Source organism: Luteibacter sp. W1I16 (assembly GCF_050434905.1).
In the GTDB taxonomy this organism is placed as follows: Bacteria; Pseudomonadota; Gammaproteobacteria; order Xanthomonadales; family Rhodanobacteraceae; genus Luteibacter.
This window is the reverse complement of sequence record NZ_JBNDJJ010000001.1, coordinates 2477501-2708186: the sequence shown is the minus strand read 5'-3', so window position 1 is coordinate 2708186 and position 230686 is coordinate 2477501. Positions and strand designations below refer to the sequence as shown.

The 230686-nt window shown below is 65.5% G+C and carries 184 protein-coding genes, 1 tRNA gene, 2 rRNA genes, 8 pseudogenes and 2 riboswitches (2 of these 197 cut by a window edge); of the genes and pseudogenes, 106 read left to right on the top strand and 89 right to left on the bottom strand.

From position 1 onward, the window contains the following. Window positions 1-257 carry the end of a complex I NDUFA9 subunit family protein gene (locus QFZ41_RS11930; RefSeq protein WP_429198975.1) on the top strand. It extends 682 nt beyond the left edge of the window, so only the last 257 of its 939 coding nucleotides appear in the window; its start codon lies beyond the left edge, outside the window; its stop codon occupies window positions 255-257. A gap of 26 nt (window positions 258-283) precedes the next feature. Then, window positions 284-1513: a multifunctional CCA addition/repair protein gene (locus tag QFZ41_RS11925; RefSeq protein WP_429198974.1), complete on the top strand. Its 1230-nt coding sequence runs from the start codon at window positions 284-286 to the stop codon at window positions 1511-1513. Between the two features lie 134 nt (window positions 1514-1647). On the opposite strand, the gene QFZ41_RS11920 is transcribed toward QFZ41_RS11925, so the two are convergent. Both QFZ41_RS11920 and QFZ41_RS11915 read right to left on the bottom strand, forming a co-directional pair. Beyond that, window positions 1648-2841, bottom strand: a complete 1194-nt coding sequence (locus tag QFZ41_RS11920) for a class I SAM-dependent methyltransferase (protein WP_429198973.1) — start codon at window positions 2839-2841, stop codon at window positions 1648-1650. Between the two features lie 76 nt (window positions 2842-2917). Continuing rightward, window positions 2918-5029, bottom strand: a complete 2112-nt coding sequence (locus tag QFZ41_RS11915; RefSeq protein ID WP_429198972.1) for a TonB-dependent receptor — start codon at window positions 5027-5029, stop codon at window positions 2918-2920. A gap of 173 nt (window positions 5030-5202) precedes the next feature. On the opposite strand from QFZ41_RS11915, the gene QFZ41_RS11910 reads away from it, so the two are divergent. Continuing rightward, window positions 5203-5862: a hypothetical protein gene (locus QFZ41_RS11910; RefSeq protein ID WP_429198971.1), complete on the top strand. Its 660-nt coding sequence runs from the start codon at window positions 5203-5205 to the stop codon at window positions 5860-5862. 65 nt (window positions 5863-5927) lie between these two features. Continuing rightward, complete coding sequence (locus QFZ41_RS11905) at window positions 5928-6665, top strand: pteridine reductase (RefSeq protein WP_429198970.1); 738 nt, start codon at window positions 5928-5930, stop codon at window positions 6663-6665. A 3-nt stretch (window positions 6666-6668) separates the two neighbouring features. On the opposite strand, the gene QFZ41_RS11900 is transcribed toward QFZ41_RS11905, so the two are convergent. The 4 genes from QFZ41_RS11900 to tsaD form a co-directional block, all read right to left on the bottom strand. Further along, window positions 6669-7523, bottom strand: a complete 855-nt coding sequence (locus QFZ41_RS11900; protein WP_429198969.1) for a DUF6159 family protein — start codon at window positions 7521-7523, stop codon at window positions 6669-6671. Between the two features lie 218 nt (window positions 7524-7741). Next, window positions 7742-8251 (bottom strand): 2-amino-4-hydroxy-6-hydroxymethyldihydropteridine diphosphokinase, encoded by a 510-nt coding sequence (gene folK, locus QFZ41_RS11895; protein ID WP_429198968.1) that lies wholly within the window; start codon window positions 8249-8251, stop codon window positions 7742-7744. A 24-nt stretch (window positions 8252-8275) separates the two neighbouring features. After that, window positions 8276-8635, bottom strand: a complete 360-nt coding sequence (gene folB / locus QFZ41_RS11890) for a dihydroneopterin aldolase (protein ID WP_371022420.1) — start codon at window positions 8633-8635, stop codon at window positions 8276-8278. A gap of 60 nt (window positions 8636-8695) precedes the next feature. Beyond that, window positions 8696-9739 carry a tRNA (adenosine(37)-N6)-threonylcarbamoyltransferase complex transferase subunit TsaD gene (gene tsaD, locus QFZ41_RS11885; protein WP_429198967.1) on the bottom strand — a complete coding sequence of 348 codons (1044 nt, stop codon included), beginning with the start codon at window positions 9737-9739 and terminating at the stop codon, window positions 8696-8698. 65 nt (window positions 9740-9804) lie between these two features. Between tsaD and rpsU the strand changes: the two genes are divergently transcribed. The 5 genes from rpsU to QFZ41_RS11860 all read left to right on the top strand — a co-directional run bounded on the left by rpsU (window position 9805) and on the right by QFZ41_RS11860 (window position 13507). Continuing rightward, window positions 9805-10020, top strand: a complete 216-nt coding sequence (gene rpsU, locus QFZ41_RS11880) for a 30S ribosomal protein S21 (RefSeq protein WP_029213735.1) — start codon at window positions 9805-9807, stop codon at window positions 10018-10020. 133 nt (window positions 10021-10153) lie between these two features. Beyond that, on the top strand, window positions 10154-10597 hold the full coding sequence (locus QFZ41_RS11875) for a GatB/YqeY domain-containing protein (protein WP_429198966.1): 444 nt from the start codon (window positions 10154-10156) through the stop codon (window positions 10595-10597). Window positions 10598-10833: 236 nt separating this feature from the next. After that, entirely contained in the window at window positions 10834-11007 is a 174-nt protein-coding gene (locus QFZ41_RS11870; RefSeq protein WP_429198965.1) for a DUF1328 domain-containing protein, read from the top strand. A 51-nt stretch (window positions 11008-11058) separates the two neighbouring features. Beyond that, the gene (gene dnaG / locus QFZ41_RS11865) at window positions 11059-12801 is read left to right on the top strand and encodes a DNA primase (RefSeq protein WP_429198964.1); all 1743 of its coding nucleotides are present in this window, start codon (window positions 11059-11061) and stop codon (window positions 12799-12801) included. A gap of 91 nt (window positions 12802-12892) precedes the next feature. Beyond that, a complete protein-coding gene (locus tag QFZ41_RS11860; protein ID WP_371022415.1) occupies window positions 12893-13507 on the top strand; it encodes a DedA family protein in 615 nt (204 codons plus the stop codon). A 158-nt stretch (window positions 13508-13665) separates the two neighbouring features. On the opposite strand, the gene QFZ41_RS11855 is transcribed toward QFZ41_RS11860, so the two are convergent. Next, window positions 13666-14541 carry a LysR substrate-binding domain-containing protein gene (locus QFZ41_RS11855; protein WP_429198963.1) on the bottom strand — a complete coding sequence of 292 codons (876 nt, stop codon included), beginning with the start codon at window positions 14539-14541 and terminating at the stop codon, window positions 13666-13668. A gap of 104 nt (window positions 14542-14645) precedes the next feature. Between QFZ41_RS11855 and QFZ41_RS11850 the strand changes: the two genes are divergently transcribed. The 9 genes and pseudogenes from QFZ41_RS11850 (at window position 14646) to dgoD (ending at window position 22684) form a co-directional block, all read left to right on the top strand. Beyond that, window positions 14646-15644, top strand: a complete 999-nt coding sequence (locus tag QFZ41_RS11850) for a 2-dehydro-3-deoxygalactonokinase (protein WP_429198962.1) — start codon at window positions 14646-14648, stop codon at window positions 15642-15644. A 43-nt stretch (window positions 15645-15687) separates the two neighbouring features. Next, window positions 15688-16680 (top strand): arabinose ABC transporter substrate-binding protein, encoded by a 993-nt coding sequence (locus QFZ41_RS11845; RefSeq protein WP_429198961.1) that lies wholly within the window; start codon window positions 15688-15690, stop codon window positions 16678-16680. Window positions 16681-16682: 2 nt separating this feature from the next. After that, window positions 16683-17657 (top strand): annotated as a pseudogene (locus tag QFZ41_RS11840) (ATP-binding cassette domain-containing protein); the annotation flags it as partial. Between the two features lie 64 nt (window positions 17658-17721). Further along, window positions 17722-18210 carry an ATP-binding cassette domain-containing protein gene (locus tag QFZ41_RS11835; protein ID WP_429198960.1) on the top strand — a complete coding sequence of 163 codons (489 nt, stop codon included), beginning with the start codon at window positions 17722-17724 and terminating at the stop codon, window positions 18208-18210. Window positions 18211-18213: 3 nt separating this feature from the next. Then, window positions 18214-19215, top strand: a complete 1002-nt coding sequence (araH, locus tag QFZ41_RS11830; protein WP_429198959.1) for an L-arabinose ABC transporter permease AraH — start codon at window positions 18214-18216, stop codon at window positions 19213-19215. Then, the gene (locus tag QFZ41_RS11825; protein WP_429198958.1) at window positions 19215-20108 is read left to right on the top strand and encodes an SMP-30/gluconolactonase/LRE family protein; all 894 of its coding nucleotides are present in this window, start codon (window positions 19215-19217) and stop codon (window positions 20106-20108) included. The genes araH and QFZ41_RS11825 overlap by 1 nt, the downstream gene beginning before the upstream one ends. Beyond that, the gene (locus QFZ41_RS11820; RefSeq protein WP_429198957.1) at window positions 20105-20914 is read left to right on the top strand and encodes an SDR family oxidoreductase; all 810 of its coding nucleotides are present in this window, start codon (window positions 20105-20107) and stop codon (window positions 20912-20914) included. Before QFZ41_RS11825 ends, QFZ41_RS11820 begins: the two co-directional genes overlap by 4 nt. Beyond that, on the top strand, window positions 20904-21530 hold the full coding sequence (locus QFZ41_RS11815; protein WP_429200223.1) for a 2-dehydro-3-deoxy-6-phosphogalactonate aldolase: 627 nt from the start codon (window positions 20904-20906) through the stop codon (window positions 21528-21530). The genes QFZ41_RS11820 and QFZ41_RS11815 overlap by 11 nt, the downstream gene beginning before the upstream one ends. Before the next feature lie 2 nt (window positions 21531-21532). Next, complete coding sequence (dgoD, locus tag QFZ41_RS11810) at window positions 21533-22684, top strand: galactonate dehydratase (protein ID WP_429198956.1); 1152 nt, start codon at window positions 21533-21535, stop codon at window positions 22682-22684. Between the two features lie 227 nt (window positions 22685-22911). On the opposite strand, the gene QFZ41_RS11805 is transcribed toward dgoD, so the two are convergent. Continuing rightward, a complete protein-coding gene (locus QFZ41_RS11805; protein WP_429198955.1) occupies window positions 22912-23460 on the bottom strand; it encodes an rRNA large subunit pseudouridine synthase E in 549 nt (182 codons plus the stop codon). A gap of 1 nt (window position 23461) precedes the next feature. Further along, on the bottom strand, window positions 23462-24310 hold the full coding sequence (locus tag QFZ41_RS11800) for a class I SAM-dependent methyltransferase (protein WP_429198954.1): 849 nt from the start codon (window positions 24308-24310) through the stop codon (window positions 23462-23464). Between the two features lie 242 nt (window positions 24311-24552). Between QFZ41_RS11800 and QFZ41_RS11795 the strand changes: the two genes are divergently transcribed. From QFZ41_RS11795 to QFZ41_RS11780, 4 genes and pseudogenes are all read left to right on the top strand, one after another. Then, window positions 24553-24990 carry a lysozyme inhibitor LprI family protein gene (locus QFZ41_RS11795; RefSeq protein ID WP_429198953.1) on the top strand — a complete coding sequence of 146 codons (438 nt, stop codon included), beginning with the start codon at window positions 24553-24555 and terminating at the stop codon, window positions 24988-24990. 25 nt (window positions 24991-25015) lie between these two features. Beyond that, the gene (locus QFZ41_RS11790; protein WP_429198952.1) at window positions 25016-25999 is read left to right on the top strand and encodes a peptidoglycan-binding domain-containing protein; all 984 of its coding nucleotides are present in this window, start codon (window positions 25016-25018) and stop codon (window positions 25997-25999) included. A 15-nt stretch (window positions 26000-26014) separates the two neighbouring features. Next, a pseudogene (locus QFZ41_RS11785) lies at window positions 26015-26386 on the top strand (XVIPCD domain-containing protein); the annotation flags it as partial. Window positions 26387-26474: 88 nt separating this feature from the next. Further along, window positions 26475-28586 (top strand): TonB-dependent receptor family protein, encoded by a 2112-nt coding sequence (locus QFZ41_RS11780; RefSeq protein WP_429198951.1) that lies wholly within the window; start codon window positions 26475-26477, stop codon window positions 28584-28586. A 121-nt stretch (window positions 28587-28707) separates the two neighbouring features. Here QFZ41_RS11780 and QFZ41_RS11775 read toward each other — a convergent pair whose 3' ends face one another. Genes QFZ41_RS11775 through QFZ41_RS11755 form a run of 5 tightly spaced genes read right to left on the bottom strand, consistent with a single transcriptional unit; the run spans window position 28708 to window position 32761 of the window. After that, entirely contained in the window at window positions 28708-29883 is a 1176-nt protein-coding gene (locus QFZ41_RS11775; protein WP_429198950.1) for an ABC transporter permease, read from the bottom strand. Continuing rightward, a complete protein-coding gene (locus QFZ41_RS11770; protein WP_429198949.1) occupies window positions 29880-30614 on the bottom strand; it encodes an ATP-binding cassette domain-containing protein in 735 nt (244 codons plus the stop codon). The genes QFZ41_RS11775 and QFZ41_RS11770 overlap by 4 nt, the downstream gene beginning before the upstream one ends. Then, entirely contained in the window at window positions 30611-32164 is a 1554-nt protein-coding gene (locus tag QFZ41_RS11765) for an alpha/beta hydrolase (RefSeq protein ID WP_429198948.1), read from the bottom strand. Before QFZ41_RS11765 ends, QFZ41_RS11770 begins: the two co-directional genes overlap by 4 nt. A gap of 4 nt (window positions 32165-32168) precedes the next feature. After that, window positions 32169-32363 (bottom strand): helix-turn-helix transcriptional regulator, encoded by a 195-nt coding sequence (locus QFZ41_RS11760; RefSeq protein ID WP_429198947.1) that lies wholly within the window; start codon window positions 32361-32363, stop codon window positions 32169-32171. Next, entirely contained in the window at window positions 32360-32761 is a 402-nt protein-coding gene (locus QFZ41_RS11755; RefSeq protein WP_429198946.1) for a hypothetical protein, read from the bottom strand. Before QFZ41_RS11755 ends, QFZ41_RS11760 begins: the two co-directional genes overlap by 4 nt. Before the next feature lie 269 nt (window positions 32762-33030). On the opposite strand from QFZ41_RS11755, the gene QFZ41_RS11750 reads away from it, so the two are divergent. The 4 genes from QFZ41_RS11750 to QFZ41_RS11735 all read left to right on the top strand — a co-directional run bounded on the left by QFZ41_RS11750 (window position 33031) and on the right by QFZ41_RS11735 (window position 37598). Beyond that, window positions 33031-33540 carry a Csu type fimbrial protein gene (locus QFZ41_RS11750; RefSeq protein WP_429198945.1) on the top strand — a complete coding sequence of 170 codons (510 nt, stop codon included), beginning with the start codon at window positions 33031-33033 and terminating at the stop codon, window positions 33538-33540. Window positions 33541-33581: 41 nt separating this feature from the next. Further along, a complete protein-coding gene (locus QFZ41_RS11745) occupies window positions 33582-34277 on the top strand; it encodes a fimbrial biogenesis chaperone (protein WP_429198944.1) in 696 nt (231 codons plus the stop codon). A 76-nt stretch (window positions 34278-34353) separates the two neighbouring features. After that, window positions 34354-36585: a fimbria/pilus outer membrane usher protein gene (locus QFZ41_RS11740; RefSeq protein WP_429198943.1), complete on the top strand. Its 2232-nt coding sequence runs from the start codon at window positions 34354-34356 to the stop codon at window positions 36583-36585. Further along, window positions 36582-37598: a Csu type fimbrial protein gene (locus QFZ41_RS11735; RefSeq protein ID WP_429198942.1), complete on the top strand. Its 1017-nt coding sequence runs from the start codon at window positions 36582-36584 to the stop codon at window positions 37596-37598. The genes QFZ41_RS11740 and QFZ41_RS11735 overlap by 4 nt, the downstream gene beginning before the upstream one ends. 316 nt (window positions 37599-37914) lie before the next feature. Here the strand turns inward: QFZ41_RS11735 and dhaL are convergent, their stop codons facing one another. Genes dhaL through QFZ41_RS11700 form a run of 7 tightly spaced genes read right to left on the bottom strand, consistent with a single transcriptional unit; the run spans window position 37915 to window position 45015 of the window. Then, the gene (dhaL, locus tag QFZ41_RS11730; protein WP_429198941.1) at window positions 37915-38571 is read right to left on the bottom strand and encodes a dihydroxyacetone kinase subunit DhaL; all 657 of its coding nucleotides are present in this window, start codon (window positions 38569-38571) and stop codon (window positions 37915-37917) included. Further along, a complete protein-coding gene (locus tag QFZ41_RS11725) occupies window positions 38568-39569 on the bottom strand; it encodes a dihydroxyacetone kinase subunit DhaK (RefSeq protein WP_429198940.1) in 1002 nt (333 codons plus the stop codon). Before QFZ41_RS11725 ends, dhaL begins: the two co-directional genes overlap by 4 nt. Window positions 39570-39612: 43 nt before the next feature. After that, entirely contained in the window at window positions 39613-40728 is a 1116-nt protein-coding gene (locus tag QFZ41_RS11720) for an MDR/zinc-dependent alcohol dehydrogenase-like family protein (protein ID WP_429198939.1), read from the bottom strand. A gap of 28 nt (window positions 40729-40756) precedes the next feature. Beyond that, window positions 40757-41524 carry an SDR family oxidoreductase gene (locus tag QFZ41_RS11715; protein ID WP_429198938.1) on the bottom strand — a complete coding sequence of 256 codons (768 nt, stop codon included), beginning with the start codon at window positions 41522-41524 and terminating at the stop codon, window positions 40757-40759. A gap of 2 nt (window positions 41525-41526) precedes the next feature. Continuing rightward, window positions 41527-42522 carry a substrate-binding domain-containing protein gene (locus tag QFZ41_RS11710; protein WP_429198937.1) on the bottom strand — a complete coding sequence of 332 codons (996 nt, stop codon included), beginning with the start codon at window positions 42520-42522 and terminating at the stop codon, window positions 41527-41529. A gap of 31 nt (window positions 42523-42553) precedes the next feature. Continuing rightward, entirely contained in the window at window positions 42554-43537 is a 984-nt protein-coding gene (locus QFZ41_RS11705; RefSeq protein ID WP_371022389.1) for an ABC transporter permease, read from the bottom strand. Next, a complete protein-coding gene (locus QFZ41_RS11700; protein WP_429198936.1) occupies window positions 43534-45015 on the bottom strand; it encodes a sugar ABC transporter ATP-binding protein in 1482 nt (493 codons plus the stop codon). Before QFZ41_RS11700 ends, QFZ41_RS11705 begins: the two co-directional genes overlap by 4 nt. Before the next feature lie 242 nt (window positions 45016-45257). On the opposite strand from QFZ41_RS11700, the gene rpiB reads away from it, so the two are divergent. After that, window positions 45258-45719 (top strand): ribose 5-phosphate isomerase B, encoded by a 462-nt coding sequence (gene rpiB / locus QFZ41_RS11695; protein ID WP_429198935.1) that lies wholly within the window; start codon window positions 45258-45260, stop codon window positions 45717-45719. 42 nt (window positions 45720-45761) lie between these two features. Next, window positions 45762-46730, top strand: coding sequence for a sugar-binding transcriptional regulator (locus QFZ41_RS11690; protein WP_429198934.1), 969 nt, complete (start codon window positions 45762-45764; stop codon window positions 46728-46730). Here QFZ41_RS11690 and QFZ41_RS11685 read toward each other — a convergent pair. Both QFZ41_RS11685 and rsgA read right to left on the bottom strand, forming a co-directional pair. Further along, on the bottom strand, window positions 46727-48934 hold the full coding sequence (locus QFZ41_RS11685) for an autotransporter outer membrane beta-barrel domain-containing protein (protein WP_429198933.1): 2208 nt from the start codon (window positions 48932-48934) through the stop codon (window positions 46727-46729). The two genes, QFZ41_RS11690 and QFZ41_RS11685, sit on opposite strands and share 4 nt — an antisense overlap. 164 nt (window positions 48935-49098) lie before the next feature. Continuing rightward, the gene (rsgA, locus tag QFZ41_RS11680) at window positions 49099-50154 is read right to left on the bottom strand and encodes a ribosome small subunit-dependent GTPase A (protein WP_429198932.1); all 1056 of its coding nucleotides are present in this window, start codon (window positions 50152-50154) and stop codon (window positions 49099-49101) included. 118 nt (window positions 50155-50272) lie between these two features. On the opposite strand from rsgA, the gene QFZ41_RS11675 reads away from it, so the two are divergent. From QFZ41_RS11675 to grxD, 4 genes are all read left to right on the top strand, one after another. After that, window positions 50273-51517 (top strand): aminotransferase class I/II-fold pyridoxal phosphate-dependent enzyme, encoded by a 1245-nt coding sequence (locus QFZ41_RS11675; protein ID WP_429198931.1) that lies wholly within the window; start codon window positions 50273-50275, stop codon window positions 51515-51517. 3 nt (window positions 51518-51520) lie between these two features. Then, window positions 51521-52135 carry an SGNH/GDSL hydrolase family protein gene (locus QFZ41_RS11670; RefSeq protein ID WP_429198930.1) on the top strand — a complete coding sequence of 205 codons (615 nt, stop codon included), beginning with the start codon at window positions 51521-51523 and terminating at the stop codon, window positions 52133-52135. A 279-nt stretch (window positions 52136-52414) separates the two neighbouring features. Beyond that, a complete protein-coding gene (locus QFZ41_RS11665; protein WP_429198929.1) occupies window positions 52415-53287 on the top strand; it encodes a UDP-2,3-diacylglucosamine diphosphatase in 873 nt (290 codons plus the stop codon). 71 nt (window positions 53288-53358) lie between these two features. Beyond that, window positions 53359-54267 (top strand): Grx4 family monothiol glutaredoxin, encoded by a 909-nt coding sequence (gene grxD / locus QFZ41_RS11660; RefSeq protein ID WP_429198928.1) that lies wholly within the window; start codon window positions 53359-53361, stop codon window positions 54265-54267. 165 nt (window positions 54268-54432) lie between these two features. Here the strand turns inward: grxD and QFZ41_RS11655 are convergent, their stop codons facing one another. The 12 genes and pseudogenes from QFZ41_RS11655 to QFZ41_RS11600 form a co-directional block, all read right to left on the bottom strand. Further along, window positions 54433-55155: an adenosylcobinamide-GDP ribazoletransferase gene (locus tag QFZ41_RS11655; RefSeq protein ID WP_429198927.1), complete on the bottom strand. Its 723-nt coding sequence runs from the start codon at window positions 55153-55155 to the stop codon at window positions 54433-54435. Beyond that, window positions 55152-55691 carry a histidine phosphatase family protein gene (locus tag QFZ41_RS11650; RefSeq protein ID WP_429198926.1) on the bottom strand — a complete coding sequence of 180 codons (540 nt, stop codon included), beginning with the start codon at window positions 55689-55691 and terminating at the stop codon, window positions 55152-55154. Before QFZ41_RS11650 ends, QFZ41_RS11655 begins: the two co-directional genes overlap by 4 nt. Next, entirely contained in the window at window positions 55688-56731 is a 1044-nt protein-coding gene (gene cobT, locus QFZ41_RS11645; RefSeq protein WP_429198925.1) for a nicotinate-nucleotide--dimethylbenzimidazole phosphoribosyltransferase, read from the bottom strand. The genes QFZ41_RS11650 and cobT overlap by 4 nt, the downstream gene beginning before the upstream one ends. Beyond that, window positions 56728-57249 carry a bifunctional adenosylcobinamide kinase/adenosylcobinamide-phosphate guanylyltransferase gene (gene cobU / locus QFZ41_RS11640; protein ID WP_429198924.1) on the bottom strand — a complete coding sequence of 174 codons (522 nt, stop codon included), beginning with the start codon at window positions 57247-57249 and terminating at the stop codon, window positions 56728-56730. The genes cobT and cobU overlap by 4 nt, the downstream gene beginning before the upstream one ends. After that, a pseudogene (locus tag QFZ41_RS11635) lies at window positions 57243-58690 on the bottom strand (cobyric acid synthase). The gene cobU and the pseudogene QFZ41_RS11635 overlap by 7 nt, the downstream one beginning before the upstream one ends. Window positions 58691-58704: 14 nt before the next feature. Beyond that, complete coding sequence (locus QFZ41_RS11630; RefSeq protein WP_429198923.1) at window positions 58705-59829, bottom strand: threonine-phosphate decarboxylase; 1125 nt, start codon at window positions 59827-59829, stop codon at window positions 58705-58707. Continuing rightward, window positions 59822-60730 (bottom strand): adenosylcobinamide-phosphate synthase CbiB, encoded by a 909-nt coding sequence (cbiB, locus tag QFZ41_RS11625; RefSeq protein WP_429198922.1) that lies wholly within the window; start codon window positions 60728-60730, stop codon window positions 59822-59824. The genes QFZ41_RS11630 and cbiB overlap by 8 nt, the downstream gene beginning before the upstream one ends. After that, the gene (locus tag QFZ41_RS11620; protein ID WP_429198921.1) at window positions 60727-62016 is read right to left on the bottom strand and encodes a cobyrinate a,c-diamide synthase; all 1290 of its coding nucleotides are present in this window, start codon (window positions 62014-62016) and stop codon (window positions 60727-60729) included. Before QFZ41_RS11620 ends, cbiB begins: the two co-directional genes overlap by 4 nt. Further along, a complete protein-coding gene (cobO, locus tag QFZ41_RS11615; RefSeq protein WP_429200222.1) occupies window positions 62013-62615 on the bottom strand; it encodes a cob(I)yrinic acid a,c-diamide adenosyltransferase in 603 nt (200 codons plus the stop codon). Before cobO ends, QFZ41_RS11620 begins: the two co-directional genes overlap by 4 nt. Before the next feature lie 23 nt (window positions 62616-62638). After that, window positions 62639-63220, bottom strand: coding sequence for a hypothetical protein (locus QFZ41_RS11610; protein WP_429198920.1), 582 nt, complete (start codon window positions 63218-63220; stop codon window positions 62639-62641). Between the two features lie 25 nt (window positions 63221-63245). Further along, entirely contained in the window at window positions 63246-65120 is a 1875-nt protein-coding gene (gene btuB, locus QFZ41_RS11605) for a TonB-dependent vitamin B12 receptor (RefSeq protein WP_429198919.1), read from the bottom strand. Between the two features lie 121 nt (window positions 65121-65241). Further along, window positions 65242-65472: riboswitch (cobalamin riboswitch) on the bottom strand. Window positions 65473-65495: 23 nt separating this feature from the next. Beyond that, window positions 65496-66572: pseudogene (locus tag QFZ41_RS11600) on the bottom strand (acyltransferase family protein); the annotation flags it as partial. Window positions 66573-66764: 192 nt separating this feature from the next. Between QFZ41_RS11600 and QFZ41_RS11595 the strand changes: the two are divergent. Both QFZ41_RS11595 and QFZ41_RS11590 read left to right on the top strand, forming a co-directional pair. Beyond that, window positions 66765-67046 carry a hypothetical protein gene (locus tag QFZ41_RS11595; RefSeq protein ID WP_429198918.1) on the top strand — a complete coding sequence of 94 codons (282 nt, stop codon included), beginning with the start codon at window positions 66765-66767 and terminating at the stop codon, window positions 67044-67046. An 18-nt stretch (window positions 67047-67064) separates the two neighbouring features. Further along, window positions 67065-68885, top strand: a complete 1821-nt coding sequence (locus tag QFZ41_RS11590; RefSeq protein ID WP_429198917.1) for a diguanylate cyclase — start codon at window positions 67065-67067, stop codon at window positions 68883-68885. 141 nt (window positions 68886-69026) lie between these two features. On the opposite strand, the gene QFZ41_RS11585 is transcribed toward QFZ41_RS11590, so the two are convergent. From QFZ41_RS11585 to QFZ41_RS11570, 4 genes are all read right to left on the bottom strand, one after another. Continuing rightward, complete coding sequence (locus tag QFZ41_RS11585; RefSeq protein WP_429198916.1) at window positions 69027-69509, bottom strand: hypothetical protein; 483 nt, start codon at window positions 69507-69509, stop codon at window positions 69027-69029. A gap of 112 nt (window positions 69510-69621) precedes the next feature. Then, a complete protein-coding gene (gene mgtA / locus QFZ41_RS11580; protein WP_429198915.1) occupies window positions 69622-72249 on the bottom strand; it encodes a magnesium-translocating P-type ATPase in 2628 nt (875 codons plus the stop codon). A gap of 156 nt (window positions 72250-72405) precedes the next feature. Beyond that, window positions 72406-72585 (bottom strand): hypothetical protein, encoded by a 180-nt coding sequence (locus QFZ41_RS11575; RefSeq protein WP_429198914.1) that lies wholly within the window; start codon window positions 72583-72585, stop codon window positions 72406-72408. A 284-nt stretch (window positions 72586-72869) separates the two neighbouring features. Continuing rightward, on the bottom strand, window positions 72870-73778 hold the full coding sequence (locus QFZ41_RS11570; protein WP_429198913.1) for a LysR substrate-binding domain-containing protein: 909 nt from the start codon (window positions 73776-73778) through the stop codon (window positions 72870-72872). A gap of 121 nt (window positions 73779-73899) precedes the next feature. Here QFZ41_RS11570 and QFZ41_RS11565 point away from each other — a divergent pair, with 121 nt between their 5' ends. Together QFZ41_RS11565 and QFZ41_RS11560 are read left to right on the top strand one after the other, a co-directional pair. Further along, a complete protein-coding gene (locus QFZ41_RS11565) occupies window positions 73900-74094 on the top strand; it encodes a hypothetical protein (protein WP_429198912.1) in 195 nt (64 codons plus the stop codon). 63 nt (window positions 74095-74157) lie between these two features. Further along, complete coding sequence (locus QFZ41_RS11560) at window positions 74158-75105, top strand: aldo/keto reductase (protein WP_429198911.1); 948 nt, start codon at window positions 74158-74160, stop codon at window positions 75103-75105. A gap of 286 nt (window positions 75106-75391) precedes the next feature. On the opposite strand, the gene QFZ41_RS11555 is transcribed toward QFZ41_RS11560, so the two are convergent. The 4 genes from QFZ41_RS11555 to QFZ41_RS11540 form a co-directional block, all read right to left on the bottom strand. Next, on the bottom strand, window positions 75392-77629 hold the full coding sequence (locus QFZ41_RS11555) for an NADP-dependent isocitrate dehydrogenase (RefSeq protein ID WP_429198910.1): 2238 nt from the start codon (window positions 77627-77629) through the stop codon (window positions 75392-75394). Between the two features lie 294 nt (window positions 77630-77923). After that, window positions 77924-81058 (bottom strand): efflux RND transporter permease subunit, encoded by a 3135-nt coding sequence (locus QFZ41_RS11550; protein ID WP_429198909.1) that lies wholly within the window; start codon window positions 81056-81058, stop codon window positions 77924-77926. A 135-nt stretch (window positions 81059-81193) separates the two neighbouring features. After that, a complete protein-coding gene (locus tag QFZ41_RS11545) occupies window positions 81194-84436 on the bottom strand; it encodes an efflux RND transporter permease subunit (protein WP_429198908.1) in 3243 nt (1080 codons plus the stop codon). A 75-nt stretch (window positions 84437-84511) separates the two neighbouring features. After that, on the bottom strand, window positions 84512-85768 hold the full coding sequence (locus tag QFZ41_RS11540; RefSeq protein WP_429198907.1) for an efflux RND transporter periplasmic adaptor subunit: 1257 nt from the start codon (window positions 85766-85768) through the stop codon (window positions 84512-84514). A gap of 366 nt (window positions 85769-86134) precedes the next feature. Between QFZ41_RS11540 and QFZ41_RS11535 the strand changes: the two genes are divergently transcribed. Next, window positions 86135-86632 (top strand): c-type cytochrome, encoded by a 498-nt coding sequence (locus QFZ41_RS11535; RefSeq protein ID WP_429200221.1) that lies wholly within the window; start codon window positions 86135-86137, stop codon window positions 86630-86632. Here the strand turns inward: QFZ41_RS11535 and QFZ41_RS11530 are convergent. Next, window positions 86604-87224: an ACP phosphodiesterase gene (locus QFZ41_RS11530; protein WP_429198906.1), complete on the bottom strand. Its 621-nt coding sequence runs from the start codon at window positions 87222-87224 to the stop codon at window positions 86604-86606. The genes QFZ41_RS11535 and QFZ41_RS11530 overlap by 29 nt on opposite strands. Before the next feature lie 48 nt (window positions 87225-87272). Here QFZ41_RS11530 and QFZ41_RS11525 point away from each other — a divergent pair, with 48 nt between their 5' ends. The 4 genes from QFZ41_RS11525 (at window position 87273) to QFZ41_RS11510 (ending at window position 90390) form a co-directional block, all read left to right on the top strand. Next, a complete protein-coding gene (locus QFZ41_RS11525; RefSeq protein ID WP_429198905.1) occupies window positions 87273-87971 on the top strand; it encodes an alpha/beta hydrolase in 699 nt (232 codons plus the stop codon). Continuing rightward, complete coding sequence (gene zapE, locus QFZ41_RS11520) at window positions 87968-89080, top strand: cell division protein ZapE (RefSeq protein WP_429198904.1); 1113 nt, start codon at window positions 87968-87970, stop codon at window positions 89078-89080. The genes QFZ41_RS11525 and zapE overlap by 4 nt, the downstream gene beginning before the upstream one ends. Window positions 89081-89170: 90 nt before the next feature. Continuing rightward, window positions 89171-89611 carry a hypothetical protein gene (locus QFZ41_RS11515; RefSeq protein WP_429198903.1) on the top strand — a complete coding sequence of 147 codons (441 nt, stop codon included), beginning with the start codon at window positions 89171-89173 and terminating at the stop codon, window positions 89609-89611. Further along, window positions 89575-90390 carry an N-acetylmuramoyl-L-alanine amidase gene (locus QFZ41_RS11510; protein WP_429198902.1) on the top strand — a complete coding sequence of 272 codons (816 nt, stop codon included), beginning with the start codon at window positions 89575-89577 and terminating at the stop codon, window positions 90388-90390. Before QFZ41_RS11515 ends, QFZ41_RS11510 begins: the two co-directional genes overlap by 37 nt. Here the strand turns inward: QFZ41_RS11510 and ltaE are convergent. Beyond that, on the bottom strand, window positions 90384-91397 hold the full coding sequence (gene ltaE / locus QFZ41_RS11505) for a low-specificity L-threonine aldolase (RefSeq protein WP_429200220.1): 1014 nt from the start codon (window positions 91395-91397) through the stop codon (window positions 90384-90386). The genes QFZ41_RS11510 and ltaE overlap by 7 nt on opposite strands. A gap of 86 nt (window positions 91398-91483) precedes the next feature. Here ltaE and QFZ41_RS11500 point away from each other — a divergent pair, with 86 nt between their 5' ends. Together QFZ41_RS11500 and QFZ41_RS11495 are read left to right on the top strand one after the other, a co-directional pair. Further along, window positions 91484-91987: a gluconokinase gene (locus tag QFZ41_RS11500; protein ID WP_429198901.1), complete on the top strand. Its 504-nt coding sequence runs from the start codon at window positions 91484-91486 to the stop codon at window positions 91985-91987. Between the two features lie 79 nt (window positions 91988-92066). Further along, a complete protein-coding gene (locus tag QFZ41_RS11495; protein ID WP_429198900.1) occupies window positions 92067-93272 on the top strand; it encodes an MFS transporter in 1206 nt (401 codons plus the stop codon). Window positions 93273-93478: 206 nt separating this feature from the next. Here the strand turns inward: QFZ41_RS11495 and QFZ41_RS11490 are convergent, their stop codons facing one another. From QFZ41_RS11490 to QFZ41_RS11475, 4 genes and pseudogenes are all read right to left on the bottom strand, one after another. Further along, entirely contained in the window at window positions 93479-95938 is a 2460-nt protein-coding gene (locus tag QFZ41_RS11490) for a glucose/quinate/shikimate family membrane-bound PQQ-dependent dehydrogenase (protein ID WP_429198899.1), read from the bottom strand. Between the two features lie 89 nt (window positions 95939-96027). Next, a pseudogene (locus tag QFZ41_RS11485) lies at window positions 96028-97429 on the bottom strand (AMP-binding protein). 65 nt (window positions 97430-97494) lie between these two features. Next, window positions 97495-99183 (bottom strand): methyl-accepting chemotaxis protein, encoded by a 1689-nt coding sequence (locus QFZ41_RS11480; protein ID WP_429198898.1) that lies wholly within the window; start codon window positions 99181-99183, stop codon window positions 97495-97497. A 79-nt stretch (window positions 99184-99262) separates the two neighbouring features. After that, a complete protein-coding gene (locus QFZ41_RS11475; RefSeq protein ID WP_429198897.1) occupies window positions 99263-101812 on the bottom strand; it encodes a family 78 glycoside hydrolase catalytic domain in 2550 nt (849 codons plus the stop codon). 113 nt (window positions 101813-101925) lie between these two features. Here QFZ41_RS11475 and QFZ41_RS11470 point away from each other — a divergent pair, with 113 nt between their 5' ends. Beyond that, complete coding sequence (locus tag QFZ41_RS11470) at window positions 101926-102372, top strand: DUF2501 domain-containing protein (RefSeq protein ID WP_429198896.1); 447 nt, start codon at window positions 101926-101928, stop codon at window positions 102370-102372. Between the two features lie 71 nt (window positions 102373-102443). Further along, on the top strand, window positions 102444-103352 hold the full coding sequence (locus QFZ41_RS11465) for an SDR family oxidoreductase (protein ID WP_429198895.1): 909 nt from the start codon (window positions 102444-102446) through the stop codon (window positions 103350-103352). Window positions 103353-103458: 106 nt separating this feature from the next. Here QFZ41_RS11465 and QFZ41_RS11460 read toward each other — a convergent pair whose 3' ends face one another. Continuing rightward, window positions 103459-105393 (bottom strand): response regulator, encoded by a 1935-nt coding sequence (locus QFZ41_RS11460; protein WP_429198894.1) that lies wholly within the window; start codon window positions 105391-105393, stop codon window positions 103459-103461. A 145-nt stretch (window positions 105394-105538) separates the two neighbouring features. Then, window positions 105539-105750, top strand: a riboswitch (cobalamin riboswitch). A 156-nt stretch (window positions 105751-105906) separates the two neighbouring features. On the opposite strand from QFZ41_RS11460, the gene QFZ41_RS11455 reads away from it, so the two are divergent. The 7 genes from QFZ41_RS11455 (at window position 105907) to QFZ41_RS11425 (ending at window position 113095) form a co-directional block, all read left to right on the top strand. Next, on the top strand, window positions 105907-108423 hold the full coding sequence (locus QFZ41_RS11455) for a ribonucleoside-diphosphate reductase subunit alpha (protein WP_429198893.1): 2517 nt from the start codon (window positions 105907-105909) through the stop codon (window positions 108421-108423). Between the two features lie 36 nt (window positions 108424-108459). After that, the gene (locus QFZ41_RS11450; protein WP_429198892.1) at window positions 108460-109488 is read left to right on the top strand and encodes a ribonucleotide-diphosphate reductase subunit beta; all 1029 of its coding nucleotides are present in this window, start codon (window positions 108460-108462) and stop codon (window positions 109486-109488) included. Window positions 109489-109635: 147 nt separating this feature from the next. Then, complete coding sequence (locus tag QFZ41_RS11445) at window positions 109636-110037, top strand: acyl-CoA thioesterase (RefSeq protein ID WP_429198891.1); 402 nt, start codon at window positions 109636-109638, stop codon at window positions 110035-110037. A gap of 28 nt (window positions 110038-110065) precedes the next feature. Next, the gene (locus tag QFZ41_RS11440) at window positions 110066-110518 is read left to right on the top strand and encodes a MerR family transcriptional regulator (protein ID WP_429198890.1); all 453 of its coding nucleotides are present in this window, start codon (window positions 110066-110068) and stop codon (window positions 110516-110518) included. Continuing rightward, the gene (locus QFZ41_RS11435; protein ID WP_429198889.1) at window positions 110515-111507 is read left to right on the top strand and encodes an aldo/keto reductase; all 993 of its coding nucleotides are present in this window, start codon (window positions 110515-110517) and stop codon (window positions 111505-111507) included. The genes QFZ41_RS11440 and QFZ41_RS11435 overlap by 4 nt, the downstream gene beginning before the upstream one ends. Before the next feature lie 43 nt (window positions 111508-111550). Continuing rightward, on the top strand, window positions 111551-112378 hold the full coding sequence (gene queF, locus QFZ41_RS11430) for an NADPH-dependent 7-cyano-7-deazaguanine reductase QueF (RefSeq protein ID WP_429198888.1): 828 nt from the start codon (window positions 111551-111553) through the stop codon (window positions 112376-112378). 132 nt (window positions 112379-112510) lie between these two features. After that, window positions 112511-113095 (top strand): hypothetical protein, encoded by a 585-nt coding sequence (locus QFZ41_RS11425; protein ID WP_429198887.1) that lies wholly within the window; start codon window positions 112511-112513, stop codon window positions 113093-113095. A gap of 200 nt (window positions 113096-113295) precedes the next feature. Here the strand turns inward: QFZ41_RS11425 and QFZ41_RS11420 are convergent, their stop codons facing one another. After that, window positions 113296-114072: an isocitrate lyase/PEP mutase family protein gene (locus QFZ41_RS11420; protein WP_429198886.1), complete on the bottom strand. Its 777-nt coding sequence runs from the start codon at window positions 114070-114072 to the stop codon at window positions 113296-113298. A 210-nt stretch (window positions 114073-114282) separates the two neighbouring features. Here QFZ41_RS11420 and QFZ41_RS11415 point away from each other — a divergent pair, with 210 nt between their 5' ends. The 3 genes from QFZ41_RS11415 (at window position 114283) to QFZ41_RS11405 (ending at window position 115857) form a co-directional block, all read left to right on the top strand. Further along, entirely contained in the window at window positions 114283-114492 is a 210-nt protein-coding gene (locus tag QFZ41_RS11415) for a CsbD family protein (RefSeq protein WP_429198885.1), read from the top strand. 37 nt (window positions 114493-114529) lie between these two features. Then, window positions 114530-114703, top strand: coding sequence for a DUF1328 domain-containing protein (locus tag QFZ41_RS11410; RefSeq protein WP_167028689.1), 174 nt, complete (start codon window positions 114530-114532; stop codon window positions 114701-114703). A 122-nt stretch (window positions 114704-114825) separates the two neighbouring features. Next, the gene (locus tag QFZ41_RS11405) at window positions 114826-115857 is read left to right on the top strand and encodes a D-cysteine desulfhydrase family protein (protein WP_429198884.1); all 1032 of its coding nucleotides are present in this window, start codon (window positions 114826-114828) and stop codon (window positions 115855-115857) included. A 25-nt stretch (window positions 115858-115882) separates the two neighbouring features. Here QFZ41_RS11405 and QFZ41_RS11400 read toward each other — a convergent pair whose 3' ends face one another. From QFZ41_RS11400 to QFZ41_RS11385, 4 genes are all read right to left on the bottom strand, one after another. Further along, a complete protein-coding gene (locus QFZ41_RS11400) occupies window positions 115883-116575 on the bottom strand; it encodes a dienelactone hydrolase family protein (protein ID WP_429198883.1) in 693 nt (230 codons plus the stop codon). Between the two features lie 116 nt (window positions 116576-116691). Beyond that, on the bottom strand, window positions 116692-117972 hold the full coding sequence (locus QFZ41_RS11395; protein WP_429198882.1) for a sensor histidine kinase: 1281 nt from the start codon (window positions 117970-117972) through the stop codon (window positions 116692-116694). Window positions 117973-118016: 44 nt separating this feature from the next. Further along, window positions 118017-118757 (bottom strand): response regulator, encoded by a 741-nt coding sequence (locus QFZ41_RS11390; protein WP_429198881.1) that lies wholly within the window; start codon window positions 118755-118757, stop codon window positions 118017-118019. A gap of 45 nt (window positions 118758-118802) precedes the next feature. Beyond that, the gene (locus QFZ41_RS11385; RefSeq protein WP_429198880.1) at window positions 118803-119348 is read right to left on the bottom strand and encodes a thioredoxin family protein; all 546 of its coding nucleotides are present in this window, start codon (window positions 119346-119348) and stop codon (window positions 118803-118805) included. Between the two features lie 279 nt (window positions 119349-119627). Here QFZ41_RS11385 and QFZ41_RS11380 point away from each other — a divergent pair, with 279 nt between their 5' ends. The 8 genes from QFZ41_RS11380 (at window position 119628) to QFZ41_RS11345 (ending at window position 125945) form a co-directional block, all read left to right on the top strand. After that, window positions 119628-120044 carry an organic hydroperoxide resistance protein gene (locus QFZ41_RS11380; protein WP_429198879.1) on the top strand — a complete coding sequence of 139 codons (417 nt, stop codon included), beginning with the start codon at window positions 119628-119630 and terminating at the stop codon, window positions 120042-120044. Window positions 120045-120409: 365 nt separating this feature from the next. Further along, window positions 120410-120733, top strand: coding sequence for a hypothetical protein (locus tag QFZ41_RS11375; RefSeq protein WP_429198878.1), 324 nt, complete (start codon window positions 120410-120412; stop codon window positions 120731-120733). Further along, complete coding sequence (locus QFZ41_RS11370; RefSeq protein WP_429198877.1) at window positions 120667-122256, top strand: RHS repeat-associated core domain-containing protein; 1590 nt, start codon at window positions 120667-120669, stop codon at window positions 122254-122256. The genes QFZ41_RS11375 and QFZ41_RS11370 overlap by 67 nt, the downstream gene beginning before the upstream one ends. 44 nt (window positions 122257-122300) lie before the next feature. Beyond that, a protein-coding gene (locus QFZ41_RS11365; protein WP_429198855.1) for an IS3 family transposase occupies window positions 122301-123376 on the top strand; the annotation gives its coding sequence in 2 pieces (ribosomal slippage) (window positions 122301-122559 and window positions 122559-123376; 1077 coding nt in all). Window positions 123377-123820: 444 nt separating this feature from the next. Then, complete coding sequence (locus QFZ41_RS11360) at window positions 123821-124255, top strand: hypothetical protein (RefSeq protein ID WP_429198876.1); 435 nt, start codon at window positions 123821-123823, stop codon at window positions 124253-124255. A 277-nt stretch (window positions 124256-124532) separates the two neighbouring features. Beyond that, window positions 124533-125264, top strand: a complete 732-nt coding sequence (locus QFZ41_RS11355; RefSeq protein WP_429198875.1) for an RHS repeat-associated core domain-containing protein — start codon at window positions 124533-124535, stop codon at window positions 125262-125264. 2 nt (window positions 125265-125266) lie between these two features. Continuing rightward, the gene (locus QFZ41_RS11350) at window positions 125267-125692 is read left to right on the top strand and encodes a hypothetical protein (RefSeq protein WP_429198874.1); all 426 of its coding nucleotides are present in this window, start codon (window positions 125267-125269) and stop codon (window positions 125690-125692) included. A gap of 55 nt (window positions 125693-125747) precedes the next feature. Beyond that, window positions 125748-125945, top strand: a complete 198-nt coding sequence (locus QFZ41_RS11345; protein ID WP_429198873.1) for a hypothetical protein — start codon at window positions 125748-125750, stop codon at window positions 125943-125945. A 91-nt stretch (window positions 125946-126036) separates the two neighbouring features. On the opposite strand, the gene QFZ41_RS11340 is transcribed toward QFZ41_RS11345, so the two are convergent. From QFZ41_RS11340 to QFZ41_RS11330, 3 genes are all read right to left on the bottom strand, one after another. Continuing rightward, window positions 126037-126113, bottom strand: a tRNA-Arg gene (locus tag QFZ41_RS11340). 54 nt (window positions 126114-126167) lie between these two features. Continuing rightward, complete coding sequence (locus QFZ41_RS11335; protein ID WP_429198872.1) at window positions 126168-127073, bottom strand: LytTR family DNA-binding domain-containing protein; 906 nt, start codon at window positions 127071-127073, stop codon at window positions 126168-126170. A 143-nt stretch (window positions 127074-127216) separates the two neighbouring features. Further along, a complete protein-coding gene (locus QFZ41_RS11330; protein ID WP_429200219.1) occupies window positions 127217-129148 on the bottom strand; it encodes a M61 family metallopeptidase in 1932 nt (643 codons plus the stop codon). A gap of 146 nt (window positions 129149-129294) precedes the next feature. On the opposite strand from QFZ41_RS11330, the gene QFZ41_RS11325 reads away from it, so the two are divergent. Continuing rightward, window positions 129295-129669, top strand: coding sequence for a type II toxin-antitoxin system RelE/ParE family toxin (locus tag QFZ41_RS11325; RefSeq protein WP_429198871.1), 375 nt, complete (start codon window positions 129295-129297; stop codon window positions 129667-129669). Next, entirely contained in the window at window positions 129659-129982 is a 324-nt protein-coding gene (locus tag QFZ41_RS11320; RefSeq protein ID WP_429198870.1) for a helix-turn-helix domain-containing protein, read from the top strand. Before QFZ41_RS11325 ends, QFZ41_RS11320 begins: the two co-directional genes overlap by 11 nt. A gap of 45 nt (window positions 129983-130027) precedes the next feature. Here QFZ41_RS11320 and QFZ41_RS11315 read toward each other — a convergent pair whose 3' ends face one another. Next, entirely contained in the window at window positions 130028-130732 is a 705-nt protein-coding gene (locus tag QFZ41_RS11315; protein ID WP_429198869.1) for a glutathione S-transferase N-terminal domain-containing protein, read from the bottom strand. Window positions 130733-130954: 222 nt separating this feature from the next. Here QFZ41_RS11315 and QFZ41_RS11310 point away from each other — a divergent pair, with 222 nt between their 5' ends. Further along, entirely contained in the window at window positions 130955-132079 is a 1125-nt protein-coding gene (locus tag QFZ41_RS11310) for a hypothetical protein (protein WP_429198868.1), read from the top strand. Between the two features lie 258 nt (window positions 132080-132337). Next, window positions 132338-135373, top strand: coding sequence for a TonB-dependent receptor (locus QFZ41_RS11305; protein ID WP_429198867.1), 3036 nt, complete (start codon window positions 132338-132340; stop codon window positions 135371-135373). 73 nt (window positions 135374-135446) lie between these two features. Here QFZ41_RS11305 and QFZ41_RS11300 read toward each other — a convergent pair whose 3' ends face one another. The 4 genes from QFZ41_RS11300 to QFZ41_RS11285 all read right to left on the bottom strand — a co-directional run bounded on the left by QFZ41_RS11300 (window position 135447) and on the right by QFZ41_RS11285 (window position 141002). Beyond that, window positions 135447-135953 carry a hypothetical protein gene (locus QFZ41_RS11300; protein ID WP_429198866.1) on the bottom strand — a complete coding sequence of 169 codons (507 nt, stop codon included), beginning with the start codon at window positions 135951-135953 and terminating at the stop codon, window positions 135447-135449. Between the two features lie 47 nt (window positions 135954-136000). Then, entirely contained in the window at window positions 136001-137512 is a 1512-nt protein-coding gene (locus QFZ41_RS11295; protein WP_429198865.1) for an amino acid permease, read from the bottom strand. Window positions 137513-137595: 83 nt separating this feature from the next. Beyond that, complete coding sequence (locus QFZ41_RS11290) at window positions 137596-138636, bottom strand: glycerophosphodiester phosphodiesterase (RefSeq protein ID WP_429198864.1); 1041 nt, start codon at window positions 138634-138636, stop codon at window positions 137596-137598. Between the two features lie 56 nt (window positions 138637-138692). Further along, window positions 138693-141002, bottom strand: a complete 2310-nt coding sequence (locus QFZ41_RS11285) for a TonB-dependent receptor (protein ID WP_429198863.1) — start codon at window positions 141000-141002, stop codon at window positions 138693-138695. Window positions 141003-141157: 155 nt separating this feature from the next. On the opposite strand from QFZ41_RS11285, the gene QFZ41_RS11280 reads away from it, so the two are divergent. The 5 genes from QFZ41_RS11280 (at window position 141158) to thrC (ending at window position 149143) form a co-directional block, all read left to right on the top strand. Beyond that, complete coding sequence (locus QFZ41_RS11280) at window positions 141158-143080, top strand: alkaline phosphatase family protein (protein ID WP_429198862.1); 1923 nt, start codon at window positions 141158-141160, stop codon at window positions 143078-143080. Between the two features lie 247 nt (window positions 143081-143327). Then, a complete protein-coding gene (locus QFZ41_RS11275) occupies window positions 143328-145319 on the top strand; it encodes a bifunctional 2',3'-cyclic-nucleotide 2'-phosphodiesterase/3'-nucleotidase (protein ID WP_429198861.1) in 1992 nt (663 codons plus the stop codon). Between the two features lie 451 nt (window positions 145320-145770). Next, window positions 145771-146919 (top strand): homoserine dehydrogenase, encoded by a 1149-nt coding sequence (locus QFZ41_RS11270; protein WP_429198860.1) that lies wholly within the window; start codon window positions 145771-145773, stop codon window positions 146917-146919. After that, on the top strand, window positions 146913-147863 hold the full coding sequence (locus QFZ41_RS11265; protein WP_429198859.1) for a homoserine kinase: 951 nt from the start codon (window positions 146913-146915) through the stop codon (window positions 147861-147863). Before QFZ41_RS11270 ends, QFZ41_RS11265 begins: the two co-directional genes overlap by 7 nt. A gap of 2 nt (window positions 147864-147865) precedes the next feature. Beyond that, complete coding sequence (gene thrC / locus QFZ41_RS11260) at window positions 147866-149143, top strand: threonine synthase (RefSeq protein WP_429198858.1); 1278 nt, start codon at window positions 147866-147868, stop codon at window positions 149141-149143. Window positions 149144-149162: 19 nt separating this feature from the next. On the opposite strand, the gene QFZ41_RS11255 is transcribed toward thrC, so the two are convergent. Together QFZ41_RS11255 and QFZ41_RS11250 are read right to left on the bottom strand one after the other, a co-directional pair. After that, window positions 149163-149588, bottom strand: coding sequence for a hypothetical protein (locus QFZ41_RS11255; RefSeq protein ID WP_429198857.1), 426 nt, complete (start codon window positions 149586-149588; stop codon window positions 149163-149165). A gap of 86 nt (window positions 149589-149674) precedes the next feature. Next, entirely contained in the window at window positions 149675-150589 is a 915-nt protein-coding gene (locus QFZ41_RS11250) for an RHS repeat-associated core domain-containing protein (protein ID WP_429198856.1), read from the bottom strand. 24 nt (window positions 150590-150613) lie between these two features. Between QFZ41_RS11250 and QFZ41_RS11245 the strand changes: the two genes are divergently transcribed. After that, window positions 150614-151689 (top strand): IS3 family transposase gene (locus tag QFZ41_RS11245; protein WP_429198855.1). Its coding sequence is split into 2 segments (ribosomal slippage): window positions 150614-150872 and window positions 150872-151689, totalling 1077 coding nucleotides; the frame shifts between segments, so codons are not numbered across the junction. Between the two features lie 58 nt (window positions 151690-151747). On the opposite strand, the gene QFZ41_RS11240 is transcribed toward QFZ41_RS11245, so the two are convergent. Together QFZ41_RS11240 and QFZ41_RS11235 are read right to left on the bottom strand one after the other, a co-directional pair. After that, window positions 151748-152856 (bottom strand): IS3 family transposase gene (locus QFZ41_RS11240; protein ID WP_429198854.1). Its coding sequence is split into 2 segments (ribosomal slippage): window positions 151748-152595 and window positions 152595-152856, totalling 1110 coding nucleotides; the frame shifts between segments, so codons are not numbered across the junction. A gap of 57 nt (window positions 152857-152913) precedes the next feature. Continuing rightward, entirely contained in the window at window positions 152914-156540 is a 3627-nt protein-coding gene (locus tag QFZ41_RS11235; protein ID WP_429198853.1) for a DUF6531 domain-containing protein, read from the bottom strand. 315 nt (window positions 156541-156855) lie between these two features. On the opposite strand from QFZ41_RS11235, the gene QFZ41_RS11230 reads away from it, so the two are divergent. The 10 genes and pseudogenes from QFZ41_RS11230 to ilvN all read left to right on the top strand — a co-directional run bounded on the left by QFZ41_RS11230 (window position 156856) and on the right by ilvN (window position 167936). After that, window positions 156856-156984: a hypothetical protein gene (locus QFZ41_RS11230; RefSeq protein WP_429198852.1), complete on the top strand. Its 129-nt coding sequence runs from the start codon at window positions 156856-156858 to the stop codon at window positions 156982-156984. A 118-nt stretch (window positions 156985-157102) separates the two neighbouring features. Beyond that, window positions 157103-158279 (top strand): annotated as a pseudogene (locus QFZ41_RS11225) (2-isopropylmalate synthase); the annotation flags it as partial. A gap of 64 nt (window positions 158280-158343) precedes the next feature. After that, window positions 158344-159291, top strand: coding sequence for a branched-chain amino acid transaminase (locus QFZ41_RS11220; RefSeq protein WP_429198851.1), 948 nt, complete (start codon window positions 158344-158346; stop codon window positions 159289-159291). After that, the gene (gene leuC / locus QFZ41_RS11215) at window positions 159288-160703 is read left to right on the top strand and encodes a 3-isopropylmalate dehydratase large subunit (RefSeq protein ID WP_429198850.1); all 1416 of its coding nucleotides are present in this window, start codon (window positions 159288-159290) and stop codon (window positions 160701-160703) included. Before QFZ41_RS11220 ends, leuC begins: the two co-directional genes overlap by 4 nt. After that, the gene (gene leuD / locus QFZ41_RS11210) at window positions 160700-161296 is read left to right on the top strand and encodes a 3-isopropylmalate dehydratase small subunit (protein WP_426285910.1); all 597 of its coding nucleotides are present in this window, start codon (window positions 160700-160702) and stop codon (window positions 161294-161296) included. Before leuC ends, leuD begins: the two co-directional genes overlap by 4 nt. Continuing rightward, window positions 161293-162357: a 3-isopropylmalate dehydrogenase gene (leuB, locus tag QFZ41_RS11205; protein ID WP_429198849.1), complete on the top strand. Its 1065-nt coding sequence runs from the start codon at window positions 161293-161295 to the stop codon at window positions 162355-162357. Before leuD ends, leuB begins: the two co-directional genes overlap by 4 nt. Continuing rightward, window positions 162354-164114 carry a dihydroxy-acid dehydratase gene (gene ilvD / locus QFZ41_RS11200; RefSeq protein WP_429198848.1) on the top strand — a complete coding sequence of 587 codons (1761 nt, stop codon included), beginning with the start codon at window positions 162354-162356 and terminating at the stop codon, window positions 164112-164114. The genes leuB and ilvD overlap by 4 nt, the downstream gene beginning before the upstream one ends. Window positions 164115-164159: 45 nt before the next feature. Then, window positions 164160-165179 carry a ketol-acid reductoisomerase gene (gene ilvC, locus QFZ41_RS11195; protein ID WP_429198847.1) on the top strand — a complete coding sequence of 340 codons (1020 nt, stop codon included), beginning with the start codon at window positions 164160-164162 and terminating at the stop codon, window positions 165177-165179. Between the two features lie 478 nt (window positions 165180-165657). Next, the gene (ilvB, locus tag QFZ41_RS11190; protein WP_429200218.1) at window positions 165658-167451 is read left to right on the top strand and encodes a biosynthetic-type acetolactate synthase large subunit; all 1794 of its coding nucleotides are present in this window, start codon (window positions 165658-165660) and stop codon (window positions 167449-167451) included. 2 nt (window positions 167452-167453) lie between these two features. Next, complete coding sequence (gene ilvN, locus QFZ41_RS11185; protein WP_429198846.1) at window positions 167454-167936, top strand: acetolactate synthase small subunit; 483 nt, start codon at window positions 167454-167456, stop codon at window positions 167934-167936. Window positions 167937-167938: 2 nt separating this feature from the next. Here the strand turns inward: ilvN and QFZ41_RS11180 are convergent, their stop codons facing one another. From QFZ41_RS11180 to QFZ41_RS11155, 6 genes are read right to left on the bottom strand one after another with little or no spacing between them, the layout of a single operon-like run. Beyond that, a complete protein-coding gene (locus QFZ41_RS11180; RefSeq protein WP_429198845.1) occupies window positions 167939-168610 on the bottom strand; it encodes a hypothetical protein in 672 nt (223 codons plus the stop codon). 26 nt (window positions 168611-168636) lie between these two features. Continuing rightward, window positions 168637-169284 carry a DUF1120 domain-containing protein gene (locus QFZ41_RS11175; RefSeq protein ID WP_429198844.1) on the bottom strand — a complete coding sequence of 216 codons (648 nt, stop codon included), beginning with the start codon at window positions 169282-169284 and terminating at the stop codon, window positions 168637-168639. Between the two features lie 24 nt (window positions 169285-169308). Next, window positions 169309-170484, bottom strand: coding sequence for a hypothetical protein (locus QFZ41_RS11170; protein ID WP_429198843.1), 1176 nt, complete (start codon window positions 170482-170484; stop codon window positions 169309-169311). Then, the gene (locus QFZ41_RS11165) at window positions 170481-172970 is read right to left on the bottom strand and encodes a fimbria/pilus outer membrane usher protein (RefSeq protein ID WP_429198842.1); all 2490 of its coding nucleotides are present in this window, start codon (window positions 172968-172970) and stop codon (window positions 170481-170483) included. Before QFZ41_RS11165 ends, QFZ41_RS11170 begins: the two co-directional genes overlap by 4 nt. Window positions 172971-172987: 17 nt before the next feature. Further along, the gene (locus tag QFZ41_RS11160) at window positions 172988-173722 is read right to left on the bottom strand and encodes a fimbria/pilus chaperone family protein (RefSeq protein WP_429198841.1); all 735 of its coding nucleotides are present in this window, start codon (window positions 173720-173722) and stop codon (window positions 172988-172990) included. A gap of 20 nt (window positions 173723-173742) precedes the next feature. Continuing rightward, entirely contained in the window at window positions 173743-174351 is a 609-nt protein-coding gene (locus QFZ41_RS11155; RefSeq protein WP_429198840.1) for a hypothetical protein, read from the bottom strand. A gap of 156 nt (window positions 174352-174507) precedes the next feature. Between QFZ41_RS11155 and QFZ41_RS11150 the strand changes: the two genes are divergently transcribed. The 10 genes from QFZ41_RS11150 (at window position 174508) to QFZ41_RS11105 (ending at window position 186931) form a co-directional block, all read left to right on the top strand. After that, window positions 174508-175434, top strand: a complete 927-nt coding sequence (locus QFZ41_RS11150; RefSeq protein WP_429198839.1) for an AraC family transcriptional regulator — start codon at window positions 174508-174510, stop codon at window positions 175432-175434. Window positions 175435-175686: 252 nt separating this feature from the next. Next, window positions 175687-177048, top strand: a complete 1362-nt coding sequence (locus QFZ41_RS11145) for an ABC transporter substrate-binding protein (protein WP_429198838.1) — start codon at window positions 175687-175689, stop codon at window positions 177046-177048. After that, window positions 177048-177923 carry a carbohydrate ABC transporter permease gene (locus QFZ41_RS11140; protein WP_429198837.1) on the top strand — a complete coding sequence of 292 codons (876 nt, stop codon included), beginning with the start codon at window positions 177048-177050 and terminating at the stop codon, window positions 177921-177923. The genes QFZ41_RS11145 and QFZ41_RS11140 overlap by 1 nt, the downstream gene beginning before the upstream one ends. Window positions 177924-177933: 10 nt before the next feature. Beyond that, window positions 177934-178767, top strand: coding sequence for a carbohydrate ABC transporter permease (locus tag QFZ41_RS11135; protein WP_429198836.1), 834 nt, complete (start codon window positions 177934-177936; stop codon window positions 178765-178767). An 11-nt stretch (window positions 178768-178778) separates the two neighbouring features. Then, the gene (locus tag QFZ41_RS11130; RefSeq protein ID WP_429198835.1) at window positions 178779-179849 is read left to right on the top strand and encodes an ABC transporter ATP-binding protein; all 1071 of its coding nucleotides are present in this window, start codon (window positions 178779-178781) and stop codon (window positions 179847-179849) included. A 9-nt stretch (window positions 179850-179858) separates the two neighbouring features. Continuing rightward, window positions 179859-181343 carry a mannitol dehydrogenase family protein gene (locus QFZ41_RS11125; protein WP_429198834.1) on the top strand — a complete coding sequence of 495 codons (1485 nt, stop codon included), beginning with the start codon at window positions 179859-179861 and terminating at the stop codon, window positions 181341-181343. Between the two features lie 78 nt (window positions 181344-181421). Further along, entirely contained in the window at window positions 181422-181580 is a 159-nt protein-coding gene (locus QFZ41_RS11120; protein WP_429198833.1) for a hypothetical protein, read from the top strand. A gap of 212 nt (window positions 181581-181792) precedes the next feature. Next, on the top strand, window positions 181793-182800 hold the full coding sequence (ubiA, locus tag QFZ41_RS11115) for a 4-hydroxybenzoate octaprenyltransferase (protein WP_429198832.1): 1008 nt from the start codon (window positions 181793-181795) through the stop codon (window positions 182798-182800). A 145-nt stretch (window positions 182801-182945) separates the two neighbouring features. Then, window positions 182946-185435, top strand: a complete 2490-nt coding sequence (locus QFZ41_RS11110) for a TonB-dependent receptor (RefSeq protein WP_429198831.1) — start codon at window positions 182946-182948, stop codon at window positions 185433-185435. Beyond that, window positions 185435-186931 carry a CehA/McbA family metallohydrolase gene (locus QFZ41_RS11105; protein WP_429198830.1) on the top strand — a complete coding sequence of 499 codons (1497 nt, stop codon included), beginning with the start codon at window positions 185435-185437 and terminating at the stop codon, window positions 186929-186931. Before QFZ41_RS11110 ends, QFZ41_RS11105 begins: the two co-directional genes overlap by 1 nt. Here the strand turns inward: QFZ41_RS11105 and QFZ41_RS11100 are convergent. Both QFZ41_RS11100 and QFZ41_RS11095 read right to left on the bottom strand, forming a co-directional pair. Then, window positions 186928-187644, bottom strand: coding sequence for a ComF family protein (locus tag QFZ41_RS11100; RefSeq protein WP_429198829.1), 717 nt, complete (start codon window positions 187642-187644; stop codon window positions 186928-186930). The genes QFZ41_RS11105 and QFZ41_RS11100 overlap by 4 nt on opposite strands. 14 nt (window positions 187645-187658) lie before the next feature. Continuing rightward, window positions 187659-187862 carry a hypothetical protein gene (locus QFZ41_RS11095; RefSeq protein WP_306848922.1) on the bottom strand — a complete coding sequence of 68 codons (204 nt, stop codon included), beginning with the start codon at window positions 187860-187862 and terminating at the stop codon, window positions 187659-187661. 138 nt (window positions 187863-188000) lie between these two features. On the opposite strand from QFZ41_RS11095, the gene bioB reads away from it, so the two are divergent. The 5 genes and pseudogenes from bioB (at window position 188001) to bioC (ending at window position 192649) form a co-directional block, all read left to right on the top strand. Beyond that, complete coding sequence (bioB, locus tag QFZ41_RS11090) at window positions 188001-189011, top strand: biotin synthase BioB (RefSeq protein ID WP_429198828.1); 1011 nt, start codon at window positions 188001-188003, stop codon at window positions 189009-189011. After that, window positions 189008-190229: pseudogene (locus QFZ41_RS11085) on the top strand (aminotransferase class I/II-fold pyridoxal phosphate-dependent enzyme). Before bioB ends, QFZ41_RS11085 begins: the two are co-directional and overlap by 4 nt. A gap of 28 nt (window positions 190230-190257) precedes the next feature. Continuing rightward, a complete protein-coding gene (locus QFZ41_RS11080; protein WP_429198827.1) occupies window positions 190258-190995 on the top strand; it encodes a sulfurtransferase in 738 nt (245 codons plus the stop codon). Further along, entirely contained in the window at window positions 190992-191765 is a 774-nt protein-coding gene (gene bioH / locus QFZ41_RS11075; RefSeq protein WP_429198826.1) for a pimeloyl-ACP methyl ester esterase BioH, read from the top strand. The genes QFZ41_RS11080 and bioH overlap by 4 nt, the downstream gene beginning before the upstream one ends. Further along, complete coding sequence (gene bioC, locus QFZ41_RS11070; protein ID WP_429198825.1) at window positions 191762-192649, top strand: malonyl-ACP O-methyltransferase BioC; 888 nt, start codon at window positions 191762-191764, stop codon at window positions 192647-192649. Before bioH ends, bioC begins: the two co-directional genes overlap by 4 nt. A gap of 15 nt (window positions 192650-192664) precedes the next feature. On the opposite strand, the gene QFZ41_RS11065 is transcribed toward bioC, so the two are convergent. The 4 genes from QFZ41_RS11065 to QFZ41_RS11050 form a co-directional block, all read right to left on the bottom strand. Continuing rightward, window positions 192665-193528, bottom strand: a complete 864-nt coding sequence (locus QFZ41_RS11065; protein ID WP_429198824.1) for a DUF72 domain-containing protein — start codon at window positions 193526-193528, stop codon at window positions 192665-192667. A gap of 46 nt (window positions 193529-193574) precedes the next feature. Then, a complete protein-coding gene (locus QFZ41_RS11060; RefSeq protein ID WP_429198823.1) occupies window positions 193575-194123 on the bottom strand; it encodes a DNA-3-methyladenine glycosylase I in 549 nt (182 codons plus the stop codon). 167 nt (window positions 194124-194290) lie between these two features. Next, window positions 194291-195235, bottom strand: coding sequence for a threonine ammonia-lyase (locus QFZ41_RS11055; RefSeq protein WP_429198822.1), 945 nt, complete (start codon window positions 195233-195235; stop codon window positions 194291-194293). After that, complete coding sequence (locus tag QFZ41_RS11050; protein WP_429198821.1) at window positions 195232-196236, bottom strand: aldose 1-epimerase; 1005 nt, start codon at window positions 196234-196236, stop codon at window positions 195232-195234. The genes QFZ41_RS11055 and QFZ41_RS11050 overlap by 4 nt, the downstream gene beginning before the upstream one ends. 71 nt (window positions 196237-196307) lie before the next feature. Between QFZ41_RS11050 and pepN the strand changes: the two genes are divergently transcribed. The 5 genes and pseudogenes from pepN to QFZ41_RS11025 all read left to right on the top strand — a co-directional run bounded on the left by pepN (window position 196308) and on the right by QFZ41_RS11025 (window position 206817). Then, window positions 196308-198956, top strand: coding sequence for an aminopeptidase N (pepN, locus tag QFZ41_RS11045; RefSeq protein ID WP_429198820.1), 2649 nt, complete (start codon window positions 196308-196310; stop codon window positions 198954-198956). Window positions 198957-199446: 490 nt separating this feature from the next. Continuing rightward, a pseudogene (gene mnmG, locus QFZ41_RS11040) lies at window positions 199447-201322 on the top strand (tRNA uridine-5-carboxymethylaminomethyl(34) synthesis enzyme MnmG). Between the two features lie 115 nt (window positions 201323-201437). Continuing rightward, window positions 201438-202199, top strand: a complete 762-nt coding sequence (locus QFZ41_RS11035; protein WP_429198819.1) for an RDD family protein — start codon at window positions 201438-201440, stop codon at window positions 202197-202199. Between the two features lie 103 nt (window positions 202200-202302). Beyond that, window positions 202303-204642 (top strand): Tex family protein, encoded by a 2340-nt coding sequence (locus tag QFZ41_RS11030; protein WP_429198818.1) that lies wholly within the window; start codon window positions 202303-202305, stop codon window positions 204640-204642. Window positions 204643-204876: 234 nt separating this feature from the next. Further along, a complete protein-coding gene (locus tag QFZ41_RS11025) occupies window positions 204877-206817 on the top strand; it encodes an autotransporter domain-containing protein (protein ID WP_429198817.1) in 1941 nt (646 codons plus the stop codon). Window positions 206818-206930: 113 nt separating this feature from the next. Here QFZ41_RS11025 and QFZ41_RS11020 read toward each other — a convergent pair whose 3' ends face one another. The 4 genes from QFZ41_RS11020 to QFZ41_RS11005 form a co-directional block, all read right to left on the bottom strand. After that, the gene (locus tag QFZ41_RS11020) at window positions 206931-207785 is read right to left on the bottom strand and encodes a DUF1481 domain-containing protein (RefSeq protein ID WP_429198816.1); all 855 of its coding nucleotides are present in this window, start codon (window positions 207783-207785) and stop codon (window positions 206931-206933) included. Window positions 207786-208198: 413 nt separating this feature from the next. Beyond that, complete coding sequence (locus QFZ41_RS11015; RefSeq protein WP_429198815.1) at window positions 208199-211240, bottom strand: TonB-dependent receptor; 3042 nt, start codon at window positions 211238-211240, stop codon at window positions 208199-208201. A gap of 494 nt (window positions 211241-211734) precedes the next feature. Continuing rightward, complete coding sequence (locus QFZ41_RS11010; RefSeq protein WP_429198814.1) at window positions 211735-214770, bottom strand: TonB-dependent receptor; 3036 nt, start codon at window positions 214768-214770, stop codon at window positions 211735-211737. Between the two features lie 478 nt (window positions 214771-215248). After that, window positions 215249-218326, bottom strand: a complete 3078-nt coding sequence (locus QFZ41_RS11005; protein ID WP_429198813.1) for a TonB-dependent receptor — start codon at window positions 218324-218326, stop codon at window positions 215249-215251. A 555-nt stretch (window positions 218327-218881) separates the two neighbouring features. Between QFZ41_RS11005 and QFZ41_RS11000 the strand changes: the two genes are divergently transcribed. After that, window positions 218882-219490 (top strand): helix-turn-helix domain-containing protein, encoded by a 609-nt coding sequence (locus QFZ41_RS11000; protein ID WP_429198812.1) that lies wholly within the window; start codon window positions 218882-218884, stop codon window positions 219488-219490. A gap of 58 nt (window positions 219491-219548) precedes the next feature. Here QFZ41_RS11000 and glyS read toward each other — a convergent pair whose 3' ends face one another. Beyond that, on the bottom strand, window positions 219549-221693 hold the full coding sequence (gene glyS, locus QFZ41_RS10995) for a glycine--tRNA ligase subunit beta (protein ID WP_429198811.1): 2145 nt from the start codon (window positions 221691-221693) through the stop codon (window positions 219549-219551). Beyond that, window positions 221683-222597 (bottom strand): glycine--tRNA ligase subunit alpha, encoded by a 915-nt coding sequence (gene glyQ / locus QFZ41_RS10990; RefSeq protein ID WP_429198810.1) that lies wholly within the window; start codon window positions 222595-222597, stop codon window positions 221683-221685. Before glyQ ends, glyS begins: the two co-directional genes overlap by 11 nt. A 65-nt stretch (window positions 222598-222662) precedes the next feature. Between glyQ and QFZ41_RS10985 the strand changes: the two genes are divergently transcribed. Beyond that, entirely contained in the window at window positions 222663-224477 is a 1815-nt protein-coding gene (locus QFZ41_RS10985; protein WP_429198809.1) for a GspE/PulE family protein, read from the top strand. Beyond that, a complete protein-coding gene (locus QFZ41_RS10980) occupies window positions 224474-225211 on the top strand; it encodes a glutamine amidotransferase (protein ID WP_429198808.1) in 738 nt (245 codons plus the stop codon). The genes QFZ41_RS10985 and QFZ41_RS10980 overlap by 4 nt, the downstream gene beginning before the upstream one ends. Here QFZ41_RS10980 and QFZ41_RS10975 read toward each other — a convergent pair. From QFZ41_RS10975 to QFZ41_RS10960, 4 genes are all read right to left on the bottom strand, one after another. After that, on the bottom strand, window positions 225200-225883 hold the full coding sequence (locus QFZ41_RS10975) for a rhomboid family intramembrane serine protease (protein ID WP_429198807.1): 684 nt from the start codon (window positions 225881-225883) through the stop codon (window positions 225200-225202). The genes QFZ41_RS10980 and QFZ41_RS10975 overlap by 12 nt on opposite strands. A gap of 2 nt (window positions 225884-225885) precedes the next feature. After that, window positions 225886-227493, bottom strand: a complete 1608-nt coding sequence (locus tag QFZ41_RS10970) for an AAA family ATPase (RefSeq protein WP_429198806.1) — start codon at window positions 227491-227493, stop codon at window positions 225886-225888. A 413-nt stretch (window positions 227494-227906) separates the two neighbouring features. Next, window positions 227907-228021, bottom strand: a 5S ribosomal RNA gene (rrf, locus tag QFZ41_RS10965). Between the two features lie 119 nt (window positions 228022-228140). Then, window positions 228141-230686, bottom strand: a 23S ribosomal RNA gene (locus QFZ41_RS10960); it runs 339 nt beyond the window's last position.

The following is a 230686-nucleotide window of genomic DNA, read 5'->3' as shown; positions in this document are numbered from 1 at the left end:
GCGGCCGCCACCGCGCGGTGCTGCCGATGCCGGATGCGCTGGGACGGCTGCAGGCCCGGGTGGCCCAGTTCGTACCGGGCAAACCGTTCACACCGGACAACTTCCGCTCGCTGCTCACCGACTCGGTCGGCCAGGTCGACGGCCTCGCGCAACTCGGCATCGATCCACAGCGTTTCTCCGCCTGGCTGCCTCGCCTGCTCGGACCGTCGGTGCGCCAGCGCCGGCTCGACGAGGCCCGTGGCCGGCGCCGCCCTTGAAAGGCCCCATGGGCAGGAAAGAACGTATGGACATCTATCTGGTGGGCGGGGCCGTTCGCGATGAATTGCTGGGCCGGCCCGTGGTCGACCGCGATTGGGTGGTGGTCGGTGCGACGCCGGAGCAGATGCTGGCCGCGGGCTACAAGGCCGTGGGCAAGGATTTCCCCGTGTTCCTGCACGGCGAAACCAAGGAGGAATACGCCCTCGCCCGTACGGAGCGCAAGACCGGCCGTGGCTACCATGGCTTCGCCTTCCACGCGGATCCCTCGGTGACGGTCGAGCAGGATCTCGAACGCCGTGACCTCACGATCAACGCCATCGCGCGGCACCAGGACGGCACGCTGGTAGACCCGTTCGGCGGCGTCGGCGACATCGAATCGCGCACCCTGCGCCATGTATCCGATGCTTTCGCGGAAGATCCCGTGCGGTTGCTGCGCGTGGCGCGTTTCGCCGCGCGCTACGCGCCACTGGGTTTCACGGTGGCGGCGGAAACCATGGCGCTGATGCGGCGCATGGTCGAAGACGGCGAGGTGGACCATCTCGTGCCCGAGCGCGTATGGGCGGAGACACGGAAGGCACTTGCCGAGCCGGCACCCTCCGCCTTCCTTCGCGTGTTGCGCGACAGCGGCGCGTTGCGCGTGCTGTTTCCCGAAGTGGATGCGCTTTACGGTGTGCCGCAACGGCCGGAATTCCATCCGGAGGTCGATACCGGCATCCATGTGGAAATGGTGCTGGACGCCGCCGCAAGACTCGCTCCCGGCGACGCGCTGGTCGGCTGGTGCGCGCTCACGCACGACCTGGGCAAGGCACTCACGCCCGCCGACATGCTGCCGCGCCACATCATGCACGAGCAACGTGGCGTGGAGCCGGTGCGCGCGATGTCGTCGCGTTTGAAGGTGCCGGTCGAGTACGCCTTCATGGCGGAGGTGGTGTGCAAGCATCATCTCAATGCGCACATGGCCCTGGAGTTGAAGCCGGCGACGATCCTGCGCCTGCTGGATACGCTGGGCGCGCTGCGCCGTCCGGAACGGCTGGAGACCTTCCTGCTGGCGTGCATGGCCGACAAGCGTGGCCGGCTGGGAAGCGAAGAAGCCGCGTATCCGCAGGCCGATTTCCTTCGCGCTTGCCGCGCGGCCGCGGCGGCGATCACGTCGCAGCCGTTCGTCGATCGAGGGCTGCAAGGGCCGGCGATCGGCGAGGCGATGAAGAAGGCGCAGGCGCAGGCGATCGCGGGCGTGCCGCGCCCCGCTCCGTAGCCATCGCCGACAAGGTCGGCGCCCACCAAAGCCGGCTTCGCCTCGACCTGGGCTATGCCTCGACCAGGTGGGAGCCGACCCTGTCGGCGATGGGTCCGCGAACACCCGCCATCGCGGCGACAGACCCCGATGAACTACAACCTCGCCCCCTGGTCGGCCGCCATCACCTCGGCGGGCAGCGCCTCGGCATCGACGCCCTTGGCGAACAGCATCACCTGGAATCGCTCTCCCATCTGGTCGGGCATGGTGAGTTTCTTCACCTCCTGCGCCAGCCGGTAGCGTGCCGCCTCGTCGGTCAGCGCCAGGTAGTCGTTCTCGAAGAATTCCTGCATCCCCGCCGCGAGCAGGAATTGCGCCTGTGGCATGTACGCCGCCACGCCGAATCCCGCGCTGTTGCCCGCTTCGGCCAGCGCGGTGAAATCCACCGACGAGGTGAGGTCCTGCAGCCCCGGCATGAAGAATGCGTCGCCATGCATGCGGTGCCGGTAGAACGCGCGCAAGGTGCCGTCCGTGCGCTCGGGCTGATAGAACTCGCCACGCGTATACCCGTAGTCGGCGAACAGCATCGCGCCACGGCGCAGGCTTCCCGCCACGGCCTGCACCCAGAACGGTAGCTGCGGCAGGATCTCGCTGCGGTAACCCGCCTCGAATTCCCGGCCCAGGTCGCGCTCCACGTGGCGTACGGCGGCGCCCACCAGGGCATCGGCAGGGCGGTCGTTGCGGGCGAAGCGGCCCTCCCCGTCGAGGACGACGTGTTCCTCGTAGACCTCGCCATCGCGGGTCGTGAAGCGCGTCGTCGGCAGCGCGTCGATCACTTCGTTGGCGAAGATCACGCCTTCCCATTCGGCCTCGGGCGGGCCGTCGAGCCATTCAGCACGGGCGAACAGCGCGGCGGGAAGCGCGGCTCGCAAGCGCTCGCGCTGGCGTTCGCGCAGGTCGGCGCTCGGCTCCAGGATCATGTAGCGGCGTGGCAGGTGCCCGGCCGCGTCCAGCGCAAGCAAGGCCGCTTCCGCGAAGGCGCCACTGCCACCGCCGAGTTCGAGGAACGCTGCTTCGGGCCCGAGCGAGGCCAGCACCGGCTCGAATCCGCGGACGACACAGCGGGCGAACAACGTGCCGAGCTCCGGCGCCGTGACGAAATCGCCCTCGGCGCCGAACTTGGCCTTGCCCGCGCTGTAGTAACCCAGCCCGGGGGTATACAGGCAACGCTCCATGAAGCGCGAGAAAGGCATGGGGCCGTGGGAAGCGATCTCCTCGCGCAGAAGGCCTGCGAGGTGATCGGAATGGGCGCGCTCGTCGGCGCCTGGTGCGGGGAGATTGACGTTCATGCCATGCGTGTTCGAAGACGAACATGCAGGATAACGGAAGCCCCGCCCAGGCGGCGTCAAGCGATCGGCCGGTGCTTCAGAAATCCTGCTGCAACGACAGGAACAATCCGCGGCGCGGGCCGAACTGGGGCGCACCCACGCCGATGCCGGAACCATCGCGGATCTCGTACGTACGGTCCAGCGCGTTCACCAGCGCCAGCTGCGCATGCGTGGCGCCGGCCGGAGTGAGATGGAAATCGCGCGACACGCTGAGGTTCAGCTGGAAATACGCCGGCAAGGTATCGCCGTTCGGCACGATGCCGTCGCTGCGCAACCCGGAACCGAACAGGTAGTCCGCGCCGATCCGCGTCGAGTCGGCGAAGGCATAGCTGATGCCGCCCGACGAGGTGTATTTCTGATCGTGGTCGAGATGGATGAAGTGGTCCTGGATATAGGCCAGATCGTCCGGGCTGAAGTTGTACTGGCCGGTGATGATGCGCTTGCCGACCGAGCGGTTGTACGAGAAATTGAAATACGCGGTGAGCGCGCCACCGTCGTAGTTGATTGTGAGCTCGTCGCCCTTGACCTTGCCCTGGTCGTAGTTGAAGGTGGAGTAGACCAGGGCGGTGCCGAACTGCCCTTCGTCCTGGATGCGCTGCACGTGGCGTGAGTAGCTGTCGAGGCCCACCGTCCAGGCATCGCCCAGCTTCTGCGAAATGCCGATGTCGTAGTAGCTGGAACGCTCGGCGAGCGGCGTGTCGTTGCCGTTATCCGGCAGCGCATTGGTGGTGCCGGCGAACTTCGCGATCGAGGTCGGGCTGATCATCTCCGACGCCGGCGGCGTGAAGTAACGCGAGAAGCCCGCATGGATCGTGGTGCCGTCCGTGGGCTGATACACCACGCCGACGCGCGGGCTCAGCTGGCTTTCCGTGCGGAAGGCGTCGTAGCGATCGGCGCGAACGCCGTAGTTCACCGTCCACTTCTCGCCGATGCTCCACTCGTCCTGCAGGTACAGGGCATAGGTGCGGGCGATGAGGCGACTGGAGTCGACGATGTTCAGCGGTGTGGTGGAGGTCTGGTTGCCGTCCGCGTCGGCCGGGAACACGAGCGCGTCGTTGGTGGCGGCCGCGCGCTCGAACGAGCCGTAGATGCCATAGCGCAAGGTGTGGCTGTCGCCCAGTGGCGTGGAGAAGTCCGCTTGCAGCGTGCTCGCGCGGTTCGCGCGGCTCACGTCCGAAGCGACGCCATTGAACATCAGGTCGCCGATGTCGTCCGGCGTGAAATCCAGGCTGCTGTAACGCTGCCCCGCCGAGACCTGGTATGCCGTGTCGCCCATCTTGCCCTGCAGGCTCAATACACCGAATCGCGTCTTTTCCTTCTGGCGCTCGTTGAGCTGGGCGGAATCGAAGTTGGTGACGTCGAGATAGCCGAACTGCGGCGTCTGGTCCGGGTTGTTCGGAATCTCGAAACGGTTGTTCGTGGCGCCGAACAGGAAACTGATGCGCGTATCGTTGTTGATCAGGTAGGAGATATCGCCGAACGCCTTCACCTGGTTGGTGTGGTCGTGGATCGGCTTGCGGCTGGAGGTCGGGTTTTCGATGCCGATGTCGTTCTCGAGATAGTTCGCCGTCAGGAACCAGCTCCAGGGGCCGCTGCGGCCGAACAATGTCGCATTCGGATTCAGCGTTCCGAACTGGCCCCCGGTGATGCCGACACTGCCGCCCACGCCGTCTTCCTTGGGCGAACGCGTGGTGATGTCGACGATGGCCGCGGTGCGCTCGCCGTATTGGGCGGGCAAGGCACCCGTGAGCAGCTTCACGTTCTGGATCATGCGCGCGTCGAGGGTCTGGCCGAAGCCGCCGATGCTCTCCGGAATCAGTACGCCGTCGATGCGGTACTGCAGGTTCGCGTGGTCGCCACGCACGTGCAATTGGCCGTAGGAATCCTGGACCACGCCCGGCGCCTGCAGGATCACCTGGTTCAACGGCGTCGAATCACCCAGCGGCAGGGCCTGGATCGTCTGCCGGTCCATGACGTACTGGCTGCTGCCCGTGTCGGGCGACAGGCTATTGCGCGCCTCGTCCAGCCGCGCGGTCACGTCCACTTCGCCCAGATCGGTAGTCTTCGGCGGCGGCCGGTCGTCGGCTGCGAAAGCGGGTGCGGCGGACAGGGCAAGGGCGATGCAGAGCGCGAGGCGAGCAGGGGTCATCGTGGACTTTTCCAAGGATCGAAATGTTATAACGTATCTTCTTGCGGACACGCCGACGGGGAATGGGGCGAGGCGACTGTGACGGGCCTGGCTTTCCGCCAGCTTTCACCGCGCTTCATGATCGACTCACGCCGCCGCGGCGACCATGCCCATCCTGACCCTTGGAGAGACCGATGGCGAAACGCGACGCCACATCGACATCGAAGGAAATCGTCGCGACGAGCGCCGGACGCGCCGACAGCCCCGTCGCCAGGGCCATCCTGGAATTCGTCAGCCGGATTCCCGATAGTGACGTCTCCCCCGCCAGCAAAGGCACGGCTGAAGAAGAAGCGCGCCGGCTGGCGAGCGTGGCCGCCAACAAGGCCGCGGTGACGGCCGGGTCGCTGGCATTGCCGCCGGGTCCGCTGGGATGGCTGACCGTGCTGCCGGAGCTTGTCGCGATCTGGCGCATCCAGGGCCAGCTGGTCAGCGATATCGCCGCCGCCTATGGCAAGACCGCCCGGCTCGGCCGCGAACAGATGCTCTGGTGCCTGTTCCGTCATACGGCCGCGCAGGCCTTCCGCGACGTGGCGATCCGCGTCGGCGACCGCCTGGTCTTCCGCACCGCCGCCACGGGGGTATTGCAACGGCTGGCCGGGCGCATCGGCGTCAGTGTCTCCAAGCGCGCCGTCGGCAAGGGCATCTCGCGCTGGCTGCCCATCGTCGGCGCCCTGGGCGTGGGGGCCTACGCTTATTACGACACCGGACAGGTGGCGCGGACGGCGATCGAACTGTTCAATGGCGAAGTGCATGTCGAGGACGACGGGCATGCTTCGCCGGAAGCGGACGCGTAAGTGATGCCCGGTGACGTGGGCGCCGGTTTGCGGCAAGCTCGCGGGCGCATCTACAGGGAGTCGCGATGAACAAGCAGCCGGTCGTCCTCGTCACGGGAGGCGCGCGCCGCGTCGGCGCCGCCATCGTCCGGCGCCTGCACGCTGCGGGCTGCGTCGTGGCGATCCACTACCGGCGTTCGGCCGGTGAAGCCGACGCGCTGGCGGGTGAGCTCAATGCCGTCCGCGCGGGCAGTGCCGCCACGTTCGCTGCCGCGCTGGAAGACGACGACGCGTTGCCACGCCTCGTCGGCGCCGTGATCGAACGCTTCGGCCGGCTCGACGGACTGGTCAACAACGCTTCCGCGTTCTACCCCACCCCGGTCGGCGCGACCACGCCCGCGCATTGGGACGATCTGTTCGCCGCGAACGCACGCGCGCCCTTCTTCCTCGCACAAGCGGCCACCCCGGCACTGCGTGAGGCAAAGGGAGCGATCGTGAACATCGTCGACATCTATGCCGAGCGCCCGCTCGCCGGGCATGTCGTGTACTCGATGGCGAAGGCTTCGCTGGCGATGCTCACCTTCGCCCTGGCGAAGGACCTCGCACCCGACATCCGCGTCAACGCCGTGGCGCCCGGCGCCATCCTCTGGCCGGAATCCGGCAAACCGGAAGAAGCCGCGGAAACCCTTATCGCGAAGACGCCGCTGGCCCGCAAGGGCGAACCGGCGGACGTGGCCGAAGCCGTCCGCTGGCTGCTGCTCGATGCACGCTACACGACCGGACAGGTCGTGCGCGTGGATGGCGGGCGGGCGCTGACGATCTGAGCGTCAGTTCTTCGGGCGGAACGCCGATTCGAGCAGCGCGCGGTCGAAGCCCTGGCCCGGATCGCCTTCCTGCGTGTAGCGGTACAAGGCCGCGGAATACACGCCATGCATCGCCGCCTGGAACAGGCTGAGGGCGACGAGGCCAACGAGGGCGATGACGCCCACCGCGACCATCAGTGCCACCGATTGCGTGCTGGCCGCCGCGAAGAACAGGATGCCGCTGACGAAGATCAGGCAGAACGTGAGGATGCCACCGGCCAGGCCGATGCCCGCGTTGCCGATCAGGTTCTCACCCCAGGTCTGCTTCAACGCGCCCGCGCTGCGCTTCACCGCATCGACGGGGCCGACGTCCTGCGCGGCGAGCACGGGCACGACGAGGAAGGTGGCCACCGTCCAGCCGAATCCGATCAGGCCGACCACGATGCGGCCGATGAAGCCGAGACGTTCCTGCAAGGCGCGCAGGATCATGCCCACCGTCGCGGCGATCAGGGCGTAGCCGAGGATGTTCGGCAGCTTGCCCATCGCCGTGCGGATGCCGTCGCCGAGGGTCGGATTGCCGCCATCGAGACGGATCAGCGCGGCGGAGGCCAGGGCCACGTTGAAGAAGATGACCACGCTGTACTGCACGAAGTAGAAGAGGAAGCTCACCAGCAGGAACATCGGCGAGACGTGCTGGCGCTGCCCTTCGAAGTCCACCTGGTTGTGCGAGACCAGGGCGATCACGGGCCATGCGAAAGTAGCGATCACCACGAGCGAGGCCAGCCCCGCGAGCAGCGGGAAGAGCATCAATTCCTTGTCCTGCCGGAGGATGTTGGCGCTGGCTTTCATCAGCGCCCAACTGCGTGCGAACTTACCCATTTCCTTGATTCCCCTTGGTCCGATGTGCACGCGTTGTAGCATCTTGCGGGAGTAGTCGCCAGCGCCACCGGCCGGAAATCTGGTGGTAGCCGGCCCTGCCGATACCTGGTGGGAGCCGACCTTGTCGGCGATCCCGCGGCAGCGGGCCAGGTCGCGGCAAGCACCCATCGCCGACAGGGTCGGCTCCCACCGAAAAGCCCGTTTCCGAAAAACGTTTCTTATTTGAGCCGGGCCACGGCTCGCGTGCAGGCTTCATCCACCACCAGCGGCTCGCTCTCCCGTGGAAACGCCGCCCACAATTCGGCCATGGTCCGGCCGTTCACCGGGTGGCGCAGCGCGGGGGCGATATCGGCCATGGGCTTCAGCACGAAGGCGTGGCGCAACTCGCCGCGAGGAATCTCCAGGTGCCCTTCCCCGCGCAGCACGAGGTCGTCGTAGAGCACGATGTCCACGTCGAGGGTGCGACTCGCATAGCGCTCGCCGCCGCGGACACGCCCGTGGCGATCTTCCAGCGCATGCAACCAGTCATTGAGGTCGTCGGGACCGAGGTCGCTGTCGAGCGCGACGGCGAGGTTGAGGAAATCAGGCCCATCGAAGCCGACGGCCGCACTGCGATAGACCGGCGAGACATCGAGCGCGCCGAAGCGATCACGCAGTTCCGCCACCGCGAGGCCGAGCCAGTGTTCCGCATCGATGTTCGAGCCCAGGCTGAGGTAGGCGCGTCCCACGTCAGTGTTTATCCACCGGGCGGATCATTCCGGACGCGTACCGCGTTCGATACGGACACCGACCGCGCGTGCCCCACGCACCGCGCCGGGCTTGGAAAGCTTCAGGCGCACCCAGGCCACGCCGAACTCCTCGCGCACGATCTCCGCACAGCGTTCCGCAAGCGTCTCGACCAGCCCGAAACTCGACGCTTCCACGTAAGCCTGGAGGCGCTTGGAGATCGACTTGTAGTTGAGCGTGTCGGCGATGTCGTCGCTCGCGGCCGGCCGGCGATTGTCGAAGGCCATCTCGAGATCGAACGACAGGGTCTGCCGGATCCGGCGTTCCCAGTCGTAGATGCCGATGACCGCGTCGATGCGCAGGTCTTCGATGAAGACGATATCCATGGGGTCAGGTGCGGCGAAGGGCTTTACAGGGTCCGCGAGGAAGAATGTTTTCGCAAGCACTCAGGCCGCGGGCGGCAGGGTTTCCAGGCTCCAGCGTGGATAGACCTGGATCGTCTCGTCCTGGTGCTGGCCGGCGGCCAGCCGGATCGCCCCGGCCAGGGCGATCATCGCCCCGTTGTCGGTGCAGAACGCCAGGCGCGGGAAATACACCCGGAAGCCGTCCGCCGCCGCGGCCTGCGCCAGTTGTTCGCGCAACCGCTTGTTCGCGCCCACGCCACCGGCGATCACCAGCCGCTTCGCCCCCGTGGCTTCCAGCGCGCGCCGGCACTTGATGGCCAGGGTATCGACGATCGCCTCCTCGAAACCGCGGGCGATGTCCGCCCGCGTCTGCTCGGTTTTGTCCGATGCCTGCCAGGCCAGCAGCACCTGGGTCTTCAGGCCGGAAAAACTGAAATCCAACCCCGGCCGATCGACCATCGGGCGCGAGAAGCGGAAGCGCCCTGGGGTGCCCTGCTCGGCCAGCTTCGCCAGTGCGGGGCCGCCCGGGTAAGGCAGGCCCATGAGCTTGGCTGTCTTGTCGAAGGCCTCGCCCGCGGCGTCGTCGAGGGTATCGCCGAGGATCCGGTATTCGCCGATCGCCTTGACCTCGACCAGCATCGAGTGGCCGCCCGACACCAGCAAGGCCACGAAAGGGGGTTCCGGCGGATCGTCCTCGAGCAGCGGCGCAAGCAAGTGACCCTCCATGTGGTGCACGCCGATGGCGGGCACGCCCAGTGCCCAGGCCATGGCGCGGGCCGCCGAGGCACCGACCAGCAAGGCGCCGACAAGGCCGGGCCCCGCTGTATAGGCCACGCCACCGAGGTCCGCCGGGGTCATCCCAGCCTCCTTCAAGGCCTCCCTGACCAGGGGCAGCAGCTTGCGCACATGGTCCCGGCTGGCCAGTTCAGGCACCACGCCGCCGTATTCGGCATGCAGAGCGATCTGGCTGAAGAGCGCGTGGGAAAGCAGTCCGCGGCCGGGCTTCTCGGGGTCCCAGCGAAGCAGGGCCACGCCGGTCTCGTCGCAGGAGGTTTCGACGCCCAGAACGGGCTTTGAATTTTTCATCTCGATCACGTTATAATCCACGGCTCACCCGGATTCACGGGTCAGTTTAATCAAGTGGAGTTTCCATGCCGAGCGTTAAAGTCCGCGAGAACGAGCCGTTTGAGCTTGCCCTTCGCCGCTTCAAGCGTACGTGCGAGAAGGCTGGCGTGCTGGCCGAAACGCGCAAGCGCGAATTTTACGAAAAGCCGACCCAGGAGCGTAAGCGCAAGCGTGCCGCTGCTGTGAAGCGTCACCTGCGCCGTCTGTCCCGCGACACGACGCGCCGGACCCGCATGTACTGATGTACCGGCCGGTCCTCGTGGCCGGCATGGTAACGCGGTTGGCGCGTTTACGCTGCCCCCGCACTCAGGCGGAAATCCCGAGCCGGCTTTGCCGAAAGGTGAAGCCGGCTTTTCGTCGTCCCGGAGAAAAGACATGAGCCTCAAGGCAAAGATCACCGAAGACATGAAGGCCGCCATGAAGGGCGGGCAAAAGGACCGCCTGGCCGTCATCCGCCTGGTCCAGGCCCAGATCAAGCAGCGCGAGGTCGACGAGCGGATCGAGCTGGACGATACCCAGGTCCTTGCCGTGCTCGAAAAGATGCAGAAGCAGCGCCGTGATTCGATCGAGCAGTACGACAAGGCCGGCCGCACCGACCTGGCCGACATCGAACGCTACGAGATGGGCGTGATCGACGGTTACCTGCCCGCGAAGCTGGGCGAAGCCGAACTGGACGCCATCATCGATGCGGCCATCGCCGAATCCGGTGCCACCACGGCCCGCGACATGGGCAAGGTGGTCGCGCTGATCAAGGAAAAGGCCGCCGGCCGCGCCGACATGGCCGCCGTGGCAGGCAAGGTGAAGGCCAAGCTGGCCTAAGCTGTTTAAGGCGGGAGCCTAAAGTGGGAGCCGACCCTGTCGGCGATGGATGCTTGCCGTAACCTGGCCCGCTGCCGCGGGATCGCCGACAAGGTCGGCTCCCACCAAGTCAGGGCTAGCACCCACTGCCGACTCACCCATTCCGGCTCACCCATTCACGGCTTCGCCACGGCGCTATCAGCATCCTGCGCGGCGCGGCTGGTGGGCCCTCCTCCGGCGCACGAAGGAGGATATCCATGCTCAAGTACGCCATCATCTTCGGCCTTATCGCGCTGGTCACCGGCGCGCTCGGCTTCAGCCGGGTCTCGGGGGTCGCCGCCACCATCGCCAAGGTGTGCTTCGCCATCTTCCTGATCCTGTTCGTGATCGCGATCCTGGCCGTCATCGGCGTCTTCCATCTCGCCTTCTAACGACACGCCGGACTCCATACGGAAGCGGATGCATGGCATCCTAGGGGACTGATGCGTGGCCGTATTCCCGACAATTTCATCGATGAACTGCTGACTCGCGTCGACATCGTCGACGTGATCGAGCGGCGCGTGCCGCTGAAGAAGGCAGGACGGGAATGGACGGCATGCTGCCCCTTCCACAATGAGCGCTCACCGTCGTTCTACGTGAGCCCGCAGAAGCAGTTCTTCCATTGCTTCGGCTGCGGGGCTCACGGCAGCGCGATCAAGTTCATCATGGACTACGACCGTCTCGAGTTCCCCGACGCCATCGAGGAACTCGCCCAGTCGGTGGGCATGAAGGTGCCCTACGAGGGCGCGAGGGACGACAAGCCGCGTGAAGACCGCAGCGACCTCTACTCCCTGCTCGACGACGCCGCCAGCTTCTACCAGCGCGAACTCGACAACAGCGCAGAGGCCCGCGCCTACATCGACCGGCGCGGGCTCGACGACGAGATCGTCAAACGCTTCCGCATCGGCTGGGCGCCCGCCGGTTTCGACGGCGTGTTGAAGGCACTGGGCACGTCCGACCGGCGGCGCCAGCTGCTCAACGAAGCCGGCATGGTCGCCAGCAATGAACGGGGCAATCGCTACGACCGCTTCCGCGAGCGGGTGATGTTTCCCATTCTCGACCGGCGCGGGCGGGTGATCGCCTTCGGCGGACGCGTGCTGTCCTCCGAACAGAGCCCGAAGTACCTCAATTCACCCGAGACGCCCCTGTTCCACAAGGGCCGCGAGTTATTCGCCCTGTGGCAGGTGAAGCAGGCCCACCAGCACCTCACCCGGATCATGGTGGTCGAGGGCTACATGGACGTCATCGCACTGCATCAGGCCGGCCTGCCCATCGCCGTCGCCACGCTCGGTACGGCGACGACACCGGAACACGCCGAAGTACTCTTCCGTGCCGCGCCCGACGTGTATTTCTGTTTCGACGGCGACCGTGCCGGCCGTCAGGCCGCATGGCGCGCACTGGAGTCGATCCTGCCGCGCATGCGCGACGGACGGCAGGCGCACTTCCTGTTCCTGCCCGATGGCGAAGATCCGGACACACTCGTGCGCAAGGAAGGCAAGGACGGCTTCGAGAAACGCATGAAGGAATCCATGCCGATGTCGGAATACTTCTTCGAGGAACTGGCCCGTGACGTGGACGTCACCCGGATCGACGGCCGAGCGCGCCTCGCGGAACGCGCCCGGCCGTTGATCGCCAAGCTGCCCGATGGTGCCTTCCGCGACCTGATGGCCCAGGAACTGGAGCGCCGCACCGGGGCGAAGGCAGTGCTGGAACCCGAGCCGGCGCCTTCACGCGCCACGGCGCCGCGCCCGTCCAACGTACAGCGCAGCCTTGTCCGCAGCGCCATCACCCTGCTTCTCGCCCAGCCTTCGCTGGCCGAAGAGGTGGAGCCGCCCTACCCGTTCCTGCGGCTCGACCGGCCTGGCGTGGGCCTGCTCGCCGAATTGATCGACCTGGCGCGGGCACGGCCCGGCATCAACCCGGCGGTGCTCGTGGAACATTTCATGGACCGCCCCGAATACGCGTCCCTGCAAAAGCTCATGCAGGCCGACCTCGTCGGCGAGGCGGACATGCAGCGCGTGGAATTCCTCGACGCCCTGGCCCAGATGCAGCGCCAGGTCACGACACAACGCCGCGACACCCTGATCGCCCGCAGCCGTGAAGGCGTGCTCGACGACACGGAAAAGGCCGAACTTCGCGTCCTCCTCGCCGCCCGCGCCACGCCCGCTCCGGCGGACCGCGAATGATGCGCCGCATCGTGGGCGTAACGCGATCCGTGGGATCATCCCGGCCTCGTTCCTCCAAGGGACCGGCCCCAGCCGGATTCGCGCGCTACTGATGGACCTGCTCAACGACCTCGTCGATTTCTTCGGAAGGAACGGATACCTCGCCGTCTTCTTCGCCCTGATGCTCTGCGGGGCAGGCATCCCCTTGCCCGAGGACATCACCCTTGTGGCCGGCGGCATCATCACCGGCCTGGGCTACGGCGACGTCCATACGATGGTCGGCGTGGGCATGGCCGGCGTGCTCGTGGGCGACTCCACGATGTTCCTGCTCGGCCGTCACTTCGGCGGGCGGATCATGAGCTGGCGCCTCGTCGCGCGCCTGCTCACGCCGGAGCGCTATGCCAAGGTGCAGGAGAAATTCGAGCGCTACGGCAACCGCATGATGTTCGTCGCCCGCTTCCTTCCCGGCATGCGCACCGCGGTGTTCATCACCGCCGGGGCGACGCACCGGGTCGGATTCTTCCGCTTCCTGCTGCTGGACGGCCTCGCCGCGGCCATCAGCGTGCCGCTGTGGGTCTACCTGGGATATTTCGGCGCGCACAACCACGAGTGGTTGGCGATGTGGATCCATCGCGGGCAAACCGGCGTATGGCTGGCGATCGCCGCCGCGCTGGTCGTGCTGGGCGTCATCTGGTGGCGCCGCAAGAAGGCCACGCGGGACTGCTGAGCTTCATGCACTGTCCATGCGACCGCCGATAGCGTGACCGGGTGGGAAGCCGCTTCAGCGGCGATGGGTGCTTGCCGTAACCTGGCCCGCTACCGCGGGATCGCCGACAAGGTCGGCTCCCACAGGTGAAGCGCGGCTCCCACCGGTTTTGGCCGGCCTCAGGCGGCTGTCGCGATCTCGCCGAACAGCCAGTCGCGGAAGACCGTGGTTTCCACGCGGGGCTCGGCGTCGCGCGAGACCGCGAGGTAATACGTGTGATGCAGGGACAACGCCAGGTGGAACGGAGCGACCAGGCGGCCCGCGGCCAGGTCGTACGCCACCAGCAGTTCCTGTGCCAGCGCCACGCCCTGGCCCTCGATGGCCGCCTGGAGCATCATCGTGCCGTCGCTGAAACCCATCTCGCGCGACACCGGCCCCGGTTCGACACCGGCGCGCTCGAACCACTGGTCCCATCCCGTCGCCGCCGCGGCACGCCGGCCCGGGCGTTCGTGCAGGAGCATCTGCGCGGGCAAGTCCGCGGGCCCACGCACCTGTTCGGCGAGCGCCGGTGCACATACGGGCGTGTAGCCGCTCACCACGAGGATCGACTGCCCGGCGGCCTCGTTTACGCGATCGTCGATGGCCAGGTCCCAGCCGCCGTCGTCGCTGCCATCGGTCACCACTTCCACGGCGATGTCCGGATGCCGGGCGAAGAAGCGGAACAACCTCGGCACCAGCCATTTCGTACCGAAGGTGGGTGGCACGGAGACGCGCAAGGAAGCATTGCGCTGCCCCATCACCTGGTCCGTGGCATGTTGCAGCGCACGAAAAGCGTCGCGGATACGCGGGAAATAATTTTCTCCCGCCGTCGTCAGCGAGAGTCGATTGTTGCTTCGCACAAAGAGTGGCGTGCCGAGGTAAGACTCCAGCAATTTGACTTGCGCACTCACCGCCGCGGCGGTCAGCGAGAGTTCCTCGCCCGCCTTGGTGAAGCTCATATGCTGCGCTGCAAGCTCGAACACGCGCACGGCATGGAGGGGTAATGAGCGCTTCATTGCGGACTCGTTCAAAAAAACTTGGGGAACCCCCGAAGAATTTCTAGTTTGCCTGCCCCGGCGGCCGACGCCAAGAATCCATGGCGCTTTCGATCGGACCCTCGATGAACATCCTCACCGTCGACACCGGAACCACCAACACCCGCGTCACCGTCTGGCACGACGGCGCCGTGGCCGGACAGGCCGCCCGGCAGGTCGGCGTGCGCGATACCGCCATCACGGGAAGCACGGCGAAACTCGAGGAAGGCGTTCGCGAAACGATCGCCGAAGCCCTCGCGGCGGCGAACATCGAGAAGGCCGACATCGGCCGCGCCATCGCCTCCGGCATGATCACCTCGAACGTCGGGCTCTGCGAAATCCCCCACGTGGTCGCCGCCGCCGGCATCGACGATCTCGCCGCCGCCATGCGCGAGAGCCTCATCGCCAACGTGTGGCACGAGCCGATCTGGTTCGTGCCCGGCGTGCGCAACGCGGTGGACCACATCGGCCTGCACAACTGCGAGGCGATGGACATGATGCGCGGCGAGGAAGTGGAATCCTTCGCCCTGGTCGAGCGGCTGAACCTCGACGAGCCCACGGTCATCGTCTTGCCCGGCTCCCATTCGAAGTTCGTCAGCATCGACGCGAAGCGCCGCATCGACGGTTGCGTCACGACGCTGGCGGGTGAACTGCTGCACGTGATATCGCACGACACCATCCTCGCCGGTTCGCTGAAGGAAGGCTTCGCCAGGCGCATCGACCCGGAGATGCTGCTGGCCGGTGCCGCTTCGGCGAAGAAGATCGGCCTGGGCCGTGCCTGTTTCAGCGTGCGCATCCTCGACCAGTTCGCGGTGTACGACGCCAATGCGCGCGCCAACTTCCTGCTCGGCGCGGTGCTCGGTTCGGACCTGCTCACCCTCAAGAATTCCAGCGCGATCCGGATGAGTCCGGGCACGCGTTTCGTCGTCAGCGGCAAGCCGATCCTGCGCGAGGCGATCGGGCGGCTGGTCGAGGGCGACGATTTCTTCTCCGGCACGGTCACCGTGCTGGGCGACGACGAGCAACGCGACCTCGCGGGGTACGGCGCCATCGCCGTCGCCCGCCGCCGCGGACTGGTCGACTGACAACACGGCCCATGGCCATCCGAATCACCCGAGGAGGGAACGCATGAAGACGAAGATCGCCCTGGGCCTCCGCGCCCTCGCCCTGGCGCTGGCCGTGACCGCCGCGCCCGCTTTCGCCGCCGACGATCCGGTGAAGATCGGCTTCGTGGTGAAGCAGCCCGAGGAACCCTGGTTCCAGGACGAATGGAAGTACGCCGAACAGGCGGCGAAGGAGAAGGGCTTCACCCTGGTGAAGATCGGTGCGCCGGACGGCGGCCAGGTGCTGACCGCCATCGATAACCTGAAGTCGCAGCACGCCCAGGGCTTCATCATCTGCACGCCCGACGTGAAGCTCGGACCCTCGATCGTGGCCAAGGCCAGGATCGACAAGCTCAAGTTGATGACGGTGGACGACCGCCTCGTCGACGGCTCCGGCAAGCCGATCGAATCGGTGCCGCACATGGGCATCTCGGCGTCGAAGATCGGCGAGCAGGTCGGTGAAGCGATCGCCGCGGAGATGAAGAAGCGTGGCTGGAAGCCGGAAGAAACCGGTGCCCTGCGCATCTCCTACGACCAGCTGCCGACGGCGAAGGAACGCACCGACGGCGCCATCGCCGCGCTCACCGCGGCCGGTTTCCCGAAGGCCAACGTCGTCAACGCGCCGCAGGCGAAGACCGATACCGAGAACGCCTTCAACGCGGCGAATATCGCCATCACGCAGAACCCCAAGTACAAGCACTGGATCGCCTTCGGCCTCAACGACGAAGCCGTGCTCGGTGCCGTGCGCGCGGCGGAAGGCCGCAACTTCCGTGCCGACAACATGATCGGCGTGGGTATCGGTGGCAGCAAGTCGGCGCTCAACGAATTCGCCAAGGCACAGCCGACGGGCTTTTTCGGCAGCGTGCTGATCAGCCCGAAGCGCCACGGCTATGAGACCTCGGTGAACATGTACGAGTGGATCAAGAACGGCAAGACACCGCCGCAGCTCACCTTCACCACCGGCCAGCTCATCACCCGCGCCAACGCCGCGGAGATCCGCAAGGACATGGGGCTTTGACGATGACGGATGCCCCGCGCCTCGAGTTCCGCCACATCGGGAAGACCTTCCCCGGCGTGCGCGCGCTCAGCGATGTCGGCTTCGCCGTGCGCGCCGGCAGCGTGCACGGCCTGCTCGGCGAAAACGGCGCGGGCAAGTCGACCATGATGAAGATCCTCGGCGGGGAGTACATCCCCGACGAGGGGGAAGTCGCGATCGACGGACACGTGCAGCACTTCCGCAAGGCCGCCGATGCCATCGACGCGGGCGTGGCGGTGATCCACCAGGAACTCCAGTACGTGTCGGAGCTTTCGGTCATGGAGAACCTCCTGCTCGGCCGCCTGCCCACGCGCTTCGGCCTGGTCGATCGCCGCCGTGCGCTGGCCTGGACCCGCGAGCGCCTCGAGGCGCTCGGCGTGGACCTCGATCCCCGCGCGAAGCTGAAGCAGCTTTCCATCGGCCAGCGGCAGATGGTGGAGATCGTCAAGGCGATCCTGCGCGACGCGAAGATCCTCGCCCTGGACGAACCCACCAGCTCGTTGTCGCATCGCGAGACCGACGTACTCTTCCGCCTCGTGCGCGACCTTCGCGCGCAAGGCAAGGCGATGATCTACATCTCGCACCGCCTCGACGAGATCTTCGAACTCTGCGATGCCGCGACGATCTTTCGCGACGGGCGCAAGGTCGCCGATTTCGACACGCTGGAGGGCGTCACCCGCGATGCTCTCGTGCAGCGCATGGTCGGCCGCGAGATCAGCGACATCTTCGGCTACCAGCCGCGCGAGCACCGCGACGTGCGCCTCTCGGTGAAGAACGTGACCGGCCGTGCGGTGCCGCTGCCGGTGAGCTTCGAGGTGCGTGCCGGCGAAATCGTCGGCTTCTTCGGCCTCGTCGGCGCCGGCCGCTCCGAGGTCATGCGCGTGGTCTACGGGGCCGACCGCCGCACCGCCGGAGACGTCCGCGTGGATGGACAGAGCATCAAGGGCTCGCACATCCGCGACGCCATCCGGCACGGCCTTGGTGTTCTGCCCGGAAGACCGCAAGGAAGACGGCATCATCGGCGTGCGCTCGGTGTCGGAGAACATCAACATCAGCGCGCGGCGAAACCATCTGACCGCCGGCCTCTTCGTCAACGACCGTCACGAAGCCAGGACCGCCGACAGCTATATCGAGCGCCTGCGCATCCGCACTCCGCACCGCCGGCAGGAAATCCGCCTGCTGTCCGGCGGCAACCAGCAGAAAGCGGTGCTCTCGCGCTGGCTGGCCGAGAAGGACCTGCGCGTGCTGATCGTCGACGAGCCCACCCGCGGCATCGACGTCGGCGCGAAGAACGAGATCTACAACGTGCTCTATGAACTGGCGGCGCGTGGCGTGGCCGTGGTGATGATCTCCAGCGAGTTGCCCGAGGTACTCGGGGTCTCCGACCGTGTCGTCACCATGTGCCGTGGCCGCATCACCGCCCAGTTCGACCGCGCCTCGGCGAACGAACAGAACGTCCTCGCCGCCGCCCTGCCCGAAAGCGCGGGATCCACCCCGATAAGGAACGCCTGACCCATGACCGAGTCCAACGCCGCCGCCATCGCCGCGACCCGCGAGACGCCCGAGGGACGCCGCCGTGCCCTGCTCTGGCAGATCGTCGACGACTACAGCCTGATCGGCATCTTCGTCGTCTTGTTCGCCGTGCTCAGCATGACCGTGCAGTACTTCTTCTCATGGGACAACGTGGTCGGCCTGGCCCTGTCCGTCTCGCAGATCGGCATGGTCGCCTGCACCATGATGTTCTGCCTGGCATCGCGCGACTTCGACCTCTCGGTGGGTTCGACCGTGGCCTTCGCGGGCGTGTTCTGCGCGATCGTCTCCAACGCCACGGGCAGCGTGGTGATCGGCATCGGCGCGAGTCTGGTCGCGGGTGCGCTGGTCGGCTTCGTCAACGGCGCGGTCATCGCCAAGCTCAAGATCAACGCGTTGATCACCACGCTGGCCACCATGGAGATCGTGCGTGGGCTGGCCTTCATCGCCTCGCACGGTCAGGCCGTGGGCGTCACCAGCGAAGCGTTCTTCACCCTGGGCAGCGCCGAATTCCTCAGCCTGCCGGTGCCGGTATGGGTCACCCTGGCCTGCTTCGTCGTGTTCGGCGTGCTGCTCAACAAGACGATCTATGGCCGCAACACCCTGGCCATCGGCGGCAACCCCGATGCCGCGCGCCTCGCCGGCGTGGCGGTGGATCGCGTGCGCATCGCGATCTTCCTCATCCAGGGCCTGGTCGCCGCGCTGGCCGGCATCATCCTCGCCTCGCGCATGACCAGTGGCCAGCCCAACGCGGGCGAGGGCTTCGAGCTCAACGTCATCTCCGCGTGCGTGCTGGGCGGCGTCTCCCTGATGGGCGGCCGTGCGAGCATCAGCGGCGTGCTCGTTGGCGTCCTCATCATGGGCACCGTGCAGAATGCGATGAGCCTCATGAACATCGACGCCTTCTACCAGTACCTGGTCCGCGGTGCGATCCTGCTGATCGCCGTGCTCGTGGACCAGCTCAAGAACCGCAGGCAATCCCGCTGATGACCGACACCTTCAAACCGCTTTCCTCGCACCGCCAGGCCCACGCCGAGGGCGTGATCTGGGACGACATGGCAGGCCTGGTCCGCTGGACCGACATCGCCACGTCGCAGCTGTTCTCGTACGACCCGGCCACGGGCGTCGTGAAGGACTGGAAACTCCCGGCGCGCCTTTGCTGCTTCGCCCTCACCCACCAACCGGGCGTGCTCCTGCTCGCGCTGGAGAAACAACTCGCCCGCTACGACACCCGAGACGGCACCTTGCACGTGCTCGAGGACGTCGAGCCCGACCTGCCCGGCACGCGTACCAACGACGGCCGCTGCGACCGCGGCGGCAACTTCATCTTCGGCACCCTCAACGAGCGTGGCCCGGAAAAGGTGGCCTCGTTCTGGCGCTACACGCACGACGGCAAGCTCGACCGGCTGGCCCTGCCGAAGGCGGCCATCACCAACAGCATCTGCTTCAGCCCGGATGGCGAAACGATGTACTTCACCGACTCGCCCACGGCACAGATCATGGCCTGCGACTACGATGCCGCGACCGGCGATATCGACCGGATTCGTGTGTTCGCCCAACTGGAAGCGGGCGTCGAACCGGATGGCTCGACCGTCGACGCCGAAGGCTTCCTCTGGAACGCGCAGTGGGGCGGGGGCCGCGTGCTGCGCTACGCACCCGATGGCCGCGTGGACGCGACGATCGACCTGCCTGCGCGCCAGCCCAGTTGCGTGACGTTCGCTGGCACCGCGCTCGACCGCATGGTGGTCACCTCGGCGCATAAGGGCTTGAAGGACACCGTGGTCGCCGACGAACCCACGAACGGCGCGATCTTCATCGGCACGCCCCCGCGCGGTAGCGGCTTGCCCGAGGCGCGTTACGGTCACGGATCGGACGCATGACCGGCACGACGAGGGCCGATCCGCGCACCACGCCGTTGCCGCGACTCGCCGGCAAGGTGGCGATCGTCACCGGTGCCACGCAGGGCATCGGCGCCGCGACGGCCACGCTGTTCGCCGCCCACGGCGCGAAGATCGTGCTCAACGTGATCCAGGACAATGCGCAGGCGCGCACCACGCTGGCGTCCCTCGATACCGACGACGCCATGTTGTTCGAAGCCGACGTGACCGATACGACGGCGGTACGGCGCATGGTCGACGCGGCGACGGAACGCTTCGGCGCACCCGACGTCCTCGTCAACAACGCCGGCATCAACGTCTTCAACGACCCGCTCTCGCTGAGCGACGACGAATGGACGCGCTGTTTCGAGGTCGACCTCAAGGGCGCCTGGAACTGCGCGAAGGCCGTATTGCCGGGCATGCTCGGCCTTGGTCGCGGCAGCATCGTCAACATCGCCTCGGTGCACGGACATAAGATCGTCCCGCATTGCTTCCCCTATCCCGTGGCGAAGCATGGACTGATCGGACTGACCAAGGCGCTGGGCATCGAGTACGCCGCGCACGGCATCCGCGTGAACTCGATTTCCCCAGGCCTGGTACTGACCGCCATCGCCGAGGCCGGCTTCGCCGCCGCGCCCGATCCCGAGGCGGAACGTCGCCGGCAGACCGAGATCCTGCCCAACAGGCGCATCGGTGAGCCGGAGGAGATTGCCTATACTGCGTTGTTCCTCGCTTCCGACGAAGCACGCTATATCAACGCCGCCGACATCCGCGTCGACGGCGGCCGTTCCCAGCTCTATCACGAGTGAACCCATGGCCTGGCCGACTGCGCTCCCCCTCATCGCCATTCTTCGCGGCATCACCCCGGACGAGATCGTCGGCCACGTCGAGGCCCTGCTCGACGCGGGATTCGACGCCATCGAGGTGCCGCTCAATTCGCCCGACTGGCAACGCAGCATCCCCATGGCGCTGGAAGTCGCCGGTACCCGGGCACTGGTCGGCGCGGGCACCGTGTTGACCCCCGATGCGGTCGATGCCGTGGCCGACCTGGGCGGGCACCTGCTGGTGACGCCCAACACCGACCCGGCGGTGATCCGCCGCGGCCGCGAACGCGGGATGTACACCTCCATCGGCTTCAGTACGCCGAGCGAAGCGTTCACGGCCATCGCCGCGGGCGCGCAGTCGCTGAAGTTGTTTCCCGCCGTGCAATGGGGCCCGGGCTACGTGAAGGCCATTCGCGCCGTGCTGCCACCCGACCTGCCGTTGCTGGCCGTGGGTGGCGTCACGCCGGAGAACATCGGCCAGTTCCTCGACGCGGGGTGCATCGGTGCGGGATTGGGCGGCGACCTGTATAAAGCGGGGCAACCCGTGTCGCGGACGCGTGAGCGCGCGAACGCCTTCGTCAAAGCCTATCGTTCGGTCTGAGCATGAAGATCACCAAGATCACCACGTATCGCGTCCCGCCACGCTGGATGTTCCTCAAGATGGAAACCGACGAAGGCGTCGTCGGTTGGGGCGAGCCCGTGGTGGAAGGCCGTGCGCGCACCGTCGAGGCGGCGGTGCACGAACTTTCCGAGTACGTCATCGGCAAGGACCCGGCCCGCATCAACGACCTCTGGCAAGCGATGTACCGTGGCGGCTTCTACCGCGGCGGCGCCGTCTTCATGAGCGCCATCGCCGGCATCGACCAGGCCCTCTGGGACATCAAGGGCAAGGTGCTGAATGCGCCGGTGTACGAACTGCTCGGCGGCCGTGTGCGCGATCGCATGAAGACGTATTGCTGGGTGGGCGGCGATCGCCCCGCCGATGTCATCGCGCAGATCCGCGAACGCATGGCCCATGGCTTCGACACGTTCAAGATGAACGGGTGCGAGGAAATGGGCATCATCGGTTCGAGCAAGGCAGTGGACGCGGCCGTGGCGCGCGTGGCCGAGATCCGCGAGGCTTTCGGCAACACGATCGAATTCGGCCTCGACTTCCATGGCCGGGTATCCGCGCCCATGGCCAAGGTGCTGGTCAAGGAACTGGAACCATTCCGCCCCTTGTTCATCGAGGAACCGGTGCTCGCCGAACAAGCCGAGTACTACCCCCGCATCGCTGCGCAGACCTCGATTCCCATCGCCGCGGGCGAACGCATGTATTCGCGTTTCGAATTCAAGAGCGTGCTGGAACGCGGCGGTATCTCGATCCTGCAACCGGATCTCTCGCATGCCGGCGGCATCACCGAATGCGTGAAGATCGCCGCGATGGCCGAGGCGTACGACGTGGCCCTGGCGCCGCATTGCCCGCTGGGACCGATCGCGCTCGCCTCGTGCCTGCACGTGGACTTCGTCAGCTGGAACGCCACGCTGCAGGAACAGAGCATCGGCATCCACTACAACAAGGGCGGCGAAGTGCTCGATTACGTCCTCAACAAGGACGCGCTCACGCTGGACGATGGTGGCTATGCGTTGCCGTTCAGCGGGCCGGGCCTGGGCATCGAAGTGAACGAGGAATTGCTGATCGAGCGCAGCCGGGAAGTCGCCGACTGGCGGAATCCGCTATGGCGGCATCCCGACGGGTCGGTGGCGGAGTGGTGATGGCGGCGGAGTGGTGATGGGGCACTGAGTAGCGGGAGGGCCGGGGCCTTGCCTGCTGCCGCGGGATCGCCGCTGAAGCGGCTCCCACAAAGAGCATCGCCGACAGGGTCGGCTCCCACCTGTCTGCGGCAACCTGGTGGGAGCCGACCCTGTCGGCGATGCTCTGGTGGAATCCGCCCCAGTTAGCGATGCTCTTTGTGGGAGCCGCTTCAGCGGCGATGCCTACTTTAGCGAACCGCCCGCGAATCAATCACCCGCACCTGCCCCACCCCCAATCCATCCAGCCGATAATCCCCTACCGCCTCGCGCACCAGCCGCAACGTCGGCAGCCCCACGGCGGCGGTCATTCTTCGCACCTGACGATTGCGTCCCTCGCGCAGTACCACGCGCAGCCACGCATCAGGCACCGTCTTGCGAAAGCGCACCGGCGGATCGCGAGGCCACAACCAATCCGGCTCGTCGATGGCTTCGACTACCGCCGGCAACGTCGGCCCATCCTTGAGCACCACACCGCGCCGCAGCCGTTCGAGCGCGTCCTCGGTCGGCACGCCTTCCACCTGCACCACATAAGTCTTCGGCTGCTTGTGCTTCGGATCGGCCAGCCGGTGCTGCAACTTGCCGTCGTCGGTAAGTAGCAGCAAGCCTTCACTGTCGTGGTCCAGCCGCCCCGCCGCGTACACGCCCGTCTGCGGCACGAAGTCGGCCAGCGTGCGCCGGCCGGCTTCGTCGGTGAACTGGCAAAGCACCCCGTAGGGCTTGTTCAACGCGACCAGCACCTTACTTGGCGGTGGCGGGTTTCACGAAGCGCAGGGTCATGCGGTCGGACTCACCGATGGCCTGCCACTTGGCCTTGTCCGTCTCACCCATCTCCAGCGTCGGCGGCAACGTCCACACGCCCTTAGGATGGTTGTGGTCGTCCTTCGGATTCGCGTTGACCTCGCTCTGTGCGTCGAGCTTGAAACCCGCGTCGGTCGCCAGCTTGATCACGTAGTCGGTCGGCAGGTAGCCGGAGTTCACGACCTCGTCGAGCTTCTTGCCCGCATCCGCGCGATGATCTTCCACGCCGAGCACGCCACCGGGCTTGAGCACGGTGAAGAAGGACTTGAACATCGCTTCGGCGCTGCCGTCGGCCGCCCAGTTGTGCACGTTGCGGAAGGTCAGCACCATGTCGGCCGAACCCGGTGCGCCGAGCACGGGGGCCTTGTGGTTGAACTCCACGATCTTCGCGTTGCCATACTGCGCCGGCGCGAAGGAGAACTTCTTCTGCAAGGCCGCCGTGCTCTTCGAACCTTTTTCGACCGCGCCGATGTAATGGCCGTTGTCATGAAGGAAGGGAGCGAGGATCTCGGTGAACCAGCCACCCGACGGCCAGATCTCGATCACGGTCATGTCCGGGCGGATGCCGAAAAAGGTCAGCATCTCGCGCGGATGCCGGTATGCATCGCGCGCCTTGTTCTCCGGCGAACGCCAGCTGCCGGCGATCGCCTTGTCCAGTTCGGCGGCGGTGAGCTGGCTGGCACTGGCGGGCGGCGTCGCCCGGGCCGGCTGGTCCGTATCGGCGGCGAGGCCGGTGTGCGCGAACGCGAGACCGAGCAGTCCAACACAGGCGAAAGCGAGCTTCTTCATGGCGGCACCGGAAGGTAGGGGACGTGGGCGGGAAGGCTAGCACGTGTGTGGGAGCGCTTCAGCGGCCTTGAGATCACCGGACAATTCCACCGCGACGCCGACCGCTATATCACTGAGTTAGTTCTCATGTTTCACAATAAAATCAATGCACTGCTTGCTCATCCCCGCGATTGATGAGTAGACTCGGGACGAGCCCCTCAGGAGATTGACGGCATGGACCTCATCAGCGCGGCATCCCATTGATGGCCTCGGCGTATCGACACCTCACGCCCCTGATTTCTTGCCTGACCCTTCTCTGCATCGCAATTCCCGTAGCTGCAATGCAGCCTCCACCGGCGAGGCAATCCAAAGCGTCATCGGAGATATCGCTACGGCCGGCATATGACGCTTGCGTTAGTGGCGGCGGCACGACGACAGCTGCCGTGCTCCGTTGCGCGTACGACGAGTTCACCTTTCAGAACGAGCGCCTGAATGTGGCATACAAGACGCTCATGTCGCGCATGGAGGGCACGGAAAAGACATCGTTGCGAAACGAAGAACGGAAATGGCTCGCGGACAAGAAGCAACGCTGTGCGTTACACGAGGATTCCGGTACGACAGATCAGATCGTCGCTGCCGACTGCGAAGTGACCGAGACCGCGCGCCGCGCCGCGGAGTTGGAGATGCGGCTCAAGAAGTAGATGGAACATCAGGACAAGGAAAAACATGGACAGAAACAACTGGAGAGTTGGGGACACGGCGTCCCTTTTTGAAAGTCAGGGTGACGCGGACACGATATCGCGTGGATTAGGAGATCATGGCGGCGTTTCGTACGGCATCTATCAACTCTCGAGCGCTACGGGCACAGCGCATGAGTTTGCCCAAGCATCACGATATTCCGCTGACTTCAAAGGCCTGAAGCCTGGCAGCGATGCATTTAACGTAGCTTGGAAGAAAGTCGCCGCTGATCATACGGATTTCGGTGAAGATCAGCACCAGTTCATCAAGAAAACCCACATGGATCCGGTTGTCGATGCGTTGTCGAAACGCGGTATCGACGTCGAAAGCCGAGGGCCAGCATTCCAAGATCTGGTATGGAGCACGTCGGTACAGTATCGACGGCGCACTCCTGCGCTTATCGAGAGGGGCCTCCATGAGTCCTACGGTGAGAACGTGGACATATCGCAACTCAGCGACGCGGATGTCATCAGGGCAGTGCAGCAGTCCAAGCTCATTCACGTGCACGATGATTTTCGATCGTCCCGACCTGAGGTTCGTGAAGGCGTGGAGACCCGGATACGTTCGGAAGAAAAGGCACTGATACGTCTATCCGAGACAGGTGGTATCGGCACCTTTGCGGAGACCAGCGCGGACTGGCGCGAGGCATCTCCCGTGCAACGCGGGTCATCCCCGGCGCGAATCGTGGAGGTTCAGGACAAGCTTCAAAATCTGGGAATCCTCAATGCGAACGGTGGACGCATCGTGCCCGATGGTGATTTTGGGCCCTCCACCCAATCCGCAGTTCGGACATTTCAGCAATCCGTAGGCCTTCCCGGTACCGGTTCGGTGGGCGCACTGACAATGCATCACTTGGACGATCAAGTGAATACCCGACAGCTGGCCGTTGAGCGGCACGATGCAAATCGGGTGTCCTCCCTCATCTGCCGGCTGGATGATCCTTCTCATCCGGATCATGCCTTTTTCAACTAGGTTCGAACTCATGTCGTTGAGCTCGACCGGACCCTTGGACGGTCTCCGGATCATTACACCGACAGCATCGCCTCTGCGCTGACAGTCCAGGCGCGAGCCGATGGTCTTCACCGAGTGGACCAGATCGCTCTGTCCAAGGACGGCAATGCCCTGTGGGCGATACAGACGCCACCAGGACGGAGAGACCATGTGTTCGACCTCAGCACCAAGGTGCCGACCGCAAAAGCAACCACCCCGATGGAGCAAAGTGCGGCAAGGTGGCCAGATGCCATGCAGCAATTTCAAGGGCATGAGCAAGAGCGTACGCAGAGCCAGCAGCAGAGTCAGGAGCGAGCCCAGACCGAGAATCAGGCGCAGGCTGCAAAAGGACCGGTGCTGAGGCTATAGATGGAGGTCGACGAAGGGGATGCAGATCTTGAGCTTATGCATACAATCCCTTCGGCATCCTCCACGCTCCACCCCCAGGGAACCCCGCATGCGCCCTCCCCAACTCCGCCCGCTGGCGGGCGGCATCCTCATCGCACTGGCCTCCGCCGTGGCCGCCCAGGACGCGCAGCTCGCGCCCGTCGTGGTCACCGCTACCCGCACCGCGCAGTCGCCCTACGACATCCCCGCCGCCATCGACGTGGTCGCCACGCCACCGGACGGATCGCTCGACGTGAACCTGTCCGAGCGCGTGCAGGCGATTCCCGGCATCGTCGCCCGTGACCGGCAGAATTATGCGCAGGACGCCCAGGTATCGATCCGTGGCTTCGGAGCGCGTTCCACTTTCGGTATCCGTGGGGTGCGGCTTTACACCGATGGGATTCCGGCGAGCATGCCGGACGGCCAGGGCCAGGTGTCTCACTTCAATCTCGACTCGGCGGACCGGGTCGAGGTATTGCGTGGGCCCTTCTCCGCCCTCTACGGGAATGCGTCGGGTGGCGTGGTGCAACTTTTCACCGCCGATGGCACCGAGCCACCGGAACTGCGCTTCGGCATCGCAGGCGGCAGCAACGGTAATTTCCGCACGTCGGTGAACGCGCGCGGCGTGGACGGACCGGTCGACTACAACGTCGACTTCACCCACTTCCGTACCGGCGGCTATCGCGACCACAGCGCCGCGCGGCGCGAGTCGGGCAATGCCAAGATCGGCTGGAAGATCGACGATGACGCTAAGCTCACCCTCGTGCTCAACACGCTGGATGTTCCCGACGCGCAGGATCCCCTGGGCCTCACGCGAGCGCAGTACCAGAGCGATCCACGCCAGGTCGCCGCTGTCGCGAACACCTTCGACACCCGCAAATCGGCCGACCAGCAGCAAGCGGGCCTGATCTACGACCAGCGTATCGACGAAGCCAACAGCCTGCGCGTGATGGGCTACTACGGCCAGCGCGGCGTCGAGCAATACCTGTCGATTCCGGTCGCGACACAAGTCTCTCAGCGGGGAAACTCCGGTGGCGTCGTAGACCTCGACAACGAATACGGCGGCGGCGACGTGCGCTGGACCTGGCGCGACACGCTGGCCGGACGGCCGTTCGAACTGGCCGCGGGCGTGGCGTACGACAACCAGGAACAACACCGCCAGGGCTACAACAATTTCGTCGGCGGCACGCTCGGTGTCCGCGGCGACAAGCGCCGTGACGAGATCGACCGGGTCTTCGACTTCGATCAGTACGCCCAGGCAACGTGGCGCATAGCAGACGACTGGAGCTTGATGGGTGGCGTCCGCCACAGCGAAGTTCGCTTTCGCTCGACCGATCGCTACATCGCACCGGGTAATCCCGACGACAGCGGCACGGTGAAATACAGCGCGACCACGCCCGTGTTCGGCGTGCTCTGGCGAGCGGCACCGTGGATGCACGTGTACGCGAACTGGGGCCGCGGCTTCGAGACGCCGACGTTTTCGGAACTCGGCTACCGTGCCGATCGCGGCGCCGGGCTCGCCTTCGACCTCAAGCCCTCGCGCTCGCACAACGCGGAGCTGGGTCTGAAGTTGCGTCCGGCCAACGACATCGAGGCGGGGCTCGCCGTGTTCCGCGCGGACAGCGATGACGAACTGGCGGTAGCGACCAATCTCGGTGGCCGCACGACGTATCAGAACATCGCGCGGTCGCGGCGGCAGGGGATCGAGGCGTCGTTCAGTGCCGGCCTGGCTCGGAACCTGCGTTTCGTCGCGTCGTATACGCACTTGCAGGCTAGCTTCCGCACGCCCTTCCTCACTTGCGTGGCTGCGGGCTGTCCCGCCCCGGATACACCGGTGCAGGCCGGTACGCGTATTCCGGGGGTGCCGCGTTCGACGAGCTATGCAGCGCTGAAATACGGCGGTGAGCGCGGCTGGCAGGCGGGGCTGGACATGAATGCCATGGGCGCGACGTCGGTGAACGACCTGGGCACGGAATCGGCGCCGGGGTATGCGCTGTTCGGTTTATCCGGCGGGTATGTATTCGACGAAGGACCGTGGCGTGTGAATACCTTTGCACGAGTGGACAACCTGGCCGACCGGCATGTGATCGGATCCGTGATCGTCAACGATGGGAACGGGCGCTATTACGAGCCGGCGCCGGGACGGACGTTCCTGGTGGGAGTGGATGTGCGGTGGCGGTGAGGCACCGTGAATCGCCGACAGGGTCGGCTCCCACCAGAGCAGGGTCGGCTCCTACCAGAGTACAGTCGGTTCCCACCGGGTTGCGGCGGACTGGTGGGAGCCGACCCTGTCGGCGATGCTCTCAGCCGGAAATCGCGAGGCGCTCCGACCGGTATAGCCACGCCGTGGCCCATACCGCCAACACCGCCGCCGCGAAACCGCCGGCCAGGCACAGCCCGAACTGCCACCCGGGCACCCCGTCACCACGCAGCAACTGCACGATGCCCAGGTTCTGCCCAAGCAGCGGCACCGCATACATCCACGGTTCGGCGCGCACGGGAATCACCGAAAGCAGGGCGCTGGGTAAAACGGGGATGATCATCAGCACCGACAGGTAGGTCTGTGCCTCGCGGTAGCTCTTGGCGAACGCTGACACGAGCGACTGCAACGCCGCCAGCAGCACGATCAGGGGCAGCATCAGCAACACCACCTGCGAACCGAACCGCAACCCGAGGTCCAGCGCGATGCCCAGCTTCTCCACGGGGATGAACAAGGGTGCCGTGGCGAAAGCCGCCACGCTGAGCAACAAACTCACCAGCGAAAAAGTACAGATCGCCGCAAGCTTCCCCGCCAGGATCTTCCAGCGCGCCACGGGATTCACGAACAGTGGCTCCAACGATTGCCGCTCGCGCTCGCCGGCGGTGAGGTCGATCGCCAGGTACATCCCCCCGAGGAATACCGTGAGCACGAAGAAATACGGCAGGAACGAGAACATCAATGCCGAGCGCGATTGCGACGTGGCCTGGTCCCTGTCGGCCACCTGCACCGGCCATGCCGTGGTCGGTGACAGACCGCGCGCGATCAGGCGCATCGCGCCCTCCCGCTTGCCGTACGACTCGACCACGCCGCGCACGCGCGCCACCGGGGTGGATGCATCGCGGCGCGACGAGTCGTAGATCAACTCCACCTGCACGGCCTCGCCCTTGCTCCACGCCCTGGCGTATTCAGGAGAGATGCGCAGCACGATATCAGCGCGCTGCTCGCGCACCGCGTTTTCCGGATCCGTCACGGCCGGCGCCGCATCGATGCCTGCGCCCTTCAACGCGGCCACGAGGTTCGGCGCGACATCCGCACCGATCACCGGCACGGATATCGGCCGGTCGGACTTTGCCAGTTCGCGGTTGACCATCACATTCATCAACATGATGAACATGACTGGCCCCAGCAAGGGACCGGTGATCAAGGCATTGATCAGCGTGCGGCGATCGCGGAGGTTCTCCCGCACTTCCTTCCAGTAGACAGCGGTGAACGCGCTCATGCGGCAAGCCCTTCGTCGGTACCGATGATCTTCACGAAAGCGTCCTCGAGGGTGGATTCACCGGTTTGCGTGAGCAGGGCGGAGGGCGATTCGTCGGCGACGACCCGCCCGTGAGCGATGACGACAATGCGATCGCACAGTGCCGCCACCTCTTGCATGATGTGGCTGGAAAAAAGCACGCAACGCCCCTCGTCCTTCAATTGGCGCATGAAGCGGCGCATGGCGCGCGTCGCCATCACGTCGAGCCCGTTGGTCGGCTCGTCGAGCAACACGTTGCGTGGATCGTGCACCAGGGCGCGGGCGATGGCGGTCTTGACCCGTTGCCCTTGTGAGAAGCCCTCGGTGCGCCGCGTGGCGATGTCACGCATATCCAGCGCATCGATCAGCGCTTCGCGACGCTGGCGGAGCAGGCCGGGTTCCATGTCGTGCAAGCGGCCGAAGTAGTCGATGTTCTCCGTCGCCGTCAGGCGCTTGTAGAGTCCACGCGCATCGGGAAGCACACCGAGCTGGCGGCGCACGGCAAGCGGATCGACCGCGGCGTCCACGCCATCGACCAATACCTGGCCTGAATCCGGCGTCATCAAGGTGTAGAGCATGCGCAGCGTGGTGGTCTTGCCCGCGCCATTGGGGCCGAGCAGACCAGTAATCTCGCCATCGCGCGCGGTGAAGCTCACGCCGTTCACGGCGCGCACCTCGCCGAAGGCCTTGTGCAGATCCTTGACCTCGATCATGGGGTGGCTCCGTTGAATCCGACGAACACGGGCAAGGGTTTCAGGCGATCCAGGCACGACGTATCGAGGCCCTTCGCATCCGCCTTGTCGATGAAACGGTCGAGCAGGCGTGGCATGCAGCCGCGCGCGACCACGTTGTGCCCCTGTCCCTTCAGCACGAGGTGGCGTCCGTTCGGCAGGCCCTTCAGCACCTCCTCGCCATAACGTGGCGGCGTCACCGGATCGAACTCGCCCGACATCAGCAAGGCGGGCACGTCACTCTTCAGAGGCTCGTGGAAGTCCGCCGCACGCGTGCCATGGGGCCAGACCGAACAGGCAGCGCGAAAGGCTTCGATCAGCGTGTCGCCGAGGATCGTGTCCTTGTCCTGTGGACGGGGCTGCAACAGGTCGGCGTCTTCGGAACAAATCACGGAGTACTGCATGCCACCATCCATCGTGTCGCCGAGGTCACCCGTGAGCAGTTTCGCCTGGCCAAGCAGCGGGCCCACGTCGCCGCGTGCGGCGGCATCGATCGACAACGGCAACAAGGCGGCGGTTTCGGGCGAGTAGGCGAACATGCGCACGACGGTGGCCAGCGAGACTTCGCTGAGCACGCGCTGCACGGAAGCGTAGTTCTGCGGATCGCGGAAGCTCACCTTGTGCGGGTTGGCGCGCAGCGCGTCGCGCAGTTGGTAGAGCGTCTGGTAGGGATCGCTGAAACGCGCGCGGCAGGCCTCGTCGGCTTCGCAACGGGCGAACTGGGCTTTCAGCGCGGCGTCCAGGTTGACCGCGAAATCCTCGCCGAGCACGAGCGAGTTCGGGGCGATGCCGTCGAGGATCAAGGTGCGCAAGCCGTCCGGGTGCCGCATCGCATACTGCTGGGCCACGCGCGTGCCATACGAGACGCCGAACAGATCGAACTTCGGGGAGCCGAGCGCGCGGCGCACATCTTCGAGATCCGCCACGGCATCCGTGGTCGTGTAGAAGCGCACGTCGGCGTCCTTCGAGAGCTGCTCCAGGCAATGGCGGGTTTCCTTGCGCACGGCCTCGGCGTCGAAGCCGTGCGTTTCCTCCGCGCCACCGGGCACGCCCGGCTCGTCTTCGCGGCAGCTCAACGGATGCGATCCGCCGGTACCGCGCTGGTCGAGCAGGAGCAGGTTGCGGTGCGCCAGCAGCGGCGCCATCGCCGAAGCGATCGCCGGATAGCTCTCGGCTGCGGATTGCCCCGGGCCACCGGCGATGAACGCGACCATGTCGGGGGCCGGCACCTGCGCGCTGCTGCGGACGATCGCCAGGCGTAAGGCGATCTTGCGGCCGCCGGGTTTCGCGCGATCCTCCGGCACCTGGAAAGGCGTGCACCACGCCGCCGTCGACAAGCCCGAATGCGGCTGCGGCAGTTCGCACGGCTTCAGTTCCAGCGAGCCGAGCTTCCACACCCGCGGAGGCGCGGGGCGGGTCGCGGCGGGCGCCTCCGCCACGGGTTTTTCCGTCCGGTGATGCATCCATTGCCGTCCCGAGAGGACGGCGGCGACGATCGCGATGACGACGGCGATGCGTGGCGCTCGTTTCATACGCTCATTCCCCCGGGGTGAAGATGGATTCGATGGGCAGTTGGAACAGCTTCGCGATCTTGAAGGCGAGCGGCAGGCTGGGATCGTACTTCCCCGTTTCCACCGCGTTCACCGTCTGCCGGGACACGTCGAGTTTCTCGCCGAGATCGGCCTGCGACCATCCCAGTGCCGTTCGCAGTTCACGCACGCGGTTGTTCATCGGGCACGGTAATACAGTCGGACGGCGCACTTGACCACGCCGAAGCAGCCCATCAGCACCGGCAACACCCAGATCGCCACCGCCTCGGCGGGCGGCGCGGCGATCACCCGCGCGTTGAGCAACATGCCGTAGGTGAAGAAGCCGAAGGCGCCGATGCCGCCGGCGATGGCGATGGACTCCAGGTCGATACGGCGCTCGAATTCGTCCTGGTCGCGGATCACGCGCACCATCGCGCGAATGACGAAGGCGATCGGCAATACGGGCAGCAAGGTGACCAGCGTGCGCGCCGCGGTGCCCTCGAGCGTCTTCAGCCAGGCGACCGAAACGAAGAGCAGGATCACGTAGGCCAGCATCGCCGGGAAGAACTCACGCAGGTAACGCTTGTGCACGGGACGCATCCGCGACTCCCTTGGTGCGCTGGATGAAAAGGGACGGCCGGTCGTGACCGCGAGGTGTCAAGTACGCTTGACACCAGCATGATCCAGACACCGCGAGAATGTCAAGCAGCCTTTACACCCCCTCGCTGCGCCCTTTCGGCATCGATAGGCCGATACGGCACGCGGGCCGTAAATGCACACCGGCGCGTACGCCTTTCCCCGATCCTCGCATCCGACGGACGTGCCCGCGCCGATCGGCCAGACCGCTCCGTCAATCAGGGAGACACGCCATGCAGCCTGCCATCCGCCTTTTCGCCGTCACCGCCGCCATCGTCCTCGGCGCGGTCCATGCTCCTTCCCATGCCGCCACCGCCACGACCACCTTCAACGTGCGCGTCACCATCACCGCCGCGTGCGACATTTCCACCACGGCGCCCACGGACGTGAACTTCGGCAGCCAGCCTTCCACGGCGACGAATGTCGACAACCAGGGCGCGCTCAACGTGAACTGCACGCCCAGCGCGCCTTACACGATCGCGTTGGACAATGGCCAGAACGGCACCGATGCCAACTCGCGCAAGATGAGCAACGGCTCGGCCCTGGTGCCTTACCAGCTCTACCGCAACGCCACGCGCACCGCGGCCGACATCTGGGGCAGCACCACCGGCGCGGGGGGCAACGTCTACGCGGGCACCGGGAACGGCAGCGTGCAGAACATCCCCGTCTACGGCCGCGTGCCGAGCACCAACTTCACCGCCGGCAGCTACACCGACGTCATCACCGCCACGATCACGTACTGACGGTGTGCCCATGGCCGCTCCGCGTGGCGAAGGCTGCCGCGATGGCCATCGCGGCCATCGTGACGCCGGTGGCGTCGGGCAGTGGATTGCAGGTGACTCCCATCGGCCTTCGCCTCGCGGCGAAGACATCGGCCGAGGCACTGTGGCTGACGAACACGGGCAACGATCCGATCCAGGCCCAGGTGCGCGTATTCCGTTGGACGCAGGTGAACGGCGAGGATGTCCTGGCGCCGTCGCGCGACCTCGTGGTGAGTCCACCGATGGTGGCCATCGAGGCGGGGGATCGCCAGCTCGTGCGCGTGATCCGGCAGGCGACGCCACCGGCAGGCGACGTGGAATCCGCCTATCGCATTCTGGTCGACGAACTGCCGGTGGGCATGGATACCAGGGGCGGCCTGACCTTCGTCCTGCGTTATTCCATCCCCGTGTTCCTCGCTCCCGCAGGCGATCCACCGACGAAGGCGGCGCTGGAAACCACGTGGGAAGAAACGGCGGCGGGTACGCGCCTGCGCGTACACAACAGCGGAACCGGCCATGCGCAAATCGCGGACGTGACCTGGCAGGGTCCGGAGGACCGGCGCGACGTGCTCCTGTCCGGGCTGGTCGGCTATGCCCTGCCGGATTCGACGATGCGCTGGAATCTTCCGACGGACGTGCCGAGGGGCGGTGTATTGCGCGCGAGGATCAACGGTGAGGCGTCCGAATCGACGTTGGTCGCTGACCCTAGGGGCCCTTAGTGTCCTGGCGCTCGACTCCGGCGACAGCCACGCCTTGTCCAACGAACCGGGCCCCGTCCCTCCTCCGCCCACGGTGATGCCGCGCGTCCGAACCACGGGAGAAGACCTCTATCTCGAAGTGGTGCTCAACGGCTCGTCGACGGAGAAGCTCGTGCACTTCATCCACCGCGGGGAAATGCTATGCGCTCTGGCCGGCGACTTGCGCGGGCTGGGTTTCATCCTGCCGTCCGGTGGCGGCGAACGTTGCCTGCCGGATATCGAAGGTCTTCGTTATACCTACGACGTGCGCCTGCAACGCGTGGACATCCAGGTACCGAACGAACGCCTGCACCTGCCCACGCATATCCTCAATCGACAGGAACGCCCCGCATTGCGCGCCACCAGCGGGACCGGAGTCGTGCTCAACTACGACATCTACGCCGCGCACGGCGGTGGTGAAGGCAACATCAGCGGGCTCACGGAATTGCGTGGCTTCAGCGAAGGCCTGGGCGTGCTCAGCACCACCTCGTTGACCCGTCGCTACCAATCCCACGGCGTGGGATGGCGTGGAGATTCCGTACGGCTGGATACCCAGTGGCGGCTTTCGTTCCCCGATCGTGCACAGGCGCTGACCATCGGCGACACCTTCACCGGCTACCTGGCCTGGACGCGGGCCACGCGCATCGGCGGAATCGCCTACGGCACGGATTTCGCCACCCAACCCTATCGCGTCACGACGCCCCTGCCCCAGTTCTTCGGCGAGGCCACGGCGCCATCGTCGGTGGAGCTTTATGTCGACGGTATCCGCCAGTACAGCGGCAAGGTGCCGGCCGGCCCGTTCCAACTCACCGCCGTTCCCGGCATCGACCAGGCCGGACAGGCACAAGTAGTGCTCACGGACGCGCTCGGCCGCAGCAGCACGGTCACCTTTCCCTTCTATGCCGCGAGGCAACTGCTGCGCGAAGGCCTGGACGACTGGTCGGTGGAACTCGGCACGGTACGCCGCGCCTATGGCATCGACTCCTTCTCGTATGGCGACGCGCCGGTCGGCAGCGCCACGTGGAGGCATGGCGTCACCGACACGCTCACCGTCGAGTCGCACGCCGAAGGGGGCGACGGGCGCGGCACCGCGGGCGCGGGCGGCGTGTGGAATCCCGTGGTGGCGCACGTCGTGAATGCGTCACTGTCCCTGTCCCGAGGCGGCAGCAGGCAGTATGGATTCGGCTACGCATGGAATGGACACTATATGAATGCGTCGATCGACACGTTGCGTGGCGACGCTCGTTACCGCGATGTGGCCGCGGGCTACGGCTCGCCCCCGCCGCGCGTCAGCGACCGCGCGCTCATCGGCTTCAACGTGCGTGAATCCAGTTTCGGCGCCAACCTCGTCCGGCTCCGCTACAGCGGACAACCCATCTCGCGATACGCCGGCCTGTTCGCGCTGCGCAACGTCGGTCGCGGCGTATCGTTGAGCGCCAGCTACAACCGTAACCTCGACGATGCATCGGATCGCAGTTTCTTCATCGGCGTGACCATCGCGCTGGACCTCCACGCCACCTTGAGCGCATCCATGCAGCGCGATCGCGAGCAGACCTTCGGCGTGGTCGACGCCAGCCGTGCCGTCGACGGAGACGGCGGTTTCGGATGGCACGTGCAAGGACGTTCGGGCGCGGACGCGGGCGGCCTGGGCGAGGTGGGTTGGCTCGGCAATCGTGGCCAGCTCACCGTGGGTGCCAGCGATGTCGGTACGTCCTCGTACGGCTATGCCGATGCCAACGGAGCGATCGTGCTGATGGGCGGGCACGTGTTCACCGCCCGTCGTATCGACGATGCCTTCGCCCTCGTGACGACCGAAGGCGCAGCGGACGTACCGGTGTTGCTCGAGAATCGCCGCACCGGCGTGACCGACAGCCGTGGATTGCTGCTGGTCTCGCGCCTGAACGCCTACCAGGACAACCGCCTCGCCATCGATCCGCTCGACCTCCCCGCCGACGACCGCGTACAACGCGTCGAAGCGACGATCGCGCCCGCGGACCGCTCCGGGGTGATGGTGCGGTTCCCCGTGAAGCGGGTGCGCGCCGCGCTGGCGACGCTGGTCGATGAATCCGGTTCGCCTTTGCCCTTGGGCACGACGGTCGCGACGGGTGACGGTGGAAGCGCCATCGTCGGCTACGACGGCATGGTCTATCTCGACGACCTGGAAGGCGATACCGTGCTGGAAGCCGAGCTACAGGGCGGTGGGCACTGCAAGGCGACGCTCGGCTATCCATCGCACGCGCACAGCCTTCCCGATCTTGGTCCACTGGTCTGCCGGACCATTCCGCCGTGAGGTGGCTTGCCGTCATCGTCATCGCGCTGACCGCACTGTTGGCGGTGCCACGCGCGGAAGCCACGACCACCTGCACGATCACGGGTATCACCACGCTCGCCTTCGGCCCCGTTGACCCTACCTCCGGCACCGTCGATGGCTCAGCCACCATCAGCTACAGCTGCACGTACAGCGGCGGCCTGCTCGGCGGTCTCTACGGCGTCTACGTCACCGGGTGCATCGGACTCGCGCCGGACGACCTCGGCAACGTCTCGCCTCGCACCGTCATCAACGGCAACAGCGACCGGATGCAGTACCAGCTGTACAAGGATTCGCCGCGCAGCAATGTGTGGGGACCGATCGGAAACGCGACGTACACGCCGCTGACCTTCCAGCTGACCTTCACCATCCTGTCGAACCCACAGACACGCACCGGATCGGTCACCGTCTACGGACGGGTGCCCGCCGGCCAGTCGACGCTGTCGAGCGGCACGTACAGCGGGACCCTTGCCGGAGGGTTGAACGCGAACGGCCTCGCGTATCGCTACAACGAGGTGCTGCTCAGTCTCGGCACGTATCCGGCGAGTTGCCAGAGTGGCGGCGGTGGTGGCGCGAACGCGGCCGGGCCGTCCTCGACGGTGACGGCATCGGTATCGAACCTGTGCACCATCGCCACCGCGAGCGATCTAAACTTCGGCAGTGTGTCGGGGTTACTGCAGACGAACACCGACCAGACCTCGTTGCTGCGCATGACCTGCACCCATCGTGCGGCGTACCAGGTAGGGCTGGACAACGGACAGAACGCCTCCGGGACGACGAGACGAATGACGTCCGGGGCTGGCTTCGTGAACTACGAGCTTTACCGTGACAGCCCGCGCACGCTGCGTTGGGGAGAGTCGCTGAATGTCGATACGGCGACGGGAACCGGTTCCGGCGCGGAGCAGACACTGACGGTGTATGGCCGCCTGCCGGTGCAGCCGGCCGTCGGTGCTGGCGTTTACAGTGATGTGGTGAAGGTGACGGTGACTTATTGAGGGGCTGGAGTTGTTGAGGGGCTGGGACTTGTTGAGGGACTGGGACTTGTTGAGGGCTGGAGTTGTTGAGGGGCTGGGACTTGTTGGGGAACCGGGACTTGTCGAGAGGCTGGTGGGAAGCCGCTTAAGCGGCGATCCCGCGGCAGCGGGCCAGCCCGAGGCAAGCACCCATCGCCGCTTAAGCGGCTTCCCACCAGGTTCTTGCAAACTTGCAACCTTTCCACCTTAAAACCTTCAACCTTCAACCTTCAATCTTGCCACCTGTAGCCTTGCAACCTTGCAGTTCCTGCGGGCCGTGCTAGGCCATCCAAAAACCTCATTGAGCGAGGCGACCTGTGATCGAATCCGCCATCGACTTGAGAATCAGGAAGCATGAGGTCGCGCCTGCGTCGACGGTGCCGACGGAGCGTTCACCCAGTCGCGCCGCGCGACCGATCCTGGCCTGCATGTCCTTCGTCGAATCCTTGCCCTGCTCCGCCGCCGCCGACATCGCGGCCAGGGCCTCGATGAAATCGCCACTCTTGGCCAGCGTCTCGCGATACGCGGCCTCGGCCGGCACCAGCGTGTCCATCAAGGTCTTGTCGCCCACCTTCGCGCTGCCCAACTCCTGGACCGACGCTACGCCCGCCGCAAGCGCCTGCCCGAACAGCGCCGCGTCCAGCGTGTCGCGCCCCGTGAAGGCGAGCTGGAATTCCAGGAAGAAGCTGCCGTAGAGGGGACCCATCGATCCACCGATGTCATCCATCAAGGCCATCGTCAGGGCTTCGAACGCCTCGCCCGCGCCACGCACGTCCTCGGCATCCATGCGTTCCGCGCACAGGGCGAAGCCCTTGGCCATGTTGATGCCGTGATCGCCATCGCCCGTGGCGGCATCGATCTCGGAAAGTTGATCGCGGTTGGTGCGGATCGTCCCGACGAGGCCATCGACGATGAAACGACCGTCGGAAAGCGGAAGCGAAACGACGGTGGTCATGCCAGCACCTTCAGGCCGATGCTCGAACAGGGATGGGCGAGGCAGGTCTTCAGTTCATCGTCGAGACGGGTCAGCGTCAGCGTGATGCCGTTCATCTCCAGCGAGGTGAACAGGTTGCCGACGAAGCGGAAGGCGACGGTGACACCGGCGGCTTCGAGTTGCTCGGCGACATCGGCATAGAAGATGTACTGCTCCATCAAGGGCGTGGCACCGAGGCCCGAGACGAGGACCGACACTTCGTCGCCCTTTGCCAGGGGGAAGTCGGGAAGGATGATGTCCAGCATCATCTTCGCCATGTCCCTGGACGACACCGTCTTCGTTACCTGCACGCCATGCTCGCCGTGGTGTCCGATACCGACCTCCATCTCACCATCGGCGATATGGAAGTTGGCCTTGCCGGCAGCGGGGATGGTGCAGGCGGAAAGCCCGATGCCCACCGACCGGGTGGCATCGATCGCCTTCTGCGCCGTGGCGATCACCTCATCGAGACTGCCACCCAAGGCGGCGCGGGCGCCGCCGCATTTCCACATGACGATCTCGCCGGCCACGCCGCGACGCTTTTCACGTTCGGTCTTCGGCGCGGAGGCGACATCGTCGTTGGCGACCACGGTTTTCACCGTGATGCCCTGGGCGGCGGCCATCTTCACCGCCATCTTCACGTTCATGTTGTCGCCGGCGTAGTTGCCGTAGAGGCAGGCCACGCCCGCTCCACGGTCCGCGGTCTTGAAGGCGTCGAGGAAGCTCTTCGCCGTGGGCGACGAGAAGACCTCGCCGATGGCGACGGCATCCAGCAGGCCCGGTCCGACATAGCCGAGGAAGGCGGGTTCGTGGCCGGAGCCGCCGCCGGTGACCAGGCCGACGGAGCCTTCGGGTTTCTTCGTGGCGACACCGATCACGCGCGGATTCGCGCTATCCAGCACCATCTCGGGATGCGCGGCGACGATGCCGCGCACCATATCCTCGACGACCTTCTCTGGGTCGTTGATCACTCGGTTCATTAACGTGATTCCTGACAAATCATGGGGTGTGCGCCTAAGCAACTCAGGGTTCGAGTACGACTTTCAGCGAATGTTCGCCGCGTTCCATCACCGCGAAAGCTTCGGCGAACTTCGCCAGCGGGAACTTATGGGTGACGATATCGCGCACGTCGATCTTGCGCTGTCCGATGAAGTCGATGGCGCGTGGATACATGTATGGCCCCAGGTGCGAGCCGAGCACGTCCAGTTCCTTGCGGTCACCGATGATCGACCAGTCGACCGTGGCCTCGTCGTTGAACACGCTGAACTCGACGAAGCGGCCGAGCTTGCGCAGCATCGCCATGCCCTGGTTCACGGCCCGGTGGTGGCCGGTCGCCTCGATATAGATGTCGCAACCGTAGCCGCCCGTGATCGCCTTGATCTTCGCCACCACGTCTTCCTGGCCCGGGTTCCATACCTCGTCCGCACCCATCCGCAACGCCAGTGCCGCACGCTCGGGCTTCATGTCCAGCACGATGAGCTTCTTCGGGTTGCGCAGGCGCACCGCGCCGATGATGCCGAGGCCGAGCGTGCCGGCGCCGGCCACGACGACGATGTCGTCGAAACCCACGTCCGCACGATCGGCCGCGTGCAGCGAGCACGCCAGTGGTTCGATCAGGATCGCCTCGTCGGGCGGGATCTCGTCGGGCACCTTGTGCACGATGCCCTCCCTGGTGAAGATCATGTACTCCGCCATGGCACCTTGCACGTTGTTCTGGAAGCCGTAGAGATCGTGCTTCTGGCACATCCAGTACTGGCCATGGTTGCAGAAGCGGCAGCCCCAGCACGGCACGATCTGCTCGGAGATCACACGGTCGCCGACGGCGACGCCACGTTTCTCCGCACCCGGCCCCAGCGCGACGACACGGCAGACGAACTCGTGGCCGGGAATCATCGGCGGTTTCACGTAACGCGGCTGTTCGTCGTCGCCCCAGAACGATGGCGCGCCACGATAGGTCTTGATGTCGCCCATGCAGATGCCGACCAGTTCCACCTTGGTCAGGATCTCGTCGGGGCCGGGCGTGGGAACGGGCACTTCCTCGAGGCGGTAATCCTCGGGTGCGTAGCAGACCACGGCCTGCATGGTCTTGGGGATAGATGGGGTGGCGCGCGTTTCGCTGGGTTCGATGACAGTGGACATGGGTCGCCTGCGTGTTCTGCGAAAGGAATTACTGGACGGTGTAGCCGCCGTCGATCACCACGTTCTCGCCGGTGATCATCGCGGCCGCGTCGGAAAGGAGGTAGAGCACCATCGCGGCGATCTCGGCGGGCTGGGCGAAACGCCCCATGGGAATCTGCTTCTTCGCCCGTTCGCCGACTTCCCCGGCCCAGGCCTTCTTGCCCAGCTCGGTCTCGACCACGGTGGGCGATACGGCGTTGACGGTGATCCCCGACGCGGCCCATTCGATGGCCAGCACCTTGGTCATGCCGACGATGGCCGCCTTGCTGGCGCAATAAGCCACGTGGCGATCGAGCGCGACCACGGCCGCTTGCGAGGCGAGGTTCACGATGCGCCCGCGGCCCGCCGCCATCATCGGCTTCGCCACGGCCTGGGCCACGAAGAACGAGGCCTTCAGGTTCACGTCCATGGTCGTGTCCCAGCCAGCCTCGGTCACGTCCACGGCCTTGTCGAGGATGGCCACACCGGCGCTGTTGACGAGGTGATCGATGCGCTCGAAACGCTTCATAACGGTGTCAACGGCGGCGTTTACCTGGGCGAGGTCGCGTACGTCGAGCGTGACGCCGATGTGCTTTCCCGCGTCGCCCGGGAGCGTGGCGGCGATATCCGCCACGTCCGGCCGCAGGTCGAGCAGCGCCACCGAGGCGCCGCGCGAGGCGAGCAGTTCGGCGCAGGCGAAACCGATGCCCGCGCCACCGCCGGTGACGACGGCCACCTGGCCGCCGAGGTCGAATGCGTCGTTCCAGAATGAGCTCATGATCAGCCGCCCGTCACCTGCTTGTACAACGAGTCCGCGTTCTGCGGGGTGACCGGCACCCAGGGCAGGATGTAACTGGCTGCCTTGCCGTCGGCCCACTTCACCTGGTTGCCGTAGCGCTGCCAGATCACCGACCGCGGCTTGTAGCTGTCGCCGATGAGCTTGGCCAGCGTCACGTCGAGCGCGCCTTGCGACTGCGCCTGGGCGTCCTGCAGGAAGGTGGTGATCTCACCGGCCTGCGCCGCCTTGATCGCGTCAGGCATGCCGTCGATCGAGGTGATGGGCACATCCTTGGGCGAGACGCCGTGCGATTTCAGGGCCTGGAGCGCGCCGAGCGCCATGTCGTCGTTCTGCGAGACGATGCCGGCAATCTGCTTGGGATGCGCGTTCAGCCAATCCTCCGTGAGGCTCAGTGCCTGGGCGCGGTCCCAGTTGGCCGTCTTCTTCTCGATGATCTTGATGCCCGGGTTCTTCGCCAGCACCTCCAGCTCGCCCTTCTCGCGATCGATCTGCGCCGACTGCCCGATCGGGCCCTGGATGATGACGACGTTGCCCTTGCCACCGATCTGCTTCGCGAGCGCCGCCGCCTGGAGCCGGCCGCCTTCCACGTCGTCGTTGCCGACGTAGACGACCTTGTCCGAGGCGACCTTGGTATTGGAGGCGACCACCGGAATGTCCTCGGCCATCGCGTGGCGTACGGCGCCCACGCTGGCCTTGGTGTCGATCGGCACGAAGATGATCGCGTCGTAGTGCTGCGTGATCATCGTCTCGATCTGGTTGTTCTGCGTGTTGGCATCGTAGTTGCCGTCGAAGACGGTGATCTGGACCGTGCCGTCCTTCACCGCGGGATGTTCCTTGATCGATTTCACCCAGGCCTGCATGAACTGGCCCTTCAGGCCGTACACGGCGGCACCGATCTTGTAGGTCTTCGCTTCGACGGCGCCCGCCATGAGGGTGCTCGCGGCCAGCATGCAGACGAGGAGCTTGCGCAATTTCATGTGTTTCTCTCCGTGGAATGGGAGCGCCGGTTCAGCGCTGTTTCTTGCGGGATACGTCGAGGAGCACGGCCAGGACGATGATCAGTCCCTTGGCGACCTGCTGGTAGTACGAGGACACACCGAGAAGGTTGAGTCCGTTGTTGATGACACCGATGAGCAGCGCGCCGAACAGCGTGCCGACCAGGCTGCCGGTACCGCCGGAAAGGCTCGTTCCGCCGATCACCACCGCGGCGATCGCGTCGAGTTCGTACGAGAGGCCCGCCTGCGGCAGCGCCGAGGTGGTACGCGCGGAAAGAACCATGCCGGCGAGTCCGGCAAGCAGGCCCGAGACCACGTAGACGGAGAAGATCACCTTGCGCACGCCGATGCCGGAGGTGCGCGCGCTCTTCTCGTTACCACCGACCGCGTACACATAGCGGCCGTAGGTCGTGTACTTCAGCACCATCCAAAACAGCAGCGCCACCGCCGCGAAGATCACGATGGGCATGCTCAGCGGTCCGAGCTTGCCGTCGCCGAGCGAGAGATAGGCGTCCGGCAGGTCGGCGACGGGGCTGCCGTCGTTGACGATATAGGTGAGGCCACGGGCGACGCTCAACATGCCCAGGGTCGCCACGAACGGTGGCACCGAGAGTCGCGCGACGACGAAGCCGTTCACCGCGCCCAGCACGGCGCCCGCGAGCAGGCCGGCACTGAGGGCGGCGAGCACGCCGTGGCCTTGCGCTGCGACAAGCCCGCTACAAATACCCGCGAAGGCGAGGATCGAGCCCACGGAGAGGTCGATGCCCTTGGTCAGGATGACGTAGGTCATGCCGATCGCGAGGATGCCGTTGATCGAGGTCTGCCTGAGGATGTCCATCAGGTTCCGCGCGGTCAGGAAGTACTCGCTGGAGAACGCGAGCACCACGCAGAGCACGACGAAGATGATCGGCATCGCGAAGCGGTCGATGAAGGTGCGCATCCGCTGCCGCGGCGCGACGGGTGCCGTTGCCGGCGTGGTGAGGGTCTGTGCGTTCATGAGGCGAGATGCAGCAGGGTTTCCTGGGAGAGGTTGTCGTCGTCGCGCGTGGCGACGATCCGGCCGCCCTTGAAGACGGCGATGCGATCGGAGAGGTAGAGCAGTTCCGGCGCCTCGGACGAGACGACGATCACGGCGCCACCGGCGCGCACGAACTGGTCGAGCAGTTTGTAGATCTCCTGCTTGGCTCCCTCGTCGATGCCGCGCGTGGGCTCGTCGCAGAGCAGCAGCGTCGGGCCGGTGGAGAGGCATTTGGCCAACACCACCTTTTGCTGGTTGCCGCCGCTCATCGAGCTGACCGGCAGTTCCTGCGAGGCCGTCTTGACGTTGAGCTTGCCGATCATCTCGTCGGCCAGCGCACGCTCCTTGCGGCCATTGATGACCGACAGGCTCGACAGGCTCGGATACGCCGCCATCGCGATGTTCTCCCGCACGCTGCCGGACAGGACCAGGCCGGTGTCCTTGCGGTCTTCCGTCACCAGCGAGATGCCGGCGCGGATCGTCGCGGCCGGATCACCCTTGGGCAGCGGCTTGCCGTCGAGCAGCACGTCGCCGCCGTCCGGCGTGGTCAGGCCGTAGACGCAATTGAGGAATTCGCTGCGGCCCGAACCCATCAGGCCGTAGATGCCGAGGATTTCGCCGTGGCGCACCTGGAGGCTCACGTCGCTGAACTCGTTCTTGCGCGAGAGGCCGTCCACGTTGAGGCACACCTTGTCGCTGGCGGGGCGTTTTTCCTTGTCCACGGCCACGAGTTCACGGCCGACGATGCCGCGGACGAGGTGGGCACGGTCGATATCCGCCAGCTTTCCGCTTTCGACGAAGGCACCATCGCGGAAGATCGTGTAGTCCTCGGCGATTTCCGCGAGCTCGGACAGACGGTGCGACACGTACACGATGCCCGCGCCGTTGGCCGTGACGCTGCGGATCGCGGCGAACAGCGTTTCGGTCTCGCGCTCGCCGATCGCGGAAGTGGGCTCGTCCATGATGATCACCTGGCAGTCGTGGCTGAAGGCCTTGGCGATCTCGACGAGCTGGACCTGGGCGAGGCTCAGCTCGCTCATCGTGCGGCTGGCATCGATGGCGAAGCCGAGCCGGTCGAGCAAGGCCTGGGCTTGTTTCCGCAGCTTGCGGTAGTCGACGAAGAAGCCGCCCAACGTAGGCTCACGGCCGAGATAAAGGTTTTCCGCCACCGTCATGCCCATCACCGGGGAAAGCTCCTGGGTGATGATCGCCATGCCGTGGGCCAGCGCGTCGGCCGGATTGGCGAACGACACCTCGACACCATTGCGGCGGATGCTGCCGCCATCGCGCCGTAGCAGACCCATGAGGATATTCAGGAAGGTCGACTTCCCCGCACCGTTGCCCCCGCAGAGGGCGTGGACACTGCCCGCGCGAAGGGTGAGCCGGCCGTCGCGCAGGGCGGTCACGCCATTGAAGCTCTTGGAAACCTCGCGTGCTTCGAGCAGGACGTCGTTCACCGAACACCTCTAGAACTTTTGCTCAATAGTGAGCAGTTGATCTACGCGGAGCCGATAGTAGCCACGTCGTTTTTCGAGTGTCAACAGGGGCGATGATGCGGCTAACTCTTTGCTGCGACGCAACATTCGTTCCTGCGCCTGGGTTGCGCTTGACACGACAGGAGCCCAGCCCTATAAATCGCCAGCATGATCTTTTGCTCAACGACGCGCATATGATCGCGCGATTTACGGAGAAAGGCCCCATGAAAGTGGCGATCGGCTGCGACGAAGCCGCGTACGCGCTCAAGGAATCGGTGAAGCGGCACATCGCCGAGAAGCACCCCCACGTCGAACTGACCGACTTCGGCACGCATGGGCCGGAGGAGAAGGCCTTGTATCCCGATGTCGCCATCGCGGTGGCCGAGCGCATCGCCGCGGGCGACTTTCCGCGCGCCATCCTGCTCTGCGGCACCGGTATCGGCATGGCCATTTCGGCGAACAAGGTGCCGGGCGTGCGCGCCGCCCAGTGCCACGACACCTACTCCGCCGAGCGGGCCAGGCGCAGCAACGATGCCCAGATCGTGACCTTGGGTGGTCGCGTCATCGGCAACGAATTGGCCAACAGCATCGTCGACGCATGGCTCGGCGCCGAGTTCGACGGTGGCCGTTCCACGCCGAAGGTCGAGAAAATCCTCGCCTACGAGAAGGCGCTCGGCCATCTTTGACCGCTAAGATGCGCCGTGCGGTTCCCACGCCCGAAGGACGCGATGACCAACGAAGAACTGACCCAGCTCGCCAAGCTCTACTACGTGGACGGGCTGACCCAGGAAGACCTCGCGAAGAAGTTCTCGCTCTCGCGGGCGAAGGTCGGCCGCCTGCTGAAGCGGGCCCAGGACGAAGGCATCGTCGAGATCCGCGTGCGCCATCATCCCCAGGCCACCCAGGCGCTGGAGGATGAACTCACTGCCCGTTTCGGCATCGACCGCGCCATCATCTCGGTGGACCACAAGGACCAGGACAAGCAGCGCGAGCTGCTGGCCGGGCTGGTCGCGAGCTACCTCGACCGCATCCTCACCGACGGCAGCATCGTGGCGGTGGGCATGGGCCGCAACGTCAGTTCCATCTCGCACCACGCCGTGTCGTCCACCCAGCGGCAGTGCTCCTTCGTCTGCGCCATCGGCGGTTCATACCGCGGCGGCGAGGCGATGAACGCCGACCATATCAGCCGGCGTCTCGCGCTGCGCTTTGGTGGCGACAGCGAAACCTTGTATGCGCCGGCGCTGGTCAGCGATCCGGCCATGTGCAAAGCCTTGCTCGAGAACGAGACCGTCCGCCAGTCGCTGAGCAAGGCGCAACGCGCGCATATCGCCCTGGTCGGTGTGGGCGACATCCTGGAAGACAGCAACATGGTCCGCATGGGCTGGTTCACCCAGGCGGAAATCGCCGAGGCGAAGCGCTCGGGGGCGGTGGGCGACATCATGGGCTACGACTTCATCGACATCCATGGCCGCCCCGCGACCACCCTGATGCAGGACCGCGTGGTGGGGCTTTCCCTGCCCGACCTGGAACGGATTCCCAACGTGATCGCCATCGCCAGCGAACACACCAAGGCGACCGCCATCCTCGGTGCGCTGCGCACGGGTGTGATCGACACGCTGGCCACGACGGAAGCGATCGCGCAAACCGTATTGAGCCTGGAGCAGGCCACGCGCGGCATGGACGTGGCGCGCGCCTAGAACGCGAGCGCCAGCCCGGCACGCGCGGTGACTCCGGACTCGCCGCCCTGTCCGATGCGAAGGCGCCGCACCGCGTCGACATGCGCCGTCATGCGCGACCACAGATGAAAGGTCGCGCCGACGGACAACTCGGCCGCGCGCGTGGGCCGTTCCGTGATGAAGCGCTCGCCGGACAGGCGTGTGGATCCGCGCGATGAGCGGATAAACGCATGCTGGAGATCGAGGTAGGGCGTCCACGCGTACAGTGCACCCCGGTTGGGCACGAACATCAGCGACGCCCTTGCTCCCGTCCGCCATGTCACGCGACGCGGCATGCCACCCTTCACGTCCAGTCCGTCCCGATCGATGGCGCGGCTGAGACGGAGTCGTTGCCACAGCAACGACGAGCCGGGCTCGATGACGAACCGGTCCGCGACCTGCCAGCGATACCGTGCGGAAAGCGCGCCGTCGTGGCCGTTCGCCCGCAACCGCCCCAGCACCTCACCCCGCGACGGCGTGCGCACGTCGATCCTGTAATGCGTGATGGCATAACTGGTCGCCACCTGCCAGCCCGACTCCGTCGCCAACTGCGCATGCAGCGCAGCGCCGCGAGCGCCTACACGGGCCTCGCTCCGGCCATCGACGACGCGGGGCGACACGAGGCTTCCGCCCAACGAAGCCGCGGCTCCCAGGCGCCATGTCGTATCGCCGTTGGCATGGGCGAGAAAATCTCCGGCAACCTGCACACCGCGGTCATGGCGCCGGTAGTCCACGCCGTAAGAGGTAAACGGCAAAGCGGATCGATAAGCCACGTCGCCTCCAAAGGCGCGTACGCGGAGCGCGGGATCGCGGGCGACATCGCGTTCGTGGGGATGTAGCGCATCGAGGGCCGTCACGCCGTAGCCGAACAAGGCCTGATTCAATACGAGATAGGAAGGCGCTTGCGGGGCCAGGGCCGGACGTGTGGACGAAGCCGTCGAGCGGCTTCGTCCGCCGTGCCTCTGCGCGGGACCTTCGACCTTCTCGCTTTGCAGGCGGAAATCCCAGAAGCCACCCTCGCCCTCGACCAGCCGCTGCCGCGGGTCGCTGCGGCCCGGCTCATAGGCCTGCAAGCGATAGCTCCACGGCCCGACGACCACATGGTCTCCCGCGAGCTGGAACGACCCCGCGCTTGCATTACCACCTACCTGCACGAGGCTGATGCCTTCGTCCGGACCGTTGCCGCCGCCCCGCGCGGTCGTCGCCGCGCCCTTGCCGCCGGCGTTCACCACATGCACCAGGCTGCTGCCGACCGCATCGCCGCCGATGAGCAGGCGGTCGGTACCTTGCCGCCGCAGCGGTCCACCCGCGTCCAGTCGCGTACCGACAACGAGGCCGATGGCACCGGCCTCGGCTGCCCAGGTGCCGACGCGGAGCGTCGTGAAACTTGCCTGAGAACGGGCGAACTCCACCGCACCGCCGCGCGCCAGGCGCATCGCACCGACGGCACTGTCTCCGCTCACGGTCCACGTGCTGTCTTCGAGGGAAACACTCGACAGATGTCCTGCCTTGCCGCTCCACGCGCTGCGCAGCATGTGCACGTCGAGTGCGCCTGAACCGCCGCGCACGATGTCGCCGTCGATACGGCCGCCGATCGACGTGATGCCAAGACCGACCTCGCCGCTGCCGATACGGCCACGGACGATCGTGTCCTCCAGTCGTACCTGTGCGATGCCGCCGCCAGGGAAATTCGTGGCGATCGCATGACCGCGGCCGCCGTCGATCGACGATCCGCGCACGGCCGCCGCACCCCCCGAAAGCGCCAACGCGGTGGACCTGTGACCCGCGTTGGCGGACACCTCGATGACGGAACGGGTCACCTCGATAGCGGTGTTGGGTTGTGCATGAAGCCCGATGACTCGACGGCCTTTCACGTCGATGCGGCTGTCCACGAGGGAAACGCCGGCGCCATCGAGGGCGAGGACGCCATAGGAAGGACCGGTGGGAATCGGGGTGCCCTCATGGATGATCGTCAGTGCATCGGCATCGAACGTCGCCCGCGAAGCGACGCGGATACCGATGACCTTGTCCCCGGCGACACGGACGACATCGCCCGGGTCGAGTTGCACCGCTTCCCGGCGGTCGACGGTGATGCCCGTCGTCCATTCCGTGGATTGCGCGGGAGAGGCGAGCGCGCCGACGAGGGCCATGGCGAGCGCGCCGCGTCCGTGCGATACCTTGGCCATGGTGGCCTCCTTGCATGCCGATAGGGACAGGCAAGTTAGTTACCGGGTCGCGCGGTGTATGTCGGTTGCGGGCGTGATGTGTGTAGGGTGATGTGGCGCTAGCCGCAAGTTGGCCCGCTGCCGCGGGATCGCCGACAGGGTCGGCTCCCACACCAGCGGCGGTATCAATCTTCGTTGCGGGACCAGTCGCCGCGGCGCGGTTTGCCGGTGGTCTTGGGGCCGGCCTTGCGCTTGAGGCGGGCTTCCAGCGTCGCGGCCTGTTCCTCGCGCTCGTCGTGCAGCTTGAGATAGTTGCGCCAGCGCAGCGGGGAGAGTTCGCCCGACGCGAGTGCCGCCTGGATCGCGCAGCCGGGCTCGTTGCCGTGGCTGCAATCGGCGAAACGGCATTGCGCCGCCAGGGCTTCGATGTCGGCGAACAGGTCGAGGTTTTCCTCGCCGGTGAGCTTGAGTTCGCGCATGCCGGGCGTGTCGATCAGGCAACCGCCGGTCGGCAGGCTCAACAAGGCGCGATGCGTGGTGGTGTGCCGCCCACGGCTGTCGTTCGTACGCACCGCGCCGGTGGCCATGCGTTCCTCGCCCAGCAGGGTGTTGGTGAGCGTCGACTTGCCCGCGCCCGACGAACCGACCAGGACAGCGCTCATGCCGGGACCGAGGTATGCCGCCAGCAGGCCTACCGTGGCCGGGTCCTTGGCATTGATCGCATGCACGGCGGCATCGGAAGGCAGGCGGTTTTCCAGCGCGGCGATCGCCGCCGCCACGTCCACACCGGTGTCGGCCTTGCTCAACAACACCACGGGAAGGGCGCCCGATCCTTCCACCAGCGTCAGGTAGCGTTCGATGCGCGAGGGATTGAAGTCGCCGTCGAGACCTGTCAGCACCAGCACGTAGTCGATGTTGGTGGCGATGATCTGCCGCTCGTAGCGTTCGCCGGCGGCGGCGCGGGTGAGCACCGAACGCCGCGGAAGCACCGCTTCGATCACCGGATGGCTGGCATGGTCGAGGAAGACGAAGTCGCCCACGGCCGGCCGCAGGGAGGGATCGAGACCCCGCTTGAGGAAGGGCCCGGCCGGCTGCGCGTTGAACGCCGCGGAGCCGTCGTGCACTTCGTAGCCCGCGCGATGCTGTGCCACCACGCGCGCGAGGCGGCGTGGGTCGTCGGGCAAGGCGGGGTCGCGCCAGCCGATGTGGCGCAGGCGCGCCAGGTCCGAGGAATCGGTCATGGGCGCGATTATGCCCGCTCTCGGCCCGTTTTCCGCCTCGCGACGCCGTAAAGACGCTGTTAGGATCGGGACACGACCGCCGGGAAGGGCCCGGACGGTATGCAACGGAAGTCCCGACGTGTCCTCGATCAAGCCCAGCGCGCACCTGGCGGAAGTGCGCTATGAAATCCGCGGCGCCCTCACCCGGCGCGCGCGCGATATGGAAGCGGCGGGCCAGCCGATCATCAAACTGAACATCGGCAACCCCGGCCGCTATGGGTTCACGACTCCGCCGCACCTGCGTGACGCCATCGGCGCGCACCTCGTGGACAGCGAGGCCTATGGCCACGAACAAGGACTGGAAGAAGCGCGCGAGGCGATCGTCGTCCAGCAGCGCAGCCGCGGTGCCACCGGCATCGATGTCGAGCACGTCTTCATCGGCAATGGCGTGAGCGAACTGATCGACATCTCGCTGCGCGCCCTGCTCCAGCCCGGCGACGAGGTACTCCTGCCGAGCCCGGATTACCCGCTGTGGAGCGCGGCCACCATCCTCAACGACGGCAGCCCGCGTTATTACCGCTGCCTTGCCGAAAACGGCCACTTGCCCGATCCGGACGAGATAGATGCGCTGGTCGGCCCGCGCACGCGCGCGCTGGTGCTGATCAACCCGAACAATCCCACCGGCGCGGTCTACCCGAAGGCGCTGCTGGAGCGCATCGTCGAGGTCGCCAGGCGGCACGGCCTGCTCCTGCTGTGCGACGAGATCTACGATGAGATCCTCTACGACGGCACACCGTTCCAGCCCCTGGCCGCCGTCGCCGGCGACCACCCGTGCGTGAGCTTCGGCGGGCTGTCCAAGGTCCATCGCGCCTGCGGCTACCGGGTCGGCTGGATGAGCCTGTCGGGCGACCCGAGGCGCACCGCCGAATACCGCGATGCGTTGCAGTTGTTGGCCGCGCTGCGCCTGTGCGCGAACGTGACGGCACAATGGGCCGTGCGACCCGCCCTGCTCGACAAACCGACCATCGGCACGCTGACCGCGCCGGGCGGACGTCTCCATGAAGCCCGCCGCATCGTGCTCGAAAGCGTCGCCGCCAGTCCGTTCCTCGAAACGGTGGCACCCGGCGGCGCGATCTACGCCTTCCCCCAGATCCGCGCCGATGCCATCGCGCATTTCGACGACACCGCCTTCGCCCTGCGCCTGCTCGAGGACGAGAACGTGCTCGTCGTGCCGGGCACCAGTTTCAACCTGTCCGCTAGCCGGCACCTGCGCCTCACCTTGTTGCCGCCACCGGATCAACTCGCCGAGGTGTTCGTCCGCATGGACCGCGTCCTCGCGCGCATGGCCGACGAGGCGATACCCGCCGCCAGTGCGGTTGCCTGATCGATGGCGGATCCTGCGCTTCTCGCCCTGGGCGATTCGTACACGATCGGCGAAGGTGTTCCCAATGAAGGCCGCTGGCCGGTGCAACTCGCCCTACGGCTGCGTGAAAGCGGCATCGCCGTAGGGACGCCGCGCATCGTCGCCACCACGGGCTGGACGACGGACGAACTCTCCGCGGCAATGGATGTGGCGGCGTTACAGCCGGGTTATGCGCTCGTCACCTTGCTGATCGGCGTGAACAACCAGTACCGCGGAAGACCCGCCACGGAATACCGCAAGCAATTCCTCGCCCTGCTTCGACGGGCGGCGGAGTTGTCCGGCGATGCTCGCCGCGTCGTCGTCGTGTCGATTCCCGATTGGGGCGTGACCGTCTTCGCCGAAGGACGCGACCGCGCGGCGATCGGCCGCGAGATCGATACGTTCAACGCCATCGCACGCGATGAAACGCTGCGCATGCATGCGCGCTGGGTGGATGTGACGGCGGCATCGCGCGAAGCGGGGGCGAAGCCCGGCATGCTGGTGGACGACGGGCTGCATCCGTCGGCTGCGCAATACGCGGAGTGGGTGGAGCGGATATTTCCCGAGGCCCAGGCGGCGCTGCGTGAACTTCATCACTGATCGCCGATAACCGGCTCCCACAGGAGCATCGCCGACAGGGTCGGCTCCCACCCTCCCCGGTCTCCCACCCTGCTCGGTCTGGGCAGTCAAGGCATATGGAAATCCAGGCAACTGGAAATCCAGGCAGCCGGAAATCCAAGCTCTGGTGGGAGCCGACCCTGTCGGCGATCCGGTGCGAAGCACCGGCCAGACCGCAACACCCCTGCAACACCTCCGCCACGCACCCGTTACTTCCGGGCCCGAGACTGGGCACCCGGGACAACCCCGGGAACCGATGCCATGGCGAAGCTCAACTGCCGCAGCGCCTTCATCTCCGACGTGCACCTCGGCACCCCCGACTGCAAGGCGGCTTATCTACTCGACTTCCTCCGCCACCTGGAGTGCGAGCGGCTCTACCTCGTCGGCGACATCGTCGACCTGGAAGCGCTGGCGAAACGCCACTGGTGGCATCCGGACCATAGCGCCGTGATCGCCGAACTGGTCGCGATCGCCGCGCGCGGCGTGGAAGTGATCTACATCCCCGGCAACCACGACTTCCAGATGCGCGGCCTGGCCGGATCGAGCATCGCCGGCATCCGCGTGGAACTGGATGCCATCCACGAAGGTGCCGACGGCCGCCGCTACCGGGTCAGCCACGGCGACGAATTCGATCCCGAGCACGTTGGCCGCCGCTGGATCGCCTGGCTGGGCGACACCTTGCACCGTTTCATCTGCTGGGCCAACCGCCGTGTGCACGCGGTGCGCCTGCGCCTGGAACTGCCCTACCTTCCCCTCTCGATCATCCTGAAGTCGCACGTCGGCGCGGCGCTCGAATACATCCGGGGCTATGAGCAGCGCGTGGCCCGGGACGCCCGCGAGCGAGGCCTCGACGGCCATATCTGCGGACACATCCATTTCGGCCACGTCCGCCCGATCGACGGCATTCTCTACCTGAACGACGGCGACTGGGTGGAGCACTGCACCGCCCTGGTCGAGGACGCCACCGGTGCCATGGAGCTGATCCACTGGACGGAGCGAGTCACCCCACTGGGCCGGGCCAGTCGCGAGACCGTATTGCCCTCGCCGGAGGCGGTGCTGGGGTTCGCCCCGCTGGCCGACTGCCGGGCCGATCTCTCCACCTTGCGTGGCACCGGGGTGTCGATAGCGGGTTGAAACGGACGGGATAGGGCCCATGTGCGGTGGATGCCGGTAAAATGGCTCCCTTCCCTTTCCGCGGTGACCCCATGGCCCTCGATACCCCCACCCGCGAGCGCATCGAAACCCTCCTCGGTCAGCACGACGTCGTGCTGTTCATGAAGGGCTCGCGCCAGCAGCCGATGTGCGGTTTCTCCGCGGCGGCGATCAACACCCTCAACGACGTGATTCCGGCCTACCACACGGTCGACGTGCTGCAGGATCCGGAGATCCGCGAAGGCATCAAGGAATACGGCCAGTGGCCCACCATTCCGCAGCTCTACGTGAAGGGCGAACTGGTCGGCGGCTCGGACATCATCCGCCAGCTCTACACCAGCGGCGAGCTCTACACGATGTTCGGCGTCGACGCGCCGGACCGCACGCCGCCGGAAATCACCATCACCGAAAAGGCCGCCGAGGCCATCCGCGGTGGCATGGCCAACGCACAGGGCATGGCCCTGCACCTGGAGATCGGCCCTGACCACAGCGCCGGGTTCCAGCTGGCACCGGCCGGAGACCACGACATCGTCGTCCTCGCCAACGGCATCGAAGTGCATTTCGATCCGGGCAGCGCCGCGCGCGCGAAGGGCATCGTGATCGACTGGGTATCCACGGTGCAGGGCGAAGGCCTCAGCCTGAAATTTCCTGGCGCCGTCGAGATCGGCTCGATGAGCGTGCACGAACTCAAGGCCAAGCTCGACGCGGGCGACGTGGTCCTCATCGACGTCCGCCCGGCCCAGAGCCGCGCGATGGTCGCCCCGATCGGCGGCGCACGCATCCTGGAAGACGAAGGCTATGAAGGCCTCGGCCAGTTGCCGAAGGACACGCCCATCGCCTTCATCTGCAACGTCGGCATGTCCAGCCGCGCCGCCGCCGAGCGTTTCGCCGCCCACGGCTTCACCCGCGTCTTCAACGTCGAAGGCGGGATGGACGCGTGGATGCGTGAAGTAGGCGGCTGAGCGAAGGGTCCCGCTGGGGACCCGCATGCCTTTTGGTGGGAGCCGACCCTGTCGGCGATGGGTGCTTGCCTCTGGCTGGCCCGCTGCCGCGGGATCGCCGACAGGGTCGGCTCCCACCAAGACCTGGAGTCGGCTCCCACCAGGTCTGACGCGATCCCGCAGGGTTCAGCCGTGGACCGCCACGAGTGCGACCAGGGTCGACGCCTCGACCAGTTCCACCAAGGCACCGGCGGTATCGCCGGTGAAGCCGCCGAGGCGGCGGATGCAGGCGCGGCGCCATAGCCAGCCGGTGAGCGCGGCGGCACCGAGCGCCAGCAAGCCGGCGTATCCGAAACACGCGGCCAATCCCACGGCAAGCAACAGCGCCACGCGGCAACCGACGGCCCGTGCGCCGCGAAGTGGTTCGCCAAGGCCCTGCCAGCGCACGTAACTCGTGGTGAGGAACCACGAGACGATGGCGGCGCGCCCCAGCAACGGTGGCAACACCAGCCACCATGTACCACCCAGCGTCGCCAGCGCCGAGAACTTCAACAGCAATACGAGCACCAGCGAGATCACGCCAGCCGGACCGCTGCGCGGATCCTTCATGATCGCCAGCGTGCGCTCGCGGTCGCCCATGCCGCCGATCCACGCATCGGCGCTGTCGGCGAGACCATCCAGGTGCAAGGCACCGGTCAACGCCACCCATACGACGAGCACGATCGCCGCGGCGGGCAGCACAGGGAAGGCATGCAGCAGGTGCGCCGTCGCGACCAGCAGGCAGCCGATCACCAGTCCTACCAGCGGATACCATTTCAGCGATGCTGCCTGCGCACCGGTACCGAAGTTCACCTGCGGAACCGGCAGACGCGTGAGGAACGAGAAGGCTACCGCCAATCCTCGCATCACCGGCTCCAGTGCAAGACGTGCAGCGACGCATGCGGCACGTCGATACCCGCCATGTCGCCGAAGCCGCGTCCTTCCGCGACACAACGCAACAGCCGGATGGCACCGCCGTGGGTAACGACGAGGACACGTGCATCGACCGCCTCCGGCGCGACATCGTTCAGTGCCGCGGACAAACGCTCATGGAACGCATCGAAACGCTCCGCGCCTGGCGGCGGAAACGCGACGGGATCGGCCCAGAAACGCTCCAGCGCCGCACCGTCGGTCGCGGCGATCGTTTCGATCGGCACGCCCTGCCACTCGCCGAAATGGTATTCGGCCAGGCGCGCATCGACGCGTAGAGGCAATCCGTGCCGCTGCGCGAACTCCGTCGCGAACGCGGCGCAACGCGTCATCGACGACGACACCACGCGATCCCACCCACGGCCTTCGACAGCCCCGCGCAACTGCTGCCAACCCAGCTCGCTGAGAGGATCGTCCAGTTGCCCGCGATAGCTGCGCTGGCCCGTGTCTCCGTGGCGAAGCAGGTCGATGCTCATGCCTCGGACACCCCAGCTTCTGTGAAGGTTGCCATGGATGCATGCAGTGCGCAGGCCATGCGCAGCAGCGGCACCGCGATAGCCGCGCCACTCGCTTCGCCCAGGCGCAACCGCAGGTCGAGCAAGGGCTCGGCCTCCAAGGCCGCGAGCACGCGCGCATGGCCCAACTCTTGCGAGCGGTGCGAGAAGATCAGCCATGGCTTCGCATCGGGACGCAAGGCGACCGCGGCGAGTGCCGCCACGCTGGTGATAAACCCATCGACGAGTACCGGCAGGCCACGCTGCGCGGCGGCGACGAAGGCGCCGGTCAAGGCCGCGATCTCGAAACCACCCAGGCAACGCAAACGTTCGCGCGCCGTATCCGCTCCGGCGTGCATGGCGAGGGCACGCGCGATCACACGCTGCTTCCGCACGATGCCTTCGGCGTCCAGCCCGGTCCCCGCGCCCGCAAGCTCAGCGGGTTCCGCGCCGAGCAAGGCGCAGGCCAACGCGCTGGCGACCGTGGTGTTACCGATACCCATGTCGCCACCGATATAGACGTCCGTTCCGGCGTCGATGGCGTCGGCCACGCTTGCCGCACCCACCATCAACGCGGTATCCAGCTGGGCATCCGTCATCGCCGACCCCTCGCAGAAATTAATGCTGGAGGAAGCGATCACGCGACGCCGCACACCCGGGACATCGCCAGGATCGTTCACCGTGCCCAGGTTCACCACCTCGAGCGTGGCGCCGAGTTCGCGCGCCAGCACGGCGATCGCCGCACCGCCACCGGCGAAGTTGCGCAGCATCTCCCCCGTGACCGCCTGCGGAAAGGCAGATACGCCTTCCGCCGCGACGCCGTGATCGGCAGCGAACACAGCGATCCGGACACGTGCGGCGGAGGGCCGTTCACGCCCTTGCAGGCCGGCCAGTTGCACGGCCAATGCTTCCAGCCGGCCCAGCGAGCCCGGCGGTTTGGTAAGCGTGTCCTGGCGCGCGGCCGCCGCGTGGGCGGCGGCGTGGTCCGGAACGCGGCTGGGTGCCGCGAGCCAGTCGATCATGGCGGTGTTCCTTTGAGGGTCAGGGGCAGGCCGGCAGCGACGAAGACGACGCGATCGCATCGTTGCGCCAGGGCTTGGTGGAGGCGTCCCGCTTCGTCGACGAAGCGGCGCGTGAGTTCGCCCAGCGGCGTGATGCCGAGGCCGACTTCGTTGCTGACGAAGACGATGTCGCCCGGCAAATCGCATACGCCATCGAGCAGGGCATTCCGTTGCAAGGCGAAGTGCGCACCCTCGTCGATACCGAGCAGGTTCGATAGCCAGAGCGTGAGGCAATCCACGAGCAGGAACCGGTCCGCCCGCGCATTCTGGCGAAGCACGGCGGCCAATGCCAGCGGCTCTTCGATCGATATCCAGCCAGCCGGCCGCCGCGCCCGGTGATGCGTGATGCGGTCGGCCATCTCGCCGTCGAGCGCCTGCGCCGTCGCGACGTAGACGACCTCACGGCCACTTTCATGGGCGAGGCGTTCCGCCAGCGCGCTCTTGCCCGAGCGCGCGCCGCCGAGGACGAGGGTCAACATGCCGGTATTCCGAAGATCCGTTCGAGCGTTCCGACATCCATATGCGCGTCGACCGCATCGGCCAGCCTGTCCAGCGTCGCTTCACGCTGTGCCTGGATATCGAAGGGTGCGGCGGCATGCCACCCCGCATCGTGGAGCAGCGCGGCCAAAGCCTCGGGATGATCGAAGACACCATGCAGATAGGTACCGATCACTCGCCCGTCGTCCGAGCGCGCACCGTCGCCACGGCCATCATCCAGCCACACCGCCGGCGTGGCCATGGCCGGCCCTTCGCTCACACCGCAGTGGATTTCATAACCGCTCACCGCGGCGTGGCTGTCCGCGAGCCGGCCGTGCACATTGCGCAACTGCTTGTTGGGCGCAAGGGTGGTTTCCAGGTCCAGCAAACCCAGGCCTTCACTGGAACCCTCCTGACCTTCGATGCCATCGGGATCGTGCACCGCCCGGCCCAGCATCTGCATGCCACCGCAGATGCCGATCACCCGGCCGCCGTAACGCACGTGACGCAGGATCGCCTCGTCCCAGCCCTGTGCACGCAACCAGGCGAGATCGGCGCGGGTCGACTTGGACCCGGGCAGCACGATCAGGTCGCAGGCCGGGAACGCGTCACCAGGACCGACGAAAAAACAGTCGACCTCTGGATGCGAGCGCAGCGCATCGAGATCGGTGTGGTTGCTGATCCGCGGCAGCGCGGGCACCGCCACGCGCAACGCGCCCGATGGACGATCGCTGCGATGTCTCGGCAACGCATCCTCCGCTTCCAGGATCAGTCCATGCAGATAGGGCAATACGCCGAGCACCGGTTTGCCGGTTTCGCGCTCCAGCCAGTCCAGCCCCGGCTGCAGCAAGGCGATGTCACCACGGAACCGGTTGATGACGAAGCCGATGACGCGTGCGCGCTCGCTTTCGGAGAGCAAGGCAAGGGTACCGACAAGGTGCGCGAAAACGCCGCCGCGATCGATGTCCGCGACGAGCACGACCGGACAATCCACCGCCTCGGCGTAGCCCATGTTCGCGATGTCGCGGTCGCGCAGGTTGATCTCGGCCGGACTGCCCGCGCCCTCGACCACCAACGCTTCGTACCGCTCACCAGGCGCGCATGCGATGCAAGCACGGCCTCCATGGCTACGCGTTTGTAGGCGTGGTAACCGACGGCATCCATGTTGCCGATGGCATGTCCGTGCACGATCACCTGGGCACCGGTATCGCTGTTCGGTTTCAATAGCACCGGATTGAAATCGGTATGCGGAGGGACGCCTGCCGCCTGCGCCTGCACGGCCTGTGCGCGGCCTATCTCGCCGCCATCCACCGTCACGGCGGAATTGAGCGCCATGTTCTGCGGCTTGAACGGCGCGACGGCGACACCACGGCGATGCAGCCAACGGCAAAGGGCGGCGACGACGGTGCTCTTGCCCGCGTCGGAGGTGCAACCTTGCACCATGAGTACACGGGCGCTCACCGCACGAGCTCCGTGAGCACACGATCCAGTCGCGCGAAAGCGTCGTCATCCGCGGGCAAGCCGAAACGCAGGGCCTGCGGGGCGTCGAAATGCCGGACGAGGATCGCGTGTCGCGCCAGCAACCGGTGCAGACCCTTCGCGTTCGCTCGCTCGCAGTACTGGAAGAATTCACAGCCACCGGATGGACGCAGGCCGTGCTTCGTCAGCAGGTCGCGCAGGCGTGCGGATGTCTCGTGCAGCCATGCGCGCGCCGATGCCTGCCATGCGCGATCCATCAGTGCCTGTGTCACCACATGCCGGGTCGGCCCGGTCAGTGTCCACGGGCCGAGCACTTCCGCCAATGCGTCGAGCAAGGCGGGGCTTGCGGCGACGAACCCCGCACGCGCGCCCGCCAGGCCAAAGAATTTGCCGACGGAGCGAAGGACGATTAAACCGTCACGTACATACGGCACCAGGCTTTCGTCCGGCCGTGCGTCGATGAAAGCCTCATCCACCACGAGCCAAGGCTCGTTGCTTACCATGGGGCCTGCTCTTGTGGGAGCCGCTTCAGCGGCGATGGGTGCTTGACTCGAATTGGCCCGCTGCCGCGGGATCGCCGCTGAAGCGGCTCCCACAAGAGCAGGCTCAACCACGGCAGCGGCTCCCACAACAGCAGGCCTGGACAACCTGGAGTGCAAGGCCAACAGGGTCTCGCTGTCGAGGTACGTACCGGTGGGATTGTTCGGGCGGATCACGATGACGACGTCGAATTCCGAAGCGCGTGCGAGCAGCTCCGGAAGCGGCAGTGCCACGACATCGTGGCCCGCTTGCCGCCACGCGTGCGCGTGCTCCGCATAGCTGGGTGCGATCACGCCCACGCGCGAACGCGCACGCAGTCTCGGCAGAGCCGCGATGGCGGCTTGCGATCCAGCGACCGGCAGCAAATGTGGCGTGCCGTAGTAAGCGCGCGCGGCCTCCAGGAGGCCATCGTCGTCCTCGGGAAGACGCCGCCACGAGTCGGCCGGCACCGGAGGCACGGGCCACCCACGAGGACTCACCCCCGTCGACAGGTCGAGCCATTCCTCACGTGGGATGCCGAACTCGCGTGCGGCGCGTCCAAGACGTCCACCGTGTTCAAGCATGCGCCGCCACTCCCACCAACAGTACGACGGCCATCCAGGCGACGACCGCGCGATCCACCAGACGCAATGCACGGACTATCGAGGACGCGTCGGGCGCCTCGCCTTTGCCAAGCACGGGCCGGTCTTCCCAGCGGCCGTGATAAGGAGCCGGGCCACCCAGGCGCACACGCAACGCACCCGCGCCGGAAGCCATCACCGGCCCCGCGTTGGGGCTGTCCCATGATGGGGCTTGCGTGCGCCAGCAATGGAGAGCCGTGACGGCATCGCCCACGGCGGCATAGCTGAGCGCGGTGAGCCGGGCCGGTACGTAACCGAGCATGTCGTCGGCCCGCGCCGCGGCCCAGCCAAAATGCTCGTAGCGAGCGCTCCGGTAGCCCCACATCGCGTCCAACGTATTGGCCAGGCGGAACAACAAGGCCCCGGGCGCGCCGAGCACGGCGAACCAGAACAGCGTGCCGAACACGGCATCGTGGCCATTCTCCAGCACCGACTCGGTACCGGCCGCGGCGACATGCGTGGCATCCAATGCGTCCGTGTCGCGGCTCACCATGCGGCCCACGGCGGCACGCGCCCGTGGCAGATCGCTATCGCGCAAGGCGGCAGCCACCGGCCGCGCGTGTTCGGCGAGGCTGTGTCGGCCCAGGGCGAAGTACAGCACGAGCACGTCGAGGGCAAAGGCCACGAGCGGCGGTGACACGGCGCGTAGTCCGCAGAGCGATGCCACCGGCAGGAGCACGGCGAGCGTCCACGCGGCGACACCCGCCATACGACGGTCGGCATGAAGCCGGCGCTCGACCGTATTGGACAGCACACCGAAGCCGACCAGCGGATGGAAGCGTCGTGGTTCGCCGAAGACGGCATCCAGCACCAGGGCCAGCAACATCGCCAGCAACATCGTCATCGCAGGAAGAGCCGGCACGCCGCGTCGGGATTCGACGGAAAGTAGAAGTGCACGAAGCTCGCCGTCATGCGTGCGCGGCGATAGACCTTCTCCGCCGTGGGGCCGCCATGGGGATTGCTTGCCACGGCCAGCGGCGTCGCCTCCATCGTCGCCTGCGCGTAGTGGAACGAGTGGCCACGCAGGCTTCCCTCCGGCAACTCGACGGCCTGCATGCCCAGCGCCGCCAGCCGCGGCTGAATCGCGGCGTGGCCACGCACCAAGCCCGCCATCGCACCTTCATGGCCATCGCGATCGGCGAGGCGGTCCAGCGCGTAGAGCAGTCCACCGCACTCGGCGAGCAGCGGACGGCCCGCATCGACGTGCGCGCGCAGATCGCGACGCAGGTCGTCGCGTGCGGCGAGCGCGTCGATATGCAGTTCGGGATAACCGCCGGGCAACCAGGCCGCATCGCATCCGGGCAGCGGATCGCCCGCCACGGGAGAGAAGAAACACAGGTCCGCACCCGCGTCGCGAAGCACGTCGAGGTTGGCGGGATAAAGAAAGGCGAAGGCCGCATCGCGCGCGATGGCGATGCGTACGCCGTCCAGGCGTACCGAAGAGACGATCGATGGCGGCGCATCGAAGACGACGGGAGGCGGCAGATCGACCGGCCCCTGCGCAAGTAGCGCATCCGCCAGCGCATCCAGCCGCGCATCCAGATCGGCCAGTTCCGCCGCCGCGACGAGACCCAGATGCCGCTCCGGCAAGGCCATGGCCGCGTCGCGCGGCAATGCGCCGTACCACGCCATGCCCGGGGGCAGGCTGTCGCGCAACAATCCCGCGTGGTACTCGCCGCCCACGCGATTGGCGAGCACACCTTGCACGTGCAAGCCGGGCCGGTAGCTCGCCAGCCCATGGGCCAGCGCGCCGAACGTCTGCGCCATGGCGCTGCCGTCGATCACCGCCATCACCGGCAAGTCAAAAGCCATGGCCAGGTCCGCACTCGACGGCGCACCATCGAACAGGCCCATCACACCCTCGACGAGGATCAGGTCCGCCTCGCCCGCGGCGGCATGAAGCCGTGCGCGAACGTCGTCGTCCCCACCCATCCAGGGGTCTAGCTGGTATACGGGCGCTCCGCTTGCCCGTTCGAGAATCATCGGATCGAGGAAATCCGGTCCCGTCTTGAACACGCGCACGCGGCGTCCCCGCCGCGCATGGGCGCGGGCGAGCGCGGCGGTGACGCTGGTCTTGCCCTGCCCCGACGCAGGCGCGGAAACCAGCAACGCGGGACAGGTACGGCTCACAGCTCGACGCCCTTCTGCGCGCGGATGCCTGCCTGGTAAGCGTGCTTGATCACGCGCATCTCCGTGACGGTGTCGGCGGCGGCGACGAGTTCATCGGGCGCGCCACGGCCGGTGATGACGACATGCTGCCGTTCGGGCCGCAGGCGCAGGGCTTCCAGCACGCGGTCGAGTGGGATGTAGCGCTTCACCAGGGCGATGTTGAGCTCGTCGAGCAGCACGAAATCATAGGTGGCATCGCGAAGCATGCCTTCGGCCACCTCCCACGCCGCCATCGCCGCGGCCACGTCGCGCGCCTTGTCCTGGGTCTCCCAGGTGTAGCCCTCGCCCATCACGTGATAGTCCAGCGGGCCGTCCTCGAACATACGGAAAAACGCCTCCTCGCCGGTGGAGAAACTACCCTTGATGAACTGCACGACGCCACAGCGGAATCCGTGGCCGAGTGACCGCGCCAGCATACCGAAGCCCGACGAACTCTTTCCCTTGCCGTTGCCGGTGTTCACCACCAGCACGCCGCGGTCGATCGTCGCCTTGGCGATGCGCCGGTCGATCAACTCCTTCTTGCGGCGCATCCGATCCCGATGGCGCGCATCCTCGTCCATATCCTGCCATGGCACCGCGTCGTTCATGCGCTTGCCGTCTTGCCGTCGTCCGCACGTGGAGCGAAGCGGAACACCAGGGCCTGGACCAGCTGTGCCGCGAGCACGTAACCCGACGCCGCGCGAACGAACAGCGGTGCCCACTGGGCGAAGCGCTGCACGTATTGGGCCATGTTCGGATCGGTATAACGCCCACCCAGCCAGTAGAACGCGCCGTTGGAGATCGCATAGGAGAGCGTGGCGCTGACCACGATGCCCGCGAACACCATCGCATGCGAGGCAAGCGATCCGTCGAAGCGTGGCGCGAGGAACCGCCCCGCGTACCACAGCACCGCATAGGCCAGCGGCAGGAATGAGTAGGCCACGGTGATGCAGAAGTCACTCACCCCGGCATAACTCACCGAATACCAGTCGATCAGCACCGAAAGCAGCACGAAGCCGAGGAAGGCCAGATGTTTGCGCAGGTAAATGCCGCCCAGGAAGAACAACCCCATCGAGGCATCGGGGAGGTGCAGCGCGTCCCCGAAATGAGAGAAACGCGTACCGATCATGAGCAAGGCGAACAACGCGGCGACAGCGGTGAACAGGGGACGCGAAAGCGGTTTCATCGGATAGTCCTCGATGTATGCACGGTTATGAACGGGGCTGGTAGCACAGCGTGAGCATCCAGTTGCGGCCCGGCTGGTTGAAGTAACGGGCCGTCTCGTAATGGCGGTCGAAGACGTTGTTGGCCGAAAGCTCGACCTTCCATGCCGCGTCGAAGGCGTATGCCATGCGCAGGTCGGTCAACGCATAGCCGCCGAGCCGGTGGGCATTGGCGGTATCGTCGTAGCGGTAACCGGAGGCGAACACGCTCGCACCGGCGCTGAATGCGCCGAAGCTGCGGTCGACATCCACATGCGCGGTGCGGCGCGCGCGGCGTGGCAACAGGTTGCCATGCGAGGCATCGTCGCTATCGTCTTCCGGCTGCAACCATGTCGCGTTGCCGGCGAGCCGCCAGTCACCTAGGGTCGTGTCCGCCGCCAGTTCGGCTCCGCGAATACGCGAACGGTCGATGTTGTTCGCCCCGCCAAAGGGGAACAACGGTCCGCTCAGGCCGGAGTCGAACACGATCAGGTGGTCGATCTTGTTCTGGAAGGCGTTGATCGACCAGTTGCCCCAGCCGGGCGTGCCGCGCACACCCAGTTCCCAGTTCCGCGAGGTCTCGGGGCCGAGGTCGGGGTTGCCGTAGTCGGGGTAGTAGAGATCGTTGAAGGTCGGCGCCTTGAACGCGGTGCCGTAGCTACCCGTGACGCGCAGGGTTTTCGTCAGCGCATAGCCGTACTGCAGGCTACCGGTGGTCTTTCCACCGAACTGGCTGTTCTCGTCGCGACGCAGGCTGCCCTGCACCGAACTGGCCCCGAACTCCTGCTGCCACTGCGCGAATAAAGCGTGATTGCGCCGCGCGTCCACGAGGTAATCGGTGTTACCCACGACACGGTCGCGTTGCCAGTCGAAGCCGAGCGTGGTGAGACCGGCGGCGCCGCCCACGCGGCCCAGATCGGCCTGCATCGAGGCGACGTCGCGATGCGTATTGAACGTATCGGCGTAGACGCCGTTCTCGTAATCGGTGGACAGGTCTTCGCTGCGGCCCAGGTTGGCAGTGAACAGCATGTCCTGCGACGGCTTGTAGCGCACGCGCCCACCGACGACCTGAGTGGCCGATTCGGCGAAGTTGCTGCTGGTGCCGTCGTAGTGGTTACGTCCCTCCGTGCGCGTGGCACTGGCGTCCGCATCCCATTGCTCGTCGAATCGCCAGCCGCCTTTCAACGACAGCGCGTTGTTGCGGTAGCCGTCCTTGTCCGGTTCATAGGTGAAGCAGCCGCCACCGCCCGGACTGGGTTTGCCCCGGCAGGCGTTGATGCCATCGGTCTGGTCGTGGCTCGCCTCCACCGCGTACCAGCCCCGGGTACCGCGGCCAGCGAAGCCCGCCGAACCGCGCAGCGTGTCGTAGCTGCCCACGCCCACGGAGAAATGGGGAACGAAGCCACCCTCGGGATGGCGGGTGAAAATCTGGATGACACCGCCGAGGGCGTCGGAGCCATACAGGCTCGAATACGGGCCGCGCACGATCTCGATGCGTTCGATCTGGTCGACCGGAATATCCTGCAACGCCGCGGTGCCGGACGTGGCCGAGCCGATCTTCACGCCGTCCACCAGCACGAGCACGTGGTCCGCCTCGGTACCGCGCAGGAACACGGAGGTGGCCTTGCCGGGCCCACCGTTGTTGGCGATCGAAACACCGGGCGTGCCGCGCAGCAGGTCGGCCAGCGATCGCGGTTGCAACCGCTCGATCTCGGCCCGGTCGATCACCGTGGAGGCGGCGAGCACCTGGTTGAGGGTCTGGTCGGTGCGGCTGGCGGTGACGACGACCTGGTCGAGGTCGGTGGACGCATCGGCGAACGCCGCGGCCGGCGTGAGGAAAGCCACCGCGATGGCGACCGCGAGGCTGGAGGAACGAAATGACACGGGGTGACTCCCTGCTCACCGCGCCTACCCGCGCGGCATGAATGGCGAGGGACGGGAAGCGGGATGGCGGGGATCGCCGGCGGCGGAAGGCTGTCGGCCACCCACGACATGGCCCTCCGCCTGTCCGGTGTACCTCGAGGCCGGTCTCCGGGCTCGCGAGCGCAGGGAATCCCTGCGGGGACGGCGCCTTCCCATGCCTTGGCACAGTGGCTCGATGCCGACCTTTTGCTCGCCTACCGTTGCGGGGGCAGCTCCGGAATGGTGGCGGCCTTGTCGGGCCACGCACGTCACCGGATTCCCGTTTCAATCCCCGGCGCGAACGCCGTGGATCACCTTGGGCGGCGACAGTGTATCCGAACGCGCGGCGCGCTTGTCGCGCCAGCGCAGGAAGGGCCGCTCCACCGTGTAATGCAAGACGGCGCCACCGGCCAGGGTCGCGGCCGCATAGATGGCGAAACGCAGGAACCGGTGGTCGGCCAGTTGGCCGTCCAGAGCCGTTTGCACGAGGTGGAAGACGCCCTTGTGGCTGAGATAGAGACTGTAGGAGGCGCGGGCCAGCCAGCCCGCGCCCGGGATATCCAGCCGCGCCAGCCAGGTATCGCCACTGGCCGCGGCCACGAAGGCGGCCATCGCCAGCGCGATCAACGGGTAGCCCGCGACGCAGGGCCAGAATGCCGTGCGCGCGCCGTCGAAAAGCACGAGGGCGGCCGCGAGCAGGAGCATCCCGAGGATGAGCAAGCCGTTCACCCGCGTACGCAACCATGCCATGGCCTGCGGACGGTACACGCCGCAGGCGGCCAGTGCGACACCGGCCAGCAGCCCATCGAGGCGGGCCCACGTCGGGTAGTACAGGTAACGCAGGTAGACGGTGCCGACGTTCTCGCCCGCCGCCAGCGCCGGCGCGAACCAGTGCGTCCACGACCATCCGCGCACGAGCATGCCGCCGGCGGCGACCACGGCGCCGACGACGGCGAACTTCCATGCGGCGGGCTTGCGCGCGAGGATGAAGGCGAGAATGGGAAACAACAGGTAGAAGTGCTCTTCCACGCACAACGACCACACGTGGGAGAAGGCGTAGTTGTCGCCGTTGTCGAACAGCAGGTTGAAGGTGAAGGTCGGGAACTGCCATAGCGGCTGCATCCCCGGCGTTTCCCGCCACGCCGGCCACAGCACGTACAGCGCGAGCACCGCGAAGAACGCGGGCAGGATGCGCGCCGCACGCCGGCCGTAAAAGGCGGCGAAGTCCAGCCGCCCCGTGGCGGCGAGGGATTTCAGCACCTGGGAGCCGATGAGGTAGCCGCTGAGCACGAAGAACAGGTCGACGCCCATCCAGCCGGACTGTTCCAATGCGGAAAACCCCTCGCCCAACCCACCGACGAGATAGCTATGGAAAAGCATCACCCAGGCGATGGCGGCGGCGCGGAGCGAGTCGAGCCCTGGCGTTCGGTGCATGGTCGGACGTCCCCCTGGATGGTCGGGACAGCGTGGGGCCGCCGGCGGCCATGCCTGGGGCCCCTTCATGGCATTCCGGGGGCAAATGGCGCCATGGACGGCCCGAACCGACGGCCCGCGCCCCACCGCGCTATGATCGCCACGCGCACGGGGACCGGGGGAGGTCGTCCGGCGTCTCATCAAGGGGCACACATGTCTGACGTTATCGATTTCCTGGAGCGCATGGGTGGCGACGCCACGTTGCGCGCCGCCGGTCCGGCCGAACTGGCCCATGAACTGGCCGAGGCCGCCGTAGACGGCGCGCTGGCCGCCGCGATCCTCGCCGGTGACGAGAAAGCACTGCGCGACCGCGTCGCGCCCGGCACCTTCAACAGTATCCAGCTCGGCGATACGCCGCAGAGCGAGGAAGAGTCCGAAGCGCCCGCGAAGGACGTACCCGAGACACCCGCCGTTCCCGATCCCTCGGACGCCTGAGCGCGAGGCCACGGTGGCATGAACGGTCGCATCGGACGCAGGCTGGGATGGATGATCGCATTCACGCTGGCGGCGTACGCCGGCGCCGCATTCGCTCAGCTCACGCCGGGCGAGGACGCGACCGCGACCCTCGCGCGCGCCGATGCCACCAAGACCTCCGACCACCCCGCCTTCATGGACACCGTGGCCCGGCTCGGCCACGACGCCGCGCGGCTGAGCGCGGCACAGCGGGCCCACCTGCGCTATCTCGAAGCCTGGCAGGTCGCCTATGCCGGCGATTACGAAGCCGCCGTGCCCCTGCTGGAGGCCGTGATCGGCAGTTCGTCCGACATCACGCTGCGCTTCCGCGCCACGGCCACGCTGATCAACATCCTGGGCATCGGCCACCGTTACCAGGAGGCCTTTTCACGCCTGACCGAACTCACCGATACGCTGCCCGAGGTGAGCGACCCGCAGGCGCGGCTCCAGGGCCTGGGCGAAGCGGCACAGATGCTCACCGCCGCCGGCCAGTACGACATGGCCGCCGAATACGCCGAGCGCATGATCGAAAGCACGCCCACCGGCGACAGCGCATGCAAGGGCACCTTCATCAAGCTGCATGCGCTTTATCGCGGCAAGCGCATCGAGGGCGCCGACCCCCGCTTCACCCAGGGCATCGCCGCGTGCGAAGCCGCGGGCGAGAACCTCATCGCCAATGCACTTCGCGCGGACGTGGCCGAAGGGACCATCCGCAGCGGGAGCGCTGCCGATGCCGTGGCCATGCTGGAGAAACACTACCCGGCGGTGCTGCGCGACCAGTATCCGAGCCTTATCTCGCAGTTCGAGTCGCTGCTCGCCGAGGGCCATTGGCAAACCGGCAACGTGGACGCCGCGGAAAAATACGCCCACGCGGCGGTCGACAGCTCGATCGCGGGGGAATACTCCGAACCCCTGGCCGTGGCGCTGCGGACGCTGTATCTGGCCGCGAAGCAGCGCGGCGATTTCCGCGCGTCGACCGGTTGGCTCGAACGCTACATGCAGGCGGACAAGGGCTACCTCGACGATGTGACGGCGCGTGCGCTCGCCTACCAGGTGGTGAAACAGCAGGTGGCTTCCAGCCGCATGGAAGCCGACGCGCTCGATCGGCAGAACCAGATCCTGCACCTGCAACGCGAAGTGGACCGGCGCTCGATGGAGACGAGCCGGCTCTACATCCTGTTGTTGCTCACCGTGTTGGCGGCGATCGGCCTGTGGCTGGTCCGTACCAAGCGCTCGCAGTTGCGGTTCATGCGCATGGCGCGCCGTGACAGCCTCACCGGCATCTGCAACCGCCAGCATTTCGTCGAGGAAGCCACGCAGGTCTTGCAGAACGTGCGCAAGACCGGCAAGCCTTCGTGCCTGATCCTGTTCGACCTGGACCATTTCAAGCTGGTCAACGACACCTATGGGCACGCCGAAGGCGACTGGGTGCTCTTGCGCGTCGTCGCCGAATGCCGCGACCACGTGCTCGAAGGAGACGTGTTCGGACGGCTGGGCGGTGAGGAATTCGGCATCCTCCTGCCGAACGCGGACGAAGCCGCCGGCGCGAAGCGTGCGGACCTGATCCGCGCGGCACTCGCCGCGCCACCCGCCGGCGGGCCGTCCACGGCCCATGTCACGGCGAGTTTCGGCGTGGCCTGCACCGCACGCCACGGCGAGCAACTCGACCGCTTGCTGGCGAAGGCCGACGAGGCCCTCTACCGGGCCAAGGCCGCCGGGCGCAACCGCGTGGAGATCGCCATGCCGGAGGATCCGTTGCCGGAATCCGAGCGGGCCGACACCATGCCGCCCGCGTCGTCGGCCTGGGCGACCCGCCGCTAGGCGATACGGCGCAGCGCCGCGCCATCGCACAGGCGCAACACCGCATCGCGATGATTGTGGGTGCATCGAGCAAACCAGCGGAACCGTCCCGCCGCCAGTAGGCGTGCGGCGGGACGGTGGATCAACGCTGTGAAACGGTGGTTACAGGCAACCCACCAGCCCGTCGTAAACCGAGTAACGCGACATCGGCAACTTCGCGTGCAGCGCGTCGTCGCCGTTCATCACCTCGTAGAACTTGTCCACCGGGGTGTCCTTGGCGAGCAGGAGCTTGCATTTGAAGAGCTTGGCCGCGGTCTGCACGGCGCCGGATTTGGGGTTCACCGCGGCGGTGCTGCCCGAGAACAGCCAGAGGCACTGCTTCATGGTGCCCTTGGTGCTGTCGACCGAGCAGCGAAGCTGCATCGGGCGCAGGTTGGCATATTCGCCTTCGCAGAAGGTATCGCCGCAGATCTTCTCGAAGCCGGCGTTGAGCCGGACTTCCGCCTCGAAGAAGCGATCCATGCCCTGCTCCGACGCCGGCCAGTCGATGGCGTCGACATAGCGGGCGGGAGCAGGCGCGGTCTGGGCGAAGACAGCGGCAGGCAGGATAAAGAGAGCGGCGGCGAGCACGTTTCGAAGCATCATGGTGACTCCTTGGTTGAGGAGCCACCATGAGACGCTCATCGCGAAGGCGCGTATGTCCCGCTACGCCCACGCATGCGTGTAGCCACCCGGTCAGCCGCCAGGTAGGAAGAATCTATAGCCAGCGCCCGTAGCGCCGGATGTAGATCGTCTTCACCACCTGCGTGAGCACGCAATAGCACACCAGCGTCAGCGCCAGCCAGGCGAAGTAGATGCCCGGCAAGGGATGCATGCCGATGCGCGCGCCGAGGCCCGAATACGGGATCAGCATGCCGACGACCATGATCGCGCCGGTCAACGCCAGCACCGGTGCGGACGCCATGCTGCGCAGGAACGGGATGCGCCGCGTGCGGATCATGTGCACGATCAGGGTCTGCGAGAGCAGGCCCTCGATGAACCAGCCCGACTGGAACAGCGACTGGTGGGCCACGTCGTTGGCGCCGAACCAGTGCCACATCAGCCAGAACGTGGTGATGTCGAACACCGAGCTGACCGGGCCGATCCAGACCATGAAACGGCCGATGTCGCCGGCGTCCCACTTGCGCGGCTGGCGCAGGTAGTCCTCGTCCATGCGATCGAACGGGATCGACAGCTGGGAGAGGTCATAGAGCAGGTTCTGCACGAGGATCTGCAAAGGAAGCATCGGCAGGAACGGAAGGAAGGCGCTGGCCACCAGTACGCTGAAGACGTTGCCGAAGTTCGAGCTGGCGGTCATCTTGATGTACTTCATGATATTGCCGAAGGTGACGCGTCCTTCGATCACGCCCTCCTCCAGCACCATGAGGTTCTTTTCCAGCAGGATGATGTCCGCCGACTCCTTCGCGATGTCCGTCGCGGTATCGACCGAGATACCCACGTCGGCGTCGCGCAAGGCGGGCGCGTCGTTGATGCCGTCGCCCAGGAAGCCGACGGTGTGCCCTTTTCGCTGGAGCGCGCGCACGACGCGGGCCTTCTGCACCGGCGACATCTTCGCGAAGACGGTGGTTTTCTCCACCATCGCGTCGAGCGCCTCGTCGTCCAGCTGCTCGATGTCGCGGCCCTGCGCCGATGCTTCCACGTCGAGGCCGACCTCGGTGCAGATTTTCCGCGTCACCGCCTCGTTGTCGCCGGTGATGACCTTGACCATCACGCCATGGTGGTTGAGCGCGCGGATGGCGGTGGCGGCGGAGTCCTTCGGCGGGTCGAGGAAGGCCAGGCAACCGACGGCGGTGAGGCCTTGTTCATCGGCCACGCCATAGGCGCGTTCGCCCGTGGGATCGCGGCGCACGGCCACGACCAGCACGCGCAGGCCGTCCTCGTTGAGGCGACGGGTCATCGCGCGGATCTCGGTGCGCTTCTCGGCCGTCATCGGCTCGGTCACGTCGCCGATGCGGGCCTCGCTGCAGATCGCCAGCATCTCTTCTACCGCACCCTTGCAGACGAGCAACTGCTCGCCCTTACCGTCCGCCACGACCACCGACATGCGGCGGCGCTGGAAATCGAAGGGAATCTCGTCCACCACGTGGAAGCGATGCGCCACGGGCTCCAGGTCGCGGTGGGCCAGCACGGCCTTGTCCATCAGGTTGCGCAGGCCGGTCTGGAAACGGCTGTTGAGGTAGCCGTACTCCAGCGCCTCGTCCGAGTCGTCGCCATTGAGGTCGACGTGGCGCTCGAGCACGATCTTGTCGAGTGTCAGGGTGCCGGTCTTGTCCGTGCACAGCACGTCCATCGCGCCGAAGTTCTGGATCGCGTTGAGGCGCTTCACCACCACCTTGCGCTTCGACATGGCGAGGGCGCCCTTGCCGAGGTTGGCGGTGACGATCAGCGGCAGCATTTCCGGTGTCAGGCCCACCGCCACCGAAAGCCCGAACATGAAGGCTTCCAGCCAGTCGTGCTTGTCGAAACCGTTGATCAGGAAAACCACCGGCACCATCACCGCCATGAAGCGGATCAGCAGCCAGCTCACCGAAGAGATGCCGCGGTCGAAGCTGGTTTGTACACGCTCGCCCGAGAGGGTGTGCGCCAGGGAGCCGAGGTAGGTGCGCCCCCCTGTCGCCAGCACCACCGCCGTGGCGGTGCCGGACACCACGTTGGTGCCCATGTAGCAGAGCGTCGGCAGTTCGAGGGGGCCGGACGAGATATCGCCCGCGGTGGTGCCGTTGGGCGCGGCCTTCTCGACGGGGATCGACTCGCCGGTGAGGATCGCCTGGCTGATGAAGAGGTCCTTCGCCGCCAGCAGGCGCAGGTCGGCGGGCACCATGTCGCCGGCGCCGAGATGGACGATGTCGCCGACGACGAGCTCCTCCACCGGTACCTCGATGCGTTCGGCGTGGCCGTCGTCCGCGCGGCGGGTGACGGTGGCCGTGTTACGCACCATCGCCTTCAGCTTCTCCGCCGCGCGCGAGGAACGGAATTCCTGGGTGAACGACAACAGCACGCTGATCGCCACCATCACCGCGATGATGACGGGACCGGTGACGTCGTCGGGTTCGGTGAACAGCTGCACCCCCGCGAGCACGAGCAGCACGATGATGAAGGGATTGCGGAAGGCACGCACCAGCTGGATCGACCAGTGCGGCGGCTTCTCATGGCCGACTTCATTGATGCCGTCGCGGTCGAGGCGCTCGGCGATGGCGGCTTCGTCGAGGCCATCCGGACGTGCGTCCAGCGCACGCAGCAATTCATCCGCGGGACGATAGGCGTCCGCGGTGGCCTGGGTATAGATCTTGGCGGCGACGGCCGCCTGCGAGGTGTGGATCTTCATGGCTCGCTACCTCTCCGGACGCGCGGTCCGGTCAGGCGCGAGCGGCCGTCGGCGGTTAGCCGAAGGCGAGCGCGCCGGCGCGGAGCCGACGTTCGGTGTCGCTATGGATATCGACGGCGGACGGCGTGAGCCGCGCCGTAGTGTCTATGTCGCTGTTCATGGCCTCGGAAGTTTGGCATCCGCGGGTTTCAACGAGCTTTCAGCGGGTTCGAGCGAACGCGGCACGGTGATCGTGCGCTTGGCCGGCACCGGACCGGTGGCGCGACGACGGGCGAGTGCGAAAGCGAGACGGCGGCCGAACATGCGCGGCGCGGTCTTGTCGAGCTGGAGGTTCATGGCTCAATCCTCGAATAACGGAAGCTCACGGCTTCCGACGAGGAGAGCCGGACTTTCCCTAGCGGAGGAAAGCGCCGGCCGACCGGGTACGGTCGCCGCGGGCGATGAGTTTTGCCAGCGCCGGGACCCGATGCGTGCGGGAGCCGGCGCGTCGACTAGGGTAGACGTCCATATGCCTGGATAAGCTAAGAGGGTTGCCGCCGCACGAGACCCCGTGCGGTAGCCGGGGGATTGTCGCGCCGCAGCGAAGCGCGGTCAAGCGAAAGTCACCGGATCGGGAGGATTCAGGCCGGCAGGGGCAAGCCGTGCTTGATGCCAGCCTCGTATTCGGCTGCCTCGCCCAGCAGCCACTCGCGAAAACGCGCCACGCCGCTGTGCGATTCCGAGCGCTTCGGATAGACGAGGTAATACGCCTCGGCGACGCGCATGCGCTCCTTGCACAGCACTGTCAAGGCGCCACATTCGATCAGCGAGCGCGCCATGACGAGGCGGCCCAACGCCACGCCCATGCCTTCGAGCACCGCCCGCTGCAAATGCTCGGTGTTGTCGAAGCGCGCGACGTAGCGTGACGGCAGCGGCATGCCGAAGGCCTCCGCCCAGTCGTTCCAGCGGCCGGACGGGTCGCCGAGCAGCGGCCATCCCGCGAGCGAGGTATCCGGCAAGCCGCCCATGCGGCGTACCAGCGATGGACTGGCGATGGGGACGATGTACTCGTCGAACAGGCGGTCCGCTTTCGTGCGTGGCCACGCGCCGAGGCCGTAGCGGAATGCCAGGTCAACGGTAGGTTCGCGGTCGAAATCGACCACCGACACGGAAGAATGCAGGCTGAGTTCCAGTTCCGGATGTTTGCCCACGAGACGCGGCAGGCGAGGCACCAGCCAGCTCGACGCCACCGAGGGCATGATGCTCAGCGTCACCGCGTCCTGATGGCGTCCCTCGTAGCGGCTCAGTGCGTGTTCGATGCCTTCGAAATGATGGCCGATGGCTTCGAGCAGATTGGCGCCGTCGGCGGTCAGGGTGACGCCGCGCGGCCCGCGGTCGAACAGGGAGCGTCCCAGGCGTTCCTCGAGGTTGCGGATCTGGTGGCTCAACGCGCTGACCGTGAGGTTCAACTGTTCCGCCGCACGCGAGAGCTTGCCCGTGCGGGCGACCAGGACGAACCCCTGAAGCAGACCGAGCGGGAGGCGGGACATGTGAAAATTCCTCAAGGCCGGGTTGCAAACATATCGCTTTTTGGCTCGCGTTAGAACGGGCACCCTTTACCTCACCGAAAGCCGCAAGCCTGTTTGCGGACGGTGTAACGGGAGGGGTGTCATGGCATCGATCTTCACCGGCCTTGCCTTCATGCACGGCCACATCGTCAACCGCGAGCTCGTGCTCCGGCTGGGACGTGACGAAACCGTGGTGGACCGCGGTGCGGGTGCCGCCAAGGTCGTGGCCACCCCGCGCAAGGACACCGTGAAAACCACGGCGCGACTGCCGGGAAGCCCTGCCTGCGCGACCTGCTGAAACACGCCGTCTGAACCTGCCTTGCGTCATCATGGGCGTTTCCGCCCTCATCGGAGATGACGCATGAAGTTACGCAACCTCGGGCGTTCGCCCCTGCGGATCGCCCCGCTCGCCTTTGGCGGCAACGTCTTCGGCTGGAGTGTCGACGAGCCACGCTCGTTCGACCTCCTCGATGCCTTCGTGGACCACGGGTTCAACCTTATCGATACGGCCGATGTCTACGAAGCGTGGGTACCGGGTAACGAGGGTGGCGAGTCCGAGACGATCATCGGCAAGTGGCTGAAGAAGAGCGGCAAGCGCGACAAGGTCGTCATCGCCACCAAGGTAGGCAAGTGGGCGCGTTATCCCGGCCTATCGCCCACCAACATCAAGGAGGCGGTGGAGGATTCCCTGCGCCGCCTGCAAACCGATCACATCGACCTCTACCAGTCGCACGAGGACGACCCGAAGGTGCCTCTCGAAGAGACCTTGCGCGCGTTCGACGACCTGGTGAATGCGGGCAAGGTACGTGTGATCGGCGCTTCGAACTATGACGCCACACGGCTGGACGACGCCTTGAGCACGAGTGCGTCGAAAGGCCTGGCGCGTTATGAGTCGATGCAGCCGGAATACAACCTCATGGATCGCCAGGGCTTCGAGGAAGCCCTGCAACCGCTATGCGTGAAAGAGGATGTCGGCGTCATCAGCTATTACTCGCTGGCGAGCGGCTTCCTCAGCGGCAAGTACCGGAGCGAGGCCGACCTGTCCAAGAGCAGCGCCCGTAGCGGCAAGGTGAAGGCCTACCTCAACGACCGGGGCTATCGCGTCCTGGCGGCGCTGGATGAGGTTTCGCAGGCGCGCGATGCGAAGCCGGCACAAGTGGCGCTTGCATGGGTGATGGCGCAACCCTCGATCGCCGCCGCCATCGCCAGTGCCACGTCGGTGGAGCAACTGGACGAGATCGCGAAGGCGGCGACGCTCGAGTTGACGCCGGCGGACTTGGCGACCCTCAAGGCCGCCAGCGCCTATTGATCAGCGAAGCAGAAGTCGGTGTCCCAGAGGGAGAACCCTCGTGGGAACCGGCCCGCTGGGAACCGGGCTTGGTGGGAACCGAGCTTTGGGTGGGAAGCCGCTTAAGCGGCGATGGGTGCTTGCGGTAGCCTTGCCCGCTGCCGCGGGATCGCCGCTTAAGCGGCTTCCCACCCAAAGCCCACCAAGCCCACCAAGCCCACCAGACCCACCAGACCTTGCAAGCTCATGATCATGGTGGGAGCCGACCCTGTCGGCGATGGGTGCTTGCGACGGACTCACATCCCCATCAGCGCGAGGCCACCAACACGTCCAGTGCCGCATTGAACGTGGCGCTGGGACGCATGGCGGCGCTCACCAGCTTCATGTCGGGGTGGTAATAGCCACCGATCTCCACCGGCTTGCCCTGCGCACCGTTGAGTTCGGCGACGATCTTCGCCTCGTTCGCCGCCAGGGTCTTCGCCACCGCGGTGAAGCGGGCCTTCAGATCCGCGTCGTCATCCTGCGCGGCGAGCGCTTCCGCCCAGTACAGCGCCAGATAGAAGTGACTGCCACGGTTGTCGATCTCGCCGACCTTGCGCGCGGGCGACTTGTTGCTGTCGAGGAAGCGGCCGTTGGCCTGGTCCAGCGTCTTCGCCAGTACGCGGGCGTGCTTGTTGTCGTAGCGCTCGGCGAGGTGCTCCAGAGAAGCGGCCAGGGCCAGGAATTCACCCAGCGAATCCCAGCGCAGGTAGCCCTCCTCGACGAACTGCTGCACATGCTTCGGCGCCGAACCGCCCGCGCCGGTCTCGAACAGGCCACCGCCGGCCATCAGCGGCACGACGGAGAGCATCTTCGCGGAGGTGCCCAGCTCCATGATGGGGAACAGGTCGGTGAGGTAGTCGCGCAGCACGTTGCCCGTGACCGAAATGGTGTCTTCGCCCTTGCGGATGCGCTCCAGCGAGAACCGTGTCGCTTCCACCGGCGGCAGCACGCGGATGTCGAGCCCGCTGGTGTCGTGGTCCTTGAGGTAGCGTTCGACCTTCGCGATGACCTGGGCATCGTGCGCGCGGTTCGCGTCCAGCCAGAACACCGCCGGCGTGGCCGAGAGGCGTGCGCGCTGCACCGCGAGCTTCACCCAGTCCTGGACCGGCGCGTCCTTGGTCTGGCACATGCGCCAGATATCGCCCGCCTCGACGGCGTGTTCGAACACCACGGTGCCATCGTCGGCGACGACACGCACGGTGCCGTCGGCCGGGATCTGGAAGGTCTTGTCATGCGAACCGTATTCCTCGGCCTTCTGCGCCATCAGGCCCACGTTGGGCACACTGCCCATCGTGGCCGGATCGAACGCGCCATGCGCGATGCAATCCTCGATCACGGCCTGATAGACGCCCGCATAGGAACGGTCGGGAATGACCGCCTTGGTGTCCTGCAACTTGCCCTCCGCATTCCACATGCAGCCGGAGTCGCGGATCATCGCCGGCATCGAGGCGTCGACGATCACGTCGCTGGGCACGTGCAGGTTGGTGATGCCCTTGTCGGAATTGACCATCGCCAAGGCGGGACGCTGCGCGTACTCCGCCTTCAAATCGGCCTCGATCTGCGCGCGTGTGCCCGCGTCCAGCTTGTCCAGCCGTGCATAGAGGTCGCCGATGCCATTGTTGGCATCGAAACCCACCTGCTTGAGCGTATCAGCGTGCTTCGCCAGCACATCCTTGTAGAACTCGCGCACCACGATGCCGAACATGATCGGGTCGGAGACCTTCATCATCGTGGCCTTCAGGTGCAGCGAGAACAGCACGCCCTTGGCCTTCGCGTCCGCGATCTGCGCGTCGATGAACGCGGCCAAGGCCTTGCGGCTCATCACCGCGGCGTCGACGATCTCGCCGGCTTTCACCGCGACCTTGTCCTTCAGGACCTTCGTCGACCCGTCCTTGCCGGTGAACTCGATGCGCAGGCTGCCCGCCTTGTCCAGCGTGGCGGACTTCTCGCTGCCGTAGAAATCGCCGCCATCCATGTGCGCGACATGCGATTTCGACTCCGGCGACCACTTGCCCATGCGATGCGGATGCTTGCGCGCGTAGTTCTTGACCGAAAGCGGCGCACGGCGGTCGGAGTTGCCTTCGCGCAGTACGGGGTTCACGGCGCTGCCCATGGCCTTGCCGTAACGCGCGTTGGTTTCCTTCTCCTCGTCGGTCGAGGGGGCATCCACGTAGTCCGGCAGGTCATAGCCCTGCGACTGCAGTTCGCGAACCGCGGCCTTCATCTGCGGTACGGAGGCGCTGATGTTCGGCAGCTTGATGATGTTGGCTTCCGGCGTGGTCGCCAGCTGGCCCAGTTCGGCGAGGTGGTCGCCGATCTTCTGCGCGTCGGTGAGGCGCTCGGGGAATTGCGCCAGGATGCGGCCGGCCAGCGAGATGTCGCGCGTTTCCACCGCCACGCCCGCGGTGCCGGCGAAGGCCTCGACGATAGGCAGGAACGAGGCGGTGGCGAGGAACGGCGCTTCGTCGGTGAGCGTGTAGATGATCTTGGGCGAGCTGGACATGATTCGGCGAGCCTTATGCTTGAGTGGGCCAGGTCATGGGGCGCACCGGCGCAGGCCTCGAGGGCGCACCGGCGAGCGGGAAACCTGTCCATTGTGGCCCGATTCGGCGGGAGGGGGAAAGCGATCGGGGGGTATGGGTGTTGTGCCGGGTGGGAACTGGGTGGCCTGGTGGGAAGCCGCTTAAGCGGCGACGGGTGCTTGCCATGGCCTGGCCCGCTGCCGCGGGATCGCCGACAGGGTCGGCTCCCACCAAGCGGGGACCTGCGCCGGGTGGGAGCCGACCCTGTCGGCGATTCAGGTTCCGGCGGCGCGCAGGGCGCGCCGCTCCCTCTTCCGCGCCAGCCGCCTCGCCTTGCGCGCCTTCCAGCGCTCCGACAGGCAGGCGAAGATCACATACAGCGCCGGCGTGGAGAGCAAGGTCAGGCTCTGCGAAATCACCAGGCCGCCGATCATGGCGATACCCAGCGGCCGGCGCAGTTCGGCGCCCTCGCCCAGGCCGATCGCCAGCGGCGTGGCGGCCAGGATCGCCACCATCGTCGTCATCATGATCGGGCGGAAGCGGACGAGACAGGCCTCGCGGATGGCGCCCTTGTAATCGAGCCCGTGCTCGCGCTGCGCCACGAGGGCGAAATCGATCATCATGATCGCGTTCTTCTTCACGATGCCAATCAGCAGCACCAGGGCGATCATCGCGATCACCGACAGTTCGGTATCGGTGATCACCAGCGCGGCAAGTGCGCCCACGCCCGCGGCGGGCAGGGTCGAGAGGATGGTCACAGGATGGATGAGGCTCTCGTAGAGCATGCCCATCAACAGATAGACGGTGACGATCGCCGCCAGGATCAGTAGCGGCATGTCGCTCTGCGACTGCTGGAACCGGCGGAAATCGCTGCCGGCGTCGAGGCGGATGTCACCAGGCATGCGCATGCCGTCGATCGTCTTCTGGATGATCTCCATCGCCTCGCCCATGCTGACATTGGGTGCGAGGTTGAAGCTGACACCCATGCTCGTGTACTGGTCCTCGTGCACGATCTGGGTGGGCGCGAGCCCCGGCACCTGTTTGGTCACCGCGGTCATCGGGATCATCGCGCCGGAACTGGAACGCACGTAGATCTGGTTCAGCGATTCCGGCGTGGCCGCCATCTGCGGCAGTGCGTTGACGATCACGCGGTACTGGTTGATGTCCGAATAGATCGTCGAGACCGCGCGCTGGCCGAACGCGTTGTAGAGCGCGCCGTCGATGTCGCCGATGGACACGCCGAGGCGTGCCGCCGTATCGCGGTCGATCACCATGTTCTGGCGCAGGCCCGCGGCGTCGATGTCGCTGCCGACGTCCTTCAGCATCGGGTTCTTCTTCAGCGCGTCGACCAGCCTGGGTAGCCAGGTCTGCAGCTCGACAATGTCGTTGCCCTTCAGCGACACCGAATACTGGCCGCCCTGCGTGTTGCCGCCGCCACCGCCGGTGGGCAGGTCCTGGATCGGGCGCAGGCGCAGGTTGAGGTCGGGATACTTGTTGGCCTTGGCCGACAGCCGGTCGAGCACGACGAAGGTGCTTTCCTTGCGGCCTTCCGCCTTGGTCTTCAATTCGATGTTGAAGAAACCGCTGGAACCCGTACGGCTGGTGCCGAGGCGCGAGCCCACCGCCTTCACGGCGGGATCGTCCAGCAGCATCTGGGTGAGACGGGCCTGACGCACCTTCATTTCGCCGAACGATACCGTGGAGCTGGAGGTGGCGCGGGCGCCGATCAGGCCGGTGTCCTGCGGCGGGAAGAAGCCTCCCTTGACCATGCCGAAGAGCACGAAGGTCACCCCGACAAGGATCAACGGCGTGATCGCCATGAGCAGGGCATGACGCAGGGTCCAGTCCAGGGCCACGCGGTACATCCCGAGCAGGCGCTCGTGCATTCGCTCCAGCGCCTGGCCCAGCTTCGATTCCGGCTTGTCGTCCTTGTGCGCCGTGAGGAAGTGGGCGCACAAGGAAGGCGTCAGGGTTAGCGACACGATGGCCGATACCACGATCGCGGCGACCAGCGTGATCGTGAATTCCTTGAAGAACATGCCGATGATGCCCGGGGCCAGCAGCAAAGGGATGAACACCGCCACCAGCGAACCGGTGATCGAGACAATCGTGAACCCGATCTCGCGCGCACCGAGCAAGGCCGCCTCGAAGCGTGGAATCCCCTCGTCCATGTGCCGTATGACGTTCTCGATCACTACGATGGCGTCGTCGACGACGAAGCCGATCGCGATCACCAGGGCCAGCAGCGTGAGGTTGTTCAATGTGTACCCGAACGCGTACATCACCACGAAGGCGCCGGCCAGCGAGAGCGGCACGGCGAGGCCAGCGATCACCGTCGGCGCCAGCCGCCGCAGGAACAGCGCCATCGTCATGATCACCATGGCGAGGCTGATCAGCAGCGTGGCCTGCACCTCGTGCAACGAGGCGCGGATGGTCGGCGTGCCGTCGAAGAACGAATGCAACTGCACGCCAGCCGGCAGCCAATCCTGCATCGTCGGTATCTGCGCCTTGATCCGGTCCACGGTGTCGATGACGTTCGCATCGGCCTTCCTGTAGACGTACATCAGGATGCCGGGCTTGCCGTTGAACCAGGCCGCCTGGTAGGCATCCTGCTGCCCGTCGTAGACCTTGGCGATGTCGGACAGGCGGATAGGCACGCCGTTGTTCACGCCGATGATCAGGTTGGCGAACTCTTCGGCCGTATGCAGCGAATCGGTGGCCGTCACCGCCATGGTGGTGACGCCGTCACTGAGGAAGCCTTGCGGCGAGGTCACGTTGGCGGCGGTGAGGGCGTTGCGCAGTTGGTCCGGCGACAGTCCCATGGCATTCAGCGCGCGCAGGTTCACGTCCACGCGGATGGCGGGCGTGGCGCTGCCGGCGATATCGACGGTGGCGATGCCTTCCTGCTGGCGCAGGCGCTGGGCGAGGATCGAATCCGCCACGTTGTAGAGCGCGGTCGGCGCCACCGTGTCGGAGGTTAGCGCCAGCACGATGATGGGATCGTCGTTCGGGTTGGCCTTGGTATACGACGGCGCGTTCAACAGGCCCGGCGGCAGGTCGGGCTGGGCGGCGTTGATGGCGGATTGCACATCGCGCGCGGCGGCGTCGATGTTGGTGCCGTTCTGGAAGAACAACAACACGAAGGCGCTGCCTTCGGAACTGTTCGAACGCATGGACTCCACGCCCGGCACCTGGCCCAGGTGACGTTCCAGCGGCGCGGCCACGGTGGAGGCCATCGTGCTCGCGTCGGCGCCGGATTGCTGCGCCTGGACGAAGATCGCCGGGAACTGGATGTTCGGCAACGCGGCGACGCCGAGCAACGCATAGCAGATGATGCCGACCGCGAAGATGCCGATCGCCAGCAGCGAGGTGCCGATGGGACGGCGTATGAAGGGGCCGGAAATGTTCATGGGGCGAAGCGGCTCATGGGGAGCGGGATGGCAGTGGGCATTCCTTGCCTAACGCGCCAACCGGAAAAAGGTTTCGCCGGGCGGCGAACCGTCCGGCGAAAAGGGGGTGTTTCCCTGGAAATCGACGATCCGTCATCAGCCCGCGGTTTGCGGTTCGATGCCGTGCGCCAGGGCGCGTCGTCGCTTGCGTTCGGCCAGCCAGTCCGAGAAACGCTCCATGTAGAGGTAGATCACCGGCGTGGTGTAGAGCGTGACCAGCTGCGAGAGCAGCAGGCCGCCGACGATCGACACGCCCAGCGGCTTGCGCAGTTCCGAACCGATGCCGTTGCCCAGGGCCAGGGGCAGCGCACCGAGCAGGGCCGCGGCCGTGGTCATCATGATCGGACGGAAGCGCAGGAGACACGCACGACGGATGGCGTCGGTGGCGTTCAGCCCCGTTCGCTTCGCCTCGATGGCGAAGTCGATCATCATGATCGCGTTCTTCTTCACGATGCCGATCAGCAGCACGATGCCCACGATGCCGTCCACGGACAGGCTCATGCCGCACAGGAGCAAGGCGAGCAGCGCGCCCACGCCGGCCGGAGGCAGCGTGGAGATGATCGTCAGGGGGTGGATGTAGCTCTCGTAGAGCACGCCCAGCACGATGTAGATGACGATGATCGAAGCCAGCAGCAGGAGCACCTCGTCACCGACCGAGGACGAGAACTCGGCGGCCTTGCCGATGAACTGTCCACGCACTTCCGGCGGGAAGTTCAGTTCCTTCTCCACCTCATGGATCGCGTCCACCGCCGACGACAGCGAATAGCCGGGTGCGAGGTTGAACGAGATCGTCACCGCTGGCAGCTGCTGCAGGTGGCTGACCACCAGTGGCGCGCTGGTGATCTGGGCGCTGGCCAGCGCCGCCAGCGGAATGGTGCCGCCACCGCCGACCTGGAAGCCGACGTTGCCGGTGTTGCCGATGCCCGCCGGCGTGGCCGAGTTGCTCGAGGCGACCTGGCCGAAGCTGGTGGCGTTGGAGCCGGTCAGGGCACCGTTGCCATTGCCGCGCACGGTGAGCTTGTTCAGCAGGTCGGTGCTGGTGCGGTATTCCGGCGAGACCTCCAGCACCACGCGGTACTGGTTGAGCTGGGTGAAGATCGTGGAGATCTGCCGCTGCCCGTAGGCGTCGTACAGCGTGTCGTCGATCGTCTGCACCGGCACGCCGAGGCGGCTGGCGCTGTCGCGATCGATCGTGAGCTTCAGCGCGTTGCCCTTGTCGGCGAGGTTGCTGTCGACATCGGCCAGTTCCTCGCGCTTGCGCAAGGCCGAGGTCATCTGCTGCGCGTAACCCGCCAGCGCGGTCGAATCCACGGCGGACAGCGAGTACTGGTACTCGGTGGCGGACACCTGGCTGTCCAGCGTCACGTCCTGCACCGGCTTCAAGTACAGCGCCACGCCGGCGATGTGCGAGGCGGCTTCCTGCAGACGCGGCAGCACCTCGTCGAGGCTGTCACGGTCGCCGCGATCCTTCAGCACCAGGGAAATCTGTCCCTGGTTGAGGGTGGGATTGACCGAGCCCGCGCCGATGAACGCCGCCACGCCGGACACGGCGGGGTCCTTGCCGAGCGCGTCGGCCACGGCCTTCGTGCGCTTCTCCATCTGCGGGAAGGCGACGTTCTGGTCCGCCTGCACGACGGCGGTGATGAGGCCGGTGTCCTGCTCGGGCAACAAGCCCTTGGGGATCACGATGTAGAGGACGACCGTGAGCGCCACCGAGAGCGCCGCGACGATCATCGTCAACGGGCGGTGGGCGAGCACCCAGTCGAGGCTTCGGCCGTAGCCGTCGACGATGCGCGACCAGGTGGTGTGCTTGCCGGCGGCCGCGGCGTGTTCGTGGGCGTCGTCCGCGTCCGGCAGCTGGTCGGCCTTGAGCAGGTACGCGCACATCATCGGCGTGAGCGTCAGCGAGACCAGCATCGAGATCGCCACGGCGATGGTCAGCACCCAGGCGAACTCGTGGAACAGGCGGCCAGTGACGCCCGGCATCAGCAGCAGCGGCAGGAACACGGCGATCAGCGAGACGGTCAGCGAGAGCACCGTGAAGCCGATCTCCTTCGCGCCCACCTCGGCGGCGGTCTTGGCATCCTGCCCCTGCTCGATATAGCGGACGATGTTCTCGATCATCACGATGGCGTCGTCGACGACGAAGCCGGTCGCGACCGCCAACGCCATCAGCGAGAGGTTGTCCAGCGACATGCCGGCGAAGGCCATCACGCCGAACGTGCCCATCAGCGACAGGGGCACGGCCACCGACGGGATCACCGTGGCCCACAGGCGGCGCAGGAAGACGAAGATCACCGCGACGACGAGGCAGATCGTGAGGATCAGGGTGAACTGCACGTCTTCGACCGACGCGCGGATGGTGATGGTGCGATCGGAGAACACCTGCAGGTGCACGTCGGCCGGAAGCACCTTCTGCAGGTCCGGAATCGTCTGGCGGATCTGCTGCACCGTCTGCACGATGTTCGCGCCGGGCTGGCGGCGGATGTCGAGCAGCACGGCGGGCTTGCCGTTCGCCCATGCGGCGAGCTGGTCGTTCTCGACGCCATCGATCACGTTCGCCACGTCGGATAGGCGCACGGGGGCGCCGTTCTTGTAGCTGATGATCGTGCCCTTGTACTCGGCGGCATCGGCCAACTGATCGTTGGTGCCGATGCTGTACGACTGGGTCTTGCCGTTGAGTGTGCCCTTGGGCGCGTTGACGTTGGCCTGGGTCAGCGCGCTGCGCACGTCTTCCATGGTCAGGCCAAGGTTGGCCAGCTGGGCCGGATTCACCTGGATGCGCACGGCCGGACGCACGTTGCCGGCGATGGAGACCAGGCCGACGCCCTGCACCTGCGAGAGCTTCTGCGAGAGGATGGAGTCGGCGAAGTTGTTCACGTCGCGCAGCGCACGGCTGTCCGAGGTGAGCATCAGCGTCATGATCGGCGCGTCGGCCGGGTTCACGCGGTTGTAGACGGGCGGGTACGGCAGGTTGTTCGGCAGCGTGCCGCGCGCCTGGTTGATGGCGGCCTGCACGTCCTGCGCGGCGATATCGATGTCGCGGTCCATGTTGAACTGCAGGACGATCGTCGACAGGCCCGCCGACGAGTCCGAACTCATCATGTTCAGCCCGGAGATCTGGCCGAAGTTACGTTCCAGCGGCGTGGTGACGAGGGCCGCCATCGTGGTGGCGCTGGCACCGGGGTACTGCGTGGTGACGACCAGGCTGGGCGCGTCGATCTCCGGCAGCGCCGACACCGGCAACTGCCGGTAGCCGAGGATGCCGAGCAAAAGGACCGCCACCATCAACAGCGAGGTGGCGATCGGCCGGCGAATGAAGAGTGTCGAGAAACCCACGTTCTATTCCTGGTGTCGGGACCTTGCGATCCGTGGCGGCGCGTCCGTCGTGGACACGCCGCGCGCTAAGCGCTATCAGCCGCGGCGTCCGCCCTGGCGGCCCTGCTGATCCTTCTTCGCCTTCAACTCCTCGGCCGTGGGCGCGGCGGGAACCTGCCCCGGCGCCAGCGGCTGCACCTTCGAGCCCGGCTTGAGGCGGAACTGGCCCTCGGTCACCACGCGGTCGCCGAGCTTCAGGCCCTTGCTGATGAGCATGTGGCTGTCACCCACCTCGGTCGCGGTTTCCACGGCTTGCATCTTGACCGTGTTGTCGCCCTGCACGAGGTAGACGTAGTCGCCGTCCGGTCCGCGCTGCACCGCCTGGGCGGGCACGACGAGGCCGTTCTTCACCGTGCGCACGCGAACGCGCGCGTTGACGAACTGGCCCGGCCAGAGTTCGGTCTTGGTGTTGTCGAACAGCGCGCGCAGGCGGAACGTGCCCGTGGTGGTGTCGATGGTGTTGTCGATGACGTCGAGCTTGCCGGTGGCCACCACGTGCGCGTCCACGCGATCGAGCGCGGCGACCTCGAGCGGCGTGGCGCCTTCCTCGCGCATGGAGGAACGAACGAGGTCGAGGTTCTTCTCGGGCAGGTTGAACGAAACGTAGATCGGATGGACCTCGGTCAGCGTGACGATCGAGTCCGTGGTGGCGACGATGTTGCCCACGTCGACGGCACGAATACCCGCGAGGCCATCGATCGGAGCGATCACCTTGGTGAAGCCCAGCTGCACCTGCGAGGCGCGGATGGAAGCCTGGTCCGCGACGACGGTGGCGAGGGCCTGGTCGAGGGTGTTCTTGAGGTTGTCCAGGTCCTGCTTGGAGACATACTGCTGGCCGCCCTTGCTGACCAGGTTCTGCGAACGCTCGAGGTTGTTCTTGGCGGTGGCCGCGGCGGCCTGGTCCTGGCGCAGCTTGGCGACCGACTGGTCGTACTGCGACTGGATGGTGCGGGGGTCGATCTCGGCGATGACATCGCCCTGCTTCACTTCCTGGCCTTCCTGGAAGTTGAGCTTCATCAGCTGGCCGGCGACCTGCGGGCGCACCACCACGGAATTACGTGCCTGGGCGGTACCGGTGGCGGTGAGGTAGACGGGCACATCCTGGCTGGCGACGGGCACGACCGTGACCGGCACGGGCGGCTGGTCCTTCCCCTGGCCCTCTCCATTGGCCTTGCCTCCCTGGGTCTGGGCTGCGTTCGCGCCCTCGGCGTGGCGCAGCCGGGGAACGACGAATATGCCCGCGATCACCAGAACCACGATGACGGCCAGCGCGATCTTCCAAAAACGCGACATGCAAAACACTCCCAGGATGAATGACCGGACGGGGGTACCTGGTCCGACCGGCGCGCCGTGCGCCACGGGGGTTTATACCCCCAAAAGGTGAAAACCCGACGGCGCCAATATAGGTGTAGGTGAACGGCATTGAACAATGCCGGTTGACAGGGGTACAGCATGACTGACGGCACGTCTCCCCGCCGGTCCCCTGGCACGGCACGGGCATGCAGACCGCTGACTCCCGCGGAGGTTCCGTTATACTCGCGAAATTCGACGCCGCATTTGCGGCCGGCAGGCACGCCGGATCCCGGGGAGGGGACGGCACACCCAAATCAGTGGAGTCAATGCGTGAGCGGTTCTCCGAGCAAGTCCGACCAGAACTTCATGCGTCAGTTCTCGTGGCTGACCGCCGGCCTCAGTGTCCTGGCCCTCGTCCTGATGGTTATCGCCTATACCATCTATAGCAACATCCCAAAGGATCAGGACCCGGCCGTCGCCAAGCGCACCGAGGCCCGGATCGCCCCGGTGGGTGGCGTCTATGCCGGCGACACCGGCCGCGCCGCGATGCTGGCCGCCCAGGAAGCCGCGGCGAAGGCCGCCGCCTCGCAAGTCGCCTATGGTGGCAGCACCGACGGCAAGACCATCTACGACAACCTGTGCCACAGCTGCCATACGGCTGGCGTGGCCGGCGCGCCGAAGCTCGGCGACAAGGCCGCATGGTCCGCGCGCATCGCCGAGGGCATCGCCACCCTCACCAAGCACGCGATCGAGGGCTACACCGGTCCGGACGGCAACCACATGCCGGCCAAGGGCGGCAACCCGGCCCTGACCGACGAGCAGGTCGGCAACACGGTCAAGTGGATGGTCGACCAGGCCAAGTGAGCGGCGGCGGGACATGTCCCGCCCATTCCGCCGCGAAGCGCCGCAACTGCGGGAAGAACCGTTCGAACGTCTCCTGCAACATGGCGTCCTGCGCCATCAGCAGCGGCATCGCGTCGCCGACCGGGTTGGCCCGCGATAACCGTTGCGAGATGCCGCGCAAGGCCTTGGCGATGGCCTCGGCCCGTGCATATCCCGCCGGAAGGCCGTTGGCGTCCATGTAACCGAGGAACCGCTTCAGCGACTCGGGCAACAACGGACCGGCGGCGTGCAACTCCGTGCGCAGGTTCGTGGAGAAGTCCTCCAGCGGCATCGCGGACCAACGTGTGAAATCGCGTGCCAGGCAATGGTCGAACCACATGTCGAGGAGTATCCCCGCGTAGCGCCGGAACGGCGCGGGCAGGCGCTCGCGGGCCGCGCGGACCTCGTCGTGGCTGTCGGTGAAGCTGTCGATCGCCCGGTGCAGGTGGATACCCTGGCGGACCCGTTCGGGAATGGCCGGATCGGGCGTTCCGTGGACGAAGTCGCCCATGATGCCGCCCAGGCGCAAGGCCGCGTCGTCGCCCGCCAACAAGGCGTGTGCGAGGACGTTCATCGCCGGCCTTCGCCGCGAACCATCCAGCCAGCGGGTATCATGGAGAGCATGAGCGAACTTCTACCTACAGCGCCGGATCACTTTCCGGACGAGAGCATGAGCTTCGCGCTCGCAGGCCCGGCGGGCAAGCTCGAATGCGAAGCCAAGGCCGCCACCGCCGACGTGGCCCGTCACGGCATCGCCGTGATCTGCCATCCGCTGTCCACGGACGGCGGCAGCATGCACAACAAGGTGGTGACCATGATCGAGCGCTCGCTGCGCGAGTCCGGCATGGACACGGTCATCTTCAATTTCCGTAGCGTGGGCCGGTCGGAAGGCGCGTTCGACAGCGGCAACGGGGAAAGCGACGATCTCGCCGCGGTGGTCGCCTGGGCGCGCAAGGTCCGTCCCGGTGCCGCCCTGTGGCTGGCGGGATTTTCCTTCGGCAGCTACGTGACCCTGCGTAACGCCGTCCACCTCGGGGCCGATGCCGTGATCAGCGTCGCGCCGCCCGTGGCGGGACGCGGCTGGGATTTTTCACAGGTGGAACTGCCTACGGGCCACTGGCTGGTGGTGATGGGCGACGCCGACGAGATCGTCGAACCCCAGGCCGTCTACGACTGGATCGACAGCCTGCCGGAAGAGGCCCGCCCGCAACTGGTGAGAATGGAGGACACCAGCCACTTCTTCCATCGCCGCCTCATGGACCTGCGCGGCGTCATCAAGAATGGCGTGAAGAACTGGCTGCCCGGGCCCCGCGCTGCATGAACTGCACGGAATCGACGCCCGGCGAACGCTACCGGGACGGCATCGCAGGACATCGTTGGGAGTCGGACCCGGCACAGTTGCCGGTCATCGCCGAGTTCGACCGCCTGCACGCGGCGCTCTGCGCGCCGGAGCCGGCCAGTGGGGGCTTGTTCGGCCGCCTGCGCAGCATGCTCGGCAATGAGCCGCGCGCGGCCGTGAGCGGCCTGTACCTCTGGGGCAGCGTCGGCCGCGGCAAGACCTTCCTGATGGACCTGTTCGTCTCCAGCCTCGCCCCGGGCCTCGCCCTGCGCCGGCATTTCCACCGCTTCATGCTGGAGGTGCATGGCATGTTGCGCGAACTCGGCGAACGGCAGAACCCGCTCGACGAGGTGGCCGAGCGCCTCGCGGCGAAGTGCCGCGTGTTGTGCCTGGACGAATTCCTCGTCTCCGATATCGGCGACGCCATGATCCTGGCCGGCCTGCTCGACGGCCTGTTCGCGCGTGGCGTCACCCTGGTCACCACCTCGAACACGCCCCCGAAAGGCCTCTACAAGGACGGCCTGCAACGCGCGCGGTTCCTGCCGGCCATCGCCGCCATCGAAAAGCACTGTGTCGTCCACGAGATGGTCTCGCCGCACGACTGGCGGCTGCGCGCGCTGAGCCAAGCGCCGGTGTACCTCGTGCCGCCCGGCGCCGAAGCGGAGCGCTCGCTGGCGAAGATCTTCACGGGCCAGGCGCAGGGCGACGTGGCGGAAGGCGGCGCGATCACGCTCAACGGCCGTGACGTACCGGTGCGCAAGCGCGCGGACAACATCGTTTGGTTCGACTTCGCCGCGCTCTGCGAAGGCCCGCGCGCCGTCGCCGACTACATCGAGCTGGCGAAGGCGTATCCGGCCGTGATCCTTTCCAACGTGCCGCAGTTCACCGTGTACTCCGAGAACGAGGCCAAACGCTTCGTGCTGCTGGTGGACGAGTTCTACGACCGCCAGGTGAAACTGGTACTCTCCGCGGCCGCGCCGATCACGGAGCTCTACGATGGAAGCAAGGTCCGCGCCGAGTTCGGCCGCACCGAATCGCGGCTCATCGAAATGCAGAGCGAGGACTACCTCGGCCGTGACCATAAACCCTGATACGGCACGGACAGGACCGGCTGGCCGGCCGTATCGCCGGTCCGCCATGCTTCACCGGCGGGTCTCCCGCGCCATCTGACGAGGTACGCCATGGAACATTGCGAGCTGGTCCCGGGCCGCGGCATCCGCCGCGGCGACACCGACATCTTCTTCGGCATGCCGCGAAAGAAACTTCGCGACACGCTCGGCTGGAAGGCCGGCGGCGAAAACATGTGGGACGACGAGGACGAATACACCGACGCCGCCGGCGACGAATGGCTGCGGCTGCGCTTCCTCGACGACAAGCTGTGCGACATCGAGGTGCTGGGCGGCCAGCTCACGCACGAGGGCACGGAACTGCTCGCCACGACCCTGCCCGCCCTGCACGCGGCGCTGAAGAAATCGGGCATGGCGCTGGAGAAGACCGAGTGGCTCTCCGAAGGGCACGATTGCCTCGACCTCCAGATCGTGGTGGCATCCCGGGAAGACACCGGGGACGTGGGTGAGGAAATCGCATGGGTCATCACCAGCAGCGACTTCCGCGTCGAATGACGCGGACGGGGGCCACCGCCGCCGGGCGCATCCGCCTCGCGGCGGTCGTGCTCCTGATGGCCTGCCTCGCCGGGTGCGCCACCGCGCCGCGCGTGCCACCTCAGCGCAGCGCCCTCGCCCACTGGGTGCCGTCGCCCAACTTCAACGCGCGCAAGGCGCAAGTCATCGTGTTGCATCACACGTCGATCGGTAACGCCAGGGAAGCCCTTCGCGTGCTCAGCACGCGCAACAGCGAAGGCCAGGTGAGCGCGCACTACCTGGTCGAGGCCGATGGCCGGATCGACCAGCTCGTCGACGACAACGACCGTGCGTGGCACGCCGGAGCCGCGCGATGGGGTGACATGACGGACCTGAACTCGTCGTCCATCGGCATCGAGATCGACAACGATGGCGAGTCTCCGTTCACGCAGCCGCAGATACAGGCTCTGATCAACCTGCTCGCCGATCTCACCTCGCGTCTGGGCATTCCGCGCGAGGCGGTGGTGGGTCATGGCGACATCGCGCCCGGCCGCAAGAATGATCCCAGCGCGCAATTCCCATGGGCGACGCTCGCCCGATACGGTTTCGGCCTATGGCCGGAGGCGAATCCGATGCCGGCGCCGCCCGGATTCGACAGCCTCGCCGCCATGCGCCTGGTCGGGTACGACGTGTCGAATCCGCGCAATGCGATCATCGCCTTCCATCGCCACTACCGAGCCATGGAAACCGAGACGCTGGATGCCACCGATGCCGCCATCCTCTACTCGCTGCAACGCAAGCTGATGGCGCCGCGTCAATAGCCGAACGATGCGAACGCGGCGATCGTCCGCTCGACCGCCGCGTCGTCGATGTCCAGGTGCGTCACCAGCCGGATCGACGGAAGATAGCCGATGCTCAGGCGTATGCCATGCGTCGTCATGTGCGCGGCGAGATCCTTCAACCGCGCGGACGGCACGTCGACGAAGACCATGTTCGTGTGGCAGCCCTTGACCTCCAGGCCGTCGATGGCGCGCAAGCCGTTCGCCAGGCGGGTGGCGCGCGCGTGGTCGTCGGCCAGGCGTTCGACGTGGTGGTCGAGCGCATGCATCGCCGCCGCGGCCAGCATGCCGGCCTGCCGCCAGCCACCGCCGGCGACCTTGCGCCAGCGCCGCGCGCGGTCGATGAGAGCCACGCTGCCTAGCAACACCGACCCCACCGGCGCGCCCAGGCCCTTGGACAGGCACACGGACACGCTGTCGAAACCCGCCACCGCTTCACGAGCAGGGCGGCCGTATGCGATCGCCGCGTTGTAGAGACGCGCACCGTCCAGGTGTAGTCCGAGGCCTCGGCGTGTCGCCAGTTCGCGCGCACGGGCCAGGTAATCGAACGGAAGGACCCGGCCGTGCCAGGTGTTTTCCAGCGCCAGCAAGCGCGAGCGGGCGAAGTGCGGATCGATCGGCTTGATCGATGCCTCGACCTTGTCCAATGGCAAGGTACCGTCGGCTTCCTGCGGGATCGGTTGTGGCTGGATCGAACCCAGCACGGCGGCGCCACCACCCTCGAAGCGATAGGTGTGCGCGTCCGCCCCCACGATGTATTCGTCCCCGCGCTCGCAGTGGCTCATCAGCGCGAGCAGGTTGCTCTGGGTGCCGGTGGGCACGAACAAGGCCGCGGCGAAGCCCAGGTCGGCCGCGAGGCGGTCCTGCAACGCGTTGACGGTGGGATCCTCGCCGTACACGTCGTCTCCGACCGGTGCGCGCGACATCGCCTCGCGCATGGCGTCGGTGGGACGGGTGACGGTATCGCTGCGCAGGTCGACGATTTCCATGGGCTCGGGGTCGGAGGTGGCCAGCCAACGATGGTACGCGATGCCGTTCACGATTCCGTGGCCCTGAAGACGGCATGCTTTGGCGCATGATCACGATCGTCATGGGCGTCTCCGGCAGTGGCAAGAGCACGATAGGCGCAGACCTGGCCGCGCGGCTGGGCCAGCCCTTCGTCGACGGCGACCACCTGCATCCCCAGGCCAACCGCGACAAGATGGCGCAAGGCATACCGCTCGACGACACGGACCGTCAGCCGTGGCTCGCGGCCATCGTGGCGGAGATGGACCGTCACCGCCGCGACGGCGGGTCGCTGGTGCTGGCGTGCTCCGCCCTGAAGCGACGCTACCGCGATTTCTTGCGAGACGGACACGACGACGTGAAGTTCGTCTACCTGCGCGGTTCGCGCGAACTGCTGGCCGAACGACTCGGCCACCGCGCCGGGCACTTCTTCGACCCGGCGCTCCTCGACAGCCAACTGGCCACGCTGGAAGAACCGGACGAGGCCGAGGCCATGCGCGTCGACATCGGCAAACCGCCGGCGGAACTCGTCGAGTGCATCATCCGCGCGGATTGCCACGGGCCCTGCTCGTAGGGTCGCCATGTCACGCCGGCAGTGGCCGCCTCGTCCCGCTCGTGTTCTCATATTCGCTCCCCTCCCCCCAGGAAAGCCCATGCAAGCCCCCGTCGACGCGGCGCTGGACGGCCGCCGTGCGGACACGACCGTCTTTGGCGTGATCTTCGCGATCAGCTTTTGCCACCTGCTCAACGACATGATGCAGTCGCTGCTTCCAGCGATCTATCCCGGCCTCAAGAGCGACTTCCAGCTCGACTTCGGCCAGATCGGGCTCATCACCCTCACGTACCAGATGACCGCGTCCATCCTGCAGCCACTCATCGGGCTTTACGCCGACCGGCGCCCGACGCCGCTCGCGCTCCCCGGTGGCACGCTGTTCTCGTTGTTCGGCCTGCTCGTGTTGTCCAAGGCGCACGCCTATCCGTTGCTGCTTGCGGGCGCGGCATTGCTGGGCATGGGTTCGTCGGTGTTCCATCCCGAGTCGTCGCGCGTGGCGCGGATGGCGTCCGGTGGACGCCACGGCCTCGCGCAATCGCTGTTCCAGGTGGGTGGCAACGCAGGACAGGCGCTCGGTCCGCTCGCCGCGGCGCTGGTGGTCGTGCGCTGGGGACAATCGAGCCTCGCGTTCTTCGCGCTGCTCGCCTTGTTGTCCTGCGCGATCCTGTGGAACGTCGGCCAGTGGTATCGCCACCATGGCTTGACGCGCCTGACGAACAACGGCGGCAAGCACGCGCAACTCGCCCCGCCATCGCGTGAGGCACGGCGCGGCATCGCCGTGCTCCTCGCGCTGATCTTCTCGAAGTACGTCTACCTCGCCAGCCTGACCAGCTACTTCACGTTCTACCTCATCCATCGCTTCGGCGTGTCGGTGGAGAACGCACAGTTCCACCTGTTCGTCTTCCTCGGCGCGGTGGCGGTGGGAACGGTGCTCGGAGGCCCCGTCGGCGACCGCATCGGGCGCAAGCGGGTGATCTGGTTCTCGATCCTCGGCGCCCTGCCGTTCACCCTCCTGCTGCCGCACGCCAGCCTTTTCTGGACGGCACCGCTCACGGTGGCGATCGGGCTGATTCTTGCCTCGGCCTTTCCCGCGATCGTGGTCTTCGCGCAGGAACTGGTGCCCGGCCGGGTCGGGATGATCTCCGGCCTGTTCTTCGGCTTCTCATTCGGCATGGGCGGCCTCGGCGCGGCGGTGCTCGGCGAACTGGCTGACCACATCGGCATCGAGGCGGTGTACCAGGTATGTGCTTTCCTTCCCTTGATCGGTTTGCTGGCCGCGCTGCTGCCCAGCCCCAAGCGGGGCTAGGCATGAAGCGGGGCTAGGAACATTCAGACAGGCACCCAGGGCCACCGAAACCCTGGTGGAGCCGACCTGGTGGGAGCCGACCTTGTCGGCGATGGGTGCTTGCCTCGACCTGGCCCGCTGCCGCGGGATCGCCGACAAGGTCGGCTCCCACCAAGTCGGCTCCCACAGGGTCGGTTCCGCATAACTGAACATCCCTACCAACATCCCTACCTGGGCAACGCGTAGGCGATCACCCAATCGCCTTGCTTCGTGCCGAGCGAGCCGTGGCCGCCGGCCGTCACGAGGAGGTATTGGCGACCGTCCTTGTCCGCATAGGTCATCGGTGTGGCCTGACCGCCGGCCGGCAGACGGGCCTCCCACAGTTTCTTCCCGGTGCGCACGTCATACCCGCGCACGTAGTAATCCAGCGTGCCGGAAAGGAAGGTGACGCCGCCGGCGGTGGTGACCATGCCGCCGAGGCTCGGCACGCCGAGCGGCATCGGGATAGGCAACGGCGCGCTGTCGACGATGGTGCCGTTCTTGTGCCGCCACATCATCTTGCCGGTGCGCAGATCCACCCCTGCGACGTATCCCCATGGCGGTGCCTGGCAAGGAATGCCCAGCGGCGAAAGGAAGGCCGACAACTCGATGCCGTACGGGATGCCTTCGGCCTTCTTCACACCCTCGGTCTCGCTCTTGGCGGGACCGACCTCCATCTTGGCCAGCACTTCCTTCGGAATCAGCCGCGACTGGAAGGCCATGTAACTCGGGTTGATCAACATCAACTGGCGCGTGGGATCCACGGACACGCCACCCCAGTCGAAGACACCGAAGTTCCCCGGGAAAACCAGCGATCCCTGTTCCGACGGTGGCGTGAACATGCCTTCGTAACGCAGCGAACGGAACCGCACGCGACACCACAGCTGGTCCAGCGGCGTCGTGCCCCACATGTCCTTCTCGCGGATGTCCGGGGGCGCGAAGTTCAGGTCCGACAGGGGCTGCGTCGGCGCCGTATGGTCGCCCGCCACGGCGCCTTGCGGACGAGGCACCTCGCGAATGGGAACGATCGGCGTGCCGTCACGCCGGTCGAGCACATAGACGCTGCCCTGCTTCGTGGAGGCGACCAGCGCGGGCTTCATGCCGTCGGCGGTCTGCAGGTCGACCAGGGTCGGTTGCCCGCCGATGTCCATGTCCCAGAGATCGTGATGGGTGAACTGGTAGTTCCAGCGCACCTTGCCGGTGGCGACATCCAGCGCGACGATGCCGGCGCTGTATTTCTCCGAGGTGGGCGTGCGGCCGCCACCGAACTGGTCTGGCGTCTGGTTACCCATCGGCAGGTAGACGATGCCCAGGTTCTCGTCGACGCTGAAGAGCGACCAGACATTCGGCGAATTGCGCGTATAGGTTTCGCCGGGCGCGATCGGCGCCGTGTCGTCGGGCTTGCCGGGATCCCAGTTCCAGACGAGGCGGCCATCGTGCACGTCGTAGGCGCGGATCACGCCGGAGGGTTCGTTGGTGGATTCGTTATCGGTGACATGGCCACCGATGATCACCAGGTCTTTCGTCACCGCCGGCGGCGAGGTGGAGTAGTAGCCGCCCGGCGTGAACGGCCCGATGTTCGCGCGCAGGTTCACCGTGCCCTGTTCGCCGAAGTCGGTGCAGGGTTGGCCGGAATCCGCGTTGATCGCGATCAGGCGCGCGTCGGCGGTCGGCAGGAACAACCGGCGCGGGCACGCCGCCGAGACCGTGGATGCCCCGGCGGCCGCGGCTGTCGAGGCAGGCGCGGGGGTACCGGCCGCGGTCGTCGCCGGAGCGGGAATCGTCGCGGTCGCGTACCTGGCATCGTCGTGGTACGACACGCCCCGGCAGGTCATGTGTTCCCAGTGCTTGAAGCCGACCGGGCTCTGGATCTTCGGATCGAACTCCCAGCGCTTCTGCCCCGTCGCCGCATCCACCGCGATCACGCGGCTGTGCGGCGTGCACAGATACACGGTATCGCCGATCTTCAGCGGCGTGTTCTCGGACGTCGTTTCCGTGGGATCGTCCGGTCCCGGCGTATCGCCCGTCTGGATCTTCCAGGCCACTTGCAACTGGCCCACGTTGTCCGGGGTGATCTGTGTCAATGGCGAATAGCGCTGGCCGAACGGCGAACCGCCGTAATCGGTCCAGTCGCCGTCGGGCCGCGCGGCACGGTCGCCTTGCGGCCCGGCGACATCGGCCATCGGCAGCTCGCCCGGCACGTCGTGATCGGAATGAAGGACGCCCGCGATGCCCACCGCCGCGACGATCAGCAACGAGACGAAGAGGAAGCCGCCGCCGGTATGCCGGGAGGTTTCATAAAGGCTGTCCCTGTTGAGTCCCCGGCGTGGCCATGGCAGCAGGAGCCACAGGCCGAGGGCGAACCACACATCGAGACGTGGCAGCAGTTGCCACCAGTCGAGACGCACTTCCCACACCGACCATGCGGCGGTGCCGATCAACAGGAGCGCGTAGAGGGGCACGGCCAGCCGCACGCGGAACAGCAACAGGGCCGCGACCACAAGGGTGACCGCACCGGCGACGAGGTAATAGGCGGAGCCGCCCAGACCGACGAGGCGGATACCGCCGAGCAGGGTCGCTGCGCCGAACAGGGCGAAGAGGAACGCTGTAAACAGCGTGGCGGGATGGTGTCTCCTGACTCGATTCACATGCGCCTCTCTGGTGTCCTGAGTCCTCCCTCTCCGCTAGGGTGGAGAGAGTGGCGTGAATCCCAGGTGGAGAGTGGCGAGCGCCACGCCTACCTTTCGGGCGTAGCCCTGGCGGCCAGTTCCGCTTCCATCGCCTCGCGCATCAGGTACTTCTGCACCTTTCCGGTCACCGTCATGGGAAAACCGTCGACGAAACGGACATAGTGCGGCACCTTGAAATAGGCGAGGTGCCTCCGGCAATAGTCCTGGATCGAACCCACGCTGGCCGTCGCCCCGTCGCGCAACCGGATCCACGCGCATACCTGCTCGCCCAGCCGGTCGTCCGGTACGCCCAACACCTGCACATCCTGGATATCCGGGTGGCCGTAGAGGAATTCCTCGATTTCGCGCGGGTAGATGTTTTCACCACCACGGATGATCATGTCCTTCAGGCGGCCCACGATCGTGCAGTAACCCGCGTCGTCGAGCACCGCGAGGTCGCCCGTATGCATCCATCGCGCCGCGTCGAGCGCCTGCCGCGTGTTCGCCTCATCGCCCCAGTAACCGCGCATCACGGAATACCCGCGTGTCAGCAATTCACCTGTCGTCCCTCGCGGAACGACGCGCCCCGTCTCGTCGACGATCTTCACTTCCACGTGCGGGTGGATGCGCCCCACCGTGGACACGCGCAATTCCAGCGGATCGTCCGGCACGGTCTGGAAACTGACGGGACTGGTCTCGGTCATGCCGTAGGCGATGGTAGAACGGCACGGGAATGCACAGACGGTCGTCTTCGGTGAGGCGCATGGCTTCTCCTATGAAGAAGCCGTTGTTGACGATGTTGTGATGCGTGAGCGTCGCGCCCTTGGGTGCGCCCGTCGTACCGGAGGTGAACTGGATATTGACCGCATCATCGAACGACAACCGCGCCTCCACCGCCGCGAGGTGCGTCCGCGCCGCGGCGTCCGCGGCGATGTCGTGCCAGCGTACAGCGCCAGGCGTTACTTCTTCGTTGAGCAGGATCACGTGGCGCAGGTCGGGCAACGCGGCCGCGCGCAAGCCGCCGGGCAAGGCGCTTTCCAGCTCGGGAGCGAGGCCGCGAAGGATGTCCAGATAGTGCGACGACTTGAAAGCGCGCGGCAGGATAAGGGCACGGCAGCCCACCTTGTTCAGCGAGTACGCCAGTTCATGCGATCGGTAGGCGGGATTGATGTTGACCAGGATCAATCCCGCCTTCGGCGCTGCGAATTGCGCCACCACCCATTCCGCGCGGTTCGGCGCCCAGATGCCGATGCGGTCCCCGGGTTCCAGTCCGAGGGCGAGAAGGCCGGCGGCGACGCGCTCGACCTCGGCATGGAATTCCCGATACGTCCAGCGGATTCCTTGCTGGCGTACCACCAGCGCGGGGCGGTCCGGCCAACGCGCGGTGACGCGATCGAGCAGCGCGCCGACGGTCTCGCCCAGCAGGGGCGTGGGGCTCGCGCCGTGCACGTAACTCGCGGCGTGGTCCATGTGTTTGTCCTCGTTGGGGCTTCGCCTGAGGATAAACAATGTGCGCCGGGAACGTGCCCCGCTCCTCAGGCGAACTCGGTCCAGCCGGCGGCGTCGGCCGTCGTGGAGGCCGGCCGGTGGCCGAAGCTGAGGTCGTGCGCGGCGCGCCCGGCCATGACGCGCGAGCTATCGGCGCCAGCCGACTCGTCGTTCACGGTGAAGAACGCCACCTGGTCGCGCAACGATTTCGCCTGGTCCTGCATGGATTTCGCGGCGGCGGCGGCCTCTTCCACCAGCGCGGCGTTCTCCTGCGTCACCTGGTCGATCTGAGCGATGGCGAGGTTCACCTGGTCGACGCCGGACGACTGTTCCGCACTGGCCGCGGCGATCTCAGCGACGATGTCGGTCACCTTCTTCACGCTGTCGACGATGTCGCGCAGCGCACCCGACGATTGCTCGACCAGCGCCGCGCCCGCATCCACGCGTTCGCCGCTTTCCAGGATGAGGCCCTTGATCTCGCGCGATGCCGATGCGCTGGACTGCGCGAGACGGCGCACTTCCGCCGCCACCACGGCGAAGCCACGGCCCTGCTCGCCCGCTCGCGCCGCTTCCACGGCGGCGTTCAACGCCAGCAGGTTGGTCTGGAAGGCAATGTCGTCGATCAGGCCCACGATGTCACCGATGCGACGGCTGGAATCGCCGATCTGGCGCATCGCCTCCATGGCCTCGCCGACCACGGCGCCGCCCTTCTCCGCCGCGCCCCGCGCATGCCGCGACAGGCGGTCGGCGGCCAGGGCGTTCTCGGCGTTCTGCTTCACCGTCGCGGTCATTTCTTCCATCGACGCGGCGGTTTCTTCCAGGCTGGAGGCCTGTTCCTGCGTGCGCTGCGAAAGATCGTCGTTACCACGCGCGATCTCACCGGAGGTGGTGGAGACGACATGCGCGCTTTCCTGCACCTCGGTGACGATCGAGGCGAGGGTGCCGCGCATGCGCTCCAGCGCGCCCAGCAGGCTTTCCGGCGCGAAGGCGGTCGCGCTGTCGGCGCGCAGGTCGCCACCGGCGATGCGCCCGGCGATCTCCACGGCGTCGCGCGGCTCGCCACCCAGGCTCGTGCGGATGCTGCTCATCGAGAACCAGACGATCGCCAGCGCCAGCAGAGCGATAAGCCCCGACTTGATCAGGTCACGCTTCAGCTGCGCGTAGAAGGCGGCGTCGATGGCATCGAAGTAGGCGCCCGAGACGAAATGCAGGTCCCACGGCTTGTACCAGGACGAGAAGCTGATCTTGTCTTTCAGCTCCTTGGTCTTGGGCATGATCTGCGTGTAACGGGTCATGCCGTGGCCGTTCTTCGTATCGGTGGCGAGCATCGCCTCATAATGGTGGAAGCCCTTGCCATCGGCATCGTCGCGGATGTTCTTGCCGATCTCGGCACGGCGCAGCGGATGCATGCGCATCGTCAGCGCCGAATCGAACGCGAACACATAACCGCTGTTGTTCGACCAGCGCATCGCCTCGATGTCCTGCAGTGCGTTCACCCGCGCCTCCAGGTCGCTCAACTCGCCCTTCGCCGCGCGCGCATGGTAGGCGTCGGCGATCGACATCGCCGCCGTCACGTGCTGCTCGAGCGTGTCCTCGAGTGCGTTCATCTGCACGCCGCGGCTTTCGATGCCCGCCATGATGGTCTGTGCCATCAGCCCGGCGACGACCACGGTCGTCACCATCCACACCCGTGTGTTCAGCCGCGTGCGACCGAACCATTTTTCCACTGCCGACATACCCATCACCCTCGAAAATCCCCGTGCTGGACTTATCGGCGCCGGGGGGCAGGACTTTACGAGGACGATGTGAAGACGCTCAGCGGGCGGTCAGTGTGTGCCGTCCCGATCCGAGTACCTTCTCGGGCGCCCCCGGCAGCGCCACCACCGCCTCCGCGCCGACGGGTACCACCACATCGGCCTCGACCTTCCCCGCCACCTTGCGCCACGCCACGGAGGCTTCGCCATAGGGCGTCATCACCGTGGCGGAGGCCTGGCCGAGAAAGGCCGTGAGGGCCGGACGCACCTCGAAACGCCGCCAGCCCGGTTCCAGCGGCCGCAGGCCGGCCACGTCGCCGAACAGCCAGTCGTCGATCGTGCCGAGGAAATAATGGCCCCTGGAGCGCGAGGCGAGCTTCCAGTGTTCCCAGAGGCTGGTCGCACCGTTGGCGCGCCAGAAACCCCAGCTCGGGAAACTGGTCTGGGTGGCGATGGCCCATGCCTCGTCCGCGTGGCCGGTCGCGGTCAGCACCGGCAGGATCGGCTTGGTCGCCAGCGCGCCGGTATCCAGGTGGTCGCCGCGAGCCTTCGCGTCGGCCGCCACGCCGGCTGCCACGCGCGCTTTCAGATCGTCGGGCACGAGGCCGAAGCTCAACGCCAGCAGGTTGTGCGCCTGCCGGTAGCCCTGATCGCCTTCGCCGCGATAACGGGCGGCCGGGCGATCGAGGAAGCGCTCGTTGAACGCTTCGCGTACCTTTCCGGCGCGGGTGTCGAAGATGGCCGCGCCGGATGTGTCGCCGGTAAGCCGCAGCATCGCCGCCGTCGCGCGCTGCATGCCGTAGAGATACGCCGTGGCGGCGACGCGCTTGTCCTCCGGCGCGTTCTCCCCGCCCGGATCGGTCTCCGGACTGACCCAATCGCCCAATTCCGTATCGGCGATACCGCCCGGTGAACGCGCATCCTCCATCGCCACATAGCGTGCAATGCCCTGGATGTGTTCCTCGATCGGCCTCCGGTCCCCCGCGTACATCCACAGCCACCATGGGATGAACACGTACGCCGAGTGCCACGTCGGTGCGCGCACGTCGCCCCAACCGGGATTCGGCGCGATGAGCAGGGGTGCGCCTTGCGCGTTGCGCGCATCGGCGATGTCGCGCAGCCACTTCGCCAGCAATCGATCCGCGTCGAAGTTGCGCAGGAACATCTCCGCGCCGAGCATGCCGTCGCCCGTCCATCCGTTCTTCTCGTACATCGGCGTGTCGGTGGGAAGGCCATGCAGGTTGTTGAGCATCGTGTCGACGGCCGCGCGGTGGATCCAGTTCAGCAACGGGTTGTCGCTATCGAAGCGGCCCGTCACCGCGACATCGGTATGCACCACTTGCGCGGCGATCGCATCGACGGCTGGCTTTCCACCCGGCCAGCCCTGTACCTGCACATAGCGAAAACCCTTGTACGAAAAACGAGGATGCCAGCGGACCCGGCCGCCATCGAGCGTCAGGCGGTCGGTCTGGAATCCCCGCTTGAAATAATGATGATCGTCGCGTGCGTCGACGGTGCCGTCCGGAAGAAGCTTTTCCCCGTAGCGCGCGACGATCGTCGTGCCCGCGGGACCGCTCACGTCGAAGCTCGCCCATCCCGCCATGACGCGCGGAAACGCGAACACGTAGGTGCCCGGCACGGGCTCGGTGACGGACGAGGCGGCCACGGTCTCCACCACGCGGATCGGTTGCTCGGTCTGGGCGACGAGTTTTCCGGCCGGTGCCGGCAGCTCCGACGCGGGGGACCATGTGCGTGGCGTGGCGAGACGCGCGTCGTATTCCTCGCCGCCGTAGAGGTCGTCCAGCCGGGTCGGCCCGTCGGCCACGCGCCAGCTCGCATCGCTGACGACGTGCCCGATGCGGCCGTCCCGATAGCGGATGAGCAACAACGCGCGCATCCGTGGACGTCCATGCCACGGCGCCCGCTCCCAGTGCCATACATTCGGGTTGGTGAGTCCATGGAAGCCGCGGCCCAGTTCCGCACCGAGCGTGTGCTCGCCGGGCGCGAGGGCGATCTCGTTCGCCACTACCTCCACGCGCTTTCCGTAGTCGGTGAAGCCTGGACCAAGCACCGCATCGCTCACCGGCTTGCCATCGATCGTCAGGTCGGCATAACCGCCGGCGGCGATGTACAACGTCGCGCGCGCCACGCCCCCGTCGACGTGGAAGGTCTTGCGGAGCAGCGGCGCGGGAAGCGTGTCGTCACCCTTGCCGATCCATCGCGCGCCGTGCCATCCGGCCTCGTCCAGCGCCGTGTCGAAATGCGAAGCCACGCTGGCATCGCCCTGGGAGGTATGGACATCCGCACGCCATTCATAGCGTTCGCCGGGAGCCAACGAAGGACCGGCGTAGTCGATGTCGAACGGCCGCGCACCAGCGACATCGCCACTGTTCCATACCGTCTCGCCTCCATGCGTCACCACGATGCGATAGCCCGTCTGGACGGTGCCACCGGTGTCGCTGTGCACGATCCAAGAGAACCGGGGCCTGGCCACGTCGACGTAACCGGGCGTGTCGGTGCGTTCGACACGCGGCGTGGTGAGGCTGACGGAAGCACGCGTGAGCGGTGCGGCGAACAGAAGGACACAAGCGGCGTAAGTGCGAATGGGCAATGGATCTTCCTTTGGCGCAGGACGCGAGGGAGCATATCGGCCAGCCGTCCTTACATCCATCTAACGCATCAAGGTTTATCCCTTCCCCACCTCGAATTCCCCGGAGCCATGTCATGAAGACCCTGATCGCCGGTATCGCGCTCGCCACCACGCTCGCCGCCACTTCGGCCTCCGCCATGCAACTGGACAGCCTGAAAGGCATGATGGGCGGCGGTGGCGGCTCGCTCGCATCAGGCAGCATGGGCAACGCCGCCGGTATCTTGCAGTACTGCATGAGCAACAACTACCTCGGTGGCGAAAGCGGCGCGGCCGGCGTGAAGGACCAGCTGCTGGGCAAGCTCGGTGGCCAGGCCACCCCGTCCACGCCCGCCCCCACGCAGGACAAGGGTTACCTCGACGGCGCGAAGGGCCTTCTGAAGTCCAGCGACGGCAAGACCCTGGATCTTTCCGGCGGCGGCTCGGGCGCGGCCGGCGCCGGCGACCTCAAGGCCCAGCTCACCCGCAAGGCGTGCGACGCCGTGCTGAAGCAGGGCAAGAAGATGGTCGGCATGGGGAAGTGACATGACGTGGACGGGGTATGGACACCCCGGCCCGTAAACCTGAGGGCCTCACCACCGATGAGGACCCTCCCATGGCCAATCCAGCCAAGAACGATCCGTACGCCATGCGCGACCCGCGCACCCAGTATCCGCAGCCTGATTTTTCAAAGCAGCCGCAGCCCGCGCCGGGCCTGGCCAGGGAAATGGTGCCCAAGCCGGACCACGGCGAGACCAGTTACCGCGGCAACGGCCGCCTCAAGGGCCGCAAGGCGCTGGTGACCGGCGGCGATTCCGGTATCGGGCGTGCGGCGGCCATCGCCTTCGCACGCGAGGGCGCGGACGTCGTGATCAACTACCTGCCCTCGGAACAGAAGGATGCCGACGAGGTCATCGCCTTGCTCACCGGCGAGGGTCACACCGTCGTGGGCATGCCTGGCGACCTGAAGGACGAGGCGTTCTGCAAGGACCTCGTCGCGAGGGCCGTGAAGGAGCTCGGCGGCCTGGATATCCTGGCCAACATCGCCGGCCGGCAACAGTACGCGAAGTCGATCGACGAGCTGGATAGCGCCGCATTCGAGGCGACGTTCCGCACCAATGTCTTCGCCATGTTCTGGCTGACCAAGGCGGCCCTGCCGCATATGCCGCCGGGCGCGGCCATCCTCAACACGGCCTCGATCCAGGCCTACGAACCGTCGGACATCCTGCTGGATTACGCGCCGACCAAGGCCGCGATCGTGGCGTTCACCAAGGCGCTGGCCAAGCAGGCGGCGGAAAAGGGCATTCGCGTGAACGCGGTGGCGCCGGGGCCGGTGTGGACGCCGCTGCAACCCAGCGGCGGGCAACCGCAGGAGAAGGTGGTGGAATTTGGCAAGAACGTTCCCCTGAAGCGACCCGGGCAGCCGGTGGAGTGCGCGCCGGTCTACGTGCTGCTGGCGAGCCAGGAGGCGAGCTTCATCACCGGGGAGACGTATGGGGTGACGGGCGGGCATATGTTGCCGTGACGTGGCAGATGTTGCCGTGAGGCGGGCCGTATCGCCGGCGAGCCGGCTTCCCACCAGAGCGGGGATGCCTCCGGCTCTGGTGGGAAGCCGGCTGGCCGGCGATGCTCTACCGGCCCATGATCCGCCCGATCGCATCCATCAGGTCGGCCACCCCGTACGGCTTCACGATGATCCGCGTGCGCGCGTCGCACTCCACGCCGTTCGCCGTGTGGTCGCCGGTGGCATAGATCACCGGCAGGCCAGGCTGCGTTTCGCGTAACCGCTCCGCCAGATCCACGCCATTCATCCCCGGTAGTCCGACATCCGCGAGAAGCACATCGATCGGCTCGGAGACGTGCAGACGCAAGGCCTCGTTGCCATCGCCGGCCTCGAACGCGACGTGCCCGCGGCTTTCCAGCATCTCGCAGATGGACATCCGTATCAGCGCGTCGTCCTCGACCACCAGCACACGCAACGATGCCGAGGGCGCCGGCGACGCTCCCGCCATCGGCGCGGGCGCGATCTCCGCCGTCGGGCGCGGCACGCGCGCGGCCAGCATGTGCCGCACGCGCCGTGCCAGTTGCTCCTTCGTATACGGCTTGCTCAACAATTCCACGCCTTCGTCGAGGCGGCCGCCGTGCACGATGGCGTTCTCGGTGTAGCCCGAGGTGAACAGCACCGCGATGCCCGGCTGCCGTTCCATCGCCTTGCGCGCCAGCTCCGGGCTGCGCAACGTGCCGGGCATCACCACGTCGGTGAATAGCAGGTCGATCGCGATGCCGCTTTCCACGATCGACAGCGCACTGGATGCATCGCGCGCCTTCAGCACGCGGTAGCCGAGATCGCCGAGCATGCCGACGACCGTTTCGCGGACCGCGTCGTCGTCTTCCACGACGAGGATCGTCTCGTCGCCGCCACGCACGGCTTCCTCGTCGATATCCACGAGGCGGTCTTCGCTCTGCACGCAGCGTGGCAGGTAGATCTTCACCGTGGTGCCTTCGCCGGGCTCGCTGTATATCTTCACGTGGCCGCCGGACTGCTTCACGAAGCCGTAGACCATCGAGAGGCCGAGCCCGGTACCGCGTCCTTCCGGCTTGGTGGTGAAGAACGGCTCGAACACCTGGTCGATGATCTCCGGAGGGATGCCGCCGCCGGTATCGGTCACGGCGATCATCACGTACTGGCCGGGACGCAGGTCGCCGTGGGCGGACGCGTAGGCACTGTCGAGCAAGGCGTTGCCTGCCTCGATGGTGAGCTTGCCACGTCCGTCCATCGCGTCGCGCGCGTTGAGCGCCAGGTTGAGCAGCGCGTTTTCGACGTTGCCTGGGTCGACCAGCGTGTTCCACAGGCCGCCGGCGACCACCGTCTCGATCTCGATCGCCTCGCCCAGCGCGCGGCGCAGCAGTTCATCCATGTCGCGGATGAAGCGCCCGACGTTCACGACCTTCGGTGCCAGTGGCTGGCGCCGGCCGAAGGCGAGCAGTTGCGCGGCCAGCTTGCTGCCGCGTGTCACGCCGGCCATCGCGTTGGAGAGACGCCGTTCGGCGCGTGCATTGCCGGCCACGTCGGACGCGAGAAGCTGCAGGTTTCCGCTGATCACCTGCAGGAGATTATTGAAATCGTGGGCGACGCCGCCGGTCAACTTGCCGATCGCGTCCATTTTCTGCGCTTGGCGCAACTGGTCCTGGGTCAGGTCGAGCGCGAGCCCGGGGCCGCCTCCGGCGCTGCGCCAGCCCTGGTCTTCCTCGGCGGCCGGCTGCATCGACACGATGGCCGTCCCATCCCAGCGTTCCATGCACACGCGCCAGGGCGATCCGTCGACGGAGCTCAGTTCCGCGGTACGCATGCCGCTCGCGGCCAGGTTCGGCAATTCCGCCTCGAACCAGGTCCGGCCGGCAGGGTTCCAGATGGCCAGGAATTCGCCATCAGGCAGGCGAGCCCTGGCCCAGGCATTGGCGTACAGGAGTTCACCCTTGGGAGAAAGGGCGGCGAGGCCGTAAGGCGCGGCGTCGAACGCCCGGGCGATCAGTTCATTGTCCTGCAATGCGAATGGTGAGGGCATCGAGCCTGTGATTGATCCGGGGTGGGGAGCGGAGTTTATCGTCGTGGGTTCATGCACTTTGTGTAGAACGCCTTCACAAGTCCTGAACGAACCGGCAGTTGCGTCGTTTACACCACATCTTGTGTTGACCGCCCATGGGATCGCCTATATCGTGTGTCCCGTTGGTGTCCGGAGAGGCGCGACTGCCCGTCGGACTTAATAGGGAATCCGGTGCGAATCCGGAACTGCCCCGCAGCGGTAAGTGGAAACGATCCCGTTCTATGCACTGGTCCTCGGCGACTGGGAAGCGACGGGTAGGCCGGGCCTCCAAGGCCCTCGTCCACGAGTCCGAAGACCTGCCAACAGTCGGTACCTGATCGGTATCGATTGTGGTGACGGCTTCCGCGGGGAAGCACGTCGCGGACCGGAGCCGCCTTGGGCGGGCTCCGTCCCGGCCTTTCCCGCATTGCCTGGCCACTTCGAGCCCCGTCCGAGGGAACGGGAGTTTGAACCAGGCCTTGGGGCACGCCACACATGACCACGATGGATTCCGCAGCGCGCGAGCGCACCGAGACGGCCGACCCGGCCGCCATTCCTTCTCCGACCGCCGGCAAGGCGCCCGCCGCCGGCTACCGCAACGACGCGCCACCCGCCTTCGCCCTCACCCCGCCGCACAACCCCGGCCAGATGCGCGTGACCAAGCGCAACGGTGGCCAGGAAGTCGTCGACGTGAACAAGATCGTGCGCGCGGTGACCCGCAGCGCCGATGGCCTGTACGCCGTCGATCCGATGCGCGTGGCGCTGAAGACGATCGGCGGCCTCTACGACGGCGCGACCACCCAGGAACTCGACCAGCTGTCGATCCGCACCGCCGCGGCGCTCACCGCCGAGGAACCGGAGTACGGCCAGCTGGCCGCGCGCCTGCTCGCCGCCTTCATCGACAAGGAGGTGTCCGACCAGGACATCCAGTCGTTCTCGCAGTCGATCTCCACCGGTTTCGACCTCGGTATCCTCAACGAACGCCTGCGCGATTTCGTGCAGGTGAACGCGCGCAAGCTCAACGACGCGATCGATACCACGGCCTCGCGCCGCTTCGAATACTTCGGCCTGCGCACGGTCTATGACCGTTACCTGCTGCGCCATCCGACCAAGCGCTTCGTCATCGAGACGCCGCAGTACTTCTTCATGCGGATCGCCTGCGCGCTCGGCGGCAACGACGTGGCCGAGACGCTGGAGTTGTACCGCATGCTCTCGTCGCTGGAATACCTGGCCAGCTCGCCCACCCTGTTCAACGCCGGCACGGCCCATGAACAGCTGTCGTCGTGCTTCCTGCTCGATTCGCCGCAGGACGCCTTGGAATCCATCTACGCCAAGTACGGTGATGTCGCCCAGTTGTCGAAGTTCGCCGGTGGCATCGGCCTCGCCTATTCGCGCATCCGCTCGCGCGGCTCCTTGATCAAGGGGACCAACGGCCATTCCAACGGCCTCGTGCCGTGGCTGAAGACGCTCGACGCTTCCGTGGCCGCCGTCAACCAGGGCGGCAAGCGCAAGGGCGCCGCCTGCGTATACCTGGAATCGTGGCACGCCGACATCGAGGAGTTCCTCGAACTGCGCGAGAACACCGGCGACGACGCCCGCCGCACGCACAACCTCAACCTCGCCAACTGGGTACCGGACCTCTTCATGCGCCGCGTGGAGACGGACGGCGACTGGTCGCTGTTCGACCCGAAGATCGTCCCGCATTTCGTCGATACCTGGGGCGCCACCTTCGACGCCGCCTATGAGAAAGCCGAAGCCGATGGCCTGGCGGTGAAGACGATCAAGGCGCGCGAACTCTACGCGCGCATGCTGCGCTCGCTGGCGCAGACCGGTAACGGCTGGATGACCTTCAAGGATCGCTCGAACGCGACCAGCAACCAGACCGCGCGTCCCGAGAACGTCATCCACCTGTCGAACCTCTGCACCGAGATCCTCGAAGTGACCTCGGAAGGCGAGACGGCGGTGTGCAACCTCGGCTCGATCAACCTCGCCCGCCACGTGGTGGACGGCCAGTTCGACTACGAGAAGCTGTCGACCACCGTGCGCACGGCCGTGCGCCAGCTGAACCGCGTGATCGATCTCAACTTCTACCCGATCGCCTCGGCGAAGACGGCGAACGTGAAGTGGCGTCCGGTCGGCCTGGGCGTGATGGGCCTGCAGGACGTCTTCTTCAAGCTGCGCCTGCCGTTCGATTCAGACGAGGCACGCGCGTTGTCCACGCGCATCGCGGAGGAGATCTATTTCCACGCGTTGTCCATGTCCAACGAGATCGCCGAACGCGACGGCCCGCATCCCGGGTTCGAGGAAAGCCGCGCGGCCAACGGCGAGTTGCAGTTCGACTATTGGCCGGCCGCCACGCCGGCCGGCAAGGACGGCCGCTGGGCCGAACTGCGCGAGAAGATCAAGGCCAAGGGCCTGCGTAACTCGCTGCTGATCGCCATCGCGCCCACCGCGACGATCGCGTCGATCGCCGGCTGCTACGAATGCATCGAGCCGCAGGTGTCGAACCTGTTCAAGCGCGAGACGCTGTCGGGCGACTTCCTCGTGGTGAATCGCTACCTCGTCGACGAGTTGAAGACGCTGGGGCTGTGGACCGCCGATATCCGCGACCAGATCAAGCTGGCGGAAGGGTCGGTACAGGGTATCGCGGCCATCCCCGCGGAACTGCGCGCGGTGTATCGCACCACCTGGGAACTGCCGCAGAAGGCCCTGATCGATCTCGCCGCCGCCCGCGGCGCCTATATCGACCAGAGCCAGTCGCTGAACCTGTTCATGGAAAACCCGAACATCGGGCAGCTTTCCTCGATGTACATGTACGCGTGGAAGTCGGGCATCAAGACGACGTACTACCTGCGCTCGCGTCCCGCGACGCGCATCGCGAAGACCACGGTGAGTTCGTCGGCGGCCTCCCTGCCCACGCCTTCCGCGCCGGTCGCCGATGCGCAGGAGCAGGCCGAGGCCGCGGTGTTCTGCTCGCTCGAGAACCCCGAGTACTGCGAAGCCTGCCAGTAAAAAGAAAGAAGCTACTCACATTTTCCGAGGTACCCGATGTCCGCTTCACCGATCACCCGCGATACCCACATCCTCGATCCCGGTTTCGAATTGACACTGCGGCCGATGAAGTATCCGCAGTTCTACGAGATGTATCGCGCCGCCATCCGCAATACGTGGACGGTGGAGGAAGTGGATTTCTCGCTCGACGTGACCGACCTCAAGGCGAAAATGTCCGACGCGGATCGCCACCTGATCCATCGCCTCGTCGCGTTCTTCGCCACGGGCGACACGATCGTGTCGAACAACCTCGTGCTGAATCTCTACCAGCACGTGAACTCGCCCGAGGCGCGGATGTTCCTCTCGCGCCAGCTGTACGAGGAAGCGCTGCACGTGCAGTTCTACCTCACCCTGTTGGACACCTACATCCCCGAGCCATCGGAACGGAACAAGGCCTTCGCCGCGATCGAGAGCATTCCCTCGATCCGGCAGAAGGGCGAGTTCTGTTTCAAGTGGATCGACTCCATCCAGGACATCAACCGCCTGGAGACGCGCGAACACCGCCGCCAGTTCCTGCTCAACCTGATCTGCTTCGCCGCGTGCATCGAAGGCCTGTTCTTCTTCGCCGCCTTCGCCTACGTGTACTACCTGCGTTCGCGCGGCCTGCTGCATGGCCTGGCCTCGGGCACCAACTGGGTGTTCCGCGACGAGTCCGGGCACATGGCCTTCGCCTTCGAGGTGGTGCGTACCGTGCGCGAGCAGGAGCCCGACCTGTTCGACGACGACATGCGCCAGCAGGTGGAGGCGATGCTGGAAGACGCCATCGCCTGCGAAACGCAGTTCGCGGCGGACGTGCTCTCCGGTGGCGTGGCCGGACTCTCCGTGAACGACATGCGCCAGTACCTGGAGTACTGCGCCGACCAGCGCCTGGTGCAGCTCGACATGCCGAAGAAGTACGGCGCGAAGAACCCGTTCGACTTCATGGACCTGCAGGACGTGCAGGAACTGACGAACTTCTTCGAACGGCGCGTTTCATCGTACCAGGTGGGCGTGCAGGGCGAGGTGGCGTTCGACCAGTCGTTCTAGTCGCACCTGTCAGAAGCATCGCCGACAGGGTCGGCTCCCACCAGAGCACCGCACCGACGCTCCGGTGGGAGCGGACCCTGTCCGCGATGCTCTTCTCCGGCCCAGCGATAGGATGGTCTCCCCCACCCCTGAAGACACAGCCCCAACATGCCCCCCATCGACCGCCCCACCGAGGCCCGCGTCCTCGAGATCGTCTTCCCCGACCACACCAACCACCTCGGCACGCTCTTCGGCGGCCAGGCGCTGGCGTGGATGGACAAGGCCGCCTTCCTCGCCGCCTCGCGTTACTCGCGGCAGATCGTGGTTACCGCACGTTCCGAGCAGGTCGACTTCCACGTGCCCGTGCGCAAGGGCCAGATGGTGGAACTCATCGCCACCGTCGTGTCGGTGGGCCGCACCTCAATGAAGATCGACGTGGCGATGTACACCGAGGACCTCATCTCCGGCGCGCGTGAACTGTGCACCCGTGGGACCTTCACCATGATCGCGCTCGACGGCGACCATAAGCCCACCCCGGTGCAGCCGCTGCCCTCGCCCCTGTTGACTTAGAGCGCACTCGAAGGCGTACGCTCTTCGAATGCCCCATTCGAAGACCATCGCCGAGGCCGCCCTCGCCACCGGCCTGACCACCCATACACTGCGCTACTACGAGCAGATCGGCCTGATCGACCCGGTGCCGAGGCGCGGCGGACAGCGTGTCTACGGCGACGCCGAGATGCGCCTCATCGACTTCGTGCTGCGCCTGCGCGGCACCGGCATGTCGATGCGCGACATCCAGGAATACGTGCGTTTACGCCGCCTGGGCGAAACCCCCGAAAGCATCCGCCTGCGCGGCGACCTGCTCGCCCGGCACGCCGCCTACCTGCGCAGCCAGCTCACCGAACTGACCGAGACGATCGTGCGGCTGGACGAGAAGATCGCCCTGTACCGCTCGATCTATCCCGATGAACCCATCCCCCTGCCCGCCGAACCGCCCGTGACACCGGCGGCGACGGCGAACGTCCCCTCGAAACGAAGGAAACACGCATGATCACCCGCAAACTAGGCACGCACGGTCCCGAGGTCTCGATCCTCGGCCTCGGCTGCATGGGCATGAGCGAGTTCTACGGCGCCAGCGACGAGAAGGAATCGGTCGCCACGCTGGAACGCGCGCTGGAACTGGGCATCACCTTCTGGGATACCTCCGACGCGTACGGCCCGCATACCAACGAGGAACTGCTCGGCCGTACCCTCGCCGGTCGTCGCGACAAGGTATTCCTGGCCACCAAGTTCGGTATCGTCCGCGATCCGAACGACCCGATGAAACGCGGCATCAGCGGCCACCCGGATTACGTCCGCCAGTCGGTCGAAGGCAGCCTTCGCCGGCTGAAAACCGACTACATCGACCTCTACTACCAGCACCGCGTGGACCGCACGGTGCCGATCGAGGAGACCGTCGGTGCGATGGCCGACCTCGTGAAGGAAGGCAAGGTGCGCCATCTCGGCCTGTCCGAGGCATCCGCCGAGTCGATCCGCAAGGCGGCGAAAGTGCATCCGATCACCGCCCTTCAGAGCGAATACTCGCTGTGGACGCGCGATCCGGAAACCACCGGCACGCTTGCCGCCTGCCGCGAGAACGGGATCGCGCTGGTGGCCTACAGCCCGCTCGGGCGCGGCTTCCTCACCGGCGCCATCACCCGGCCGGAAGACTTCGCCGAGGACGACTACCGTCGCGTCAATCCGCGCTTCACCGGCGAGAACTTCGCAAAGAACCTGGCGATCGTGGAGAAGGTGAAGACGTTCGCCGCCGACAGGGGCTGCACCCCCGGCCAGCTCGCCCTCGCCTGGGTGATCGCCAAGGGCGACGACATCGTGCCGATCCCGGGCACGAAGCGGGTGAAGTACCTGGAGGAAAACGCCGGCGCGGTGGAGGTGAAACTCAGTCCGGCCGAGGTGGCCGAGATCGACGCGGTGTTTCCGCCGGACTCGGCCGTGGGCGACCGTTACACCCCCAGCATGATGGGCTCCATCAACGCCTAAGTGCTTGGCTTATAATGGCGGTTTGTGCCAGCAGCAAACCGCCATGTCGTCCCCCGATCACTCACCGCTGGGCAAGGCCACCGTCTACGCGGACCGCTACGACGCCAGCCTGCTCTTCCCGATTCCACGCCAGGGCAAGCGCGACGAGATCGGCATATCCGCCGGCGCCCTCCCTTTCCATGGCGTCGACGTCTGGAACGGTTATGAACTCTCCTGGCTGGATGCACGCGGCAAGCCGGTCGTGGCCGTGGCGGAGTTCCGCTTCCCGGCCACCACGCCGAACATCGTCGAATCGAAGTCGTTCAAGCTCTACCTGAACAGCTTCGCCCAGGAACGCATGGCCGATGAGGCGCAGCTGCGCGCCACGCTGGTCCGCGACCTGTCGGCCGCGTCTGGCGGCCCCGTGGACGTGGTGTTGCGTGCGCCGAACGACCTCGATGGCACCCCGCTCGGCGAGCCGGAAGGCATCCTGCTGGACACGCAGGAACTGGATTTCGACAGCTACGGTCCGCCGCGCCCGGACTTCCTCGCCGTGCACGATGGCGATGCGCGCGAAGTGCTGGTGTCGCACCTGCTGCGTTCGAACTGCCCGGTGACCGGGCAACCGGACTGGGGCAGCGTGCAGATCGCTTACACCGGCGCGCCGGTCGACCGTGCGGGCCTGCTGCGTTACCTGGTTTCCTTCCGCAGCCACACGGAATTCCACGAGCAATGCGTGGAGCGCATCTTCATGGACATCCAGGCGCGCTGCGCGCCTCGCGAGCTTTCGGTCTATGCGCGCTACACCCGCCGCGGCGGCCTGGACATCAACCCATTCCGCAGCACCGACCCGGCCGCCGTGCCCGCGAACCCACGCGGTGCGCGCCAATGATGAATGGCGCATTCATGCGTTCTTCATTGGTCTTGCCTTTAGTTGTGTAGCCTGTACCCTGCGGCGGCCAAGGGGATCCACCCTGACGCCCCTTTCGTTTCGAACCTGACAAGCCACTCCCGGAATCCAGACATGAAGCTTTCCTTCCGCTCGTCCGCCCTCTGCACGGCCACCATCGCCGGCCTGCTGGTCCTCACCGCCTGCGGCAAGAAGGAAGAGCAGCAGAACACCGCCCCGGCCGCCGCCACGACGGCGCCGGCCGCGACCGCCACCGCGCCGGCCCCCGCCGCGCCGGCCCCCGCGACCACCGCCGCTGCCGCGCCCGCTGCCCAGCCCGCTGCCGCCCCGGCCGCTCCCGTGGCCGCCAGCGAGTCGCTGAAGGTCGGTTCGGTCACCCTGGGCAGCGCCGTGGGCGCCGACAAGAAGGTCGCCAAGGCCAAGACCACCTTCGCCCCGACCGACAAGACCATCTACGCCTCCGTCGCCACCGAGGGCACCACCGCCGGCGCCACGCTCAACGCGAAGTGGACCTACCAGGACGGCGACACGACCACCACGGTCAGCGACATCAGCCAGTCGATCAGCACCGACGGCCCGGCGGTCACCACGTTCAAGATCCAGAATCCGAACGAATGGCCGGAAGGCAAGTACAAGGTCACCGTCTCGCTCAACGGCCAGGCCGTAGGCAACGAGGCGTTCGAGGTCAAGAAGAAGTAAGCCTTCCAGACCTTGCTAACGAGAAAGGGCGCGACCACGGTCGCGCCCTTTCTCGTTTCTGGTGGGAGCCGCTCTGGTGGGAGCCGACCCTGTCGGCGATGGGTGCTTGCTAAAACCTGGCCCGCCGCCGCGGGATCGCCGACAGGGTCGGCTCCCACCAGGTCGTCGGCTCCCACCAGGTCGGCTTCCCATCTGTGAATCTAGCCAGCCAGCAGCGTGTTCAACGTGCCGTAGCCGAGGTCCTTCGGCTCGGTCCCCAGGAACTCGGCAGCCATCCGGCCTGCCGTCGCATAGGATTCCAGCGACAGCGCGATGCCCGCGCTGAGCCGCCGCGCACCGGCGGCGAACAATTTCTCTCGCGATGGCAAGCCTGGCACCAGCATCACGTTCAACGGCATCGGCCGGAGCGCCGCCGCCACGCGGCGGATTTCATCGAGCGCCGCGATACCCGGCACGAACATGCCGTCGGCACCCGCCTCCCGATAGAGGCTCCCACGCCGGAGCGTTTCCTCGACGGCGGCATCCCCGGATGCCATGCCACGCAGGTACACGTCCGTCCGTGCGTTGATGAAGAGGTCGCGCCCGCCGAGGTGCGCGCGGATCGCGCGAATCTTCGCGGCCAGCGAATCGGGCGCCTTGACGCCATCCTCGATGTTGATGCCCGCGACGCCCACGTCGACGAGTGACGAGACGAAATCGGCCACCTGCCCGGGATCGTCGGAGCACCCTTCCTCGATGTCCACGGTCAGCGGAACATTCACCACCCTCGCGATGCGTCGTATGGCGGCAAGCATTTCCTCCACGGGCAGGCGGTCCCCATCGGCCCAGCCGCAGGACCACGCGACACCGGCGCTGGTGGTGGCGACGGCGGGCGCCCCGGCATGCTGCACGATGGCGGCGCTGGCGCCGTCCCAGGCGTTGGCGAGGACCAGCAAGCGTTCGCCGGCATGGAGGTCACGGAGGATCTGGGCATTCATGGGTGGAAGGTCCCTGCGAAGAAAGTGACGACACGATCCGCCACCCGGGCCTCGACCGCAACGCCTTTTCGCCGTGTACGGCGCGCCAAGGCCCGGTGAGACGCCACCTCACCCCTCACAGACACCGGCTTCAACACCGCGATGCTCGAATGGCACCCGCCCTGGCACGGCGACGAGCGCCGCGCGGGCATGACCGATCGAGGAACCGCCATGAACGAAGACACCCTCAAGGGCAAGTGGAAGCAGTTGAGCGGCAAGATGAAGGAACAGTGGGGCAAGCTGACCGACGATGACCTGAAGGTCGCCGAAGGCAATAGCGAATACCTCGCGGGCAAGGTCCAGGAACGCTATGGCGTGGCGAGGGATGAAGCGGAGCGGCAGGTGAAGGATTTCCGCGACCGCATCGATCGCCAGCACTGAGCCCTTCCCATTCCCTACTCGCCAGAGGAGACAAGCCATGCTTCATTGGGCCGTCATTTTCTTCGTCATCGCGCTGATCGCCGCCGTGTTCGGATTCACCGGCATCGCCGCGGGCGCCGCCAGCATCGCGAAGATCCTTTTCGTGGTCTTCCTGATCCTGTTCATCCTTTCGCTGCTGTTCGGGGGCCTGCGCCGCGGGCCGAGGGTATAGCGAGAGCAATCCCGGCAGCACGAAGACACGCCCCGGTCGAAAGGCCGGGGCGTTTTCGTTCCACGCCGCGGTGCACCCGGGCCGGCGCCGGCCTATGATCGTCTCTCCCCAGGAGACCGGTCATGGCGACTGCCACGCTATCCATCCTCGATACGATCCCCCGCGTCACGCTGCTCGACGATGCGACGCCCATCCAGCGGCTGGTACGCATCGAGGAAGCCCTCGACCTGCCCGCACGGCGCATCCGGCTTTATGCAAAACGTGACGACCTCATGCCGCTCGGTGGCGGCGGCAACAAGTTGCGAAAACTCGAATACCACCTCGGACAAGCACGCGCGGCCGGCGTGGACACGATCGTCAGCGTGGGCGGCCTGCAGTCCAACCACGCGCGCCTTGCCGCGGCCGCCGCCGCGAAATGCGGGCTCGCCTGCGAACTGTTCCTCGCACGGCTCGTCCCGAAGAGCGACGCCGACTACGAGAAGAACGGCAACGTGTTGTTGAACGACCTGTTCGGAGCACACACCACCTTCCTGCCCCATGGCACCGACGCCCTCGCCGTCGCGGAAACGCGCGCGGCTGAACTGCGGTCGGAAGGCCATGCGGTGCTCGTGATCCCGACGGGAGGGTCCACGCCCGTTGGCGCGCTCGGCTACGCACGCTGCGCACGCGAGATAGTCGACCAGGAGGGTGCGATGGACCTGCGTTTCGATCGTCTCGTCGTACCGAACGGAAGCGCCGGGACGCAGGCCGGGCTCGTCGCGGGTTTCGCGGCGATGGGACGTCGGCCGGATCGGGTGAAGGGCTACGCGGTACTCAAACAGGGCGATGCCGCACGACAGGGCACGCTCGGCCTGGCGAGGGAAGCGCTACGCCTGCTCGAGTCGGATGTGGTGCTGCACGACGACGACGTCGCGGTCGACGACGCGCACCTGGGTGGCGGCTATGGCGTGGCGACCGAAGGCATGAAGGAAGCGGTGCGGCTCATGGCGAACCACGAAGGGGTACTGCTCGATCCGGTGTACTCCGGAAAGGCCTTCGCCGGCTTGCTGCACGACCTGCGCGAAGGACTCGTGCGTGATGGCGAGACGGTGCTTTTCATCGCCACGGGCGGCGTGCCCGGTCTCTTCGCCTACCGGGCAGACCTGGCCGGCTAGCACCTTCTTGCTGTGGTGGGAGCCTTCAGGTGAGGTGTTGCTTCAGGAAGGCGTGGGTGCGGGCGTTTGCCTTCTCCGCGTCCGCCGCGTCGTAGTGATCACCCTGGGGACGGGCGAAGGCATGGTTCCTGCCAGCGTAGACGTGGATCTCCACATTGGGACGGCTTTCCAGCACCTGTTTGATCTTCGCTTGCGCTTCCTTGGTCATGTATTCGTCGTCGCCCGCCAGGTGCATCAACAACGGCGTGGCCATGTTCGCGCCACGCTCGACGAACTCCTCCGTGCGACCACCGTAATATTCCACGGCCGCGTCGACCTTGCCGCGAGCCGCGGTGAGGAACGACAGCAGCCCACCGAGACAGAAACCGATCACACCCGCCTTGCCGGCCGCTTCGGGCAACGCCCGCGCGGCCGCAATCGTCGCTTCGATGTCATCCGTGGCCTTGTCGAGGTCGAATTTCATGTAATAGCCCAGCGCGGTCTTCCAGTCGGCTTCGCTATGCTCCGACAGCAGGATGCCCGGCTCGAAGCGCCAGAACAGGTCGGGCGCCACGGCGATGAATCCGTCGCGAGCCAGGCCATCGGCAATCGCCCGGATGCCTTCGGTGACACCGAATATTTCCTGGACCACCACGACGACGGGAGCGGGCGTGGCGGCCGGCATGGCGATGTAGGCCTCGAACGTACCGTCCGGCGTTTTCACAGTGAGGTGGGACACGGGCGTTGCTCCATCAGGATTGCCGGGCGCGGCGCGCCAGTGGCAGCACGTTAGCAAGCGCTCCGACGGGCGTCTTAGACAGAAGTGACCTCACCGGCCTCGCGCGACTCCGCCGGCTACCGGGCGTCAGGCAACACCACCGTCGCGACCAGCCCGCCGCCCTCGCGGTTGGCGAGGGTCAGGTTGCCACCGATGGAACGCATGAGCTGGGTCGCGATGGCCAGACCGAGCCCGGCGCCACCCGTGTCACGATTGCGCGAGGCTTCGAGCCGGTAGAACGGTTGCAGCACTTCCTCCAGTTCGTCCTCGGGAATGCCCGGCCCGCGATCCGATACGGTGATGCAAAGGCCTTCGCGGGCATCCGCCGATACGCCGACCTCGGCCGAGCCGCCGTACTTGATGGCGTTGTCGAGGAGATTGCCGAGGACGCGCCGCAACGCCCGGGGACGTGCCACGCAGACGCCGTGGATACTTCCCGCCAGCGTCACCGGCTGGCCCGAATCCTGATAGTCGAAGACGAGGCTTTCGAGGAAAGCGCCTGGATCGATGCGCACCGGTGCCTCTTCGCCGCCATGCGCGCTTCGCGCATAGGCCACGCCCTCGCGAACCAGGTGCTCCATCTCGCGCAGGTCGTCGAGTATCCGGTCGCGCGCGGCGCTGTCACCGAGCGATTCGGCGCGCAGGCGCATCCGCGTGATCGGTGTCTGCAAGTCGTGCGAAATCGAGGCGAGGATGTGCAGGCGCTCCTTAAGGTAGCGCCCGATCCTGTCCTGCATGGCGTTGAACGCCACTGCCGCGTGCGCGACCTCCGTCGGCCCGTCTTCCGCGAGACGCGGATTGTCCACGGCGGGTGTCAGGCCTTCCGCCGCACGCGCCAACCGCGCCAGTGGACGCGTCGCCTGGCGCACCGCGATCCAGGCACAGGCCAGCAACACCACCACCTGTAGGATGAGCACGAAGGGCAGCCAGTGGGCCACGGGAACGCCGTGTGGCGTGACCTCGAGCGTCAACGGCGAGCCGTCATGCAGGGTGAGGCGCACCTGGTAGCGCTCCGGCGCCATCGAGGTCGTGGCGCCACGGACCTGGAAGGCCGGTCCCACCTCCTTAGCGATCCGGGCGGTCACGTCGCGCGAGCGTTCCGTCGCCAGCGGCGTGCCTTCCTCACCCGGTCCGAGGATGAAGCGATAGTTGTCCCTTTGCAGGCGCGGCAGCCATTGCGGACGCTCGGCCGCAGGCACGCGGTCGAGCACCGCCACCGAGGTGCCGACATCGTGCTCCAGGGTATTGAGCATGACGGTCGTGGCGCTCTGGTAACGCTCGTAGAACATGAATCCGAACGACAACCCCTGGGCGAGCAACAGGCCCGCGAAGATGATGATGTAAATACGGGAAGCCATGCTTCGTGGCCACCAGCGTGGCGCGCGCGAGCCTCCACCGGCCTTCATGATACGTCTCCATGCACGGTCACGGGCATGCAGAACACATAGCCTTCGCTGCGCACGGTCTTGATGTACGCCTGCTCCTTCGCATCATCCTTCAGGCGCTGGCGAAGGCGGCTCACCATGAGGTCGATGGAGCGATCGAACAACTCCGCGTCACGGCCCTGCGTGAGGTTCAACAACTGGTCGCGCGACAGCACGCGCTGCGGATGGTCGAGCAGCACGCGAAGCAAGCGGAACTCGGCGCCACTCAACGAGACCACGGTGCCATCCTCGTCCAGCAGGTGTCGCGCCGTCGTGTCGAGGCGCCAGCGGCCGAATGAAATGGTCTCGCTGGACTCGGTGATGCGCAGGTTCGGCGGCAACATCCTCGTGCGCCGGATCACCGCCTTGATGCGTGCCAGCAATTCGCGTGGCGAGAACGGCTTCACCACGTAATCGTCGGCACCCATTTCCAGCCCGATGATGCGGTCCGTCTCGTCGTCACGCGCCGTGAGCAGGAGGATCGGCACCGCCCGGTGCTTGCCGCTGCGCAGGTTGCGGCACAGCACCAGGCCATCGTCGCCCGGCATCATGATGTCGAGCACGATGAGGTCGAAGGCCGAGGTATCCAGCTGCGCCATCATCTCGCGGCCATCCGCGGCCGCCGTCGCGCGCAATCCGTTCTTGCGCAGGTAGTCGACGACGCCCGTGCGGATGCCGTGGTCGTCGTCGACGACGAGGATGTGATCGATATGTTCCATGCGCGAAATTCTCTCGATGACGTGTGGCGCGCGAGGCCGGTTACATCATGCCTTGTTCAGGAGCTGGCGGACGCGGGCTTCGGTTTCCTCGTAGTTTCCCTCACCGAAATGGCTGTAGACCACCCGGCCGTCGCGGTCGATCAGGTACAACGCCGGCCAGAAGCGATTTCCGTAAGCGTTCCATGTCTGGTAGCCGTTATCCATAGCGACCGGCCAGGTGATGCCATAGCGGGCGATCGCTGCCTTCACGTTGGCGGGATCACGCTCCTCGTCGTACTCCGGCGTATGCACACCGACTACCACGAGCCCATCCTTGGCGTATTTGTCGTAAAGCGCCTTGGTATGCGGCAACACATGCAGGCAGTTGATGCATTCATGCGTCCAGAACTCGACCAGGACCACCTTGCCGCGCAACCCGGCGATGGATAGTGGCTGTGAATTGAACCAGCGATCGATACCGGCGAAATCCGGCGCGGGGGCCTTGGCGGCGGAGTCCTGGGCGAGCGCGGTGGAGGACCAGTTACCCGGCCATGCCGCGACGAGGGCGGCACCGATAGCCAGGGTGGCGAGGGCGAGGCGAATGGGGCGCATGGGGAATTCCTCGTGGTGGCGACGGGACCCGGCAGAGGTACCGGGCATGGTCTTATTGGGCGCCCGCCGTTTATCCCGCACGTGTCCCTCGCCCCGCCTTTTTGTATCGGCATGTACAAGCCGGGGACGGGCCGCCCAAGACCAAGGCGCGCGCGCTTTGTATCCGAATGTGTCGAGCCGCTGCAGCGACACGGTTCGATGCACTTTCGCCGCCATCGGGACACAGCCCGGATACGCCCTCGCGGTTTCCTATGACCACCCACAACGGAGACCACGACCATGGCCCAGATCGAGAACGTCCTTTACACTGGCAAGACCCACACCACCGGCGGCCGCGACGGCGAGTCGCGCAGCTCCGACGGCCGCCTCAACGTGAAGCTCTCCTCACCCGGCGGCCCGGGCACGGGCAGCAACCCGGAGCAGTTGCTCGGCGCGGGCTGGTCGGCCTGTTTCATCGGCGCCATGGGCCTCGCCGCCCGCGAACGGAAGATTACCCTGCCGAAGGATACGGCGGTCGACGCCGAGATCGATCTCGGCACCGGCGACGGCGGCTATTTCCTGCAGGCACGCCTCACGGTCAGCCTCCCCGGCATCGACCCGGACGTCGCGCACGACCTGATCCAGTCCGCCCATCGCACCTGTCCGTACTCGAAGGCGACGCGAGGGAACATCGACGTGGAGATTCATCTCGCGTGACTGCACGCGCGGCAGATCGACGCCGGGGAACATCACCGGTGCCGATGCGACAGCTATTAAGACCTGCCGAGTCGCCGGAGCCTGGTGGGAAGCGGACTGGTCCGCGAGTCCTCGATCGTCCTGCTAGCGAGGGAGGCCTAGCGTCGAATGATAGAGGCTCTCACCGCTCTCACAGATGCGATGCATCGCCTCTCTCGCTCGCCCTAACTTGACGGATCGCGGACCACCACTACACCTTCGATGACGCCAGTCGCCTGACCGACATCACGGACGGGGCCGGGAACCGCATCCACTACACCCTGGACGCGGCAGGCAACCGGACCAAGGAAGAGACCTTCGATGCCTCGGGTGCGGTCCGCCGAACGGTGTCGCGCTCGTTCAATAGCCTGAGCCAGTTGTTGACGGTCACGGATGCCTTGAACCGCACCGTGCTGTCGTTTGACACCACCGACGGCTATGACGCAGAAGGCAAGCCGGTGCACGCGCGGGATGCCAAGGGCGTGCAGCAGAAGCAGGGATACGATGCGCTCGGCCGTCTGGTCAGCACCATCAACGACTACAACGGAACGAACACGGCGACAGCCAACGCCCAGACGGTTTCCCAGTACGACGCAAGCGACACGTGGCTGGTATCAGCGACCCGTCGGGTCTCAATACGGTCTACGATCACAATGGGTTGGGGGATCTGACCGGCATCCACAGTCCGGATACGGGAACGACGCTGTTCACGGTCGATGCGGCAGGCAACCGCATCACGAAGACCGATGCGAAGGGAATCGTCACGACGTATGGGTACGATGCCCTGAACCGGATGACCTCGGCGACCTATGCCGATGCCAGCCTCAACGTGGCCTACTTCTACGACGAGGCCAACACGGTGACCGGGTGTGCTGCCTCGTCACCCGTGGGCCACCTGACCCGGGTCGTCGAAAACGGGGTGACCACGAGCTACTGCTACGACGCCCGGGGCAACGTGACAGACAAGCGCCAGACGCAAGGCACGGTGACCGACACCATGCACTACGTCTACACCCCTGCTGACCGTGTCCAGAGCGAGACCCGGCCTGGCGGCGCCGTGGTGGCTTACATCCGAAACAGCCTCGGGCAGGTCACCGGTGTGACGGTGACGCCGGTATCAGGCGCGGCGCAAACAATTGCCTCGAACATCACCTGGTTGCCGTTTGGTCCCATGCAGGCCTACACCCTCGGCAACGGGCAGACGGTCACCCGCACCTACGACAGCAACTACCGAGTCACCGACATCGTCTCCCCGGCTCTCGAGCTCCATTTCTCGCTCGACGAGATGGGCAACATCACGGGGGTGAGCGAGTCGGGTGGCGGCACGGCGAGCTACCTCTACGACCCGCTCTACCGGCTGACTTCCGTCAGGAACGCGACCGGTACGGCAGTCGAGGCCTACACGTACAACCCCACCGGGGACCGCCTGAGCAAGACGGCGCCGGGGGCCTACACGGGGACGTACAAGTACAAGGCTGGCACGCACTGGCTGACCAATATGGGCACGGCCACCCGCACGTATGACGCCAATGGCAACACGACAGGCAACTCGGCGGCGGGCACAGTGTGGGGCTACGGATACAACGGCCGGAATCGGATGACGGCGATTACACAAAATGGCGCGACCGTTGGCACCTACGTGTACAACGCCATGAACGAGCGGGTGTCCAAGAGCCATGGCTCGACGACTACGCGTTTTGTGTACGACCAGGCGAGCCAACTGGTCTCCGAGGCATCGGGCTCGACGCGGCGCGACTACATCGCCGTTGCCGACATCCCGCTGGCCGTGGCTGATGGTGCTTCCCTCGGCTTCATTACGGCGGACGGCCTCGGCTCGCCTCGCGCGGTGACGTCGTCGACCGGTGCTGTTGTCTGGACCTGGCCGTATGCGACCAATCCGTTTGGCGAGAACCGGCCGGTTTCAAGCACGGGCTATGTGCTGAACCTACGGCTGCCAGGCCAGTACGCGGACGGGGAAGCCGGACTGAAATACAATCTCAATCGCAGCTTCGATGCGGCGACGGGGCGGTATCTTGAGAGCGATCCGGTCGGCCTTGCTGCCGGACCGAGCACCTATGGATATGTGGGCGGCAACCCGTTGAGCTACATCGATCCTCTCGGCCTTGCCTGGCAGTACGCATTCGGGCTGAACCTGACCGTCATCACTCCGCGACGTCCCCCCAGATTTGAGTAGCGCCCCGGTTTCGAGTTCAATCCCCCACCAGAAGGAGATTGGACGTGAAGAAGCGTTTTTCCGAAGAGCAGATCATTGGTTTCCTGCGTGAAGCCGAGGCCGGCATGCCGATCAAGGATCTGTGCCGCAAACACGGCTTCAGCGAGGCCTCGTACTACCTGTGGCGAAGCAAGTTCGGCGGCATGAGCGTGCCCGAGGCCAAGCGGCTGAAGGACCTGGAGTCGGAGAACGGACGCCTTAAAAAGCTGCTGGCCGAGCAGCTTCTGGAAAATGAGGTCATCAGGGAAGCTCTGCGAAAAAAATGGTGAGCGCACCGGACCGGCGCGAGCTGGTGCGCTATCTGATCGGCAAGGAACTGAGTGAACGCCGGTCGCTGGCGATCGCCGGCATGAGCGCAAGCGCTTACCGATACGAACCGCGGCCCGACCCCAATGTCGAGCTGCGCGAGATGATCTGCGCGCTGGCGAATCGCCATAAACGCTACGGCGTCGGCATGATCTACCTCAAGCTCCGCCAGACCGGACAGATGGTCAATTACAAGCGAGTTGAGCGCCTGTACCAGGAGGCGAACCTGCAGGTGCGTCGGCGCAAAAGGAAAAAGGTACCTCCGGCCGAAAGGCAGCCACTGCTCCGGCCCGCGGCCGCGAACGAAGTTTGGTCCATCGATTTTGTCTTCGATCGCACCGCCGAAGGGCGCGTCTTGAAATGCCTGACGATCGTCGATGACGCCACGCATGAGGCTGTCGCCATCGAGATTGAGCGGGCGATCTCAGGTATCGGCGTAACGCGTGTCATGGATCGCCTGGCCGTCACTCGGGGGCTGCCGAAAATCATTCGCAGCGACAACGGAAAAGAGTTCTGCGGCAAGGCCATGGTCGCATGGGCGCACGAACGCGGCGTGCAGCTGCGACTGATCGAGCCTGGCAAGCCGAACCAGAATGCCTACATCGAGTCGTTCAACGGAAGGCTTCGCGATGAATGCCTCAACGAACATTGGTTTCCCAGCCTTCTGCATGCCCGAACCGAGATCGAAAACTGGCGACGGGAATACAACGAGGAGCGACCGAAGAAAGCACTCGGCGGACTGACTCCCGCTGCTTACGCGAAACAGTTACATTAATCCCGGACTCAAAATCGGACCGCTACTGAAGGCGGGGGGACGTCGTCCGTTCACTGGATTCTCCATCAACTTCCAGGCCGGCTTCACTATTGATGGATGGAACTCTCGGGGCTTCAACCAAGCGCAGTTCAATGTTTCCGAGGGTGATACCAGTCACGGATACTTCTTCGGTGCTGGTCCGAATGCGGGTGCCTCCCAGACGGATCCGCTTACTACCGGCATAAGCTCATCCCCCTACCTCGAAGGCGATGCGGCGTTTCTTCTCGGCGGTGGCGGTTCGGCGACGAAGAATCCCTGCGGTCAAGTGTCTTATGGTCTGTCACGAGGTCTCAAGGCGTCTCCGGGCATTGGTGTTGGCGGTTTTTCGGGAACCTCGTATTCTGCGACCTTGACCGGGCCGAGACTCGGCACAATTTTCGGGCATTGAGGCAACGGAGAAGATCAATGAACCGGACAGGGAAACTGTTTTGGGGTGCGGTGGCTGCTTCGGCAGCGACGGCGGCAGGATGCGTTGCCGTTTTTACCTGTTCGCAGTCGGTCGGCAGCGTTCCTGTTCTTGATCCTGAAGGCATGGCCTTCAAGATCATGCCTTTTCTCGAATCGTTCGTTTTTGTCGAGAACGTTGCCGCGCTGTCGTTGCTGGTTCGGAAGAAATCGTATGCATCAACAGTGGGGTGGGTACTCGCCTTCGCCGCCGTTGCCACTGGCGGTGCCTTTGTTGTGGCTTCGACCGACTCAGGGCCAACCGAGATGGTGCGATGGTCACTCTATTTGATGCTCGACGTTGGTGCAGCGCTGCTATTTGCTTTTGCCATCGGTTGGGCCCTGCCGAAATGGCGTGGCACCCGTCACAACTCCGCCGTTACTCCAAATGTTTAAAGCACTTTTCCTGATCAGCACGCTTCTCGGTTTCGCCAGCTTCTTCTGGGCTGCCACCGGTGCTGTAAAGCTCATGCGCATCAACGTTCGTGACAGAGCGGGAGAAAGCAGGCTCCTTTGAGCGATCCATTCAATGCAATGCTGATGCCGGGCCTGGGTGCGGAAGGGCTTTCCTTGCGGCGCAGGGTTTGGATGGCTTTTCTCACTTGTATCATGTGCGTGGCGGTGGCCGTCACGGCAACACACTGGATGTGAGTTTTCTCGCCTTTCACGTATCGTGAGTACGACGACCTGTCACCGATTCGTGCAGCAAGGCGTGATACTCGTCAGTCCGGTGCCGAGGGTGTCGCCCTCGTCGGCCGGTGCTGCTGTCTGGACCTGGCCGTATGCGACCAATCCGTTTGGCGAGAACCGGCCAGTTTCAAACACGGGCTATGTGCTCAACCTACGACTGCCACGCCAGTACGCGGACGGGGAAGCCGGACTGAAATACAATCTCAATCGCAGCTTCGATGCGGCAACGGGGCGGTATCTTGAGAGCGATCCGGTCGGCCTTGCTGCCGGACCGAGCACCTATGGATATGTCGAAGGCAACCCGCTGGCGCTCATCGACCCATTGGGCTTGTGGTCTTTCTCATTCGAGGCTTATCTTGGGTTTGGCGGCGGTATCCAGTTTGGCCGTGACCCCACGTCCGGCGAATGGTTCTATGGCGGTCACCTTGGCGTAGGCGCATCCATTGGTGGATCGCTCGATCCTGCCGGCAAACGACCCGGCGCGGACGGTAAGGACTGCACTCATGGCTCAACGCTCGGAATTTTCAACCAAGCCGGAATCACTATTGGCCCGGCATCCTGGAATCCGATTCAAAACTCAGTCGGCTTGAACCTGGACAGCTCGGGCAAAAGGTACGAGGAAGGTGGCCCGGCCGACTCGCTAACCCTCAATCGGACCTCGCCGAAAGCTTTTGGGATTGGATGGTCGACAGGCATTGAGGTTGTAGGCCACTAGACATGAATGACCTTGTCGCTAACTTTCGAAAAATGCCAGGGCCTCTCAAGGTCCTAACACTGTTCTCGCTGATGTCAGCGCTGCTTATAGCTGCGACGGTGGTCCCAGGCGGTGCCGTTGTCGGTCAGAGGAGGGTGGGATTAGAGGACTGGTGGACCAACGGCAGCGGGCTAGTATTCACTGTAGCTGTTTGCCTTTTCTTCAGCGCGGGAATCTTGCTACTTAAAGCACGACGGCTTGGTCGACTGACCTACATATTAAGCGTCGTTGGGCTCTACATTGCAGGCTACTTTATCGAGCTGATCAACGGCGTGAGTTACTCTCGTGATGACTATTTCTTTGATCTTCTCTTCGTGGCTTTGCAAGTTGCAGCTTTGAGCGCTTATTTTTTCCTGAACCGACGGGTGAAGGACTTCTTGGTTAGCTAGCAAGGCTGCGTAAGCCGGTTGAGGCCACTGATGTCACGTCCCAGGAAAGAAGCTGATGAGCTATGCCACCGGCGATGCCGACGTTGTCGCTGAAACGGAAGTTGCACTTGTCCACAGCCCGGCGACTTTGTTGCTGGTGTCGGGCGCAGTCGACGCATACATCGACCAGAACTTGGTGACCATAACGTCTGGGCGAATCCTGGCTCCCCGCAAGCTGCGGTTCAAGCCGAGAAGCGATCGTTATGCGTCTTAAAGGGGATTGTTGCCTTTAAGGGTCAAGTGTCGAGCTTGAGCGTTAGCGACACTAGTAGCCACCCCGCTTCGGAAGGCTTAAGGGCAAAGAATGGCGCGCCTGGAGGGATTCGAACCCCCGACCAATGGCTTCGGAAGCCACTACTCTATCCGGCTGAGCTACAGGCGCGTAACAGCGGACCGGCATTGTAGCGGGAATGGACCGGGCGGCCTAGCCTCGATGTCAGGCCCGGGCCGGCACCGGCCCGGCGCCCGCCGCCACGGAGCGTAGGCTTTCCCGGTAGCGCCGGCTGCACGGCAGGACACTGCCGTCGGCCATGTGCAGGCGGGCTTCGCCCGCGTCCAGGGGTTCGATGGCGGTGACCTGGGCCAACTGGACGAGATAGCTTCGGTGGGCGCGAACGAACACCGTCGGATCGAGCCGGGTCTCCAGCGCCGCCAACGTGCTGCGGAGCGGGTAATCGCGTCCACGCACGCGCAGGTTCACGTAATTGCCCGATGCCTGCGCCCATTCGATGTCGGCGGTGGCGACGAGGAAGTCGCGGCCGAGCTTGCGCACGAGGAATCGCTCCGGGCGGTCCACGGATTCCACGGGCGGCCCCACGTCCGGCGCGTCGAGCAGGTGGGCTTCGCCTTTCACCCGCCGCCCGAACCACTCCACCATGTGCCAGAAGGCCACGATGACGAAGACCGTTCGGACATCCTTGAAGTATTCATAGATGAGCTGCATCCGCAGCGAACCCGGTTCGAAGGCGACGCCGGCCAGGCGGTAGACGAGAAGACGCAGCAGATCCATCCCCGCGACGTGCAAGATGCACCACAGGACGCTGCCGAGGAAATACAAAGGCAGGCGCCGGCGCCAGGTATCCGCGTGCAGCGGCCACCGGTCGCAGGCGCGGAGCAGGAAGGGCAGCATCAGCAGCGAGACGAGCACGCTGGTGAGTTCGTTGGTGGCGATCTGCCAGGTGGCGATGGGGATGCCGTAGCGATCGGCATCCATCCGGTTGGTGAGGGTGTTGCCGATGGCCGCGCTGCCGAAGGCCAGGATCCAGAAGGCGATCATGTATCGGCGGCGGCGGCGGTGCGCGCGATCGAGTTCGAGGCCTGGCGGCGTGGGCGCTTGGGTCATGCGGCGGATGATAGCGCCCGGCGGCCTGTGGAGTGGGCAAGGGTTCGGCGGGCACCCATCGCCGACAGGGTCGGCTCCCACAGTGGGCGGCTCCCACCTGCGCGGCTCACATAGAAAGAGGGCGCCTTGCGGCGCCCTCTTTTTCACTTCGCCTTGTACAGCTCGCCCAGCCAGTCGGGCTTGCTCTTGTCCCGCTCGAGGTGCGGGTACTTGAGGCCTTCGTGGTAGTCGATCTTGATCGTCTTGTACTGGTCGAAATTCTTCACCAGCAGTTCGATCGGCGCCTTGTCGGTCTTCGCGGCGGTGACGGCATCCTTCAACGCGTCGCCATCGAATTCCTTGTTGTTCACCGCGACGATGTGCATGCCCGGCGACAGACCGGCATTGAACGCCGGACCATCCCAGCGCACGTCGGAGATATCGCCCTTGGACGACACCGCGAAGCCGGCGGAATAGGTCAGGTCGGTGTAGTGGCGGCGGCCTTCGACGGCCTTGAGCGCATCGGACGGCTTGTCGTTGTACACGAGCTTCCAGCCGCCACGCTCGATGCCTTCGAGGTCACCCTTGTGGCCATCGACGCGGTCGCGCAGGTACTTGGCCCAGTCGTACGGCGTGATGCCGTTGAGCGTGGAGACCACTTCCTCGAAGGTATACGGATTGACCTTCCAGTCGCCGTCCTTCATGCCGAAGAAGGCCTTCGCGAAATCGTCGAGCGAGCGCTTGTTCTTGGTCAGCTCACGCAACTTCGTATCCACGTCGAGCCAGATCATCTGCCCGCCCGAATAGTAGTCCTCGCTCATCTGGTAGTTGCGGTACGAGAGCGGACGACGCTGCGCGATCGTCGGGTCGTTGGTCGTGTCCTGGATATTGCGCCAGGACAGGCCGGGACGACCCTTGTCGTAGGTGGCGGCGACGAAGGCGAGCATGTCACGCGCCTGATCCTGCGAGAGCAGGCCGGCACGTGCGGCGACCACGTTGCCCCAGAACTGCGTCTGGCCTTCGTAGACCCACAGCAGGCTGTCACCCATCGGCACGTTGAAGTTCGGCGTGGCCAGGTCGGCGCCACGGCGGTACTTGCCGTCCCAGGAATGGTTGTACTCGTGCGCCAGCAGGTCGCGGCCGAGCCAGCTCTTGTCCCACTCGGTGAAGTAGTTGGGCGAAGCGCTGTTTTCCGACGAGCGATGATGCTCGAGGCCGATGCCACCGAGCTTTTCGGTCAGCGCCAGCAGGAAGTCGTAATGGTTGTAGTGACGCGCGCCGTAGAGCTTGTCCATCTGCTGGACCAGCTTGCGGTGGATCTCGAGCGCTTCCGGCTTGATCTCCAGCGACTTGGCATCGTCGGCCACGATGTTGAGGTGCACCGGCGAACGGCCGTTCGGGTCGAGGTCGACGCGCTTGAAGTAGCGGCCGGCGAAGATCGGCGAATCGACGAGGTCGTCGTAGTCGATCGCCTTGAAAGTGACCGTATCGCCGTCCTTGCTGGCCTGTTCCAGCGCCGTGCCGAACTGGAAGCCCGCGGGGAACTTCACCGACGGCTCCACCTGGATGCGATCGGCGCGATAGCCCGCCGGATACAGCGAGACCTGGTTCCATTGCACGTTGACGATGTCGGGCGTCATGACGATGCGGCCCTGGCGGGCATCCTGCGGCGTCAACGTCTGGAATTCCACGTCCACCGAGGACGCACCGGCCGGCACGTCCACATGGAAGGCGTAGACATTGAACTCGTCGCGCTTCCATTCGATGCGCTTGCCACCGGAGGTGACGATCAGGCCGGCGAACTGGTCGATCGGGCCGCTGGGCGAGTGATGACCCGGGATCCACTCCGGGAACAACAGGGTCAGCGGACCCGGCTGCGCGGGGATGTTCTCGCGCACGCGGAAGATGCGGCGATCGAGGTCGGTGGCGTCGACGACGAGCTTGAGGGTGCCGTTATAGGCGGTGTCTTGCGGTGCGGGGACATCGTCCGCGCGGACGGCCGAGGCGCCGATACCGGCCAGGGCGGCCAGCAGCGCGGAGGCGAGCATGGTGGATTTCACTGTGTTCTCCCGTGGAACGTGATGGTCGCCCGTCATCCCTGCCGGACGGATCGGCGCGTTCCCCTGAGGCCCGCGCAAGCCCTCGATCCTAAACGCCGGGCTGCGGGCTTCCCTATGCCAGAGGTCACGGGCGGGACTTTCGCCTTGACTTTGCCATAGCACCAGGTGCTACCATCTTTCGCATGAGCGAATGGACGCATCGCCAGAGGGTCTTCAAGACCGCCTGGTTTGCCAAGGCGGCGAGAAAAGAGCGGATTCCGGAATCGGAACTTCGTGCGATCACCCGCGAGATCATGTGTGGGCAAGCCGATGATCTGGGCGGTGGTGTTTTCAAGAAGCGACTGCATAGAAACATGCACCGCGCTATCGTCGTTGCCAAGGGCCGTCGTTTCTGGATATTCACCTACTTATTCGCGAAGAAGGATCGAGCCAACATCGACGATGCGGAGCTCGCTGCCTTTAAGAAACTCGCTGCGCTATATCGCGGCAAGTCCGAGAACGACATCGAATGCGAAATCGCCGCCGGTGAACTCGTTGAGGTGCACAATGACTGCTAAGCGCAAATACAAGAGCGACGCATTCGAGGCCATTCACAGCGCGGTGGCCGGCATGCATCGTGCCGGAACGATCGACAAGACCACGATGAGGGAATTCGATGCCACGTGCATCGCCGTTCCGCCGGCAATCGAACCTTCGCAGATCAAGCGTCTCCGCGAAACCAACCACGTAAGCCAGCCCGTCTTCGCGCGCTATCTGAATACGAGCGAAAGCACGGTAGAGAAATGGGAGACGGGTGCCAAGAAGCCTAGCGGCATGGCACTGAAGCTATTGGCCGTGGTCGCGAAACACGGCCTTCAAGTGTTGGCTTGATAAGAACCCGCCTCGCTACAAGGCGGGCTCATCACATGACTCGCGTCAGGCCCGCGCGGGAATCTTCAGGCCTCGCTGCACCGCGGGGCGCGACATGCCACGCTCCAGCCAGGCGATGACATGGGCGTATTCGTCGAAACCGACCAGTTCGCGGGCGCCGTAGAACGTCACGAGGTTGTTCACCCAACCCAGCGTGGCGATGTCGGCGATCGTGTATTCGTCGCCCACGATCCACTCGCGCCCTTCGAGCCGCCTGTCGAGCACGCCGAGCAGGCGTTTCGACTCGGCGACATAGCGTTGCAGGGGGCGCTTGTCCTCGTATTCGCGGCCGGCGAACTTGTGGAAGAAACCCACCTGCCCGAACATCGGGCCGATGCCGGCCATCTGGAAGAACAGCCACTGGATGGTTTCCCAGCGGCCACGGGCGTCCGCCGGAATGAAACGGCCCGTCTTCTCGGCCAGGTAAAGCAGGATCGCACCGGACTCGAACAGGCCGATCGGTTCGCCGCCGGGGCCATCCGGGTCGATGATCGCGGGGATCTTGCCGTTCGGATTCAGCGCGACGAACTCGGGCAGCTTGCTCTCGTCCTTGCCGATGTCGACGAGATGAGGTTCATAGGGCAAGCCCAGTTCCTCCAGCATGATCGATACCTTGACGCCGTTCGGCGTCGGCAGCGAATAGAGCTGGATACGATCGGGATGGGCGGCGGGCCACACGGCGTTGATCGGGAAGCTCGTGAGATCGGGCATGGCGCAGTCCTTCGAAGGTGATGACCGAAGGTAGGGGGTCCTTGCCGGCGATTCAATGCTCGGCTGTCCCGCAGGCGTACGACTGCCGCGCCGTCGCCTCCGGTAGGGCGAGGTACAGGCTGTCACCGTGCGTCGCGCCGCACGTGCATGCGATGGACCCCGTGCGCCGTACACTGCCGCTTCCCCGCGTCACCTCCCCCTATCGCCTGCAAAGGACTTGCCATGGCCCCCTTCCTTACCGCCGCGCTGCGGTGCGCGCCCATTCTCATGAGCTGTTGCACGATCGGCGTCAGCACTGCCGCGCCGTCGGCCGACACGCATGCCATCGCCAGGTTCGACCGGGCGGTCGCCGCGGGATTGCCTCGTACCATTCCCGTCCCGACGCGGGCGGCGCTATCCCGCGGCAGCGATCCAACGGGCTTGCTCGTCGTTGAATCACACCTCGACATCGGCGTTCGCTTCACCGACGGCGCATCGGGGGACATGTACCTGGCGACATGGCAGGGCGAACCGGCGGTCGTGACCCGGTCCGGCGATCACCTGGACATCACCGTGGCGCATCATGACGGCATTTCCGTCACAGGCTTCGACGGCGACAGCGACGCGGCGCATGTCATCGAGTCCACTGACGGCAACGCGGGAATGGATGCCGCGAACCCCACCTTTGCGACGCATGCGCAAAGGCGTAGCGACATTGCCGGCGGAAACCCGGCAGCGCTTCCTCCCCGCACGACGAACCAACACCCTACGCTCACCTTCTGGATGTTCCTCCACGACGACACGCTCGACCTCGACCGAAAGCACATCCACGCACGGTATGTCGCCTGGTGGATCGCTGACATGGCGAAGATCCTTCCCACCAGGAAGTTGTGGGCGATCTATAGCCAACAAGTCGAGGGCGTCACGGACATCACGTATGGAAGTGAGACTTCCCTTCGCGACTGGACGACGGCCATCGACCTTTACGAGCGTCGGAACAAGCTCCCGCGTGTTCCCGGAAAGTTCGAATACAAGTTCATGCTCGTCACGAACGGCGAGCCGATGCCTGGCATCACCGGGGTGGCTTGGCTCGGTGGCGACGAGGCGATCGCATCGCTCTCCGGCCGCTACACGATCGTCGCCCATGAATACGGCCATACCCTGGCCGCGATGCACGACGATGCCGAGGTGCGATGGTCGTCCCTGTGGCCCTGCGAGACCAATCTCATCTCGGGCACCGTCGCACTGCGATCCAACTGCTATCGCTATTCGACGAAGAACGAACGCAACATGCGTGTCCACATCGCCCGCGAGTGGACTGTGCCGGTCGAGCGTCATCCGCATGGAATTCCGCTTTTCTGCAAATAGGGACGTCTAGACCCCTATACATCCTCGTAACTATTCGCTATAACCGGTAACAAGTGCTGCATCGCAGCACGCGCTGTCTGCTGAACGGAAGCGACGCGTTCGCACGCGTTTATCGGCTCATCCCGCCCCGGCAACCTCCGCGTTGCCGGCGTCGGAGATGTGCCCGGGGGTCACCACACAACACCGATATCCAGGTTCCGCATGCGCGGAGCCCGGGCATGCCTTTGCCTTGACACCGCTCCGAGGAGGCGCTTCTTCATGCTCAGCTTCAAGTCCCTCAACAAGACCACCCTCGCCGTCGCGCTGGCACTGGCGACCAGCCCGGCTGCCTTCGCCCAGTCGACGACCGGCGGCCTCTTCGGACAGGCACCCGCCACCGCCGGCCAGACCGTGGTGGTCACCAGCGATACTGGCCTCAGCCGCGAAATTCCGGTGGATGACCGCGGCAGGTATTCCGTGGGCCAACTACCTCTGGGCACCTATACGGTCAGCTTGCGCGCCAATGGCCAGACCGTCGACACACGGCAGAACATCGTGCTCAAGGTGGGCGCCGGCACCGAGGTATCGTTCGTTCCAGGCGACGCACAGACACTCGGCGGCGTGACCGTATCGGCGTCCGCCTTGCCGAAGATCGACGTCTCCACCATCGATTCCCGCACCGTCGTCACCTCCGAGCAACTCGCCCGGTTGCCGCTCGGACGCAATTCGGAAGCCATCGCCCTGCTTGCGCCGGGGGTGGTCAACAACGGCGGCAGCTTCAAGGGACCCACGGGCAACTCGCTGGTGAGTTTCGGTGGCTCGGCCGCGAGCGAGAACGCGTACTACGTGAATGGTTTCGCCACCACCGATCCCTTGCGCGGCTTCGGTGGGCTCTCGCTTCCCTACGGCGCCATCGACCAGCAGGAGGTCTATACCGGCGGCTATAGCGCACAGTTCGGGCGCTCCGACGGCGGTGTGATCAACGTGGTCGGCAAGCGCGGAACGAACGATTGGCACTTCGGTGCGCAGGTACTGTGGGAGCCGGGTTTCGCCCGCGCCAGCCAACGCGACCGGTACTTCGAGAACGGACTGCCCGCCACGCCGCGCGCGGGCTCGCTGTACTCGCCGGATAGTGAAAACGACAACGACAGCACCACGGTGAGCGCCTATGCGGGCGGCCCCCTGATCAAGGACAAGCTGTTCGTCTTCATCGCCGGTGAATTCCAACGGCAGGAGGGCAACACCGTGAATCCCGTCAGCGGCTATACGAGCACGAAGCCGTACGTGGATTACCGGTACAACTCGCCGCGCTGGTACGGCAAGGTCGACTGGAACATCACGGACAACAACATCCTCGAACTGACCGGCGCCTCGGACAAATACGAAACCTCGGGCAGCATCTACAACTACGACTACAACAGCCGCACGCGCCTGGCTCGCATCGGCCAGGACGACGACATCAAGACCGGCGGCAACCTGTGGACGGCGAAGTACACCGGCTATATCACCGACGACCTCACGATCACCGCCCTCTACGGCAAGCTGCATACCACCGACTACGATGCGCCGGGCGGGTACGATCCCACGCTTACTTACGTGGACGGCCTGGTCAACCAGAACCCGGCGCTGAACGGCGGCACCGGGCGCGGCAACAGCCAGACGGTGTCCAGCCTGAGTCCGTCCGGCCGCGGTAACCGCACCACCAACACGCGTTTCGACGTCACCTACAAGATCGGCGACCACACGATCACCGCCGGCATCGACAACCAGACGGCGACGGCGCTCGACCAGGGTTCGGTCACCTCCGGACCTGGTTACTCGTGGACGTATGGACAGGGCGACCCCGGCACGCCTATCTCGACCGGACTCGGTGTGCCGGCCACCGGTGGCTTCCCGAACGGTGCCGAAGGGTATTACGTGGTGCGGAACATCAGCAGCAGCCTCGCCACCGTGCGTTCCACGCAGCGGGCGCAGTACATCGAGGACAAGTGGCAGGTCAACGACCGCTGGCTGCTCTCGGTGGGCCTGCGCAACGATCAGTTCCAGAACTTCAATGCGGATGGCGATGCCTTCGTTACCCAGCACAAGCCGCAATGGGCGCCGCGTCTCGGCGCCAGTTGGGATGTGTACGGCGACGCGACCTTCAAGGTGTACGCCAACGCAGGCCGCTATTACCTCGGCCTGCCGCTCAACCCCGCGTTGAACGCCGCGGGTGGCGCGCTCACCACATCGCAATACTTCACCTATGGCGGCATCGCCGCCGACGGCACGCCGACCGGCCTCACCACGATTTCGCCCCCGGTCGCGGCGAACAACACCTTCGGACAACTGCCCGATCCGAAGACGGTCACGACCAAGGGCCTGAAGTCGGAATACCAGGACGAGTTCATCCTCGGCTTCACCAAGACGCTGGGCACCGACTGGGTCTACGGCGCGAAGGCCACGCAACGCGTCCTGCGCAACGCCATCGACGACTATTGCGACATCGACCTCGTATTGGCAAAGGCCCAGTCGCTGGGTTACGACGTCACCACCGACAGCAACCCCGTGAGCTGTTGGTTGTTCAACCCGGGCAAGGCGAACACCTTCAACCTGGTCGACACTTCGGGCAACTACGTGAGCGTGCCGCTCACCAACAAGGAGTTCGGTTTCGACCGCCTGAAGCGCCGTTACTACGCGCTGGAAACCTTCCTGGAACATCCCTTCAGCAACGGCTGGTACGGCAAGGTCAGCTATACCTTCTCACGCAGCTACGGCAACACGGAAGGCCAGCTCCGTTCGGATCTCTACCGCGAATCGCGCGGCACGGGCCAGACCGCGGTCTCGACGACGCAGGACTGGGACAATTCGTACATCATGGTCAACACCAACGGTGTGCAGAACAACGATCACAAACATCAGCTGAAGTTTTTCGGCTATTACCAGTTCACGCCCGAGTGGCTGGTCAGCGGCAACCTCAGCATGATCTCCGGTGCGCCGAAACCCTGCCTCGGCTACTTCGGCGTCGACCGCACCGACCCGGCCGGCTACGGCAACAGTTATCACTTCTGCAATGGCTTGCCGTCGCCACCCGGAAGCCACGGGCGCCTGCCTTGGGTGCGCCAGATCGATCTCGGCGTCACCTATCGCCCGGCCTTCGCCGATTCCAGGCTGGCGTTCAACGCCAACGTGTTCAACGTGCTCAACGAACAGAAGGTGATCGGCATCTATCCCAACGCCGAGTCGAACCCCAACCTTGCCAATCCGCTCTACGGAACGCCGACCTCGCGCCAGCTTCCGCGCTATGTGCGGCTCAGCGTGAATTACGACTACTGAAGCCGAAACGCATCGGGGGCGGCCTTGCGGTCCGCCCCCGATCTACATGGCGTGGAGCCAGGCGGGTACCCGGTTATTCCAGGTCGCCCAGGCGCGAATCCATCTTCGGTGCGGCCAGCCAGCCGCCGATGTCTTCGCCGATGGCGTTCACCGTCCGCGACAGCACCGAACAGTTGCCCTTGAACCCGCCGAACGCGCCGCCCATCGAAGTGCGGCGCGCCTTGAAGCTGCCCACGACCTGGCCGTTGTCGTACAGCTTGCCGCGCACCGACATCGACTTGCGGTGCCCGATGAAGCCATTACCGTCCGCCGCGACGTCGGTGATCTCCAGCTCCAGTGCACGGCCGGTGGTGGCGCTCGTGACCTGCGGCGCGAACGTCACCGGCACCCCACCCTCTTTCGCCGTGGCGGCGATCGCATCGGGCAATTCCTCGTCGAGCTTGCACTCGGCGCGAACGGCCTTCGGGATCTCCGCGTCCTCGTTGAAGGCCACGGGCCTCGGTACCGTCACGCCGTCCGCCGCGAGTGCCGCCGGCGCGGCGGCCAGCATCATCAGTACGGCAAGTGTCCCCTTCCCCATCGTTCTCTCCCTTGATTGATCCATGCCGATCCACGTCGGCGCGCACATTATGCCTGCGCGCGATTGAGCCGGCTGTGCTTCACGCCATAGGTGAAATAGACGATCAGGCCGAGCCCCATCCAGATGGCGAAGCGCTCGAAGGTGATCCAGGGCAGGCCCCAGATCAGCGCCAGCGAGAAGAGGATGCCCAGCGGCGCCACGAACCACACGGCCGGCGTGCGGAACTTGCGCTCCAGGTCAGGTTTGCGCACCCGTAGCACCAGGACCGATGCGCAGATGAGGATGAAGGCGCTGAGCGTGCCGATGTTCACCAGTTCGGCCACTTCGCCGATCGGCAACAGGCCGGCGACGATCGCGGTGAAGATGCCGAGGATCATGGTCGGCCGTGCCGGCGTGCCGAAACGCGGATGCACGCGGGCGAACCATGCGGGGAGCAGCCCGTCTCGCGCGAGCGCGAACCAGATACGCGCCGCGCCGAGCATGAAGGCGAACAACACGCTGATCACGCCGATGACCGCCGCGACGGCGATCACGTTGCTCAACCAGGGCAGGCCGATGGCGTTGAAGGCATCGGATACCGAAGCCTCCCCGCTGAGCGTGGCGTAGGGCACGATGCCGGTGAGCACGAGGGATACGGCGATATAAAGCACCATGGCCACGGCCAGCGAGAGCAGCACCGCGCGCGGGAGGTCGCGCTGCGGGTTCTTCGCTTCCTCGGCGGCGGTGGTGAGCGTGTCGTAGCCAAACACGGCGAAGAAGACCACGCTCGCACCCGTGAGCACGCCGTGCCAGCCGAAGTGGCCGACGCCCTTGTCGTCGAAGATCCGCTCCGGAATGAACGGGTGCCAGTTGGCCGTATTGATGAAGAAGGCGCCGACGCCGATCACCAGCGCCACGCCGAGCACCTTGATGCCCACGATGACGGTGTTCAGGCGCGCGCCCCATTCGGTGCGGACGGAAAGCAGGATCGCCACCAGCAGCGAGATGCCGGCCGCGATCACGTTGAAGCGGTGGTCATCGGTCGGCGCGGCGACGGGCTCGGCGAACGAGACACCGAGCGAGCCCAGCCCCTGCTGCCAAAAATACTTCATGGTGTCGGCGCTCATGCTCTTCTGCGCCCATTCCGGCAGGTGCACCCCGGCGCTGGCCAGCAGGACCTGCACGTAGCCGGACCAGCCGATCGCCACGACGGCGACCACCAGCGCGTATTCGAGGAGGAGATCCCAGCCGATGATCCAGGCCGCTCCCTCGCCGAGCACCGCGTAGCCATAGGTGTAGGCGCTGCCGGTGACCGGGATCAACCCGGCGAACTCCGCGTAGCAGAGCGCCGCGCAGGCGCTGCCGAAGCCGGCGATGATGAAGCTGAGGGCCACGGCGGGCCCCGCGTTGAGGGCGGCCTGCTGGCCCGCGAGCACGAAGATGCCCACACCGATGATCCCGCCGATGCCGATCGCCGTGAGCTGCCACAGGCCCAGCACGCGCCGGAAGTCCGTGCGCTGGCCGACTTCGGCCTGGAGCTGTTCGACGGACTTGTGGCGGAGGAACTTCGCTAACGACATCGGGTGGATCCCCTGGGGCTGGCTGACCGGGGATCATAGCCGGGCAAGCCCGGAGTGTCGTCAGCGCGGGCCGATGCGCCGTGTCAGCGTCCGTCGAGGGCCTTGCGTCCCAGGGCCGGGTCGTCGGTGAAGAACGCATCGATGCCAGTGGCCAGATAGGCACGGATCTCAGCGACGGAGCCGGCTTCGTTGCGCGCGGCATCGCCGGCGCCGTCGCGGAAATCCGCCGCCAGGAAATGATTCTCGGGACGGAAGGTGTACGGATGGACCTCCAGCCCGGCGGCGTGCGCGTCGCGAACCAGCGGCGTCACGGGCGCCAGCCGGCCATCCTTGCCCAGCGGAATGATGCTCCGCGTGGAGGGGCCGATCGCGTCCGCGTAGGCGGCAATGGCCTTGAGGCCCGAGGGCGTCATCATCTTGCCGTACGTGGTCGACGGCTCATCGGCCGGATGCTCCGCCGCATCATCCATCAGCTGCAACAGGCGGACATTGGGATGGCCCTTGCCGAGCTTCCCACGCAGGTACTTCAGGTTGCCGACCTCGAAGGACTGGATCTCCACCGGTGCCCCACGTGTGTAGGCATGGGCATCCAGGGTCGCCAGCACCTTGTCCTCCATCGGCAGGCCGAGGCCACGGAAGTAGGTGGAATGCTTGATCTCGGGGATGATGCCGATGACCCGCTGGCGGGCCGAGGCCTCGGCGGCGACGAATTCGATCATCTCGTCGAAGGTGGGCACGCTGAACTGCCCGTCGAACGCCGTGTTCGCCTTGCGTATATCCGCAAGGCGCTCGCGGGCGCGCAAGGTCTTCAGTTCGGCCAGGGTGAAATCTTCCGTAAACCAACCCGTGATCCTCACGCCGTCGACGGTCTTGGTCGTGCGCCGGCTGGCGAACTCCGGATGCGTGGCGACATCGGTGGTGCCACCGATCTCGTTCTCGTGACGGATCACCAGCACGCCGTCCTTGGTCGAGACCAGGTCCGGTTCGACGAAATCCGCGCCGTCCTCGATAGCCACCGCGTACGACGCAAGGGTGTGCTCGGGCCGCAAGGCACTGGCGCCACGATGGCCGATAACGAGGACCTTCGTGGCAAGCGGGGCCACCGGGGCGGCGGTCGAGGGCATCGAAATCGCTCCAAGGGCGAAGAACACAGCGCACGAGGATAGAGCAAACGCCCTCATCAGAAATCCGCCGTCAGGGTGAGGAAGCTCTGTCGCGGGGCACTGGCGTGGAACGCCAGGGCACGGCCTTGCGGGTCCGTCGCCGCGAACGCGGTGAGGTTCGTCGCGTAGCGGTGGTCCGTAAGGTTGGTGATGTTGAGCGCCAGGGTCAGCGCCTTCAGGCTGGCGATGGGACCGAAGTCGTAGCCGGCGCCGAAGTCGAACGAGGTCGCACCGGCCACGCTCTGGTCGTTCGTATAGGTGTAGTAGCGCTTGCCGGTGTACTTGCCGCGCAGACTGGCCGACCAGGGCCCGGAGGTCCAGCTGATCTCGCTGGCGAACATGCGCTTGGGCGTATCCACCGTGGTCTTGTCCTTCACCGGGACGATCTTGCCGCCGGCGACATAGTTGTCGTCATACGTGGAGTCGTTGAACGACGCCGAGTTATACCACTCGAAACCACGCACCGGCTTCCAGATGAAGGTGAACTCGGCCCCGCGGCTGCTCACCGAGCCCACGTTGACGAAGGCCGTGTTGCATTCGGGCCGTGTACCCACCTCGATGCTCGGGCAGGGATTGAGCGAGAGCAGGCGGTTGTCGAATTTCACGTCGTACAGCGCGACCGACGCTTCGTATCCCTCGCCGACGCTGCGGAAGCCACCGTCGATCGAGCGCGACTGCTCGGGCTTCAGGTTCGATTTCGTGCCGTCGAAGGCGGCCTGCGACACCGACAACGGGCCACCCGCGCCACCGCCCTGGAAGGCGGCGATGTTCTTGGCATAGGAAAGGAAGATCTCCTGGCCCGGCGCCAGCTGGTACGCCAATCCGGCCTGCGGCAGCAGGGACTTGCCCGCCTTCAGCGTGCCATTGGCATAGGGGCTCTCCACGCCAGGCAGCTCGACCGCCTTCATGGTGGTATGGGGGCTCTTCACGCCCATGTCGATGGTGAGGCGGTCGTCCAGCGCCTTGAAGCTGTCCTGCAGGTAGGCCTGCTTGGTGGTGATCGTATAGTCCTGCGCGAACAGGCGGCGATCCGGATCGGAGAGATAGCGGTCGTCGCTGACCGGTCCGTCGATGTAGTAGAAATTGCGCTCGACGTGATGGTCGTTCTTCTCGTACCAGACGCCGCCTTCCACGTGGTGGTTGCCCAGGTCCCACGACAGCGACGCGATGGCGCCGTTGCGGTTGATCGTGTAGTTCGTGCTGCGGATCGAGATCGGCAGTTCTTCCGGGGTACCTGGATTGGACTTCTGTCCCGGTGACCACCAGTGGCCCTGGCCGGCGTTTTCGTGGTGATAGACCTGGGTATGCAACGTGGCCGCGTCGGCGACGGCGAAGTCGCCCGCGAGGTAGTAGAGATCGTCGCGACGCAGCGCTCGGCTCTGGTAGTACGCGTCGTCGATGTTGTCCACGCCACCGGAGAAACCACAGCGTGGATCGCTTACGCCACCCTTGGTGTACGCGGGCGCGCAATACGCCGCCGCCAACGCGCGGTTCCAGTCGGGGGCGTAGAGGTTCCAGTCCCAACCGAGACCGCGCTTCAAGCCACTCTTGGAGAGATAGGCGTAGTCGGCCTGGCTCGTGCGCGAGGTATCTGCGAACCCTGTGATGCGGTTGCCTTCACCGAACTCATAGACGGCCTTGCCGTTGAACTGCTTGGTATTTGTCGGCGAATTGGGTCGTGCCCACATGTCCGCGTCGGCATGGGCACCGGACAGGTACATGGAGAAACCCTTGTAGTCGCCCGTGTCGATTCGCGCATAGGTACGCCGGTTGTGATCGCTGCCGAAGGTCTGCGCCACCTTGCCGCCGAAGGTCTTGGCCGGGTCCGACGAAAAGTACTGGATGGCGCCGCCGAGGTTGCTGGTGGAGGCCGTGCCCAGGGCGCCGATGCCTTCGGACAATTCGACGGTCGCCATGTTCTCCGGCAGCAGCGCGCGAGAGATGTTCAGGCCGTTGTAGTTGCCGTAGGCGTTGTCGCCCAGCGGCAGGCCGTCGAGCGTGTAGCCCAGGCGGGTGGTATTGAAACCGCGCAAGGTGATCGACTGCGATTCCTCGTTGGCGCCGAAGGCGTCGTTCGATTGCACCGAGACGCCCGGCAGGCGGTTGAGGATCTTCTGCGGGCTGGTCCCCGGCGGGAGCACCTTCTGATCCTCCGGCACGATGCGCTGCACCTGACGCGTCTCGCCCTGGCCGATGACGGAAACCGCTTCCAGGTCCTGGGTCTTCGGCGGCGGCACATCGTCGGCATGAGCCTGGAAAGCAAGCGCGGAGGCGAGGGCGAGGAACAGGGCGCGGCGGGAATACATCATCGACAGGTAACTCGTCATGGGAAGCGGACGAGGGTGACTGACGAGTGTTTACGTTTTTTTACGGCTCCGGGAAGATGTTGCGAAGCGGTGACGTGGGTCGCAGTTGCGGCAGCGTCCCCGAACTGCAACATCGCGGCGTCACTATTCCCCCTTTTAACCTCACGGTACCGCCCATGCGCCGACTCGCCCGACTGGCCGCCCTGTGTCTCATGGTTCTCGCCGTCGAGGCCCACGCGGCACACCGCGTCGTCGTCTTCGTCTGGGACGGCATGCGGCCCGATGCGATCAGCGAGGACGACACGCCGAACCTCGCGGCCCTGGTGAAGCAGGGCACCTATTTCGCGGACAACCACGCGACCTATCCCACCTTCACCATGGTCAACGCATCGAGCTTCGCCACGGGCTCGTTCCCCGGCACGATCGGCTTCTTCGGCAACCGTTTCTGGGCGCCGGGCGCCAAGGGATTCGATGCCAAGGGTGCGCCAAGCGACTTCAACGCACCCGTCTATACCGAGGACTACGCCGTCCTTCGCGCCTTGGACGATCACTGGGACCATGACCTGTTGCAGGCGCCGACGCTGCTCGGAAAGGCACGCAAGGCGGGCCTGAAAACGGCGGTGGTCGGCAAGTCCGGGCCGGCCTTCCTGCAGGATATCCATGAAGGCGGCACGATCCTCGACGAAAACGTGGCCCTGCCATTGGCGTTCGCGAAGAAGCTCGCCGGGGCCGGCTTTCCGCTGCCCGCCAACACCGTGCACGCCTACGACCCGGACCGCTTCCAGCTCGAGCCGGACAATGGCACGCCAACGGCACCGCTTCCGCTGGTGACGTTGAAGGACGGCATCACCTCCGATGCCTCCGATGGGGCGGGCGCCCCGCCGACGGCCGCGAACGCGTACCTGATGCGCGCCTTCCTCGATTACGTGCTGCCGGTCGAGAAACCGGACATCAGCTTCGTCTGGCTGCGCAATCCGGATTCCACGGAGCATGCCTATGGTGTCGGCTCGCCGAACTTCCACCTTGCCTTGCGCGCGCAGGACGAACTGCTGGGCAAGCTTCAGGCGCGCCTTAAGGAACTGGGTATGGACGGCGACACCGACCTGGTCATCGTGTCCGACCATGCGCACAGCAACGTTTCCGGGCCGGTGGATCTCTTCCCGCTACGCGCCATCAACGATGGCCGCGTGGGCCACGTCGACGCGGAATGGGGTTATTCCACCTCGGGTGCCATCCGGCTCGCCGACGAGATGAGCCGCGCGGGCTTCGTGGCCTTCGACGGCTTCGGGTGCATCTACGCGCCCGTGATGGCCGGCGTGAAGGCCGATGGCGGCCAACTTCGACCGACGCGTTTCGACGACGACGGCAGGGTCTGCGGCAAGTCCGGTCCTTATACGACCCCCGCTTACAAGGTCCCGGCCGAGCTGCCGAAGGATGCCTTCGTGATCGCCCCGAACGGCGGCAGCGAATACCTCTACCAGCCCGCGCACGATCGCGAACTAGTGCGGAAAGCCGTGCGTTTCCTGCAAAGCCGCGAGCCCTTCGGTGCCATCTTCGTCGACGCCCGCTACGGCAAGCTGCCCGGCACGCTGCCGCTGGCGACGGTGCACCTCGCCAACAAGCGCGCGCCGGACATCGTGGTCAGCTACGACTTCGATGCCGATGCCACGGTGCAGGGATTCAAGGGCACGGAATACACCAGCATGTCGAACGAACGGGGCATGCATGGCAGTTTCAGTCCGGTGGACGTGCACAACCTCCTCGTCGCGACCGGTCCGGATTTCCGCCGGGGCGTGCACAGCGAGTTGCCGAGCGGCAATGTGGACCTCGCGCCGACGCTGGCCTCGCTGCTGAAGCTCGACCTCGGCAAGACGGATGGCCGCGTGCTGCGCGAAGGGCTGGCAGGTCGCAACGCCGACGGGCTCAGCGTAAAGGCCGCCCAGGTGGCGACCGACACAGCCACCGGCCTCGATATCCGCCGCGTCGACGGCTCCCCGATGAACCGGACGTCGTACCGTTTCGTCCTGAAGACCAAGCAACTCGACGACAACGGCAAGACCTACACCTATTTCGACGAAGCAAAAGCCGACCGCCAGTGAGTCCCATGGCGATTCCTTATTCCTGTGGGGCCTCCTCACCCTGGTGGGAGCCGACCTTGTCGGCGATCCCGCGGCAGCGGGCCACTTTGCGGCAAGCACCCATCGCCGCTGAAGCGGCTCCCACCGGATTGAGGCAAGCACCCATCGCCGACAGGGTCGGCTCCCACCTCGAGCCGTCTCACAGAACCACCTTCCGGCATTTCTGCTAGTTTCCCGCCCCGAACCCCGTCTCCACCGGATACCCACGATGTTCAAGCCCCTCGCCCTGGCCACGCTCTCGGCCGCCCTGCTCGCCGCCTGCGCCGGCACTCCCGCTGGAAAACCCGCGGCGACCACCAGCGTGAAGGACGGGGCGACGCTCGGCCTCGCCATCCTCGAGACCACCGACGTCCATTCGAACATCCTTTCCTACGACTACTACAAGCAAAAGGACGACCCGACCTTCGGCTACGAGCGCGTCGCCACGCTGATCCGCCAAGCCCGCAAGGAATTCCCGAACACGGTGCTGTTCGACAGCGGGGACACCATCCAGGGTTCCGTGCTCGCCGACTACCAGGCACTGGTGAAGCCGGTGGGCTGCGACACGGAGCTGGGCATCTACAAGGCGATGGATGCCGTGGGCTACGACGGCGGCACCGCCGGCAACCATGAGTTCAACTATGGCCTGCCCTTCCTCGCCCAGGTGACGAACACCGCGATGAACGTCGATGGCGTGAGCCCTCGGCAGTGCGCCGGGCCGAAATTCCCGCTGGTGCTTTCCAACGTCTACAGCGCACGCGACGGCAAGCCGATCTTCAAGCCCTGGACGATCGTCGAGAAGACCGTCACCGCGACGGGTCCCGATGGCAAGCCGGTCGCCACCACGCTCAGGATCGGCATCATCGGCTTCACTCCGCCGCCGATCCTCGACTGGGACAAGCGCAACCTCGCCGGCAAGGTCACCGTCGATGGCGTCGTCGAAGCCGCGAACAAGTACATGCCCGAGGTGCAAGCCCAGCACCCCGATCTCGTCGTGGCGATCCTGCATGGTGGACTGAACACGGCGCCGTACACGCCGCAGATGGAGAACGGCGGTTGGTACCTCGCCGGCGTCCCGGGCATCGACGCGTTGCTCCTGGGCCACTCGCATACGGAATTCCCCGGACCGCGTTACGCCGACATGAAAGATGTCGATGCGAAGCGTGGCCTCGTGCGCGGCGTGCCGGCCGTGATGGGCGGCTTCTTCGGCAAGGACCTCGGCGTGATCGACATGACGCTGAAGCGCGAAGGCGGCCGCTGGGTGGTGGACAAGGACAAGAGCCACAGCCAGGTCCGCCCGATCTGCCCGAAGAAGAACGAGTGCGTGGCCCCCGACCCGGCCATCGCGCCGATCGTGCGCGAGGCCCACGAGGCCGCCATCGCCTACGTGAACACGCCGATCGGCGCCACCGACCATCCGCTCAGCAGCTACTTCGCCGACGAAGGCAACATGTCCGCGCTGTCGGTGGTCAACGCGGCGCAGATCGACTATGCGCGTGACGAACTCGGCCGCACGCATCCGGAATGGAAGGACGTGCCCGTGCTTTCCGCCGCATCCGCCTTCCGCACGGGCTTCGGCGGCCCGGACGACTTCACCGACGTGCCCGCCGGCCCGATGACGATCCGCAATGCTGCCGACCTGTACTTCTATCCGAATACCCTCGCCGCGGTGAAGACCGATGGCAAGGGCGTGAAGGCGTGGCTGGAGAAGTCGGCGACGCGTTTCAACCGGATCGATCCGGCGAAGGAAGGCGAGCAGGCGCTGATCGGCAGCTTCCCCGGTTACAACTTCGACCAGATGCAAGGCGGCATCGCCTACACCATCGACGTGAGCAAGCCCGAGGGCGAACGTATCGTCGACCTCCGCTACAAGGGCAAGCCGGTGAAGCCGGGACAGCCGTTCATCGTGGTGACCAACAACTACCGCGCCAGCGGTGGCGGCGGATTCCCCGGCATGGACGACGCCAACATCGTACTGAGCGCGCCCGACGGCAATCGTGAAGTGGTGATCCGCTGGGTGGAGGCGAAAAAGACGCTGACGCGCAAAGATGTGGACAAGCGTTCGTGGACCTTCGCGCCGTTGAAGACGAAGGGCGCGGTGACCTTCACCTCGGCCAGCGGGAAGGAAGATGTCGCGAAGTCGCTCGGCCTGCCGATCCGCCAGCTGCGCGACAACGGTGATGGGACGGCGGTGTATTCGATCGACTTGTCGAAGCGCTGAGCTTTCCGGCGACTTGAATCGCCGACAGGGTCGGCTCCCACCAGGCATGGGCACCGGTTTCCCACGAGGTACCGGCACTGCCCTGGTGGGAGCCGACCCTGTCGGCGATTCGGTCTGCCGAGCACCCCCAAAGAAACCGCATAGGCCATCAGGCCGCCCCTCGCCCCGCTTGACAGCCCCCTCGCCCCAGGCATAACGTCGACCCATGCATCCCATCACGCCAGCACCGCGCTTCATCACGGCCCTCACGGCCGGCGTGCTCGCGTCCTTGTCCACCACCGCGACTACAACCACCACGACCACTACCCTGGTCGGAGGATCGGAGTTCGCGCGCGCCTAGTTCCCTTGTCGCTGCCGGCCCCGACCTCCCGCAGGACGGGACCGGCGCCAGAACTCTCAGCCGACAACCCACCTGACGTGACCGAAGGGCCTCTCACCGGAGGCTTTGATCGTGTCCATCGCTGTCGCACCACCCCGTTCACCACTCCGCGCCGCGCCCTTGCGTGCGGTCGTCCCGCCCTTCGTCGTCAATATCGGTATCGTCGGCCCGGGCAAGGTCGGTAGCGCCCTGCTTACCCAGCTCCGGCTGGCCGCGCCACGGCTGCTCCGCGACTGCAACCTGGAACTGCGCCTGCGCGGGGTCAGCGACAGCCGCCACATGTGGCTCGACTGCGACGACGACGCCTTGAACAGCCGCACGCACGGCGCACAGACCTGGCGGCCCGCGGAACTGGACGAGTTCGCCGCCTACGTCGCGGGTGAACGTGGCGAAGCGGCCGTCCTCGCCGATTGCAGCGCCAGCGACGTGGTCGCCGACCACTACGCCGGCTGGCTGGCCGCCGGTATCCATGTGGTGACGCCGAACAAGCGTGCCGCCAGCGGGCCACTCGAACGCTGGCGGAAGATCGGCGGCGCGGCGAGCGCCAGCGGTGCACGCCTGCATTACGAAGGCACGGTCGGCGCGGGTCTTCCCGTGGTGCAGACGCTGCGCGACCTGATCGATACGGGCGACGAACTCACCGCGGTGGAAGGCATGCTTTCCGGCACCCTGGCATGGCTGTTCAACCGCTTCGACGGCTCCATCCCCTTCTCCGCCCTCGTCCGCGAAGCCCATGCCATGGGTTACACCGAACCGGACCCGCGCGACGATCTCTCCGGCATGGACGTGGCACGCAAGCTCGTGATCCTCGCTCGCGAAGCGGGCCTGGCGCTCTCGCTGGAGGACGTCGCCGTGCACAGCCTCATCCCCGCCGACCTCGCCGGATGTTCGCGCGAGGAGTTCATGGAAAACCTCGAAGGTATGGATGCGCCGATGGCCGCCCTGCTTTCCGAAGCGCGGGCGTCGGGTCGCGTGCTCCGCCACGTGGCGCGGCTCGATGGCCGGCAGGCGTCGGTCGGCGTCCAGGCGATTGATCGCGAGCATGCCTTCGCCCACTCACGGCTCACCGACAACGTGGTGCGTTTCGCCACGCGCCGTTACTGCGACAATGCGCTGGTCGTCCAGGGACCGGGTGCCGGTCCGGAAGTCACGGCGGCGGCGGTGTTCGCCGACCTGCTACGCGTGGCGGGCGCGATGGGAGTAAAACGGTGCGCATGCTGAAAGACCAATCCTCGCCCCTGGCTCGTGCGGATGTCGCCGTGGCCGAGGCCTATGCCAGTGTCGGCAACGTCGGCATCGGCTTCGATATCCTCGGCCATACGGTCGCGGGCGCCGGCGACCGTGCCGAAGTGCGCCGCATTCCCGAGCGGGAAGTGCGCATCGCCGCCATCGATGGCGTCGTGACCGATCTGCCCTTGCACGCGCCCGACAACACGGCCGGCGCGGCGCTGCTATCGATGCTGCACGCATTGGACCTGCCCTTCGGTTTCGAGCTGATCCTGCATAAGGGCATCGCGCTCGGCTCCGGCATGGGCGGCTCGGCGGCGTCCTGCGTGGCGGCCGTCGTCGCCGCGAACGCACTGCTCGACGAGCCCCTGTCGCGCGAGGCCCTCTACCCCTTCGCCCTCGATGGTGAAGTCGTCGCCAGCGGCAGCCGCCACGGCGACAACCTCGGGCCGATGCTGGTGGGCGGGCTCGTGCTGGCCACGACGTCGCGCCTGGTGCGCATTCCGGTGCCGGCCGCATGGCATTGCGCGCTCGTCCATCCGCACGTGGTGCTGGAGACGCGGCGTGCGCGCGCCGCACTGGCTGGTCATTACGCCTTGGGCGAATTCGTGGCGCAGAGCGCGAACCTGGCCCTCGTGCTGGCGGGCTGCTATCGCGGTGAAGCGGCGCTGGTGCGCGAGGGCTTGTCCGATGTGCTCGTCGAACCCCGGCGTGCGCCACTGATCCCCGGCTTCGCCCAGGTGAAACAGGCGGCCCTCGACCATGGCGCCTTCGGTGCCAGCATTTCCGGCGCCGGGCCCAGCGTGTTCGGCTGGTTCGAAGACCGTGCCTCGGCCGAAGCGGCAGCGCTCGACATGCGCGCCGCCTTCAAGGCCGCCGGCCATGACAGCGACATGCTGGTCGCTCCGATCGACGGCCCTGCCGCGAAGGTGCTGTGAGCATGCGCTATGTCAGCACGCGCGGCGGCGCCGCGCACGTAGGCCTTTCCGCCGCCATCGCCGCCGGCCTCGCACCCGATGGCGGCCTCTACGTGCCCGAAACCATGCCGAGGATCGGCCTGCCGCCGCTCGACGGCTACCTCGCGGGGACGGCTCAGCGCATGCTGGAACCGTTCTTCGAAGGCGATCCGCTCGCCGACGAGTTGTCCGCCATCTGTGCCGAGGCCTTCGCCTTTCCCGCGCCACGCCGTGAGCTTCGCATCGAAGGCGCGCACCTGCTCGAGTTGTTCCACGGCCCCACGGCCGCGTTCAAGGATTTCGGCGCTCGCTTCCTCGCCGCCTGCCTCGCTCGCCTGCGCCGTGACACGACGCGGCCCTTGACGATACTCGTCGCCACGTCCGGCGACACGGGCGCCGCCGTGGGGGCCGCGTTCCACGGCTTGCCGGGCGTGCGCGTGGCGATCCTCTACCCGGACAACCGCGTGTCGCCGCGCCAGGCGCACCAGCTCGGCAGCTTCGGCGGCAACGTGCGCGCCCTTCGCGTCGAGGGTAGCTTCGACGACTGCCAGCGGCTGGTGAAGGGCGCGCTGGGCGACCCGGCGCTGCAAGCGGATGTACCGATGTCCTCCGCCAACAGCATCAGCCTCGGGCGTTTGCTGCCACAGATGGCCTACTTCGGCCACACCTCGTTGCATGCGGATGGCCGCATGAACACCATCGTGCCCACGGGCAACCTCGGCAACGCGGTGGCCTGCCTCTGGGCACGCGAGATCGGCCTGCCCATTGGCGAGGTGAGTTTCGCCTGCAACGCCAACGAGACGTTGCCGGAATTCTTCGCCGGCCGCCCCTACCGGGCGCGCGATGCCATCCCGACCATCGCCAACGCCATGGACGTCGGTGCCCCGAGCAACTTCGAACGGCTTCGCCATCTCTTCGGCAGCGATGCCGCGACGCGCCTCAACGGGCATGCGGAAAGCGTAGACGACGCCGCCATCCGCGACACCATCCACCGCCACGCATCCAGCGACGGCGAAGTGTTCTGCCCGCATACCGCGACCGGCATCCGCGTATTCGAGCGCAAGCGCCTGGCGGGTGACCGTCGCGGCTGGACCATCGCCGCCACGGCACATCCGGCTAAATTCGACACGATCGTCGAGCCATTGATCGGTCGTCGCGTGGAGGTGCCCGCAGCGTTGGCGGCGATGCTCGCAAGGAATGCTTCGGCCGAACCGATGGCGGCGCATGGACGGGCTTTTGCGGATTGGTTGCGGGCTTGGTGATGCAATGTAACTAGGGCAATCACCCGCCGTGGACTGGTGACAAGCCCATCACCAAGTCCATCGTGACATCCAAGTCTTCTCTGTCACGAAACCAAAAGTAAATCTCGCCCTGGAACCCGTCATCAAGCGGATAAAATGTGTCAATCACTTTGTCGTTCCGATAGACAACGACATCGTTGTAAACGCTATTTCTTATGGTTTTGGACACCTTTTCACTAGATCGCGGACCGAAGGCTATCGCGAGTTGATATCCAGTTCCGAATCGAAGTTTTCGAATGATGGCGTAGTCAGGGAGCATCTCCATAGTCGAAAATTTTCGTTCTACGCATACCTTATATGCACTCATTCCCCGGACATCATCAACCAGACGCTGCTCGACCGTTAACTTCGACAGATCGCATCGCTTCGCCATCGACAAAGCCGGAATGCGATAGGACTTATTCAAGTCATACCTTGAAGATTTCAAGTCATTTACATAGATGAAAACCGACACAAGAATACAGAGAACGAGTACAGCCGCCACTACCAGTTTCATCGCCTGATAGCCCTCTGCTGAAGTATCCGAGTACCAACCTCCATCCAATCCCAAGGTGTAGCGGATGGCCGCTGAATAGTCGATCCATTTCTTATTTCAATAGCTTGATCGAGAAAGTTGACCGCAGTGCACGTGCAACCAGGGTTAGCTCCCGCGAAACCTCTCGATGACGGGAATGCACTGGTTTCTTTGTAGTAGTTCCGCGATGACCAGGTCGGTTCGTCGCGAGTACAGCTACCCTTTACGCATTGTGCCTTGACACATACTAGTGTGTACTTGAGCTCGATAGCCGATGGCCATGCACCGGCTGTTTGATGCGTATTGGTATTCGGCTTCATCGGAAGAGCTTTCACTCCCTTACCATAAATGCCGCCCGGCCCCGGCGGTTGCTTCCAGCTATGGGCCGACGACACACTTCCGGGCGGAACCAAGCCTTCCGGATCGACAAATTGAAGCGGGTCTCCGTAAACATATGTATATGGATTGATTCCACCAGCCAATCCAATCGGATCGACCTGGATGTACCGCCCGGCACCCGGGTCGTAATCACGGTAGTAGTTGTAGTGCAGGCCGGTGAGCGCGTCGTAGCGCTGCCCCGGAAAGCGCAGGTCGAAGGCGAAACGCACACCGTCAGCGTCCGGGTCTTCATCGGGTAGCGCCGTCCCGAACGGATCGTCACTCGGCCGCCAGCGCCAGAGGGTGACCTTGCGTTCCGGATCGATCACGGCTCTTGGCGACCCAAGGTGATCCGGCTCGACGTAGAGCAGCTTGCCGCCATCCACAAGTCCGACGAGGTAGTCGCCCATCCAGACCGCTTGTCGCGTGACCTTGCCCGCGCTGTCGTAGTCGGCCAGCCAGTTGTCGACCCGACGTCCCCCCAGATTTGAGTAGCGCCCCGGTTTCGAGTTCAATCCCCCACCAGAAGGAGATTGGACGTGAAGAAGCGTTTTTCCGAAGAGCAGATCATTGGTTTCCTGCGTGAAGCCGAGGCCGGCATGCCGATCAAGGATCTGTGCCGCAAACACGGCTTCAGCGAGGCCTCGTACTACCTGTGGCGAAGCAAGTTCGGCGGCATGAGCGTGCCCGAGGCCAAGCGGCTGAAGGACCTGGAGTCGGAGAACGGACGCCTTAAAAAGCTGCTGGCCGAGCAGCTTCTGGAAAATGAGGTCATCAGGGAAGCTCTGCGAAAAAAATGGTGAGCGCACCGGACCGGCGCGAGCTGGTGCGCTATCTGATCGGCAAGGAACTGAGTGAACGCCGGTCGCTGGCGATCGCCGGCATGAGCGCAAGCGCTTACCGATACGAACCGCGGCCCGACCCCAATGTCGAGCTGCGCGAGATGATCTGCGCGCTGGCGAATCGCCATAAACGCTACGGCGTCGGCATGATCTACCTCAAGCTCCGCCAGACCGGACAGATGGTCAATTACAAGCGAGTTGAGCGCCTGTACCAGGAGGCGAACCTGCAGGTGCGTCGGCGCAAAAGGAAAAAGGTACCTCCGGCCGAAAGGCAGCCACTGCTCCGGCCCGCGGCCGCGAACGAAGTTTGGTCCATCGATTTTGTCTTCGATCGCACCGCCGAAGGGCGCGTCTTGAAATGCCTGACGATCGTCGATGACGCCACGCATGAGGCTGTCGCCATCGAGATTGAGCGGGCGATCTCAGGTATCGGCGTAACGCGTGTCATGGATCGCCTGGCCGTCACTCGGGGGCTGCCGAAAATCATTCGCAGCGACAACGGAAAAGAGTTCTGCGGCAAGGCCATGGTCGCATGGGCGCACGAACGCGGCGTGCAGCTGCGACTGATCGAGCCTGGCAAGCCGAACCAGAATGCCTACATCGAGTCGTTCAACGGAAGGCTTCGCGATGAATGCCTCAACGAACATTGGTTTCCCAGCCTTCTGCATGCCCGAACCGAGATCGAAAACTGGCGACGGGAATACAACGAGGAGCGACCGAAGAAAGCACTCGGCGGACTGACTCCCGCTGCTTACGCGAAACAGTTACATTAATCCCGGACTCAAAATCGGACCGCTACTGAAGGCGGGGGGACGTCGGACCCCCCGTTAGTTAGTGCCAACCATAACCCAAGGCAGCCGGATCGTTTTGTTGCCTGAACTCGGCAGGTGTCATCCCGTCGAGGCTGTCGTGTGGGATCTCGCGGTTGTAATCAGCCAGCCAGAGTTCGGCCTGCTCACGCACTTCCGTCAGGTTCCGAAAGACGTGCATATCGAGTACGCCTCGCCGGAAGCTGCCGTTGAATCGCTCGATGAAGCCGTTCTGCATCGGCCTCCCGGGCTCGATGAAGTCCAGGGCGATCCCTTTGCGCTCTGCCCATTCGGCTAGCGCGAGGGCCACGAACTCCGGGCCGTTGTCCAGGCGAAGCTTCGAGGGATATCCGCGCCATGCCGCGACCCGCTCAAGTGTCCGAATGACACGTGAAGCAGGCAGGTTGAGATCGATTTCCACGGCCAGTGCCTCGCGAGTGAAGTCGTCAATCACGTTGAAGGTTCGGAACCGGCGACCATCCCAGAGCGCGTCGGACATGAAGTCGATCGACCAGCTCCCGTTGATCGACTCACCAGCAACCAAGGGCAGCGGATGACGCGTTGGGACGCGCTTCTTCCCGCGCCGCCGGCGATTCAGTTGCATCAGGCAATACACGCGCCAAACCCGTTTGTGGTTCCACGGCAAGCCGCGGCGGCGAATGATCTGAAACAGCTTGTCGAAGCCGCGCTCCGGGAAGCGCTCCGCCAGCTCCGCCAATAGCGCGATGACTGGCTCGTCGCGATCGACACGCGCTTTATAGCGCCGCGTGGATCGCGAAAAGCCCAGTGCCTGACAGGCCCGACGCTCGCTCCATCCATGGTGCTCGACCAACCAGGTAATGAGCGGGCGCTTGTGCGCCGGGTCTACAGCTTTTTTGCGATGAGATCTTTCAGTCCGTGATTCTCCATCGCCAGATCCGCATACATGCGCTTGAGCTTGTTGTGCTCGGCTTCCAGGTCGCGCAGCCGATGCACGTCGGATGCCTCCATGCCGCCGTACTTGGACTTCCAGACGTAATACGTCGCTTCCGAAATGCCGAGCTCACGGCACAGGTCCTTGACCTGCCTGCCGCCCTCGACTTGCTTTAGCGTCGCGACGATCTGGCTCTCGGTGAACTTGCTTTTGCGCATGATGGGTCTCCTTGGGGCTATTTTGCCCGGAGACCTCGAGTTATGTCTGGAGTAAGTTTACGGGGAGGCGACACAGTGTCCGGCTTCGTCATACAGGATCAGCCCAGGCGCTCTGCCCGCCTCGGTCCGCACGATACGTTCGTCTGCCGCGTTGTAGCCGTAGCTGACCAACAGCCGACCTTGCTCGCTTGCCGAACCCAGACGACCCACGGCGTCATACGCCAGGGTCGCGTCGCCGATGGCAATGGTGTTGCCTGCCGCATCATAGCGACGGAGCTTGCCGTCCGTGCTGGACAGGTGGTGACTGGCAGGATCGTACAGATACGTTTGCTTGACGCCTCCGACGGTCATCGACGTACGATCGCCCGTGCTGTTGTAATCGAAACTGCGCAGCGTCTCACCGTCGGTGTTCGCGACGGCGCTCAGGTGCCCCAGACCGTCGTGATCGAAACGAAACGCGTACGCTCGTGCCGTCTGTGATTCGATCTGGCCGGCGGGGGAAAGAGCAAACCAATAGAACGAGTTGTCGGGATCGATACCGCTCCAGGCGGTTATGCGGCCGCTATCGTCTCGCGTAGCACTCAATCGCCAATCGTTTCCGTACCGCCAGCTTTCGATCAGGTCGAAGGGACGGTAGGCAACCGCCGTGATGAGGTCGACCCGGACGCCGTTGGCCGGCGCGACGGCGACACCGGACACAGAACCGTCCTTGTCGTACTGGTACGTGGTACGCGAACCGCCCTCAATGGCGACTTCCTCCAGACGACCAGCGAGCGAGTAGCGGTAGGCCACCGTCTTGGCGGTGGTGCCCCAGGACTGGATCTTCCGCGTCACTTTGCCGGGGGCGTCATAGCAATACACGGTTCGGCTGCTCGCCTGGGTCATGGCAGACAGGCGGCCCGTGGCATGACGTTCGCCCGCCGGACAAGCGCCATCCGCTGTGTCGTAGACGTAACGCGTGTCGAGCGCGGCGTCACCGTAGCGGACGAGCGTGGGTCGGCCTAGCGCATCGCGTGTGACGTCGAAGCTTCCAACGCCGCCCGCACCTTCATGACGCACGAGCACCCCGGCGACATCGTGCTCATCGGTGGACTCGCCGCTATCCGGGCTATCGGTGCCGCCGACATCGCCCAGCCCTGTGGCGAGATAGTGCGTCGTCAGGCCCTTCGGGTCCTCGATCGACGTCAGCTGATCGAGCGGGTCATAAGAAGCCTTGCCGCTCGCACCCATGCCTCCGACATCCTGAATGGATTCGCGCAGGCGCCCGAGGGCGTCATAACTACCCGTATCGTGGCGTCCATCGGCATCCGTGACGCCAGTGGGCCGACCACGTTCGTCGTAGGTGTACCGGGTAACCGCATTGTTGGCGTGTGTTTCCGTTTCGACACGACCTAGCGCATCGAACGTGCGCTTGATCTGTGTCTTGAGGAACAAGGTGTCATACCCTTCTTCCGCGATACGATTGCCGGCGGCATCCAGGGTGAAGCGCAGGCGATGATTGGAGGGATTTGCGATCTGGATCAACCGGCCAGCAGCGTCGTATTCGGAGCGAAGGGTGATGCCATCCGCATCCGTCACCGAGGCGACGTCGCCGCGCGGCGTATAGGTCAACGTGGTGCTGGCAATCGTGCCATCGGAGCGCGTTTCCTTCGCCTCCGTCATCCAACCTCGCGGCGAGTACGTATAGGTAAACACGGTGCCTTGCACATCCCGCCAGGAGCGCACGCGACCTCCCGGGTCATAGGCCAGGATTTCCTCGACATGCCCCAGGGCATCCTCGCTCCTCCAGAGATCGCCCTTGCGATAGTCGCAGGCGCCTTGCACACAGTTCGAGGCGTCGGCGCCGCGATAGGTATGCCGCGCCAGCGTTCCTAGCTTACCCGTATCGCTACGCGGGCCTTCTTCGTGAAGCATCCGGCCATCGGCGTCATAGGCCATGCGCCAAGCCCGAGACAATGTGAGCGGTGCGCCCGGCTGGTTCGGATCGACGGCACCCCAGACTTCGTGGGCGGTGATATTGCCTGCGGCGTCGTATGTGAACCGTTCTTCACGTCCGGGCCAGGTGATGCGCGTTGGCTTTCGAAGTACGGCGTCCCATACCGTGTTCGTCCGCCGGACGGCTGGCGTACCCGCCGCCTCAGTGCGTTCGATCTCGTTGCCTTCCGCGTCGTACCGATAGGTCGTCTTCCGACCGTCGAAATCGGTACGACTCGCTACAAGGCCATTGCCGTCGTACTCGATGTGCGAGTTCGCAGCGCCACAGCCTGCGCCACCCGGCTGATCGACCCCGACGAGCCTTCGTACGCCACGCACCTCGGCGAAGTGATAGCGGTGCACCGCCTTCATCGGACCGGTGACGGCTACGCTGCCGTCGGCCTCGCGGGTCAGTTGCACCGCGTCGATGCCGTCGGCGTGCTCACTGCGAACGGCACGACCGTCGCGATCGTATCGAAAGATCGCAAAGCGCTGTTTGGTCTCGTCGTAGATCGATGTAAGCGCATGAGGGAGATTCGCGCCGTCCTGGAAAACGGGTTCGTTGTAGTAGTAATCGTGCAGCGAACCGTCGGCATAGGTGGCCGCAGCAAGGTCGGCTTCAAGGCCCTTGCCGTCCGTCTCGCGATATTTATAAGTGACCGCCACCCCGGAGCCGTCGCTCACGGTGGCGATGCGGCCCGCGCTGTCGTAGACGAAGGTGAGCTTACGGCCTTGCAGATCGACGGCTTCCAACAAGGAGGGACCATAAGCAAGCCGGACATGGCGGTCGGTACCCGCATCGATCGCCACCAGGCGGCCATCGACGTCGTAGCTTTCGGTCTCACCGCTGACGGTGCGATAGGTCCAGCCCGTGCCTTCGCGAAACAGCTGGCCGCGCGGATCGGCGATGCTCTGGAAGCGGCCGTCCACCTCGGAAAATTCGAGACGTTCGCCGGTGTGTCGCTGCAAACGCACCAGGCTGCCTGTCGCGCCGGTAACGAGGGCCAGGGAGCGGTCGTACGTGCCGCGCCAACGACTACCCAAATGGGCAGTGTCAGGAACGGTCGCCTTGTCGGCGCCACCGTCTTCCGCGTCGCCGACGATGCCGCTGTTGTAGTGGCGCGACCACGTCAGCGGAGAGCCGCCAGTCGCGGCGATGTCGACGACTTCCTGATACTTGTTGTTGAGGCCTACGTTTATGGGGTTGCCGACGTTCGGGCGGGTTTCGCAGTCGCCGGGGCCGAGGTCCGATTGGTGAGCAGTGCCCAGTTGCGGGTCGATTTCGTACCGGCAGACGATATCGCCCCAACCGCCGCCTACTGCCATATACCGATTGGCATAGGGCCCCCAAGTCTGATCGCCTCTTACTACATAAAGAGCTGGAGGATTCTCGCACGTGTAGTAGCGATAGCCTTTGACTGAACCGGACCAGTGCTCTCCATTCGCGTTCGTATAGTTATAGTCTGCAATGTAGATGGTTCCTAGGAACCATACCTTTGTTATTTTGCAATCGGTATGGGCTTCCTGTTCGCACCAGTTCGCCGTCTGCTTCTCGGCTGCGACGTTGACATCGGTGTAGTACTCCGATGGCGAGCCCTTCTTCGTGACCCGATACTCGTGATATGGCCTCACGTCGGTGGCTATCGCGGGGCCTGCCGCCATGCACAGCAGCAGTCCACACGGCACACCCGTCACAACAATCCTTCGCATGAAACCATCCAACGTGTACTTCGGGAGCGCGAGTCTAGGTAGGCGATAACCCGCCGTCTGTCATCCCAACGCAATCGGCGGGATTTTTCAGAAAAGTTCTATTTGTGCCCTCGGATGAGGGCTTGGCAAGACCCTCGCCGACAGGGTCGGCTCCCACATTCGCGGGGGACCATACCAGTTGACGAGACCCCAATTCCAACGCGCCGTGGGCGGCAAAACCACCACCTCAGGCGTCTAGCCGTCCAAACGTCCTAGGAATAAAGTTTCTTCGGAAAGTGTTGACACGCGCCAATGACCTGACATACGGTCGGCTACATGACGCAGCGCAACACCCATGGCCGCTTTGCCCTGAACCGACTTACGTCGGTCGGCGGCAAGCTGCGTCTCGGCGGCGGCCTCCTTCTTCTTAGCCTTGTACTTATTACCTGCGGAGGTGCGGGCTGAGGGCAAGTGTCCAGGTGAAACAAGAAAGAACCTGAAGACTCCCAAAGAACCCCGCACCCGGTAACGGATGCGGGGTTTTTTATTGCCCGGCCCGCCTCATTCACGAGCGGAGCCAGACATGAATCCAGCAAACCAGGGCAGCACCGATGCCGTCGACAGCGACGTAGGCGGGCGCGTGCGCATCTTCGACACCACCTTGCGCGATGGCGAGCAAGCCCCCGGCTTCTCGATGGACCGTCGCGCCAAGATGCGCATGGCGCATGCCCTGGAGGAACTGGGCGTCGACATCATCGAGGCCGGCTTTCCGCAAGCCTCACCCGATGATTTCGCCGCAGTGGCGGAGATCGCGAGGACACTGAAGACACCCACGATCGCTGCGCTGGCCCGATGTCAGAACGTCGACATAGACAGCGCGGGCAAGGCCTTGCAAGGTGCCAGGCACTCACGGATCCACCTGTTCCTCTCGACCTCTCCCCTGCACCGCGAACACAAGCTGGGCAAGAGCAAGCAAGAAGTCATCGATATCGCCGCCGCCGCGATACACAGGGCCAAGGCCCTCGCCCACGAAGTCGAATTCTCCGCCGAAGACGCCCTGCGTACCGAGCCGGAATACCTCGCCGAGATCTTCTCGGTCGCCGTCGAAGCCGGCGCCAGCGTGCTCAACGCACCCGACACCGTCGGGTATGTCACACCCCTCCGAAATCACCGAAATGTTCCAGTACCTGCGCAAGCACGTGCGCGGGGCGGACAAGGTCGTGTTCTCGGCGCATTGCCACGACGACCTCGGCATGGCCGTGGCGAACAGCCTGGCCGCCGTCGGTGCCGGCGCGCGCCAGGTGGAGTGCACGATCAATGGCATCGGCGAGCGCGCGGGCAACGCGGCGCTGGAAGAAGTGGTGATGGCGTTGCATACCCGCCGGCCGCTGTTTCGCGTGGATACCGGCATCGTCACGCGGCACCTGTATCCGACCTCGCGCCTGCTGGCCGAGGTGACCGGCCAGCCCGTGCCCCGCAACAAGGCCATCGTGGGCGACAACGCCTTCGCGCACGAATCGGGCATCCACCAGCACGGCATGCTGAAGCATCGCGGCACCTACGAAATCATGCGACCGCAGGACGTCGGTGCGAAGACTTCGCTGGTGCTGGGCAAGCATTCCGGCCGTCATGCGCTGCGCCAGCGCCTGGTCGAGCTCGCCTATGAGGTCGACGAGACGACGCTCGACGCCGTCTTCGAAAGTTTCAAAAGCCTGACAGACAAACAGCGCTCCATCACCAACGATGACATCGCCGCACTGATGGACATGCACCGAAACATCACCCGGACCGCGGCCGTCGCGGTCGAGTCCTGAAGGAGAACCCATGGAAGCCCCGACCCATCTCTGGCACAACGGTCGTATCAAGACCTGGGCCGATGCCACCGTCCACGTCGGCGCCCACGCGCTGCACTATGGTTCCTCCGTTTTCGAGGGCGTGCGGGTGTACGCCACGCCCGACGGCCCGCGCTACTTCCGCCTGGAAGAACACACCGAGCGCCTGTTCCACTCCGCGCGCGTGTACGACCTGGTAATGCCGTACGACGCCGCCACGATCAATCGCGCCTGCCGCGAAGTCATCGTCGCCAACGGGCTCACCTCCGCCTACGTGCGCCCGATCGTCTTTCGCAGCGGCTTCACCTTCAGCCTCGCGCCTTCGCTGGACACGGCGGTGGACGTGGCCGTCATCGCCCTGCCCTGGGGCGCCTACCACGGTGCCGAGGCCATCGAGAAGGGCGTCGACGTGTGCGTGTCCTCGTGGAACCGCGCTGCGCCGAACACCTATCCGAGCGGCGCGAAGGCCGGCGGCAACTATCTCAATAGCCAGCTGATCGCGCGTGAAGCGATCAACGGCGGCTTCGCCGAAGGCATCGCGCTGGGCACCGACGGCCTGCTGAGCGAGGGTGCAGGCGAGAACCTGTTCATCGTTCGCAAGGGCGTCATCTACACGCCCCCTGCCGCCTCGTCGATCCTGTGCGGGATCACCCGCGACTCCGTGCTGACGCTGGCCCGCGAACGCGGTTACGACGTGGTGGAACAGTCGCTGCCGCGCGAGATGCTGTATTTCGCCGACGAGGTCTTCATGACCGGTACCGCCGCGGAAGTGACCGCGGTGCGTTCGGTCGACCGCAAGCCCGTGGGCAGCGGCAGGCCGGGTCCGGTCACGCGGCAGTTGCAGGAGGATTTCTTCGGCCTGTTCGACGGCCGCACGGAGGACCGTTGGGGCTGGCTCACGCCGGTCGAAGATGCCGTCGCCGGGAGGGTCGCGGCATGAGCGCACGCACCCTGTTCGACAAGCTGTGGGACACGCACCAGGTACGCGCGGAAACCGATACCACGCCCGGCGTGCTGTACATCGACCTGCACATGGTTCATGAGGTCACGTCGCCGCAGGCCTTCGATGAACTGCGCGGCCGCGGTTTAAGGGTGCGCCGTCCCGACCGCACGCTGGCCACGCTGGACCATTCGACGCCCACCCTGCCGCCGGACGCGCAAGGCAAACGTCCGTATTACACGAAGGAAGCCGAAGCACAGGTCGCCAAGCTCGAAGCGAACGTGCGTGAGTTCGGCATCGATCTCATGGGTTGGGATAGCCCGCAACGCGGCATCGTGCACGTGGCGGGTCCCGAGGTCGGTGCGACCCAACCCGGCATGACCATCGTCTGCGGCGACAGCCACACGGCCACGCATGGCGCGTTCGGCGCGCTGGCCTTCGGCATCGGCACCACCGAAGTGGGCCACGTGCTGGCGACGCAGTGCCTGCTTCAGCGCAAGCCGAAATCCTTCGCCATCCACGTCGACGGAAGGTTGCAGGCCGGCGTCACGGCGAAGGACCTGATCCTGCACATCATCGGCAAGATCGGCATCGGCGGTGGCACGGGCCACGTGCTCGAGTACACCGGCGAGGCGATCCGCGCGCTGTCGATGGAAGAACGCATGACCGTGTGCAACATGTCGATCGAAGCGGGCGCGCGCGCTGGCTTGATCGCGCCGGACGAGACCACCTTCGCCTGGCTGGAAGGACGCGACCGCGTGCCGAAGGGCGAGGCATGGGACCGCGCCGTCGCCTACTGGCGCACGCTGCCCACCGACGAAGGCGCCACCTACGATCGCGAAGTCCGCATCGACGCGTCGGCGATCCAGCCGTCGGTGACCTATGGCACGCACCCCGGCATGGTCGTCGGCATCCACGCCCCCGTCCCCGCCGCGGCGGATGCGGTGGAACAGCGCGCACTCGATTACATGCAGGTCACGGCCGGCAAATCGATGGCGGGCGAAAACGTCGATGTCGTCTTCATCGGAAGCTGCACCAATGGACGCCTGTCCGACCTGCGCGCGGCCGCGGGAATCATGCGTGGCCGCCGTGTCGCCGCGGGCGTGCGCATGCTGGTGGTGCCCGGTTCCGAGCAGGTGCGCCGCGATGCGGAAAGTGAAGGCCTGCACGAGGTCTTCCGCGCCGCCGGTGCCGAATGGCGCCAGTCGGGCTGCTCGATGTGCATCGCCATGAACGGTGACCTCGCCCAGCCGGGCCAACTCGTCGTCGCCACCAGCAACCGCAATTTCGAGGGCCGCCAGGGCAAGGGCGCACGCACCGTGCTGGCGAGCCCCCTGGTCGCCGCCGCCTCGGCCATCGCCGGACGCGTCGCCGATCCCCGCGAATACATGAACCAGGAAGTCGCCGCATGAGCCAGACCAGCCGCCCGCTCGCCTACGTGCATTCGCGCACCGCGGTGTTGCGAAACGAAAACATCGACACCGACCGGATCATTCCGGCGCGTTTCCTCACCACCACCGAACGCACCGGCCTGGGCAAGCATTGCTTCGAAGACTGGCGCTACGCCGCCGACGGCAGCGACGATCCCGCCTTCCCGCTCAACCAGCCACAGGCACGCGGATGCGCGATCCTCGTCGCCGGCCATAACTTCGGCTGCGGGTCCTCGCGCGAGCACGCGCCCTGGGCGCTGCTGGACTACGGTATCCAGGCGGTGATCTCCAGCGAGATCGCGGACATCTTCCGTGGCAACTCGCTCAAGAACGGCCTGCTCGCCATCGTCGTGAGCGAGGCGGAGCACCGCTGGCTGCTCGACAACCCCGGCGTTGAGCTGCGCATCGACATCGCCGAGGGCACGATCCGCCTACCCGACGGTGGCAGCGTCCGTTTCGACCTCGATGCCTTCTCACGCCACTGCCTGTTGAACGGCGTGGACCAGTTGGGCTTCCTGCTCCAGCAGGAAGCCGATATCGCGGCATTCGAATCCCGCATGGAGGAAGCCGCATGAAGGCCTCGATCGTCGTATTGCCCGGTGACGGCATCGGCCCGGAAGTCGCATCGGCGGGCGTCGCCGTATTGCGCCAGGTGGCCGAGTGCTTCGGCCATGAGTTCACGTTCACCGAACATGCCATCGGTGGCGATGCCATCGACCGCTTCGGCGACCCGCTGCCGGCGCAGACGCGCGAAGCGTTGCTCGCCGCCGATGCGATCCTGCTCGGCGCGGTCGGTGGGCCGAAGTGGTCGGATCCGAATGCCACCGTGCGTCCGGAGCAAGGCTTGCTGGCGATGCGCAAGCTGCTGGGCGTGTTCGCCAACGTTCGCCCGCTGAAGCTGCACCCGCGCACGGCGGCCCTGTCGCCGCTGAAGCCGGAGCGGACAAAAGGCGTCGACCTGGTCTTCATCCGTGAACTCACCGGCGGCATCTACTTCGGCGCCAAGACACGCAGCGAGACCGACGCCACCGACGAATGCCGCTATACCGTCGAGGAGATCGAGCGCGTCGTGCATCATGCCTTCGAACTGGCCCGCACGCGCAAGAAGAAGGTCACCTCCGTCGACAAGGCGAACGTGCTGGAAACCTCGCGCCTGTGGCGCTCGGTGGCCACGCGCGTCGCCGCGGACTACCCGGATGTGGAACTGGAACACCAGCTGGTGGATTCCATGGCGATGCACCTGCTGACCCGCCCGGCCGACTACGACGTGATCGTCACCGAGAACATGTTCGGCGACATCCTCACCGACGAGGCCTCGGTGCTGGCGGGTTCGTTGGGCCTGTCACCCTCCGCATCGATCGGTGGCCCGGGTGCCGGCGTCTACGAACCGATCCATGGCTCGGCGCCGGACATCGCCGGCCAGTCGCTGGCGAATCCGCTCGGCACGATCTTGTCCGCCGCCATGCTGCTGCGCCATTCGCTCGGTTTGCCCGAGGAAGCCACCGTGGTCGAGGCCGCGGTCGACCACGTGCTGGAGCACGCCAACCTCACCCGCGATCTCGGCGGCAATGCCACCACGCATGCCGTGACCCGCGCCGTCCTCGACGCCTGCAACGCGAAAGCGGAGGCCGCATGAACACGAAGAAGATCCCGATCCGCACGCTGCGCAGCGATGCGATCAAGACCGGTCCGGACCGCGCGCCCGCACGCGCCATGCTGCGTGCCACCGGTCTGGACGACGACGCGATCGCGCGGCCGATGGTCGCCATCGTGCACAGCTGGTCCAATGTGTCGCCGTGCAACCTCAACCTTCGCGACCTCGCCGAGGCCGCCGCGGACGGCGTGCGCGCCGCGGGCGGTACGCCCGTGGAGTTCAACACCATCGCCGTCACCGACGGCATCGCGATGGGCACGTCAGGCATGCGCTCGTCGCTGGTCAGCCGCGAACTGATCGCCGATTCGATCGAGCTGGCCGTCGACGGGCATTGCCTGGATGCGATGGTCGTACTGTGCGGCTGCGACAAGACCATCCCCGCCGCCGCGATGGCGCTGGCACGGCTCAACATTCCCGGCGTCGCCCTGTATGGCGGCAGCATCGCGCATGGCAGCCGCAACGGTTGCCCGATCACTGTGCAGGAAGTGTTCGAGGCGGTCGGGGCCCATGGCGCGGGCAAGATCGACGATGCCGAACTGGACGATGTCGAGCGCCACGCCTGCCCCGGCGCCGGTGCCTGCGGTGGCCAGTTCACCGCGAACACGATGGCCATGGTGTTGACGACCCTGGGCCTCTCGCCCATGGGCCTCAACGACGTGCCGGCCACGGACCCCGCCAAGCGCGATGCCGCGTTCCGCTGCGGCGAACTGGCCATGGCATGCCTGGAGGCGAACCTGCGCCCACGCGACGTGATGAACCGTGCCGCCTTCGACAACGCCGCACGCATGGTCGCCGCCACCGCCGGTTCCACCAATGCCGTGTTGCACCTGCTGGCCATCGCCAACGAGGCGCGCGTGCCGCTGTCGATCGAGGATTTCGAGCCCGCGTCCGCACACACGCCGGTGATCGCCGACCTGAAACCGGGTGGCCGTTACAGCGCGGTTGAACTGACCGCCGCCGGTGGAACGGCGATCGTCGCTCGCGAGTTGCGCAAGGCCGCCTTGATCGCCGATACGCCGACCATCACCGGACGCACCCTGTTCGAGGAATTGGATGCCGCGCCAGCCGCCACCGAGGGCCAGCAGGTCGTGCGCCCGGTCGACAACGCATTCAAGCCACGCGGCGGCTACAGCATCCTCTACGGCAACCTGTCGCCGGAAGGTTGCATCCTCAAGCTCGCCGGCCATGGGCGTACCAGCCACGCCGGCCCCGCACGCGTCTTCGAAAGCGAAGAGGACGCCTTCGCCGCCGTGCAGGCCGGGCGCATCCGCGCCGGTGACGTGATGGTGATCCGCAACGAAGGTCCCGCCGGCGGTCCGGGCATGCGCGAGATGCTGGCGGTGACGGCGGCGCTCGTCGGCCGGGGGCTCGGCAACGACGTGGCGCTGATCACCGATGGCCGTTTCAGTGGCGCGACGCACGGCTTCATGGTCGGACACGTCGCACCGGAAGCCGCGCGCGGTGGGCCGATCGGCCTGTTGCGCGAGGGCGATGCCATCTTCATCGACGCCGCCACACGCGAATTGCGCACCGACGCCGACCTGGCATCGCGCCGCACCGCGTGGCGCCCCGCCGCACCGAAGGTGACCCGCGGCGTGCTCGCCAAGTACGCGCGCCTGGTCGGCTCGGCGGCGGAGGGCGCCGTGACCCAGGCCTTCGACGACGCCCCCGCGACATCCGGCCGCGTTCGCCGCGAAATCGAGGACGAAGACATGACCCAGGAACTGATCGGCAACTGACCACCGCTTTTATTTCGCGACATCCCTATCCCAAGGAGACACCCCGTGACCGATATCCAAGCCACCACCGCTCCCCTGCAAAACGCTCGTATCGCCGTGCTTGGCTACGGCAGCCAGGGCCGCGCGCATGCGCTCAACCTGAAGGACTCCGGCCTCGACGTCGTCGTCGGCCTGCGCCCCGGTGGCCCGTCCTGGAGCCGCGCTTATGTGGACGGTTTCGCGGTCGCTGAACCCGCCGATGCCGTGCGCGGCGCCGACCTGGTCGCCGTGCTCACGCCGGACATGACCCAGCCGGGCATCTACAAGGACGCCATCGAGGCGAACATCAAGCCCGGCGCCACATTGCTGTTCGCGCACGGCTTCAACGTGCACTTCGGCCAGATCCAGCCGCGTGCGGACATCGATGTCGTGCTCGTCGCGCCCAAGGGCCCGGGCGCGCTCGTCCGCCGTGAATACGAGATCGGCCGCGGCGTGCCGTGCCTGTACGCCGTGCACCAGGACGCGACCGGCAAGGCCGCCGAACGCGCCATGTCGTATGCGGCAGGCATCGGCGGCGCACGTGCGATGCTGATCGAGACGGACTTCAAGGAAGAGACCGAAACCGACCTGTTCGGCGAGCAGGCCGTGCTCTGCGGTGGTGCCTCCGAGCTGGTGATCAAGGGCTTCGAGACGCTCGTCGAAGCGGGCTACCGCCCCGAGATCGCCTACTACGAGGTGATGCACGAACTGAAGCTGATCGTGGACCTCTTCTACGAGGGCGGCATCGCGCGGATGCTGGAGTTCGTTTCCGAGACGGCGCAGTACGGCGACTACACCCGCGGTCCGCGCGTGATCGACGAAGGCACCAAGGAGCGGATGAAGGCCGTGCTCAAGGATATTCAGGACGGCACCTTCGCCCGCGAATGGACGGCTGAATACAAGGCCGGCCTGCCGAACTACAAGGCCTTCAAGCAGCGCGACCTCGACCATCCCATCGAGAAGGTCGGCGCACAGCTGCGTGCGCGCATGCCCTGGCTCGCCGCGAACCAGCCGAAGCCCGCCGTGGAGCCCGCCAAGGCGGAATGAGCCCGGTCGGGCTGGAGAAACCTTGCCAAGGATGAAAGCTGTTGTGGGAGAGCCCCTGCCAGGGCTGAAGGGTGTTGTGGGAGCCGACCTTGTCGGCGATCCCGCGGCAGCGGGCCAGGTGACGGCAGCCCTGTGGGAGCCGACCCTGTCGGCGATCCCGCGGCAGCGGGCCAGGTGACGGCAGCCCTGTGGGAGCCGACCCTGTCGGCGATCCCGCGGCAGCGGGCCAGGTCGAGGCGAACACCCATCGCCGACAAAGTCGGCTCCCACCAAAGCTGCGGCTCACGTGGCAGCTGCGGTCCTCACGGCAATCCAGAGCTTCCAAGAAACCACCGCTCCACCAAACGTCATTCCAACGACACCCGAACGCACCGGTTCTTCGCTTCAAAGGAAACGACACACCGTGAACGCCCAACTGGACTCCGTCGTCGGCGACATTCGCCGCCCTCCCTCGACCCACCCGCTGGCCGGCCAGACGATGACCGGCGCGGACATCGTCGTGCAGGTACTCGCCGACGAGGGTCTCGATGTCCTTTTCGGTTACTCCGGCGGCGCCATCCTTCCCGTCTACGATGCGGTGTTCCGCTACAACGGCACCCACCCGCGAGAGGATGGTGGTGAACCGATGCCCCTGATCGTGCCCGCCAACGAGCAAGGCGCGTGTTTCATGGCGGCGGGCTATGCCCGGGCCTCCGGCCGCGTCGGCGTCGCGCTGGTCACGTCAGGCCCCGGTGCCACCAATGCGGTCACGCCGGTCCGCGATTCGATGGCCGATTCCATTCCGGTGGTCGTCATCAGCGGTCAGGTGCCGACAGGCTCCATCGGCACCGACGCGTTCCAGGAAGCACCGATCAGCACGATCATGGGTTCGTGTGCCAAGCACGTGTTCCTGGTGACCGATGCGTCCACGCTCGAAGCCACCCTGCGCACGGCATTCCACATCGCGCGCAGCGGAAGGCCGGGACCCGTGGTTATCGATATACCCAAGGACGTGCAGAACGCGCCCCTGGTCTTCCATGGCAGCCGGGAACTGGCTGTACGCGGTTACCGGACGCGCCTGCATGCCGTTGAATCCGCCACGATCGACGACCGGGCGTGCGCGGCTTTCTTCGACGCCCTGGCCAAGGCGGAGCGCCCACTGATCTATGCGGGTGGAGGCGTCGTTTCCGCGGGCGCCTCGGCCGCCCTTCGCGACTTCGCACATGCCTTCGGCGTGCCCGTGGTCACCACGTTGATGGGTATCGGCGGTTTCGACACCACCGACCCACTGGCCCTGCACATGCTCGGCATGCATGGCGCTGCCTACGCGAACTATGCAATGGACGATTGCGACTTCGTACTGGCCCTGGGCGCGCGCTTCGACGATCGCGTGGTCGGCGTCCCCGCGAAATTCGCACCCAAGGCACGTACCATCGCCCAGATCGATATCGACCCGGCGGAAATCGGCAAGGTCAAGGCTGTCGACTGGCATCACGTGGGCACGCTGGAAGTCTCGCTTCCCCGGCTGACCGCCTACGGCAAGCGCGCAGGCTTCCGTCCCGACTATGCGGCATGGCACGCGCATGTCGCCGCCCTGAAGACCGATCACGGCATGAACTTCTGCCGTGACAGCGAGGCCATCCACCCGTGCGCCGTGATCGAAGCCATCAACCGCATCACCGACGGACGCGCCATCATCAGCACCGGTGTGGGCCAGCACCAGATGTGGGCGGCGCAGTATTTCGACTTCCGCGAGCCCCGCCACTGGCTCACCTCCGGCTCGATGGGGACGATGGGCTTCGGCCTGCCCGCCGCGATCGGCGCGCAGTTCGCCCGGCGCGACCGCGTCGTCATCGACATCGACGGCGATGCCAGCATCCGCATGAACATCGGCGAGCTGGAAACCGTCACGACGTATAACCTGCCGGTGAAGGTCGTGGTCCTGAACAACAGTGGCGATGGCATGGTGCGTCAGTGGCAGAAACTGTTCTTCAAAGGCCGCTTTTCCGCGTCGGACAAGAGCCTGCACAAGAAGGATTTCGTCCGTGCGGCGCAAGCGGATGGTTTCGAGTGGGCACGGCGCCTTGACGACCCGGCGATGATCGAATCCACCGTCGCTGACTTCCTCGCCTTCGACGGCCCGGCGTTCCTGGAAGTGGTCATCGACCCAGACGCGGGTGTGTATCCGATGGTCGGCCCTGGTGCGACCTACGACGAGATGATCACCGGCGACTGGATCGCGAGCCGCAGCGCGCCGGCGTTGCGCACCGCCGAACCGACGGGGATGTTCTAGACATGCGCCACCTGGTTTCCCTCTTGCTGCAGAACGAGGCGGGCGCATTGGCCCGCGTCGCGGGACTGTTCGCATCGCGTGGATACAACATCGAGTCGCTGACCGTGGCGGCCACGCACGACATGGATGCCTCGCGCCTCACCCTCGTGGTCTTCGGCGACGACGCCGTGGTCGAGCAGATCGTCAAGCAGTCCGCGAAGCTCGTCGACGTGATCGAGGTGTCGCAGCTTTCCGGTGACGGCTACGTGGAGCGTGAGTTGCTGGTGGCCCATGTCCAGGACAGCGATGCCGCGACCCTCGATGCGTGCCTCGACCGGTTCGGCGCGCGGCTCCTGCAACGCTCGGACGACAGATTCGTGGTCGAGTACACGGGGCGCGCGGAAGACGTCGACACGTTCCTGGATGCGCTTCGACAAGCCGGCCGCATCGCCGACCACGCGCGCAGTGGAATCGCGGCTATCGAATGGCCCCTGGTCGCGGCCTGAGGTCAGAAATAGCTGATCTCCATTCCGATATCGCTGCCGAAAGCGATCTCCCGGGAGAGATCCAGCTCGTTCACCGGGTTGATCTCCGGCCGGACAAGCAGGTCGACGCGCAGGTTCCTGATGGTACCCGGCGCATCCGTGCTGCCCGCGTTCCTCACGAAGCCGACCGCGTAGCGTCCATTGGTGATGGGAAGGTTCTCCTCGAAGGGAGTCGCCGGTCCCCAGGTGGCGTTAGCGAGGTCGGTGGTGCCTTGGTTCGAACCGGTGGCGTAGCCTTGCACGCCATCGATCATGGTCGACTGGGCGTCGAACAACAGGAACAGCCTGGCCGGGTTGGAGACGCCATCCTGGCCGTACATCTTGAATACCTCCGGCATGGCGGGGTCGCCGCCCCTCGCTTCCCTGATCACGAAGGCGAATCGCGCCGGGCTCGCGCAGTCCACCAGGGTCTTCAGGGTCCGCTCTTCCAGGCTGGTCGGCCTGGACGGATCGGGATTCAACATCTCACGGGTGATCGTGCCCAGGTCGAGCGGTCCACCACCGAGGGAGACGTTGCAGGCCGCCGCCGGGACGATGCTGCCTGTGACGAGCAGGTCCGCGCTTTGCGCGTGAGCCGCGGACGGTATCGCGAACGGCAGCGACGCCGCGATGAGCAAGGTGGGCAGATGTTTCATGTGTTCTCTCCATGATGGACCGTGGCTCAGAAATAGCGGATCTCGAAACCGAGGCTGCCTGCAAACGCGATATCGTCGACCAACACCAGTTCGTTCATGGGTTTGATCCAGGGATGCACGAGCAGATAGGTGTCGAGGTGACGGATGGGGGTCGGGGCGTCGAAGCTGCCATCGGCCGTCACGAAGCCGATCACGATGGGCGCCACGCCGATGGGAATCGTGCTGAACGTTGAAGGCCCCCACGCCGCGTTGCCGAGGTCCTGGCTATCCGCACTGGTGTAGTAGGCGTTGCCGCCCTCGATATGGGCCGACGCGCCGTCCATGCGCACGAAGAGACTGCCCACGGGGGATCGATCTCCTGACGAGAAGAGGCCGAGATCGAAGGCGTCCCCGGCATCCGGCGGCGGCACATTGTTCGACACGAGCGCGTATCGCATCGGCGTGACGCAGTCGATATGCATCTTGACCCTGCGCGTACCGATGTCGGTAGGCGATGCCGGGTCCGGGTTGAGCTTGTTGCGCGAGATCCGGCCGTAATCCAGTCCCTGGCCCACCGTCATTTCGCAGGCCTGCCCCGGCGTGATGCGGCCGGTGACCTGGAGATCGACGTTCGACGCGTGTGAGGAAGCGGCGAGCGACGCGAGAACGAGCGTCGTCATCAATCGGGATTTCACCAGAGGACTCCTTGTGGAATGACTTCAATAAATGATTTCGAAGCTCACGAGGCCGTCCGCCCCGATCTCTTCGCTGCGCGGAAGCAGGTGTATGGGTGCGATGTAGATCTCCGCGTCGAGCATCACATCGAGCATGGCCACCGCGGCGGGCCCCGCCGCCACATGGGAAGAACTGGCGTAACCCATGCGCTCGGACGGTGCGTGGCTGGCTACGGCGCTCCCGGCGGTCGGCGCCCAGGAATGGCCATGGTCGACGGATCGTGTCGCCAGTAATTCTCCCTGGGCGGACATCGCCGTCGCGGCCCAGCGCAGCACGTAGGCACCGATGTTCGCCCCCGCGCGGGTCGTCCCGAGGCCGAACAACTGGTCGTCCGGATAACTCACGCCGAGGCCGACCGGCGCGGCCACCGTTCCCGCCCGCTCGTCGCGCTGGACACGCAACGCGATCGGGATGGGCGCATCGCAGCGCACCTGCAATTCACCGCGCTGCGCCGCATGGATGGCAGTGGAAGCGCCGTGGATGTCGAGATCGGTCGAATGAAGCGTACCGAAGGCGATGTGCCGGATCACATCCACGCTGCAGCTTCCCGCGATCGCCTCGGCCTGCACCGAAAATTCGCGCGAAGCTCCGCTCGCCTCGATCCGGCCGCCGGATTGCCACCGGGTCGCGTCGCCGACGTTCAGTGCGGCGGCGTCGAGCCTGGCATCGATGTCGACATAGGCAGTGAATACCTTGCCGGTGGCGATGAATCCCGCCTTCAGCGGCGCGATCCCTTGACCGGGTAGCCAGGGCAGCGAAGCGCCCGTCCGTAACGGCGGGGCGCCGGGCCTGTCCAACTGGGCCAGATTCACCGGTTCGCCGTCGAGCAGGCCATCGCGCAGCCGGAGTGAAAACCGGCCCTGGTCCGCGAAGCGAAATGCCTGCGCGTTCAGCGGCACCGCCCGGAAGAACATCGTCATGTCCTCCGGCTGCGAACAACGTACTTCCAGCCTCGCCGTGCGCGATGGCAATACCAGTTCGCCATTCCCGGTGGGTACGGTCGTCGCGCGGCTGAGCCGTCCGTAATCGATCGTGGCGGTGTCAGACGTCACTTCGCATCCGGCTTCGCGTGCCATCGCGAGTCCCGGCAACAGCATCCACGCGGCGACGATGGCGCCTGGCAGGCGCATGCCCGAAGGGCCGGAACGCAGGCACGTCATGGGTCGCGCCCTCGCACCGCACGGCATACCGCCGAGGCCGATTCGTAGTAAACGCCGGGTTTCACCTGTTCTTCCAAGCGGAAATCCAGTTCACAGCGCGGCAGGTCGGGCCCGCTCACCGACAAGCGTGGCGTCGCCAGCGCGTTCGCGACGAATATCTGGCTATCACCCTGCACCAGGCCGACCAGCTCGCCTCGCTCATCCGTCACGGTGGCTCCCGCCGGCAAGCTTCGCCCGTCCACCGTCACAACGGTCAGCAGCACACGGCGCGTCCTGGACACGCCGAAGGAAAGGGAGGCGACCGCCCCGCGGCCCACCTCGACGACGGCCGCGCCGTTGTCGATATCCACGTTTCGCGGCAGTGAATCGGTGGCGACTTCGATGCTGCTCCTGCCGTACGGCGTGAGCTGCGGCAACACGGCGTAACCGCGGGCATCGGTCCATACCGGGCCACTCGGCGTCGAGATGCGGACGCCTGCGCTGTCGCCCGCGGACAGTACGCCGAACGTATCCCGCACGGGATAGGGCGATGCCGTCACGCCATGCGCATGCCAGAGGAGGCCGCCGCGCAAGCCGATGCCGTATGTGGTGCTGTCGGCGTTTCGCGTGTAGCTGCCGTCGACCTGCACATAGCGCGGCAAGAGCGACACGCCGGCATCGACGCTACGGCGCCGGTCGCCCGAACCGTATTCCAACCCGGTGCGGTAGCTTGCATAGTCGTTGACCTGCCCGGAGAACTGGGCGCCGTAACGTGTCTCTCCCGCATAGCGGCGCACGGATGTGCCAAGCCGGCGATTCTCGCCGAGCGGGACGCTGACACTGAAATACACACTGCCGCCCTGCTGGCGACGCACGCGACCGAGACTCCATTCGGCGGACAGCGAAACCGACGCCCGCCCGACGCGCGACGCCCATGACGCCTGCGCACGCCTGCCGCCGCGCTGGTTGATCAGCACGGTGCGGGAATATCCCGCGCTGAGGCTGCCAAGGCGGGGATGCGACCACGACACGCTCGCCGACGATTGGTCCCGGTAGCGTGAACGGCGCAAGGCGACGTTCCGCACCACCGTGGTATCCAGCAACTCCCGGAATCCCCGGCTCTGCCGCGAGTGGGCGAGCCCGATCGACCAGTGGCCATGCAGCCGCCGGGACAGGGCAACCATGCCCTGCCAGCCCCTGGCACCTTCCCGCGCCGCATTCGATCCCGCCAGGTTCACCTGCCATTGCGTGTCCTTCGCCATGGCTACCCCGATGCCCAGCCCCATGGCGTGATAGCGCGAGGCAGCCATGACGCCCGCGTTCAGCGACACGTGGCGATCGAGTGGGCCGCTCCAGCCCGCACTGACGATCCATGGCGCTTCCTGCAGCCCCGTGTTGCGCAAACGCCCCACGGCGAGCGCGTATCCCGGCGCCGTGTCCGCCGCGCCGGACTGGGCACCGCTGACGCTGAAACGACGTGCGTCGCCGTCGGCACCGGTCACGGTGACGTCGAGGTTGGCGTGGCGGTTGATGCGGGGAATCCCGGTCAGGGTGAACGGCCCCTGGGGTACGAGCGTGGCATACACGAGCACGCCGTCCTGCCGAACCTCGACGCGCGCCGGGCCCTGCGCGATCCCTTCGACCGTCGCACCCACACCCTGGCTGGCCAACGCCAGCTCGCTCGTCACTTGCACACCGGTGACCTGCGCACCGGACAAGGCGGGATTCAAGGCGTTTATCTCGCCGGCCTGCACCACGGCGCGGTACCGGGCGAACGAGCGGCTGGCGTAGGTGTCGAGCAGTTCGATGTGCTGCCGCCCGTCGGCGGATGTGGATACCTGGCGACTGCGGACCACCCAGTCGCCCGCGTTGAAGCCCAGTTCGGTATTGGCGGACCGGTAACGGCTGGTGCGCGAGCCCCAGCGGCTGTCCAGTCCGACGAGTTCGTAGTTCAGTAACGCGCCCATACCGCCACGCGCGTAAGCCGAAAGGTCGCGTTGTCGCGTGCGTAATGCCTCGGTGGGGACCAACAGGGATATCGCCGCCTTCCCCGGATTCAGTTCGATCTCCGACGACGGGTACATCGTCGCGAGATCCGGGCATGGCGAAGCCGCCAGGTCGCCGGAGGCGGCACGTTCCACGTCCACTTCCGCGGCATCGAGCAATGTCTGGTCGATGCATGGCATGCCGCGCTCGTCGAAGCGCACCGTTACCGTGCCCATGGCTTTCCCGTTGACCGCCAGTGACACCACGTGATGGCCCGCGGTGAAACGGGGAGCCCTGCGGAAGTACACCGCCAGCTTCGGGTCGATACCGCGCAGCTTCAACATGTGCTCGTCGAACTCGATATCGGTGTCGCCGCCGGCCATGGAGGGGGACGTCGAGGGCGCGTTGGCCGCCCCGAAGCCGGCGTGCGCATTCACCATGTCCGGCGCGCACGCCAACGGCAGAAGCGCCAGACGCAGCTGTGCGCCGCAAAGCCGGCGCCCGGTAACGGGCGGATTCATGAATACGGGCTCGCCGTTCAGTCGCTGGCGACGGACAACGATGCGTCGTAGGACTCCACCGCGAACCCATAAACGGTGGCGGGATGCAAGCGTACCGACGTCGTGGCTCGCGCGGCTTCGGGCAGCGGCAGCGCATGCCTGCTTCCTGGCAGCACGTAGCCGGCCGGAACCCTGACGGGTGTCATCGATGGCAGGAGGATGACTTCCTGGCCCATGCGCACCACGTACGGAGTGTCGTTGCGAACGACGAGTTCACCTCCGGCGACGGACCAGGTCAGCCCTTTCCATGGCTCCCGGTTGGGAACCAGGCCCTTGGGATGCAGGATCACTGGCAGGTTCTGCCGGATGTTCACCGAGACGGTGGCACGGCCCGGCTCCAGCTTGTTCTTCGGCCGCAGTCCTTCGAACACGACCCGTTTCAGGCGCTGTGTCTTGAGCGGCCGTGCGTTGCGCAGGATGAACCTGACGAGCTGGCTCTCGCCCGGTTCGACACGGGACACCGGCGGTGTGACGAACAGCAAGGGCTCGGCGTCCTCAGGGATGTCCTGCAGGGTGACATGCAGGAGCGAGGGCCTCGGGTCGCTGTTCCTGACATGGATCGTCGCCTCGCCCTTGTCTTCATAGACGATGACGACCGATGTCTCGGGCAACATGCCATCGGCAAGGGCAGGCGTCACCGGGGCCAGGGCCGGCAACGCGACGGCAAGCATGACACGCAGCGCGCGCCTGGAGGAATCATGATGACTCGACACGTCGCCGCTCCGGGTGAACGTCAATAGAAAATTTCGATCGTGGCTCTTCCGTAAAGCGCCACGTCTTCATTGACGACCGGATCCTTCGCCAGGACCGCGGCGATCTTCAGCGGTACGGTCAGGCTGGTCAGCGCGGCCGGTTCGGTAGCGTCCGCCTGGTTGGCGAAAGCAAACGCCTCGCCGTCATGATCGAACGCCACCTCGCCGGTGACGGGCGTAGCCCACGCCTGGCCGGCGCCACTATCGGTGGACTTCAGCACGTACCGCGACGCCATCGCTTCCGCATCGATGCTCAGCTTGAAGTAGCCGTTCGCGGCATTGCCACCGCCCTGGAGATTCCTGCCCAGGCTGTAGTGATTGGCACCCACCGTGGAGACGCCTTCACCCGAGTCGGCGGCCTTCAGGCGGAATCGCGCGGGCGCACCCTGGCAATCGATGCTCAGGCTCGCTTCTTTCGTTTCGAGGGCCAGGTCCTGGCCCGGGGTGAAATCCGAGAGTTTCACCGGATCGAGCTGCACGTCCGCCGGGCCGAGGATAGACACGCTGCACGAAGCCGGCGTGATCGTACCCGTGACCTTCAGTTCCGCGGTATCGGCGGCCGTGGCGGCCAGCGGCGCCAGGAGTGCCATCGTGGCAGCCGTAAACAAAGCCATGTGACGCATCTCGCACGTTCTCCTTGTGGCGAGGCGGCATCTTAGTGAAAGCAACGCGTTGGCCGACATAGGATTACTCCTAAAACCGGCGGCTACTTGGTCATCACGGCGCTGAAAGAGTAGGCTCATGCCATGAATCGCCGTGCCGCCCTCTCGCTGCCGCCGCCTCTTGCCGACACCTCGGCGCTCGGACGCGAGCAAGACCTGCTGGGTCTTTCCGACGAACCCTCCATCCACTATCTCGATCACGGCTCGCGCAGCCGCTTGATCCGCTGGCATTACCACCCGGCGTACGAGCTGCACCTCATCGTGGCCACTGAAGGCACCGCCTACGTCGGCGATTACGAAGGCCGCTTCGCTCCGTACACGCTGATGCTCACGGGTCCCAACGTGCCGCATAACTGGGTGACCGACGACGATTGCGAACCTGCTGCGCTGCGCGATCGGGTCATCCTTTTTTCCGAAGCGTTCGTCCGCCGCTGCATCGATTTCCTTCCATCGGCGCGCCATGTGAAGTCGCTGCTGCTCGAAGAGGCCCGTCATGGCATCGGGTTCTCCCCGGAGCTCGGACGCACGCTGGAACCATATTTCCGCCGTGTCGCGGCACACCCCGGCCTTCGCCGCGTGGCGAGCTTCTTCGAGATGATCGAGGCACTGGCCGAGGACGAGACACGGCATGCGTTGAGCAGCCGTCCGTTCCAGGCCTCCGCCGATCCCAGCCAGTCGATGAAGCTGCACCGTGCCGTGACCTACATCGACCGCCACCACGCGGGCGACGTATCGTTGAAGGCCGTGGCGGACCGGCTGGACATGTCCGAGTCGGCATTCTCTCGATTCTTCCACCAGCACACGGGTTATCGCTTCATCGACTACGTCAACCAGATCCGCATTCAACGCGCATGCGAGCGGCTGGCCTCGTCGCAGGGATCGATCACCGACATCTGCTACGAGGTCGGCTTCAGCAACCTGTCGAACTTCAACCGGCGCTTCCTGATCCTCATCGGGATGACGCCGCGCGAATACCGGATGCGTCATCGTCGGCCACCCGCCGACCTCTGATGGCGCGTCGCGGCACGCCGCATGCCCGGAAGGAATCCACTCACCTGTTTCACATACTTTTTTGCTGCCACGGCCCGTTGTCGCGCCGCAGCATAAGGACGGCCGCGCCTTGCTTCCAAGGAGCCGGCAGCAGCGGTATCGCGCAAGAAAGTATGCATTTTCACCGTAAAACGACACGCCACGTATTGGTGACCCTGCCCTCGCTGAACCTATAAACGTTCATCCATTCGACCGCCCGCCTGGGGAGGCAAGATGAGCGATTACCGGAACCGGCTCGGCGCCTTCGCCATCACCCTGTCCGCCACGCTGCCAGGGATCGCGGGTCTGGCGCATGCCGACACGACGCTGACGATCGGCACGGTGAACAATGCCGACATGGTGCGCATGCAGGCGCTTTCGCCCGAGTACGAGAAAGCGCATCCGGGCGTGCACCTCAATTGGGTAGTGCTGGAAGAGAACACGCTGCGCCAGCGCCTCACCACGGACATCGCCACGCACGGCGGCCAGTTCGACGTGATCACGATCGGCGCTTACGAGGCGCCGCTGTGGGGCGCCCAGCGGTGGCTGAAACCCCTGGACAACCTGCCGGCCGACTACGCGGCCGACGACATCTTCAAGAACGTGCGCGAACAACTGACGGTGGACGGCCAGCTCTACGCGCTGCCCTTCTACGCCGAGGCCAGCATCACCTACTTCCGCACCGACCTGTTCGCGAAAGCGAACCTGACCATGCCGGCTGCGCCCACCTGGGACCAGATCCGTGGGTTCGCGCAGAAGCTCCACGATCCGGCGCACGGCGTGTATGGCATCTGCCTGCGAGGCAAGGCCGGCTGGGGCGAAAACATGGCCTTGCTCGGCACCATCGTGAACAGTTGGGGCGGCCGATGGTTCGACGAGGAGTGGAAGCCGCAGATCGACACGCCGGAGTGGCATCAGGCGGTGAATTTCTATGTCGACCTGCTATCGAAGTACGGCCCGCCCGGTCCTTCCGACAACGGATTCAACGAGAACCTCGCGCTGTTCTCCGCGGGGCGTTGCGCCATGTGGGTGGACGCGAGCGTGGGTGGCGGCACGGTGTCCAATCCGAAGGAGAGTTCGGTGGCGGGCAAGGTCGGCTTCGTACGCTCGCCACACCAAGTCACCGATCGTGGCTCGTCATGGCTGTGGGTGTGGTCGCTGGCGATTCCCGCCAGTTCCCGGCAAGCCGACGCCGCGCGCGATTTCATCCTGTGGGCCACGTCGAAGCCGTACCTGCGCATGGTCGCGGATAAATACGGCGAGGAATCCACGCCACCCGGCACACGTGAATCCACGTATGCCAACCAGGCCTACATCAAGGCCGCTCCTTTCGCGCAGGTGACCTACGATTCGCTGAAAGCGGTGGACCCCGCGCATCCGACGTTGAAGCCCGTCCCCTACAAGGGCATCCAGATCGTCTCGATTCCGGAGTTCCAGGCCGTCGCCACCCTGGTCGGACGGCAGATCGCCGGCGCGCTCGCCGGGCGCGGCAACGTGGACGAACTGCTGCATACGGCGCAGGGTGCCGTCGACCGCACCATGAAGCGCGCCGGGTACTACGACAAGAAACCGGTCATCCAGAAGGAGTCGCCGTGATGAACGCGCGCGTCCGCAAACGCCCGGAAAGGCTGCTCGCACAGCCGGCCATCCTCATGCTGCTGGTATGGATGATCGTGCCGCTGGCGATGACGTTGTACTTCTCCACGCAGTACTACAACCTCCTCTATCCGGGGAAATCGTCGTTCGTGGGCCTGGAGAACTTCGCTTACTTCTTCACCTATCCCAGCTTCTGGGCCTCCGTGTTCAACACCATCGTGCTGGTCGGCAGCGTGCTCGCCATCACCGTGGCCGGCGGCGTGCTGATCTCCGTGCTGGTCGACGAAACCTTTCCCGGGCAGGGCATCGTGCGCATGCTGCTTATCTCGCCGTTCTTCATCATGCCGACGGTGGCCGCGCTGGTCTGGAAGAACCTGCTGATGAACCCGGTATCCGGCTTCCTGGCCTGGATCTGGAAGCTGTTCGGCGCGACGCCCGTGAACTGGTTCGCCGACTGGCCGCTGCTCTCGGTGATCGTGGTCGTGTCATGGGAGTGGCTGCCGTTCGCCATCCTCATCTTCGTCACCGCGCTGCAATCGCTCGACCGCGAGCAGTTGGAAGCGGCGCGGATGGACGGGGCGCGCGGGATGGCGATCTTCCGTTATCTCACCTTGCCGCATCTGGCCAGGCCCATCGCGGTGGTGGTGATGGTCGAGGCGATCTTCCTGCTCAACATCTTCGCCGAGATCTACGTCACCACCAACGGTGGCCCGGGCGACGCGACCACCAACATACCGTTCCTCGTCTACACCCAGGCCCTGCTCGAATTCGACGTCGGCGCGGCATCGGCCGGAGGACTCGTCGCGGTGGTACTGGCCAACATCATGGCGGTGTTCCTGATCCGCCTGATCGGCAAGTCGTTGACGGCGCGTTGAGGAGGCCACCATGACACAGAAGAAACCCCAGCGCCGCCTCGCCCGCACCATCCGCGCGATCGCCTCGTGGATCGTCGCCCTCGTGGTGTTCTTTCCCATCCTCTGGATGCTGCTGACCAGCTTCAAGTCGGAGCTCGACGCTTTCAGCATGCCTCCGCATTTCCTGTTCACGCCAACGCTGGAGAACTACGAGCAGATCCTCGCCCGCGCGAATTACCTGCACTACGCGTGGAACTCGATCGTCACCGCGGGCGGCGCGACCATCCTCGGCATGATCGTGGCGGTGCCGGCGGCGTATGCCTTCGCCTATCACCCGACGAAGCGCACCAAGGACGTGCTGCTGTGGATGCTCTCGACGAAGATGCTCCCCGGTGTCGGCGTGCTCGTGCCCATCTACCTGATCTGCCGCGACCTGAACCTGCTGGACTCGAAGACCGCACTGGTCGTGATCTTCGCGCTGATCAACCTGCCGATCATGGTGTGGATGATCTACACGTACTTCCGCGACATTCCCTACGACATCCTGGAAGCGGCACGCATGGACGGTGCCAGCACATGGCAGACCATGTTCCGGGTGCTGATCCCGGTCAGCCGCGGCGGCCTCGCCTCGACCGCGCTGCTCTGCCTCATCCTGTCCTGGAACGAGGCGTTCTGGTCGCTCAACCTCACTACCGCCAACGCGGCGCCCCTGACGGCGCTGGTGGCCTCGTTCTCGAGTCCCGAGGGCTTGTTCTGGGCGAAGTTGTCCGCCGTGTCGACCCTGGCCTGCGCACCGATCCTCGTGCTCGGCTGGCTGTCGCAGCGCCAGCTCGTTCGCGGCCTCACCTTCGGCGCAGTCAAATAGGAGCCACACCCATGTCCCGTCTGGAAATACGTTCGCTGCGCAAGTCGTTCGAGGGCGTCGACGTCATCAAGGGCATCGACCTCGTGGTCGAGGATCGCGAGTTCTGCGTGTTCCTCGGCCCGTCCGGCTGCGGCAAGTCGACGACGTTGCGCCTGATCGCCGGCCTGGAGGAAGCCGACGACGGGCAGATCCTGCTCGACCAGGACGACATCACCGATCGTGCGGTCGACAAGCGCGACCTCGCGATGGTGTTCCAGAGTTATGCGCTCTACCCGCATATGACGGTGCGCGAGAACATGTCGTTCGCCCTGAAGCTGGCGAAGATGGACCCGCGCGTGATCGACGAGAAAGTCGCGCGCGCGACGAAGATCCTCGCCCTGGAGCCTTACCTGGAGCGCAAGCCCTCCGCGCTCTCCGGCGGGCAACGGCAGCGCGTGGCGATCGGACGCGCGATCACCCGCGAGCCGCGCGTCTTCCTGTTCGACGAGCCGCTGTCCAACCTCGACGCCGCGCTGCGGGCGGCCACCCGCCTGGAGATCGCGCGGCTGCACCAGGAACTCAACGCCACGATGATCTACGTGACACACGACCAGGTCGAGGCGATGACGCTGGCCGACCGTATCGCCATCTTCAGCGAGGGACGCATCGAGCAGATCGGCAAGCCGATGGATCTCTACCGCAGACCGGTGAATCGGTTCGTCGCCGGTTTCCTGGGCATGCCGCGAATGAATTTCCTCGATGCCACGACGGAAGGTGGCGCGTTCCGCCTTCGCAACGGCAATACCGTCGCCGTGCCGGGCGCGTCGTCGACCCCAGGCGAGGTCACCATCGGCATTCGTCCGGAACACCTGCAAGTCTGCGATGGAGACGGCACCGGCGAAACCGTCAACGGCAAGCTCACCGTCGTCGAGCGGCTGGGCAGCGAGACCTATGCCTATGTCGACGTACCGCAGGTCGGTCCGGTCACGGTGCGTGCCGATGGTGACTTCGACCGCCGCGCGGGCCGCGATATCTGCATCCGCCTGGACCTCACCCATGCGCATCTCTTCGATACCTCCGGTGTCGCCATTCACCATCCGTAAGAACCCGCCATGCCCGTTTCCCTGAGCAACGACATCCTCGATCGACTGCCCGCCGGCATCGAACCGCCGCCCTTCGACCGGCGCACGGTGACAGCCGGCATCGCGCATATCGGCGTCGGCGCCTTCCATCGCGCGCACCTGGCCATCTACACGAACCGCGTGCTCGCCGATGAGGCCATGCGCGAGTGGGGCATCGTCGGCATCAACCTGCTCGAACACGATGCGCCACTGGCCGACGCCCTGATGGCACAGGACGGCCTGTATTCCGTCAGCGAGTTCGATGCCAGGGGTGTGCGCACGACCCGCCTCGTAGGAGCCATGGTGGATTACCTCTATGCGCCCCGCGACGGCTCCCGGGTGCTCGACCGCCTCGCCGATCCCTCCATCCGGATCGTCTCGCTGACCATCACCGAGGGTGGCTACCTTATCGACGAACACGGAAACTTCCGCGTGGACGACGAGACGGTGGCGCACGACCTGGCGCATCCCGCCTCGCCACGCGGGGTCTTCGGCTACCTCGTGGGTGCGTTGGAACGGCGCCGCTCCGCCGGCGTTCCCGCGTTCACCGTGATGTCGTGCGACAACCTCCGGCATAACGGTGCGCAGGCGAAGAAGGCCGTGCTGGCGTTCGCGCGGGCCCGTTCGCCCGAACTCGCCACATGGATCGAGCGGCACGTGGACTTCCCCAACGCGATGGTCGATCGCATCACCCCCGCGACGACACCGGCCGTGCGCGAGCGGTTGAATGCCGCCACCGGACTCGACGACCGGGCGCCTGTGGTCTGCGAAGACTTCATCCAGTGGGTGCTCGAGGACACGTTCCGCCAGGGCCGCCCGGCTTGGGAGAACCATGGCGTGCAGATCGTGGCCGATGTGTCGCCCTATGAGGACGCGAAGATCCGGCTGCTCAATGGTTCTCACCAGATGCTCTCGTACCCGGCCTTCCTCGCGGGGCACCGGCGAGTGGACGTGGCCGTGAAGGATCCTCTGTTCCACCGCTATCTCTCGGATTTCCTCGACCGTGACGCGGGCGTGTGGCTGTCCTCGCTGCCGGGCATGGACCTGGAACCGTACAAGAAGAAGCTGCTGGAGCGCTTCAGCAACGCGTCGATCGCCGACCAGCTCGACCGGCTCTGCCTCGACGGTGGTTCCAAAATTCCGGGCTTCCTGGGGCCCACGATCACGGCCTGCCTGGAGCATGGCAACGACGCCCGCCGCCTGGCCTTCCTCCTTGCCGCGTTCGACCGCTATGTTCGCGTGGGCAAGGACGACAACGGAGAGACTTATCCGCTGCGCGAACCGAACGCGATGCGCCTGGTCCAGCCGATGATCGACAGCGGTTCGAAGGACACCCTGATCGAAAGCGTCGAACTGGTGGGGCCTCTACCGGCCAGGGACCCGCGTTTCCGCAAGCAATACGACACCTGCGTCGAGGCCCTCTCATCGCATGGCGTACGGTGGACGCTGGAGCGGCTCGACACCCTCCTCGACTGAAGCTTTACGGGGTGTACCCGGGGACTTCACCCCTGCCAACCTAGGTTGAATGCCAACATGGTCGACTGGAGTCCAGAGATGCCTTACACCCCGACAAATCCCCAACCGCCGTTCGCCGAACCGGGAAAGAACCGTCCTGAAGATGAGATCCGCAAGCCGGGAAGCTATAAACCCGAGCGCGACGCGGACCCGGAGCCACCCGTGGACGACGACCCGATCGAGCCATTGGAGCGTTAAAGACGCTCGCCCGGCGTGAGCGACTCTTATGGGAGCGGCTTCAGTGTGGGAGCCGCTTCAGCGGCGATGGGTGCTAGCCGCAACCTGGCCCGCTGCCGCGGGATCGCCGACAAGGTCGGCTTCCACCAGAGCGGTGTGTGGGAGTCTGGTAAGCCGGTGTGGGAGCCGACCTTGTCGGCGATTCGCGCCGCCGGGTCGGCTAGACTTCTCGCATGAGCCCCACCTCCCGCAAACCCTCGCCGCGGCGCAAGGCGACGCCTTCCCACCGCAAGATCGCTGCGTCGACGCCCGTCTCCCGCCCCGCCGACGCCTCGACCAACGCCGAGCGCGTGCTCGCCTTCCTCCTGAAGGGCTTGCCGCCCGCGCGGCGCGAGAAGGTTCACGCTTACCTCGTGCTCACCCGCATGGACCGGCCCATCGGCGCACTGTTGCTGATGTGGCCGACCTGGTGGGCGCTGTGGCTCGCGGCGAAGGATTTCCCGCCGGTCGGCCCGCTGGTCATCTTCACCCTCGGCGTGTTCGCCATGCGCTCGGCGGGCTGCGCCATCAACGACTATGCCGACCGCAAACTGGATCCGCAGGTGGCACGCACGGCTGGCCGGCCCATCGCCAGCGGACGGGTGACACCGCGCGAGGCGCTGTACATCTTCGCTGGCTTGCTGGTGTTCTCGTTCGTGCTTGTGCTGTTCACCAACAAGCTCACGATCCTGCTTTCGTTCGCCGGCGCCGCGCTCGCCGCCGTCTACCCGTTCACCAAGCGCTACACGAACCTGCCCCAGGTGGTACTCGGCGCCGCGTTCGGCTGGTCGATACCTATGGCCTTCGCCGCCGTGACCGACAGCGTGCCGCCGGTGGCCTGGCTGCTGTTCATCGCCAACATCCTGTGGTCGGTGATCTACGACACCGAATACGCGATGGTCGACCGCGACGAGGACATCAGGGCCGGCGCGAAGTCCACGGCGATCCTGTTCGCCGATGCGGACCTGGTCATCATCGGCGTCCTCATGGGCACCTTCCTGCTGGCGATGCTGCTGGTGGGTACGCGCTCGGCGCTGGGTTGGCCGTACTGGATCGGGCTCGCCACCACCGCTGGCTTGTTCGGCTACCAGCAATGGATCATGCGCGACCGCGATCGCACGGCTTGCCTCACCGCGTTCCGCCACAACAACTGGGTCGGCCTCGCCTTGTGGCTCGGGATCGTCATCGCCCTCGCCTTGTGACCGCCATCACAGGCTGAGGCGGCCGTCATCATTTCGCTCGATTGAAATGGGACCGTCATGAAATCTCAGCCGTTCCGTCATCGGTAACGCATAAGTTCCTGCGGGTCGCGGGCTTCCAGCCCCCACTCCCCCGGAAGACAAAAAGATGCGTAAGACCCTGCTCAGCCGTGCCGTGCGCGCGGCGCTCGCCGGCGCGTTGCTCGTTTCCGCCACCATCCACGCCGAGGACGGCAATCCGCAGAAGAAGACCACCGACCTCGACAACGTCGTGGTCACGGCACGTTCCGGCGTGGAAACGCGGACCAAGGCCGAAACCAGCTACTCGATCACCACGATCGACGAGGACCGCCTGCGCATGCAGGCACCCACCAGCGTCACCGAGGCGGTGAAGTCCGTGCCCGGGTTCTGGGTGGAATCGTCCGGCGGCGAGGCGTCCGGCAACATCCGCGCCCGCGGCATTCCGGTCGATGGCTACGGCTCGGTCACGCTGCTCGAAGACGGTATTCCCGTACAGCACGATCCCGCACTGGGTTATCTGAACGCCGATCAGGCCTTCCGCCTCGACGAGACGATCGAGCGCGTGGAGGTAGTCCGCGGTGGCCCCTCGTCCGTGTTCTATTCCAATGCGCCGGCCGGCGCGATCAACTTCATTCCGCGCAAGGTCGGCGACACGGCGGAAGGCCTGGTGAAGTACACGGTCGGCAATTATTCGCTGAACCGGCTCGATTTCTGGTACGGCACGCCGATCGGTGGTGGCTGGAAGCTCGGCGTCGGCGGCTTCTGGCGCGTGGACGATGGCGTGCGCCGCCCGCAGTTCAACGCCGACGACGGTGGCCAGTTGCGCGCGACGCTATCGAAGCAGCTCGAGCACGGCGACATCAGCTTCGACGTGAAGCACATGGACGACAAGGTCGCCCTGTATCTGGGCATACCGATGCGCACCAACGGGAACGGCGACATTCGAGCGGTACCCGGCTTCAACGGCAACTACGGCACCCTGGCCGGACCCGAAACCGAACATGTGCAGATGCGCGAGGCCGGCGGCGGCCTCTACGACTTCGACAATACCGAAGGGACGCACGTGAAGCGCACCCAGGTGTCGTTCAAGTTCGACCACGACCTGGGCGACGACTGGAAGCTGGCCGAGTCGATGCGCTACAGCACCACCGACACGCAACGCAACGGCGTATTCCCGAACGCCTTGCAGAGCGCCAGCTCGTTCATCGCGCAGGACGGCAAGCGCCTGTCCGCCATCCCGGGCGCCTCCGCGCTGCAGTTCCGCTACGTGGACAACCCCTCGCAGGTCTTCAACGTGGCCAACCAGAATGGCAACGGCCTGGTGGTGACCGAAGGTTTGCGCGGTGTCACCCTGCCCGTGGACGAGTTCATCAACGACACGCGCGTGCTGCGCAAGTTCGAGTTCGGCGACCAGAGCCACGACGTGACCTTCGGCTATTACCACGCCAATTTCGAGCAGGACTTCGACCGGTATTCGTCCACCGTGCTGACCGACGCTCGGGACAATGCGCGGCTGCTCGACCTCGTTGGCGTGGACGCCAATGGCAACGTCCTCGGTTCGCTGACCGACCATGGCTTCTATCGCTATGGATACGAGTGGGAGCACGCCAGCGGAAAGTCGAAAACCAATGCGTTCTACGCCTCCGACGAATGGCAGGTCACGCCGGAGCTGCGCATCGACGGCGGCGTGCGCTGGGAGAAGGTGAACGTGCAGGGATACACGGAAGGCAAGCAGACCGTCGACATCGGAGGCTCCCCCGCGGCCACCCAGGTACTCACGGGCAACGGCCAGTTCACCCATTACGACCAGTCGTTCGACAAGACCGGTTGGACGCTCGGTGCGAACTGGCAGTTTTCGCCCCGTCAGGGCCTTTTCGCGCGCTGGACCTCGGCGTTCCGCCTGCCCAACCTCAGCACCTACATCACCAACCCGACGGCGACGCCGCTGCTGCAGACGATGGACCTGGCCGAAGCGGGCTGGAAGTACAGCGACCGTTTCATGGACCTCTATGCGACGGCGTTCTACACCAAGTACGACAACGTCAGCTTCACCAACAACGTATTCGATCGCAACGGCAACACCTCGACGCCGCAGACCGGCTACGCGAACACCAAGACCTATGGCCTCGAACTCGAAGGCACGCTGTACCCCACGAAGTGGTTCGACGTGCAGTTCAATGCGACGTTGCAGGACCCGAAGTACAAGGGCCTGAGCTATACCGACGTGGTGGCCGGCGCACCGGTGCTGCGTGACTACGACGACAACCAGCTGATCCGCGTCCCCAAGGTCAGCTATCGCATCGTGCCTGGTGTCAACCTGCTCGACGGCCGCCTGCGGCTGCAGGTGTCGTACGAACATGAAGGCAAGCGTTACGTCGATACCGCCAATTCCGTCGTGCTGCCTTCCTATCATGTGGTCGGCGCGAGCGCACGCTACGATGCGACGCCGCAGCTCTCGCTGTTCCTGTACGCGGACAACATCACCAATTCGCTCGGGCTCACGGAAGGCAACCCGCGCGCGGGCGAACTGGCGAGCTCCGATGCCGGCGCGAACACGTTCATCGCCCGTCCGCTGCTGGGCCGCTCGTTCCGCCTCGCCGCGATGTACCGTTTCTGATGCGCGCCCTGATCGCCCTCCTGCTGTCCTGCTTCGCCGCCGTCGCCGTGGCCGCCGAGCGGGCGCCAGACCTCGTCCTCCGGGGCGAGCTTTCCGGCGCCGACCAGCACACCTATCGGGAGGTGCCGTTCGACGTGCCCAAGGGCACGTCGCGGATCACCATCGACGTCGACTACACGGGACGCGAGGAACGCACGACGATCGACCTGGGCCTGCTCGGGCCGGGTGGGTTCGAATCGCAGGATGGCTTTCGCGGCTGGAGTGGCGGCAGCAAGCGGCGCTTCACCGTCTCGGCCACCGACGCCACGGCGTCCTTCCTTCCCGGGGCGATCGTGCCCGGGCGGTGGCGGCTGCTCCTGGGCATCCCGAATATCCGCCCCATCGCGAAGGCCACCTACACGGCCCGGGTATGGCTCTCCGGCGACGACGAAGGCTTTGGGCCCGAGCATGGGCTGACCTCACCCTTGTCCACGGACGACCGCTGGTACCGCGGTGATCTGCACATGCATTCAGCGCACAGCGACGGCAACTGCCTCAACGCGTCAGGCACGAAGAAGGTGCCTTGCCCGTTGTTCTTCACGGTGGCTTCCGCCGCGAAGCGCGGCCTCGATTTCATCGCCGTGTCCGAGCACAACACGATGTCGCAGGTGTCCGAGCTGCGTGAAATGCAGCCCTATTTCGATACCATGCTGCTGATTCCGGCGCGCGAGATCACCACGTTCTCCGGACACGCCAACCTCTTCGGCGTTTCCCGCACCGTCGACTTCCGCGTGGGAAGCAAGCAGGTGCCGGACTGGAACACGCTGCTGGCCGACGTCGCCCGGGCGCACGGGTTGATCTCGATCAACCATCCGCGCCGGCCGAACGACGAGACCTGCATGGGATGCGGGTTCACGCCGCTCGCGCCCATGGACATGCATGGATTCCAGGCGATCGAAGCAGTGAACGGCGGCGATGTCGAGCGCGCCGATACCGGTATTCCGTTCTGGGAAGCCCAGTTGAACGCGGGGCTGCGCATCACCGCCATTGGCGGAAGCGACAGTCACGTCGGCACCGACGACCCGCGTGATCGATTCGCTGGCGTGATCGGCACGCCGACGACGGTCGTGCACGCACGCGAACTATCGATGCAAGGCATCCTCGATGGTATCCGCGCGGGGCATGTGTTCGTCGACACGGAAGGGACGCGCGATCGTGTGCTGGACGTACTTGCAAGCAGTGGTCCCGCGCGTGCCGGCATGGGCGATGCGATCGCGGTGAAAGACGGTGCGACACTGCGCATGAATGTGCGCACGAAAGCGCTTCAAGGGCGCGAGATCGCGGTGACGTTGGATGGCAAGCCCTTCGAGGGCGTGCCGGTGAAGCGGATACCGTCGAACGGTGAGCTGTCGTTCGACTGGGTGAGCGACGGCAAGCCGCACTGGATGCGCGTGGATGTTCGCTCGGCGGAAGGCAAGGTGCTGATCCTGGGCAATCCGGTGTATGTGAATCACTAGAGCATCGCCAGCGGCGTCCGCGCCAACGCCCACACATCCACCCGCTCGACACCCACCGCCAGCAATACCCGCGCACACTCCGCGATCGTCGCTCCCGTCGTCATCACATCGTCGACCACCGCGACGTGCTTCTGCGGCGGCACGCGGCTCACCGCGAACGCACCACGCACATTGCCGGCGCGGGCGGCCGCGTCGAGATCCGTCTGCGCGTCCGTCATCCGAACGCGGCACAGCACGTCGTGCGCGAGAGGCAACCGATAGCGCCGTGCCATCGGCCTCGCCAGTTCCAACGCCTGGTTATAGCCGCGGGTGCGCAACCGGCGTCCATGTAGCGGTACCGGCACGATCAACTCCGGCATGAGCGGTGGCGGTCCCGCTTCCATCCAGCAGGCGGAGAGGACACGCCCCGCGGCAAGGCTTCCGCCGAACTTGAAGCGCATCTCCAGCGTGTCGAGCGGCCACGCGTAGGCGAACGGCACCCACACGTCCGCCCAGGGCCGCGGATGCGTACGGCAAGCCCCGCACTCCGGAGTCGGCTGGGCCAGGGGAAGCGCGCAACGGCCACACGAAGACACATTGCCGATCAACATGGACCGGCAACCGGCGCACAGTTCAAGGCCGCCCCGGCCGCTGGCGGCGCAGAGCAGGCAACGTGGCGGCAGGAAGAAACGCCCCGCCTGCGCCATTCGTTCCTTCCAGGGCAACGCGTCCATGCGAGACGGGCGTCCTAGGGGCGGCGGAACATGGCGGCGTCGACGATCGACCACAGGTGGATGATCCAGCCCAGCCAGATGACCCACAGCACCGCGGCGAGCACGAACATGACCAACGCCTTGAAGACGCGTCCCTGTACCAGTTGGCCCAGGCCCGGGATGAAGAAACTGCAGATCGCGGCAAGCACGTTGCCGCTGCTGCCCTGTCCATCGCTCATCGGTCACCTCCTCGTGGGGTTCGCCGCCATCGTACGGCAGGGGCTGGCATCCGCGATGTCAACCTAGTAACAGCCGTTAAGGTTGACAGTGCGCCCCGGCGTTTCCACACTGCGCGCGTTCGCTCCCGGGAAACCACCATGACCGCAGCCATCCGCCACGACTGGTCCCGCGAAGAGGTCGAGAACCTTTTCGCCTTGCCGTTCAACGACCTGCTCTTTACCGCGCAGACCGTCCACCGGCAGTACCACGACCCCAACGCGGTGCAGGTCTCGACCCTGCTCTCGATCAAGACGGGCGGCTGTCCTGAAGATTGCGCCTACTGCCCGCAGGCGGCGCGCTACGCCACGGGTGTGAAGGCCGAGAAACTGATGAGCGTCGAGGCGGTTCTGGCCAAGGCGCAGGCCGCCAAGGACGCGGGCGCGAGCCGCTTCTGCATGGGCGCCGCCTGGCGCTCACCCAAGGACCGTGACGTCGCCAAGGTCGCCGAGATCGTCAGCGCGGTGAAATCGCTGGGCCTGCAGACCTGCGCCACCCTGGGCATGCTCAGCCAGCCGCAGGCGGACACGCTGAAGGCGGCGGGCCTGGATTTCTACAACCACAACCTGGACACCTCGCCGGACTTCTACGGCGAGATCATCCACACGCGCGAGTACCAGGATCGCCTGGATACCCTCGAACACGTGCGCGAGGCCGGGCTGCGAACCTGTTGTGGCGGCATCGTGGGCATGGGCGAATCGCGCGCGCAGCGTGCCGGGCTACTGGCGACGCTCGCGAACCTTCCCGAGCATCCGGAGTCGGTGCCGATCAACCGGCTGGTACAGGTCGCAGGCACGCCGTTGGCCGGTACCGAGGCACTCGACCCGTTCGAGTTCGTGCGCAGCATCGCCGTCGCCCGGATCCTCATGCCCGCTTCGGTGGTGCGCCTCTCCGCCGGCCGGGAGAGCATGGATGACGCGTTGCAGGCCCTTTGCTTCGCCGCTGGCGCCAATTCCATCTTCTACGGCGAAAAGCTGCTGACCACCGGCAACCCCGACGTCGAGCACGATCGCCGCCTGTTCGAACGCCTCGGCCTCAAGCCGATGGACGTCGAGGTCGAACCAGGCACGGTGCACGCCGACATCGTCGCGCACGAGCACGCCGTCGCGTGAACCGCCCCGATCTCCGAGCGCGCATGGAAGCCGCCCGGACCGGACGCGTGCAGGCCGGGCTGCTACGGCGAAGCCGTACCTGCGACGTGCTGGGCGGTGACCGGCGTCTCGTGGGCGGGCGCGTGCTCGCGGATTTCTGCGGCAACGATTACCTCGGCCTGGCGGGGGCACCGCCATCTCGTCGCCGCCCTGACCCGCACGGCCACCGCCGAGGGCGTTGGCACCGGCGCGGCGCACCTGGTGGCGGGGCACCGAGGTGAACACGCGGCGTTGGAGGAAGAGCTGGCCGACTGGACCGGGCGCCAGCGGGCCCTGCTGTTCTCCACCGGGGTCATGGCCAATCTGGGCGCCTTGCAGGCCTTGCTCGGCGCCGGCGCGATGCCCGTGCCCGGCAGGCCGTCGGCCCTTTGCGTCCAGGACCGGCTCAACCACGCCAGCCTGATCGACGGCGCCCAACTGGCGGGCGCCGAACTGCGCCGCTATCCCCACGCCGATGCCGGGGGCGCGACCCGCCAGCTCGACGCCCGTCCCGGACTGCCCGCACTGGTAGCCACCGATGGCGTCTTCAGCATGGATGGCGACGTGGCTCCGCTGGCGGCGCTCGCCGCCGTCTGCCGGGAACGCGGCGCGATGCTCTACGTCGACGATGCCCACGGGCTCGGCGTGATGGGACCACAGGGGGGTGGCTCGGTCGCCGCCGCCGGACTGGACGCTACCGACGTGCCCGTCCTCATGGGAACGCTGGGCAAGGCCCTGGGCTGCGCGGGCGCCTTCGTGGCGGGCGATGCCGCCGTCATCGAGGCGATCGCCCAGTTCGCCCGCACCTACGTCTATACGACCGCCATGCCGGCGGCACTCGCGTCCGCCACGCGAGCCGCCCTGCGTCTCGTGCGGAAGGATCCGGAAGGCCGGCGCGACCGCCTGCTGGCCAATGTTGCGCGCTTCCGCGCCGGCGCCGCCCAGCTCGGCCTGCGCCTGATGCCCTCGGCCACCGCCATCCAGCCCCTTCTCATGGGCACCGCGGAGGCCGCCATGAGCGCCGCCGCGGCGCTGGAGGCCGCCGGATTCCTGGTCGTGGCGATTCGTCCTCCGACCGTGCCGACAGGCGGAGCGCGCCTGCGCATCACCCTGTCGGCGACGCACGCGCCGGACCGGATCGACGCCCTCCTGGACGCCCTGGCCCGCTTGCCCCGCCCCCTGGAAAGCGCGGCCGTATAATGGGCGGTCACACCCGCCGGTCATGACGATGACGATCCTCAACATCTCCGCCTACAAGTTCGTCGGTCTCGACGACCTGCATGCCCTGCGGGCGAGGATCGTCGAACGGTGTGAAGCGCTCGCCCTCAAGGGCACGATCCTGCTCGCGCCCGAGGGCATCAACCTGTTCCTCGCCGCCCGGCCCGAGGCCGTGGCCGCATTCGTCGACTGGTTGCGCGAGGATCCTCGCTTCGCGGACCTCACGCCGAAGGAGAGCCTCTCCGACGCGCCACCCTTCCGCCGCATGCGCGTGCGCCTGAAGAAGGAAATCATCACGATGCACGCGCCGGCCATCCGTCCCGAGAAAGGACGGGCGCCCCACGTGTTGCCGGCGGACCTGCGGCGCTGGCTCGACCGGGGTCGTGACGACGTGGGCCGCGAGGTAGTCCTGCTGGACACCCGCAACGACTATGAAGTGGCCGCGGGGACGTTCGAGAACACGGTCGACTACGGGCTTTCCAGTTTCACCGGCTTCCCCACCGCCGTCGCCGCCGACCGCGAGCGTTTCGACGGAAAAACCGTGGTCTCGTTCTGCACGGGCGGCATCCGCTGCGAGAAGGCCGCCATCCATATGCGCGAGATTGGCATCGAGAACGTGTTCCAGCTCGAAGGCGGCATCCTCAAATACTTCGAAGAGGTGGGCGGCGCGCATTGGCGCGGCGACTGCTTCGTGTTCGACGACCGCGGCGCGATCGATCCTTCGCTCGCTCCGGCCCGCAAGGCATGAGCGGCCTGCACATCGAAACCCACGGCACCGGCGCGACCGCACTGGTGATGGTTCACGGCTGGGCGATGCACGGCGGCATACTCGCGCCGCTGGTCGAGGCCCTGGCCGAGCGGTACACGATGTATGTCGTCGACCTGCCGGGACATGGCTATTCCCGCGATTCCGATATTCCGCTGGAACCGCTCGCCTGTGCCCGCGCGATCGCCGCGGCGACGCCGCCGGCGGTCTGGCTGGGGTGGTCGATGGGTGGGCTGGTGGCCCTGTCCGCCGCGCTGGACATCCCGGAGGCCGTGCGCGCCGTGATTCCGCTGTGCTCCACACCGTGCTTCGTGCGCGGCCCGGACTGGCCGCACGGCAACGACGCCAGCATGGTTCACCGGCTCGCCGCCGACCTCGAGGACGACTACATGGCGACGGTCGAGCGCTTCATCGCCCTGGAGGCCATGGGCAGCGCCGACCCGCGCGCCGAGGCACGCCGGTTGAAGGAGGAAGCGTTCTCTCGCGGCCGGCCCGACCCGCGCGTGCTGCTGGAAGGCCTGCGCCTGCTCGAAACCACCGACCTGCGACCGCGACTGGCCACACTTCGCCCGCCCAGCCTCTGGATAGCCGGCCGTCGCGACCGCATTGTCCATCCCGAGGCGATGCGCTGGTCCGCCGGGGCGGCGAACGGCCGTTTCGTCGAGATAGCCCATGCCGGGCACGCTCCCTTCATCGGACACGCCGCCGCCGTGGCGGATGTCCTCACGACATTCACCGACGCAGACGCATGAGCGACTTCCACTTCGATCGACGCCAGGTCCGCCGGAACTTCGGCCGCGCCGCCGGCAGCTACGAAAAACACGATGCGCTACAGCGTGAAGTGCAGTCCACCCTGGTCGACCGGCTGGACATCTACGAACCGGCACCGGAGATCGTCCTCGATGTCGGCGCCGGCACCGGGCGCGGCAGCGCCGCCCTGAAGAAGCGTTATCCGAAGGCGCAGGTGATCGCGATCGATCTCGCGCTGCCGATGCTGAAGCAGGCCCGGCATAACGCGTCATGGCTGAAGCCGTTCGGCCGCGTCGTCGCCGATGCCTACACGTTGCCGGTGCCTGATCGCAGCGTCGACGTGCTCTTCTCCAACCTGTGTTTCCAGTGGTGCGAAGATCTCCCGCGCCTGTTCGCCGAATGCGCGCGCGTGCTGAAGCCGGGCGGACTGCTCACGTTCTCCACGTTCGGCCCCGACACCTTGAAGGAATTGCGTGCGGCCTGGGCGGAAGCCGACCAGCAGGCGCACGTGGCGCGCTTCCTCGACATGCATGACATCGGCGACGCGATGCTGGCACAAGGTCTGCGCGATCCCGTGCTTTTCGCCGAGCGCTACACGCTCACCTACCCGACGCCACGCGCGTTGCTCGACGAGCTGAAGGGCTTGGGCGCGAACAACGCCGACGCCGACCGCCCGCGGGGGTTGACCGGGAAACAGCACTACAAGCGCATGATCGAAGCCTACGAGACCATGCGCGACGAAGGCGTCATTCCCTCGACCTGGGAAGTGGTCACGGCGCATGCATGGGGGCCGCCCGCCGGGCAGTCACGGCGTGAAGGCGGTGGTGAAATCGCCAGCTTCCCGATTGAAAACCTGCGTGGATCACGGCGCAAGACGCCGTTCTGAGCCGACGCGACGGGGTCACAACAGGGCGGCCAGCGCGTGCGCGTCACCTGGCGCCTTCACCTTGGCGTCGTTGTCGAAGTAGACGTAGATGTCACGGGACGCCCGCCTGGCCGGTGCGGTCCTGGCGATGCGCGGGTCTCCCGTGGGCTGTGCACCACGGCGCCATGCACGAATGCGCCGCGCCCAGTCGGCCAGGGCCGCCTCGCCGTAGCCACTGGCATACAGTTCTTCGTCACCATGCAGGCGCACATAGACGAACGGCGCCGTGACGTCGAAGTAGCGCGGGTACTTGCCTGCCGTATCGGCCACGACGAAGGCGATGCCGTACTTGCGCAACAGGGCGATGAAGGCCGGATCGACGAAACTTTCGTGGCGTATCTCCACCGCATGACGCAACCGGTGATTGCGGCCCACCTCGAGGTAGGGCTCCCGCTTCAGGTGCGCGTCGTGATGGCGGCCCAGCGCGGCCGCGGCTTTCATGGTCGTAGGCAACATGGCGAGGAAGGCCTCGAAACGTTCCGGCTCGAAGCGGAAGCTCGGTGGAAACTGCCACAGGATCGGGCCGAGCTTTTCGCGCAGCGCAAGCACGCCCGAAGCGAAGAAATTTGCCAGCGGCCGTTCGACCTCGCGCAAACGCAACGTGTGCGTGATGAATCGCGGACCTTTCACGGCGAAGACGAAGCCCCTTGGCGTCGCCTCGTACCACGACTGGTAGCTTTGCGGCCGCTGCAACGAGTAGAACGAACCATTGATTTCGATCGTCGGGAACTGCCGCGACGCGTAGGCGAGTTCGTCCCGCTGGACGAGATCGGAAGGATAGAAGACGCCACGCCATGGCGAGTAGCGCCAGCCCGAGATGCCGATGCGAGTGGTAGCCATGGCGCCATGGCAGCGCGTAGGCGGTGCAATGGCTGTGAACGCGACGTCATCGATAGCGATGACAGTCGACGACATGGTCGTTCACCATGCCCACCGACTGCATCACCGTGTAGCAAATGGCCGTGCCCGCGAAACGGAAGCCGCGCTTGCGCAGTGAAGCGCTCATGCGATCGGATACAGGGCTGCGCATGGGAACGTGCGCCGCATCTCGCCAGGCATTGCTTTTCGCCTCATCGTCAATGAATGACCAGAGGTAGGCCGACAACGAGCCTTCATCGTCGATCACGCGCAGGCTCGCGCGCGCATTGCTACGTATCGATTCGATCTTCAGCCGATGCCGGATCACGCCACGGTCGTGGAGCACGGCGGCGATTTCCGCATCGCTCATGGCCGCGACGCGGACGATATCGAAATCGTGGAAAGCGGCGCGATACGACTGGCGTTTGGCGAGCACCGTGCGCCAGGCGAGACCCGCCTGTGATCCGCGCAGCGCGAGCCCTTCGAAAAGCCCGCGATCGTCATGTACGGGCACGCCCCACTCGGTGTCGTGGTAAATGCGCTCCGCGTCGCTGCGTTCGGCCCATTGGCAGCGCATCCGCCACCTCTCGTCTTTGCGCTTAAGGAAGGGCGAGGATAACGACACGAGACAAGCCACGGTGTCCGCCCATCGCGTGGCCAGGCGTCCGCATGAGGTGACCGGAAACCGCACGAGGCACCGTCATCGCATTGGGCGGCGCCGTCAGCGGGAGCGGGATGGCGAACTCACCAGGGCAATGCGTCCAGATCCACGTTGCCGCCGGTGAGCACGGCGCCGACGCGACGCCCCGCGAACCGGTCGGGATAACGCAGCATGGCTGCGAGCACCGTCGCGCTGGAGACCTCCACGACGATCCGCAGTTCGCTCCACAGCAACCTCATGGCCTCGATGCATTCCGCATCGCTGACACGCAAGGCGACGACGCCATGGTCGCGCAGCGCATGGAAGTTGGGCTCGCCGATCAACGTGCGCAGGCCATCGCAGATCGTATCGGCCACGAAAGGCCCTACGCGCCGGTCCGCCTCCAGCGAACGCGCGGCATCGTCGGCGCCTTCAGGTTCCGCGCCGAACAGCGCGATGGCCGGATCGATACCGTGCGCCGCGATCGAGCAGCCGGAAGCCAGGCCACCACCGCCAATCGGGAACAGCACGGCATCCAGGCCGGACACCTGACGTAGCAGTTCAGGCACGAGCGTGCCCTGCCCCGCCATGACGCGCGTATCGGCATACGGATGAACCAGGGTCGCACCGGTGCTCGCCTGCACGGCGGAGGCCATCGCCTCACGCGCGGCGGTTGTCGGCGCACAACGATGCACGGTCGCCCCCGCGGCCACGATCGCATCGACCTTCGTCTTCACGGCGCCTTCGGGAATCACGACGTGCGCGGGGATTCCCCGCGTGCGCGCGGCCATCGCCAGCGCATTGCCGTGGTTACCGGAGGAATGCGTCACCACGCCACGCGCCGCCTCCTCGCCGGTCAGCGACCAGACGGCATTCGTCGCGCCACGGAACTTGAACGCGCCGCCGCGCTGAAGGTTCTCGCACTTGAACACCACCGGGGTACCGACGAGACCATCGATTCGATCGCTGCGCATCACCGGGGTGACGTGCGCGTGCGGTGCGATGCGCGCGGCCGCATCGCGGACGTCGGAGAAAGTGGGCAGATTCACGCGTCGAACTCCACGCCACAGACGAAGCGGCGCTCCTGGCCGGGCGCCAGCGTGACCAGCGGCGCGCAGTCGTCACGATTGAACGCATCGGGCATGCATTCCATGGGTTCGAGCGCCACCGACTTGCGCGCGTCACGCTCGGCCGTGTCGGCGGTGAACACCAGCATCACGCCCTTCTCCTGCCACACGGCGATGCCCGCGCCGGATTTCGGATCGCGCAGGCGCGTGCGCGCCTTGCCGTCGGGGTCCAGTTGAAGGTCGGCGTAGGTATGGTTGAGCTGCGCGTCGCCGATAGGCCTGGCCTTGCGGAAATCGAGCACGCGGTCGGCCTTGTCCATGGCTTGCCAGGCGCGCGTCCCCGGCAAGGGGATGAAGTCCTTGTCCGTGGCGATCACCGTGTCGGCGGGAACATGCAGTTCCCAGCCTTCGATCGGGTTTTCCGACAGGCGGAAGTAGGGATGCCAGCCGAAGAAGGTCGGCGCCGCGTGATCGCCCACGTTGCGCGTCTTCGCTTCCACCGTGAGGCCGCGGTCGCCGAGTGTGAAGGTCACGCTGAAATCCAGCGCGAACGGGTAGCCCGCGTTCGCCTCCGGGCGGATGGCGTGGGTTACCAGGGTGACGGACGCCTTGTCGTCGTCGGCATGTTCGCGCTGCACGTCGAACAGAACGCCTCGCAGGAAACCGTGGCGGCTGGCTCGATCCGCGCCGACGGCACCTGGCTGCAAATCGTAGGTTTTTCCTTCAAATGTATACCGCGAATCGTTAACGCGGTTTGCGAACGGCGTCATGATCGCGAAGCGGGAACCCTTGTGGCCGACAAGTTCCCGCTCGTCGCGAAAGCCGTCCGCGATGTTGCGCTGCTCGTCGCGCCAGCAGGTGCCGATCGACAACACGGTGGCGCCGCGCAGCGCGATACGAACCTCGCGGTCGGCGTCGGCATCGACCAGTACCACCAGCTCCTGGGTACCCAGACGGGAACGCGTAACGGTGAAACGGGACATGGGAAACTTCCTTTTGACGATTCCGAGCGCATGTTAGCCTGCCTGCCTTACCAGACAACCGTTGTGCCGCCATGAGCGATCGTTCCGACGCCCCCACCTCCGTCATCCGTCTCGCCGACTACCGTCCCCCGGCCTGGTCGGTCGGGCACGTGACCCTGGAATTCGACCTCGGCATCGACCGCACGGAGGTGGCCGCCTCGCTGGAGCTGGTCCGCCAGGCGGACGAGCCGGTGCGGCTGAACGGCGAGGGCATCGAATTGCTGGCGCTGAGCGTGGACGGACGGGCGCTCGCCGAGGGCGAATACATCCTCGCCGACGGCGTGCTGGAGATCGCCATCGACGCCGACCGCTGCACGATCGCCACCCGGGTGGCCCTGCGGCCGGCGGACAACACGGCGTTCGAGGGCCTCTACCTTTCCGGCAACCGCGACCGCGGATTCCTCCTGACCCAGTGCGAAGCGGAAGGCTTCCGTCACATCACCTTCTTCCCCGACCGGCCCGACGTGTTGTCGCGGTACACCGTGACCCTGCGCGCCGATCGCGAGCGTTTCCCGGTGCTGCTCGCCGGCGGCAATCCCGATGGTGAAGGAGATCTGCCCGATGGCCGCCATTGGGCCCGCTTCGTCGACCCACACCCGAAACCGAGCTACCTGTTCGCCGTAGTGGCTGGCCGGCTCGAACGGATCAGCCGCGACTACACCACCGCCGATGGGCGCGCGGTCGCACTGCATATCTGGGCCGAAGCGGATGTCATCGACCGCTGTGACTACGCGATGGATTCGCTGGTGCGTTCCATGCAGTGGGACGAGCGGACGTACGGGCGCAACTACGACCTCGATGTATTCCATGTCGTGGCCACGCACGACTTCAACATGGGCGCGATGGAGAACAAGGGCCTCAACATCTTCAATGCGAAGTACCTGCTGGCCGACCCCGACTCCAGTACCGACGACGAGTACCGCCATGTCGAGGCGGTGGTCGCGCACGAGTATTTCCACAACTGGAGCGGCAATCGCGTCACCTGCCGCGACTGGTTCCAGTTGAGCCTGAAGGAAGGCCTCACCGTCTTTCGCGAGCAGAGTTTCTCCGCCGACATGAACTCGGCGCCATTGAAGCGCATCGAGGATGTCGCCCTGCTGCGGCGCGCGCAGTTCCCGGAAGATGCCGGCCCCTTGTCGCATCCGGTGCGCCCCTCGCAATACAGCGAGATCAACAATTTCTACACCGCCACGGTTTACGAGAAGGGATCGGAGCTGGTCCGCATGCTTGCCGGCCACCTCGGAAACGAAGGCTTCCGCAAGGGCATGGATCGCTACTTCGAACGCCATGATGGCCAGGCGGCGACCATCGAGGACTTCCTCGCCGCGCTCGGCGACGCCAACGGCGTCGACCTGTCGCCCTATCTCGCCTGGTATGGGCAGGCGGGCACGCCGCGACTGTCCGCCGAAGGACGCTTCGACGCCGCGCAGCGCCGGTATCGCCTGACGCTCCGGCAACGCACGCCAGCCACCGCGGGACAAGCCGCGAAGCGGGCCTTGCCCATTCCCGTGCGTCTGTCGCTGTTCGACCAGTCTGGCAAGGCACTGCCGCTACGCCTCGAAGGCGAAGGCGCCGCTGGCGCGACGGAACGCACCGTGGTACTCGACAGCGCGGAACACGGCTTCGTATTCGAGGACGTCGAGGCGGCGCCGGTTCCATCGCTGCTGCGCGGTTTCTCCGCGCCGGTCATCCTCGAGTGCGACTACGTTCCCGGGGAACTCGCCATCCTGTTGCGGCACGATCCCGATGGCTTCAATCGCTGGGAAGCCGGACAGCAACTGGCCGGGCTCGCCTACGACGATTGCCGCGACGGCAACGTGGATGGCTCGGCGCTACGCGCCTGGACCGAGGCCCTGGCCCACTTGTTCAACGACAAGGACGTGGAGGACGCCCTGTTGGCCGAACTGCTGACACCGCCGGGCGAAATCGAGCTGGTGGAGCGCCAGGCCGAACGCGATCCGGACCGCATCCGGATCGCGCGGCAGGCGATGTTACGCACGCTGGCCCAACGCATCGGTGCCGGGGCGTTGCGCGACCGCTATATGGCGCTGCGCGCCGAAACCAGCGCGGCGCTGGACGCTCGCAGTCAGGCGCGGCGCCAGTTGAAGCGCCGGGTCCTCGATCTGTTCGCGTTGATCCAGGTGGCCGAGGCACGGGAACTGGCGCGTGCTCAATATGAGCAGGCACCCGGCATGACCGATCGCCTCGCCGCGCTGACCACGCTGGCCACACTCGATGCCCATGCCGCCGCCGCAGCCATCGCGCATTTCCGCCAACGGTACGAGGGCAATGCGCTGGCCCTCGACAAGTGGTTCGCCATGCAGGCCCTGCTCCCCGGTGCCGACGCGCTGGCGCGGGTGAAGGCCCTGGAAGACGATCCGGCTTTCACGCTGAAGAATCCGAATCGCGTCCAGTCGTTACTGGGCAGTTTCGCCCGGGCCAATCCCACGGGCTTCCATCGCGCGGACGGCGCGGCGTATCGTTGGCTGGCGGATCGCCTGGTCGCGGTAGACGCACTCAATCCCCAGGTGGCCGCCCGCGTCGCCACGGCGTTCAACGGGTGGAAGCGGCTGGAGCCCGTGCGCCGGGAGGCTGCCCACGCCGTGGTGGCGGAGCTGGCGGCGCGAAAGGACCTGTCGCGCGATCTGACGGATATCCTCGGTCGCGTCGCCCTGGGCTGAGGATGAAATGTGAGCGGTGTCTCAATGTGAGCGAGAAACTGACGCGCTGCGTCACCAATTGCCGATTTGGAGCACTTCGTTGACGAAAAAGTCACACATGGTTCATGGCGAAGGTGTAATGTTCGACCCAACGAAGAAAGCCGCGGCATAGCCGCGGCTCTTTGTGCCAGTCACTCGGTTTCTGGCGCCCGGCAGCACGGTCATCCTGGATTCCCCCTGTTCCTGAGACCGCCGGGCGCCAGATCTCATTCGAACCGAATGGGGCATCCGTGCCCACATCCCGCTTCCTTCCCCCGGCACACGGCCAAACCCCTGTCGTTCGGCCTCGGCGCGCGTATGTTCGCGCTGCGTCTGCCCGGGTGAAGTGCGCCATAAGACAAGCACGAGCCGTGCCACCGCTCGGCGCAGCGCCCGGTCCGTCGTCGAGCGGCCGGCCTCCGGACGGCGTAAAATCGCCTGCTGCATCCCTCTCGCCCTACGCCTGAATCCCATGCTGCATAGCGAAACCTACGATGTCATCGTGGTCGGTGGCGGACACGCCGGTACCGAGGCCGCTCTCGCGGCCGCCCGTGCCGGCGCGCGCACGCTCCTGCTGAGCCACAACATCGAGACCATCGGCCAGATGAGCTGCAATCCCGCGATCGGCGGAATCGGCAAAGGCCACCTGGTCAAGGAGATCGATGCGCTCGGCGGCGCCATGGGGCTCGCGGCGGACCGTGCCGGCATCCAGTGGCGCACGCTCAACGCGTCCAAGGGCCCCGCAGTGCGGGCGACGCGCTGCCAGGCGGACCGCTCGCTCTACAAGGCCGCGATTCGCGCCATGGTGGAGACCCAGCCGAACCTCGTGCTGTTCCAGCAAGCGGTGGACGACCTCATCCTCGTCGATGGGCGGGTCGCCGGCGTGCGCACGCAGATGGGCCTGGATTTCCACGCCGCGACCGTCGTGCTGACAGCCGGTACCTTCCTCGCAGGCAAGATCCACATCGGCCAGGCGCAATACGCGGGCGGCCGCGCGGGCGATCCGCCCGCGTCTGCACTGGCCGCGAAACTACGCGAACTACCCGTCGCCGCCGATCGCCTGAAAACGGGAACGCCGCCGCGCATCGACAGCCGCAGCATCGATTTCTCGGTGCTGGAGGAGCAGCCGGGCGACGACCCGATGCCGCACTTCTCCTTCCTGGGATCGGCGGCCGACCACCCGCGCCAGGTGAGTTGCTGGATCACGCATACCAGCGAAGCCACGCACGACATCATCCGCGGCTCGCTCGACCGCTCCCCGTTGTACAGCGGGCAGATCGAAGGCGTCGGCCCGCGCTATTGCCCGTCCATCGAGGACAAGGTCGTCCGCTTCGCCGAGAAGACCTCGCACCAGATCTTCGTCGAGCCGGAGGGCCTGGATACGTTCGAGGTCTACCCCAACGGCATTTCCACCTCGCTGCCCTTCGACGTGCAATACGCGCTGGTTCGTTCGATCAGGGGCTTCGAGCGCGCGCATATCACGCGTCCAGGCTATGCCATCGAGTACGACTATTTCGATCCCCGGGGCCTGCATCCGTGGCTGGAAACCAAGGCCATTCCGGGCCTGTATTTCGCCGGCCAGATCAACGGCACGACGGGTTACGAGGAAGCCGGCGCGCAAGGATTGATCGCCGGCATGAACGCCGCGCTCGCCGTGCGCGGCGAAGCGCCGTGGTATCCGCGTCGCGACGAAGCCTATGTGGGGCGTGCTCATCGACGACCTGACAACCAACGGAACGATCGAGCCCTATCGCATGTTCACCTCGCGCGCCGAGTACCGGCTGCACCTGCGTGAGGACAACGCCGACCTGCGGCTGACGCCGCAGGGCCATGCGCGCGGCGTGGTATCCGATGCGCGCTTTCAGCGCCTGGAAGCGAAGCGCGAGGCGGCCGAGCGCGAGACCGCGCGTCTGCGTGGCCTGTGGGCCGCGCCGGGCAATGCGCTGGGCGCGGCGATCGAGCGCTCGCTCGGCATCGCCGTCAGCCGCGAAACGCATGCGCTCGACCTGCTGCGCCGCCCCGAGATGGATTACGCCAGGCTGACGACGGTGGCCGAGCTCGGTCCGGCGGTGGATGACGCCGAGGTGGCGACACAAGTGGAAGTGCAGGCGAAGTATTCCGGCTACCTCGAGCGCCAGCGCGAGGAGATCGAACGCCAACGGCGGCACGAGACCACGCCGATACCCGACGGCTTCGACTACGACCGCGTGCGCGGCCTGTCCGCCGAGGTCTTGCTGAAGCTCAAGCGCTCCCTGCCCGCGACGATCGGGCAGGCGGCGCGCATCAGTGGCGTCACTCCCGCGGCGATCTCGCTGTTGCTGGTGCACCTGAAGCGCCGGGCGGCGTAGTCGCCGCGCCGCCCCGCGCGCGGATCGCCAGGGGCCCATGACCACCAGCAGTCGGCGCCGTCACCGGCCATCTGGCATCATCGCCTTCATCGAGTTAGCGAGTGGAAGGACCACCATGCAAGTCTGGATCGGACGAAACGGCGAGCGCTTCGGCCCCTACGCGGAGGAGGAAATCCGTCAGTGGCTGCGCGACGGCACCTGCCGCCCGGAGGAACTCGGCTGGCATGAGGGCATGACGGACTGGCGCCCGCTGGGCGAACTGTTTCCGGACGAGCGCCCCGCGGCCGGCAGCGTTCCGCCGATGCCCCCGCCGGCACCGCCGCCGTTCATGGGCGTCACCGATGTCGCCGAACCGGAATACGCCGGTTTCTGGGTGCGCTTCGGCGCCTGGGTGATCGACTACCTGATCCTGATGGTGCCCTTCACGATCATCAGCCTGAGCATGGGCCTCGGTGCGGCGATGACGAAGCTGCTCAGCCAGATGGAATCGGACCAGACGGCGGCGATCTCCGCCTACGCCGTGGCCGTGCAACCGATCACCTACGTGCTGCTGGTGATCGGCTTCGTCTACTACGCGGCCTTCGAGAGTTCGAAGTGGCAGGCCACGCCGGGCAAGATGGCGGTCGGCATCCGCGTCACCGACACGGAAGGCAAGCGCATCAGCGTGGGGCGTGCCGCGGGGCGCAACGCGATCCGCCTGGTCAACGCCTTCACCTTCCTCGTACCCATGGTCTTCTACGTCACCGCCGCGTTTACCCAGCGGAAGCAGGGCGTACACGACCTCCTGGCCAGCACCTACGTGCTGACCGGGCGTGCCGACAAGGCCGCCGCGGCGCCCGCCCCCCGTAGCGGCACGAGCGGCAGCTTCGACGCCTGACGGCTTTGCCCGCCCCGGCCACGCGGCCGGGGTCTTGCCGTGCCTTGCTATCATCCCCGGCCCGGCCCGAGGTTCGGCCGGCCGAGTCACGCACAGGAACGACATGCAGAGCATCGAACAACGTATTGCCCAGGACATCGCCGCCAAGCCCGAACAGGTGCGCGCGGCGGTGGAACTCCTCGATGGCGGCGCCACCGTGCCGTTCATCGCACGCTACCGCAAGGAAGTAACCGGGGGTCTCGACGACATCCAGTTGCGCCTGCTGGAAGAGCGCCTGCGCTACCTGCGCGAGCTCGAAGACCGCCGTGCGGCCATCCTCGACAGCATCGCCGAACAGGGCAAGATGACCGACGCCCTGCGCGCCGACATCCTCTCCGCCGACACCAAGGCGCGCCTGGAAGACCTGTACCTCCCGTACAAGCCCAAGCGCCGCACGAAGGCGCAGATCGCCCGCGAGGCGGGCCTGGAGCCCCTCGCGCTGGGCCTGCGCGAAGACCCGGCGCTAGATCCGGAAACCTTCGCGGCCGGCTTCGTCGACGTGGAGAAGGGCGTGGCGGATGCCAGGGCCGCGCTGGACGGCGCCCGCGCCATCCTCATGGAAGCGATCGCCGAAGACGCCACGCTGGTCGGCGAGTTGCGCGACTGGCTGTGGGAAAAGGGCCAGATCCGCGCGACGGTCGTCCCCGGCAAGGAGAACGAAGGCGCGAAGTTCCGCGACTATTTCGACCACGTGGAACCCGTTTCGAAGATCCCGTCGCATCGCCTGCTCGCGCTGATGCGCGCGCGTAACGAAGGCGTGCTGGAAATCGATCTCAACCCCGGCGTCGATGCCGACCAGGGCCATGCCGAAGGCGAAGGCCGCGTCGCCGCGCGCGCCGGCATCGTCGACCGTGGCCGTCCGGCCGACGCCTGGCTGCGCGAAACCGTACGCCTCACTTGGCGCGTGAAGCTGCACCTGCACCTCACCCTCGACCTTTTCGGCCGCGTGCGCGAGTACGCGGAAGACGAAGCCATCCGTGTGTTCGGCGAAAATCTCAAGGACCTGCTGCTGGCCGCACCGGCCGGCGCCAGGACGGTGATGGGCCTCGATCCGGGCATCCGCACCGGCTGCAAGCTGGCCATCGTGGATGCCACGGGCAAATTGCTCGCCTACGACACGATCTACCCGCACGAGCCACGCAACCAGTGGGACCAGTCCATCGCGCGCATCGCCCAGCTGGCGAAGCAGCATGGCGTGAATCTCGTAGCCATCGGCAACGGTACCGCGTCCCGCGAGACCGACAAGCTCGTCGGCGAGACGATGCGCAAGCATCCCGACCTGAATCTTTCCAAGGTCGTGGTGAGCGAAGCGGGTGCCTCCGTGTACTCGGCGTCGGAACTCGCGTCGAAGGAATTCCCCGAACTGGATGTCTCGATCCGCGGCGCCGTGTCCATCGCACGCCGCCTGCAGGACCCGCTCGCCGAACTGGTGAAGATCGAGCCCAAGGCGATCGGTGTCGGCCAGTACCAGCACGACGTGAACCAGGTGAAGCTGGCCCGTGCGCTCGATGCGCGCGTGGAAGACTGCGTGAACGCCGTGGGTGTCGACGTGAACACGGCATCGGCCCCGCTGCTGTCGCGCGTGGCCGGCCTCTCGTCCAGCGTGGCGGAAAACGTGGTGAAGCATCGCGACGCCAACGGTCCGTTCCCGAGCCGCAAGGATCTTCTCAAGGTGCCGCGTCTCGGTGACAAGGCCTTCGAGCAATGCGCGGGCTTCCTGCGCATCACCGGGGGCAGCAATCCGCTCGACGCCAGTTCGGTGCATCCCGAGGCCTATCCGGTGGTCGAGCGCATCCTCAAGCAGTGCGGACGCGAAGTGAAGCAGGTGATCGGCGACACGTCGTTCCTGCGAGGCCTGAAGCCGGAAGATTTCACCGACGAGACCTTCGGCGTGCCGACCGTGCGCGACATCCTCAAGGAACTGGAAAAGCCCGGCCGCGATCCCCGCCCGGAATTCGTGGCGCCGAGTTTCGCCGAGGGCGTCGAGGACCTGAAGGACCTCAAGGTGGGCATGGTGCTGGAGGGCCGGGTCACCAACGTCGCCGCGTTCGGCGCCTTCGTCGACATCGGCGTGCACCAGGACGGCCTCGTCCACGTCTCGGCGCTGTCGCACACCTTCGTCAAGGATCCCCGCGACGCGGTGAAGGCCGGCGACATCGTGAAGGTCAAGGTGATGGAGGTCGACCTGCCGCGTAAACGCATCGCGCTCAGCATGCGCCTGGACGACGTTCCGGGCGAAGCCCGTGGGGGCCGTCCCGCCGCACGCGACGAGGCACCGTCAGGCGGCGGCAATCGCCGTGGATCGCAAGGCGGCGGTGGCCGTCCGGCGCAGCCGCCCAAGCCGGCCGCCGCGCCGGCCAACAGCGCGTTCGCGGATGCGTTCTCGCGGGCCTTGAAGAAGTAAGACGGCTCGCGCGACTAGGGGATTTCTCAAGCCGGATGCCGCACCTCGCGGCTCCGGCCATGGCTCGACCACCACGGGCTTTCTTCGCGCCGCTCCTGCGCTGAGAGGAGCGGTCGTCACGCACGGCGCCAGGCCCGGCATAAAGCCACTCGCCCTACCGCAGCGCAGCATGCGCCGCCGTATGGCTTCCATTACCGTAACGTTTCTCTAACGCCCACACACGGAGTGAACCACATGCGTATTCGCCATCTTGCCGGTGCCATCGGCGCTGCCCTTCTGTTCAGTGCCGGCGCTCACGCCGACGGCTTTACGCAGGTTGTTTCCTTCGGCGACAGCCTCAGCGACAGCGGCAACGTCTCCACCCTCATTCGCTCGCCGGTGCAGCTTCGCTTCACCACCAACCCGGGCACGGTGGCGGTGGAGAACATCGCCGCGCATTACGGCTACACGCTCACCCCGTCCCTCCTGGGCGGCACCGACTACGCGTACGGCAATGCCCGCGCGGCGACCGTCAATCCCGTCACCGGTACACCCCTGACCGTTCCGCCGACCTCCACCCAGATCCAGACGTACCTTGCATCCACGGGCGGCAAGGCCGACCCGAACGCGCTGTACACGATGTGGATCGGCGCCAACGACCTGCTCGCCGCCACCGCCAACCCGGCCACCGCACAGGTCGTGGTCGCCACCGCGGCGACGAACGAGGTCGCGCAGATCAAGGCGCTGCAGGCCGCCGGCGCGAAGACCATCGTCGTCTTCAACCTGCCGGACGTCGGCAAGACGCCCGCCGCCATGTCGCAGGGCGCCGCCGCATCCGCCGGCATCACCCAGCTTACCCAGGTCTACAACGGCATCCTCTCCGGCGGCCTGGCCCAGGCCAACCGCGGCATCGTGCCGATCGATACGTACGCGCTGCTCAACGAAGTCATCGCCAGCCCGGGCACGTACGGCTTCACCAACGTGACGACCCCGGCCTGCACCACGTCCAGCTCGCTCACCTGCACGCCGGCGACGCTGCGTGACCCGAATGCGGCCAGCACCTACCTGTTCGCCGACGGCATCCATCCGACCACCGCCGCGCACGCGTTGCTCGGCCAGTACGCGATCTCGGTGATCACCGCCCCGCAGCAGATTTCGCTGCTCGGCGAAGCGGGCCTCGCTTCGAACGCCGCGCACGTGCGCACGCTGCGCAACCAGATGATGGCCGACAACTTCGGTGCCGACACGCGCGTTTTCGCGGCGGTCGACTACGGCCAGCAGAAGTTCAAGAACACCGACACGTCGCCCAAGACCGATAGCGACAACGTCAACCTGACCATCGGTGCCGACGCGCGCGTCAACGATCACGTCTCGATGGGCGTCGCCATGGGCATCGCGCAGTCGAAGGCCGATTTCCAGGGCGGTGGCGGCTACAAGATGCAGGACATCGCCGGTTCGGGCTACGCCTTCTACCACAACGGAGGCGGCTACTTCGGCGGCTTCGCCAGCTTCGGCCAGTTGAGCTTCACCGACATCGACCGCCGCATCGACCTCGGCGCAGCCCGCCGCACGGAAACGGGCAAGACCGACGGCTCGCACGTCGGCGGCGGCCTCACCGGCGGCTGGTGGTTCGGCAACGAAACGCTCAAGACCGGCCCGTACGTGTCGGTGGAATGGGAACAGCTGCGCGTGTTCGGCTACACCGAGCGCAACGACACCAGCACCGCGATGCGGTTCGACAGGCAGACGCGCAACGCCCGCATCGAAACCGCCGGCTGGCGCCTGCAGGGCTCGTGGACCTCGGGCAACACCGTGCTTCACCCGTTCGCGGAAGTGGCCTACAACCACGACGGCCGTGCCGACGACCGCTACGTGACCGCCGGCCTCACCAACATGTCAGGCGAATTCAGCGTGCAGGGCTTCACGCCGGACAAGACCTGGGTCACCGCCGACCTCGGCGTCACCGCCGAATTCAACCAGACCTGGAGTGGCTGGGTGAGCTACACGGGCCGCTTCGCCGATGATACGCAGCGGTATAACGGGTTGAACCTGGGTTTGGAAGATGGCGTTCTGATCGGTTCGACATCCGAAGAAAGCAAGACGCCGGCCTCGCAGCCGGCGTCTTTGTTTCCAGGAAGGAAGACCCATGGTGGGAGCCGACCTTGTCGGCGATCCCGCGGCAGCGGGCCAGCATGAGGCGAGCACCCTTCGCCGACAGGGTCGGCGCCCACCCCGTGCCGATCTTCCGCGAAGAACCCAAAAAAACGCCGGCACGAGGCCGGCGCTTATCGACACCCGTTTGGACGTCCTTACTTCTTCCCGCCACCCTTCGCATACATCGCCTCGGCCTGCTTGCGCAGATCGTTGGCGTCGTCGTCCGAAAGCGCGTCGACCTTGCCGCCAGCCTCGTGCTGCTTCAGCACCAGCTCGCCGGCGTCGTTCCAGCCCGCGCGCTCGATGGAGTTCGGCTTGGCATCCTTGCTGGACTTCTTCTCCTGCACGATGACCCAGGGCTTGCCGTTCTTGTAGGCGTAGTTAGTCGATGTAAAGCCCTTATCGCCGTAATCGACGAGTTCGATCACGAACTGGACGTCATTGCCCTTCTTGAAGATCTGCCAGCCGCGCGACTCGCCTTCCTTCAATGCGGTGCCCTGGGTGACCTTCATGCCACCGATGTTCTTCTTCACGCTGTTGAAGCCGGCCAGTTCCTTCTCGCCCGGCGTCGCTTCGCCGACGAGCTGGATATTGGCGACGTTCTTCGCGCCCTTGGTCAGGACCGGCGTCTTCAGCGGCGAGGAGTAATGGCGTTCGCCGTCCTGCAAGGACACCTCGACGATGTACATGTCGTTCGGGTTGACGTCGGAGGGATTGAAGTCGAGCTGGAACTGCTGCGGCAGGGTCACCGGCTGGATCGTCTTGGCAGCCAGCGGCTGCGAGCCCTCGGCCGAGACGTCGACGAGCTTGAGCTCGAGCTTCGCGTCCGGCGAAAGCTGCGCACCAGCGTCACGCAGGGCGACGGTTCCGGTCACGGCATTGGCATTGGCGGGAGCGGCGTTGTCGCTGCCACCGGCGGCGGCCTGCTGGCCGTTGTTGTCGGAGCCGCCACTGCAACCGGCCAGGGCCAGGGCGGTCACGGATGCGAGCGACAAGAAGATCCTGCGCATGGTCGAGCCTCGTATGGAACGAAATGGTTTTGGGTCACGGACGATACGCGCGCGCACGGCGCTGCTGTACGTCCGGGGGGAACCTTGGAGCATACCGGCAAAACCGGCGATGGAAAAGTCAAGGGCGAAAATACCCCTGCCGATGAAAATGAGATGCCGTTGGCAAGCTGGCAGTCAGATTTGCCGAAAATGCTAACCGTTTGTTTTTGCGAGAATTAGCAATTCGGCACTGTGAACGCAAGAACGTGTTCCGGCACCGCCCCCACGAGAGCACCTCCATGAGTTCGGGCGAAGATCAGGAAGAGAACCACGTTTTCAGATGGCCCAGAAAGAAAAACGCCACCCAAGGGTGGCGTTTCTCATCCGACGGGCACGCTCTGGGAGCGCGCCCGTCGATCCACGACATCGATGGATCAGAAGTCGTAGCTGATGCCAAACCGAGCGTAGCGCGGCGTGGTCTGGTAAAGCGTCGTGCGATAGTTCGGATCGACGGCACCGATACCGCCTGCCTGTGGATACGTCGCCAGACGCTCACGCGTGTTGAGTACGTTGAAAACCGTGACGTTGAAGGCGAGCTTCTTATCGGCCCACGTCGGACGGTATTCGGCACTCAGGTCAACGAGCCAAGTCCAGGGGTTATGACCGACCTTGCCCGGGGCCGACGGTTCACCGTAGCAGTAGTGGTAGTACGAACCGTAACCAGTCGGATCGGACTCGTCGGCACCGTAGAGGCCCAGGCACGACTTCGGTGCGCCCGAGGCGACCGTCACGTTACCCGAGAGCATCCACTCATCCGCAAGCTGATACGAACCATACGCCTTGATCACGTGCTTGCGGCTGTTCGAAAGCTCGCCGCTTGCGTAATCCATGAACTGCGGATAGTCCCAGTCAACCGTGGCCGAAACGTCCTGCTGACCGATGTCCGAACGGACCTGGCCTTCCGAGTTGCCGTAGCTCTTCGAGTACAGGTAGTCCAGCTTGCCGTACCACTTGCCGTCGAACGGATGCTCGAGGTACATCTCGAGGCCGTAGTAGTTGCGCTTGAGCTGCGGGAAGCCGAAGTCGGCATTGGTGACGTGCGCGGTGTAGTAGCCACCATTGAGGTTCGGCACCATGAAGTCCGAAGCACGACCCGGGTTGAACAGGTAGCTGCCCTGGATCGGACCAACGGTTGCCAGATCCACACCCTGGCGCTGCAGAGCGGCCGTGATGGCATCCGAATCGCCAACGTCGTCGATCGCGTTCTTCAGCTTGCGCACGGTCGCCTTGGCGCCGTAGACCCACTTGTCGCCCAGCGTCTTGTCGAAGCCCAGGATGAACTCGTCCTGGTATTCCGACTTCAGGCTGGTCGAGGCAGCGGTCTTCGGATCGCGCGGCAAACCGTATTCGCGGTTCGACGAGATCGGGCCGCCGGTCGCGGTTTCGATCGGGGTCAGGCCGGTCGGAATGCCGTTGGCGTCGATACCCGTGTAGTTGAAGTATTCACGGGTGTACAGCGACTGGCCTGCGGAACGCAGCGCCACGCTCGCCGGCATGGCGAGGTAGTAACGGCCGGCGTTCGCGTAGATCTTCAGGCTCGAATCACCGTTGACGTCCCAGGTGGCACCGAGGCGCGGGGCCCACTGCGGGCTGGTAAGACGGAGATACGGCTGGCTCACACCGTTGTAGTTGGTGAACTGGTCGTTACGCAGACCCACCTTGACCAGCCAGCGGTCGTTGACCTGCCACGAATCTTCGATGTACTGCGCACGCTGCTTCACGCGAACCGATGCACGGGCGTCATAGACATAGCGGTCGACATAGAAGCCCGCGCCGCCCGGTGCAGCAACGTAGGTGCTGCCGCCAGGCGCACCGGCGATCGGCGTGTTCGGATCGTGCTTTTGGTATTCCCAGGCGTAGCCCGGGCCCGACGTGCCTTGACCGTCATTCGTGTCACGCACGTCCTGATTGTCCATACCCGCGGTGATCGTGTGATCGCCGATGTGATAGCTCAGGTCGATGCGGAAATTCGTATTGGTCGACTTGTGCTGCGGGTCGAACACGCGGGTGGTCGGATTCTCGTTGCTGATCGGGCTGCCGCCGTTGAGCAACGGGTCCTGATTGTTCGGAGTGATGATGTGCGGCGTCTGCGTCTGCGGAACCTGGCTGTAGTACGTGCCATGCATCTTGCCGTACAGCACCGTCAGGGTCAGGTCGTCGGTGATGTAGCTGGTGAACTTGGCGGTGTACAGATCGGCGCCCGACTTGTTCAGTGGGTTACCCGACGTGTCCTTGCCGACACGGTCGCCACGGGTCAGCGTGCTGTAATCGAAACCGTAGACGTTGGCGTCGTAGTTCTGTTTGTTCGACGCACCCGTGACTTCGAGGATATTGCTGTCGTTGATGTTCCAGTCGAGCTTGCCGTAGAACTTCGGATTGCGGTACGTGCGATCGTAGTAATTCGGCGCGTCCTGCGAGGTATAACGATCCTGGTTCACCCGTTCCTGCTCAGCGGCAAGGAAGATGTACAGCTTGTCCTTGATCAGCGGACCACCCACGTAGGCCGACTCGACCGTACGCATCTGGGTGTCTTTCTTGTTGTAGTTGTACAGCTCGCCGGCGCTCGTGCTATCGCCATTGATGATGTAATGATCGTTGCCCGGGGTCGAACGAGTGCCGCGCGGCTCCCACAGGATCTGCGCACCGAAGTGCCACTCGTTCGTGCCGCGCTTACCCACCTGGCTGATCACGCCACCGGCCGAACGGCCGTAGGCGGCACCATAGCCACCGGCCAGCACTTCCTGCTGGTCGATCGCGCCGTACGGCAGGGTGATACCACCGAAGCCGCTGAGCGGATCGGTCGTGTTGAATCCATTGATGTAGTAGGCGTTCTCGGTGACCGAACCGCCGCCGATCGAAACCAGGGCGTTACCGGTCGGACCGGAGAAGTAACCGCTACCGGCAACCGCGCCCGGCGCCAGCAGCGCGATGGCTTCGGCGGTACGGGCCAGCGGCAGCTTCGCCAGCTGTTCGGACGTGATGACGGTGCGCGAATCGACGGTCGAGACATCGACCGGCGGCAGGCTGTTCGCCGTGACGGTAACCGAGTCGAGCGACTGTGCGCTACCGGCGGAGGCGGCGGCGTTGAACGAAACGTCCGAGCCCTTACCGACGGTGAGGTTCACGTTCTTGCGCGAATCGACGACGGCGCCGTTGCGCTTGAGGTCGACCTGGTAGCTGCCAACCGGGAGGTTGTTGAACTGGTAACGGCCCGAAGCGTCGACAGGCACTTCGCGGGTGATACCCGTGGAACCGCTGATCTGGACGGTGTCGCCCGGCTGGGCGCCGGTGCCGAAGATGTTACCCGTAGTGGACTGCGCGAGGACGACGCCAGTGCCGCCCAGGCTGATCGCAAGCGCAAGCGCCAACGAAGAACGACGCAGGACGGATGCCTGCCGGATGCTGCGAGAACTCATTGCAAATCTCCCCAGATCGGCCCTAAACCGGGCCTGAAATCAAGCAAAACCGACCAAGGCCGGAAAAAAAGTGGCCAGTGCGGTGCATGCTTCAGGGGATTTGCCGGCGCCCCGCTCCTCCCAGAGTGGACGCCCCCCTTTGGACCTGCTCCCGACAAGCCGTCGACTTCACTGAACCGGGGCCCCATCGTGGTCCACGAATGGGTCCGCCCAGAATCGTCGATGCCGAACATAGGCGTACGCCGACCACCGTGTCAACAAATTATTTACACGGTGTCGGCAGTTTTTCTAACGCTATATCGGCCGGCCTGAGGGGTACAAATCTCAGGAAAACGGGGATTTTTGCTTACAGTTGAAACAGTTCCGTTAAAAAAGCGCCCTCGACCGGGAAGGGTGGAGGGCAAATCTGGAGAGACGCTTTAACTTGCCGTGGAGGCGGTGTCCCACCCCCACGGCCTTTCTTCTTGTAGCTGTTTCTTACGGTCAGGCCCCTATCAGAAGTCGTAGCTGATACCGAAGCGGGCGTAACGCGGGGTGGTCTGGTAGAGCGGGATGTCGTAGCGCGGGTTCGGCTTGGCTTCGCTGCCGTGGATCGGATAAATCTGCGTTTCCTTACGCTGATTGAGCAGATTGAACACGGTGACATTGAAGGCGAGCTTCTTGTCGGCCCACTCCGGACGATATTCGACGCTGCCCGTGACGATGTAGGTCCACGGATTGTGGCCTGCCTCACCCGGGGGCGACGGGCGACCGTCGCACCAGTGGTAGTACGAGCCGTAACCGAGGTTCGGGTTCGTCTCGTCCGGGCCGTAGAAGCCCAGGCAGCTCTTCGGTGCGCCCGAGGCGATGCCGATGTTGCCCGAGACCAGCCATTCCGGCGCCAGCTGATACGAACCGTAGATCTTGAGGTTGTGCTTGCGGCTGTTCGCGAGCTCGCCGTTCGCGTACTGCATGACCTCCGCGTAATCCCAGTCGACCGTCGCCGAGACGTTGTCCTGGCGGATGTCCGAACGGACCTGGCCTTCCGAGTTGCCGTAGCTCTTCGAGTAGACGTAGTCGAAGCGAACCTGGTACTTGCCGTCCCACGCGTGATCCAGGTACAGCTCGAGGCCGTAGTAGTTACGCTTGGAGTGCGGGAAGCCGAAGTCCTCGTTGTTCATGTTGACGCTGTAGTAGCCGCCGCTGGTGTTCGGGATCAGGAACGTGTTGGCGCGGCCCGGGTTGAACAGGTAGCTGCCCTGGATGTCGCCGATGGTGTCCGGGTCGATACCCGAGCGCTCCATCTTGCGCAGGATCGCACCGCTGTCGCCAACGTCATCGATCGCGTTGCGCAGCTTGCGCACCGTGGCCTTCGCACCGTACGTCCACTTGTCCGTCAGGGCCGCATCGAAACCGAGGATGAACTCGTCCTGGTACTCCGACTTGATGTCGGTCGCGGCGGCGGTCTTCGGGTCGCGCGGAATGCCGTACTCGCTGTTGGCGGAGATCGGGCCACCGGTGCTGCTGAAGATCGGCGTCAGGCCGGTCGGAATACCGTTGCTATCGATACCCGTGTAGTTGAAGTACTCGCGGGTGTAGAGCGAGGCACCGGCCGAACGCAGCGCGACGGTCGCCGGCAGCGCGAGGTAATAACGGCCCGCGTTGGCGTAGATCTTCAGGCTGGAATCGCCGTTGACGTCCCAGGTGGCACCCAGGCGCGGAGCCCACTGCGGAGTGGTCAGCTTCAGGTAAGGCACGCCGTCCTGGTTGTAGTTGGTGAACTGGTCGTTGCGCAGACCCAGCTTCACCATCCAGCGATCGCTGACTTGCCAGGTGTCTTCGATGTACTGCGCGCGCTGCGTGGTACGAACCGACGACGCCGTGCGGTAGACGTACCGTGCGACGTAGTAACCACGGCCACCCGGCGGGGCGACATAAGCGGCATCGGTCGGCGAGGTGCCGATGATGGGCGTGCCGGCGGTGGTGTTCCAGTATTCCCAGGCGTAACCCGGGCCGGTGGTGGAGTCACCATCGTCCTTGTCGAGCACCTTCTGGTTATCGATACCGGCGACGAGCATGTGGTCGCCGATGTGATAGCTCAGGTCGACGCGGAAGTTCGTGTTGGTCGACTTGTGCTTCGGGTCGGCCGTGGTCGCGGCAGGATTCGCATTGGTGATGTTGCTGCCAATGAGCGGATCCTGCTGGTTGGCCTGGAGGATCGAGGGCAACGACTGGTCACCGCCGCTCGCGGTGTAATACGTGCCCTTCATCTTGCCGTAGAGCGCGGTCAGGGTCAGGTCGTCGGTGATGTAACTGGTGAACTTGGCGGTGTACAGATCCGCACCCGACTTGTTCAGCGGCGCGCCAGCCGTATCCTTGCCAACGTAGTCGCCCTTGGTCTTGTCGGCGTAGTTGTACTCGAAGATCGACGCGTCGTAATCCTGCTTGTTCGACGCACCGGTGACTTCGAGGATGTTGCTGTCGGTGATGTTCCAGTCGACCTTGCCGTAGAACTTCGGATTACGGTACGACTGCTTATAGACGAATGGCGCGGCCGAGCTCGTCTTCTGCTCACCTTCGCGACGCTCCTGTTCGGCGGCGAGGAAGATGAAGAGGGTGTCCTTGATCAGCGGACCACCGGCGTACGCCGAGTACGTCGTGCGCCACAGCTTGTCGCTGCGGTTGTCGTCATACAGCTTGCCGGCGTTCGGGCCGACCTGGCTGTAGAAGTTCATCGGGTTGGCCTTGGTGCCGTTCGGCTCCCACAGGACCTGCGCACCGAAGTGCCAATCGTTCGTGCCGCGCTTGCCGACCTGGCTGATCACGCCGCCCGACGAACGGCCGTAGGCCGCGCCGTAACCACCGGCGAGAATTTCCTGCTGGTCGATGGCACCGTACGGCAGGGTGATACCGCCGAAGCCGCTGAGCGGATCGGTTGTGTTGAAGCCGTTGATGTAGTACGCGTTCTCGGTCACGGCGCTGCCGGCGATCGAGACGAGGGGGTTACCGGTCGGGCCGACGAAGAACGAGCTACCCGCGACGGCGCCCGGCGCCAGCAGTGCGATCGCTTCGGCGGTGCGCGCCAGCGGCAGCTTGGAAAGCTGTTCGGAGGTGATGACGGTGCGCGAGTCGACGGCGCTGACGTCGATCGTGGGCAACGCGTTGGCCGAGACGGTCACGCCTTCGAGGCTGGAGGCCGTCGCAGCCGAAGCCGCGGCGCCAAAGCCCACTTCCGTACCGGCGCCGACACGCAGGGTCACGTCGGAGCGCGAATCGACGGCGGCACCGTCCTTGTTCAGCGTCACCTTGTAGTTGCCCAGCGGCAGCGAGCTGATCGAGTAGCGACCGGCCGCGTCAACGGGAACGGTGCGGGAAACGCCCGTTTCGTTGGTGGCGGTCACGGTCTGGCCAGCGCCTGCCGGCACCTGGCCGAAGATGGAGCCGGTGGTCGACTGGGCGAACGCGGCACCGGACACGGTGCCCAGGCCAATGGCGAGGGCCAGTGCGGTGCGACGGCCCAGCATGGCGGCGCGGTTGTGGCGCGAATTCATTGTGTATCTCCCCGATTGAAAATTCCGTCTCCGCAAGACACCTGCGAAAAGCGGCAAGCCGATCCCGGCCCGGCTAGCGCCAGGCTTCTGAGAGATCGGAGGCTGAAAAATCCCCTTTTAACAGCAGGATCCGCGAAAGGATCCCGCACCCCGAATCGCCACAATGCATGTGACGTGGAACACGTATACCGACGCTGTCATGCGTCCGCAATACGAAATTCTCACGGGATTTTTACAAGTCTAAGCAACTATTTACGTGGCAGGCGTAGAGGGTCGAGCAAAATACGCCGGACACACAGGTAGTTACGAATGTGACCATTGTCACTTGCACGAGTGGTGTGAATCTTGCCTAGGAATCATTCCTAGAAAAAAAGCCCTCGTCGGGGGACGAGGGCGATCTGGGGAGACGCTTTGTTATCACCTCTGGGCGGTTCCCTCCGCCCGAGGCTCTTGTTGTCGAGAAGTCTTCGCTAGCCGGTTAGAAGTCGTAGCGGGCCGTGAAGCGGACCGTGCGCGGATCGGTGAAGTTCAGTTCGCGGTCGTACAACGGGCTGACCGTCGAGCGCGACGACGCGTAACGCGGGTAGTACGCCGTCGGGGTCTGCTTGTTGAACACGTTCAGCACATCGACCTGGAAGGTGAGGTGCTTGTCCAGCCAGCTCGGGGTGTAAGCCGCATTGAGGTTCACGATGTACGTCCACGGCGTGTTGCCGTGCGAACCGCGCGGCGAACGCTCGTATCCCGGCTGGCCCGGCAGACCGCACCAGTAGTAGAACGCGCCGTTGTACAGGCCCGCATCCGGGGTCGGATAGAAGCTGGTGCAGTTCTTCGGGCGACCCGACGCGATGTTCAGGTTCGCGCCGAAGCGCAGGTCGTCGGTGAACTGGTAGTAGCCGAACGCCTTGATCTGGTGCGTACGGTTGTTGGGCAGCTTGCCGTTCGCGCCGACCATCAGCTGGGGCAGATCCCAGTCCTGCGTCACCGAGACGTCGGCCTGGCCGCCGTTACCCGTGTCGAGATCCGATGCCAGCTGGCCTTCCGTGTTGCCGTAGCTGCGCGACCAGGTGTAATCGATGCGGCCGTACCACTTGTCGGCGAAGGGATGCTCGATGTACAGGTCGAGGGCGTAGTACTTACGCTTCAGGTCAGGGAGCTGCAATGCGTCCTTCGAGTAATGCACGGCGACGAACGAACCGTCGTCCTGCTGCTGCAGGAACGTATTGCCGGTGCCCGGGTTGAACAGGAAGCAGGCGCCGCCGAGGGCCGGGGTGCAGGTGTCGTCGATCGCGCTGCGCAGCTGACGCCAGGTCAGCTTCGCGCCCCAGTTGAAGGTAGGCGTGATGGCCTGGTCGATACCGGCGATGTACTCGTCCTGGTAGTGCGATTTCAGGCCCTTGGCCGCCACGGTACGCGGGTCGGGGGCGACGCCGCACTCGAGGTTGGCCGAGACGGCGTTGCTGCCGCCGCAGGTATAGCCAGGGCTCTGATCGACAGGCACGGAAACCAGGCCGGTCGGTGCGCCCGTGGTCGGATCCACGCCGGTGTAGGTGAAGTATTCCGACGTACCCAGGGAACCGGAAGCGGCGCGGACGGCGACGTTGTTCGGCATGGCCAGATGGTAGCGGCCAGCGTTGGCGTAAACCTTCAACGTGGAGTCGCCGAAGACGTCCCACGACACGCCCAGGCGCGGCGCGAGCTGGTGGCGCTGCTTGGCATAGACCTTGTCGGCGCCGTTGTAGTTCTTGAACTGCTCGTTGCGCAGGCCCGCGTAGATCAGCCAGCGGTCGGTGAGCTGCCAGTGGTCTTCGAGGTACTGCGATTCCTGGACCGTCTTCACCTTGGCGACGGCGGTCTGGTAGTTGCGATTGACGTAATAACCCTGGGTGCCGAGGCCGCCCGCGGCGCTGGGCGCACCCACGCCGTGTCCTTCGTCGATCGGCTCGTCCGGATCGTTCTGGACGTTGTAGTTCCAGCTGTAGCCGCCCGGCAGGGCCGTACCCGTCGCCGACTTGGCTTCCTGGTGATCCGCGCCGAACTTGATGTCGTGATCGCCCAGGCGGTACTCGAGATCGAGGCGCCAGCCGTTGGTCTTGTCGTTGGAGCCCGGCACACGCACCAGTGCCGAGGTGCTCTGGCAGGTCGTGTAGTTGAGGCCCGGGGCGGCGGCGTTGTTGGCAACGGTGACGAGCGGGCATGCCGGGTTGTAGTTGTACGGCTGTTGCACGTGATTGGTCTTCTGCGTGCCGTACAAAGCCGACACGGTGAAGTTGTCGGTGATGTAACCGGTGTACTTGCCGATGTACAGGTCGCCGCCGTCCTTCGTGTACACGCCGCCGTTCTGCGTCTCACCATGGGTCTGGGTGGCGTAATTGAAGCCGTAGGTCCGCGAGGTGTATTCGGTCTTGTCCGAAACGCCGGTCAGTTCAAGATGGTGGTCGTCGGTGATGTTCCAGTCGACCTTCGCGACCCAACGCGGGATCTTGTAGTCGTAGTCGTTCCAGCCCGTCCTGCCCGCCGAGACCGAGGTGATCGCACCAGCGGTCGGATTGGCGGCGATGCCGGTGCCTTCGCGGCGGTTCATTTCGGCGTCGATGTAGAAGAACAATTTGTCCTTGATCAGCGGACCGCTGGCATAGGCACCGATCGTCGAGCGCCAGAACTGGTTTCCTTTGTAGTACTGATAGAGCGTGCCGTCCGTGCGCGGGTAGAAGCCGGTGTTCGCGTACTTGGCGTTACGCTGCGATGCACGCGTGCCCGAGGGCTCCCATATGGTGTAGACGCCGCCGTGCCATTCATTGGTACCGCGCTTGGTCACGATGTTGATGACGCCACCGGTCGAACGACCGAATTCCGCACCGTAGCCACCGGTCAGCACCTGCTGCTGGTCGATCGCGTCGAACGGCAACTGGGTGAGGCCGATCGAGGTCAGCGGATTGGTGACGGCGTAACCATTGATGAAGTAAGCGTTCTCGGACGACGCGGAGCCGCCGAAGCTGGGCACCGGGTTACCGAGTGCGTCCTTGTAGCTGGAGTTGCCGATGACGCCCGGTGCGAGCAGTGCGGCGGCCAGGACGTCGCGGGTGATCGGCAGCTTGTTGAGCTGCTCCGCGGTAAGCACGGTGCGCGTATCGACGGACGAAACGTCGATGGTCGGCATGGCCGTGGCGGATACCGACACGCCTTCGAGCGTGCTGGCTTCGGTGGCCGAGGCCGTCGAACCGAAGGACACGTCGGAGCCGCCCGCGATGGTCACAGTGACGTTGTCACGCGTGCTGACGACGGCGCCGTTGTTCTCGAGGGTGACCTTGTAAGTGCCCGGCGGCAGCGAACTGAAGCGGTAGCGGCCGCTGGAGTCCACCGGCACGGTGCGCGAGAAGCCGGTTTCGGCACTGGACACCGTGATGGAAGTACCTTGCTGCGGGCTGACGGTGCCGAAGATCGAACCCGTCACATTGGACTGGGCCAGCACGGCACCGGAGACGGTGCACAGGCCGATGGCGGCGGCCAATGCGGTCCGGCGCCCGAACAGGGCCGCCCGGTAATTGCGTACATTCATTGAAATGCCTCTCCCCTGGAAAGTCGCAAATCGCATCTTCTTGCGATTCATGGCAAGCCGATCCCGTCCCGGCGGAGACCAGGTTTCGCGTCGATCGGCAGTGTTTTTCCCCTGCTGCGGCCCGTGTTTTCAGGCACCTGCCGCATCCCCTCGCATCGCGGCACGCCCGATGCCTTGTCACGTATACGTAAACCATTGCGCTGTCGCAACACCTCGTTTCACGCAAAAATTACGTGCCGGGGCAGCCTTTCACGATCCAATGAAACGGGTACCGCAAAAACTTGCGTCCCGTCCGCCACTTACAGGGATCACAACCGTGACCTTTGGCCTATATGCGATTTTCGCCTAGGAATCATTCCTAGAGAAAACGGGTAATTACCTACCGCCATCGACCGCGTCGCCCAGGCCCTGCCCATCGAGGCAGTGAGAATCTACGGAAACTTCCGGCCTGAAAGGCTTTCGAAGGCTAGTCGCTGTACACCAAGCATCAGGTTCGCGCGTTGGTTGCGCGTAATCGCCGGGGGGCGGTCTTCTGAATCACGAGGTTTCAATCGCATGAACGACAATTCACGGGGATCCATCCTGGCCGACTCCGCCAATGTGGGGCTGGAAATCGGGCGCGTGGACACCGCGGTGCCTACGTCCTCGTTCGCCACACGCGTGCGTGCGGTCATCAAGATGTGCGGTAGCGTCAGTGAGATCGCCCGCCGCTGCGGCTTCTCGGAGGGCGTCGTGCGCAGTTGGCGCGACGGCAATACCGATCCTTCCCGTGGCCGTTGCGTGACGATGGCCAAGACGCTGGGCCTGTCGCTGGTCTGGCTCGCCGCCGGCGAAGGCCCGATGATGCTCGATGGTTCGGGCGACGATGCGGTCGCACGCACCGAGTCGACTGAATCCACCCGCGGCCGCGATGGCCGCGAGATCTCGGGGACCACTCCGGGCGTGCTGGACCCCTCGCGCCTCGCGGCGGCGATGAAACTGCTGCAGTCGGACATCGAGATGGCCGGCAGCCGCTTCTCTCCGGTGCGCCACGCCGACCTGGTCGCCGAGATGTACTCGATCCTCAGCCGTTCCGGTGAGCAGGATTACGCGGATCGCATGGTCGCTTTCAGGCGAACCGTGGTGTCCCGCATCCACGACGACAAGGGCGTCGCGGTCGCCTGATGCCGCGCCAGCGCGGTGGCGCGCGAGTTACCGCGCGCCACACGTCACCGCCGTGAACTCACAGTCGTGAGATATCGGCGATCGCTCCGAAGCTGGCCTTCAATTGCGCCAGCAACGCCAGGCGGTTCGCCCGCACGGCCGGATTTTCGGCATTGACCAGCACGTCGTCGAAGAAGCGATCCACCGGCACTTGCAGCGCCGCCAGCCGGGCCAGCGTGCCGGTGTAGTCACCGCTGGCCAACAAGCTGCGCGTGTCGGCACGGGCGGCGTCAAGCGCGGCATGCAACTCGCGCTCGGCATCGACCTCGAAATGGGCTGGATCGACCGTGCCCGGGATCGGCGCCGCGTTCGCTTCCTCCGCCTGCTTGCGCAGGATGTTGGCGACACGCTTGTTCGCCGCCGCGAGGCTCGTTGCCTCGGCGCGACGGGCGAATTCACCCACGGCGCGCAGGCGGCGGTCGAAATCGGGCAGCGTGGCCGGGGCCACGGCCAGCACGGCTTCGAACTGGTCGGCCGAATAGCCCTGGTCGGCGTAGTAGCCGCGCAGGCGATCGAGCACGAAAGCATGGACCTCGTCACCCAGTTCGCGGCGGCGGGCGCCGATGTCGACGGCCGGGGCCTTACCGTCCTTGCCCGGCTTCACGCCGGCGACCAGGGCTGCTTCCGGAACCAGTTCGAACGCCTCCGTCAGGGTGGCACGCAGGTCGATATCCAGACCGCCCTCGATCAGGGTGCGGGCGAGGCCGAGCGCGGCGCGGCGCAGGGCGAAGGGGTCCTTGTTGCCGCTGGGCTTCATGCCGACGGCAAAGATGCCTGCGAGCGTATCCAGGCGCTCGGCCACGGCGAGCACCTGGCCGACCTTGCCGGGGGCGATCGCGTCGCCACCGAAGCGTGGCTGGTAGAAGCTGTCGAGCGCATCGGCCACGTCGGCCGCGATGCCCTGGCGCGTGGCGTAGTAACGCCCCATCACGCCCTGAAGTTCGGGAAATTCGCCCACCATGCGCGTGAGCAGGTCGCACTTCGCCAGCGCGGCGGCATGGGTGGCCTGGCCGGCATCCACGCCCACGCGGTTGGCGATGATGCGCGCCAGTTCCGCGACGCGCACGGTCTTATCCCACAGGCTACCCAGCGACTGCTGGTAGGTGACGCTCTTCAGGCCTTCCTGATAATCGGCCAGCGGAGTCTTGAGATCTTCGTCCCAAAAGAACTTCGCGTCGGCGAAGCGCGGGCGGATCACGCGCTCGTAGCCCTTGCGGATCTCCGCGGGATCGCGGCTTTCGATATTGGCCACGCCGATGAAGTGTTCCGTGAGCCTGCCCTCGGCATCGAACACCGGAACGAATTTCTGGTTGGTCTCCATGGTGGTGACCAGCGCCTCGGGCGGCACGTCGAGGAACTCGCGCTCGAACGTGCACGCGATGGCCACCGGCCATTCGGTGAGGTTGGCGATTTCGTCGAGCAAGCCTTCGGACAGGCGCGGAATGCCACCGGTCGCGACCCGAGTCACCTCGTCACGCACTCGCTGGCGACGCGCGGCGGGATCGGCGATGACGTGCGCATGGCGTAACGCGTCGAGCCAGCTGTCGGCGTCCGCCACGTGCACGGGCTTGGGATGATGGAACCGGTGGCCGCTGCTGAGGCGGCCGCTCTTCAGGCCGAGGATCTCGCCGTCGACGATGTCCGCGCCGTGCAGCATCAGCAGGGTATGCACCGGGCGCACGAAGGTGTCTTCCCGATTGCCCCAGCGCATCGCCTTGGGAATCGGCAGCGCCTTGAGCGACTCGGCGACGATCTCGGGCAACAGGGCCGCCGTCGGCTGGCCGGGCTTCACCGCGCGGAAGACGAACCAGGCGCCCTTGTCGGTCTCGAGCTTTTCCAACGCGGCGACGTCGACACCGCAGGACTGGGCGAAGCCGACCAGCGCCTTGCTCGCGGCGCCGTCGGCACCGAGGCTGGCGGCCACGGCGGGACCGCGGCGTTCCACGTTCTGCTCGGGCTGGGCGACAGCGACGTCCGCGATGTGCACGGCCAGACGGCGCGGCGATGCGTAGGTTTTTGCCGAAGCGTAATCGGCCGCAATGCCGCGCTTTTCCAGGCCTTCGACGACACCGCGTGCGAAGGCGCCGGCAAGATCGTCGAGCGCCTTCGGCGGCAGCTCCTCGGTGCCCAGCTCGATGACGAGGGGCAGTCGCTTATCGGCCATGGGCGGCCTCCTTGTCTTTCTTCAGGCCCGGAAAGCCGAGCTTCTCGCGCTGTGCCACGTAGGCCTCGGCCACACTGCGGGCCAGCGTGCGCACGCGCAGGATGTAGCGCTGGCGCTCGGTCACGCTGATGGCGCGTCGCGCGTCGAGCAGGTTGAACGCGTGGCTGGCCTTGCAGACCTGCTCGTACGCGGGCAACGGCAGGCCGGCGGCGATCAGCTTGCCGGCCTCGCCTTCGCACACGTCGAACCAGTGCAGCAGTTCGGCCACGTTGGCGTATTCGAAGTTATAGGTGCTCTGTTCCACCTCGTTCTGGTGGAACACGTCACCGTAGGTCACCACGCCGTGGGGCGCATGCGTCCAGACGATGTCGTAGATGCTGTCGACGTTCTGCAGGTACATCACCAGGCGCTCGAGGCCGTAGGTAATCTCACCCGTGACAGGGCGGCATTCCAGGCCACCTGCCTGCTGGAAGTAGGTGAACTGGGTCACCTCCATGCCGTTCAGCCAGACTTCCCAGCCGAGGCCCCAGGCACCCAGGGTAGGCGATTCCCAGTTGTCCTCGACGAAGCGCAGGTCGTGCACCAGGGGATCGATGCCCAGCGCTTTCAGCGAGCCGATGTAGCGTTCGAGGATGTCGTCCGGATTCGGCTTCAGCACCACCTGGTACTGGTAGTAGTGCTGCAGGCGGTTGGGGTTGTCTCCGTAGCGACCGTCCGTGGGGCGACGGCAGGGCTGCACGTAGGCGGCCGCCCAGGGCTCGGGTCCGAGCGCGCGGAGGAAGGTCGCGGGGTGAAAGGTACCCGCGCCGACCTCGGTGTCGAGCGGCTGGACCAGCACGCAGCCCTGGTCCGCCCAATAGCGGTTCAGGGTCTGGATCACGTCTTGGAAGGTGGGCGCGGACATGGTTCCCGAGTCCTTGAGAAAGCGGGCTAGTATAGCGGCGTAGGATTCACACAGGGTCGGACGCAATGGCAGTCAATCCGCAACCCGGCGCGCTGTTAGGCCGCCGAGGCCGGCTGGAACTGGACGAGGTGCTCGCCTCGCTCGTCGTCGACGGGTACCTCACCGGCGAGGACGCCAAGCGTGTCCGCATGAGTTCGCGCAGCGGCAAGTCGGCCATCGAACTGCACCCCCTGGTCCTGGTCGCCAACAGCAAGCTGGAGAACCGCCGGGAGGCGGGCCGTCCGCTCAGCCTGGAAACCCTGATGGAATGGCTGGCCGGCAAGGCCAGCCTGCCCTACCTCAAGATCGACCCCATGAAGGTCAACGTGGCGCAGGTCACCCAGGTGGTAAGCAGCGCCTACGCGCAGCGCCACCGCATCCTTCCCGTGGCGGCATCCTCCCTGGAAGTCACCTTCGCCACGGCCGAGCCCTTCGACATGGCCTGGGCTAACGATCTGGCCCAGATGCTCCGTCGCGACGTCCGCCGGGTGGTGTCGAACCCGATCGACATCAACCGCTACCTGCTCGAGTTCTACGGCGTGCAGCGGTCGATCCAGCTCGCCCAGGACAAGGGCGGTGGCGAACCCAACAAGATCATCAACTTCGAACAGCTGGTCGAACTCGGCAAGGCCGGCGAGGTCGGTGCGGACGATCGCCACGTCGTGCACATCGTCGACTGGCTTCTGCAATACGCGTTCGAGCAACGCGCCTCGGACATCCATCTCGAGCCACGGCGCGATGCCGGGCAGATGCGCTTCCGTATCGACGGCGTGATGCAGAAGGTGTTCGAGCTGCCCCCGCCGGTAATGACCGCCGTGACCGCGCGCGTGAAGATCCTCTCGCGCATGGACGTGGCCGAGAAACGCCGACCGCAGGACGGCCGCATCAAGACACGTTCCGCAGGCGGGCGCGAAGTCGAACTGCGCATCTCCACCATGCCGACCGCCTTCGGAGAGAAGGTCGTGATGCGTATCTTCGACCCGGACCTGGTGATGAAGGATTTCGCACAGCTCGGATTTTCGGCCGAGGAGGACCGCATCTGGCGAGGCATGGTGGAGCGTCCGCACGGCATCGTGCTGGTGACCGGGCCCACCGGGTCGGGCAAGACCACGACGCTCTATTCGACGCTGAAGCACCTCGCGCGGCCGGAACTCAACGTCTGCACGGTAGAAGATCCCATCGAAATGGTCTCGCCCGAACTCAACCAGATGCAAGTACAACCCGGGATCGACCTGGATTTCGCGGCCGGCGTACGCACGCTGCTGCGCCAGGATCCGGACATCATCATGATCGGTGAGATCCGCGATCTCGAAACCGCGCAGATGGCGGTGCAGGCGTCGTTGACAGGCCATCTGGTGCTGTCGACCCTGCATACCAACGACTCGCCCAGCGCCGTGACCCGCCTGCTCGACCTCGGCGTGCCGCACTACCTCATCCAGTCCACGCTGACGGGCGTCGTCGCGCAGCGATTGGTGCGTACGCTTTGCCCGCACTGCAAGGCGGCAGGTACGCAGGACCCCGATGCGTGGGCGGTGCTCACCCATGGTTGGGACGTGCCCGTGCCGGAACGCGTGTTCGAGCCGGTCGGTTGCCTCGAATGCCGCAAGACGGGCTTTCTCGGCCGCACCGGCGTCTACGAAATGATGCCGGTCTCGGCACGGCTGCGTTCGATCATGTCGTCCGAGCTCGACCTCGGAAAGTTCGGCGACGCGGCCTTGCGTGAAGGCATGAAACCGCTGCGCATCTCGGCCGCCATGCAGGTGGCGGCGGGACTCACCACCGTACGGGAAGTACTCAACGTGCTTCCACCCACTGATATCGACGACAGCACCCAGCCATGAAGCCCGTTCTCATCGTTCGTACCGGGCGCGCGCCCGACACCATCAGTGCCCGCCATGGCGACTTCCCGCGCTGGTTCCGCCTCGGCTTGCGTCTTCGCGACGCACACGTTCGCGTGATCGATGTCGAACACGGGGATCCCCTGCCCGACGTGGAGGAATGCGCGGGCGCGGTGATCACCGGCTCCGCCTCGATGGTGACGGAAAAGCTGCCGTGGAGTGAGCGCACGGCCGCATGGATCCGCAACGCGATGGACGTCGACCTGCCCATGCTGGGCGTGTGCTACGGGCACCAGTTGATGTCGCACGCGCTGGGCGGCCGGGTCGATTACCTTCCAGGCGGCCGTGAGATGGGTACGTTGCGCATCGTGACCCAGGGCGACGTCGCCAGCGATGCCCTTGGCGCGGGTCTGCCGGCAGAGTTCCATGCCCATGCGACGCACGAGCAGAGCGTCATGGAACTGCCCCGCGGCGCAGTGTCGTTGGCGCGTTCCGACCGCGACCCTCATCACCTGGTCCGGTACGGCAAGTACGCGATCAGCACGCAATTCCATCCGGAATTCTCCGCCGAAGTGATGCGCGCCTACATCCGCCGCAAGCACGACGTGCTGCACGAAGAAGGGCACGCACCGGATGCATTGCTCGCCGCTGTCGTGCCTACGCCCGACGCGACGATGCTGCTGCGCCACTTCGTTCGTAAGCACCTGCTCGCGTCGCGCGAGATGTCAGCCGCGTAGACGGCGGGCGATGGCACCGCGCGAGAAGAGCGCGAACACGATGCCGAACAGGAAGCCGCCGATGTGGGTCCACCACACGACGGCGCCATAACTCGCGCCCGCATAGCTGAAAAGCAACTGCACGAGGGCCCAGATGCCGATCAGCACGAACGCCGGCACGCGAACGAATTCGAGGTACAGGCCGAGCGGCAGCACCAGGCCGAGCTTCGCGCGTGGGAACAGCGTGACGTAGGCACCCACCACCGCGGATACCGCGCCGCTGCAACCAATGATCGCCACGCGCACACCCGTGAGTGAAATCGCGCCGATGAGGTTGGCCACGACACCGCCGAGCAGGAACAGCAACAAGAACCGCGGCGAACCAAGGCTGCGTTCGGCGGGCAAGCTGAAGATCACGAGAAAGAGCAGGTTGCTTAGCAGGTGCAGCCAGCCGCCGTGGATGAACATGGCGGTGAACAGGCGGAGCAGCGCGGGGTCGCTCACCTGCTCCCACAAGGGCAGGCCGGTGCCGAACAGGTGCGCCGGCACCGTGCCCCAATGCAGCATGATCGAGATACGTTCGGCCCGGCCGCTCAAGGCCAACGCGACGAAACTCACCACGCAGACGATGACGACGAGCATCGTCGCCCAGCACAAGCGGGAGCGCCGCCGCGTGTCTACCTGGACGAACATGCTCAGGGTACGCCGCGGGCGAGGTGCGGCCCGTCGGCTTCCAGCGACGACAGTGCGAACATGGTTTCCGGACCCACCACGCCGTCGGCCGCGATGCCGAAGCGCTGTTGCAAGGCGAGCACGCGGGATTCCACCGTACGGTCGAAAGTGCTCGGCGCAGTGGCGCTGCCGCTGGCCGTGGGATCGGGCGGGAGGCGGCTGAGCAACCAGGCCATCCCGTCACCGGCGGCGCCGCGGGCGAGCTTGGACGGCATCGCCGGGTCGACGCGGAAGACCGCGTAGAAGCGCCCGTCCCAGATCTTCTCGAAGGCTTCGCGCGTCAACTCGACGTACTTGCCACCAAGGTACAGGCGCACGGCTTCGTCCCCTGCGCCCACCAGCAGGACTTGCTGTTTCGCATCGGCCTCATCTAGCTCGAGGACAATGGGGCGGTCGAACCGCCGCAACTGATCGAGGGAACCGCGGCCGCTGACGCAGGCGAATCCAGGGAAGATCACGGCGTCGCAGTTCATCGCGTTGGCGACGGAGGTTTCCTTCGACGTCACCTGCCACCGGGCAAGAAGCTCGCCCCACACACGCACCTTGCCTGCCTCGACGGCCGGCAGCGCCTCGTGGAACTTGGCCAGCGCCTGCTCAGGCGTCACGGTCACCAGGTTCTTGGGTCGCGAGGGGCTGTGACCGGTGAGGAACCAGGTCGCCGCACCGCCCACGAAGAGGATGGCGAGCATCGTCCCGATCGCCAGGATCGGTTTGCGATAGCGCCGCAACCAGTAACGTGCGTGTTGCGGCAAAGCTTCGCGCACCACGAAGCCGAGGGCGCGTTCCCCGATGGACTGCTCGCCGCGCTCCGCCGCACGTTCCAGCGCACGATGGGCGAGCGTGTTAAGGCGCCGTGGATTACCTTTGCCGTCGTCGCGCAGGCTGCGCAGTCCGAGCCGGCTGAAGGGCATGCGGGACGTGCCTGCCACGTGCAGCCGGTGTCGCACGTAGCGTTCGCTTTCCTCCGCGTTGAGCGGGGCGACGGGGAGCCTGCTGCGAATATGCCCCGTCAGTTCAGGTGCGTCGGCTCCGGTGAAGCGCTCGCGAAGTGACGGTTCCCCGACAAGGACGACGTGAAATGGCGCTGCCGCCTTCTCGCACGCGTTGAACAGGCGGGCGACGATGGCGAGGTCGCCGTCGCTCAGCTCCTCCGCGTCGTCGAGGATGAGAAGGAAGCGATGGTTGACGTGGTGCGCGAGCCGCCCGAGGCCCGCGGCCAACCCATCGACGAGGTGCTCTTCGGTATTGGCTTCGGCGCTCAACGGCAACGGCAGGCCAAAACCGGCGTACAGGGAACGCAGCCAGGCGACGGTCTCCAGCGCGTAATCGCCGGCGCCGTGGTGCACCGCCCGCACTCCATGGTTGGGAGCGTCCGCCTCGATGAGCATGCACAGCAGCGTCTTGCCGACGCCGGGCTCGCCCGTCACCAGACTGACACTGGAGGTGCTCGAGCCCAACTCGTATTCGACATGCGCGAGGATCTCTCGCTCGCGCGTGAACAAACACGCAAACCGGAGGTCCGGTGCATCGCCGAACGGAGGCTCACGCAGCCCGAAAGTCTGTAGATACATGGGCCTAATGTAGCCGATCGGCCGTGATGGGTGGCATGACCCGATGGCTTCGGGAGTTGGTGAGCGACTGCCCGGTGTGAGCGGCTCGGGGGCGGGGTGGCCCTGGCTCGGGCGGGAATCGCTAGCTTCGGTGGGAGCCGCCTTAGCGGTGGTGGGAGCCGACCTCGCTTCGGTGGGAGCCGACCTTGTCGGCGATCCCGCGGCAGCGGGCCAGGTCACGGCCAGCACCCATCGCCGCTGAAGCGGCTTCCCACCGGGCAAAGAAAAAAAACCCGCCACGATTTCTCGTAGCGGGTTTTTAGGATAAAGCCCCTGGCGGTGACCTGTTGCGGGTCGCATGCGCTGCATGCAACAGCATTCTCCAGGCAAAAGAAAACCCGGTCTCAAATGAGACCGGGTTTCCGGGATAAAGCCCCTGGCGGTGACCTACTCTTGCATGGCTTGAGCCACACTACCATCGGCGCATGCGCGTTTCACTTCTGAGTTCGGGATGGGATCAGGTGGTACCACGCCGCTATAGCCGCCAGGGAAGGGGTGGGAGCAGCGCGTTAAGCGCCGGCTCCACAGAGGGTGTAAACGAGTGACAAGCGTCCGGGTTTAGTCGAACCGCGAGTAAGAGATAAGACGGTGAAGCGTCTTGGGGTTATATGGTCAAGCCTCACGGCTCATTAGTACGCGTAAGCTCAATGCATTGCTGCACTTCCACACCGCGCCTATCAACCACCTAGTCTTGATGGTGCCTTAAGGAGAGTCAAGCTCTCGGGAGATCTCATCTTGGGGCGTGCTTCCCGCTTAGATGCTTTCAGCGGTTATCACTTCCGTTCGTAGCTACCGGGCAATGCCATGGGCATGACAACCCGAACACCAGCGGAACGTCCACTCCGGTCCTCTCGTACTAGGAGCAGCCCCCCTCAAATCTCCAACGCCCACGACAGATAGGGACCGAACTGTCTCACGACGTTCTGAACCCAGCTCGCGTACCACTTTAAATGGCGAACAGCCATACCCTTGGGACCGGCTACAGCCCCAGGATGTGATGAGCCGACATCGAGGTGCCAAACACCGCCGTCGATATGAACTCTTGGGCGGTATCAGCCTGTTATCCCCGGAGTACCTTTTATCCGTTGAGCGATGGCCCTTCCATACAGAACCACCGGATCACTAAGACCTACTTTCGTACCTGCTTGATCCGTCGATCTCGCAGTCAAGCACGCTTATGCCTTTGCACACAGTGCGCGATGTCCGACCGCGCTGAGCGTACCTTCGTGCTCCTCCGTTACTCTTTGGGAGGAGACCGCCCCAGTCAAACTACCCACCATACACGGTCCCCGATCCGGATTACGGACCTAGGTTAGAACGTCAAGCACTTCAGGGTGGTATTTCAAGGATGGCTCCACCGAAACTAGCGTCTCGGTTTCATAGCCTCCCACCTATCCTACACAGAAGAACTCAACGTTCAGTGTAAAGCTATAGTAAAGGTTCACGGGGTCTTTCCGTCTTGCCGCGGGAACGCTGCATCTTCACAGCGATTTCAATTTCACTGAGTCTCGGGTGGAGACAGCGCCGCTGTCGTTACGCCATTCGTGCAGGTCGGAACTTACCCGACAAGGAATTTCGCTACCTTAGGACCGTTATAGTTACGGCCGCCGTTTACTGGGGCTTCGATCAAGAGCTTCGCCTTGCGGCTGACCCCATCAATTAACCTTCCAGCACCGGGCAGGCGTCACACCCTATACGTCCACTTTCGTGTTTGCAGAGTGCTGTGTTTTTGATAAACAGTCGCAGCGGCCAGGTTACTGCGACCCCTCGATGCTCAGTCACGCACGTGACCACACCAAGAGGCGCACCTTCTCCCGAAGTTACGGTGCCATTTTGCCTAGTTCCTTCACCCGAGTTCTCTCAAGCGCCTTGGGATTCTCACCCTGCCTACCAGTGTCGGTTTACGGTACGGTTTTTCTACAGCTGAAGCTTAGTGGCTTTTCCTGGAAGCGTGGTGTCAGTCACTTCGTCCTCATAGGACTCGTCTCGGTGCTCGGCATAAAGATTCCCGGATTTGCCTAAGAATCATGCCTACCGCCTTTCCCCAGGACAACCAACGCCTGGTAGACCTAACCTTCTCCGTCCCCACATCGCACTGTAGAAAAGTGCAGGAATATTAACCTGCTTCCCATCGACTACGCATTTCTGCCTCGCCTTAGGGGCCGACTCACCCTGCGCCGATGAACGTTGCGCGAGGAAACCTTGGGCTTTCGGCGGGGAGGCTTTTCACCCCCCTTATCGTTACTCATGTCAGCATTCGCACTTCCGATACCTCCAGCAAGCCTTACGACTCACCTTCACAGGCCTACGGAACGCTCCTCTACCGCGCACACCTCAAAAGGTGTGCACCCCGAGCTTCGGTGCATAGCTTAGCCCCGTTAAATCTTCCGCGCAGACCGACTCGACCAGTGAGCTATTACGCTTTCTTTAAAGGGTGGCTGCTTCTAAGCCAACCTCCTGGCTGTCTATGCCTTTCCACATCGTTTTCCACTTAGCTATGACTTTGGGACCTTAGCTGCGGGTCTGGGTTGTTTCCCTTTTCACGACGGACGTTAGCACCCGCCGTGTGTCTCCCGTGTATCACGTGTTGGTATTCGGAGTTTGCCATGGTTTGGTAAGTCTCAATGACCCCCTAGCCATAACAGTGCTCTACCCCCAACAGTGTTCGCACGAGGCGCTACCTAAATAGCTTTCGAGGAGAACCAGCTATCTCCGAGTTTGTTTAGCCTTTCACTCCGATCCTCAACTCATCCCCATCTATTGCAACAGATGTGGGTTCGGTCCTCCAGTGCGTGTTACCGCACCTTCAACCTGGTCAAGGATAGATCACTCGGTTTCGGGTCTACTGCCAGAGACTATTCGCCCTATTCAGACTCGGTTTCCCTTCGCCTCCCCTATACGGTTAAGCTTGCCACTGACAGTAAGTCGCTGACCCATTATACAAAAGGTACGCAGTCACCCTTGCGGGCTTCCACTGCTTGTACGTATACGGTTTCAGGGTCTATTTCACTCCCCTCTCCGGGGTTCTTTTCGCCTTTCCCTCACGGTACTAGTTCGCTATCGGTCAGTCAGGAGTATTTAGCCTTGGAGGATGGTCCCCCCATGTTCAGACAGGGTTTCACGTGCCCCGCCTTACTCAATTTCATGCCATGCA

Coding starts and splice junctions, on each gene's coding strand:
- QFZ41_RS11925 (WP_429198974.1), top strand. CDS start 284: ATGGACATCTATCTGGTGGGCGGGGCCGTTCGCGATGAATTGCTGGGC.
- QFZ41_RS11920 (WP_429198973.1), bottom strand. CDS start 2,841: ATGAACGTCAATCTCCCCGCACCAGGCGCCGACGAGCGCGCCCATTCC.
- QFZ41_RS11915 (WP_429198972.1), bottom strand. CDS start 5,029: ATGACCCCTGCTCGCCTCGCGCTCTGCATCGCCCTTGCCCTGTCCGCC.
- QFZ41_RS11910 (WP_429198971.1), top strand. CDS start 5,203: ATGGCGAAACGCGACGCCACATCGACATCGAAGGAAATCGTCGCGACG.
- QFZ41_RS11905 (WP_429198970.1), top strand. CDS start 5,928: ATGAACAAGCAGCCGGTCGTCCTCGTCACGGGAGGCGCGCGCCGCGTC.
- QFZ41_RS11900 (WP_429198969.1), bottom strand. CDS start 7,523: ATGGGTAAGTTCGCACGCAGTTGGGCGCTGATGAAAGCCAGCGCCAAC.
- folB (WP_371022420.1), bottom strand. CDS start 8,635: ATGGATATCGTCTTCATCGAAGACCTGCGCATCGACGCGGTCATCGGC.
- tsaD (WP_429198967.1), bottom strand. CDS start 9,739: ATGAAAAATTCAAAGCCCGTTCTGGGCGTCGAAACCTCCTGCGACGAG.
- rpsU (WP_029213735.1), top strand. CDS start 9,805: ATGCCGAGCGTTAAAGTCCGCGAGAACGAGCCGTTTGAGCTTGCCCTT.
- QFZ41_RS11875 (WP_429198966.1), top strand. CDS start 10,154: ATGAGCCTCAAGGCAAAGATCACCGAAGACATGAAGGCCGCCATGAAG.
- QFZ41_RS11870 (WP_429198965.1), top strand. CDS start 10,834: ATGCTCAAGTACGCCATCATCTTCGGCCTTATCGCGCTGGTCACCGGC.
- dnaG (WP_429198964.1), top strand. CDS start 11,059: ATGCGTGGCCGTATTCCCGACAATTTCATCGATGAACTGCTGACTCGC.
- QFZ41_RS11860 (WP_371022415.1), top strand. CDS start 12,893: ATGGACCTGCTCAACGACCTCGTCGATTTCTTCGGAAGGAACGGATAC.
- QFZ41_RS11855 (WP_429198963.1), bottom strand. CDS start 14,541: ATGAAGCGCTCATTACCCCTCCATGCCGTGCGCGTGTTCGAGCTTGCA.
- QFZ41_RS11850 (WP_429198962.1), top strand. CDS start 14,646: ATGAACATCCTCACCGTCGACACCGGAACCACCAACACCCGCGTCACC.
- QFZ41_RS11845 (WP_429198961.1), top strand. CDS start 15,688: ATGAAGACGAAGATCGCCCTGGGCCTCCGCGCCCTCGCCCTGGCGCTG.
- araH (WP_429198959.1), top strand. CDS start 18,214: ATGACCGAGTCCAACGCCGCCGCCATCGCCGCGACCCGCGAGACGCCC.
- QFZ41_RS11825 (WP_429198958.1), top strand. CDS start 19,215: ATGACCGACACCTTCAAACCGCTTTCCTCGCACCGCCAGGCCCACGCC.
- QFZ41_RS11820 (WP_429198957.1), top strand. CDS start 20,105: ATGACCGGCACGACGAGGGCCGATCCGCGCACCACGCCGTTGCCGCGA.
- dgoD (WP_429198956.1), top strand. CDS start 21,533: ATGAAGATCACCAAGATCACCACGTATCGCGTCCCGCCACGCTGGATG.
- QFZ41_RS11800 (WP_429198954.1), bottom strand. CDS start 24,310: ATGAAGAAGCTCGCTTTCGCCTGTGTTGGACTGCTCGGTCTCGCGTTC.
- QFZ41_RS11795 (WP_429198953.1), top strand. CDS start 24,553: ATGGCCTCGGCGTATCGACACCTCACGCCCCTGATTTCTTGCCTGACC.
- QFZ41_RS11790 (WP_429198952.1), top strand. CDS start 25,016: ATGGACAGAAACAACTGGAGAGTTGGGGACACGGCGTCCCTTTTTGAA.
- QFZ41_RS11780 (WP_429198951.1), top strand. CDS start 26,475: ATGCGCCCTCCCCAACTCCGCCCGCTGGCGGGCGGCATCCTCATCGCA.
- QFZ41_RS11775 (WP_429198950.1), bottom strand. CDS start 29,883: ATGAGCGCGTTCACCGCTGTCTACTGGAAGGAAGTGCGGGAGAACCTC.
- QFZ41_RS11770 (WP_429198949.1), bottom strand. CDS start 30,614: ATGATCGAGGTCAAGGATCTGCACAAGGCCTTCGGCGAGGTGCGCGCC.
- QFZ41_RS11765 (WP_429198948.1), bottom strand. CDS start 32,164: ATGAAACGAGCGCCACGCATCGCCGTCGTCATCGCGATCGTCGCCGCC.
- QFZ41_RS11760 (WP_429198947.1), bottom strand. CDS start 32,363: ATGAACAACCGCGTGCGTGAACTGCGAACGGCACTGGGATGGTCGCAG.
- QFZ41_RS11755 (WP_429198946.1), bottom strand. CDS start 32,761: ATGCGTCCCGTGCACAAGCGTTACCTGCGTGAGTTCTTCCCGGCGATG.
- QFZ41_RS11750 (WP_429198945.1), top strand. CDS start 33,031: ATGCAGCCTGCCATCCGCCTTTTCGCCGTCACCGCCGCCATCGTCCTC.
- QFZ41_RS11745 (WP_429198944.1), top strand. CDS start 33,582: ATGGCCATCGCGGCCATCGTGACGCCGGTGGCGTCGGGCAGTGGATTG.
- QFZ41_RS11740 (WP_429198943.1), top strand. CDS start 34,354: ATGCCGCGCGTCCGAACCACGGGAGAAGACCTCTATCTCGAAGTGGTG.
- dhaL (WP_429198941.1), bottom strand. CDS start 38,571: ATGACCACCGTCGTTTCGCTTCCGCTTTCCGACGGTCGTTTCATCGTC.
- QFZ41_RS11725 (WP_429198940.1), bottom strand. CDS start 39,569: ATGAACCGAGTGATCAACGACCCAGAGAAGGTCGTCGAGGATATGGTG.
- QFZ41_RS11720 (WP_429198939.1), bottom strand. CDS start 40,728: ATGTCCACTGTCATCGAACCCAGCGAAACGCGCGCCACCCCATCTATC.
- QFZ41_RS11715 (WP_429198938.1), bottom strand. CDS start 41,524: ATGAGCTCATTCTGGAACGACGCATTCGACCTCGGCGGCCAGGTGGCC.
- QFZ41_RS11710 (WP_429198937.1), bottom strand. CDS start 42,522: ATGAAATTGCGCAAGCTCCTCGTCTGCATGCTGGCCGCGAGCACCCTC.
- QFZ41_RS11705 (WP_371022389.1), bottom strand. CDS start 43,537: ATGAACGCACAGACCCTCACCACGCCGGCAACGGCACCCGTCGCGCCG.
- rpiB (WP_429198935.1), top strand. CDS start 45,258: ATGAAAGTGGCGATCGGCTGCGACGAAGCCGCGTACGCGCTCAAGGAA.
- QFZ41_RS11690 (WP_429198934.1), top strand. CDS start 45,762: ATGACCAACGAAGAACTGACCCAGCTCGCCAAGCTCTACTACGTGGAC.
- QFZ41_RS11685 (WP_429198933.1), bottom strand. CDS start 48,934: ATGGCCAAGGTATCGCACGGACGCGGCGCGCTCGCCATGGCCCTCGTC.
- rsgA (WP_429198932.1), bottom strand. CDS start 50,154: ATGACCGATTCCTCGGACCTGGCGCGCCTGCGCCACATCGGCTGGCGC.
- QFZ41_RS11670 (WP_429198930.1), top strand. CDS start 51,521: ATGGCGGATCCTGCGCTTCTCGCCCTGGGCGATTCGTACACGATCGGC.
- QFZ41_RS11665 (WP_429198929.1), top strand. CDS start 52,415: ATGGCGAAGCTCAACTGCCGCAGCGCCTTCATCTCCGACGTGCACCTC.
- grxD (WP_429198928.1), top strand. CDS start 53,359: ATGGCCCTCGATACCCCCACCCGCGAGCGCATCGAAACCCTCCTCGGT.
- QFZ41_RS11650 (WP_429198926.1), bottom strand. CDS start 55,691: ATGAGCATCGACCTGCTTCGCCACGGAGACACGGGCCAGCGCAGCTAT.
- cobT (WP_429198925.1), bottom strand. CDS start 56,731: ATGATCGACTGGCTCGCGGCACCCAGCCGCGTTCCGGACCACGCCGCC.
- cobU (WP_429198924.1), bottom strand. CDS start 57,249: ATGTTGACCCTCGTCCTCGGCGGCGCGCGCTCGGGCAAGAGCGCGCTG.
- QFZ41_RS11630 (WP_429198923.1), bottom strand. CDS start 59,829: ATGCTTGAACACGGTGGACGTCTTGGACGCGCCGCACGCGAGTTCGGC.
- cbiB (WP_429198922.1), bottom strand. CDS start 60,730: ATGACGATGTTGCTGGCGATGTTGCTGGCCCTGGTGCTGGATGCCGTC.
- cobO (WP_429200222.1), bottom strand. CDS start 62,615: ATGGACGAGGATGCGCGCCATCGGGATCGGATGCGCCGCAAGAAGGAG.
- QFZ41_RS11610 (WP_429198920.1), bottom strand. CDS start 63,220: ATGAAACCGCTTTCGCGTCCCCTGTTCACCGCTGTCGCCGCGTTGTTC.
- QFZ41_RS11595 (WP_429198918.1), top strand. CDS start 66,765: ATGTCTGACGTTATCGATTTCCTGGAGCGCATGGGTGGCGACGCCACG.
- QFZ41_RS11590 (WP_429198917.1), top strand. CDS start 67,065: ATGAACGGTCGCATCGGACGCAGGCTGGGATGGATGATCGCATTCACG.
- QFZ41_RS11585 (WP_429198916.1), bottom strand. CDS start 69,509: ATGATGCTTCGAAACGTGCTCGCCGCCGCTCTCTTTATCCTGCCTGCC.
- mgtA (WP_429198915.1), bottom strand. CDS start 72,249: ATGAAGATCCACACCTCGCAGGCGGCCGTCGCCGCCAAGATCTATACC.
- QFZ41_RS11575 (WP_429198914.1), bottom strand. CDS start 72,585: ATGAACCTCCAGCTCGACAAGACCGCGCCGCGCATGTTCGGCCGCCGT.
- QFZ41_RS11570 (WP_429198913.1), bottom strand. CDS start 73,778: ATGTCCCGCCTCCCGCTCGGTCTGCTTCAGGGGTTCGTCCTGGTCGCC.
- QFZ41_RS11565 (WP_429198912.1), top strand. CDS start 73,900: ATGGCATCGATCTTCACCGGCCTTGCCTTCATGCACGGCCACATCGTC.
- QFZ41_RS11560 (WP_429198911.1), top strand. CDS start 74,158: ATGAAGTTACGCAACCTCGGGCGTTCGCCCCTGCGGATCGCCCCGCTC.
- QFZ41_RS11555 (WP_429198910.1), bottom strand. CDS start 77,629: ATGTCCAGCTCGCCCAAGATCATCTACACGCTCACCGACGAAGCGCCG.
- QFZ41_RS11550 (WP_429198909.1), bottom strand. CDS start 81,058: ATGAACATTTCCGGCCCCTTCATACGCCGTCCCATCGGCACCTCGCTG.
- QFZ41_RS11540 (WP_429198907.1), bottom strand. CDS start 85,768: ATGTCGCGTTTTTGGAAGATCGCGCTGGCCGTCATCGTGGTTCTGGTG.
- QFZ41_RS11535 (WP_429200221.1), top strand. CDS start 86,135: ATGCGTCAGTTCTCGTGGCTGACCGCCGGCCTCAGTGTCCTGGCCCTC.
- QFZ41_RS11530 (WP_429198906.1), bottom strand. CDS start 87,224: ATGAACGTCCTCGCACACGCCTTGTTGGCGGGCGACGACGCGGCCTTG.
- QFZ41_RS11525 (WP_429198905.1), top strand. CDS start 87,273: ATGAGCGAACTTCTACCTACAGCGCCGGATCACTTTCCGGACGAGAGC.
- zapE (WP_429198904.1), top strand. CDS start 87,968: ATGAACTGCACGGAATCGACGCCCGGCGAACGCTACCGGGACGGCATC.
- QFZ41_RS11515 (WP_429198903.1), top strand. CDS start 89,171: ATGGAACATTGCGAGCTGGTCCCGGGCCGCGGCATCCGCCGCGGCGAC.
- QFZ41_RS11510 (WP_429198902.1), top strand. CDS start 89,575: ATGGGTCATCACCAGCAGCGACTTCCGCGTCGAATGACGCGGACGGGG.
- ltaE (WP_429200220.1), bottom strand. CDS start 91,397: ATGGAAATCGTCGACCTGCGCAGCGATACCGTCACCCGTCCCACCGAC.
- QFZ41_RS11500 (WP_429198901.1), top strand. CDS start 91,484: ATGATCACGATCGTCATGGGCGTCTCCGGCAGTGGCAAGAGCACGATA.
- QFZ41_RS11495 (WP_429198900.1), top strand. CDS start 92,067: ATGCAAGCCCCCGTCGACGCGGCGCTGGACGGCCGCCGTGCGGACACG.
- QFZ41_RS11480 (WP_429198898.1), bottom strand. CDS start 99,183: ATGTCGGCAGTGGAAAAATGGTTCGGTCGCACGCGGCTGAACACACGG.
- QFZ41_RS11470 (WP_429198896.1), top strand. CDS start 101,926: ATGAAGACCCTGATCGCCGGTATCGCGCTCGCCACCACGCTCGCCGCC.
- QFZ41_RS11465 (WP_429198895.1), top strand. CDS start 102,444: ATGGCCAATCCAGCCAAGAACGATCCGTACGCCATGCGCGACCCGCGC.
- QFZ41_RS11460 (WP_429198894.1), bottom strand. CDS start 105,393: ATGCCCTCACCATTCGCATTGCAGGACAATGAACTGATCGCCCGGGCG.
- QFZ41_RS11455 (WP_429198893.1), top strand. CDS start 105,907: ATGACCACGATGGATTCCGCAGCGCGCGAGCGCACCGAGACGGCCGAC.
- QFZ41_RS11450 (WP_429198892.1), top strand. CDS start 108,460: ATGTCCGCTTCACCGATCACCCGCGATACCCACATCCTCGATCCCGGT.
- QFZ41_RS11445 (WP_429198891.1), top strand. CDS start 109,636: ATGCCCCCCATCGACCGCCCCACCGAGGCCCGCGTCCTCGAGATCGTC.
- QFZ41_RS11440 (WP_429198890.1), top strand. CDS start 110,066: ATGCCCCATTCGAAGACCATCGCCGAGGCCGCCCTCGCCACCGGCCTG.
- QFZ41_RS11435 (WP_429198889.1), top strand. CDS start 110,515: ATGATCACCCGCAAACTAGGCACGCACGGTCCCGAGGTCTCGATCCTC.
- queF (WP_429198888.1), top strand. CDS start 111,551: ATGTCGTCCCCCGATCACTCACCGCTGGGCAAGGCCACCGTCTACGCG.
- QFZ41_RS11425 (WP_429198887.1), top strand. CDS start 112,511: ATGAAGCTTTCCTTCCGCTCGTCCGCCCTCTGCACGGCCACCATCGCC.
- QFZ41_RS11420 (WP_429198886.1), bottom strand. CDS start 114,072: ATGAATGCCCAGATCCTCCGTGACCTCCATGCCGGCGAACGCTTGCTG.
- QFZ41_RS11415 (WP_429198885.1), top strand. CDS start 114,283: ATGAACGAAGACACCCTCAAGGGCAAGTGGAAGCAGTTGAGCGGCAAG.
- QFZ41_RS11410 (WP_167028689.1), top strand. CDS start 114,530: ATGCTTCATTGGGCCGTCATTTTCTTCGTCATCGCGCTGATCGCCGCC.
- QFZ41_RS11405 (WP_429198884.1), top strand. CDS start 114,826: ATGGCGACTGCCACGCTATCCATCCTCGATACGATCCCCCGCGTCACG.
- QFZ41_RS11395 (WP_429198882.1), bottom strand. CDS start 117,972: ATGGCTTCCCGTATTTACATCATCATCTTCGCGGGCCTGTTGCTCGCC.
- QFZ41_RS11390 (WP_429198881.1), bottom strand. CDS start 118,757: ATGGAACATATCGATCACATCCTCGTCGTCGACGACGACCACGGCATC.
- QFZ41_RS11385 (WP_429198880.1), bottom strand. CDS start 119,348: ATGCGCCCCATTCGCCTCGCCCTCGCCACCCTGGCTATCGGTGCCGCC.
- QFZ41_RS11380 (WP_429198879.1), top strand. CDS start 119,628: ATGGCCCAGATCGAGAACGTCCTTTACACTGGCAAGACCCACACCACC.
- QFZ41_RS11360 (WP_429198876.1), top strand. CDS start 123,821: ATGAACCGGACAGGGAAACTGTTTTGGGGTGCGGTGGCTGCTTCGGCA.
- QFZ41_RS11350 (WP_429198874.1), top strand. CDS start 125,267: ATGAATGACCTTGTCGCTAACTTTCGAAAAATGCCAGGGCCTCTCAAG.
- QFZ41_RS11345 (WP_429198873.1), top strand. CDS start 125,748: ATGAGCTATGCCACCGGCGATGCCGACGTTGTCGCTGAAACGGAAGTT.
- QFZ41_RS11335 (WP_429198872.1), bottom strand. CDS start 127,073: ATGACCCAAGCGCCCACGCCGCCAGGCCTCGAACTCGATCGCGCGCAC.
- QFZ41_RS11330 (WP_429200219.1), bottom strand. CDS start 129,148: ATGACGGGCGACCATCACGTTCCACGGGAGAACACAGTGAAATCCACC.
- QFZ41_RS11325 (WP_429198871.1), top strand. CDS start 129,295: ATGAGCGAATGGACGCATCGCCAGAGGGTCTTCAAGACCGCCTGGTTT.
- QFZ41_RS11320 (WP_429198870.1), top strand. CDS start 129,659: ATGACTGCTAAGCGCAAATACAAGAGCGACGCATTCGAGGCCATTCAC.
- QFZ41_RS11315 (WP_429198869.1), bottom strand. CDS start 130,732: ATGCCCGATCTCACGAGCTTCCCGATCAACGCCGTGTGGCCCGCCGCC.
- QFZ41_RS11310 (WP_429198868.1), top strand. CDS start 130,955: ATGGCCCCCTTCCTTACCGCCGCGCTGCGGTGCGCGCCCATTCTCATG.
- QFZ41_RS11305 (WP_429198867.1), top strand. CDS start 132,338: ATGCTCAGCTTCAAGTCCCTCAACAAGACCACCCTCGCCGTCGCGCTG.
- QFZ41_RS11300 (WP_429198866.1), bottom strand. CDS start 135,953: ATGGGGAAGGGGACACTTGCCGTACTGATGATGCTGGCCGCCGCGCCG.
- QFZ41_RS11295 (WP_429198865.1), bottom strand. CDS start 137,512: ATGTCGTTAGCGAAGTTCCTCCGCCACAAGTCCGTCGAACAGCTCCAG.
- QFZ41_RS11290 (WP_429198864.1), bottom strand. CDS start 138,636: ATGCCCTCGACCGCCGCCCCGGTGGCCCCGCTTGCCACGAAGGTCCTC.
- QFZ41_RS11285 (WP_429198863.1), bottom strand. CDS start 141,002: ATGACGAGTTACCTGTCGATGATGTATTCCCGCCGCGCCCTGTTCCTC.
- QFZ41_RS11280 (WP_429198862.1), top strand. CDS start 141,158: ATGCGCCGACTCGCCCGACTGGCCGCCCTGTGTCTCATGGTTCTCGCC.
- QFZ41_RS11275 (WP_429198861.1), top strand. CDS start 143,328: ATGTTCAAGCCCCTCGCCCTGGCCACGCTCTCGGCCGCCCTGCTCGCC.
- QFZ41_RS11265 (WP_429198859.1), top strand. CDS start 146,913: ATGCTGAAAGACCAATCCTCGCCCCTGGCTCGTGCGGATGTCGCCGTG.
- thrC (WP_429198858.1), top strand. CDS start 147,866: ATGCGCTATGTCAGCACGCGCGGCGGCGCCGCGCACGTAGGCCTTTCC.
- QFZ41_RS11235 (WP_429198853.1), bottom strand. CDS start 156,540: ATGCGAAGGATTGTTGTGACGGGTGTGCCGTGTGGACTGCTGCTGTGC.
- QFZ41_RS11230 (WP_429198852.1), top strand. CDS start 156,856: ATGACGCAGCGCAACACCCATGGCCGCTTTGCCCTGAACCGACTTACG.
- QFZ41_RS11220 (WP_429198851.1), top strand. CDS start 158,344: ATGGAAGCCCCGACCCATCTCTGGCACAACGGTCGTATCAAGACCTGG.
- leuC (WP_429198850.1), top strand. CDS start 159,288: ATGAGCGCACGCACCCTGTTCGACAAGCTGTGGGACACGCACCAGGTA.
- leuD (WP_426285910.1), top strand. CDS start 160,700: ATGAGCCAGACCAGCCGCCCGCTCGCCTACGTGCATTCGCGCACCGCG.
- leuB (WP_429198849.1), top strand. CDS start 161,293: ATGAAGGCCTCGATCGTCGTATTGCCCGGTGACGGCATCGGCCCGGAA.
- ilvD (WP_429198848.1), top strand. CDS start 162,354: ATGAACACGAAGAAGATCCCGATCCGCACGCTGCGCAGCGATGCGATC.
- ilvB (WP_429200218.1), top strand. CDS start 165,658: ATGACCGGCGCGGACATCGTCGTGCAGGTACTCGCCGACGAGGGTCTC.
- ilvN (WP_429198846.1), top strand. CDS start 167,454: ATGCGCCACCTGGTTTCCCTCTTGCTGCAGAACGAGGCGGGCGCATTG.
- QFZ41_RS11180 (WP_429198845.1), bottom strand. CDS start 168,610: ATGAAACATCTGCCCACCTTGCTCATCGCGGCGTCGCTGCCGTTCGCG.
- QFZ41_RS11170 (WP_429198843.1), bottom strand. CDS start 170,484: ATGACGTGCCTGCGTTCCGGCCCTTCGGGCATGCGCCTGCCAGGCGCC.
- QFZ41_RS11165 (WP_429198842.1), bottom strand. CDS start 172,970: ATGAATCCGCCCGTTACCGGGCGCCGGCTTTGCGGCGCACAGCTGCGT.
- QFZ41_RS11155 (WP_429198840.1), bottom strand. CDS start 174,351: ATGGCACTCCTGGCGCCGCTGGCCGCCACGGCCGCCGATACCGCGGAA.
- QFZ41_RS11150 (WP_429198839.1), top strand. CDS start 174,508: ATGAATCGCCGTGCCGCCCTCTCGCTGCCGCCGCCTCTTGCCGACACC.
- QFZ41_RS11145 (WP_429198838.1), top strand. CDS start 175,687: ATGAGCGATTACCGGAACCGGCTCGGCGCCTTCGCCATCACCCTGTCC.
- QFZ41_RS11140 (WP_429198837.1), top strand. CDS start 177,048: ATGAACGCGCGCGTCCGCAAACGCCCGGAAAGGCTGCTCGCACAGCCG.
- QFZ41_RS11135 (WP_429198836.1), top strand. CDS start 177,934: ATGACACAGAAGAAACCCCAGCGCCGCCTCGCCCGCACCATCCGCGCG.
- QFZ41_RS11130 (WP_429198835.1), top strand. CDS start 178,779: ATGTCCCGTCTGGAAATACGTTCGCTGCGCAAGTCGTTCGAGGGCGTC.
- QFZ41_RS11125 (WP_429198834.1), top strand. CDS start 179,859: ATGCCCGTTTCCCTGAGCAACGACATCCTCGATCGACTGCCCGCCGGC.
- QFZ41_RS11120 (WP_429198833.1), top strand. CDS start 181,422: ATGCCTTACACCCCGACAAATCCCCAACCGCCGTTCGCCGAACCGGGA.
- ubiA (WP_429198832.1), top strand. CDS start 181,793: ATGAGCCCCACCTCCCGCAAACCCTCGCCGCGGCGCAAGGCGACGCCT.
- QFZ41_RS11110 (WP_429198831.1), top strand. CDS start 182,946: ATGCGTAAGACCCTGCTCAGCCGTGCCGTGCGCGCGGCGCTCGCCGGC.
- QFZ41_RS11105 (WP_429198830.1), top strand. CDS start 185,435: ATGCGCGCCCTGATCGCCCTCCTGCTGTCCTGCTTCGCCGCCGTCGCC.
- QFZ41_RS11100 (WP_429198829.1), bottom strand. CDS start 187,644: ATGGACGCGTTGCCCTGGAAGGAACGAATGGCGCAGGCGGGGCGTTTC.
- QFZ41_RS11095 (WP_306848922.1), bottom strand. CDS start 187,862: ATGAGCGATGGACAGGGCAGCAGCGGCAACGTGCTTGCCGCGATCTGC.
- bioB (WP_429198828.1), top strand. CDS start 188,001: ATGACCGCAGCCATCCGCCACGACTGGTCCCGCGAAGAGGTCGAGAAC.
- QFZ41_RS11080 (WP_429198827.1), top strand. CDS start 190,258: ATGACGATCCTCAACATCTCCGCCTACAAGTTCGTCGGTCTCGACGAC.
- bioH (WP_429198826.1), top strand. CDS start 190,992: ATGAGCGGCCTGCACATCGAAACCCACGGCACCGGCGCGACCGCACTG.
- bioC (WP_429198825.1), top strand. CDS start 191,762: ATGAGCGACTTCCACTTCGATCGACGCCAGGTCCGCCGGAACTTCGGC.
- QFZ41_RS11065 (WP_429198824.1), bottom strand. CDS start 193,528: ATGGCTACCACTCGCATCGGCATCTCGGGCTGGCGCTACTCGCCATGG.
- QFZ41_RS11060 (WP_429198823.1), bottom strand. CDS start 194,123: ATGCGCTGCCAATGGGCCGAACGCAGCGACGCGGAGCGCATTTACCAC.
- QFZ41_RS11050 (WP_429198821.1), bottom strand. CDS start 196,236: ATGTCCCGTTTCACCGTTACGCGTTCCCGTCTGGGTACCCAGGAGCTG.
- pepN (WP_429198820.1), top strand. CDS start 196,308: ATGAGCGATCGTTCCGACGCCCCCACCTCCGTCATCCGTCTCGCCGAC.
- QFZ41_RS11035 (WP_429198819.1), top strand. CDS start 201,438: ATGCAAGTCTGGATCGGACGAAACGGCGAGCGCTTCGGCCCCTACGCG.
- QFZ41_RS11030 (WP_429198818.1), top strand. CDS start 202,303: ATGCAGAGCATCGAACAACGTATTGCCCAGGACATCGCCGCCAAGCCC.
- QFZ41_RS11025 (WP_429198817.1), top strand. CDS start 204,877: ATGCGTATTCGCCATCTTGCCGGTGCCATCGGCGCTGCCCTTCTGTTC.
- QFZ41_RS11020 (WP_429198816.1), bottom strand. CDS start 207,785: ATGCGCAGGATCTTCTTGTCGCTCGCATCCGTGACCGCCCTGGCCCTG.
- QFZ41_RS11015 (WP_429198815.1), bottom strand. CDS start 211,240: ATGAGTTCTCGCAGCATCCGGCAGGCATCCGTCCTGCGTCGTTCTTCG.
- QFZ41_RS11010 (WP_429198814.1), bottom strand. CDS start 214,770: ATGAATTCGCGCCACAACCGCGCCGCCATGCTGGGCCGTCGCACCGCA.
- QFZ41_RS11005 (WP_429198813.1), bottom strand. CDS start 218,326: ATGAATGTACGCAATTACCGGGCGGCCCTGTTCGGGCGCCGGACCGCA.
- QFZ41_RS11000 (WP_429198812.1), top strand. CDS start 218,882: ATGAACGACAATTCACGGGGATCCATCCTGGCCGACTCCGCCAATGTG.
- glyS (WP_429198811.1), bottom strand. CDS start 221,693: ATGGCCGATAAGCGACTGCCCCTCGTCATCGAGCTGGGCACCGAGGAG.
- glyQ (WP_429198810.1), bottom strand. CDS start 222,597: ATGTCCGCGCCCACCTTCCAAGACGTGATCCAGACCCTGAACCGCTAT.
- QFZ41_RS10985 (WP_429198809.1), top strand. CDS start 222,663: ATGGCAGTCAATCCGCAACCCGGCGCGCTGTTAGGCCGCCGAGGCCGG.
- QFZ41_RS10980 (WP_429198808.1), top strand. CDS start 224,474: ATGAAGCCCGTTCTCATCGTTCGTACCGGGCGCGCGCCCGACACCATC.
- QFZ41_RS10975 (WP_429198807.1), bottom strand. CDS start 225,883: ATGTTCGTCCAGGTAGACACGCGGCGGCGCTCCCGCTTGTGCTGGGCG.
- QFZ41_RS10970 (WP_429198806.1), bottom strand. CDS start 227,493: ATGTATCTACAGACTTTCGGGCTGCGTGAGCCTCCGTTCGGCGATGCA.